This window comes from Streptococcus pyogenes (genome assembly GCF_002055535.1).
Classification (GTDB): Bacteria; Bacillota; Bacilli; order Lactobacillales; family Streptococcaceae; genus Streptococcus; species Streptococcus pyogenes.
In genome coordinates, this window is the sequence record NZ_LN831034.1 from 976,754 (window position 1) to 1,207,439 (window position 230,686).

The window sequence follows — 230,686 nt, forward strand, 5'->3', positions numbered from 1 at the left end:
AATAGCCAAATCCCTCTCCTTATTTTTACGGAAAGAAGATTTGGCACGATTAGACAATTTTTGCTCATATTCCTTATCCACATAATCCAAGAAAGCTAGAGTTTCATCACCTAAAAACAGTTTCTGCTTAATATTTTCCGCTCTGGAAGCCAGGGTTTCTTTTTTCTTTTTTGTTGACACTTTTTTCATAACATTCCGATAAAAATAAGGCTCCCCTTGGTCATTTTCAACCTCTTCAGTCAAGTACTTGTAAAGGCTTGATAAGGCAGACAAGGTCCGATTAATAGTGGTTTGAGAAAGCCCCTCTTTGGTGGAATAGGTGTTGAGAGAAGGTCGTTCCCGCAAATAAAGCACAAAGGCCTCTAAATCCTTCTTGGTAAGGTGCTCAAGCGTGCTCAAGTCAATATCAGCAATCTTTGGCGCCTGCGTTAAATCAGCATCCATCAGCCAATCAAAAAAGCGTTTGTATTCTTTTAAATACTCATATAAGGTGGTAAAGCTGTATGGAACAGCTAATTTGGATTGGTAATAATCTAAAACATACCAGGGCATGATAGCCTTGTAGGTTTCAATTTTTTCTAGTAATAATTCGCGTCTCATATCATCATAATTCCTTAACAATAACAATTTTTTCAAAAATGAATTTTCGTAAATTGTCTCATGTATTTTATGACATTCATTCTCTACAAGAGCAGTATATCACACCTATAAATATTTTTCAAGAAAATTACAGTTTTTCGGAAAGATGTTACGAGACAGATCTCTTTTTTACAGATACTAACATCACTTCTTTTAGATTCAGTAATAATTTACTATCATTATTTTAGTAACTTCAGGCACAGAATTTGTTTAGCTCAGAACTAAATGATAATTTTATCTTTAAAGTAATTAACTCTTTATCAGATATAGACCTGCTAGTACACGAATCTAGTCGCTATGTTTTAGGTGTTCCCCCTTTTTGACAGTGTTACTATCACATGAATTAATTGTAGAAAATGTTACACTTGCTTTCGTTTTATTTTTTTGATACTATTAGTAAAGTTATAACTTTACTAAAGGAGCTACCAAATGTTTTCTGGACATCAACTAAAAACAGCACGATTATCAAAGGGAATAACTCAATCAGAATTGGGAAGATTGTTGCATGTCAATAAAATGACAATATCTAATAAAGAAAAAGTAATTGGCTATTCAGAGCGATTGTTAAATCATCAAATAGACAAAAAATCTAAAGATCTCATAGATAAACCATCACAATTATATGCTTATCGGGTCTATGAAAGTTTATCTGCTGGTACTGGTTACTCCTATTTTGGTGATGGTAACTTTGATGTTGTCTTTTACGATGAACAATTAGAATACGATTTTGCGTCTTGGGTTTTTGGAGATTCTATGGAGCCAACTTATTTAAATGGTGAAGTTGTTCTTATAAAACAAAATAGTTTTGATTACGATGGAGCAATTTATGCAGTCGAATGGGATGGGCAAACATATATCAAAAAGGTATTTCGTGAAGATGAGGGATTACGTCTAGTGTCCTTAAATAAAAAATATTCTGATAAGTTTGCTCCCTATAGCGAAGAACCTCGCATTATTGGCAAAATTATCGCTAATTTTAGGCCCTTAGAAATTTAAGTTAGATTGATAATGAACTCATCATGGTATGTAACACGGTCTTCCGTAATTTTAATAATCTTGTATACAAGATAAATGAATTTCACATCAAAAAGAGACGAAAATTTTCGTCTCTTTTATTTTCGTTTTTTCTTTGCTTTTTTTAGTTTGTTAGCCTGCCGTTTCATGGCCTGTTTCATGGCAAATTGGCCAATTTTTCCTTTAAACCCTTTACCAAATAGTTGACTCATATCCATATCACCACCAAGGCCAGATAAATCAGGCATACCACCTTGTCCCATCATTCCTTCTAAGGAAGACATATCTGGCATACCAGCAGGCATGTTTTTAGGAAGATTATTGGGATTAATACCCATATCTTTCATCATTTTAGACATATCGCCCGACATAACCCCTTGCATCATGCTTTTGGCTTGGTTAAAGTCTTTGATAAATTTATTAACTTCTACAAAGCTGTTCCCGGAACCAGCTGCAATACGACGGCGACGACTCGGGTTTAGTAAGTCAGGATTTTCACGTTCAGCGGGTGTCATTGAAGAGACAATAGCACGTTTGCGAGCAATTTGGTTTTCGTCAACTTTGATATTGGCCAAAGCTGGGTTACCAGCCATTCCTGGAATCATTTTCAAGAGGTCTTCCATAGGCCCCATATTTTGCACTTGATCTAACTGTTCAATAAAATCATTGAAATCAAAGGTGTTTTCACGCATTTTTTCAGCTAACTCTAAGGATTTTTTCTCATCATATTCCTGGCTAGCTTTTTCAATGAGGGTAAGCAAATCCCCCATTCCCAAAATCCGACTGGACATGCGGTCTGGGTGAAATGTTTCAATATCTGTGATTTTTTCACCAATACCTGTAAATTTAATTGGTTTCCCAGTGATTTCACGGACAGATAGCGCCGCACCTCCACGTGTATCACCATCAATCTTTGTTAACACAACCCCTGTGATGCTCAACTGATGATTAAACTCGTAGGCTACATTGGCAGCTTCTTGACCAATCATGCTATCTACAACCAAAAGAATTTCATTTGGTTGTGCTAAAGCCTTGACATCGCGCAGCTCTCCCATCAGTTTTTCATCAATTTGCAAGCGACCCGCAGTATCAATCAAGACATAGTCATTGTGGTTTTCACGAGCTTGTTCCAAACCTTTTCTGACAATATCGACTGCTGAGTGGTCTGTCCCCATATCAAAAACAGGTACATTGATTTGTTGCCCCAGTGTTTTTAACTGATCAATGGCCGCTGGACGGTAAATATCGGCAGCAATCATCAGTGGTCGCGCGTTTTCTTCTTTAATTAATTTATTAGCGAGTTTTCCTGCAAAAGTTGTTTTACCAGCCCCTTGCAAACCGACCATCATGATAATAGTTGGAATTTTTGGAGATTTATCAATCTCTGCAGTTTCTGAGCCTAAAATACTCGTTAATTCTTCATTAACAATCTTAAGAATTTGTTGTGTTGGATCAAGAGTATCAATAATCTCATGGCCAATAGCGCGCTCACGTACGCGCTTAATAAAGGTTTTAACAACTGGTAAAGCGACATCGGCTTCTAAAAGAGCTAGACGAATCTCTTTTGTCACTTCTTGAACATCTGATTCTGATAATTTCTTTTTACCGCGAATGTGTTTAAACACATCTTGCAAACGTTGGGTTAAGCTTTCAAAAGCCATAGTCAAAACTCCTCTTACTCTCTATTGTCAATACTGGTTAGAATGGAAATTTTTTCTTGCAAATACTCATCATGAGGGTAGTGAGCAATCATGTCGTCAAAGATTTCACTTCGAACAACATAATCCGAATACATATGAAGTTTCATCTCATAAGTCTCTAAAATTTTTTCCGTACGCTTAATATTATCATAGACAGCCTGACGACTGACACCAAATTCATCAGCAATCTCAGCTAAGCTATAATCATCGGCATAATACAGTTCAATATAATTCATTTGTTTATCTGTTAGCAAAGCTGCATAAAATTCAAAAAGGGCATTCATCCTGTTTGTTTTTTCAATTTCCATAATGTTCATTTTATCATACTATGATTGTTTTTAACAGTAGCAAATTAATTGCCTTGTGCTGTTCGTGTAAAAAAGGAAGTCATAAATGACTTCTTTACTAATTATTTTCTAAGTAAAATTCAAAACGGTCACCGATATACTGACTGCGGACATACTCAAAAGGTTTGCCGTCTGTAAAGTAAGACACCTGAGTTAGAGCCAAAATGGCATGTCCTTTAGCAACTTCCAAGTAGGAGGCTACACGCTCACTTGCTAGCTTAGCGTAGATTGTCTGTTTACTTTTACCAATCTCGTAACCATTTGCTATCAATGAGTGAAAAAAGTGTTCTGTAATATCAGCTCGTTTAACCGTTTTTATAAATTTTTCTGGGATTGAAGCAATTTCGTACACCAAAGGGACACTGTCTGCATAGCGGATACGTTCCATTCGAATGACCAAGTCTGTTTTGTCTAAGTTCAATTCTTTAACTTCGGTATCACTAGCTAATTGCTTTTGATAGGATAATAATTTAGAGGAGGGTTGTCGTCCTTGGGAGCGTATAATTTCTGTGAAACTTGTTGTTCCTCGCATTTTTTCTTGAACACGATGACTGGCAACATAAGTACCACTTCCTATCCGCCTTTCAAGAATCCCTTCTTCTACTAGTAATGTAATAGCCTGCCGTAGAGTCATTCGACTAACGGTGAAATGTTCCGCTAAATGTCGTTCACTTGGTAAGCGACTACCAATTGGCCAGATGCCCAGATCAATGTCTTTTTTAATTGCATCATGAATTTTTATATAAGCTGGTAACATGCCACACTCCTCAAGTCGGTTATTCATCTATTTTATCATATTTTTGATGAAAATTGAATTGTAAATATTGAGGTATTTGGCATCAATTAATGATATTACCTGCGACAATAACCGGTGAATTTGGTGGAAAATGAATAGGTTCCATAAACCAACTAGTGAGCTTCGCTTTAGTAACAATGGATGAGGTAAAAACATTATTTAAAACCCTAATAACTCCTACTTTTGAGGAATGCTGACCAATAGAACCACTATAGGCTCTCAGGCAACCAGTCGGATCTATATAAGGTAAAAATTGATTTTGGCTTACAGTAATATTGTGACATAGATGTCGAGTTTGGTTAAATGCTTCATAGTTTGGAGCAATATTACTAAGTAGACCTCCATCCCATGCAAAATGATGAACAGCAGCATCAAACTGAATGACTTCTGAAAAAAAATCATGCCCTTGAGCCTTTGATAGCAGCTGTTGGTCTTGTACTAATTCTGGCGCATAGCCAATAAATTGGTTTTTCTCAAACAATGAATTTTGTAGAGATCCTAAATCAAAAATATGACTATTACGCTTATGAACCATAGTAAATTTGTTATCGTAAATATGCCAATCAGTACCATGATCAGCCATAATCATAAAGTGGTCTCCTTTTTTCAAATCATTTGCTTTGAAATGCACTCCAGTCAACACGAGATTACGAACACCTTGTTCAGCCTTTGGTCCTGTAGGGAATCCAAACCACAACATTTTACCGTGAATAATGAACTCTGTCTGATGACCAATAATAGCTGTATCAGATGGAAGCTCAAAATAATCTTTTTGTGAAGGCAAAGAGCCAATGTGAAATTGCCCCTTTGGAAAAGATATAACGCTATTTGGATGCTGCTTTGCATAAGCGAAAGCTTTTCGCAAAAGACGATTGTTTTGCTCAGGGGAATTTCCTTTATTGAACCTAATATAATAAGGTTTAACAAAATCTTGCTCTGAAATTCCATCTAATCTTAGATTATCTTTCAGATTAATATCGTACTGATATCCTCCTAACGAATAGTCATAGCATTTTTTAACTTGTTTAATAGTCGCTAATTGACCTTGATATACTTTTATATGTGGCTTTTTAGTTAATGAAGATAATTTAACGATATCTCCTTTTTTAAACCTCGGTTTATCAGGCTCTTTCAGGTTATGTTCTGGCAAAGAAACAGTGACTTTTCCTATTGGAAATACCACTTCATAATGATAACTCACTCGGTAATTTTCGGCTATATCTTCTACCTGTTTATTAATAGTTCCAATCCATTGATGATATGGACCACTTTTTTGTACTTGAATAGCTTGTCCAATGTGATAGCGAGGCTGTTGATCTTTGCTTCGTTCCACTATTCCGACAGTTGCTAATATATTATGAAGTGTTGCAAAACTATTGGTCCACGCAAGGTACGAAACAACTAAACTCAACAATAATCCTAGGAAAATTAATTCAACAAGTCGAAATAAACCCAAAATTCTCTTTTTTCTTAGCATAGGCCCTCCCTGTTGTCTTAATTCCCTTTCATAGCCTCTATTGTAACATAACGATTACGTTTTTTTCCAACGAGCTAGAGAAATTGTAATGTCTTTTCGATGAAAATATGCTACAATAAGTTGACAACTATCAACCTGACGGTTGGTATAGAATGAAAGGATTATAATGACTGAAATTTCAATTTTGAATGATGTTCAAAAAATTATCGTTCTTGATTATGGTAGCCAGTACAATCAGCTTATTGCTAGACGTATTCGAGAGTTTGGTGTTTTCTCCGAACTAAAAAGCCATAAAATCACCGCTCAAGAACTTCGTGAGATCAATCCCATAGGTATCGTTTTATCAGGAGGGCCTAACTCTGTTTACGCTGATAACGCCTTTGGCATTGACCCTGAAATCTTTGAACTAGGGATTCCGATTCTTGGTATCTGTTACGGTATGCAATTAATCACCCATAAATTAGGTGGTAAAGTTGTTCCTGCTGGACAAGCTGGTAATCGTGAATACGGTCAGTCAACCCTTCATCTTCGTGAAACGTCAAAATTATTTTCAGGCACACCTCAAGAACAACTCGTTTTGATGAGCCATGGTGATGCTGTTACTGAAATTCCAGAAGGTTTCCACCTTGTTGGAGACTCAAATGACTGTCCCTATGCAGCTATTGAAAATACTGAGAAAAACCTTTACGGTATTCAGTTCCACCCAGAAGTGAGACACTCTGTTTATGGAAATGACATTCTTAAAAACTTTGCTATATCAATTTGTGGCGCGCGTGGTGATTGGTCAATGGATAATTTTATTGACATGGAAATTGCTAAAATTCGTGAAACTGTAGGCGATCGTAAAGTTCTTCTAGGTCTTTCTGGTGGAGTTGATTCTTCAGTTGTTGGTGTTCTACTTCAAAAAGCTATCGGTGACCAATTAACTTGTATTTTCGTTGATCACGGTCTTCTTCGTAAAGACGAGGGCGATCAAGTTATGGGAATGCTTGGGGGCAAATTTGGCCTAAATATTATCCGTGTGGATGCTTCAAAACGTTTCTTAGACCTTCTTGCAGACGTTGAAGATCCTGAGAAAAAACGTAAAATTATTGGTAATGAATTTGTCTATGTTTTTGATGATGAAGCCAGCAAATTAAAAGGTGTTGACTTCCTTGCCCAAGGAACACTTTATACTGATATCATTGAGTCAGGAACAGAAACTGCTCAAACCATCAAATCACATCACAATGTGGGTGGTCTCCCCGAAGACATGCAGTTTGAATTGATTGAGCCCTTAAACACTCTTTTCAAAGATGAAGTTCGAGCGCTTGGAATCGCTCTTGGAATGCCTGAAGAAATTGTTTGGCGCCAACCATTTCCAGGTCCTGGACTTGCTATCCGTGTCATGGGAGCAATTACTGAAGAAAAACTTGAAACCGTTCGCGAATCAGACGCTATCCTTCGTGAAGAAATTGCTAAGGCTGGACTTGATCGTGACGTGTGGCAATACTTTACAGTTAACACAGGTGTCCGTTCTGTAGGCGTCATGGGAGATGGTCGTACTTATGATTATACCATCGCCATTCGTGCTATTACGTCTATTGATGGTATGACAGCTGACTTTGCTCAACTTCCTTGGGATGTCTTGAAAAAAATCTCAACACGTATCGTAAATGAAGTTGACCACGTTAACCGTATCGTCTACGACATCACAAGTAAACCACCCGCAACAGTTGAATGGGAATAACAGAATAAACATTAAAAGACTCGCCAAAATGAGCGAGTCTTTTAATGTTTATTCTTTAACTGTTTTCGTATTTTGTACATGGTATTAGCAATATGATAAAGTGGGCTGACAGGGAGATTAAATTCTCCTATAAATTCTTCTATTGTCGGAGCAAAGTTGGCCTTAAATTTGGTAAGTCCATCATCAAGCGAGCCTTCTACTCCTCCCATGTTAGCCCAAATAATACCATCTTGATAAGCATCCTGAAAAACATTAGGATACAGCAGATACTGAGGATAAAACTTCTTAAAATCATCATTCATCCCAGCATAAAGCATTTCCATAACATTTCCATAAGAAATAGATAATATACCTGCTACAACAACTTCCTCAGGATATTGGTCTGTAAAGCCTTCAAATTCAGTTATATAACGTTCTAAAGAAGCTTTTTGATCTTCTAATTTTTTTAAACGCTTCTTTTGATGAGCTTGGGTGCGAGTAATATCTTGGTTAATAAGAATTAATTGCTGGCGGTATTGATCTAGTTTTTGAGGAATATTCACTTTTGCTAGATGTAAGTAGGCCTTATCCCCATAAGTAGTCATCAACTTTTGAAAGTAAGCTTCGTTACGCAAAGAAATATTTTTACGTTTTTCTGTTAAGGAGACAATCTTGGAAAATTTGTGAAGTTCTGATTGACTGACACGATATGTTTTTACACCACGCTGCTTAGCATCTTTTATTAAACGTCTGGTATGCTTAGGAAATTGCATCTCAAGGTTTTCTTGAGTGTAAATATTAGCTTGGAAACGAGGTTGGATACTATCTGCAATCTCCATTGTTAAACCAGTCCAATGAACACCAGCTTCTTGGAGACTCTTAATAGCTGCTAAAGCTAAAGGTTTTTCTTCTTCTTCCTGTCCCAGTGCGTATTGTTTTAACAGGATAGCTGGATCATATTTGATAAAGAGGGCCTTTTTAGTTTTACCATAATCCTTTAGTGTTTTCATGGTAAATGCCACCAAATCACGGTCAAGATAATCCATGACTGGCCCTCTTGGAATATAAATAATGCTTCTTCCAAGTGGCAATAGCTTAATCAAAAGTGATAAAGAGGCAACCTGCTTTTCCTCTTTATAGATACCAATTCGCTCATTCTGCCATTGATTTTTGATTTTTGCCCAATCACTACCTTGTAAAACGCTAATTTGCTGATGTTCTTTAACAAAAGAGTCATGCTCTTCTTCTGAAATACCGATTTTTGCATAAAACGTTAAATTCGTCATTTATTGTCCCCATCTATTCGTAATCTTAGCAGATGTACTTACTAATCATCTTCACTGTCTTTATCTATTTATTCGTAATAAATTTTAAAAAAACATAAAAATAGGGAAACTATTTGAATCACTTTTTAGTAATAACGTTTGTATCTTAAATGACTTGTTAATCACCAACAATTTCATGAACAACTGATCATCAAAAAATAAGCTATTATTAAACGACTTTACACCATTCCATTAGATAAAAAAAAGATGTAGTCACATCTTTTTTGGTTGGTGATCAGTTACCTAAACCATCACATATCTAGCAGTATTTATTCTATATCTTTACTGATTTTAGTAATTTCTGTGTAAAAAATTAAGGAATAGTTTAGGTTAACTTACTAAAATCCCAAGTATCGGTTACCCACCCATTGTAGAAATCAGGTTCATGACAAACCATTAAAATAGAACCCTTATATGCTTTTAAAGCACGTTTGAGCTCATTTTTAGCATCAATATCAAGATGATTTGTTGGTTCGTCTAAAATAAGCACGTTATTTTCACGATTCATCAACAAACAAAAACGAACTTTTGCTTGTTCACCACCCGAAAGTACTTGAATTTGACTTTCGATATGTTTTGATGTTAGTCCGCAACGAGCTAGTGCCGCTCGAACTTCTGCCTGATTTAAGGCAGGAAAAGCATCCCAAACTACTTCTAGCGGAGTTTGTCGGTTAACACCTGTCACTTCTTGTTCAAAGTAGCCAACTTCTAAAAAATCCCCTGTGACAATATGACCTTCTAAAGGCTCAATAACACCTAATAAACTTTTTAGCAAAGTAGATTTTCCAATACCGTTGGCCCCAACAATAGCAATTTTTTGATTTCTTTCAAACGTTATATTTAAGGGTTCTTTGGTCAATGGGTAATCATAACCAATCACAAGATTTTTTGTTTGAAAAATGAATCGACTGGGAGTTCTAGCTTGCTTAAATTCAAAATTTGGTTTTGGTTTCTCAGCTTGAAGTTCAATTATATCCATCTTATCAAGTTTTTTTTGGCGAGACATTGCCATGTTACGTGTCGCTACCCGAGCCTTATTTCGGTTGACAAAATCCTGCAAGTTAGCAATCTCTTTTTGTTGACGTTCATAGGCTGCTTCAAGTTGAGATTGTTTCATCTCATAAACAGCTTGAAATTGGTAATAATCCCCAGTATAGCGAACTAAACTTTGATTTTCAACATGATAAACAATATTAATCACATCATTTAAGAAAGAAATATCATGCGAAATCAACACAAAAGCATTTTCATAATGTTGTAAATAGCGTTTTAACCATTCAATATGCTCAGCATCCAAATGGTTAGTTGGTTCATCTAATAGCAGAATATCAGGTTTTTCTAATAGTAATTTGGCTAATAAAACCTTTGTTCGTTGCCCACCTGATAAGGATGTAACATCTGACTCCATTCCAAAATCCATAACACCAAGCGCACGCGCTACTTCATCAATCTTAGCATCCAAAGTATAGAAATCACGACTTTCTAAACGATCTTGAAGCTCACCTACTTCTTCCATCAAAACAGCAATATCAGCTTTATCATCTGCCATTGACGCGTAAATCTCATTAATACGATTCTCGGTCTTAAATAACTCATCAAAAGCAGTTCGCAAGACATCACGAACGGTTTGTCCTGATTCCAACACTGTATGTTGATCCAGGTAACCTGCAGTGACATACTTCGACCACTCTACTTTTCCTTCGTCAGGCTGTAAATGTCCTGTGACTATACTCATAAAGGTTGATTTTCCTTCACCATTTGCCCCAACTAGTCCAATATGTTCGCCTTTTAAGAGGCGAAATGACACATTTTCAAAAATAGCCCGATCCCCAAAACCGTGACTCAACTGCTTAACTTCTAAAATACTCATCGTTTCTTCCTTAACTGTCATCAAAAAAGCCGTCAAAACGGCTTTATAGTTATTTCATTATGGCAAAATTGTAACCTTTTGTCAATATTTGACTAAAAGTGTACCTTGCTTTTTTATCGATAAGGTACTTGTATCAAAAACCTCTTTTTGCTTGTCCGATTGTAACCTTTTCTTTTAAGTTTTTGATAACAGGATACAAAAGAGGAACAGCAACTAAAGTCACAAAAGATGTTCCGAAACTACCACCAATTTTTCCAAGAGCTACCCAAAAAGATACCGAAAGTGGTAGCTGAGTACCTATATAAGCTAACAGTAAGTATTTTATAAGGTTAATAGTTAATTTTGACAATGCAGCAATAACTGTTATTGTTATAATGGCTTTTGGTTTTTTACTAGATTGCATAGCTCTTTCATATACCAAATGCAAAATTAAACAAATAGCCAAGGATTCTAAGATAGTTATCCAAACGACTGAAGCATAGCCGTTCAAAACATCAAAGATCCCTAAACCAAGACTAGCAACTAGAGCTCCTTTTTTACTACCATAGATTAAGACTGCAATAACAACTAATGCATTGCCAAGATGAATAAACTGCATACCGACAGGGACACGCAACACTTGTACTGAAATAAAAATTAAAGCGGCATACATACTCAATTCAATATAATTAGCTAATTTTTGAGATGACATTTTTTTCCTCCAACAACTTTTTAAACGATTTAGTTAAGTAATTTAAATGAGATTCATAAGCAACACCTAAGATTAAATCTCTTTTTAATGTAAGGGTATTTTGCAATACTTTTTCAAGAAATGAAACAACAAGATCTAGAATTTGTGTTAGTGGTAGCTGATAATAGAATCCTGCTGTTATAATAGCTGATGCTATATCTCCTGTACCATAGAAATGGTAAGGGAATTGCTTCCCAAAATGGAATGTTAATTGATCTGAATCTGACTGATAGTAAGCAAAACCAATGCTGCCCTCCTCAAAAGAGATTCCGCTAATGACAACCTGTTTAGGTCCAAGCTTAGCTAATTTTCTAGCCACCTGTCTAATATCTTCTTCATCATAATTTTTTGCTAAATAAGCTGTTTGTGTTAATAGACAAGCCTCACTAATATTAGGTAAAACAAGCTCAGCTTTTTGAGTAAGTTTTATCATAATCTCTATATGTTTTTGACTGAAGCCTTGATAAAGTTTTCCATTATCTGCCATAATTGGATCTAAAATTAAGGGAAGTTGCTTTCTTGAAAGCCATTCTAGCAGCTTTTGCCCATCTCTTGTTGTCGTAAAATAACCTATAAAAATGCCGTCAAACTTAATTCTTTTGTTGTCCCAATCTGTTAAAAAAACGTCTAATATACTTGATGTAGTATGCTTCACAGGGTTCTGTCCTCCGCCAGTATGGCTTGATAAAAGGCAAGTTGGTAATAAAACTTGCTCTAACAAACAAGAAGCCATTAAAGGAATACTAGCAGACAAGGCTACCTTACCAACACCAACCAGATCATTTGCCACAACAATCCGTTTCATAGCTATTACCTCTTTTCTATAATAACTATTGTAAGAAAAAGAGGCATAAGATACAATAGTTATAACACTTAACTGTATGGGGACAATTTATGACAACAAAATATCAAACAATCATTTCCAATATCGAACAAGATATCCAGAAACAGCGACTAAAAAAAGGGGACAAGCTACCTTCAATTAGGGTACTAAGTAAGGTTTATTATTGTAGCAAAGATACTGTTCAGCGGGCTCTTTTAGAATTAAAATATCGTCACTTAATTTATGCTGTTCCTAAAAGTGGTTATTATGTTTTGGGTAACGTAAGCATGCCCGATAATGTTCTTAATCTAAGTCTTGAAGATTATAATAATATGGCTTATGAAGATTTCCGACTCTGCTTAAATGAGGCCTTAAGTGCTAAAGACAAATACCTCTTTCATTATTATCACAAAACCGAAGGACTAGAAGAACTAAGGGAAGCTTTGCTTCTTTACTTAGCTGAAAATAGTGTTTACAGTAACAAAGACCAACTATTAATCACCTCTGGGACGCAACAAGCGCTTTATATTTTATCACAAATGCCTTTTCCTAATACGGGCAAAACAATTCTCCTTGAAAAGCCTACTTATCATCGGATGGAAGCTATTGTTGCTCAGTTAGGATTACCCTATCAAACTATCTCTAGACACTTTAATGGCCTTGATTTAGAACTCTTAGAATCTTTATTTCAAACTGGCGATATTAAATTTTTTTACACGATTTCACGATTTTCACATCCTCTGGGACTTTCTTATAGCACTAAGGAAAAGGAAGCTATTGTTCGTCTAGCACAACGATACCAGGTTTATATTTTAGAAGATGATTATTTAGGAGATTTTGTGAAACTTAAAGAGCCACCAATTCATTATTATGACACTCATCACCGAATCATCTACCTAAAATCTTTTTCAATGAGTGTTTTTCCTGCACTCCGTATCGGAGCTCTAGTTTTACCGTCAGGTTTAAAACCTCATTTTTTAACCCAAAAATCATTGATTGATTTAGACACGAACTTACTAATGCAAAAAGCATTAGCTCTTTATTTAGAAAATGGGATGTTTCAAAAAAATCTTCGCTTTATTAAGCGTTATCTAAAACAGCGGGAACGTCAATTGGCTCTCTTTTTAAAACAAAATTGCCCTGATATTCACTATCAACTAACCCCTACTCATTTAGTGATTGATTACACGACATCAGACTCTTATAGAAACTTTACATTAGATAAATCTGATAGAATAATAATAACTGGAAAAAAACGCTATCTCTCTATTACTATCAATCAACAAATACAAAGCAAATTAAACTCACTAATCAAAAATACTTGTGGAAAGAGCAACTAACTTTTCTTCGTACCATTAATATAAAAAATGGGGATAAATAAGTATTATAAAATCTCTAAAAAGCATGGTTTTGAAATTAAAAAAACATAATTTTAGACTACTTAAAAATTGGAAACTACTAGCTGTCACTTCGAAGTAGTATTATCCTAGACTGTTTCATTAAGACTAAGGATATAATTTATCAAATAAAAGTTTATTCACCTCAACTAAGAAAGGAGGGGAGTTTCCCAAAATGTAGCAAAAAATAAACAGAAAGTTAAACTAAAGCTTGAATGCTTAAGTTCTATGTAATATAGAATACACCTAATAGTAGCAAAAAAATACCTAACAGATTTTTATCTGTTAGGTATTTAAACCTTATCCCCTCAAAGACACTAAAATGCCATTAGAAGCGTTTTTATTTTATTTGTTCAAAACGCAAGTGAACCACAATCTTATCACCATAGCCATTGCGCTCTAAATCTCGCTGAAGACGATAAGAAATGTAATGTTCTGCAATGGTAATATATCCAGCATCCATCAAACGATTCTCCACAAGGGATTGGACCATATTGATAGTAGGACGTTCTACATGTGCTTCTTCTAAATCAATAACTACTTTTTTAGTGACATGTGTTAAGTTTTGTCGCCACGTGTCATCAATAACATAGACCGTCCTTGCTGCTTTAATAATTGCTTGATAAATTTTATCTGGATCAAAATCAGCAACGTGGCCATCACGCTTAATAATTTGCATAAGATCATCTCTTTTCATAAGTTTTCATCTCTACCTACATTATGCAAATGTTATTAGCATTTGTCAAGTCATAGCACTCATACCCGAAAAACTACTTTCTTATTTTGAAACACAGTAATCACTGATACATTCTGAATTTTAACTAAGATAATAAAATTAAAAAAAGGATTGAGAATATCTCAATCCAAGGGGCATTCTTAATAAATAAGATTGTGATAAAATGGTTCACACAGATTATCAAAGTCGGCTTCCCGCCTTAATGACCTCCCCTGCGCAAAAGTGACTTTGCAGTCACAATCGACTCATCGCATACAGATATTATAACATATTTTACGAAAATTACAAGAGAGGGGCAATTGTTCGTACTAATAATCCTATCAATTTTTGATACCAAGGACGTTGCGTCAAATGATCTGATGTCATCAATAGTGATTGCTTTTGAGCTTCATTAAAGTCATTCACAATATCAGCAATAACTGACACACGATATAAATAAGTCGCGCATTCAAAATGATGATAAAGGCTACGATAGTCTAAGTTAATTGTTCCGACAACTGCTTTTGTATTATCAGAGATAAATACCTTTGAATGAACGAACCCTGGTTGATACTCATAAATTTTTACTCCAGAAGACATCAAAGCTTTATAATAGGTTTTAGCTAAGGCATATGGTACCCCCTTATCTGGCACTCCTGGCATAATAATTCGGATATCTACTCCACGTTCTGATGCAAACCGTAAAGCGTGTTCCATCTCGCTATCTAAAATAAGGTAAGGTGTCATGATATAAACGTACTCTTTAGCATGATTTAAAATGTCTATATAAACATTTTTACCTATTTTATCAGTATCAAGCGGGGAATCACCGTAGGGAATAACATAGCCATCTGAAGGAAGTTTTAAAGAATGATCTGAAAGATAAGGATCAATAATCAGTTCTTTTTCTGTGATAGACCACATTTGTAAAAACAAAATTAAAAAGCTGTCTGTTGCTTCACCCTCAAGCATTAAACCAGCATCTTTCCAGTGGCCAAAACGCTCTACTTCATTAATGTACTCATCTGCTAGATTAATACCTCCAGTGAATGATACCTCCCCATCAATAACGACAATTTTTCGGTGATCTCGATAATTGTAATAGGTAGAGATAAAGGGTGAAATCGGTAAAAATGATTTAGCTTTAATCCCTATTTGTTCTAATCTCTTGGCGTAATCTGATGATAGCGTTGATAGTTCGTTCATGCCATCAAACAACACCCTAACTTCTACACCTTCACTGACTTTTTTTTCTAGAATACTAAGGATTTCTCCCCACATTTGGCCTTCTGCAATAATAAAAAATTCAAGAAAAATGTACTTTTTAGCTAAGAATAACTGTTCTTTTAAACTATCAAAAAAAGTTTCACCTGTTGGGAAGTAAGTTACCCTTGTATTATTATAAATCGGAAAGTTGCCACGACTTCTTTCTAAGTACTGTACTAAATGATATGTGGTTGATGTGCTATCCTTTAATACCTCTAATATAGCGTCATCATCGCTAAGGTAAGGTGCAGACAGATCTACAAGATGATTTATTCTTTGTTTTAGCCCTCTGTAACCCCAATCCAATTTTGTATAAATTAAAAACAGTGACCCTAGTAATGGAGCAATCATAATCAAAATTAACCACGTCATTCTTGAAATAGCATCCATATCACTATTAACTAAATATAAAACAATAGTAATAGCAAAGACACTTTCAAGAATCGTTATCCAAACACGGTACTGCTCCATCCAGGCATAAGATTGAAATAAGAAAACTAATTGCAAAATAATTAATAATACAATGATTGTTGTTCTACTAAAAATTCCTCTTAAAAATCCATGTTTCCCTTTATGGAGCAAATATTTTACTTTTGCTTTCTTTTTGATAATCATCCCTCCAAAATCTCATTTACCTTATTATATCACAGTAAAGCGGGAAGAAAGGAGCGCTTGCTCGAATTATTCGAGCAATTTTTCCTAAAAGAGACCGAGGGCTGTGCCATTTTCTGCTACATCCATTGCCATGGCAGCTGGAACTTTAGGCAAACCAGGCATGGTCATCACATCACCTGTTAAACCAACAATAAAACCTGCTCCTGTTTTAGGAACAAATTCACGAATGGTAATGTCAAAATCGGTTGGCGCTCCAAGCAAGGATGGGTTATCTGAAAAACTGTATTGGGTCTTAGCCATACAAACAGGCAATTTATCCCAACCGAATTCTGCGAACTGCTTCAATTGTGTTTTGGCCTTGGGGCCAAATTGAACAGCTTTGCCACCATAAATCTGGGTAACGATATTGATCACTTTTTCTTCCAAAGTATCCTCATCTGAATAGAGACGTTTGTAGTCAGCAGCTTCTTGATCAATCACACGAACCACTGTTTTAGCTAATGCTAAGCCTCCCTCAGCTCCATTTGCCCAAACACTGGCTAATTCTACTGGAACCTTAATCTCTTCACAAAGCGCTTTTAAGGTAGCAATTTCAGCCTCGGTATCTGCTACAAATTCATTGATAGCCACCACAACTGGAACTTTGAATTGGCGCATGTTTTCCACGTGACGTTTTAAGTTGGCAAATCCTAAGCGAACAGCCTCACAATTTTCAGCGGCTAAATCTGATTTGGCGACACCTCCATGCATTTTAAGGGCGCGCAAGGTTGCAACAATAACGATAGCATCTGGTGCTTTAGGAAGATTAGGTACTTTGATATTTAGGAATTTTTCAGCTCCTAGGTCGGCCCCGAATCCTGCTTCGGTAACAGTGTAATCTGCTAATCGCAAAGCTGTTGAGGTAGCAAGGACAGAATTACAACCATGAGCAATATTAGCAAATGGCCCCCCATGAATAAGAGCTGGTGTTCCATAAATAGTCTGCACCAAGTTTGGCTTGATAGCATCTTTTAGAATTAATGTCAAGGCTCCTTCAACCTTCAAGTCACGCACATAGACAGGCTTACGATCATAGGTATAAGCCACAACGATATCAGCAAGACGTTTCTTTAGATCTTTTAAGTCAGTTGCCAAACATAAAATTGCCATGATTTCAGAAGCTACTGTGATATCGAACCCATCTTCGCGTGGCACACCATTCACTGGACTACCTAAGCCAACAATTACCTGACGAAGAGCACGATCATTAAGGTCCAACACGCGCTTCCAAATAATGCGGCGAGGATCAATTCCTAAATCGTTTCCTTGCTGCAAATGATTGTCAATCAAAGCAGATAATGCATTATTAGCGGTTGTAATGGCATGCATGTCACCAGTAAAGTGAAGATTAATGTCTTCCATAGGCAATACTTGGGCATAACCACCACCTGCTGCCCCGCCTTTAATCCCCATAACAGGACCAAGGGAGGGTTCACGTAAGGCAAGCATGGTTTTTTTTCCCATTTGATTTAAGGCATCTGCCAGTCCAATAGACATGGTTGATTTTCCTTCTCCTGCTGGAGTAGGGTTAATAGCAGTTACCAAGATTAATTTTCCAGGCTCATTAGCTTCGACAGCTTTCATTTTCTCAAAAGACAATTTAGCCTTATATTTGCCATAAAGCTCAATGTCATCGCCGTCTATTCCAACCTTTTTAACAATGTCAGTGATTGGTTGTAAGGCGACACTTTGGGCAATTTCGATATCTGATTTCATGATGACTCCTCAATTTTACGTAATGACGTCATTATATCACAATTCATATCATACGTACATTTATTTGAATTAAAACAATTATTGTTCGTTTTTAATCACACTTTACCGGTCTGAGGTATCTTTTTTATCAAGAAAATATCAAATCTCCTAATTCTTCTGCTGTAATCGCACCTAAATAAGGGGCTAAATCAATTGCATTGAGGGTAGCTAAGACATCCTCTTTTTCCATTCGTGTTCCTATCAAGTGACCTTCAAGTTCTGCAATGTCTGCCTTGCCAAAAAAATCTCCGTAAATGCGACAAGCTGCAATATAGCCTTTTTTAATATCTAAATGAATATCTACTGTTCCACCGGTAAAACGGCCATCTCTATGGTAACGGTATTGAGGCGCGTTGCCATAATTCCATTCCCAATTGTGATATTTGCGCTCTGTTAAAGCATCAATTTGTTGCCAGTCTTTTTCCGTTAAATCATAACGCTTAGCTTGGCTAATCGTCTCAATCTGTAACAATTGGCAAACCATTAAATCTTTGAACTCTTCAATCGTAATACCTTGGTATTGTGGTGCTAAATGTTCTCTGATGTTTCCAACGCGACTACGAACTGACCTGATGCCTTTTGATTCAATTTTTTTGCGATTAGGTTTTAATGCTTTTTCCATGGCTTCAAAGTCCACATCTAGCAAAAGGGAATATCCCCCATAAACACGGCCATTAGCAATAGTCATCGCAGCGCCAGATACCTTTTTCCCATCAATAACCAAGTCATTCCGTCCAGACATTTCAACCTCTGTTGCTCCCAAATGATGAAGGGCTTCAATAGCGGGCTGATAGGTTCTTTTAAAATCACCAAAAATACCATTATCATTAATCAAGTAGCAAATATTAACAGCACCAGAATCTACATAAACGGCACCACCGCCAGTATCTCTGCGAACAACAGGGATATGATGCTCTTTTAAATACTCTTGATTAGTTTCTACAACTGCATTCTGGAATTTTCCAATTTCAACTTTGGGATCACAATAGTAGGGAAATAAAATATCATCATCTAAAAATAGATTTTCTTGAACATAAACTTGCATGGCTAGAGCAACAGCTCCATCGGTGATACGTTTACCGTTACGAATCGGTTCAATAAGGTACATGTTAGTCTCCTTCTCTATCTCTTAATTAACCGTCTATTGGCTTTGGTTACGATTTTTGGTAAATGGTTTTTGTGGCGCTAATCAATTGTGCAATGTGTTCTGTCAGTTCTAGGCTTTGTCGCCTTATTGACAGAGGGATGCGGTAATGTTTGTGATTCAAGGTAACGAATAAGGCATTAGGATTTTCTGAGACACGTTTCCAAAAGGGGTGTTTGATAAACTGAGGCGTCGTATGTCCCACACCAATTTCTAGATAAAGCACTTTACCCTCTTTATGTTCTGATAAAAAAGCCTCATAACGTGCTTTTTGGGCATGAAAGTCAGCATCTTCAACCATTCCTTTTTCTTCATTACGCTTATTGATTTCAAAAGGCGCCTCACATTCAGGGCAATGAGGAATCAGTTGACCTGGGACTTTCATGTTTTTTTGCTCTGCGATCATTTGACGGATGACCGTATCGTCCTTATAAGTTTGCTGATGGCAGTGCTGGCTACATTGCCACAAACCATATTCTCCTTGAATGTGAAAAATGTTATGAGGATCATAACCAGCCACCCAAAAAGCATTATCAGCATTAGTAGTAATAATATGATAGTCTTTGGTTCCCAAAATCTCTTTTAAATCAAGATAAGACTGGCCTACGGGCTGATCAAGATAATTCAAAGCGACAAAGCGACTTTGAAAAGCCCAATATTCTTGCCAATCTTCAAAATCAAAAAGGCTAGCTTGCAGCATATCCAAAAACTGATACTTAGCAATAAAATCTGGGAATGCCGTCTCAAAACGCGACCCGATATAAGTAAAACCATCAGCTGCAGACATGCCAGCTCCAATACCAACTACAAGTGCATCTGCTTCTTTGATTAATTGGGCCAGTTGTTCTGCCTGGGTGAGGTTTTTCTGAGGATAGGTTGTCCAATTACTCACAGTTATTCTCCTTTTGCAAATAAGTGTCGTATAAGGCCTTGTCTTCTGATGTAAAGGTATTAAAAATGGTAGTTAAGGTCTTAGATTCTGGATGTTCTGCTTGCCATTTTAAAACTGTCTTAATAGCAATCTGAGCGGCTTCTTTTTTAGGAAAGCCAAATTCTCCTGTTGAAATAGAGCAAAAAGCTAGGCTAGTCAATCCTGCTTTAACCGCCAAATCAAGACTAGAACGATAACAACGTGCTAACAAATCAGCTCGAATCGGAGAAACGTGGTGTCCTTTGGTAATTCTTGGCCCTACGGTATGAATAATATAAGAGGCTGGTAGATGATAAGCACTGGTAAGCTTTGCTTGTCCAATGGCTTCCTTACGGCCTTGTTCAGTCATGATTGCCTGACAAGCTAAGCGTAAACGACTTCCGGCAAACGTATGAATCGCATTATCAATACAGCCATGGTTAGGACTAAAACATCCCAATAACTCACTATTAGCAGCGTTGACAATAGCATCCACAGCAAGATACCTAATATCCCCATGGTAAAGAAAAAGACTGGTATAATTAGTTTTTTGGCAATCCTTGACTGATACAGGAACAAAAGAAGCACGCCAATCATCTAGATAAGCATCTTCCAGATTCAAGTAATCTTTTGATAAGGGCAAAGCAGGGCGCTGGTTAATGAGCGCCCGCCACAAGTCTTGTCGCTTTGTTAAAGCATTAGGCAAGGGACAGGCCCAAGAACTAGTAAGCTGCTCTGTTTGCAACAGACCAATCATTTCCCCTAATAAATCAAATGAACTAGGCATCTTCTAGGGCATCAAAAGCTGCTTGATCAACATCTGTTAGCACAACAATCCAATTTTCCTCAGCTTTTTCTGAATTCAAAAGGGTTGGTGTTAGTGTGGCTGCCTCATTGCGCTCAACAACTGCCCCAGCCAATGGTGACAAGACAGACATGACAGTCTTAGAAGCCTCTAGATTTAAGATAATGTCATCAACGGCAAGGTGGTCGTTATCCGTAAATTCAGCGTAACCAATAGTACCAATATCGTCTTGTAATTCTGGTGTCATGCTAATGGTATAGCGGTCATCTGTTTTCTCAATTAATAAGTAATTTGCAATTTTTTTCATTGTTTCTTTCCTTTCAGTTTAGGGAATTGTTTTTGGTAAGGTTAAATGGTCACGTATAAGTCTGCTAGCAGCTCTAAGGTTCGTTGTCTATTGGCAAATTCAGGAACTAAGGGGATGGCTAATAATTCGTCAGCTTGACAAGCTTCTATCAGCCTATCCAATTGTTTCTTGACTGTGTGAGGTGATCCAATAACCATGCGACTACGATTTGCTGCAATGGCTTCTCTTTGTTTCTCTGTTAAGTGATAGTTTCTAGCCTCCTCAACATCAGGGTAGGTCTTAAATTCATTAAAATCTTGCTGACCAAGCATCCAAATGTCCAACGGTTTAGCCAAAGCTTCTGCTTTCTCGTCGGTATCAGAAAGGACAATAAAAACTGCTAATATTAACTTGGGGATTTTTAATAGCTTTGAAGGCCTAAAAGCCTTTCTATAATGTGCCGATACTCTTTTAGCTTCTGTTATAGGATCTTTTGGTATATAGGGGAAAATACCAAAGGTATAGCCTAAACCTAATTGACCAGCCAGTTCTGCTGTCTCCAAACTATTGCTTAGCGTCCAAATCTGAGGGTAAGTATTACCCCTAGGGTTAACAAAAATCGGTAGTGGTGACAAATGATCAGGATTAAGATACTGGTATAATTCTGTGACAACCTGACTATAGCTGTCTTTGCAATGGATACTTGATAGAGCTCTTTGAACTAACGTAGTTCCTAAAGAGTTGCCAATACCTAAATCAATCCGATTAGGGTGCAAGGCCTCTAAAGTCATTATCCATTCTGCAATCTTAAAGCTACTATAATGTAGAGGCATAATACCTCCTGAACCTATCCGAATCTGTTTGGTATGATCTGCTAAATGCATCATCAACAGCTCTGGACTGCTTATTGCAAAGGCATAAATATTATGATGCTCTGCTACCCAAAAACGATGAAAACCAAGTTTGTCGGCTACTTGTGCTAAGCAGCGCGTTTCTAATAAAGCTTCTTGGGGTGTTTTTTCTTTATCAATCACCCCATAATCAAGAATACTGACTTTCATTTAATCTCCTTATAATTGTGAGTAAGACTACGAAATAAAGTTCTTGATTCTTTAGGCAATGATTCCCCGTAGTCCATCAAAGGTACAATATCTTTGAAAGAAGCCTGAGGAATCGCTAAACTTTTCAAATCAGCAGGTCGAATCCTTAAATGAATACTCTCTTCACACCCTTCTTTGATTTTATGAGCAAATTCTGGATCCACGACAAAAGGTGTAGATACTCCAATAAAATCAGCATGAGCTAGTGCTTCAATAGCTTTGTCAGGTGTGTTCATTCCCCCTGTAGCCATAACAGGTAGCTTATTTCTTAAATAATCTCTAACTACCTGATTAACTCGCCTTCCATAATAAGGGCCAGGAGAACGAACAGTATTTCGAAATACATGACGGCCCCAACTTGCTATCGCTAAATAATCAAGTTTTGCAACATTAAGTACCCAATCCATCAACTGCAAAAACTCGTCAATACTATAACCAATATCATTTCCCCTAGTTTCTTCTGGTGTAGCACGAAATCCAAAAATAAACCCATCAGGAGCTTCTTGTTTAATCACCTGTTGAACAGCTTGCAAAACAGCTAGAGTTAACTTAGAGCGATTAAAAAGTGTTTGACAACCATAACTATCTGTCCTCTTGTTCGAAAAAGTCGAAAAGAACGTTTGAATCAATAAGCGCTGCGCCGAAGATACTTCCACGCCATCAAAGCCTGCTTGAATTGCCCGCCGAGTGGCCTGAGCGTAAGCTGCAATCAATTCCTCTATTTGCTGACCTGTTAAAGGTTTGACTTCATGAGGTTGGGGAGATCTCAACTGCATGTAACTAGGCCCATAGACAAAGCCATATTTAGTCAAGGCATGGCTAGCAAACCGGCCAGCGTGGGTCAGTTGTAAGACAGCTTTAGCTCCCTTTGCCTTCATCGCTTGAGCTAGCTCTTTCAAGCCAGAAATATCGGCATCTTTTGTAACACTAAAACCATATTCAAACAATTGACCATAAGGATCCACATAGGCCGCTCCTGTAATTTGTAGAGGGGCAGAAGCTGCTCGTCTCAAAGCATAGGATACATCATCTTGGGTGACATAACCGTCTTTTGTAGATGAGTTGGTCACCATAGGAGACAAAACAAAGCGATTATCCAATTGACTCCCATTTGGCAAAGTCAAAGGCTCAAATAAAGGACTAAATCTTTCTTTCATTTGCCTTCCTTTCTGACGACTTCTAGCTGCATCCGTTCATAGACAGCATCAAAATTAGTCAGTAAGGCTTGATCTGGACTTTTTTCCGTGAGGGAAAAGCCAAGCTGTCGCAAGGTCAATCGAAGACGTTCAAGGACTTCTGCCACTGTAAAAGGCGTCTCAAGGAGTTCTGAAAGAGTTGCCATGCATTCTGGATCAATTTGAGGGTAATTAACCTTGGTAACTTCTCCTTGTGTTCCGGCCTCATAAAAATCCTTGATGAGTTGACCACGCGCTGCTTGATCCCCACAAACGCTCAAGTAAATAGACACAACAATTCCCTTTTTGATACGACGCTGGGCGATACCTGCAAACTTGCGGCCTGCAATACTAAGATCAAAATTACCAGGGCAATAAGAATTTTTAATTTCGTGATATTCAATACGCTGATAATAATCCGAAAAACTCTCTCTAATGACATCAACCATTATTAAATAAGCATTACTAATACTGATAGATTCCGAAAAATGGTCTGGAATAACAAGCGAAAAATTCAAAATCCCATCATCAGCGACAACAGCCAAACCGCCAATATTACGAGTAACAGGAACATAACCATTATTGCCAATCTCTGTTTTAGCCAGCTCAAAGTAGGGAAGCTGTCTATCTAACATTCCTAATATAACTGTTCTTGTCATCGGCCAAATATGTAAGATCAGTTGATTAGGTTCTTGATTGATAGTTTTTAAAAACACCTCTGTCCACACAAAAGGACTCAAAGCTCCTGGAACTTTTTTATTTCCATCACCGTAAACAAAAATCGGCAGTGACGCTAAATCTCTAATAGTTATCACAATTCTTCCTTTCACACTTGAAACCGCTTGCTCTATTTTACCTTAAAATTTAGATTTTAGCTACTATAGTGTCTTGCTTTCCAGAACTTCGTTTTAATTACTAGAAATCTATTACTATTCCATATTAATACAAACGCAAGACAATGTCTGGCGTCATTATCTTCCGTTTACTATCAGCTCCTTTTTTGATAAAATATGACTATGAAATTAATAATAACATCAGGTGGAACAACTGAACCTATAGATGCAGTACGAGGTATCACTAATCACTCAACTGGGCAACTTGGAAAATTAATCACAGAGCGATTTTTACAATATCATCATGACGTTACCCTAGTCACTACTAAAACAGCCACTAAACCCCTGCCAAATAAGCGCCTAAGGATTATTGAAGTGGAAACAGTTAACGACTTAATGGCTGCACTCAAAGATCAGGTTCCTCACCATGACATTCTAATTCATAGTATGGCTGTTTCTGACTATACTCCAGTCTACATGACTGATTTGGAACAAGTCTCTCAAGCTGATAACCTTAATTGTTTTCTATGTGAACATAACAGTGAGCCGAAAATCTCATCTGCATCTGATTATCAGGTTCTTTTTTTGAAAAAAACACCCAAAGTTATCTCTTATGTTAAACAGTGGAATCCTAATATTAAACTAGTCGGCTTTAAACTTCTAGTTAATGTGCCTCAAGAAGAGTTAATTAAAGTAGCCAGAGCAAGTCTAGCTAAAAATCATGCTGATTATATTCTCGCCAATGATTTAGTTGATATCCAAACAGGTATGCACAAGGCTCTTTTGATATCCAATAACGAAGTTGCATCTGCAGATACCAAAGAGGCAATTGCTGACTTATTATATGAAAGGATGACCAAACATGACTAAACATATTACCTTAGCTGTTTCTGGTAGTATATCTGCCTATAAAGCAGCAGATCTTACGAGTCAATTAACTAAAATTGGCTATGATGTTCACATCATAATGACTCAGGCTGCTACACAATTTATTACACCATTAACCCTGCAAGTGTTATCAAAAAATGCTATTCATTTAGATGTTATGGATGAGCATGACCCAAAAGTTATCAACCATATCGAATTAGCAAAACGCACAGATTTATTTATTGTTGCACCTGCCTCTGCTAATACTATTGCTCATCTAGCATATGGATTCGCTGATAATCTTGTAACAAGTGTTGCTCTTGCCCTACCAGCTACCACACCAAAATTAATAGCCCCAGCCATGAATACCAAAATGTATCAAAACCCTATTACTCAAGAAAATATTAAACGCTTATCGACAATAGGGTTTACAGAAATTCCTCCAAAATCTAGCTTATTAGCCTGTGGAGATAAAGGACCTGGTGCTTTGGCTGATATTGATGTTATCTTAGCTACTATTGATACGATTTGGAAACTTTAACAGTCGTTTTTCTGATCACCTTTTTAGAATTAAGTATTATATTTTTTGGAGAGTAAAATGAATCACCGTAAATCAGCAGATATTTCTCGTATTGCTATCTTTTTTGCCATCATGTTAGTCATTCATTTTGTGAGCAGTCTTGTCTTTAATATTTGGCCTATTCCAATCAAACCAACGCTTGTCCATATCCCAGTTATTATTGCTTCTGTCTTATATGGCCCAAGGATAGGTGCTATTTTAGGAGGATTAATGGGGATTATAAGTGTCATTACAAATACCATCATTCTACTGCCTACAAATTATCTCTTTTCACCTTTTGTCGATCATGGAACTTTCGCTTCTTTAATAATTGCTATTATCCCACGTATTCTGATTGGTATTACCCCTTATTATTGCTATAAATTGATTCCTAATCAGTTTGGTTTAATAGTATCCGGTATCATTGGTTCTCTAACAAATACTATATTTGTATTATCTGGGATATTTATTTTTTTCGCGACAGTTTTTGATGGAAATATTAAAGCACTACTAACAGCCATCATCTCATCAAACGCTATTGTTGAGATGATCATCTCAGCTATTATTACCTTTGTACTTATTCCAACACTATCAAGACTAAAAAGGTAATTAGCTTTCACAATAACCGAGTTTTTCTCTTTTAAAAACTTGGTTATTTTAACTTTCTTACATTAGCTACTTGAAAATATGGAAAAAGTTTTGTAAACAGCTGCAAATAATTAGTGTTTTTTTCCCTTCAAAATGATATAATGAAAGCGTTTATAAATATTGAAGGAGTATTTCAATGACTTACACAGAAAATTTTCAAAAATGGTTAGATTTTGAGCAGCTTCCTGACTATCTTCGTCAAGAATTACTATCAATGGATGAAAAAACAAAAGAAGATGCTTTTTACACAAACTTAGAATTTGGTACTGCTGGTATGCGTGGTTATATTGGTGCTGGTACAAATCGTATTAATATTTATGTTGTCCGTCAAGCAACCGAAGGATTAGCAAAATTAATCGAAACTAAGGGAGAGGAAGCTAAAAAACGTGGTGTAGCTATCGCTTATGATTCGCGCCACTTCTCTCCAGAATTTGCTTTTGAGTCTGCACAGGTCTTGGCACAGCATGGAATTAAATCTTACGTATTTGAAGCTCTTCGTCCAACACCAGAACTCTCTTTTGCTGTTCGCCATTTAAATGCCTATGCTGGTATTATGGTTACTGCAAGCCACAATCCAGCACCTTTCAATGGTTATAAAGTCTATGGACAAGACGGAGGTCAACTACCACCAGCTGATGCTGATGCACTAACAGACTTTATCCGCGCTATTGAAAATCCATTTGCAGTTGAACTTGCTGATTTAGATGAAAACAAATCATCAGGTCTTATTCAAGTTATCGGTGAAGATGTTGATATGGAATACCTTAGAGAGGTTAAAGATGTTAATATCAATCAAGATTTAATCAATAACTTTGGAAAAGACATGAAAATTGTCTATACTCCTCTCCACGGAACTGGTGAGATGTTGACACGCCGTGCCCTTGCTCAAGCCGGTTTTGAATCTGTTGTTGTAGTCGAATCACAAGCTAAGGCAGATCCAGACTTTTCTACTGTTAAATCGCCTAACCCTGAAAGCCAAGCTGCCTTTGCTCTTGCTGAAGAACTCGGACGAGAAGTTGAGGCAGATGTCTTAGTAGCTACTGATCCTGATGCAGACCGCCTAGGCGTTGAAATTCGCCAACCAGATGGTTCTTATAAAAACCTTTCTGGAAATCAAATTGGAGCGATTATTGCGAAATACATCCTGGAAGCTCATAAAACAGCAGGAACACTTCCAGAAAATGCTGCTCTCGCTAAATCAATCGTATCAACAGAATTAGTAACAAAAATTGCCGAAAGTTATGGCGCTACAATGTTTAACGTTTTAACTGGATTCAAATTCATCGCTGAGAAAATTCAAGAGTTTGAAGAAAAACATAACCACACCTATATGTTTGGTTTTGAAGAAAGCTTCGGATATCTTATTAAACCATTTGTCCGTGATAAAGACGCTATTCAAGCAGTTCTTTTGGTTGCTGAGATCGCAGCTTATTACCGTTCGCGTGGTTTAACACTTGCAGATGGTATTGATGAAATTTACAAAGAATATGGCTATTTTGCTGAAAAAACGATTTCAGTAACACTTTCAGGTGTGGATGGAGCTGCTGAAATTAAGAAGATTATGGACAAATTCCGTGAAAATGGTCCAAAACAATTTAACAATACTGATATTGTATTATTAGAAGATTTCCAAAAACAAACCGCTACTAAAAATGATGGAACAATATCTAACTTAACAACTCCTCCAAGTAATGTTTTGAAGTACACGTTAGCTGATGATTCATGGATTGCAGTTCGCCCTTCAGGAACTGAACCAAAAATCAAGTTCTATATTGCCACAATAGGTGATACTCTTGACATCGCTCAAGAAAAAATTGCTAACATTGAAACAGAAATCAATACCTTTGTTGGCTAAAACAACTTAAGAGCTATCAGTAAAAACAAAAGACAAGCAAAAAGAACTAAGCCGCTGACTTAGTTCTTTTTAGTCTATTCTTGCTTCTATTGTGATGGTGACTGGCAATCCAAACTTGCGGTAAGTCCCAAAAAAGCACCCTTAAAGCTAGACCTAACTATCTTGCTTTAGGAGTGCTGTTAAACCTCACTAAGAGGCTTACTAATATAACGTTATTTAGATTTAATATAGTTGATTCCATCAGCTTTTGGTGCAACTGCTTGACCAAAGAAAGCAGCTAAAATAATAATCGTTACCATATAAGGTGCAATCTGTAAGTAAACCGTTGGAATCTTTTCTAGTAATGGTAATTGAGCACCAATAACGGCTAAACTTTGCGATAAGCCAAAGAAAAGACTAGATAGCATGGCGCCAACTGGATTCCATTTACCAAAGATCATAGCTGCCAAAGCAATAAATCCAGGACCTAAGATAGTTGTTACAGCAAAGTTAACGGAGATTGACTGAGCATAAACAGCTCCACCTATTCCACCAAGAAAACCTGAGATCATCACACCATAGTATTTCATCAAATAGACGTTAATACCAAGTGTGTCAGCTGCCTGAGGGTGTTCCCCAACTGATCGTAAACGCAGACCAAACCTGGTTTTATAAAGCAAAAACCAAGCAAAGAACGAAAAAGCAATGGCGAAGTAACCAATAAGGCTAGTATTTTTAAAGAAAATATCACCAATCACAGGAATTTGTGATAAACCTGGGAAATCAAACTTCCCAAAAGATTGTTGAATGTTGTCTGTTTGTCCCTTACCGTACATAGCTTTAACCAAGAAGACAGCAAAAGAAGGTGCTAACAAGTTCAACACTGTACCACTGACAATGTGGTCAGCTCGAAAGTTGATGGTTGCTACAGCGTGAATCAAAGAAAAAATCAAACCAACAATACCACCGACTAAAACGGCTATCCAAGGCGTTGCTTTTCCAAATGTTTCAGCAAACTCTAAGTTGAAAACAATCCCAGAGAACGCTCCCATGACCATGATACCTTCTAAACCAACATTAACAACGCCTGAGCGCTCTGAGAAAGTTCCTCCAATACTTGTGAAAATGAGTGGTGTTGCATAAATAAGCATAGATGACATCAATAAGGCAAAAATTGTTACTAAACTCATCTTATTTACCACCTTTCACTAATTTTTTAGGGCGAATAATGTAACGTTCAATGAGGTAATGTGAACCAACAAAGAAAATGATTGATGCAGTTACTACTTTAACAAGTTCTGGTGGAATGCCTGCAATATTCATTCCTGGAGCACCAATATTTAAGACACCAAATAGGAATGATGAGAAAAATATTCCAAGCGGTGAATTTGCTGCTAATAAGCTAACTGCCATACCGTCAAAACCAACTGCTAAAGAAGATCCTTGTACAAAAACATTTTCAAAGGTTCCTAGACCTTCAACTACTCCTCCAAGACCTGCAAGAGCTCCAGAGATAATCATTGATAAAATGATAGTACGTTTTGATGACATCCCTGCGTATTCTGAAGCATGTGGGTTGAGACCAACTGAACGAATCTCAAAACCTAAAGTAGTTTTGTTAAGCAAGAACCAGATTAGGGCAATGGCAATAATGGCAAAGAAAATACCAATATTAATACGAGAGTTATTAGTTAGGGCTGATAACCAATGCGTTTGATAACTAGCATTATCACTAACTTGAATAGTTGAATCAATACTTTGTTTGACACTCTCAGGATAACCACGTTGAACAATAGCATTTCCGACATATAAAATGATGTAGTTCATCATAATCGTAACGATAACTTCACTTGTACCAAGATAAGCACGAAGTATCCCTGGAATAGCTCCAGCAATACCACCAGCAATCATTCCGATAAGAGCTGTCATAAGAATCAATAATGGACGAGGCATATCTGGATTTAAGAGTGCAAACCAACCTGCTGAAATCCATCCAGCTAAAGCCTGTCCAGACAAACCAACGTTAAAGAAGCCTGCACGGCTAGCAACAGTAAAGCCAAGCGCTATTAAAATCAATGGCCCCATTGAACGGAATATTTCTCCAATATTTTTAACACTACCAAAGGCAATTTGGAATAAACCTTCATACCCCCAGATAGGATCATAACCAAAGATAACCATAATAATAGCGCCAAGTAAAAATCCTAGCAAGACAGAAATCAATGGTACAGCAATTTTTTGCGCATTTTTAGACATGACCTTCCTCCTTATGAATTGAACCACCTGCCATTAAAATACCCAATTCTTGTTTATTGGTATTTTCTGGCGATACGATACCTTGAATTTTACCATCATGAATAACAGCAATTCGATCAGATAAATTCAATATTTCATCAAGTTCAAAACTAACAACGAGGACAGCTTTACCTTTATCACGTTCTTTAATCAAACGCTTATGGATATATTCAATAGCTCCTACATCAAGACCACGTGTTGGTTGGCTAACAATAAGTAAATCTGGATCACGGTCCACTTCACGAGCAATAATGGCCTTTTGTTGGTTACCACCAGAAAATCCTCTAGCTGGTACTAGCTCATTGGCTCCGCGAACATCAAATTCTTTCATTAATTGACGAGCATAGTCATTAATTTTAGTATAATTTAAGATTCCATTTTGACTTAGAGGTTGTTTGTAATAGGTTTGTAAGGCTGTATTTTCAGCTAAAGAAAGATCTAGTATCAAACCATCTCGATGACGATCTTCTGGCACGTGACCCACTGATAACTCAGTAATTTTGCGTGAAGACAAATGAGTGACTTCATTGTTTTTAATCATAATACTTCCAGATTTGACTTTACGTAAACCTGTAATAGCTTGAATTAACTCAGATTGACCATTTCCGTCAATTCCAGCAATCCCTACAATTTCACCAGCTCGGACATCTAGAGATAGCCCCTTAACTGCTGGAACCCCTCTATTTTCATCTACTTCAAGATTTTTGATGGATAAGACCACATCTTTTGGTTCAGCAGCTTTTTTGCTAGTTGTAAAGGAAACCGAGCGTCCCACCATCATCTCAGCTAAATCTTGTGAAGTTGCTCCTGCCACATCAACTGTTTCGATACTCTTACCACGACGAATAACTGTGACACGGTCGGCGACAGCACGAATCTCGTCCAGTTTATGGGTAATTAAAATAATTGATTTTCCTTCTTTCACGAGATTCTTCATGATAGTCATCAATTCTTTAATTTCTGCAGGTGTTAAAACGGCAGTTGGCTCATCAAAGATAAGAATATCTGCACCACGATACAAGGTTTTCAAAATCTCAACACGTTGTTGTGCTCCTACTGAAATATCAGAAACTTTAGCTGATGGATTGATTGCAAGGCCATATTTTTCGGATAGTACCTTAATATCTTTCGATGCTTGGTTAAGATCTAAGCACCCATTTTTTACTACTTCATTTCCTAAAATAATATTCTCAGCAACCGTGAAGGCTTCTACTAACATGAAATGTTGATGTACCATTCCGATACCAAGCTTAGCTGATTTAGATGGCGAATCAATTTGAACTGGCTTGTCATTAATGACAATTTCTCCACTAGTAGGCTCTAAGAGACCAGCTAGCATATTCATCAAAGTTGATTTACCTGCCCCATTTTCACCCAATAAGGCATGAATCTCACCTTTTCTGACATTTAAGTTAATGTGGTCATTTGCAACAAAATCACCAAATTTTTTCGTGATTTCTCTCATTTCAATGACATGCTGTGTCATAGGATCATTTCCTTTCAATGCAATCTTTTATTTCAGTAAAGCCTATGATCTATCACCTATCACAAACTTTACTGAGATAAAAATTATCTCAGTTTAAAAAGAGCGACCGACAAAGGTCGCGCTTCTTGTTCTTAAACACTATTTTTCAGGAACTTTAATGTCACCAGATTTAATTTTTGCTTTCGCTTCTTTAATAGCTTTAACAGCTTCTTTTGAAACATTTGTAGTTGCGATTTCAACACCGCCATCTTTTAGACCATAGACAGTTGTTTTTCCTCCAGGGAATTTTTTATCTGCTACTTGCTTGTTGATTAACTGAACAGCTTTACCGACTTCTTTGATTGATGATGCAAGTACAAAGTTTGCTTCTTTGCCATCTTTAGAAGTGTATTTTCCTTCGTCTTTTTGATCACGGTCAACACCAATAACCCAAACTTTATCAGCTTCACTACGTTTTTCATTAATAGCTTTTGCTTCATTAAATACACCTGCTCCAGTGCCTCCTGCTGCCTGGTAAATAACATCAGCACCTGCTGCATACTGAGCTGCTGCGATTGTTTTTCCTTTTGCAGCGTCACCAAATGATCCAGCATAATCAACTTTAACTTGGATTGTATCGTCAACAGACTTAACTCCTGCTTCAAAACCTTTTTCAAATCGAGTTATGACAGTTCCTTCCATACCGCCCACGAAACCAACTGTTTTTGTTTTTGTTGTTTTTGCAGCTGCAATTCCTGCAAGATAAGCAGCTTCATGGTCGGCAAAGGTAACACTGGCTACATTATCTTTTCCTTCGATAATATCATCGATAATAACAAACTTAACTCCTTCATTATCTCCAGCTGCTTTAGCAATAGCATCTTTCAATGCAAAGCCGATACCATAAATCAGTTGATACCCTCCTGAAACTGCTGTATCGAGATTAGTTGCATACTCAGATTCACTTGTAGATTGAAAATAATCGAAACCTGTTCCTTTTTGAAGGCCCATTTCTTTACCCCAAGATTGCAGGCCTTCCCATGCTGATTGGTTGAATGATTTGTCATCTACACCACCAGTATCGGTAACCATTGCAACTTTTAAATCAGTTTTTCCTGATGCCCCACCTTTAGAAGCACCACGATTACCACAAGCAGCTAAACTCAGCACAGCCACTGACGCTAAACCAAGACCAATAAATTTCTTGTTCATGAATATGAACCCTCCTAAAAAAGATTTCTAGCAAATAAGTTGCTGAAAGTAAATATAAAGCCAAGACGGCTAGATAACAGAAATTAAAGCAGATTATATTAAATCTGTAAAAGAATAGGGGAGTAAATCTCCAACAGTCATTTCAACAGTTTGACCATTTTTAGCAATTAAAGTGACTAAAGAAGAAGGATCAAAAAATTCTGCCATTACCTGACGACAAGCCCCACAAGGAGATACAGGTTGCATAGTTTCTCCATAAATAGCAATTTCAACCAATTCTTTATGACCATCAGATATGGCTTTAAATATAGCTGTTCGCTCTCCACAATTTGTCAGACCAAAACTAACATTTTCAATATTACAGCCAGTATAGATCGTTCCATCTTTTGTTTTTAAAGCTGCTCCTACTGGAAAATGAGAGTAAGGGACATAAGCATACTCACTAGCTTGTACAGCACAACTAACTAAATCAGTAGTCCCCATTTAACATCACCTTTCATAATAGCTACATCTATTGAAACCCCTGTAGATACTTTAACGAAATATGCACCCGACTTGATAGATAATTAACGTGATCTAACTTTAGCACTTATATCATCTCCGATAGACTGGTAATTTCTTTGCTTTGAAGTAAACGACCGTTCAAAACGATATCAATCTCTTCAGCACTGTTTGAATTAACATCTTTAACTTCAACTAGTTCACTGGCATCCGACGTTTCTCCAAAAAGAAAGACTATAACGGTCCCGTCAGTACATTAACGTCGACACCTTAGAAGCATAGACTATTCAACATGGATTGATACAGATATTTGTAAAATTATAAATATTGACTTTTCAATCACTTGATCAACCTGTGATCGAACGCTACCTATCTTTAGTAGCGTATGGTTGATTGTCACCATAACAATGACACCTTAGAAGATAATGATAATAATCTCTTGGTAATCAGTTGTTATACACCTATTTTAACATTTTTTTAAAATTATGAAAGCCTTTTTCAGTTAAAATACATTAAAAAAGGTTACTCGAGTAGAGGGGCTACCCTAGTATAATATTAGTTATCTATAATTTAAAAATAACTCTTTACTATTTAAGCAAACCTAATTTAAATGAGCAATTGTTGATTATTTAAATTAGGCTTGCTTTATACTTCTTAATACATAATAACCTTTATCTTTCCTTAATATCTCAACATTACCAAAAATAGTTGCCATTTTTGCTTTAGCGCTAGGAGCTCCTTGTTTTTTTTGAATCACAATCGTTAAGTCACCATTAACCACTAAAAAATCTATGCTTTTTTCAATAATACTATGAACTACTCTCTTTCCTGCTCTAATAGGAGGATTACTAATAATATGCTCAAAATGGCCACTAATATTTTCATAAATATTTGATTGAAAAATAGTTACTGCCACTTGGTTATTAGTTGCATTTTTTCTAGCTAAATCAAGAGCACGATTATTGATGTCCACTAAGGTTGCGTCTACCCTTTGAACCTTGGCTAGACTAATCCCAAGAGGGCCATAGCCGCAACCTAAGTCCAGTACACGTTCGTTCTCCTTGAAATTTAGTGTCTTTAATAATACTTGGCTACCGAAATCAACCATTTTCTTTGAAAAGACACCTGAATCCGTCAAAAAAGTAAAGGGATGATTAAGCAGCTCTACTTTTACTTCATGAATATCGTGTAGGCTATCTGGATTTTCATCATAATACATCTTTGTCATCATTTTTCCTATCTTTTTAAGGTACTTTTTCATTCTATCATACTTTGAAATGGTTTACAAGACGCTTGTTTTTTAACAATTTTATCTATATTACAAATAAAAACCGAACTTTAACTATTTGTTAGAATATAGCAGGATAATTGTACTAGGAATGTGTGGCTTTTTTGAGTTAATTGTATTAATTTTCGTGTAAATACTAACGAAAAATTATTTATTTTTTAACTAAAATGGTATAATGTAAGCACTGTCAAATGATTAGGAGCTACCATGTCAAATGAATTTATTAACTTTGAAAAAATTTCTAGAGAGTCTTGGAAAACATTACATCAAAAGGCAAAAGCTCTCCTCACACAAGAGGAACTTAAAAGTATTACTAGCTTAAATGATAACATCAGTATTAACGATGTCATTGATATCTACCTTCCATTAATTAATCTGATCCAGGTTTACAAAATTGCGCAAGAAAATCTTTCTTTTTCTAAAAGCCTTTTTCTAAAAAAAGACATTCAATTAAGGCCTTTTATTATTGGAATTTCTGGTTCAGTAGCTGTTGGTAAATCAACAACTAGTCGTCTTTTACAACTTTTATTATCACGAACGCACCCCAATAGTCAAGTCGAACTGGTAACGACTGATGGTTTTTTATATCCTAATCAGTTTCTTATTGAACAAGGACTGTTAAATCGTAAAGGATTTCCAGAATCTTATAACATGGAACTTCTCTTAGATTTTCTAGATTCCATCAAAAATGGTCAAACTGCTTTTGCACCCGTCTATTCTCATGATATTTACGATATTATCCCAAATCAAAAACAATCATTTAATAACCCTGACTTCCTTATCGTCGAAGGTATTAACGTTTTTCAAAATCAACAAAACAATCGTTTATATATGAGTGATTACTTTGATTTTTCTATTTATATTGATGCAGACAGCAGTCACATCGAAACCTGGTACATTGAACGGTTTCTAAGCATTTTAAAATTAGCAAAACGTGACCCTCATAATTATTATGCCCAATATGCACAATTACCTCGATCTGAGGCTATAGCATTTGCGCGCAACGTTTGGAAAACCGTTAATTTAGAAAATCTTGAAAAATTCATTGAACCTACACGTAACCGTGCTGAATTAATTTTACATAAAAGTGCTGATCATAAAATTGATGAAATTTACCTCAAAAAGTGATAAAGGGTTGCCAAACGCATATATTTTCTATATAATAATGTAGTTAGATTAATTTGGAGGTGAAAACATTGGCAAATATTAAATCAGCTATTAAACGCGCTGAACTTAACGTTAAAGCAAACGAAAAAAACTCAGCACAAAAATCAGCTATGCGTACTGCTATCAAAGCATTTGAAGCTAACCCATCTGAAGAGCTTTTCCGCGCTGCTTCTTCAAGCATCGATAAAGCTGAATCAAAAGGTTTGATTCACAAAAACAAAGCAAGCCGCGATAAAGCACGCCTTGCTGCAAAACTTGGCTAATAAATATCCAATGAAAACTCCAGCTGGAGTTTTTTTATACGGTAAAAACTCAAAAAATACAATAAAGCGTTGACAGTTAAAAATAACTTTAAAAGGGCTGACCTTATTGGTCGCCCTTTTTAGCTTATAGTTTGACTTCAAAAATACTACCTTTAGGATCATTATCCTTTACTGTAATATTTCCTTTTAAAGACATCACGATTTGCTGAGCTAAAGCCAACCCCAAGCCAAATCCACCTGTTTGCCGTGTTCTAGCTTTGTCAACTCGATAAAAACGATCAAAAATCTTTTTCTTTTCTTCATCTGTTATCCCTGGACCATTATCAATAACAGAAATTAATAAATTTTTGTCCGTTGTTTTCACTATAATTTCAATAATACCATTTTTATCTGTATATTTAATAGCATTGTCAAATAAAATCGTTATTAATTGTTTTAGTAAAGCCTTATCCATTCTTAACGATCTATTGACTTGGTTCTGAAAATAAAATATTTTTCCATATTCTTTAGCAACTAGTTCATAATTCTCAAAAATAGCATTAAAAAAATCTGTATCTAAATGAGTCCACTGTGGATTAATGCCATCATCTCGTCTTGCTAAATTTAATAAATTAGTTGTTAAGATGCGCATGTTGCGAACCTCGTCTAAACTAGAAGCGAGATGCTCACTATTTTCTAATATCGTTTCGTTGGGCTTACGAAAAAGCGATTCCAGACGATTCTGTAAGACCGCCAAAGGGGTCCTTAATTCATGACTAGCATTTTCAACAAACATTTTTTGTTTTTCATAGCTTTCTAAAATAGGTTTTCTGCTCCACTTGGCTAAATAAATACTTGCTAAAATAGAAATTAGCCAAAAAACACTCATAACTATAATAATAATGCGCTCATAACGTTCATTAGCGCGGTCTAATTGTTCCACATTTACTACTGCCATCATATAGGCAACTGCAGGATAATTTTTGATATGAACCCCTACAGTTATCGTATGGTATTTTTCTTCTTGTCCATAAAAATTCATTAAACTGGTGGTTTCAATACTCCCCAACCGGCGTTTATCTAAATGAAAATTTTGATAGTTAGAAAACGCATCAAAAGCATTTAAAATTGTTCCATTAGCACTAAACAAAATGATATCTGTATTAGCTGCAGGCGTTCCTAATAACTTAGAACTATCTGAATCAGGCAGCGCCTTAATAATGTTATTTTCAGTATCAAAGTAAAAAGAAGATATTCTAGCCATCGTACGATTAGCATAGCTACTTGCATTATTACTAACAGAAACTAAACTACTGTCAACTGACGAATAAACGCCAAACCGCATAATCTGTAAGATAATAATAGTCATAATGACAAAAATACCTGTAAAAACCGCAAAAAAATGAAAAAAGTGGTTATAGTTATCTGATAAAATCTCTTTTTTTAATTTATTCATTGTTTTTTAGAATATATCCTACGCTTCTTAAAGTTTGAAGCCTGTTAACAAAACAGGTACCTTTTAATTTTTTCCTTATTTTAGAAATGTAAACTTCAACAACCGAAATCGTAGTATCACTATCGAATCCCCATAAACGATCAAAAATTTGTGTCTTTGGTAAAATAACGTTTTGATTTTGCAAAAGATACACCAACAAATCAAATTCTTTGCCAAGTAATTCAACTACTTTCCCTTCAACCTTCACCTCTTTTCGAGCTAAGTCAACCACTAAATTGCCAAAACTAATATTTTTATCTGCAAATTTCCCTGTTCTTTTTAACAGTGCTTGAATTCGCATTTTTAACTCTTCTAAATAGAACGGCTTTGTCAGATAATCATCAGCACCTAATTCAAATCCGTGGCCTTTATCATCTAAACCCTCTTTAGCTGTCATGATCAATACAGGAATTTTAATATCTTTTTCTCGCAATTCTTTTAAGACTTGAAAGCCATTTTTCTCCGGCAACATAAGGTCTAACAAAATCAAATCATAAATACCACTTTCTGCTTCGTATAAACCTTCATCGCCATCAAAAACTTGCATGACGTCTGCAAAATCATCTAAAAAATCAAAAATGGAATTTGATAAGCTCAAGTCATCTTCTACTAATAATATTTTTATCATGTCTCTACCTCAATTGTTCTTAAATAAAGTAACTATCACTTCATTTAACTTAGTCTCATTTCTGATAACAATTTCTAACGAGACTATACTACAAAAAGCTTAAGGTTTACTAAAATATTAATACTCCTTTAAGGCATTTAAAGCATAATGATTAAATCATTTATAATTGTTCTTATTCACCACCTGGTAAAAAAGTATTTAAGAGGCTAATAGCCTTCGCTTTAAAGTGCAATCTCCTTTTGAATTAAACTATGGATAATCATTTAGTTATAGACGGAACTAAGAAAGGAAGCTAGCTCACTACAAAAAAGAGCTGGAAAGTCCCCCAACTCTTTTGCTTATGGTCTAGTAATGACTGAGAGCTGCAATAACTGCTTCTTTTTCTTTAGTAATCAAAGCAACACGTGCTTCAATTTCATTAATTCCCATGGTAATATTACGGCTAATAGCCATATCATCTAGCTTAGGTTCAAAGAAAGATTTATATTCTGCTAGATGTTTTGGTGTTTTAAAGTTACTTGCTGGATAAATAACAAATTTATCAAAGCTCATATCTCCACCAAGTGCAGATTTAATCCAATCCCAATTTTCTCTAGCCCATTCCCAAATGATATCTTGAGTAAAGCTTTGTCCAAGCAAAGCATTGTACCAATAAGATAAATCCTGAGGTTTAATAATATCTTTATCTTTTAAACTAACAAGAATACGTCTAATAGTAGTTGGTTGTTTTGTTTGACTAAAAGCAACCGTTAAATCACTGCGTAAATTATTATCAGTAGTTGCTACATAAGTCTCAAAATAAATATCAACCAAGCTATCTGTTTCAAAATATTTCATTTGGTTGGCTAAAACCAAGCGACGAACAGCTGCTGGAATACTTGCAATATTGTTTTGATATGCTTCAAAAATAGTTCTCAATCCGTCAATAATCGTCTGATTTTCTGCTAGCCACAAGCGGCCCAAGGCAACCTGACGTACCATCTCATCTTCATCTGATTCGTCAGCTTTTTTCTCAAAACCATGCTGATTAAAGTCTTCTTGATAGATGGTGGTTACCAAGCGATTAAAGGATTTTTCTGCTAAGCTTCCTTCATCAATGAAGCGTTTCAAACCAGAGACCACTTGTTGAACCGCTTCTGCTACCATATAAGACTTAGAATCGTCCAATTGAGCAATTAAGTCAACCAACTCAGCATAGGAAATCAAGCCACTATCTGCCAATAAACGACGTTCTTGAATAACTTGTAAAGCAGAAGTATTATCAAGTTGGGCAAGTTCAGTGACTAAGGCATCTAATAATGATCCTTGGTAGTCTGTAATGTAATGAGCTGTATTATCAATATTGAAACGTAGAGCTCCTTCATTTTCTGCTGCCAATTGACTAAAGTTTGGAATGACCATTTCTGCCTCTGTCAAAGTTTCAGGAAGGCCATGCCAATTAGTGTTTAAAGGAATCGGCCAAAGGCGACCTTTTTCTTCACCTTTTCCAATAAAAAATTGTTTTTGACTCAAAATCAATTGATCGTTTTCAAGGCGAGCTGTTAAAACTGGATAACCTGGTTGTTCAAGCCAAGCATCCATAAAAGCAGCTACGTCTTTGCCTGAAGTATCTGATAAAATATTCCATAAATCACGCCCGACAGTATTTCGATATTGATATTTTTCAAAGTAGTGATGTAAGCCAATGGCAAAATCACGATCACCAATAAAACGGCGTAACATATGCATCAAACGACTACCTTTTGCATAGACAATAGCAGGATCAAACAATGTATTTATCTCATCTGGATGATTGACTTCAACATGCACTGATTGAACACCATCAGTAGCATCACGTTTTAAAGCAAGAGGAATACCGCCTGTTTGGAAATCTTCTATTATTTTCCAAGACGGCTCAATAGCCTCGATAGAGACATATTCCATCATGTTGGCAAAACTCTCATTTAACCACAGATCGTCCCACCATTTCATTGTAACCAAGTTTCCAAACCATTGGTGTGCTATCTCGTGGGCGATTACAAGTGCAACTTGTTGTCGGCTTTGAACAGTCGAATTTTCATCTACTAATAAATAAATTTCACGATAAGTGATTAAACCCCAATTTTCCATAGCACCAGATGAAAAATCTGGAAGCGCAATATTAAGAGATTGCGGGATTGGGTAATGTACTCCAAAATAGTCTTCATAAAAGTTGATAACACGAACTGCAATATCCAATGAAAAATCAAGCGAGCTAAGAGGATGCGCTGTTGTCGCATACACACCAACAGTTGTTCCTTTTTTGCTTTCTACAGTCTTTCCATGAAGTTCTCCTAGCGCAAACGCTAGCAAGTAAGATGACATTCTTAGTGTCGTATCAAATGTCCAAAGACCAGTCTCCTCGCGACGGTCAATATTGACTTCTGGCATATTCGATAACGCTATCTCACCAATTTCTTGATCAAAGGTCAAGCTTAAATCAAAAGTAGCTTTTGCTTGTGGTTCATCGATACATGGGAAAGCTTCACGTGCAAAATGGCTTTCAAACTGAGTTGAAATGACTTCTTTTTTCTCACCATTTTTAGTGTAATATGAAGGGTAAATACCTGTCATATTATCTGTAATGCTACCTGAAAATTCAATGACAAGCGTCATCATTCCTGTTTCAGGTAATTCAACACGCACAACTTCATTGTCGTTATCCACTTGATAAATAACAGCTTCATTATCGAGCAAAATAGACTTAATGTCCAAATCTTTTTGGTGGAAAGCCACATGATTATCTAAAGCTTCACCATTAATCGCAACATTCCCCGTAAATGTTTTAGTCTGACGATTAATATCTAAAAAGATGTTATAATTTTCAGGCACAAATGTTTCGATGAGATGTTCTACTGTCTTCATATAACTCCTTAATTCTAATAACAAATCATAATAGATCAACAGATGATACCTAAGTATCATCTCTGTCTACATATATTTGTTAACCTAACAAAATCAGATTCAGCAAAGAAAACTTTTCTTGTTAGTTCATTTTCTAACTTGCACAATTTCGTATAAAACCAGGGACTGGCAAGCTGTTTCCCAGTCTCATTATAGCATAATTTCTTATAATTCAATAATTTTTCCAGTTTTAAGATAAACAATCCATTCACAAATGTTGCGAGCATAGTCACCAATACGTTCCAAATACATTAATACTTGAAAATATTCTTTTCCTGCAAAAACAGCATCTGGAGACTTACGGATTTCTTCAACAGCTAAGGTTTGGATATTACGGAAATATTGATCGATAATCTCATCAGAAGCTGCGATTTCATAAGCTTTTGTATCGTCAGCATTGATATATGCATTAAGGGCTTCTTCTACCATCTGTTTCACAGCTTTTCCCATAAGGTTGATTTGTTCTTCAACCACTGGAATACGCTCCTCACCTTTCATACGAATAGTGGCCTTGGCAATCGAAGCAGCATGGTCACCCATACGTTCAATATCACTTGATGCCTTTAAAACAGTAATAACCATTCTAAGATCATTCGAAACTGGCTGTTGTAGGGCAATAATTTCCAGCGATTTCTTTTCAAGCTTTGTCTCAAAATTATTAATAGTGTCATCTTCTTCGATAACTTCTTTGGCCAATTCACGATCATGACTAACAAAGGCACGAACAGTTTTATTGATTTGTGCCAATACTTCCGTTCCCATTGAATAAAACTGGTTATGCAATTTATCTAATTCTTCTTCAAATTTCGTTCTTAACATGATTTTTTCTTCCTACAATCTAGTCATTATAATAAAAACACAGAGGGGTCAACCATATACATCTTTCTCAACCAAATTTACCAGAAATATAGTCTTCGGTTTCTTTGCGCTTAGGATTCATAAACATGGCTTTTGTAGGACCACACTCAAGTAAGTCACCCTCCAAGAAAAAACCTGTTCGATCTGATAAACGTGAGGCTTGCTGCATTGAGCGGGTCACAATAGCCAGTGTATAATCTTTTTTTAATAACAATAATGTTTCTTCAATTTTCCCAGCTGAGATAGGATCAAGAGCTGAGGTAGGTTCATCTAAAAGGATTATTCTGGGGCTGGTAGCAAGAACTCTAGCTATGCAAACTCTCTGTTGCTGTCCGCCTGATAAGCCAACCGCAGAATCATGTAAACGATCTTTGACTTCATTCCAAATGGAAGCCCCTTTAAGAGAGCTTTCAACAGCATGGTCTAAGATTGATTTATCTCTGATACCTTTTAAGCGAAGGCCGTAAACCACGTTCTCATAAATAGACATCGGAAATGGGTTGGGTTGTTGGAATACCATACCAATTTCTTTGCGTAAATCAACCGTATCTGTCCTTGGACTATAAATATTGTGTCCGTTATAGACGATAGAGCCTGTAATGGTTACTTCAGGATTCAAATCATTCATACGGTTGATAGAACGCAAGAGCGTTGATTTCCCAGATCCAGAAGGACCAATTAAAGCTGTTATTTCATTTGGATAAAGGTCCAAAGAGACATCTTTTAACGTTTTCTTTTGATTGTAGTAAACAGAAAGGTCTCTGATCTGTAAAATAGGTTCTGTCATCATATTACCTTTCTAACCAAAGTGCCCTGAAACGTAGTCGTTTGTTGACTGACATTGCGCATTTTGGAAAATATTACGTGTCTTATCATATTCAATGAGGTTGCCTAAATAGAAGAAGGCAGTGTAATCACTGGCACGAGCTGCTTGTTGCATATTGTGGGTCACAATAATAATCGTGTAATTCTTCTTCAATTCAAACATGGTTTCTTCCAGCTGCATCGTTGCAATCGGGTCAAGGGCAGAGGCTGGTTCATCCATTAATAGAATATCAGGTTTGACAGAAATGGCTCTAGCAATACACAAGCGTTGTTGCTGACCCCCTGATAAGGTGAAGGCTGATTTGTGAAGGTCATCTTTAACTTGATCCCAAAGCGCGGCTTGTTTCAGTGAAGTCTCAACAATTTCATCTAAAACTTTTTTGTCTTTCACACCAGCTCTTTCATGGGCAAAGGTAATGTTTTTATAAATGGATTTAGCGAAAGGATTGGGTCTTTGAAAAACCATTCCTAAGTGCTTGCGAATCTCGTAAACATTCATGTCTTTTCGATTAACATCAATGCCCTGATAAAGAATCTCACCTGTAACCCGAGCAATATCAATGGTATCGTTCATGCGGTTAAGACTACGAAGATAAGTTGATTTGCCACAACCAGATGGACCAATCAAGGCTGTTATTTTATGTTTTTCAAACTGCATATCAATCCCTTTGATAGCTTCTTTCGCACCATAGTAAACATGTAAATCCTTGGTAGCTAGAGCAAGCGTTTCTTCAGGAAAAGTGATGATATGACGTTCATTCCAATTGTATTCTGTCATGATTTCTCCAATATCTTATTTCGCTGCTGTCATTTTAGAATGAAGTTTCTTCCCAATAAAGTGAGCTGAAAAGTTGAAAATAAGGATAAAAATTAATAGCACTGCTGCACTTCCTGCGGATACAAGAGTAGCATCTGGAATTGTCCCTTCGCTATTGACTTTCCAAATATGAACAGCAAGGGTCTCAGATTGACGGAAAATAGAGATTGGACTAGTAACACTAAGTGGATTCCAATTTGACCAATCCAGAGCTGGTGCTGATTGACCAGCAGTATAGATAAGCGCTGCCGCTTCACCAAAAATACGACCTGAAGCTAAGACAATACCTGTTACCATTCCCGGGAGAGCTTCTGGGATAACCACATAAAAAACCGTTTCCCAGCGTGACAGGCCTAAAGCTAATCCTGCTTCTCTTTGGGTATGATGAACATGCAGTAAACTATCTTCAACATTACGGGTCATTTGAGGAAGATTAAAGACCGTCAAAGCAAGAGCCCCTGAAATAATAGAAAAGCCATATTCAAACTGCACAACGAAAATCAAGTAACCAAAGAGCCCCACAACCACAGATGGTAGGGAAGACAGAATCTCAATACAGGTTCTAATAAAGTTGGTAACAGGTCCTTTTTTGGCATATTCAGCCAAGTAAATCCCCGCTCCAGTTGATAAAGGAATGGAAATAATTAAAGTAACAATCAATAGGAAGAAGGAATTATACAACTGGATACCAATTCCCCCACCAGCTTCGTACGAAGACGATTTTCCTGTTAAAAAGGACCAGCTGATGTGTGGCAAGCCACGGACAAGGATATATAGAATTAAGGAAGCTAAAATAGCTACAATAATTCCAGCAATGGTATAAAGAGTACCAGTTGCTACTTTATCGACTTTTTTAGCGTTCATAATTTCTCTTTCTTTCTTTCGTGATTAATTTGACAAGGGAATTGAAGGCCAGACTCATTAATAATAAGACTAGGGCAAGGGACCAAAGCACATTATTTTGGACCGTTCCCATAACCGTGTTACCAATACCCATTGTCAAGACAGACGTTAAGGTTGCGGCTGGTGTCGTTAGTGAACTTGGCATTACAGCAGAGTTACCGACTACCATTTGGATAGCCAAGGCTTCTCCAAAAGCTCTTGCCATTCCAAAAATAACAGCGGTAAAAATTCCTGGACGAGCTGCATTAAGGACAACACGCCAAATGGTTTGCCAACGTGTTGCTCCCATAGCCATAGACGCTTCGCGGTAATGACGAGGCACCGCCCGCAGACTGTCTGTTGTCATAAAAGTCACTGTTGGTAAAATCATAACAAACAAGACACAGACCCCAGATAGGATTCCAAAACCTGTGCCACCAAAGATAGAGCGCATAAAAGGAACAATCACTTGCAAACCGATAAACCCATAAACAACCGAAGGAATTCCAACCAAAAGCTCAACCGCAGGCTGTAATAATTTAGCGCCATATTTAGGTGAGATTTCAGTCATAAAAACGGCTGCGCCAATGGCAAATGGGGTGGCAATAATAGCAGATAAAATGGTAACCAAAAAGGATCCTGTAATCATTGGCAGAGCACCAAGATAAGGAATGCCGGCCGCATTTTTTACACTTGGTTGCCACTCCTTTCCAAACAAGAAATCAAAAAGATTAACCTTGTCAACAAAGAAGGTTGACAACCCTTTTTGAGCAACGAAGATCAGAATCATCGCAACGATAAAAACAATCAAAGCCAGACACAAAAACGTAATGGTGCGGCCAAAGGTTTCAAGCCTTGAATTCTTTGATGGTGAGGCTAATTTTTTAGCCAATTCCTGATTTTCCATAATTCCTCCATTACCTTTTTGTTACTTTTCCATCATGAGATTTGACCACTTCCATATCATTTATCGAAATATATCCCATATGTGTAACAATGTTCTGTTGTACTTCATCTGAAAACATATAATCAAGAAATTCCTTGGTCAACCCTGTTGGTTTATCTTTGGTATACATGTGTTCGTAGGACCAGATTGGCCAATCATTTGTAGCCACGTTCTTAGCATTTGCCTTAAACCCATTTAATTGCAAAGATTTAACAGATGAATCAACGTAGGCAAAGGAAAGGTAAGAAATGGCACCTGGTGTTTGTGAAACAATCGATTTAACCATCCCATTGGAGTCTTGCTCTTGACTTTGTTTAGCGTTGACCCCTTTCATGATAACACTGTCAAAGGTTGCTCGTGAGCCAGAACTTGCTGCTCGGTTGATCACTGAAATCGCAAGATCTTCTCCTCCAACTTGTTTCCAATTGGTATATTCTCCTGAAAAAATCTTTTGCAACTGCTGACTACTGAGATTGGAAACCTTGACTTTAGGATTGGCAATAACTGCAAGTCCTGCAACAGCTACTTGATGATCAACTAATTTAGAAGCATCAATACCATCTTTTTCTTCCGCAAAGACATCACTATTTCCAATTTGGACAGCTCCTGATTGAACTTGAGACAACCCTGTACCTGAACCACCACCTTGAACATTGACAGTCTTGCCTAGATTACTGCTTCCAAATTCATCAGCTACTGCTTCTACTAAGGGTTGTAGTGCTGTTGATCCTACAGCGGTTATTGACTCACCTTTATCAATCCAGCTAGAACATGCGGATAAAAAGAAAGTTGATAGGGCCAAAAGACTTAACAAAAAGAATTTTTTTTTCATTTTCATTATTTATTTCCTATTCGTAAAAATAAAGGGTATATATGTAGAAACTAAGTGCCACATATTCTTTATAGTAACATATCTACCTATGCTTTGAAAGCATTTTTTCTTTAAATATTTAACTTTTTAATCTTATTTTTTACGCTAAAATCTTAACCCTTTAGGGAAATTATTTTTGATGGTCTTGTCAACGACCTTGGCAAATCCTAGACCATTGCCATTAATGAGTAATTGGTACCAGCCTGTTGGATAAGATTGGGGCAAAGTAATGACGTTACCTGACACATAAGGTCTAAAGTCTTCCTCTCTAAGCTCAATAGATGATCGGACCTCATCAGGCTTTAAAGCTAATCCCAAGGCGTAAGAGGGTTCAAAGCGTTTCTTCTTGAAGACGCCTAATTCTAAACCGTTCCGAGCAATTTTAAGGCCATCTAAAGCAGGAAGACCATCTGGCAAGAGGTATAGGTAATCACCAAAGGTTTGTAGTGTTCCTGATAGGGTAAGGTTTAGATGGTCTTTTTCAAACATTTTCCAAAGACGTAACTGGTCTTTGATCAAGTTGGATTTAGGTGCTTTTAGTTTAGTGCTTTGTCCTTCTTGACGCTTATCTTTTAGCTTGGCCACAAATTGCCCTTCCCCTTGATAACGATGAGGGTACATTCTAGCAGTCTCTGGAAGTCCGATACCACTAACCATTCCATTTAGTTTTGGAACATCGACCAATTCTAAAAAGGTATAAGTCTCTAAGAGCCACTGCACAACATCTTCATTTTCTTCAGGAGCCCAAGTACAGGTGGAGTATATCAATTCTCCTCCTGGTTTTAACATGGCTAAGGCGTCTTCTAAAATAGATTTTTGCAACTTGGCACATTCTGCGGGATACCCGTGATGCCAATATTGAATAGCATCAGGGTCCTTGCGAAACATTCCTTCACCAGAACATGGTCCATCAAAGACGATAGTATCAAAATAATGAGAAAATACCTTGGCTAAACGATCTGCGGATTCATTAGTCACCACAACATTTCTAGCGCCAAAACGTTCGATATTTTCAACTAAAACCTTGCTGCGCTTCTTAGAAATTTCATTGCTGACTAAAAGACCTGTATTGTCTAAATAAGCTAATAAATGAGTTGATTTTCCTCCTGGTGCAGCTGCCAAGTCTAAAACACGACTCCCCTTTTGAGGAGCCGCTACTTGTGCCACCATTTGAGCCGCTGGTTCTTGGGAATAAACCAACCCCGACACATGCTCTGGAGACTTGCCAGATAGTTTACCATAATATCCCCATAAGGTATTTGGAATGGGGTGTTCAAAGGTTTTTAGTTGATTCTTTAAGGGGTTAATCCGAAAAGCATTGACCGGCTCTTGGTTAAAACTTGCCAAGAAATCTTCTAATTCTTTGCCTAGTATTGCTTGATAAGTGTTAATAAATTCTTTTGGTAATGACATCATTTCTATTGATCTTCAAGTGTGATGGCAGAGTCCTTTGTTAGAAAAGACGCTATCCTAGTGAGTTGGCATTTAGGAACAAACATGATTTTTTGACGTGTTTGAAAATCAGGCTCATATCCGTCAATAGTTAGTAAAACATAACCCAGTTTATCGCCTAGTACTTTTGCTGCTGCGTAATCCCATGGTTGGATAAATGAAAAATAGGCCAGTAATTCCTGCTTCATGACCTTAACCATGCAGATACCTGCACCACCATAAACCCTTACACCTAAAGTCTTTGCAATTAGATGAGCAAGGTTACGATCATTTCTGGCAAACATGCCTGCATTGCAGCCAATTAAGCTACGCTCTAAAGGTTTTTCTTGGTAAGCTGGAAGCTTATCACCGTTTAAAGTAACTTCAAAATCACCACCACCAGCTAGTAATTGATCTGCCATCACATCATAAATAAGCCCAAATTGACCAATTCCTTGTTCATAATAGGCAATCATCACTGCAAACTGTGATCCCTGCACAATAAAGTTAACCGTTCCATCAATGGGATCGATGACCCAAACATTTCCTTGATTAATGGGGTGACGAACGTCATTTTCTTCAGCTAAAATGGCATCACAAGGATAGGTCTGATGAATACGATCCATCAGTAACTGTTGAGTTTCTTGATCAACATTGGTAACCAGATCATCAAATTGTGTTTTCACCTGAATATCTAGCTGCTCTGACATTTTTGACTTGATAAAAAGCCCTGCTTCTTTAATGATTTGCCTTGCAAATGCGTATTTAGTTTCCAAGGGAAAAGAATCCTTTCTCAATTGCCTTCGCTTTTTTAACAACTTGATAGGTCGAATAACCACTAACTTTTTGAAAATCACGATCGATTTGCTTTTCCTGAGCTTTACTTTTGACAATGGTTTTATAAGTCTTATAACTATCTAGGAGTTGTTTTGCATCTACTTTTTTTTCATATGCTAATTCCACTTTATTCAAAAAATGAAGCACTGAGGATATTTCTTCAGTGCTCCAACTTAAGTCAAGTGGATAATAATAATTACCTGACATATCACCCCTCAATTTCTGCTTTTATCGTTGCTTGACGTAGTTCTTGCTTGCGATAATCTCTCGATAAAAACGCTCTAATTTCATCTTCATTAAAACCAATTTGCATGCGTTTTTGATCCATGATAATAGGGCGACGAAGAAGACTTGGATTTTTAGCAATTAAATCAATTAAATCTGAAATTGAAAGCTCTTCTACATCAATATCAAGTTTTTGAAAAACCTTTGAACGTGTTGAAATAATATCCTCCGTTCCATTCTCTGTAAAAGAGAGGATTGACATTAATTCATCACGGCTTAATGGACTTGTAATAATATTATGCTCTTGAAAGTCAACTTCGTGTTTTACTAACCATGCCCTTGCTTTACGACAACTGGTACAGCTAGGTGATAAAAATAAGGTAACCATATTTTTCCTCTATCAAATTTACTTACCTTATTATACAAAAATTTAAGATAATTTGCTATCTTTTTTCCAATTTAATGCTGTTCGTTTATCATATTCCAATCTATCAGTCAAATCTTCGATTCCCTCGAATTTTTCCATGTCTCGAATCTTATCTAACCAAACAATCTCAATAATTTCTCCATAGATCTCTTCGTCAAAGTCAAAAATGTTAACTTCTAGACGCAACTCTTTCCCCCCAAATGTCACATTTTTACCTAAACTCGTCATAGAGCGATAGATTTTATTAGCAACAATAACATTTGTAACATAGACTCCATCAGCTGGTAAGTATGTGTTGTCAATTGGAGCTAGATTGGCTGTTGGGAAACCAATAGTACGGCCACGCGCATCCCCGTGAACGACTCTTCCCCTTGTCGATAAGTCATAGCCTAACAAGTGGTTTGCTTTAACTACATTACCTTCTTGAATAAGCTTCCTTATCCATGTAGCAGAAATTTTTCGATGATCTTCTTTTATTTCCTCAATGGTATAAACTTGTCCTTCAAAATTTCTGGTTAAATAATCACTATCTGTACGATTATGCCCAAACTTATAGTCAAAACCGACAACAATATGCTTTGCTTTCAGGTTTTTAATATAATGAGTTATAAAATGATCAGATGAGACCTTAGAGAATTTAGAAGTAAAATCAACCAAATATAATTTATTTACACCGTAATCGGCAAATTTTTCATAACGCTTCTTTGGATAAGTAATATGAAGCAATAACTCAGGAGAAAAACGCGAAAAAGCCAATTTCGGAGACTCTGTAAACGTAAAAACGACTACTTTTAACCCTTCTTTATTTGCAACCTCTCTTGCTTTGTCAAATAAGGCTTTATGACCACGGTGTAATCCATCAAAATATCCCAATATCAAGACTGTATCATCTTCTTGGTTAATATCACGATAATCTTTGATATATTCAATTTCCATAATTATCCATTCTACTTACTCAAACTATTTAAATAAGAACTTTTTTGGGTTTGTATTCTTGATCTCTTTTTTCTAAAATAGCAATTACTTTTTCGCCATGAAAAGCAGCTAACAGTGGCTCTTGACTAGGGAGACTAAGACGGCGACCAAATGAAATTTCAGTCAATTCAGTATCATCAATAACCATTTTAGGAAGATCAGCAACGCCATACTCGATCGGTAACAAAAAAGACATCTCTTGTTTAGAAACCATATCAGCAATTTCTCCCAAAGTATAGGCAGTCTCGAGGGTTAATCCTGCTGAAGCTGATCGCTGCAAGAAGGACATATGACTCTCTACCCCTAGAGCTCGACCTAAATCAACTGCTAAGGTCCGCACATAAGTCCCTTTGCTACAAGCAACTTTAAAAGAGAATCGGCAAAGACCGTCTTCAGTAAAATTCAAAGGGCTGGTGCGTTCAAACAGAGAAATAGTCACTTCTCTTCTAGGACGTTCCACACTTTCACCAGCACGCGCATACTCGTATAATTTACGGCCATTAACCTTTACGGCTGAATACATAGGTGGGGTCTGTGTGATTTTCCCAAGGAAAGTCGTCATCGTTTGATCAACGAGTTCTTCTGTTAGCACAGCTGGCAAAGAGGACCTCGCAACTACCTCTCCACTAGCATCCTCAGTCGTTGTTGAGTAACCGAGAGTCACTTGTCCTTCATAAACTTTACCAGCTTCTGTCATGTATTCGATCACACGAGTAGCCTTACCAACTGCAATTGGTAGAACACCGACCACATCAGGATCTAAGGTCCCCCCATGTCCAATCTTTTTTTCTTGTAATAACTTCCGTAATTTAAAAACTGCGTCATGAGAGGTCATGCCGGCTTCTTTTTTTAAATTAATGATTCCATTTATCATGTCTATTTTTCTCTCTAATTAGTAATTGTTACTGATTCTATTCTACCGCTTTATCATCAGTTTTGCCAAAATAAACGCTTAACCAATTTTAGCAGGGAAAGACTCACTTTCAGGCTTACTGGTCCTTGAGGGCTTCAAATTTCTCTCGCATGGTTGGGTTTTGGCGGGTCAGTTTTTTAACTGAAACATCCTCTAATTTATTATTAGCTAAGCGTAACTGATTTTCACTAGTGGTTAAAAAGCGTTTCACTTCCTCCATGCGTTTAATCGATTTATCAATCTCGTCAATAGCCTTTTTAAAGTTGTTGCTGGCAGACTGATAGTTCTTAGCAAAGGCATTCTTAAATTGGTCCAAATCCTCTTCGAAGTGAGTGATGTCAATATTTTGTTCCTTAACCAAGGCCAACTCTTGCTTATAGTGTAAACTATTCAGGGCCGCATTTCGCAGAATCCCTATCAACTGAATAAAGAGTTGAGGACGAACCACATACATCTTTTGATACTCATGACTGACATCAACAATCCCTGTATTGTAGTAATCATTATCAGCTTCTAACATGCTTACCAAAACAGCATACTCACAATCTTTTTCGCGACGGTCTTTATCTAACTCCTTGAAAAAATCACTATTTTTATGTTTTGTTTTGGTGGTGTCTGCCTCGTTCTTCATCTCAAACATGATAGAGAGGATTTCTACACCATTGGCATCAACCTCTCGGTAAATATAGTCCCCTTTTGACCCACGACTAGACAATTGGTTATCTTTGACAAAGCTAGCATTGGGGAAAGCATAGCTTCTTACTTTGTTAAACTCTGTTTCAGCATAGAGTTCTAGACTCTCTCCGATTGCTTTGGTAGATTGCTGCGCTTTGAAATTTTTATAAAATTCAACTTGCTCGTTAGCCGCTTTTAACTGTGCTTCGTAGTCGCTGCGCACCGAAGCCAACGACAATTCACTTTCTTTAGCTTGAAGCGCCAATTGGTTTTTGATTCCATCGCGTTCTTTTTCGATTGTAGCAAGTTTTGACTGGAACGTGGCATCTTTTTCAAGTGCTAATTTGTCCAGCTGATTGGTCAAACTAACCACTTCTTTGTCCTTCTCAGCTAATTGATTGGCCAGTTCCAAAGCATTTTGCGAGGCTAATTTATCAAGTTTCGCTTCTAAAGAAGCAATAAGCTGGTCTTTTTTAGCCAGTTCTTCTTGTCTGAGGTAGGCTTGTTCTTTTTCAATTTGCTCTAATTGGTTTGTCAAGCTGGTAATAGCTGTTTCTTTTTTTGCGACAACCTCATGCAATTGATGCTTCGCTTTTTCTTCCAGCAAGGCTATCTCATTGATTAGCCGTTTTTTCAATTCTTCATCAAAGGCTTGCCCTCTGACTTGTTCCAATAATTGACTATACTCTGACTCATTGATAGTAAATAGGGTATGACAATGAGGGCATTTTATTTCGTTCATCTTGTCTCCATTCTGAGATTCTTCATTTTATTATAGCAAAAAAGCTCAGGAAGTTAAGTCCCAAGCTGTCATAGATAAGAAGTGTGCAATAGAGATTTAGTCATTTTGATAATCCTGATAAAACTCTACCTTTAATAAGATAAAGCGCTCTAAGTCTTGTAAGAGCTGAAATAAAACCGCACGTCGCTCAAATTCCTCCCGAGTTTGAGGAAGATCACCATGACGAAAGGTTTCAAGCAATTGTTCGATGTCATCAATCAAGGTTAAAGCCGGATTTTGTTCGCTTAGCTGACAAGCAGTTTCGTGAAAAAGATGTGACAAAAGAATACTTTCCTTACTTTGTCTCATTAACGTGTTTACGTTGATAGCCATTTGTCCCAATAGTCTATTTTGTTGTCGTCGCATCTCAAAATAATGAACTTGATAATTGGTCTGCTGAAATAGTTGATTATGCCTTTCTCGATAAACTAGTTTTAGAGCTTCATCTAATATTTTATCAAGGTTTTTGATCAAGAGCCCTTCATTTTGACCTTTTCCTTCCAGTAGAAAGCTTTCAAAACGGTATAAGATACCTTTCAGATCCGATTCAACTTTTTGGTGATAGTACCGAATTTGCTGATCTTGTGGACCCATATAAGCATTAAATAGTAAAGCGACACTAGTCCCTACAAAAAAGAGCATAAACTCATTCGATAAAATAGGTAATGCAATACTTTTTTTAGCAATCAAATGTGTCACAAGTACTGTTATAGGAACCAGTCCTGCCTCTATCTGAAAGTGATAGAGCAAAGGAATAATAATTAACAAATAACACATAAAACCTACTGTCGTAAAACCAAACAAGCTAAAGCACATCATCGCAATCCCAAAAGCCAGGAAAAAAGATAGCAAGCGATTCCTAGCGACCACCAAACTGGACTTACGGGTGTCTAAAACACTTAACAGGGCAATGATCCCCGCTGACATTGCATAATCCAGATGAAGTTGGTAAGCAATTAAAATGGCAACAATGGTAGCCAAGGTCATTTTTAATGTACGTTCAACTGAACCCATGACAAGACTCCTAACCTAATCCTTTTTGAATTTCATTCTGAATATATTCCCACTCCTGTTCTGCTCGATTGAGTTTACGATGATAATCTGTTAATCCTCTCAAGTAGTGATTAATCAAATAGTCCTGTTTCACTAAAGGAATAACGGGAATTGGAATATCCAACAATTCTTTCGTTGAGAGATTGATCACATCTTTGCCATGGTCCGCTACATCCAAGAGCGCTTGACCAATAGGTGAGTCCAAAAAGAACTTGATATAGTAGCCCCTTAACAGTTTTTGAGGGCGTAAGACAGTGATATTTGATGATGCCACCACATCTCGATTTTGCTTATGAAAAACACAGACTTTTTTTAGGGTTCCCTTAGAGGCGATTAAGACATCTCCGTCTTCCAAAAGGTAACGCAAGAGCTGCCTACGATCCATCTGGAAAGTTCTTAATTGGTGATATTGAATCCCTAAGGTGCCCATGTCAGATAAATTAATCAATCCCACATCACCTGGCACAACCTTACTTGAGACTGCTTTTCCTTTAAAACAATCAACAACTGTGCCTAATGTTACCTTTTCTCTGCTATCTGCTAGATAGGCCTCAATGCTATTTTCCATACATAGTATCTTTCTATTAAATTATAGTATTTAGATACTATCATAATATGATTAACTTTTCAAGTGCTGTCTATATCTGTCTTTTCACCAATCAATCTATGGATTTCAAAGCTTCTAACATATCAACCTTTTTTAAATGGCGATTAACCCAGATACCTAATACCGCTAACAAGCTAAGGATTACTAGAATTGGCACTAGATAAACATAAGCATCAACCTTTACACCAAATTGAATATCCCCAGTTGAAATCATTGTCATGATATAAGTATGCAGGCCTTTTCCTAAATAGATACCTAAAAGAATGCCTACTAGGGATAGCGAAATAGTTTCTCGATAAATATATAAGGTGACCTCCTGATCGTAAAATCCCAGAACTTTAATAGTGGATAATTCTCGAATACGCTCAGCAATATTAATAGTCGTTAAGTTATAAAGGATAACGATTGCTAATAAAATAGACAAGAAGACAAGGAGGGTCATGACCTGATTAAGAGAGGTGACTACTAGCTGAACAGATTTAATATGATTGACGTTTTGTGAAACTGCTCTAATCGCTTTTAAGGTTAACAAGTCACTGGCTGTCTCCTTTATGTGCTTGCTATCTTTGTCTTTTACCTTAATCAGATAGGCAGGAGCAGCCTCCAATCCTTTAAAATGATTCTTAAAATAGGTATCAGACATTATCAGGTAATGGCCAACTGTCATGTCAATAACCTGTTTAATCGTCACTTTATAAGACTGTCCTTTCCGATCAGTCAATACCAACTGATCACCTGGTTTTACCTTGTAATAGGAGGCTAATTTCTCAGAAATCAAAACACCAGAGGTTGGAATGGGAACCTTCTTTTGCTCCTGACTATCCAGCAGATTAAAATAGGGACTAAGAGAAGTAGCTGAACTTGATAAAATGGAAATACTTTGCTTATCAGGTAATCCCTTTACAGGAAGGGTTAAGCTGGCATAAGATACCTTTTGGTACCCTGTAATAGGTTCTTGTTTAAGATAGCTAGCTAAGTCAGTTTGCTCTGTCGCTGTCGCTTTGGCCGAACCGACAGCCAAAATATCATAAGTCGTTAAATCACCAAATTGATGCTCAACTACTTTGGCTAATGACGACTGAATCCCTAAGCCTGCAAATAAAAGGGCTACTGAGCCTGCAACGCCTACAATGGTCATCAGCATTCTTTGTTTATAGCGAAAAATATTACGTATGGTCACCTTGTGAGTAAAGGACAGGGCTTTCCAGACAAAAGTAAGGTGTTCCAACCAGATTTTTGCCCCCTTACTAGGAGGTTTGGGCAGCAATAACTGAGCTGCATTGAGGAATAATTCCTTTTTGACAATTAAGTAGGCTGGTAAAACAGCAGATAACATAGCCAGCAAGTAAGCTATGCCATTATAAAACCAATAACTATAAAGGTGAGTCTTTCCAATAGTCAAAGCTCCTGTTAAGATCTCTGAAATCAAGGTAGATAAGAGGTAAGTTCCCCCAATAATACCTAAAGTTGTCCCTAAAAAACTGGCTAAAAGCCCATAGATAAGAAACTTTAAACTGATATCCTTGTTAGAATAACCAATGGCTTTTAATAGACCAGAGCTTGTTCTTTCTTCATCAACATAACGTGTCATGGTGGTAAAGGCTACTAGAGCAGCTACGAGATAAAGAACAACAGGAAAAATATTTCCAACATTTGAAATGGAGGTCGTTGAAGTTGCATAAGTATGATATCCTTCTCCTCCTGGTAGGGTCGAGCGATTATAAGTCAGGTAACTGGGTTTTTCTAGCTTATCTTTTGTAGCCTGCACCTGCTCTAACTGCTTTTCCTCCTTGGCTAATGCTTGTTTGCCTTGTTCAATCTGATGCTTAGCTTCTTGTAAAGCAGAGCCTTCTAAAAAAGTTAAGTTCTCCTCACTCGCAGCTAGTTTCACTGTTTCCTTTGCAAGTGCTGCTCTGCCATTTTTTAAGGCAAGGTCATACTGATTTTGGAGGTCATCATAACGCTTCTGGCCATTATCTTTAAGTAGATTATCCAAATGAGCTTGGTTTTGGGTTACCCTTTTTTGATAGTCTTTGGAAAAAGCGTTTGTCAGACGAAGATGACTAAAACGGATGCGCAGCAGGTTAAAGGCACTTTTAAAAACGTTTGGATTAACAAAAGCATAAGCGTAGAGACTTCCATCTCCGGTTGAGGAACTTCCTAAATTGGACTTGGACCAAACTTCTGAAGAATTCGCAAAACCAACCACTTGAAAATGGGTTGTCGTCAGCAAACCTTCCATAGGTGAGGTGACTGCTAGTTCATCTCCAATCTGATAGTTTTTAGCAAGTGAGGAGGATAAAACCAAATCTGTCTCTCGCTTTGGCCAACTCCCTTTAACCAAGACTGGCTTAGACACTTTCTTTGGCACGCTATAGAGCCTAAGAGATTTCTGGTTGCTAGTTAGACTGACATCAAGTAAATGACCATATTCTAAATGAGCCCCTTTTAACGTATCTAACTCTTGTTTATCGGCTTGGGAAAATTGATGAGAAGCCAGTACCGTTAGGTCCATCACCTGGTGTCTTTCGAGGTAACGGCTGGCTGTTCGTTCCATATCTGGACCGGTGACTTTAAGTCCAACTAAAGCAAAGGAGCCTAAGGCCATTAGGAAAAATAAGGAAATGAATCGCCCTTTACTATTCTTGATAGCTCTCAAAATATCCTTCCATAAGGTTTTCTTTATCATACGACACCTTCCTCTTAATAATCAATTGTCTCAATGCTTGCAGGTTCCTTATTAATGACTGTCTTGGTAACCTGTGCATCATGCATAAAAATGACACGATCAGCTATCGGAGCAATAGCAGCATTGTGGGTTACAATAACTACCGTGGTCCCCTTAGTTTGTGCCATATCCTGTAAGAGGGTTAGAATTTGCTTTCCTGTTTGGTAGTCAAGGGCACCTGTAGGTTCATCACAAAGAAGCAATTTAGGGTTTTTAGCTAAGGCACGTGCTATCGAAACCCGTTGCTGTTCACCACCTGAGAGCTGAGCAGGAAAATGATCCAGACGATGACTGAGTCCTACTTCCTTTAAAATGGTCACAGGATCTAAAGCATCTGCTACAATTTCAACTGCTAATTCAACATTTTCTTTAGCTGTCAAATTAGGAACCAAATTATAAAATTGAAAAACGAAACCAATAGCATTCCGACGATACTGAGTTAAGGCCTTAGACGTGTAATGAGCAATGTCTTTGCCATCAATAATTACTTGACCTGCATCTACTGTGTCCATGCCCCCCAAAATATTGAGGACTGTCGATTTACCAGCTCCGGATGCTCCCAAAATAACCACTAGTTCTCCTTTATTAATCTCAAAAGACACTTCGTGGTTGGCAAAAACAGTCGTCTCTCCTATCTGATAAGATTTTGAAACCTGTTTTAATTCAATAAAAGCCATCTGCCCCTCCATTATTTGAACATAGTGTTGATTTAATTATAGCCTTATTATATAATGGCCCTAAGTATTTAACAAGAACAAATCTGACGCAACTGTTGATTTAAGGAGCACCTGAGAATGACCAAAAGACATACTGAAACCAAAGCTTATGTAAAGACCGCCTTAACCACCTTACTAACTGAACAATCTTTTGAAACTCTTACTGTCTCTGACCTTACTAAAAAGGCTGGTATCAATAGAGGAACCTTCTACCTCCACTACACTGATAAATTTGACATGATGAATCACTTCAAAAATGACACTCTGGATGATTTGTACCGTTTGTTAAATCAGGCTGAAATCTACACAGACACTCGACAAGTCCTCAATCAAACCTTGTCCTACCTTATAGAACATAGAGAATTTATAACCGCACTCGCTACTATTTCTTACCTCAAATTTCCGCAACTCATCAAGGATTTCTGTTACCAATTTTTGACTACTATTACTGGTTTCCAAGACATTGTGACCAATCAATACCATATTCCTTATCCCTATGCTTTAGAAGTTTACCTTGCCAGTATTGAGAGCATTATCAGCTATTGGATTGCTAATGGCTATCAAGAAACCACTGAAGAGGTTGCCGATATTATTCTCAAAGCAGTTACTCTAGACAATTAAAAAACATCAAAAGAGTCTGAAATCATGCTCCCAATCCCAAACAACTGTCTAAACAGATATTTTGGAAAGACAAACCATGATGATCTGCCTCTTTTAATAATGCTCAACAGCAACAAAAAAAGTTTGAGGTGGGCCCTCAAACTTATAATCCTTTTCGTAAATTAAAAAAGGTCTTCATTCGTGAAATGACTGACTCATCACCAACGAAATAAATATGATCGCCTTTTTCAATAACAGAATAAGGACCTGGTGAAACGATAAACTGACCAGCATGTTCAATAGCGACGATAGTTGCTCCTGTCTGGTGCCAGATATTTAACACACCAATAGATTTGCCAAAATGTTCCGAATCTTGATTACAAATAATCTCATAAGGTGCTAATGGGTATTGCTTACTAACAGATTGACTTTGCATTAAAAAATCATTAACCAAAACAGCCATTTTTTCCATTGCTTTTCCCTGATCATTAATAGTCTCACGTATTTTTTCTTTTAAAACAGCGATGGAATGGGTTGATTCGTATTGATTTATAAACTCAATAGCTCTTTCTTTTGACAGCACAATAGCTCCACTACCATGTTTTAAAGTCAAAATTTTCAAGTCAGCTAAAATATTCAGGCCTTTACGAGCCGTTTCTGGTGATACATTAAATGTCGAGGCGATAGTAGTTCTTGACTTTAACTTTTCGCCCACTTCATATTCGCCATTTGCGATACGCTGAGCTACTGAAATAGCAATTTTTTGATATTTTGAACTTGTTATCTCTTTTTTAGGACTTATCACTTAATTTACTCCTTTCTAACAATTTGAAAAATTTATATCTAATTAAATCATATTTTTAGAGAGATGACAATAGTCCGTATCTTTTTAACCGTGACAAAAAGAGCTGGTAAATACCAGCTCAAACTTATCACCACCAGTCAATAATACTTCCTAGACGATTGCTTATTTAGCTGCCTCATCACTATTTACAGTATCAGAGATAGTATCTTTTAATTTTTCTGTTTGTTCTGATACAAATTGTGAAGTACTTGAAGCTGCACTAGTGACACGATCTTGAACAGTAACGCTAGCAGCTTCATGTTCTTCCTTAGTACGAATATCAACAACGTTCACATTGACTTCAACAACTTTCAAATGTGTCATACTGTCAACGTTTTGAGAAACAATAGCTTTAATAGATTCTGCAATAGCAGGAATATCTTTACCGTATTCTACAATGATTGCTAAATCAACTGCTACTTCCTTGCTACCAACTTCAACTGAAACACCATCAGTTACAGACTCAGAATTCACCAAATTATTTTTGATATTTGAGAAAAATCCACCTGTTACAGCTAGTAATCCGCCAACGTTTTCCAAAGCATGACCGACAATTTTTTCGATGACCTTATCGTCATAAGTAAGAGTGCTTTTAATTTGAGTTTTTTCCATCATGTCCCCTTTATTTATCTTTATTATCTAAGCCTTTAGCTAATCCTTTTACAGTATCTTTGGCGTCTGCAATAACCTCTTTAACTTTTCCAGTAACTTTATCTACTTTACCTTCAGTTTCTAAAGATTTATCTCCAGAAATCTTACCAAATCCTTCTTTTAACTTGCCACCAGCTTGATCTAATTTCGCATTATATTTTTCATCTGACACAATAAACCCTCCTTTAGCTTACCTAATTGACGACATATGATTATTTTACACGTGGCTCAGCTTTTTGATCTTGAAGTTTTTCAACACCGTTATCCACTGAAGCTTTAACATTCTCAACTTGATGACTCGTAAATTCAGATGTTGAACGTGCCATGTCTGAAACTTTGTCTTGTAAACTTACTTTTTCAGCTTCAAATTGTTCTTTTGTTTTAATGTCGACTACTTTAACATTAACTTCAATCACATCCAGATCGGTCATTCTCTTCACTTCTTCTTCAACGATCGATTTAATAGAGTCATAAATAGTCGGCACATGCTTTTGATATTCAGCGACAATATCAAGATCAACGGCAACTTGTTTTTTTCCAACTTCCACGTTCACGCCATCACGTACAGATTCGGTGTTTACTAATTTATCTTTTAGGTTAGCAAAAAAACCACCATTTACACCCAGTAACCCATCAACATTTTCAAGTGCTAAACCAACAATTTTTTCAATTACTTTATCATCATATGTTAATTGGCCACGAATTGCTGAAGTTAAGTCTTTAGATGTGTTTTTAATATAAGTTTCAGTCATAATAAGTCTCCTTTATTTACGATTAAGAAATTGATCAATAATACCTGTTTTTTTGGCATACAGGCCACCATATATTCCTAAAATAATGAAAATAATTGCTAGTAGCGTTTTGAATAAACCAAAAGCCATGAGCAATATGGCAATAATTAGCCCCACCAAGCCACCAATAATAGGGTACTTGAATTTTTCATAAAATTCCATGATAGATCTCCTATTCTACACGATTTCTGGTAATATGTTTACGATCAGAATCAGCAATATCTTTAACATAAACTTTGAAATTAACAGGATAATTAATTCCGAAGAACTCGGTTAAACCTTTTTCGATCCCTTCTTTCACGCCACTAATTTGATCTGCCACTGCTACACGAGAAGCTAAACGTCCTTTAACGATAATGTTAAACTTCCGCTTATATAATTTAGCTGTGACTGTTGGGTTTGGCATCAAACCTGCAGTTTGAATAGCGGTCGCAACATAACTTTCAATAGCCGATTTTTTTAATAAAAGTGTTCCTTTTTTATTTTTATGGCGTAACTGGACCTCAGTATAAATTCTTGGGTATAAAATAATAACTAATAAGGCAAGAAATGTTATAACAAATAATACAAGGGCTGTCCAGAAGTAATAATAGGATAAAGCTGAATCTAAGAGATTGGGAAAACTATCCATACCCCAACTTAGCCAACGATAACTATAAGGTAAATATATATAGCCTCCGGTTATTCCAACTACCCATCCAAAAACAGACAATAGAACAAGTCCGACAAGACAATAACTAATCTTTAACAATTTTGACATACAGACCTCTTTTCTACTTAACATTCTCTATTTGTAAGTACTTACTAAATAAAGAGGAAACTAGTTGTTAGTTTTGTTTAGTACAAAAGAAGTGATCATAACAACGATAACGGCACCAATAACTGACGGGATCAAAGACATTCCTGCTAAAGAAGGGCCCCATGAACCAAGTAAAGCTTGACCAACGGAAGAACCAACTAGACCAGCAGCGATGTTTGCAATCCAGCCCATTGAACCACCTTTTTTAGTAAGTGCTCCAGCAATCACACCAATAAGCGCACCGACGATTAAAGTCCAAATAAGTCCCATGATAATTCTCCTTTTTAGATACTCCTGTACCTTTTGTCCAAGGAAGAATAACAGCTGTCATTCTTCAAGCAATAGTCTTTTAATAGTCGACTTTCAAAAAGTGACTATATAAACTAAATAATAAAGTGTTAGTTTATTTTTTGTTTGAATACCGATATTTCAAAATCCTATAAAATGTTATTTTGATAATATTTTATAAAGTGACCACTCGTTATTTAATTTATATTGTTATTATACACCTTTAAATTTAAAATGCAACTGATATGCTCCTAAAACTTAAAATTTTTTAACTTTTATATGATACAGAAATCTAAAAAAAATGAGCTTCCTACTCACTTATATAGTAGGAAGCTCATTTTTTTCTTATTTTTTCTCAATAGGAGCAACACTTGCTAGTAATTTCTTTAAACCAACTTCTGGAAATTTGATTTTCAATTCCATCGTTTTTCCGGAGCCTGAAACCTCAAGCACAGTCCCGTCTCCCCATTTTTTATGGTGAGCGATATCGCCAATCTGCCAAGTGACCTCTTCTACAGAGCTATTAGAACCAAACGGTAAAACTGAGCTAGTTGAAGCTGATGGTATCGTATGTGCCTGCATTGGCTGTGCTGATTGTCTTACTTGAGCCTGGGCCTTTCGAGCTTGTAAGGCTTCTGATAGGCTCATCCCTTGTCCAAACTGTGTGTGTGTTTCAGTAGAAAAACGCACACCAAATGAAGATTGTGCTGGTCTTGCCAATCCTTTATAAGAGAGTAGTTCCTCTGAAATTTCTTTCAAGAAGCGTGTTGGACGGTTATAACTACTTTTACCAAAGAGGGTTCTGGTGTTGGCATTGGTCATAAAGAGAACTTCTTCAGCTCTTGTGATTCCGACATAAGCTAAACGTCTTTCTTCTTCCAATTCATCTGGATCTTCAGAGGCACGTGATAAGGGGAAGACACCTTCTTCCATACCAATTAAGAAAACAACAGGGAACTCCAAGCCTTTGGCAGCATGTAGGGTCATTAAGGTTACTTCAGCAGCTTCTGCTTGGGAATCATCTGTATCAGCAATCAGTGCTAAATCGTTTAAAAAACGTCCCAAGCGATCAACACCGGTTTCGTCTTCTTCTTGAGAGGCACTTGACTCGTCAAAATTTTTGGTAACAGATAAGAATTCTTCGATATTTTCGATACGGGCTTGGCTTTCCAATGTATTTTGCAGGCGTAAGCTATCTAAATAACCTGTTTTTTCTAACAAAGCTTCTGCTAAGTCGGTGATACTCATCTGATCTAGGTCTTGACGTAGCTGACCGAGAATATTGGCCAAGTCCATGATAGCTTGTGCTGCTTTACCTTTCAAGGGGGACATCAATAGATTTGAAGCTGCTTCTAATAAAGACTGGTCACTCTCATAGGCAAACTGACGCAGTTTATCAAGCGTTCCTGGACCAACACCTCGTTTAGGCTCATTCACAATCCGCTCAAAAGAAATATTATCAGCAGGGTTAGCAACAATGGTTAAATAGGCAATCAAATCCCGAATTTCTTTACGGCTGTAAAACTTGGTGCCTCCAACCATGGTGTAAGGAATATTGGATTTTAAGAGTGCTTCTTCAATGGTCCGAGATTGGGCATTGGTACGGTATAAAACAGCGAAATCTTTGAAGTTTTTTCCAAGCTCTTGACTCATATTGCTAATGGTTGAGGCCACAAATACTGCCTCATCTCGCTCATCATTTGCCCGGTAATAAACCAGTTGTTCACCATCCGCATTTTGTGTCCAAAGTTTCTTAGGACGGCGATTACGGTTATTGTTAATCACGTCGTTAGCTGCTTGCAGAATTTTCTTGGTAGAGCGATAGTTTTCTTCTAAAAGCACTACCTTAGCATCTGGGTAATCTTTTTCAAAATCAAGAATATTTTGCATGTCAGCTCCCCGCCAACCATAGATAGACTGATCAGCGTCTCCAACAACGCAAATATTTTTAAAGCGAGAAGCTAGTAATTTAATTAGCTGATATTGAGCATGGTTGGTATCTTGGTACTCATCCACATGAATGTATTGGTAACGCTGCTGGTAATAAGCTAACACGTCAGGATTAGCGTCAAACAGGCGTAGCGTCATCATGATTAAATCATCAAAGTCAAGTGCTTCGCTACGTCGTAATTCTTCCTGATAAGCTTTGTAACACCTCGCTACGATTTGACTATACATATCAGCAGCCTGTGCCTCGTATCCCTTTTCATCAAGCAAATCATTTTTAGCGTTTGAAATAGTTCCTAAAATAGAACGTTCATTCCACTTTTTAGGGTCTATATTTAATTGTTTTAAAATGCGCTTCATCAACGTTCGTTGCTCACCTGGATCCACGATTGTGAAGTTTCGGTTGTAACCAATGTGATCAGCCTCACGACGCAGAATCCGTACACACATGGAGTGAAAGGTAGCAATTAAGGTATCTTTAGTAGCTGGATTTAAGGCCAAGGCCCTTTCTTTCATTTCACGCGCAGCCTTATTAGTAAAGGTAATAGCTAAAATATTCCAAGGATTGACAAATTTTTCATCAATTAAATAGGCAATACGATGGGTCAGTACCCTTGTTTTACCAGAACCAGCCCCCGCCATAATCAATAAGGGGCCTTCAGTTGTTTGAACAGCTTGTGCCTGCCGATCATTCATTCCATTTAATAAAGGATTCATGCTTTCTCCTTAATCTCGTTCAGTGACATCTCTTTTATCAACCTTAAAATTATATCATGTTTCCAAGAAAAATAGCAAAGAAGACCCCAAAAGTAAAGAGATTCCTTTTTTCTAGTTTAGGATCAGATATTTAAAAATAATAGCGATTTCTTAAAGCATTCCTTATTTTTTTGCTATTTTGGTTGACTTCATTCGTTTTTTGAGGTATGATAGTCCTAATTTAATAAACCGAATGATGTCATGCAGGAGAAGAATTTTTTTCGCCGAAGGAGTTATACTCTCAGGTGTTCAGTTTTTGAACGGGACTGTTTGATGGACGGACTTCTGGAGAGACCTTATTAGGCGCCGAAGGGGCAAGGCATACTGCTCAATCTCTCAGGCAAAAGGACAGAAGGTAAAATACAAACACCATTAAGAACAGTCTTAGTCTTTTTTGTGTTTGCTGTTTTATCATTGCTTCAGAAGTTGTCTCAAAGAAAGAGATAGCTTTTTTCTTTTGGCGTCTTCGATGACTTTTAGGAGAGAAAGATGATAGCACTCGTTAAATTAATTGATAACCTTGTTTGGGGACCGCCCCTCTTAATTTTATTGGTTGGGACGGGGATTTACCTTACCAGTCATTTAGGATTAATTCAAATCTTAAAACTACCAAGAGCCTTTAAACTCATTTTTTCAGATGACGAAGGACATGGAGATATTTCATCCTTTGCTGCTCTTGCAACTGCCCTTGCCGCTACTGTCGGAACTGGTAACATTGTTGGGGTTGCCACTGCTATCAAGTCTGGTGGTCCTGGAGCGCTCTTTTGGATGTGGGTTGCCGCTTTTTTTGGAATGGCCACTAAGTACGCTGAAGGGGTACTAGCGATTAAATACCGTACAAAGGATGCCAACGGTCATATTTCTGGTGGTCCTATGTACTATATTGTTAATGGCATGGGGACAAAATGGAAACCCTTAGCCATTCTTTTTGCGGGTTCAGGGATCCTAGTTGCCCTATTTGGAATAGGAACCTTTGCTCAAGTGAACTCGATCACCTCGTCTTTAGGTCATAGCTTTGGCTTATCCCCACAAATGGTCAGTATTGTTTTAGCTATCTTTGTGGCTGCCATTATTTTTGGTGGCATTCATTCCATTTCCAAAGTGGCTGAAAAAGTCGTTCCTTTTATGGCTATTTTTTATATTCTATCTAGTTTAGCAGTTATTTTTAGTCACTACCAACAGCTACTTCCTGTTATTCGTTTAGTCTTTCAATCAGCCTTCACTCCGACAGCTGCTATTGGAGGCTTTGCTGGAAGTCTCATGAAGGATGCCATTCAAAAAGGAATTGCACGCGGTGTCTTCTCCAATGAGTCTGGACTAGGATCTGCACCTATTGCTGCAGCAGCAGCTAAAACCAATGAACCCGTGGAGCAGGGACTGATCTCCATGACAGGAACTTTTATTGATACGATTATTATCTGTACCCTAACCGGCCTATCTATTTTAGTAACAGGCCAATGGACTGGGCAGCTCGAAGGGGCTCCTCTGACCCAATCTGCCTTTGCCACTGTGTTTGGAAATTTAGGGACTTTTGGCCTAACCTTTTCCCTAGTTCTCTTCGCCTTTACAACGATTTTAGGATGGAGTTATTATGGAGAACGCTGCTTTGAATTCCTCTTTGGCATTACACATCTCACCTACTTCCGTATTGTCTTTATCTTAATGGTAGGCCTAGGAGGCTTCCTTAAGTTAGAACTAATTTGGGTTTTGGCTGATATTGTCAATGGTTTAATGGCACTTCCTAACCTGATTGCCCTCCTAGCTCTCTCGCCAGTTGTTATTTTAGAAACCAAGCATTACTTTATTAAGTAAACATGACGTTAGTACTACCCAGTTATACCTAGTCTTCTTCTGCCAAGTTCAAGACGCTAGGCTTTTTTCTTAAGCCCCTTTTTATGGTATAATATAAAGTTGAAATCAAAGGAGTTATTATGACACAGGATCCGATTGCAAATTTAAAACTAGCCAGAAAGGGCCCAATCGTTAGTATTATTGTCTACTTGTCGCTTAGTGTTGCCAAATTATTAGCTGGTTATTTGTTAAATGCAAGTTCCCTTATTGCTGATGGATTTAACAATTTATCGGATATTGTGGGAAATGTAGCCCTGCTTATTGGTCTTCACTTAGCTAGCCAACCAGCCGATGCCAATCATAAATTTGGTCATTGGAAAATTGAAGACTTATCCAGCCTTGTCACTTCTTTTATTATGTTTCTTGTAGGTTTCCAAGTACTGATTCACACAATTAAAAGTATCTTTAGTGGTCAGCAAGTTGATATTGACCCTCTTGGGGCTATTGTCGGTATCGTTTCAGCTTTTGTTATGTTAGGGGTTTATGTCTTTAACAAACGTCTTTCCAAACGTGTAAAATCCAGTGCCTTAGTCGCTGCTTCTAAGGATAATCTAGCTGATGCTGTTACTTCTATCGGAACATCAATTGCTATTATAGCAGCTTCTTTGCATTTACCAGTTATCGATCATATAGCTGCTATGATCATTACGTTCTTTATTCTTAAAACAGCTTTTGATATCTTTATGGAAAGTTCGTTTAGTTTATCTGATGGATTTGATAGCCGTCATTTGAAAAAATACGAAAAAGCCATTTTAGAAATCCCTAAAATTGTCGCCGTTAAGTCTCAACGAGCTAGGACCTATGGTAGCAATGTCTATCTTGATATTGTACTTGAAATGAATCCTGATCTTTCAGTCTATGAAAGTCACTCTATTACAGAGAAAGTGGAGCAGTTATTGAGTGACCAATTTTCTATTTATGACATTGACATTCACGTTGAGCCTGCCATGATTCCCGAAGAAGAGATTTTTGATAATGTCGCCAAAAAGCTCTACCGCTACGAAAAATTAATTTTGAGTAAGGTTCCTGACTATGACCACTACATTGCTAAGTCTTTCCAACTGATTGATGCGAATGGCCAAACAGTTAACTATGAACAATTTTTGAACCAAGAAATTTATTATCCAAGTAACTTCAACCATTTTCAGATTGAATCCATTAGTCAAAAAACGATGTTGGTAACTTACCAATTAAATGGCAATCAACGTACCAGTATTTGGAGGCGTCATGAATCTTGGTCCTTACTCTTCCACCAAATTACCCCTATCGCTAAGAAACAATTACATCACACACACTATCGTATTGTAAAAATGTAAAAACATCACTTCTCTTATAACATAACTATACTTCATGATATTCCTAAAGCGATTCCTAGTCCCAAAATGATAAGTGAAATAGTTAAAAAATTCCTACAATTTGTTTTTAAACAGATCATAGGGATTTTTTTAAGAATACACGTTTTCATATTGAATCTTATTAGTTTAGGGGGTTAAACAAGATTCAATAGTGACGGTTGAACAATACCTTAAATTGGTACATCATGTTAAAGGCAAAAAGGGCTACAGGTGACTCATTGTTTATGAGAACATCACCTCAAACTCTACAATGGTAAGATATTTAAAATCTTTACCTATTCTATATCCTAATGTAATCATCTACCTATACAACACATTACTTATACACTCTATGACTTAAGAGCTGTTTCCAAAGCATCTTGCACAGCAATAACTTCATCGTCAACTTGTTGAACAGTGGTTGTCGGATTTAGTTGGACACCAACCGCATGTGTGATAGCTTTGTTAAGTCTATTGTAAACGTCAAATGGTTTGATTCCCAAAACCTTTTTATCTCTTTCTAAACGAGTGTTCCAAATAGCTTTATTTAGTTTAGCTTTAGTATAGATAGTAGCACGGTCTGTTGGCTGTAAATCAGGATAATTGATAACTTTTTCCTCAAGTGCTTTAATTTCTTGTACTTGAGCTTTGATAGCGTCAACAGATGCAAATGGATCTATAATACGAATGACTAATTTAGTAATAGCAAACCCCATATCAGTATGCGCTTTTTCTACTTTATGAGTTAATTGGGTTGTGGAAAATACGATTGCTTTGATAGCATCTGATAATGCTTCTACTCTTGCCCCAATTGAACTAAAATCATAGATCGTTTCAGTATTGAAGCGTATAGAACTCTTCATGTGATCAACAGCATCGATAGCTTTGTTAACAGTAGTCTCAATATCAGTACCTTTAGCTTCATGTTTAATAGCTTCTAATTGTTGATGTCCCTCATCAAGCTTTTGCACTAGAGCATCTCTTTGAAAATTTGCTTGGTTGTTATTCATTAAAATAGTATCGGGATTTGAAGCATCATCAGCTAAAACTGAGTGCGTCATAGTTGAAAATAAAGCTAATCCAGCAACAACTGTTGAAAGACAGAGAAGGTGTTTGGGTTTCATATTATTCCTCCTGAATATAATAAATCTATTTAAATAGTTAAGTGAAGTTAAATTAATTTATAAGCGCTTATAACGTTATCATACTACTTGTTTTTACTAAGGTCAATATTTCTTTAATTTCCAGAAAATAAGAGAATTTCGCAAAAATAATCATTTTTTAATGTCATTAAATGCCTAGTATTACTTTTAAATGGACGTTAATTGACCTAAAATAACTTCTCTTGTCATTTATCAGTTTTAAAAAAACTATAATTTTCAGAAAAAATACAGTTTAATAAAAAACCTTAAACTAAGATTTTTATTAAATCGTCTAGCTGACTTTGTCTGCTAGATCTCACCTGTTAAACAAAAAAAGGACAAGTGTCCTTTTTAAGATTTAATATTGGCAGTGGCAACATCATCTCCAAACCATTTCTCAGAAATAGCTTGAAATTTGCCATTTTGATAAAGCACCCTGAAAGCACGATTAATTTTTGCTTGCAACGTTTTGTCTTCTTTTCTAAGTCCAACCGAAAATGCTTCATTTTCAAAGGTCGTTGGGATCATCCGATAATTCTCTAATTGCCCTTCTTTTGCTAAATAGTAATTGGCATATACTTTGTCAATCAATATTCCATCGATACGATCTGATTTTAAATCAATAAAAGCTTGTGTAAAGGTTTCATATTGATTAGCGTCTTTATTTTTAATAAAATCTTTCAGCAGTTTAGGAGTTCTTAACAAGGAGTCATAACCTGATGAAGCTGATTGTGCTCCTAACACTTTATGTTTCATATCTGATATTGTTTTAATATCAGATCTTTTTTTGACAACAATAATTTGTTCATTTCTCATGTAAGAATCAGTAAAGGCAACCTTATCCTGACGCTCCTTAGTTATTGAATAACCATTCCAGATTACATCAATTTTACCATTGTTTAGTTCTGCTTCTTTCATGTCCCAATTAATAGCTTGAAAGTTAACCTTGAGTCCATATTGGTGAAAAACTTCTTTAGCCAAATCAATATCAAAACCTTTGCATCTGCCGCTTTCATCCTTATAGCCCATAGGAACAAACGTATTGTCAAAACCAACTGTAATACTTTTTTGCTTTTGGTAAACTCCCCAAGCATCTCCTGATTTAAGACTTTTAGTAGCTTGACAAGCTACCAAGAAAAAGCTACTAGCTATGGCTAAAATTGCTACGGTTCTTTTTTTTATAATCATCTTTTGGGTCCTCTTCTATTTAGGATTAACCCTAATAATACGATCTGAGATGGCTTCGGCAAAAACAAGATCGTGAGTGACTACAATTTGAGTTATTCCCATTTCACGGTTTTGAACAATCAAGGCTTCTACCGTCTGACGTAGTTCAGGATCTAGAGCACTGGTCGGTTCATCGTAACCGATAATTTGAGGGTCAATCATCATGGCTCTTGCCAAAGCAACCCGTTGTTTTTGACCTCCAGATAAAGAATAGGGATAAACTTGGGCATGTTCTTTTAATCCTAAACGTGCCAGTAAATCCAAAGCCTTTTCTTTAGCGTCAGCCTTTTGCTTGCCCATTGTAATTGTTGGAGACAGCGTTAGGTTGTCTAAAACGGTAAGATGAGGAAACAATTGAAAATCTTGGAAAACAAATCCAAGCAAGTTACGATTTTCCAAATGATCAATACCAACATCTTCGCCATTGTAAAAGACTTGACCTGAATCAATAGATTCAAGACCAGCCAACATCCGTAAGAGTGTTGTCTTACCGCCACCTGATGGGCCTACCAAAGAGAGCACTTCTCCGTCTTGAACGGTTAGATTAAAGCCATCAAAAATGGTTTTTTGACCAAACTGTTTGGAAATATTTTTGAGTTCTAACATGAAGCCTCCTTACTGATAATAATTAAACCGTTTTTCAACTTGTTTTGAAATAATCGTGACCAGTCCAATTAAAAGCAAATAGATAAGACCAGCGATAAACATAGGGGCTAAGGTTGCATCCCTATTGGCTGCCGTCTTACTTGCTAATAAAAGATCTCCTACACCGAGTACATAGACAAGGGAAGAATCTTTGACCAAATTAATGACTTCATTGAAAACACTTGGTAACACAATTTTAAACACTTGAGGCAAAATAATATAACGAATGGTTTGAAGAGGTTTTAACTTTAATACTTTAGCTGCTTCATATTGACCTTTTGGAATAGCCTCAATCCCACCTCTAAAAATTTCAGCAAAGTAGGCAGCATAATTCAAAGTAAACGCCAAAATAGCAGCTGGCATTCGATCAAAACTAATCCCCACACTTGGCAAAACATAATAGAAAAAAATCAATTGAAGTAGTAATGGTGTCCCTCGCATCATCCACACGTATAGGGTCAAAAACCACTGTAGCGGTTTAAAGGGAATCTTCATCAAGAAAGCTAAAATAGCCCCTAAGGGTATAGAAAGAATGATAACAATAAAGAATACTTGTAAAGTCACCAAGGCACCATCTAATAAGCTGGGTAAAACTTGCTGAATATAGGTCATGTTGCCTCCTAAAACTGAATATTTTACTATTATACCAAATTTGAACGTATTTGGGGAGAGGTTTTTTATAAAAATACAACCAGATCAGCTGGTTGCGTATTATTATTAGATTTTCTTGACAAATTCTGATTTCAATTTCATCGCGCCAAACCCATCAATCTTACAATCAATATTATGATCACCTTCCACCAGGCGAATATTTTTAACTCGAGTCCCTTGTTTCAGGTCTTTTGGAGCGCCTTTTACTTTCAAATCTTTAACCACAGTAATGGTATCACCATCAGACAGTCGGACACCATTGCTATCCAAAACAACAAGTCCTTCTTCTTCAGTCGCTTCTTCGCCTGGTGTCCATTCAAAAGCACACATTGGACAGATTAATAAAAGACCATCTTCGTAAACATATTCAGACTGGCATTGCAAACAATTTGGTAATGACATCTTACACTCCTAAACATTTCTTAATGTTACCATTTTACTTTAGAATCAATGATTTGACAAGATGAATACGTTCTCATCAGAAGATGACTATTCTTCTTGTATAGCTTTTCTCAAGGCCATTTTCTAAGCTCTGCTATTCTCCTAAAAACAAAAAGCAACCACCTAACAGATGGTTGCCTTATCCATTATAATCATTTATTCTACTGTTACAGCTTTAGCCAAATTACGTGGCTTATCAACATCAAGTCCACGTTGTAATGAAGCGTAGTAAGCAATCAGTTGAGTTGGAATGACCATAGCAATCGGGGCTAGGAAAGGATGAACCTTATTGACAATAATGTCATCTCCCTCACGGTCAAGCCCTTCTTCCACAACTGTTAAAACATGAGCCCCACGGGCAGCAACTTCTTGAATATTACCACGCGTATGAGAGGCAACCAACTGACTAGACGATATTAAAGCGATTACTGGCGTGTCCTCCTCAATTAATGAAATGGTTCCATGTTTCAATTCACCAGCCGCAAAGCCTTCGCATTGAATATAAGAAATCTCTTTTAATTTCAAAGCAGCTTCCATCGCAACGTAATAATCATTGCCACGCCCGATGTAAAAAGCATTACGAGTAGTAGCTAGCAAAGCTTGAACCTTTTCTGCCACGAGATCTTTTTCAGACAAAGTCGCCTCAATAGATTGGGCAACCAATGACAACTCATGTACCAAGTTAAAGTCAAGAGCTTCTTGCTTACCATTTGCCTCACCAACTGCCTTAGCCAAAAAGGCAAGGGCAGCAATTTGTGCAGTGTAAGCTTTTGTAGACGCAACAGCAATTTCAGGTCCAGCATGAATCAACATGGTGTATGTTGCTTCACGTGATAAGGTTGATCCTGGAACGTTAGTTACTGTCAAACTCGGAATGCCCATAGCATTTGCCTTTACTAAAACTTGACGACTATCTGCGGTTTCTCCTGATTGGCTTAGTAGAATAAACATTGGTTTCTTGCTAAGCAGAGGCATGTGGTAACCCCACTCAGAAGCCACGCCCAACTCAACTGGTGTATCTGTCAATTGCTCAAGCATATTTTTTGTTGCAAAACCAGCATGGTAGGAAGTCCCTGCCGCTAAAATATAAAGACGGTCAGCCTCTTGGATAGAGGTAATGATAGCCGGATCAACCTGTACGTTACCAGTTTCATCTGCATAAGTTGAAATTAATTGACGCATTACGGTTGGTTGCTCATCAATTTCTTTCAGCATATAGAAAGGATAAGTCCCTTTGCCAATATCAGATAAGTCTAATTCAGCAGTGTAGGAATCTCGTATCAGCTCTTTACCATCGTAGTCTGTAACAGTTACCTTATCTTTGGTTAAAATAACTAGCTCCTTATCATGAATTTCCATAAATTCACTGGTTTCACGAATCATGGCCATGGCATCTGAACAAACCATGTTGTAACCTTCACCAAGTCCAATCAACAATGGAGACTTGTTTTTAGCCACATAAATAGTATCAGTTGCTTGGCTATCCATTAATGCAAAGGCGTAGGAACCTTCAATAATGCTTAAAGATTTTTTAAAAGCTTCCAGTACTGACAACTTGTCTTCTTCCACAAATTTTCCAATCAAGTGTACTGCAATCTCAGTATCTGTCTGCCCCTTAAAATCATGTCCAGCTAGGAACTCTGTTTTAATGTGAAGGTAATTTTCAATCACACCATTATGAACAAGTACAAAACGTCCAGTTTGTGACGTGTGAGGATGGGCATTATCCTCTGTTGATTGGCCATGCGTTGCCCAACGGGTGTGACCAATCCCTGTTGAACCAGCAACATCAATGCCAATCTTGGCACGCAAATCAGCAATCCGCCCCACTGATTTAATCAAGTTTGTTTGATTGGCATTAGCCACAAAAATTCCTGCTGAATCATAACCCCGGTATTCAAGCTTTTCAAGGCCTTGCATTAAAATATCCGTTGCATTGCGATTTCCAACAACTCCAACAATTCCACACATCTTAATTACCTTAACAAGTTCGTTAACTTGCTACTTTCTCTCATAATTTCAATAATTGGTATAGTCTAATTATACCGATAAAAACATTATGTTTACAGTATATAATATCCACAATGTCTTGTCAAACATAAAATTGGTATAGTCTAATTATAAAAAAAGTAGAGTAGCCTGACAACTACTCTACTTCTACAAATCCAAAATCGCTGAGAGGCAAAACTCTAAAGGTCACTAAACCTTTAATCTGCGAGGCATTTATTAACCCAAATCGACGACTGTCATTCGTATTTTTCCGGTTATCATTCAAAAGAAGATACTTCCCCTTAGGAACTTTTTGATACTTATCAGCTGTGATGGTAGCAACTGTAAAATCATCTGTATACAATGTGCCAAACGGTGCATGATTCAAGTAATGTGCTTTCATCTTTTCAAGGTAAGCCTGTGACTCTACCATATTATTGAGGTAAAAAATATCGTCCATATAAGTCACGCTATCGCCTTCAACAGCAATGACTCGACTGACATAATCTTTTTTTCCAACTCTATAAACCACAAAATCTTTATATTTGGGCTGAATATTTTTTTTGATTGTGACTAAATCACCACTCTTTAAATAAGTATTAGCTGTTTCTGGAGAAACTTTAAAAGTTGAAAAAACAAAGATTCTCAACAAAATAGCCCCAATAATCACAATTAATAACAATAATATATTTCTTATAAAATCTCGCTTTACCATATTAACTCCTAGTCTATTGTCTTATTATACCATGTTCTAAGCTAGAAAAAAAGTAAACAATTTTTGATCAATACCAATAAACGTTACTCATTCTGTATAAAATACAAACTTAGACTCATTAAAGTAAATTAACAGTAGTGAATTAACATGATATTTTTGATATCAAAAAAGGTTAGAATATTGCCTTCTAACCTTTAGGTAAATAGTTATAACACATTTATTTTACTGTACGAACACGCATAGTATTCGTTCCACCAGTACCAACTGGAACACCAGCAACAATAACAATATTATCCCCAGATTGAACTAAGCCTGCCTCCACAGCAACACGCTCTGCTACTTCAAACATGTCATCAGTAGATGCAGGTTTTTCAGCAAGAACAGGAATAACACCCCAGTTAATCATCAAAGCACGTTGTACTTTTTCATCAAATGTTACAGCTAAGATGTCCGCATCTGGACGGAATTTAGAAATCGCACGAGCTGTATTACCTGTCTCAGTAATAGTCACAACAAGTTTGATGTCCATTGAATGAGTGGCATCTTTAACAGCTGAAGCAATAACATCTGTTTTATTGGTACGTGGGAAGGCAGATGAATCTAAACGACCATATTCGTTAAGAAGAGTTTGTGCATTACGATCAATAGTCGCCATTGTACGAACAGATTCAACCGGGTATTTACCGTTAGCTGACTCTCCTGAAAGCATTGTTGCATCAGTACCATCGATAACAGCATTGAAGACGTCAGATACTTCAGAACGTGTCGCACGTGGTTTTTCAGTCATTGTTTCAAGCATGTTTGTTGCTGTGATAACTGCTTTACCAGCTGCATTCACTTTAGTGATAATCATTTTTTGGAAAACTGGAACCATTTCAAATGGTACTTCGATACCCATGTCGCCACGTGCAATCATGATACCATCAGCAGCTTCGATGATTTCATCAAGATTATCGATACCTTGTTGGTTTTCAATCTTAGCAAATAATTGCACATGGTCGTTACCAGTTTCGCGACAGATTTCACGAACTTCCTCAACGTCTTTGGCTGTACGAACAAATGAGATTGCAATAAAGTTAAGTCCTTGTTCAAGACCAAAACGGATATCAGCATTGTCGCGTTCCGCAAGTGCTGGGAAAGGAATTTTAGTGTTAGGGATATTAACACCTTTTTGTTTAGCAATAATACCGTCGTTTTCTACTTCAACGATAAATTGACGTGTTGCGATATCTTTGTCGATCACTTTCAAACCAAGTTTACCATCATCGATAAGAATAGTATGACCTACTTCTACTTCATCGTAGATGTCAAGGCTACCAGCAACGTTCAAAGCAATAACATCGCGAGTTGATTGAATACCTTGTGTAGTCGCTACACGGATTTTTTCTCCAGTAACATAGCTAAACTCTTTAGCATCATCTGCAAACAATTCCGTACGCATTTCAGGACCTTTAGTATCCAAAAGGAAACCAACTTTTTGACGAGCAATTTCTTCTGCAAGGCGAACAGTTGCCATACGGTCACCTTGCTCTTTGTGGTCACCGTGTGAGAAATTGAAACGGAAAACATTCGCACCAGCTTCAATTAATTCAGCGATTTTTTTTGCTGATTCTTCAACATCAAGTTGACCAGCCCAGTAGCCATCTTCTCCGTATTTTTTACCACCACGGATTTCAACCGCAGGACCAAGTGTTGCAACGATTTTTACGCGTTTATTCATTTTACTCTGAAACTCCCTTATTTTTTTGTCAATAATTGACGATTTAACAATTTTAACTAAACTTATTGTGACAATGAACGGTTCAAAGCTGCAAAGTCTAAACGAGCTTTGTGTGGATTATTAACAATAATCTTGCCTTCTTCAGTCAAGCTGAACAAAGCACCTTCTTCTGCAGTACCAAGGATTGGGCTTTCAACAAGTTCTTCATTGTGAATACCAACAGCCAAACCACCTTTGCCATCTTTAAGTAGCTCAACAGCATGTGAACCCATCCAAGAAGCAATGACACGGTCACGAGCAGTTGGTGAACCCCCACGAAGAATGTGGCCAAGATTTGTCACACGAAGGTCACTCTTATCGCCAGCTTCTTTCAGTTTTTGAGCAAAAGCTTCACCGCTCATAACACCTTCAGCTAAGACGATAATGTGGTGATTTTTACCTTTGTGTTCAAAATCATATTGGATTGTTGATGCCACTTTTTCAATATCAAACTCTTCTTCTGGAACAATGATTTGATCAGCACCACTAGCAATACCTGCCCAAAGAGCAATATCACCCGCATTGCGACCCATCACTTCAACCACAAAAGTACGTCCGTGACTTGATGAGGTGTCACGAAGTTTATCAATAGCTTCAACTGCTGTGTTAACTGCTGTATCAAATCCGATAGTGTAGTCAGTTCCCGCAATATCGTTATCGATTGTTCCTGGGATACCTACCGCTGGGAAGCCGTGCTCTGTCAAGCGCATAGCGCCATGATAAGAACCATCCCCACCAATAACAACAACACCTTCAATACCATGTTTTTTAAGTTGCTCAATACCAGCCAATTGACCTTCAAGTTGAGCAAACTCTGGATAACGAGCTGAGTATAAGAAAGTTCCACCACGTGAGATTTTATCACCAACTTCTTTTGAACCCAGTGGGAAAATGTCGCCATCAACCATACCTGCATAGCCACGGTTGATACCATAAACTTCCATTCCTTCTGAAATTGCTTTACGAACGACTGCACGAATAGCAGCGTTCATACCAGGAGCGTCGCCGCCACTGGTTAAAACAGCAATACGTTTCATTTTCTGGTACTCCTTTAATTAATTTAACGGTCTTATTATAGCACATTCATTTGCAAAATACTTCACTAATTGTCCATTTTTATCGAAAAACCGTTTTCAGAACAAAAGGACGAAGTTTTTCCTTTAAATTCTCTGTTACATGAACCTGAATCTTAGTTAATGCAATTGTTTCCTTATTTTTTTGATAGTGAATAACAACTGGAGTCGTTCCTGGAAAGGCACCTAAAATCTCAGAAATTTGGGAATCAAACTGATGGTTTTCAACTAATAACCAATATTTTTGACTAATAGCCATTTGCACTTGCTGACACACCATCTGCAGTCGATGGTCTCTTTCTTTTATTCTACCTTTTAAGTAATAGAATTCTCCTTCTTTTAATTGGTCTTTATAAATGGCATACTCTTGTGGAAAAAGTGTGACATCGAGCTTTTTCTTAGTGTCATTCACACTTAAAAAAGCCATTTGCTGCCCACTTGTTTTGGTTCTAATGATCCTAATGCTATCTATTTGAATCAGTACGACTGCTTCGCTTTCTTTGACTAACTGTGAAATAGGAGTAAAAGTTTGGGTACTTTTCTCAGCAATATCAATTAAAGGATGCTTGCTCATGCCAACTCCAACGATCTCCTGTTCCAAAGAATATTTTTCAGTTACTGAGTAATCTTTCGTATCTACCCAACTAAAGGAAGAATCTGAAAAAAGAGAACCAAGCTCATTAACAAATACCAGTAAACCATCCAAATTGTCCAGAATTTTTTTACGGTTAGGCTCAAAGCAATCAAACAGACCTATTTTTATCAGAGGCTCAAGGAAAACCTTTTTTTGATATTTTTCTGGAGTTCTAGTGAGAAAATCCTCTACGCTATTAAATGGTCTTTGCTCGATAATCCAATAAGCAAAATCCCTTGGCAACCCCTTAATATTTTTCAGCCCCATGTAAATCTTGCTAGCTTCAATTTTATCAGTGTAAGGAATACTATTAATGGTAACTTGCGCTACTTGAAAATCTGATTCTAGAGCATCTGTGATATAGTCACTGCTAGAATAATTCATCATGATATCGTAAAAAACAGCCGGGTAATGGGCTTTGAAATAAGCCAATTGAAAAGCTAAAGCTGAATAGGCAAAGGCATGGCTGCGGTTAAAACCATAACCTGCAAATTTTTCCATCCGTTTAAAAAGTCCTCTAGCTGTTTCTTCAGCTCTCCCTAGGTGCTTAGCAGAAGCAATAAAGTCTTCTTCCATTTTTTGCATTTCTTGTAGATTTTTTTTAGACATGGCACGCCTTAACAAGTCGGCCTTGCCTAACGTAAAACCAGCATAAACCTGTGCAATCTGCATAACTTGTTCTTGATAAAGCATAATACCGTAAGTTGGCTCTAAAATGGGAGCAATCACAGGATCAATCAAATCAATTTTTTCTTGTCCTTCTCTTCGTTTAATGAAATTAGTGGTATAGTCACTTGCCCCTGGTCTATTTAGACTGGTAGTGGCAACAATTTCTTCAAAACGTTGTGGCTTAATCCGTTTTAAAAGATTAATAGCACCATTTTGTTCAAATTGGAAAATTCCCTTGGTATCCCCTTTAGCAAAAAGTGCCAACGTTTGCGGGTCTTCTAAATCAATGGCTGTAATATCAATCTGACACCCGTAGTCTTTAGCAACCTTCTCTTGCATTTTTTGAACAAAGGTCAAATTTCTTAACCCCAAAAAATCCATTTTTAACAGGCCATTAGCTTCGACCGCATGAGCATCATACTGGGTGATCATCATGTCATCGCCCGATTTTAGAGGAATATGATTGGTCAAGGCATCATCACTCATCACAATACCAGCTGCGTGAATGGACGTTTGTCTTGGATTTCCTTCGATACGCTTGGCAATGGCAAAAGCCTTTTGAAATTCAGTTCTACTATTAATAACCTGCCTAAAAGAGATTGACTTTTCATAGACAGTAGCCAAGCTATCTTTAAAACCAATTTTTTTAGTGAGATTAGTCAGTTCGTATTCTGGAACCCCGAACCGTTTGAAAACATCACGAATAGCCTGTTTAGGGCCAAAGGTTGAAAAGGTCACAATTTGCGCCGAATGGTCGCTACCATAACGATTTCGGACATACCGTAGAAATTCTGAACGGTAAATATCTGGAAGATCGATATCAATATCAGGCATGCTATAACGTTCTTTGTTTAAAAAGCGCTCAAATAGCAAATCATGTTGAACTGGATCAATCCCTGTAATGTTCAGAGCATAAGCCACTAGACTACCTGCCGCCGAGCCACGTCCCATTCCCATATAATAGCCTTTACTGCGTCCAAAGCGAAGTAAATCCCACACAATCAAAAAATAATCATCAAAGCCCATGTCAGAAATAATGACCAATTCATGTAGTAAGCGCGATTGATAAGGCTCTTTCCACAATCCTTTTTCCTTCAAACCAGCCTCAGTCAAGTCTTGCAATTCTTGCTTGGCAGACTTATCTCTATTAAAATGAGGCAATTTTAAATTTGTATCGAAATCATAATAGATTCCTGACACTAAGTCTTCTAAATTCTGTAGAGCTTGAGGGCAGTGTGTTTGATAGAAGGCGGTTAGTTGTTGACAATCTGCTAACTCTTGATCACTTTCTACCACAGGGGTCTCTGCCAGACTGAGGTTATCTCGAATGGCATGCAACATGTGCAGGGTTTCCATATCATCTTGCGCAAAATAACGAACTGTCCTTAGGGGTATAAGCTGCCTCTTAGAATCCATATGAGATAAATCAGTATACTGATCAACACCGATATAGTAGTCAAAAGGGACCACTAATGTATCGCTCCAACCCTTACTAGGAATAATAACCGCTATCCCTTCCAAATGTTGGCAGAAGTAATCCATATGAAGCTTGCCAGACATTTTTGCCGTGGAAATTTTTAAAAGCTGATGATAGCCTTGTGTATTCTGGGCGATTAAGTTAAGGAGCACCTGCCGCTCTTGATAGAGAATCTCTATTTCCAAACCTAAAACTGGCTGCAGTCCATTTTTTTGACAACCTTTAATAAAATGGTAAGCACCATAAAGATTATCCTTATCCATGATTCCTATGGTGTGGTAACCAAATTGCTTTGCTCGTTCAAAATAATGATTTAAGTCAATTAAACTATCCATAAATGAGTATACAGTTTTAGTATCAAGTTGAGCAAACATAAGTTCCTCCTTTGGTTATCTTGTTCCCTATTATACTATGAAAAAGGTTTTCTTGCTTCAATTTTCTCTCTAATCTACGTCTACTTCTCAAAGAGTGAAAAATGGCATAAAACTTGACATTCCCTTTTTTTTTCTGTACCATTTAATTAGTACAAATATCTATATTACTCAGAAAGGAGACCACATGTCTTGGAAATTTGAGGAAAAATCTCCTATTTATGCGCAGATAGCACAACATGTCATGATGCAAATTATTAGCCAAGAAATCAAGAGTGGTGATCAACTTCCAACTGTTCGTGAATATGCAGAAATCGCAGGTGTTAATCCTAACACCATGCAACGAGCGTTTACAGAACTTGAACGGGAAGGAATGGTTTATTCGCAACGTACTGCTGGCCGTTTTGTAACTGACGATCAAAAATTAATTGCTCGTAAAAGACGAGAGTTAGCAATTAGTGAATTAGAATCATTTATCACCAATATGACAAAAATGGGATTTAGTCACACTGAGATTATCCCTGTTTTGACGAGCTTTTTAAAGGAGGATTCACAATAATGGCACACCTATTGCAACTACATCATGTTTCAAAATCTTACCGTGAAAAAAAAGCTATTGATGACTTAACCATTACTATCCCGAACGGTAAAATTATCGGATTATTAGGTCCAAATGGAAGTGGTAAAACAACTTTAATTAAACTCATTAATGGCCTTTTACAACCAAATAAAGGAGAAATTGTCATTGATGGCTACCGTCCCTGTGTTGAGACAAAAAAAATTATTTCTTATTTACCAGATACTACTTATCTTAATGAAAATATGAGAATTAAGGACATGTTGGAGTTCTTTAGTGATTTTTACAGCGACTTTGACAAATCCAAAGCAACAAGCCTTCTAAGAGATTTAGAACTAGACCCTGAAGACCGCTTCAAAACTCTATCCAAAGGAAACAAAGAAAAAGTACAATTAATTCTTGTGATGAGTCGTAAAGCCAGACTCTATGTACTTGATGAACCTATTGGTGGAGTTGACCCTGCCGCAAGAGACTACATCCTAAAAACCATCATTAATAGTTATTGTGAAAATGCTTCTGTTATTATCTCAACCCACTTGATTTCGGACATTGAACCTATCCTTGACGAAGTCATTTTCTTGAAACAAGGAAGACTTTTCTTATCTGGCAATGCTGATGATCTAAGACAAGAATACCAGCAATCCATTGATTCCCTCTTTAGGGAAACTTATAAGGTTTAGGAGGATATCATGTTTGGAAAATTATTAAAATACGAATTTAGATCTATTGGAAAATGGTACTTTGCGCTTAATGCTTTCGTTATTGCCATCGCTGCCATTTTGTCATTTACGATAAAACTGTTTGCTCAAAGCAATAGTGATGGACTATTTGGAGTACTAACCAATAAGATGTTGCCTCTGACATTAGGTTTAACTTTTGGCTCCCTGATCGCTGGTTCCCTCTTATCAACATTACTTATCATTATCAAACGTTTCAGCAAAAGTGTTTTTGGATGGGAAGGATACTTAACGTTGACTTTACCCGTCAATTCGCATCAAATTATTTTATCAAAACTACTAGCTTCTTTTATTTGCAGTGTTTTCAATACTATCATCCTTGCATTTGCTATCGCTATTGTAATTGTACCAATGTTTAACATCAACGAACTATTAGAAGGATTCTTTAATAGTTTTAAGATGGATTATTTCATCAATATGCTAACTGTACTAGCCTATGTCCTATTATCAACATTTACGAGTATCTTATTAATTTATCTTTCCATTTCTATAGGTCAACTTTTTTCCAATCGGCGAGGCTTGATGGCCTTTATTGCATATTTTATATTAGTTATTCTGATTAGCGTTGCTGCAACATATGTTCACAGTCACATCTTTAATATTAATACAAGTGCCGATAGTTTCCCATTTACTGAGCAAAAAACAATTTATCTTCTTATTTTGGAACAATTTATTGAAATGATAATGTTTTACCTCGCCACTAATTTTATTATCAAAAATAAACTCAACCTACAGTAAGCGTTAAGACTTTCTTTTAAACTATGACACACTATAGTTTAAAAGAAAGTTTTTTTCAGTGTTCATAGTAAATAAAAAAACCGTCTTCCATCAAATAGAAGCGGTTTATCAAATTAACACCAAACCTTAATGCTGTAAGAACCAAGATATAACATCTTTTCCAAAAATAAATAAATAACTGTAGCCGATAATAGAAATTGGTTTAGTTATTAAAAGAATAGTTACAAAGCGCTTTAAAGACATGTCCGTCAATCCCGTAATCATAACCATAATATCAGCTGGAGAAACAGGCGATGCCATACAAAAAATAAATAATTTTTCATATCCTGGTGTCTCCAAACGCCTTTCATACTTGTAAAATGTTTTGTCATTTACAAAGAGTAAGATAAATTTACGACCATAAGTCTTAACGAGCAAGAAGAGGGCTATACTGCCAATAATGATGCCTACATAATTATAAATAAAACCTGTTACAGGGCCAAAGATTAAAAAACCTGCAACTGTCGTAAGGCCTCCAGGAATCACAGGAAAAACAATCTGTATGATCTGCACGACAATAAAAACAAACGGCCCCCATAATCTATAGCGCTGCACTAAGTCTTTAAGAGCATTACTATCGTTTAATATACCTAGTCTATACAGCCAAAAAGCGAGGAAAAAAGTACCAATTAGTGCAATAATTCCTAAAATTTTGATAATTTTTTGCCATAATATATAGGCTTTTGAATTACGTTTTGTCATAGACTAATCATACCATAAGCTGTAAAATTTTGCTATTTAAAAAAAGTTTTGATAGAATAGTTAGTGTAAGAAATTGGTTAATTATCTATTTGGGGTTGTTACGGATTCGACAGGCATTATGAGGCATGTTTTGCGTCCCATCGGCAGATGTAAATTGCCAGTTAAATATAACTGCAAAAAATACAAACTCTTACGCTTTAGCTGCCTAAAAACCAGCTAGCGTGACTTCTACAAGATTGCTTGTGTCCTGTTAGAAGTCTCAAAATAGCAAGCTACGGTTACGAAATTGTCTAGTTTCGTGACAAGAGATTGATAGACTCGCAAACTAATGGCTTGAGTTATGTGTCTTTAGTTTGTTAAATGAAGACATAACCTATGGACGTAGACAAATATGTTGGCAGGTGTTTGGACGTGGGTTCGACTCCCACCAGCTCCATCAATGCTTACCGTAAGTAATCATAACTTACTAAAACCTTGTTACATCAAGGTTTTTTCTTTTTGTCTTGTTCATGAGTTACCATAACTTTCTATATTATTGACAACTACATTGACAACTCTTCAATTATTTTTCTGTCTACTCAAAGTTTTCTTCATTTGATATAGTCTAATTCCACCATCACTTCTTCCACTCTCTCTACCGTCACAACTTCATCATCTCTCACTTTTTCGTGTGGTAACACATAATCAAATATCTTTCCGTTTTTACGCACTATCGCTACTGTGTCACCTAAAATATACCCCTTATCAATCGCTTCTTTAAACTCATCTATATATAACATATTTCATCCTCCTACCTATCTATTCGTAAAAAGATAAAAATAACTATTGTTTTTTTTGTTATTTTATAATAAAATTATTAATATAAGTTAATGTTTTTTAAAAATATACAATTTTATTCTATTTATAGTTAGCTATTTTTTCATTGTTAGTAATATTGGTGAATTGTAATAACCTTTTTAAATCTAGAGGAGAACCCAGATATAAAATGGAGGAATATTAATGGAAAACAATAAAAAAGTATTGAAGAAAATGGTATTTTTTGTTTTAGTGACATTTCTTGGACTAACAATCTCGCAAGAGGTATTTGCTCAACAAGACCCCGATCCAAGCCAACTTCACAGATCTAGTTTAGTTAAAAACCTTCAAAATATATATTTTCTTTATGAGGGTGACCCTGTTACTCACGAGAATGTGAAATCTGTTGATCAACTTTTATCTCACGATTTAATATATAATGTTTCAGGGCCAAATTATGATAAATTAAAAACTGAACTTAAGAACCAAGAGATGGCAACTTTATTTAAGGATAAAAACGTTGATATTTATGGTGTAGAATATTACCATCTCTGTTATTTATGTGAAAATGCAGAAAGGAGTGCATGTATCTACGGAGGGGTAACAAATCATGAAGGGAATCATTTAGAAATTCCTAAAAAGATAGTCGTTAAAGTATCAATCGATGGTATCCAAAGCCTATCATTTGATATTGAAACAAATAAAAAAATGGTAACTGCTCAAGAATTAGACTATAAAGTTAGAAAATATCTTACAGATAATAAGCAACTATATACTAATGGACCTTCTAAATATGAAACTGGATATATAAAGTTCATACCTAAGAATAAAGAAAGTTTTTGGTTTGATTTTTTCCCTGAACCAGAATTTACTCAATCTAAATATCTTATGATATATAAAGATAATGAAACGCTTGACTCAAACACAAGCCAAATTGAAGTCTACCTAACAACCAAGTAACTTTTTGCTTTTGGCAACCTTACCTACTGCTGGATTTAGAAATTTTATTGCAATTCTTTTATTAATGTAAAAACCGCTCATTTGATGAGCGGTTTTGTCTTATCTAAAGGAGCTTTACCTCCTAATGCTGCAAAATTTTAAATGTTGGATTTTTGTATTTGTCTATTGTATTTGATGGGTAATCCCATTTTTCGACAGACATCGTCGTGCCACCTCTAACACCAAAATCATAGACAGGAGCTTGTAGCTTAGCAACTATTTTATCGTCGACTTCAACGGCGACTCTATCAACTCGACTCCAATTTACGCCGTAAGCCGCAAAATCTCGATTGTAATCAATAATGGCAGAGTCATTTAGCTTAGATACGCTAGCATCTACGTACGCTGTAATGTTGTAAACTTCCTGAGGCTCTGCTGATTGAGACCAAATGACCTGATTATTACAAATAACGCGAGCTATTGGCAGTCCATCAATCGTGATTGATTGATACAAAGACTTGTTTTTGAGCGGAGGTTGCTCTGGTGGCTTCGGCTGTGGTACGCTAGTATCTGGTTTTGATGATGATTGATAATTATACTTATTAGCTTTATACACATCAGCCTGTGTGCTAGATAAGATTTTATAGATGTTAACATCTCTACCAGATTCAAAACTATACTTATCGTGTATAGATATATAATAGCTACCTATTTGTGTGTCCTTATCCCAAACCAGCTTTGCCTCTACTGTTTGCTCTATTAATCGATAAAAAATTTTATCTGGTATCTCTTGTACTGACATTACTTACCTCCAGAGCGTTCAAACACAATCATGCCAGTGGTGTCATAAGGGACTTGACCGTTTGGGACTATTTTGACTTCCAAAAACGCACCTGTTTGCGAGTCCTTAATTTTACCTAAATTAACAATATCATCCTTACTCGCGAGATTAGTCACTTTGTTATCTACATAATCTTTTGTTACAAGGTCTTTTGAGAGTTGTGATTCGCCAATATATCTCATAGCGGCCTCCTATCCAGTAATTGTCACAGTATACTGATTTTGCGTTAATACTTCTGCACCTGTTGCGATTAAGATGCTATTTTCGTCTGTGACTTTAATATCTGCGTAGACGATTGCATAAGGGAAGTTAGTCTCTCGGATAGTGACGTTAACATCACGAGTTTTTAGGTTGTGTGTGATTGTAAATTCTTTAGCTCGTGCATCGCCAAACGTTTTACTAAATTTTTTGGCTACATTTGAGATTGCTGCGAGACCTTTCGCGTTTTGTTTAATAAAAGTTTCTAGCTCTTTAAACGTGTTGTAATCTTCTGATGCACTATCAACAAGTCCGGCTACTTTTTGGTCAGCATACACCTTGGCTTCTTGCAAAGCATCTTGTGACTCCCGAGTCGCTGACGCTTTGTTAGTCGCAATTTCAGCTAGTTTATCTGTAAGCCCTGTAATTTTATTTTGGTTTACAGTAACGCCACCAGTATCTTCGTTTAAAGCGGTCGCGATAGCTTGACCAGTCATAGACGCTTGATTAATTGCTTCTTCAAGTCCATCGACTTTTGATTTATCGATTTTGGATTTACCAGAATTAATAAGGTCAACAATGCTTTCTGCTGTTTCCTTGTCTAAAACAACCCAAGATGTCCCATTATAGATTTTTAGATTATTAGCAGCACTGTCAAAATAAAATTGTCCTGATTTTGGTTCATGCGGTTCTTTAGCTAAATTTTGTACGACTGCATTTTGCAACTCGTTTTTATTAAGGTTGATATTTGTTAAAAATGTACTCATGTAATCTCCTTTAATTTAAAATGGCTTTGCCAGCAAATGGCGCTGAGAATCTAACGATGATTTTTGTTGTGCTAATGTACTCGACACTTCCAAAAACCTCATTACCTGCACTATCAACAATTGTCACAGATGGATACTTAATCAAATTATGTGTAATGGTCCATTCTGTTTGTGGTGACACTTGCTCAAATAGATGCTGATTTTGAGTCACTTTTGATTTTAAATACTCAATATCAGCTGATAGTTTTTGGATAGTTGTGTCTGTGATTAAATCAGTGCTAACGACATATTTTTGCCCAGAACGTCTAACATCAAGCGTTACGCTGTCGTCAGACGGAAAGACATAGCCATCGCAGTGCACTTCGATATAGTATGTCCCAATCTCCAAAATCTTATTAATCGTAAAATCAACTTTGTTGTCAATAACATCAGTTGTTTTGGTTAGATAGGTTTTGCGATTACGTGTAAAGTAAATAGTCGCTTGTTTGCCATTTAAATCAATAACGTTGTTGTTTTCGTCCAACAAATTAAAACTAAAAAGTGACGATGTATCACCTTGTTTGATAACATCGCCACCGTCAACCTGTTTAAGGTTGGTTGAGTTATATCCCATATAACCCCCTTTTAATAAAATTTACAATATGGATTGACATTGTAATCGCCATCAGCGTCTCCAACAGCCATATAATTTCTCATGCCAGATGCACCGACATAAGACACCCAAATATACCCATCGCCAACATAGACAGAATCATAAGTTCCTGTCATGCCGTATTGGTAACAAGCTACAATCTCGCCATTTAAGCTTGGTTCACGGCGAACGTTTAGCGCTGGGACCATAACCTCAAATGTTCCGACCTCGTCTTTTAATTTCCGGAATCCTGATGGCGCTTGTGATTGTGATTGCTTTTCAGATGAGGTATCGCTATAAGGCGGTCTAATCCAACCCACGATATACCCGTCGCCGTCTGAAAAGGCACGAGTGACATAGCGAGCTGGTCCGCCAACTTGAAACTGATCGTTAATGCCGTCACCGTTATTGTCTGAGTAGCCATCAACATTTTGCTCAATCGTCTGGATAGTGTACCCGTCGCTATCAGCAATGATAATTCCTGTATGCCCATAAGGATGTCCGTAAGTAAACATCACAAACAAATCACCAGCTTTGGGATTTATTCCAGGGGCGTCATAGATAACCTCTAACCCTTGCGCCTTCGCGCTATCTAGTAAGTCAATCGCATTTCCCCAAAGCGTCACTCCAAAAAAGTTAGTAGTTGTCCCATTAGTCACATCAGCACATTGCCAGCCCCACGCAAGGTCGGCATCATAACCTTGACCTGTATCAGCTAATCCACGCCAATAGCTAATTACTTCGCTAACTGTTGCCATATTATTGACCTTTCCAACTGTCGTTCATGCGTTTAACAGCCGCTTCAATAAAGACTTCCATTTGTTTGTCTGACAAATAGACATTGTGTTTAGACAGTTCGTCACGAACCGCAATTTTAGCTTCTGTCAGTTTTTCAATGCCTTTGATGTCTTTGTCATAAGCAATCTGCTCAACTGCTTCCACGGCATTGCGAGCCACAATTTCGGCGATTTTGACCGCTTTTTCTCCGCCCTTTTTAAGCAAATAATCTTTGACTAACTTGACTACAATACCTGCAAAGATTGTCAAAATTGATAGTGCTGAGCCAGTGATAACTTGTATTAATTCTTCCATTATTTCTTTTCCTCTTTCACTTTCCAGAGCGTTTTTAGCTGCTCGTCATGACTAATAAGTCTATCTTCTACGATTCCGATTCTGATTTCGTGTTGATCTTGGACTTTTTGTAGTCTGTCACGATGGTTTTTGGATTCTGTCCATTTAAAATTGTTGTCTTTTAAGTCGTCAGATATTTTGACGATAGCACTTTCCAAGGCTTCCATAGCCTTTTTATTATTGTCTAAAACGTGTTTGACAGGTGCAGACACCCATTTTAAAAATACTATTATTGCAGTAAGCGCTACACACCATTGCGCAAATAGTGTAACATCTATCGTCATATAAGGCCTCTCGTTATTCTGTTCCGATATTCCCTGATTCAACAAGCTGTTTTACTTTGTCACGATATTTTTTAGGTACATCTTCCAAAGTAATCCAACCAAACTCAATTTGCATTGCGAAATAATTAATCATCATGATATATCTCCTTTTAATCCATTTTTTCAACAGTTTCATCATCTGTTGTTTCCTCTTCTTTTGCTGCGATAATTTGATTTAAAATTCCAGTCGCAAATTTAAGCATATTTTCACCCTTTTCAATGGTTGCATCGAGTTTAGCAAACTTTTCGTTTAATGCTTTTTGTGGTTTTAATTGTTGATAAATCATCTTTTCGCAAAGTGTCATAACCTCGCTTTGAGGTTTGTCTAAATATTCTTTTAGTAATGTCAACGGGATATGCCAACCAGCGTGATCATCAATCCCGTCAAGCATCACCTTCGCACCAGATACGGAACCATCAGGCATTTGTTCTGGGTAATTTGATGTGATAACTAACATAAATTCTCCTCTAAGCTGTTCTCAGCCAAATGTACGTTGTGATGTATGGTTGTAAGTTGTTATGTGGTTGATCACCTCCGGAAGACTTGTTAAAAGCGTTTATTTGATTGTAATCTGTTGATTTATATAAACCAACATTTGTATTGTCCCAACCAGCATTTGATGAGATAGGTCTACCACCCGAGCTAATAGTCTTATCCCCGTGACTGTGACTTGGCATCTCTTCATTGGTTAATGTATGAGTCTTGGCTCCACCAGTTTTACCAACGTAGTTAAATTCCGTCTCGTTTTCGGAGACACCGACAATAGTCCTACCTTGTGCATATCTTTGCCAAGTGCCGCCGATAAATGTTGATGGATTGGCTGATGATGTGCTCATGTAAATAGCTCCGACAGGATAAACCATGTTTAAAATCTCTGTCTTGTCAAACGACGGTTTAACCTCTGTATTATTGACAAATAACTTACCGCTAATATAAGCATCTCCTTTAGCGTCAATAGCACCCTTTTCCCAAATTTTTTGGAATCCGATGCCATTTTTAGCGATTGACATCACAACTGATTCTGTTCCGACGTCAAACGTAAACTCTGTGCGACTAAATTTGTCAGACAAGATACCTTTGACGGTATAAGACTTTGTCGGCGAGAAAGCACCATAAAGATTGGCAGACGAGTTTACCAAACTAGAAACATTTGCCCATGCCCCACTTGCAGAGCCGTTATTAGCAGAAAAATAACTAGAACCTAATTCTGCAACACTAAAACTAAGCGTCATGGTATTTTTTTGTGTTCCGAAAACACTTAACGGAGCGATAGACGCTCGTCTTGTAACTGTTAGCGTGTCAGAACCATAACCAGACCTTGCAACATCAAACGACAAAGCTGGCGGAAAGTACTTGAGCACCGTGACTGTTTTATCCATGGGTTGCGATTCACGACCTCGACTATCAATAACTTTTGCTCTGATAGTGATTTGACCATCATAAAGCATGTTGCCTAGCGTTCCGCCGTTTTGGTCAGTAGACTGTCCTTTATCGACAATCTCAGCATAATAGCCTTTGATTGTCGAACCATAAGAGCCACTTGCCGATTCAAAATTGACTCTAATGTCAGAGTATACTTGGATAAAATAATCCGCACTTGATACTACGTTGCCTGCAACGGTATGAGCATCACTCAAGCTAATACTTGATAATGTTGGCTTCATACTGTCTGGTACAGTTACGGTAAATGGCACTTGTTGAGTACCAGTTAGCGTTGAGTCATTGTAGGTATCTACATAGATAGTGCCGCTACCACTTGTTGAGTTTGGGATGTCACTAGCAAAATCAAGAGGGATAGTCCAAACGGCGGAAGTATCCACATCGCTTGCAATAGTACCTGTTTTATTACCCCACTGGTATCTCAAGTTGTGCTTAAAACTAGAGCTTTGTCTATTGATGTTGATAGTGATGGCACTGCCAATAGTACCAGAAGAAACAACAACGGAGCTTGAGCGTGGGATGGTAGTAAGTGTAAAAGTACCACTACCAACAGTCAAAGTACCTGGAGACCATCCACCAGAGCCGCTAAAGCTAGCGATAAATCCAAATGATTTAGTACCATCAGCATTATGATTAACTGTTATTGTTCTATCGATCAGAGAAATTGTTGAGTTATATCTAAGTACTGATGGTGAGTCTGACCAGTCTATCCGCTGACCGTTTAAGTCAACATATGCAGAACAACTATATTGAGTAAAAGTTGTTGTTGTATTTAGCAAATCAAGTTTAACCCTCACTTGGCTACTGTTTGCTAATGTATTTTGGGATACTTGATCAATCGTAAGTTTGATGCGGTAACCTCTATCATTGTTTGACCAAAACTCTGCCAATTAATCACCCCACAATCGTTTCGTAATATCTTGTAACATTTATGTGTTTATCTACCCCATCAACTTTGTACATCTCCTCGCGAAAATGTCCAACTTGCAAAGTAGCCACAAACATACCATTATCAATTTTGAGCATACCACCAGTAATCGAAGCGACTTCTGCGCCAGCTGAGTAAAAGGCAATACGGTCTTTGGCAACACGCACGGAACTTGTACCGTCTTTAGAGCCGATAATAAGTCCCTCTTCAGACGCTGACATATAATTGTCAATAAAATTCCATTGCTCTTTTAAGTCTAAGATGTCGTTGGTTGCTTTGATAGCCCGTTGACTAGCTGTAATAAGGTCTTGCTCTGATAACTTTTGGCTAGCATTCATTGCCGCTATTGCAGACTGTACTTGCTTTTGTAAGCTAGCTAAAGCGTCGATGCTAGCCTTTGCTTGTAACTCAGCGTTGGCAATAGATTGTAACTCGGCTAATTTATTGATTTGCTCGATGGTCAAATTCTGGTCTGCTTTGCCATCAATTTTATTATTGATGTCTTGTAGTTGCTTTTTATCTAAAGCGCCAGGAGGTCCTGATGGTCCCATCTCCCCACGTTTGCCTTGCTTGCCATCTGAACCTTTATCGCCGTAAACACCAATAATAGCCGGTGTAGTCTCTTTTCGAGTGCCATCTGAATAAACATCAACGTGATAATACCAATGATATTTATTAGTCTCAGTAATTTCCTGAGGCGTCTTAGTCCAACCAGATGTTGCAGATGTGACACCTGTACGATTTGGTGACGCTAAGTAATAGTCCTCTGTAGAGACAATCCCACGTCCAGCTGGTCCTTGTTCTCCAAGCGAGTTAGTAAACGTAATCTGTTTACTTGCAATCAGCTCATTATTTAAATAAGCCTCAACAGTAATGATTAGAGGTCTATCAGCTGGTACATCCTTAGCGTCAACTGCCAACTGCAATCCAGCGCCGACTAATTGACCATCACGTTTAAATTGATAGCTTGCATCAAACTTTTTGTTACCTTTCCAAAGTTCAGCGGTTAAAATCGTACGACCTTCGCCATTTAAAAACACATTTCCGTTATCTGTCATTAACCGCAAGTCGTAAGGTTTAGCAGCTTCTGCTAGTTCATTCATGCGATCAATTAAACCTTGTGAGACTTTGCTCTCTAAAGCTCTGTAATTATCAAATACTGTCTTATTTTGATTAGGCTCTGTAAACGAGATGTGTTGCTCGCTAACCCTTGCTTCTAAAATTAAACTTGGGGTATATTCTGGGTCATTGATTTTGATAGTGTCACCAATATCTAAATCACCAATAAAACCAGATACTTCATAAGTCACCGCTGGATAACAATGTTTTCTCAGGTCTGCGAGAGCAACAGAGATAAGCTTTTCCTCGCTCTCTGTGTCAACATCTAAGTCTTTTCGTATCCAGTTATCGTCCGTCTCGATGCCAGTAAACGCTGACGGGTAAAGAGATTTTGACAGAGGTGCGTAGAGCATACTGTTTTTAACGTAAAACTCGACTTGTCCCGCTTCGTTTTTCCACTCACGATAAAGTGATGGATTAATTAAGACCTCTTTTTCTTCAGATATTGTGGTCGTTTCAGATTGCGGTTGTTCTGCTTGTGCAGTACCTTCGACGCGTTTTCCTTGAACGATTTCTGGCGGATAACAGACTGTCTGTACAACTGATAAATAAGCGCTAGCGCTATATGTATGCTCTTGGACTGTTTGCACGTTGTTATAGTTTTGCTCTAATACTGTGAGTGTATCTCCAGATAGAGATTTAACAACAACAGTATGCCCCCAAGCGCCTGTAAAAACAGGACTGCCAGCGTTTGCTCTGATGTTAACAATCGAGCCTGTGATTAAGTCTGCGACTTTATTCGGTTGTACAACTTTCCAGCCAAACTGACCCCAGTTGTAATCCGTACCAATCTGAGCAGCGGCAGCACCAGCACCAATAAGCCCTCTAAAACTAGTTACACCACCGTTCAGACCTGGACCATCTAATTTCATGGCGTACCAAGCAGCTAACGCATAGCACTGACCAGAGCCTACTCGTTGACCTTTCAGTCCATTTGCTTCCGCAAGTACCGCTTTTGTTTTAGCAGCTATCTGAGTAGTGTTTTGACTAGTCGAGCCACCATTTTTAAATTGGTTATCGACGTTATCCATAGCGCCGTTATTATTACGGTTAATACCTGCTCTGATGTCTCGCATCAAAGGTGCATAATGATCATATCCAGCTGCAGCATAATCATATGTTGCGCCACCGACCCTAAACAGACCTCTTGTGTACTCATCAATGGTTAGCTTACCTTTTACGGCATAAATGCCTTGCTCGGCCAAGAGGTAAGCGTAATCTTTCAAGTAGTCATCAACACTGGCGTAATGGTTATAATAACCACCTTCAGCACGAGACTGCCCTTGGGAGACATTTATTCCGCTTGGCCTAGTTGTTGCGCCAGTCCAAGTGATACCACCCCAGTTATTATCGGCTCTTCCGACTGGGGTATCTCCCCAAAACGATTCAAGGTATAGCTGGCTAAAAACACCAGATGGTAAAAGTTTGTATTTGCTACATAGGCTTAAAATAGTGTTAACAACAGATGATTGCATTACATGACCTGCATAAGTCAAGTTACCGCCAGACCACAAAACAGACCCTGTTTGCACAGAGCCTTGTTTAGCAGTCGTTGTGGTTGTAGTCGTTGTTATTTTACCGCTTGGTCTTATAGCATTGTAAATGCCTGTTTTATTAATCTTACGTCTGACACTCTCGATATTTTTGCCATATTGCAAAATAATATCATCTCGTCTACGACCAACGCCCTGATTAGTAGCGTCGTTCTTCTTGTAGACATTCATGACAAACGATTTAAGACTAGAATCGTTTTTAAGATGCGTTACAAATTCTATTTCCGCATCAAAATTATTGGCGATAGATAACAAGCGTTTAAGATTGGTATCTTGACCAGTCCATTCGATTGTGCGTTTTTGGTCGGTTGTCTCATTAGTGCCAATGGTAATAGCACCGTTTTTAAGGATGCCAAACAAATTACAATAATCGACAAAAGACATCTGAGTTGCCGCTTTATAAGGTCCTGCATACTCATTGAGCAACTCGAGATTGAGGTTCTCGCAGTAACAACGTATCTCGATGTCTGTCTCGTCTGTTGTCATTACGTTAAACAGATAAGACTTGCCATTATATTTAAACGACACAAAAGACCTTTCTGTAAGTGTCAGATAGGCTTTCTCTTTGACTGTGTCGGACTTAATTCCTCGCTTATAAACCGTAAACTCAAATGTCGAATTGGCCGTATTTAAATACTGTGAAAATTTGTCGTCATAATAATTCAAGGTGTCTTGCTTATCGTTATCAATATAAGCAACTTTTTCTAAATTTGCGTTGTGGATTGTTATAAGCAATTATAGCCACCTTTCTTCAAAATTTAGCGTAATATCTGGGTTGGCGGTAGACCAACTAGAGGAATAAACCTCTAATGTTGATGTTCCAGGAGGAATTTTAGGAAAACTAAAAAAGCCATCGGCGATGATGTTAGCTTTTGGAATGTTATCAACTAAAACTGTGTCATTTTCGGCATTAATAACGACTTCTGTTCCTGCCCCGAAAGCATTCGGAATATTAAATTCGTACGGTACTTTGTCCTTGCGATAATAAAATCCATCAATATACATGTGAGTTACTAAAGGACTGCCTTGAATAGTGCCGATTGCGATGTGTACCTGTTTAGATTTTTTGCCTTTTAATTCTGGGAATACTCGCTTGTTTTGAGAACCCCACCAAAAAACAGATACAGTGTCATCAGCCCTTGTCATATCAGACCAACCTCTGGGTTCGTTAAAGGGGTTTTGTGTTTCGAAGTGAGTAGCATCAAAAGTCCAACGTAAATCAGTTATTTTATATCCACCTTTTCCATTAGTGACCAAAAAGTTATACTCTGTTTTTGTTCCTAACGTTCTTTTTATAGTTTCTACTCCATATAAAAAATGTCCGTTTTCGTCTGATACCATGATTTTGATAAAGCCAAGCTGGGAAACAGTCCCAACCCAAAAAATTTGTCTCCACCAAAGATAGTCATATAAGCTACCTCCGTCAGGAATATCAAACGTTAACGTTCCAGCATGGTTGCCACTTGGCGCAACACTTCCTTCTAACTCGAGATGTTTTCTTCCCCAGACGGTATTTAGTAATAAATTTTTATCAAGAACTTGTGTCGAGTCATTTAAGATAGCAACATTCTTTTTACCTGCTGTTAAGGCATTGACGATTCTTTCGTCTTTAAAATCATAAGCGACGACCGACTTTTCACGGATTTCAGCGTCTGCTATTTCCCTGTCTCCGACCTCGAAAACGGATGATTTATTTACAAAAGCTAAATAACCATTCTCGGCGTTGTGCTTAACAGTAATGATCGGATGCGCATCAACATTACCGTTGTTTGTAATGTCAATCAGTAGCTTCTTGCCATCTTGTCTGTAATTCGTGATTTTTTTGTATGACACAGAATGGGCCACGCCGTCAGGAACAAGTAATTCCAAGCTCACAAGGCTTAGCCAAGCGATTGGGTCGCTAGCCGATATTTTATTTATCGGTATAGCTAGATAATATTTATCTGGTTCGTCGCTAAAAGTTACTTTGACTTGCTCGTTAACATTAAAAATACCAGCTAGTTTATGTTTTAGCTGGTTTAATGCGTACTCGTTTGTCCTGTCTTTTAAATAAAAGTCAACTGTAATGATTTTTGCGCTAGTTTTAATCTTTTTAATGTGCAATCCGATGAACGGAGCATCATTAGTATCTGCTTGTCGCTCGTTTCCGATGTCGCGATTAATAGACATGATAGTGATGAGGCTAGATAAGTCCACATCATTAAAAGTCATTGTAGCCATCTAAACCTCACCTCTCAATCGTTTTAATGTCATATCTCGACTATTTAGATAATCTCTCATATCTCCGCCTGTCGTTTTAGCGACCTCACGGCCGTTGATATTTAACACAACAGGGCGTTTAACAGCATCGTTAGCTAGTTTCAAAGCACTTTTGGCAATCTCATCATTACTATCCATATAAGCAACACCAGAATTAGCTTTAGCAGATTCTCGAGCGTATTTCATGCTGACATCGTGCGGGACAACGGTTGCCCCGTTTGGCATATGAACTAATTCTCCACGACCGCCCTCGTTAATACGAGCAAAACCGCCTTGCCAGTCAGATGTACCTCTGGCGAGATATGGGATTTTTGGTATGTTGACACCGGGCAGTTTATTGGTAATGCCAATAACCTTATTGATGCCACCGATTGCTCCGTTGATCAAACTTTTAATGCCAGAAACAACGCCGCTAAAGATGCCACTAATCGTATCCCCAACCTTAGTAAAAATTCTAGTGGCTGTGTCGGCTGCAGCATTCCACGCTTCGGCGAACCATCCGCCAATTTTGCCAACGACATTTTGGATTGACTTGCCAAAACTAGATACACCATCTTTAAAACTTTCCCACATCGCCATGCCGATTATTTTGACTAACTCAAATTTTTGGCCGACCTCTGCAACAATATCGTCCCAAAAAACGACAGCTGCGACAATAGCCGCTATGGCTGCTGCTATGATCCATCCTATTGGCGTCATCATGCCTAAAACGGTTAAAATACCGCTAACAACAGTCATGATATTAGCAATAGCTCCAAAAATAGTCCCGACCACAACAAGGATAGGTCCGCCAACGACAGCTATAAGCAAGAGGTTTTTTTGATACTCTTGTAAAGGCAAATTGTCCCAAATACGCCCCAAAGCCTCTTTGACATTATCTGCAAACACAGTAATCGACTGTATCATTGCTTGCATTTTTGCATCTACGTCACTGCCATCTCCGCCAAGAGAACCCATGAAATCGATTACTGACGCTTTTGCTTGCGAAAATGAGCCGCTAATAGTTTCTGACGCTTCTCTAGCTGTCGTTCCTGTTACGCCTAAATTATCTTGGATAATGTGGATTGCTTGTATAATGTCCGAAAAGTTATTGATGTCAAATTCCATGCCGCTTAGCTTACCAGCTTCGTCCAGCAATCTTTGCATCTCCTCTTTCGTCCCACCAAAACCCAATCTAAGGTTATCTAACATCGTGTAATTGCCTTTAGCAAAGCCTTGATAGGCATTTTGGATTAACCCGATGTTTGTACCAAATTTATTAGCGTTGTCAGACATGTCGACCATGGCAGTATCAGCAACACCGACAGCCTTTGCTGTATCTCCGCCAAGAGATGAAATTAGACTAGCAGAAAAGCTAGTTACTTGCTCCATGTACTCATTAGCAGATACACCAGCTCGTCTAAACGCTGTATTTGCATTTTTTTGCACAGCTTTGGCAGACTTTTTAAATAAAGTCTCAACACCACCAATTGACTGTTCCAGATTTGCATACTCTTTAACAACTGCCGTTATACCAGCAACCGCTGGTAATGTAAACATGGTTGTCATGTTTTTGCCAATAGAGCTTATTTTATCTCCGTAAGCTGACAGCTTGCCAGATATTGCGTCAATTTTAGTGGTCAAACCATCAAAAGAATTGCCAGATTCGTTGTTTGAGTCTTTAATTTTTTCCTTTAATTTTTCAGCTTGTTCTTGCGCTTTTTCAAACGCTTTTTGCATTTTAGAGGCGTCACCTGTTATTTGTACTCCTAAAGTATAATCAGCCATTTTCTGCCCCCTCGCTCGGTTTTGTCATGTTGTTAGCTTGATAGACTAAATCAACCCAATATTTGCCTTCATCAGCGATGTTTTTATTAATGATTTCCAAATGCGCTTCGACGATTTCCATGTTCGCAGGCTGTTGCTGACGTTTCCACAAATCAACAAATTTAGCGCTTTTTTTGCGCATAGCGTTACTGACTGCATTTAGAACAGCGTTGCGCATAAGCTCACTTTCTCGCACCTGTTTATCTTCCCAAGCTTTTCTGATAAAGGCTTTTTCTCGTCTGGTTAATTCCAAAAATTCGGATTTTGTAGTCCCAAAATTGACAAAATAAAAAGCAAAGTCAATATCTTTGTGATACTGACTTGCTAATCTGTCATACTCTACATCTGTGCTATCGCCAGACCCGCCGAGATACTCAAAGTCGACTAAGCGCCGAGGAAGAAAAAAGGGCAATCACGCTGGATTGTGTTGATCACTAGCATATTTACATACGCATAACCTTTTGTATTTAACACTTTAGTAAAAATATTAGAGCCTTGCTCGCTAGACACACGACCGCCTTCTACCGCATAAAGAGCGTTAGCAAAGTACTGACGCAACATAGATAGCGACAACATACCTTTGTTATTCACAATAACATCCATAAACGCTTTACCTGTCAAAGCTTCGACGGTTTCAATGGTTTTTTCGTTGTACTTTAGTTCGTATTGTTTTTCGTCAATAATAATTAATTCTTTATCCATTCATTCCTCTCATTAACTAGGCATAGCCGTTACTTTTTCAGCATCTTCTGATGATAATGTTGATAAATCAATCAATGCTCCATTGCCTTCGAGACTGATTGAGTATGTCATACCATCATCGTAAGGAGCTTCTAGGCTATAATCACTTACCGACGCAAGCCCTCCAAACATGCCTTTTTTGGTTTTACCGTTAATAACTTTAATACAAACAAACTCGCTCTTTTCAAAAGCTTCGCCCAATTGTTTGTGAGTCTCGTCTGACGGCACGTAAAGACCATCATTATCGATAGACCATTCTTTCATGCCAGGGATTTTAGATTTCCATCCACCCTTTGTATCTTTAGACGATACTTCAATTGAGTCAGCCGTACGGTTGATTGTTAACCCTTGCTGACCACTAATAGCAAGTAAATTTGCACCAGTTTTATCAAAGATTGCCAAGATAATGTCTTTACCTGCAATAGCTTTTGTTGCTGATGTGTCAAAATTACAATAAACATTTTGGTCAAATGCCACCATTATTTCTCCTTTTAAACTTTTACTTTAAAACCGTACGAAACCTTGATTTCGTAGGCTACAATTGCATGCATTTCGCCAGTCTCATCCTCTTGTAAGGACTGCATGCCGACTTCTGATTGTCTCAAAATGTCGATTTCTTCTGGCAAAACTAATTCTTCTGTGAGCGCTTCTTCGAGTTTTTCAATCATGTCATAAATAGCGATTTTGCTTTTTCCAGCTTCCGCTATGGCATGTATCCAAACCGTAAACACTTCGCACCACATGACCTTTGTGTCTTCTGGCCGTTTATCCACAACCTCGATAAAATAAAAGGGCGATGGCATGTCTTCTGGGACATGATCATAAGCCATCAACCCTGTCTTATCTTCGATTTTTTGTTTAATTGAGGCGTGTAAATCAACCAGTCCCAACTTTTTTAACATGTCATCTCCTCAATTCGTTTAGCATGTCTTGCCTATAAATTTCACGCTGTTTTTTGACGTTATTAAACAGGTATTTCGTACCATTTGCATAGCCAACCTGTTTGCCGTTGCGGACAATCCTGTGTCCATACTCGACATGAGGTGCATAGTCCTTGATATAACCAAAGTTACCTGTGATAACATCTTTTGATGAGTTTACCTTTTTGAGACGTCTAGAGCGCAACAACTCGCCAGACTTATGCCTTTTAGTGTTTTTACCAATCGGTGTACCAGGAGGTCTTGCTGCTCTGTTAAACATCTCTGTAAGGTTTTTGTTGGCAACCCTATCCCAGCGCTTCTCGCTCATTGACCTTAGTTTTACCTCTAAGGCTGGCATACCTGTCATTGACATCCTCATAAGCGATACCCTTTAATGACGAGTAGTCTCCATCTACCAAGATCTTTAACGGATTCAACTTTGTATTTTGAGCCGTCTATTACAACGTGTGACGCTTGTTTGGCTTCCGCCTTGCTAACTTGATTAGTCAGCAATTTGCGTGCGCTAGACGTTAAATCTCGACCGTATAAGGACACGTCATCAGCCGACCATTCAGTAAAACGACCTTTAGCAACTCTTTTGACAACATTTTTCGTGATGTCGTTGCCGAGTCTGTCTTTTTCTCCCGTTTTTTGCGATGTTACTAAGTCAAAATTAACAAACATCATAAAAACCGCACCACCTTTTTATTCAAGATGGCTAGACGGTCCTTTTTATATGACGCTAACTCCTCGCCATATTCTGCCAAAACGTTTTCAATAAATTTAGTTGATATTGTGTCTGCTTTTTCCGTGTCAATTCCTTCAAAATACATACGACGATACATTTTGACAACAACATCAACAGCGATGGAATTAAAAAGAGGGTTAAAAACGACATCGCCGACTTTTAAATTAATACGGTCGATAGCCGTTTGCGTTAACTCCTCCAATAACTCCTCTTTTAAAGACGTTTCGTCTGCTAAACGGACACGATCAATAATTGCTTGTTTTGTTTCGTCCATGTCAACCTACTTTCTAGATGTGTGCTTGCAGTAATTCGATGATTTCAGCTTTTTTAGCATTACTTGGGAGTTCGATTCCTAGCTCTGCCGCTTTAGCTTTTAACTCATCCACTTTTAAACCATCTAAGCTATTGCCATTACCTGACACCTCAATAAATGGTTTATGTTCTGTATTGTTGCTAGATAACAAGCTTTCTAAGCGCTCTTTGCTTGGCTCATAGCCTTTGCGAGGAAAGCTGTCGCCAACCTCGTACAAAAAGCTATTGTCAAGCAAATCAAAAAAACGTGCTTTTACTCTATAAGCCATAAGCTACCCCCATTAGACGCCTGGTGTAAGAGTTACTTTAACAATCCCGTCAATACGTTCTGGGTACATCAACATACCAGATACAAGCAACGTTTGGATAGTAAGCGTTGTATTTTCTTGGAAGTGATTCATTCCAATGTAGCCGGTTGGATCACCGTAAAGATTAAATTCTTTAGCTAATTCAGAATTATTTGGATTGATGTAAGCAAAGATGATATTTTCTGGTACTGTCGCCCAGATTTCCCCTTTTGTGACATCGTTTGTCGAGATAATGACCGTCCCTGTAAAATCGACAAGGTAAGTCAATCCGAATGCGGTTTGAGTAGTGATGCCAGCTTTAGCGATGTATTCAGCGACATCAAGGCTATTAGCAAACACAATCGCACGCTCTGAACCATAATCTTCAAAGAGCACTTGCAGTTTACCCCAAGCAGAAGCTAAAGCCCCTTGCAATCCTGCACCAAGAGCATCTTGTGTTCCTGTACCTGTTTTAAGAGCAGTCACAAAGTCTGTGCGGATTTTCTTTTGCAACTGACGAACAAGTGCGTTGTCAGTATTTGTTACAGCTTCGTTAGAGCCATACATTTGGATGTCTTCGCCGGTTGTTGCTTTACGATATTTTTTAAGTTCGATTTTTTTCTCAGAGTGTATTTTGCGCTCTACTTTTGATAACGGGATAACTTCGCCTTCTGGGACGTTACCTTCTGCTAATGTGACATCATAACCAGCGTATGTCTTAAGGGTCATACCCTCAGATACCGAGATTTTACGAGTAACCCCGAGCATTTCAAGTAATTTCGAGATATTTTCTTGGAATTTGTTTGTGACATCAATAGTGATAGGGTATTTAAGGTCTGTTGATTTGATTAGATTTTCTTCTGGGTAAGTACGTGATGTTACCATGTGTTAATTTCTCCTGTTTTATTGGAATAGGCCGATATTTTCGGCAATGAGTTTTTGTCGTTCCGCAGTATCTTTGACTGCTAAAATTTGTTCTTTTGTCAGTCCAGTATTGCCATTTGATTTTTTAGGTGTTGGCGATTTAAGGCGTTCTTTGACTTCTTTTTCGATTGCTTCGGAAAATGCCTCAGAAAACGCTTCTACTGCATTTTTGGTTTTATCTGCATCAGTAGATACCAATTGCGATAAAAGTGCGTCAGAGATGTTGATATTAGCTTCTGATAGCATTGTGCGAGCAGCACTCTTCATTTCTGACAATGTACGTTCAGCTTCTAGCTCTGCAATGCGTGCTTCAAGTTTTGCTTTTTCGTGCTGTGCTTTTTGTTCAGCATTCATTTTTGCAAGTCTCTTAGCTTCGTTTTCTTTTTCTTCAGTCTCAGCCACCCATTTATTTCGTGCAGTATCAATAGCCTTAGCCACACGCTTGTCAAATTCAGCTTGCTTTTTAGGGTCTGACAAAATATCGTCAAACGTTTGCTCCTTAGCTTCTTCTTGTGCACCAGATTGTTCTAGGATTTCTTCGTTTTCCATTTTTTCCTCCTGCCCCACGCCATTGCTCAAAAGCCCCAGCGCATTGCTTTAGATTTTTATTTGCCTAGTTTTTTGTCATGCGACAGGACATAATAAAAAGCCGTATTGCTACGACTCTAAAAATTTGTTTTTTATTTCAATCAACAGATCATATTCTGTTTTTGTGATAGTTACCATTTCAGGGTTAATCATAACCAGACGTTGATTTCTAACCATTTCTAGTTCAGCTTGCTCTAACACCATATTATTTCTTCCTCCACTTCCGTTTGTAATTTTGCTTGATGTAGTCAACATCATCGCCGATTGACTTGATGGCTGATTGGTTATCTAAAGTAGCAGCTTTAACAGTCGCTAACTCTTCGTTTGTTGCCAGAGCGTTTCGTTGAACGATTGATTTTAACTCCATGATTTCTTTGTTTTGATTCCTGAGTGCTTCTGCTTGCATGGCGTTCTCTGCAACAATCATCACAATAGCTGTTTCTAATTTACGTTTTTTCTTAATGCGTTTATTCATCCATTTTTACCTCTCTAAATAATCATCTGGAATAACCATAGCAAATGTGCTGCGACAGTTAGCGTGCATGGGCGGGAAGTTAACCCCAACCTGTCTATCTTTAAGTTTAAATTTATGACCGTCTAATCCTCTGCAAATTGAGCTAGTAGAGCTATCTAAAACCGAGACAAATTCGTACTCCTCAAAGTCGTCACTATCCTCAAACGGTGCCATCATCGCTTGATTATTGACATAAGTCCCTTCTGTCATGATCAGCCGTGTAATATCCGACTGCGAACGTACAGTAAAACGCTCTGACATCTGTTTAACGACTTTATCAAAGCTATCTCCCCTGATAATTGCCGTCTTAAAGTCATTTGTTAGATAATCGACAAGCTTATCTTTGTTAGACCAAATACTTGAGCTAAAATCACCTTTGCCTGTCCAATCATTGTTAACAAACAGCTCAGCGGATACTTTATCCGCTTGGAAACCAATTGTTTTAGCGGTTTCTTGATAACCTTTTTTAAAGGCTGTCGTTAAATGCTTAGTCAATTCCGCCTCTTCGATAGCACCTATTTCCAACTGTTGTATTTTAATGCTTAATTCTAGTCCTTGCAGTCTATCTAATTTATAAATAGAGGTCCTGACAGGCATTAAATCAGCACGTTGTGGATATTTTTTAGCAAATCGCTCACAATCTCGATAAAGCAAGTCTTTATCAGCTTTAGATAACTGCTGCAAAAGATTTCGATATTCAATAACGTTGTCTTTTCCATACTTGCTAAAATAAGCCCCTATTTCCTTTTCTAAGGACTTTGCTTCATCAGCGTAATATTTGCTAAGCTTAGTCTGTAAAGCGCGCTCTGACGTCTCTAAATTAGCCCATAGTTGCTTCTGGCGCTCATTCCAATACTGTTGTGGTGTCTTGGCCATTTAGCCCTCCTGCTTTTCGACTAATTAAGGTTGGCCTGTCGCTATTTTTCTTTTCGATTTCTTTTTGTGGGTTTTCCACAATAGATAGCACACCGACCTGTGTTTCTTCCGAGACAATCCCCGCTAAATTGCCTGCAATTTGAGACTCCTCTAAGAGATTTGCTGGTAGATTGCGAGTAAATTTATACTTAATGCCAATCCAATCTTTAGGTCCTATCTTAGACGTAGGATAGCTTGCAATAAGCTTATATCTGCGGTTCATCCCGCTCATAAACTTACGCTCTTTTGTCTTAGCTAAGTTATCCATAGCTTGCAAACGATAACGTAAAGCGATGCCGCTAGCTGTACCGAACGATTCGTCACTGATATTAGCAACCATAGCAGTCCTAAAAATTAAGTTCTCTAGTCGGTCGAGCAAATGCTCTTGCGTTGCATCGGCATCTGGCTTTTGTAAAAACTCAACAGTTAATTGCTGTGCATCGGTGTCTTTTAGATTGATAATGCGGGTGTCTCTAAGAGACTTTAATGTCTCGTCGTCTAGCTCAGCACCCAAAATTTTAAGATAAGCGTCTGCGAAATACTCAACGTCATTGGCTTTTTCGGAGATAGCTTTATTAAACGCATTAATTAATGTCACAACGCTAGCTAGCAAGCTTTGCCGCTCTTCGTTTTCGACATACTCAATCATTGGCACACCATCAAACGGATGTGGATCGCTCTCCCCGATTTCAAGGTCTTTTTCGCCATCTTTAAAATAAGTGATTTCGCTGGCGTCTGAATAAGACCCCTCTAAAACACCGTCCTTATTATAAAAATAGCGCACAGCAAATAACGGCTTTTGTCTAATAGAGTCGTCATAGACAATAAATCCTTCAAGAGGCGTCAGATAAGTAATTCCAACCTCTGCATTCTCGTCATTAAAAACTAATTCATAGCCATGTCCGTAAATACTGCAAATCTTTGATAGTTCTGCGTTGTTATCGTCTTGATCATTGTATCCGTCTAATAACTCTAAATAATTGCTGACTTGTTTATTCTCGTGGCTCGTTTGGACTGGCACACCGATAAAATAGCCGTTAAATGTATCAACGATGTATTTTGCAAAATTAACAACCAAGCGATTATCAGGCTTGTATTGCTCTTTTTGTTTTTGTTGCAAAATAGCATGATCACCCTCATATAGCTGCTTATACGCTGAATAACTAAGGTTAAACGACCTGTGTTTTTGGATTAACTCGCTTAACAAATCTTTTGTCATCTCTGTATCTGATGGCACAATAAATAATTCTGGCACTAGATACCTCCTTTAAATGTTTTGACGATGGTTTTAGTCGCTCTCATGTCGTCTGACATAGCATACCTTGTCGCATCTATCGCATGGTTATCCTTGTCTTCTAAACGAGGTTTAGGGTTGCCATCTCTATCGACTTGATAGTCGATATTTTCAAACTCTCGAGCGATATTTGGTGTCCGTTTTGGGTCTATACAGATAAAATCTAAGTCATCTAACCAGCGCTCCCCAAACTCGACAGAATCTGGTCCTTTTTTAACGCCTTTTATCCGTTTGATGCCAAACTCGTTTTTAAGCTCAGCATTACTTTTAGGCTCAGCACTTTCAGCAAACATCTCATCACTCTGATATCCTTTAGTCGTCAACCACTTAGCCAGCTGCCTGTTTGATATCTTCTGACCATAATACTCGTCAATAGCATAGATACCATTTTTCTTTTTATCATAATGCCAACGTACAAAAGCAAGCGGGTCAGTTGCATAACCATAGTCAATACCGTTACGGATATTATCGAAATCGGCTACTTGTTCGTCAGTAATACGTTCGAAGCGTAAGTTGTCAAATGGAACAACACCCGAACCAATGGCCTCTCCTAAATACTCCCAACGATAACGACGTTCTGAACGCTCTCTCGTGGCTTCTGCCTCGGCTATAAACTCTTTGGCAATAAAAGGATTATCTTTATACGTAGATGCGTGTACAAACGTATTAGACGGCTGAAATTGGCTCTCATATTTTTTGTTAACCCAAGACTGTTTACGTTTAGGTGGATTGTATGTATAAAAAAATTTATAAAAAAGACCATCACCGAGTTCCCCACGCAATAGGGAGTTAGTGATAGTTTTGACTTCGTCCTCGGTTTTAAATTCCGCAAGCTCCTCGATCCAACCGATAGCAAAAGGAAAACGACTATCTTTTAAGGACTTGATACGTTCAGGATTTTGTGCTCCTCTAAAGACAATGTAATTACCTCTAGGGATGTACGTTATCCTTAGAGGTGATTTGTTAAATTTAAAGTAACGCTCTAGCCCTTGCTCAGATATAGCCCATTTAATTTGCTCATAAACAGACTGCTCCAGAGTATTATCTGTTTTACGGATACAAACCGCATTGACAGGATACTGTATTATTAACCTCGAGATAATAAAAGCAATATTAGATGATTTACCAGAACCACGTCCGCCTTTGCAAGCGATATTTAGTATTTGAGGATTCCAAGTCGCTTGCACGACAGGCTTAAAACCAATTGGGATAATATCAGCTAAATCAACTACCATTGTCTTGCACCCATGAATTAGCAAGTACGATAGGCTCGTCTATGCTGATTTCCTGCTTGTCTGTCGGTTTATAACCTGCTCGGTCAAGGATATCTTGAGAAGCTTGTAGTCTTACCAATTCTGATTTTGCGTTTTTGCTTAGATTAACAAGCGTTCCAATCGCAGAAAGAGCATATTTGCCAAAAGCTTTTTCTGCGATTTCATCGTTTAATTTATTCCAACCCGATTTATCTTCTGGGTCATTTTCCCAATTTCGTAGCTGTCTGTCTGTGATACCGATTATTTCCGCAACTTGTGCTTGATTAGCGGTTGGATTTAATAATTTAAACTCAATAGCATCAAGCATTTTTGCCTTATTTGCTCTTGCCAAAATATGTTCCTCCTTTCGGAAATTTTCGGAAATAAAAAAGTCACCACAATGTGATGACTAATTGGTTAACCATAGATAAATAGCAAATGAATGCTAAGCCTATTGCCTACCCCATTCTGGGACACTTCTATTTATCAAACAGGCTTTGCACGAATCGAACGTGCATAAACGACCATTAAGCCTACTAACCACAGGCAAGGTTGCGACCCTTGTTTTACTTGCGGTTAATCAAATGAGTCAATCTGTTGTGAATACGTACACGTAGACTATACAGCCGATCTATGTATCTTTTTTATCAATCGTCATTGGTAGGAATATGACTATCAACCAAGTAAAAACCAGTATATCAGTGCGTGACTGCCTTTCGGGATACTGGGTCGCGCCTCTTCTGGGCGCTGATTGAGACGGCAGGAATCGAACCTGCATACCCAGTTGTCGTCTCAACTCGCTGTACCGCCATCAGGCTACAAAATAACAAGTTTGATTGTAGTTAAAGTTGGCGACTAAATAAAATAGTCAGTGATTAAAAGGTTATCTCTTCTTGTTATTTTGATAATACTATAATAACATGTAAAAATATGTATAAACTATCTTATTACTGTATAAAAACTAGCTAAAAACTCCTTTCTCAGCAAGCAACACACCCTCTCTGTACAGCTCTGCAAAAGCTAACAAAGCAATGTCAAGTGTATCATAGTAAAAGCTCTCTGACATACACAATTCTGTATAAATAACCTTATCTGCCTTTTTATAAGGCGCTAAGTATTTGTCATACAAAATCCTGCGTCTCTCTGGCTCTAGTATCATACTGACGGCTTGCTCAATCGCATCCAGCTCTTGTTCTGCTGACACACGGTTGAGCGCTAGTCTCTCAACAGGCTTGCTTGGCGTTCCATACGGTTGTCTTGGCTCAAAGGAATAAGTGGCTGTCACTTTTTGAGTATCTACATCATTAGCTATCCTTCGCCAACGTGGATACTCTCTCAATTTACGCTTGGCATTAGATTTTGTTTTTTGGATATCAATCTCTGGAAAAAACGTCATGAAAGCCCCCCCAATGTGGTATAATTTATTTAAGCTTAAATTTAACCAAGGGGGCGTTCCGTATGGACGTCTTTTTGTTTTGTGGAGAAAAGTCCTCTCTTTCCTTTGTTTTTTGACACAGGCGCACGATGTCGTGTTAAAGCATTAGCGACGCCTTGGATAATCACGGATGACCGATAACCCGCTTTAGATTTGTTTTGGTGTAAGGAGGTTCTCGTTTCTATTTTTTAATTTCGGTCCACCCCCACAGAGCCATCGCAGGCTCTTGAGCGCTTGCGCGGGAATTTAATTTGCTTCCGTGTTTAATAGTTTAAAACGCCAAGTTTCATATTCGCCGTGATAAACGAAGCCTATAGATTCTCCATCAACGATTTTATCGCATACAACATATGCTAAATCAGTATTTTTTAAATAATCTTGTTCGCCATATTTAACAATAGCAATATCATGTTGTTCACCATTTTTAAAATAATAGCCAGAGGACAAATTATATTTGTCATTGTTAAAGTCATTTGCATATTTTTTTGATATAAAAATTGTTTTTTCTTTCATTCCGTCACCTCCTCCGCAAATCCTTCTCGCCATGCCCAGTCGAAATCTTTACGAATTTCGGATTCAGTGAGGTGATTGCTGTTTTTATTGTAGTAGCAATCCTTTGATTTTCGTTTTACCAAAAAAACTTTATTACCTTGTCTTTCAAGCACAAACTTGGCATGACCTCTGCCTTCCCTGTTCGGATTTGGTATCTCCACTGTATATAGCTTCTCTTTTTCGATGGTGATATTTGGATAAGCTAGCCATGCTTGGGCAAATAAATCACCGTTATTTGCCACCCAATGGAAAACATTGTCTGGATAAGCATGTATATTAACAAAAGTTGTTGTTAAATCCTGGTCGTGTTCTTTTCTAAACTTAATCATTTCAAATACCGGCTTCGGCACTACCACTTTTGGTTGGCCGAGTTGGTCGATGATACCTAATACATCAATTCGTTTAATTAAATTACCTTTAAAATCGAAATAATTAAACGCCTCTAGTTCTCTTATCGCTCTTTTCGCTTCTTCAATGTTCATTTTTACCTCGCATTTAACTTACTCTCTACATGCACTATCGCATCACCAATCCACTCTTTGACATTAAATTCTCGCTCAATATCTTGAGTTCTTGGCATAACGTTAATATCACTAAAACTCAGCATGTCGTCTTTTGTATTTTGCAAAAAATAAATGTTTTTAACTTGTCTTGTTAAAGAGTCACCATGCACCACCACACCATTTATCCCTCTTATAGACATATTAAAGAGTAGAAACGGTACTGCTTTGTCCGATAACTCTTCTACGTGATACCAGTATTTACTCGGACGATAAGTAAATGGACTGTCATTTAATCGTTGTTCTTGCCATGCTTGGATAAGTATCCCACCCGTCCCGACTGCTACCTCGTAGTATTGATTACCACTTATTATTTTAGATAATAGTGTACTAACCGATTTAGGCGTAAAGTCTTGCTTTTTATTTTTGCGGTCAGCTTGTTCTTCCTCAAAATATTGCATAAACCAGTCGTAAGATACATCTGTTTCATATTTCAAAAACTGTCTAAATATATCCTCACGACTATCTTTATCAAAGAGTATGTCCGTAAGTCGTTTGGGTGCTTTATAAACTTCGTCGATGCCTAGTATGCGATGTATCTCATCGATCTTAATCATGTTACCCTCCGTTGTGCGTAAGTTCCGCAATTCGCTTTGTCTGTCTAGCTCTATCTTCGCTAGCACGTTTAAGCTGCTTTTGTGTCCTGCTTAGCTGTGTACGTAGTCCTGTGATTTGCGACTCGTAATATTGTCGTGCGTCGCGATAGCTAAAATACGACACGGTTACCATCATCCCAAATATTGCGATTGCAAGAAACAATAGTGCTTTCCAATCGTTTTTTAGGACATTCATTATTTTATTAAAGTTATCACGTAAATTTTGCAACGCTTCATCTATCGTCATTCTTCCACCTCTGCCAAAATATAAGTCAAATCTCTTCCGTAAGGAGAAAGTTGTACGACTTGATAACCAACAACTGTCACTTTTGCGTACTTGTTTTTGTCGATAAAATCGTTCAGGTGGTCTGTTGCACTTTTCCATTCGTCCTTAACTTCAATATATCTCTTCATTCTTCCACGCTTTCGATTAACCAATATTCAATGAGACGCTTTGTATATTCGAGTGCTTTTTCTAAATCCTGAGTCGCATTGCCTTTGTATCTATGTCGTTTAATGTATTTATCAATGTGACTTTCCATGATTGCGACAAACTGGTCCCATGGGTACGTCTTATACCACGACTCAATCAAATCAATTTCTCCGTGATTATAATGCTTTGGTTTATGTACTAATTCTTCTATCATCACTCCACCTCTCTCAAATAATTTACTATCGTTTTACACACGCTCTCATTTGGCAATATTCTGCGTTCTAAGAGCGCTTTTAATTGCCAAGTATAAATGCCTATCTTATCTGCTAAAACGTCATCAGACATCTTTATTTTGCATCTGTGAGCTATTAACAGCTCTGATATATCGTAAGGCAACAGATTATCGTAAGATCTAGGTGTATATTTAATATCGTTATGCCACTGTCTGTGTCTTTTCATAGACCCATTCTCCGAGCTCTTTCTAGTGCGTCCGTGCGTTTGATTTTTTTAACGAGCTTAACGTCACCGTAGTTTTTAAACATCCACTTTTCGTAAATCTTGTCATCCTCATCTGTCTTTTTTTGTTTAAGGCGGTAAGACTGCTTGATTAACATTATCATTTCCTTTGTCGTGTAAATTCGTTGGAACCACTCCAATACATCAGGTGGCGGCAATCTGTTTAGTTTTTTATAGTATTTGACAGATCTATAGACTCTGTCAGCTTCTTCTTTGTCTGCGATGGTAATGTTATCGTCTAAAAACGCTTTAATTGACGGCTCCATTTGTTTGTAAAAATCATCTACTAGTGTCATAATTCGTTTATTTTTACCTCGATTCTGGGATTTGGGCTATACAGCTTACGTGTAGTGTGCTCGACAATGATGTTGTCATCTGTCCACACAACCTCTGATTTTGATATGCTGTCATATACTGCTTTTTCAAGGTTGTCCAAATCGGGCTTCTTTGGCACATATAAGAGCTCATTTATATAATCCTGATACTTTTGTTTAGTCTTATCTTTGGCACGCTCTGACGGCTTTTTAGACACCAATTCTGGTGCTTTTAGATAAAAAGTAACATCAACTTTTAAACCGTCGTCAAAATAAGGCCCTTCGTAATTGTTTTTAACATAGTCTGTGACCTGCTTCCGCCATGCCATCATATCTCCATCCTCGTAAGCTCCACTCCATCTGCTAAAGCGTGGACGTTTTTGCGGTTTTGGCTCAATCGGTATTATAAACTTAACCACTACTCCTCCAATTCGTCTTCGTATCCTATAAACTCTGCGTGTCTGCCATCTGGTCTCCTCTTTTTATGAGCTGGCGACGCTATAAAAACTATTGTGTCAGCGGTAACACCAAGTCTTTCTGCTAGCTCATGCTTTGTGCCAACATCTACAAAAGAGTCTCCGTCGTAGACCGCATATATCCTTTGTCTATATCTGTTAGCCATATCATTTAAAACGGCAGATCATCGTCTGAAATATCCATTGGGTTTGAATTGCCAAACGGTTGACTGTTATCGTTTTGCGAAGAGTTATCTTGACCAGATTGTTGCTGGCTATTTCGACTTTCCAACATTTGGAAACTCTCTGCAACAACTTCCGTCACATAGACACGTTGTTCTTGTTGGTTTTCGTAGTTACGTGTCTGAATACGACCCGTAACTCCGATCAAAGCACCTTTTTTAGCCCAGTTGGCTAAATTTTCAGCAGACTGTCGCCAGATAACACAGTTAATGAAATCTGCTTCTCTCTCCCCGTTTTGCTCTTTAAATCTGCGGTTTACCGCAAGTGTGAACGTAGCTACAGCTACTTGACTCGCTGTATAGCGAAGCTCTGCGTCCTTGGTCATGCGACCAACTAGCACAATGTTGTTAATCATTTTTTTGCCCTGCTCTCTTTTTTAATTTATTAATCAAATCATCAGTCGATACAATCTGTTCTGTGCGTAAATCTTCCAGTGATTTAACTTTTAAGGTATCTGTTAGCCATTTTGTTAGCTCTTTGACATTTTGATTTGTGGCTTTTGCAATATCGCTTAAATCAGATTTATAAGTCTCTACTTGGATATTGCTGATTTTCGGGGTTTGGAAGCTTGCCCCTTTTGACGTTTTATTTGTTGGTTTTTGCGATTGATTTGTTTTGTTGGGTTTGCTAGCTTCATTGCCGTCATCATCTTGATCGCTTGTTATCCCAAAAATTGCTGATAGTGCGTAGCGTTTTGCGTAAGTGATAGCCGAACCAGCGCCTTGTACATCATTTTTTGTTGGTTTAACACTTAAAGGTCCGTATTCCACCCATTCGCCACTCGTGTGCATGACTAGCGTTGCGACATCGATATAACCGTTTTCTGCGTTTGTTGTTGGATCCTGCGAAAAAGATATCCCGTTATTAGCAAAGGCTTTTGTAATCGCTTCCGTCACGTTTTCTAGAGGCACGTATTTGCTTTTGAAAAAGGGGTTGTCTTTATCTTTTAGCGGTTGTTTTACCTCTAGCTGAGCTTTACAAAAGGCTTTAGCATATTCTATTATACTTTCTGATTTCCTCATTTACTTTACCTGCAAACTTTCTGTTTCGATTAGTTCAACTCCAGATATATCAATTCCAGATTTCAAAGCTTTCGAGATCTCAGATTTCATTGGTTTGTATTCAATTTTTTCTTGCATGTAATCAAGAGGAATTTTTGTTTCGTCCAAAATCTCTACTTTTTTGCTTTTTCGCAAAGACACCTTAAACATTCCAGCGTCAACTTTTTTCTTTTGGCTCAATTCCATTGCACGCCTGATTGTCTCTTTGTATTTTTCCACTTTTGCTTCTGCTTGCTTTTGCTTTTTGTAAAAAGCTTCTTTTTCGGCTTTATACATTTCGACGTCAGCTTGAGCATTTTTTAACATTTTGACAAAATACTCAATGGTATTTTCTAAGTCTGATTGAAAATCAATGCTGTCAAGCGTATTTTGAAAGGTTTCGTCGTCTAAATCTAAACTTTCCAGATAAGCGGCGATTCCCTCAAGTTCATATAAATAAGCCATGTTATTTCCTCTTTCTGTATTTTAATCATCCAAAATGTGTTGTTTAGTGGACCACTTGCTGTCAATCTTGCGATTAACGATTAGCTCTGGCCATACATCAAATTCCGTCTCGATGTAGTCCATCAAGTCTTCGTCTGTGTAGTCTTTAAAGGTTTGATAAGTCTGTTTTAGCGTAGGTTCTTCGCTGCCTCTAAGACAGTCAATCGTAAAGATAAGCGCATCTCTAAAATTGCTATCAAAGGTTACGAGCTCACCGTTAATTCTGATTCCAACCATTTCGCACCTCGTTAGCTATTTCTACGAATTCGTTCAAGTTTCCGTTTTTTAAAATGTTTATCCGCTTTTGTTCTTTTCTAACTTGACTTTCAAGTGAGCTGATAGCTTCTGCACGCTCATCATCGTTGTCAATTAGATAGTACCCTCCGCCTTTTCGACGGCTAGAACCTATCAAATAGCCTTTCATTACCATTCCGTGGATAATGTCTCTCAAGGTTTTCGGGTCTTTGATGTCAAATGTTCGACAAATTTCCTTTGAATTAACCATCATGTTACTTCCTATCGGCAAATAACAAAATATTCTTTTTTCTAACTCATCTAGTGGCATTACCATATTAAATCTCTCCTAAAACGTGACTTTTGAGCACTCTCTCCATGCTCTCAATTCTTCAATTTTCTTTGTTCGGACATCTTCATCTAGCGCCATGATTTTTGCCGCATGTTCCTCGGATAGCCCGAAAAATGTTGTTAGTGTCAATTCCATAGCTTCATCCTTTCGTCCTCCATGCCATCAAATTCCATGATATGACTTTTGTCGCAGCCTTTTCTGATACGGGATGCAATTCTCTCTCCATAAATTTTTCTAATTTCGGCAGGTGTCAGATTGGTAGTAATGATTGTGTTTGTGCGCTTGTTAAGCAAGCTGTAAATAATGCTTGTGGACCAGTCACTAACTTTTTCGGCACCTAGATCATCTAGCACCAGATAATCGACATCTTTTAGCTTATCCATCCAAAATGCTTCCTTGCTAAAGTCTCGCTTTATCTCTGACAGTAAGTCAGTGACATTTACAAGCAAGCCTAATTTTTTCGTTTTATCAGACAATCCCCTAATGATGCTATAAGCTAAATGACTTTTGCCTCGTCCTGCTTTGCCAGTCATGATGATGTTTCCCTTACCACCACTAAACCAATCGTTAGCCATTGTCTTTGCCCAATAAAGCATCTCTTTGTGTTTAGCCGTATCAGCCCTAAAATTGTCAAATGATGCATTTTCCAACTCGTCGTCCATAATTGATAATTTTTTGAGATAGTACAGTCGCTTGTTTTCAAGCTCTCTCTCATATTGCTTTTGGACGTGCAAAGCGTTTTGATTGTCTAATTCTTCTCTGTGACAATCTGGACATACTGTCAAACCAGTCTTGAGGACTGTGATGTATCTACAACCATGTTTTTCACAGACAGCATCTTCTTTCTTGGTGTTTTGTTGATAAGATATAGCGATTTTAGCAAGTGCGTCTTCGTCACCAAGTATCATATTCCGATACCTCTTCTTGTTTAGATTTTCTAGATTGGAATTGCCTTTGTTCTTCTTCAACTTTAACCATCGTAAGGATTCCGTTTTGTCTCCAATTTCGCAATATAGAGTTAACGTATCCAAAAGAACGTTTAGAATTGTCAGCAGCTCTCGTTATCGCTTCCTTAACAACATCCACTTCCATTTTTGTGATGGTGATATAGTCTGACAACTGTTCAAACTGATTCGGAGATAAGATGCCAATTTCTTGTTGAAAATAATCAGATATAATTTTTAAGTTATTTACATTAGCAGCAGAAGATGAATCTTTTATCTCTTCTTCTACTTCTAACTCTTTATCTATATTTATATCTATCTTTTTATCTAACTCTCTCTCTTTATCTAACTCTATCTCTATCTCTGGTGGAGATTTCTCCGCACATTTCATGGAGATTTGTCCAAGTTGTTTAGCCTTTGCATATTCAATTCTTTTTCTGTCAGCATCTGTGCTTGATTTACCAACAAAATTTTGAATATTTGTCATATATATCGCACCGTTATCGAGAATTTCGATTAACTGTAGGTCTCTAAAAATTTGAATAGCCTTTTCGACAGTGCCAATCTGATGCCTTGTAATTGTGGCAAGCATTTGTGCGTTGTAAGGAATAAGATTGTTAAACATTAATAAGCCATCATTTTTTAAACTTCTTAGATATAACTTGAGCAAAATATTGCTATAGATATAGCCGTCAGGCATACTTTCTAAAATGATTGCTTCATCACTTTCAAAGAAATTTTCCTTTAATTTTAAGTAATAATACTTTTTGTTATCTGCCATTTATCTCCCTTCTTCAAAAATAGCTTTCACATTTCTTATCTTTTAACGTCTCAATAATTCCATCTAAAACATCTGATCGGTTTTTAAGCTCATTGTACTCTTTGACAGATATTGTGATAAAATCTTTGTTATCTTTTGTAGTATCGCTATATCCGAGCAGGTAAGCGACCGATACATCAAAATGATCTGCTAGTAATTGCGCTTGATCAAGCGCAATTTTGTGTTCATTTTCCCAGCGTTGGATCGTTCTATAATGCACGTATATTTCTTCTGCAAGATCTTGCTGAGTCAAGCCTTTTTCTTTGCGTAACTCTTTTATTCTATTCATGTTATCCGTCTCCTACTAAATTTGTTTAGCAGGTAAACCGTGCTTTTGGTTATATCTACGTGCATTAGCTTCCCAGCCATTGTTTTCAATCGTCCATTTTGATTTTTCCTGTTTTTTTGGTTTTGCAAAAATAAAATCTAATAGTTTCATGTTGTTTCTCCTTTTTCATATCCACTGGTTCGTAAAAATCTATTGACATCTGCTAGGTCATATAGTACTTTCCCGTTTTCTGATGACCTTTTAAAGTTAAATTTCCCTTGTTCTCTCCACTGGGTCAATTTGGTTCTCCCCCATCCTGTTTCTTTTTCTAGCCGCTTCATGGTTATCCATTCAATAGACTTGGCGTTTTTGGTCTGCGCTATTTTCATCGCTTCCATATTTAGAGCGATTAAATCTTCAAGCAGGTTTTTTCTAAACTCAGGTCCAAATATTTCAATGGCCATAGTTTTTCCCTCTCTCTTATGTTATAATTAAGTAAATTAAAATTTGTTTTGAGTCCGATTGCCGTCGGAACTTCCACTATTCCTAAGTCCCTCTAGCAAATTGCGGACTTTTTCGGAACGTTTGCCTGCATATTTTGATTTTCCGAGCCTCCAACTTAGTAGGCGATGTTCCTCTTCTGATAAGTAACCTGCTCTTTGTAGCAGGTTTTTTGCTATCTTCCATGGAATCACTACATCTACTTCATCCATGTTTATTACCATTTCTTCAAGTTCTTCTAGTTTGTTTTCTATTTCGTTCATATGTGTCCTTTCTATTTTGGTATAATTAAAATAAAAACGATTGGAAGAATAAAAATGGAATTATTTAATACAATTATCGGCGTCATTGCGCTAATTGTTGCTGTGATTGCTCTTGTTCACTCTATCTACTACAACATGGTTAAGATAAAATTATCTGATTGTTACATTTCAAGAGTAGATAAAGGTTACGATTGGATGTATGATTTTAGTATCAGTAACTTATCGAATGTTTCAGTCATTATTAAAAAAATTGAACTTTACAACAAAGATGGAAAACTAATAAGCGATAATGGCTTCAATCCCTTTCAAAAATACGAAGCTGACATGCAGAATGAAGCTGATGATTATTATGGATTGTCAATGCCGAATTATTATATGCCATTAGATTACCAATGGGAGTCATCGCCATTTAAGTCAGATACTGAAGTATATCCATCTAGTCGAGAAAATTTCTCTTACTATTTAGATGAAAAGCCAGTTAAAATCAAAATCACAACTGATAAGCGTATTCATCAATTCCGAAAATATCAGTTATTCTTTCCCCATTTTGACAATAATAGTTAAGATAGCGATATTCGTTAATAAAATTAAGATAAGTGCTGCCGTTAGTAGCATTTTTTCTTTTCTCCTTTTATTAGTTTTGTTCCTCCTGCGTGCTATAATAAAGCTATCATTACGAAAGGAGGAAAAAAGCATGGGTCCTAATTATTTTCATGTCCAATTTAAGTTAGGCGAAAAAGTATCGTACAACACGCCTTCAGCAGAAGGAAGAGAAGTCATCCCTATCAAAGGTGCTGAAGTTACGAAAATGATTTTCGCCGATGGTAACGAATTGTTAAGCGTTATTCACAACGAAACCGTTGACGTTTACGCTAGCTTCCCAATTGTTCTTGAGTATCATTAATTCGTTATTTCTAAACCAGCAATCGCCCGCTACTGCGTTTGTTGGTTTTTCTTTTCCGTAAAAAATTCGATTTGCTTGCATAGTGTCCTTTCCAGTTTTGTTTAACACGTTAAACATTATGTTTAAAAAAATATCCAATAGGTACGTCTAAAGCGACTGCCAATTTTTGAAGAGTGCTTAGCTTAACCGTAGTAGATTTATCGGTTTCAATAAGAGATATAGTAGTTCGTGAAACTCCAGATTTATTGGCTAGCTCTTCTTGAGACATTTTCTTTTCTTCACGCAATCTTTGAATTGCAAACCTCGTCATTCCCCCACCTCCTTTCTATCTGTTTTTAGTTCCTCCAATCTGCTATAATATGGGCAGAAAGGAGGTGAATGTGATGTTTGACTATTTCAAACTTTATATAATTGTCTTGGAAACCTTCGTGGAAACCAAACCAGACGACGCTTATAGCTTATTTGATAATCTAAGTCTTAACAGTGAATTTGTAAAATTCTCTAAAGACTTAGATAAAAACATTGTAATATCAGGCACTTTAGAAGTAATTGATAATTTACTTGATGATTGCTTGATAAAAGGAAAACGTCGCCCAACAAAAGATATTACTTTCTATTTTTTCGATGGCGTAACAACAACTGGTTACTTATATCTTCAAAGTCTTAAAGATAATAATTTTTCGAGCCGTTTAAAGAATGTCCTTAAAGAAGAAGGTATCCCTCTTACACCAACTTCTATCACAAGGACTATCGCCAAACTAACCTTGTGATTTTGTAAAACTCTTGGCAATTATGGAAAGTGTTACTTCAACATAGCCATCGCCAAGGGTTTTTGTCTTTACAGAATCTTCAATAACATAATGAATCCTTTTATCATCTATTAAGAACTGATTATCGGTTTCAATGACGTTATGAAGCTTCGGCGCTGGATAATTTTTTTGGCTATACGGATATTTTTTGGGGCGCATCTATTCCACCCCCTTTCTGTGGTATAATTTAAATAAAATGATTGGAGAAAATCATGGATTTATTGAAAAATACCAATTTTTTAATTCCGTTAATTTCAGCAATAGTCTCTGTTTCTTCTATTTTTATAAGCAATTGGCTTGGTTATAGAAGTCAAATCAGGAAATTAAAATTTGATGAAGAAAAAGAAATATACCTAACCCTCTATGTACCGTTAATAAAGTGGATGAATTCGCAATCATTCAATAACAAAAGTTATTATTGGCTAGTGGCGTTCCCTAGATATACAACAAATGCACAAGATTTTCTGACAGGCTTGTTGTTAAAAAATTTTGAAAAATTACCAGTATCAGTTGCTATGAGATACTCTGAATACACCCTAAATTCTGCAACCTCTTTACATTTTTATCGTAACACCGAATACGATTATGATTATGAAACATTTGCCAAAAAAGCATCTGAATTATTTGATCTCATTATTGAACAATTGCTAACAGAAGGGACAATATTATCCCAAAAGCTAAGCTTACCAAACTTATCCAAATCCACTTTAGAGAACTTTTTGGCGGACAAGAAAAACTATATCGGTCCCAGATTTTTATCACTAGAAACCCATAACAAACCCCTAAGACCTGAAAGACCACTGCCATTTTAACTCCCCCCTTTCCGCCCCTTGTGGGCTTTTTATTTTGTAATAAACCAAGCTGCTAACCAAGTGATACCACCTAACACCAACAGCGCTGGCAATAAGCCACCTTCAAATTCGATGCTTGTTTTTTCTTTGCCATCATGACTAGTAAACGTGTGTTCTAAGTTGCCAAGCATTAGCTTTTTCCAATTCATGCAACCTCTCCTTTCATTCTTGCGGAGATACAGCCAATGTGCTAAACTAAACTTACCCCGTTAGGGGGAGAGGACTTCTTAGCCCTCTAATTATCCTCACCACTCTATTGAGTAGTGAATCTTAAGCTTAAACCAAAGAATCTTGATTTCGACTTCTAGTTCTTTGCGTTTAGGCTTTTTGTTTAGCCTAGATTTCATCAGCTGTACCTCCTTTCGTTTTGCTTAATCCCTTAAGCTTGATTATAGTTTAACACGTTAAACATTCATTGTCAAGCGTGTTAAACAAAAATATTGAATTATTTTTTGTTGTGTTGTATAATGTATTAAACAATCATTCTAGGAAGAGGTTTTTAACATTGAAATTAGGGGAAATAATAAAAAATTTCAGGGAAGAAAAAAAGTTATCAATGGATAGGTTTGCTGAAAAATCTGGTCTTACTAAGGGGTATATTTCAATGCTTGAAAAAAACGAGCATCCGAAATCTAAAAAACCAATTATCCCTACAGAAGAAACTTTGTTAAAAGTAGCAAAAGGGATGGGGGTTGATATTGATTTTGTTTTGAGTAAATTAGATTCCGATCAAGAAATACAGATTAATATTTCTCCTAAGAATATGTTAAATATGGATAATCCCTCCACTCCCACCACCCCAAAAGTCGAACTTATCCCATCTACTCTACAAAAAATAAACTCTACTTCTTCTCAACTAGAACACAGTAGACAGATAATTGTTTTAGATACAGCTGAGACTTTATTGGAACAACAGAAAGAAATTAAAAACAACGAAGATACTATTGCCGAATTATTTTCTTACAACTACTACGACCACGCAGCTTCAGCTGGTACAGGTCAGTATCTAAATGATGTACAAGTAGAAAAAATTGAGTTACCAGTCGATTATGACGCAGACTTTGTTATCCCTGTTTATGGTGATTCCATGGAACCGAAGTATCACTCTGGGGATTATGTATTTGTTAAGCTATCCGTAGAGCTTACAGATGGCGATATAGGCGTCTTTGAATACTATGGTGACGCTTATATCAAACAGCTACTTATAAATGACGAGGGGGCATTTCTGCACAGTTTAAATAGCAAGTATGAAGATATACCGATAGATAGAGATAGTGATTTTAGGATTATTGGTGAAGTTGTTGGAAGTTATTCGGGAAATCATAGCTAACGAAGCTACGGTTGTGAATGAGTTTAGGAGAAAATATGGAAAATGAAGTTTTACATGCAACTCACGAGGGTAAATTAGTCTTAGATAATACAACTCTTGATGTAGCAGTTTTAAATAACGGTCAGCGAATCATCACCCAAGCTGGTGTTTTTAAAGCATTGGACAGACCTAGTAGAGGCAATACCCGTGTGATCGGAATACCTACTTTTATGGATGCAAAAAACCTTCAACCATTGATATCAAAGGATTTAAGGGGTGTGATCAACAAAATTGAATATAGGGATTTAAATGGTAGGATTCAATTAGGTTTTGATGCTAACATTTTACCGCTAGTATCAGATTTATATTTAAAAGCTAGAGAAATTGGAGCTATCAAATCAGAAGCTCAGATGAGAACTGCACAAAAAGCGGAAATGTTAGTTCGCTCACTTGCGAAAGTTGGTGTTACTGCTTTAGTAGATGAAGCTACTGGTTATCAATATGAGAGAGAACGTTTTGAGCTTCAAAAAATATTTAAAGCATATATTAGTGAAGAATTGCTAAAATGGCAAAAGATGTTTCCAGATGATTTTTATATGGAAATTTTTAGATTGAACGGGTGGAGCTACGATGTTCAATCAATTAAAAGGCGTCCAGGTGTTGTTGGTAAATGGACAAACGAATTGATTTATAAAAGACTGCCTGATGGAGTGTTAGAAGAATTAAAAAGAAGAACTCCAAAAACAAAGAAAGGTCAATATAAAGCTAGATTTTTCCAAACTTTAACACCAGATATAGGACATCCTGATTTAAACGCTCAAATTTATAAAGTTCTTGGGATTATGAGAATTTCATCTAACTGGAAAGATTTCAAAGAGAAATTTAATGTTATGACATCTAGAGAAGACGGTATAATTGAATTAGATTTAGAATTTGATGAAGACAAATAAAAAAAGCCCCACGCTCTCAAAGTTTGGCGACTCTGAGCGTGAGGCAAGACAGTATAAGAAACAACCATTAAAAAGGTCATTTTCTTGTACCTATTTTATCAAATTGAAAGATGGTATGCAATGAAAATTAAATCATATAAAAAGGAAAATGGTGAAACTGCTTATAAATTTCTTTTGTATGCCGGTTATGTTAATGGAAAAAGAAAATATATTAGGCGAGAAGGTTTCAAAACTAAGCAGGCTGCAAGGGAAACCTTAATTAGTTTACAAGCTGAACTTGATAAACCTAAATCAAGTATGACATTTGGAGCATTGACAGATCAATGGCTAAAGGAATATGAAAAAACCGTTCAGTGCAGTACCTACTTAAAAACAGAAAGAAATATTAATAAACATATTTTGCCAAAACTTGATAAAGTGAAGATTGGAGACATCAACCCACTACTTATCCAGCGGCTTACTGAAGAATGGTGCAACGATTTAAAATATGGAGGAAAAATTCTTGGGCTTGTTAGGAATATCTTAAATCTAGCTGTTAGATACGGATATATCAATAACAATCCAGCTTTGCCAATTACACCTCCAAAAATAAAAAGGAAAAGAAAAATGAATAATAATTTTTATACACTTGATCAACTTAAACAATTCCTTGAACTAGTTGAAAAAACTGACAACATTGAAAAAATAGCCTTGTTTAGATTATTAGCATTTACTGGAATACGAAAAGGGGAGCTTCTGGCACTAACTTGGGATGATTTGAATGGTAATACTCTATCAATTAATAAAGCTGTCACACGTACTCAAGTTGGACTAGAAATAGATGTTACGAAGACAAAATCGAGCGATAGATTAATCAGCTTAGATGATGAAACTTTGGAAATTTTACTAGAACTTCATGAAACTTTTCCTACTTCTACTCTTATGTTCCAATCTGAATCAGGTGGAATTATGACGCCAAGTTTACCACGAAAATGGCTATTGCAAATTATCAAAGGGACAGACTTACCACAAATCACAATTCATGGTTTCAGGCACACTCATGCAAGCTTACTTTTCGAATCAGGTCTATCCTTGAAACAGGTGCAACATAGATTAGGGCATGGAGATTTACAGACAACTATGAACGTATATACTCACATCACGCAATCGGCAATTGATGACATTGGAACTAAATTCAATCAATTTGTTACTAACAAGCAACTAGATTGACAACTAATTCTCAACAAACGTTAATTTAACAACATTCAAGTAACTCCCACCAGCTCCATCAATGCTTACCGTAAGTAATCATAACTTACTAAAACCTTGTTACATCAAGGTTTTTTCTTTTTGTCTTGTTCATGAGTTTCCGTTATCCCTATAGCCATACCATCACGCTTACCGATACTCCATCAATACCACTCAAAACCTTGTCATATCAGATCTTTTTGACCATTTTTTTCATGAATATCTAAAAAAAAGAATCAAAATAGTACTAAATTCCCCATAGCGCATGCGCTATGGGGAATCATAGCTATATCTTGTTTATAATTTATGATATAATACAGCAAAAATAGTTTAGGAAATAACATATGACAAAAAAACACTTACTAACACTTCTTCTCATCTCTTTTTTTACTAGCTTTTTGGTAGCTTGTTCAACAACGAAAGATAAAGAGCCTCAACCGTCTGATTCAGAAATCATTACTCCCCGACTACACCAAGCCGCTCATCAAGATAAACGCGCTAACTTTGAAAAAATTAAACTTGCGACTGTTGATTCCTCATTTACAGGAGGGACAAGCCTTGAAGAACTTATTTCACTCTTTGGAGAGCCTAGCCAACATGATCCAAAAACAGCAGGCGAAGTAACAATCGACGCTTATACTTGGCAGTTTGATCAAGTTACTCTCACTGTTAATCTTTATCAAAATAGTAGTATTGTTAAAACCATCTCTAATTTTACCTTTGCAAGAGAGTTAGGCTTATCGCAAAAGGAATACCAACAATTACAAAAAGGAATGTCTTATGAAGACGTTAAAAAGATCTTAACAGAACCTGATAATTATAGCCAAGCGTCATCTAGTGATCATCAAACTTTGCAAGCGATTTGGGTTAGTGGCTTAAAGACAGATACAAGCGGAGCTAATATTTCTCTCGTTTTTGAAAATAATCAGTTAACAGAAATGTCTCAGGTAGGACTTGAAGAATAAAAAATGAGTAATATATTTTGCTAAAAAGATTGATTTCGGTGTACATCGAAATCAATCTTTTTATATCATTTTAATAAAAAACTTTAGTGTAGTTTCTTATAATTACCTCCATAGATCGCTAAACAGACTTGCTTTACGCTTAATGTAATAATTAACCTAAGTCTGAAGTAAAATCATAAGACAGCAGAAACTACTGTCTTATAATTTAGTTTAAGCATGTTACGGTACCGCTACCCCACATTGCAATTATTATTTTTTATCGTGAATGCCAAATATCTTCGTTATACTGCTCAATGGTACGGTCAGATGAGAAGAATCCAGCTTTTGCGATGTTATGGACCACTTTTGTCATCCATAAATCTTGGTCTTCATAGTCTGCTAACATTTTTTCTTTCACTTCAATGTACTCTTCAAGGTCAATCAAAGTCATGAACCAGTCTTTTGAAATCAATTCTTTATAAAGACGATCAAGACGTTCTTCGTTGCCAAATGCTAGCAATTCTGGACTGATAATAAAGTTCACTGCTGCTTTAATAGCAGGGTGGTTATCATAGTAATCTTTTGCTACATAAGAAGCAGTCGCATAAAGGTTGATGATGGTGTCAGAATCTTTACCAAAGGTATAGATATTCTCCATGCCTGCAAGCTCAGCGATTTCTACGTTAGCACCGTCCATTGTACCAAGTGTTAAAGCACCGTTAAGCATGAATTTCATATTACCAGTTCCAGAAGCTTCTTTGGATGCTAGTGAAATTTGCTCAGAAATATCAGTTGCTGGAATCAAGTGCTCTGCTACTGTCACGTTGTAATTTTCAACTAGATGCACATTAAGGTATGGGCTTACTTCAGGGTCATTGTTAATCAATTCAGACAAGCAAAGGATCAAGTGAATGATGTCTTGCGCAATAATGTAAGCAGGCGCTGCTTTACCTCCAAAGATAACAGTGATTTTACGTTTTGGAAGGTTGCCTTTTTTAATTTCCAAATATTTGTGAATCACGTAAAGAGCATTCATCTGTTGACGTTTGTACTCGTGGAAACGTTTGATTTGGGTATCAATAATAGAATGTTCATCAAGCTCAATGTCTTTATTGTCTTTAAGGTAACGTTTAAGAGCTAATTTGTTGTTGAATTTGATTTCAGCCAATTTAGCATGAACAGCTTTGTCATCTGCAAAGGCCATCAATTTTTCTAATTTTGTTGCGTCAGTCAAGTACTCATCGCCAATAAGTTCTTTAATGTAATCAGCCAAGTCTTGGTTAGCAAATTCTAGCCAACGACGGAAAGTAATCCCGTTGGTTTTGTTGTTGAATTTTTCTGGGTAAAGGTCATAGAAAGCTTTTAATTCGCTGTTTTTCAAGATTTCTGTGTGGAGTGCTGCTACCCCATTGACACTTGTTGCAAAATGAATATCCATATGGGCCATGTGCACACGACCTGATTCGTCAATAATTTGAACAGCTGGATCAGACACTTCTGAACGAACAAGAGCATCCAATTTTTCAATGATGGTTACCAAGTGTGGCACTACTTCGTTTAAGTAAGCAGTTGGCCATTTTTCAAGGGCTTCTGCAAGAATAGTGTGGTTAGTGTAACCAACCATATTTTTCACAACAGCTACCGCTTCATCAAAGTCAAAGCCATGTTTTTCAGTCAAGAGACGAATTAATTCTGGGATGACCATTGATGGATGCGTGTCATTAATTTGCACGTAAGCGTAGTCTGCAAGGTCATGAAGGTTTGAACCACGTTCGATAGCTTCATCAATGATTAATTGCGCTGCATTTGACACCATAAAGTACTGTTGGTAAATACGGAGCAATTCCCCATTTTTGTCAGAATCGTCTGGGTAGAGGAACAAGGTCAAGTTTTTAGCAATTTGCGTTTTATCAAAAGAAATGCCGTCTTTGATTAACCCGTAATCAACGCCCTCGATATCAAACAAGTTAAGGTAGTTTTTAGTGTCGCGTTTGTAACCCAAAACATCAATACGATCAAGACGAGATTTCAAGGTGAAGTTCTTAAAAGGCACATCGTAAGAAATGTCTGTTGGAACCAACCATGAGTCATCTTCAATCCAGAAGTTTGGCTCAGCTTCTTGCTCATTGTGTTTGAAGACTTGCTTAAACAACCCACAATGATAGTTTAAACCAACCCCTTCACCATTAATCCCAAGAGATGCAATAGAGTCAATAAAACATGAAGCAAGGCGTCCTAAACCACCATTACCTAGTGATGGTTCTAATTCAACATCTTCGACTTCTGCGATAGACTTGCCAGCAGCTGCCAATTCTTCTTTGATGTCCTTGTAAATTCCTAGGTTAATCAGGTTGTTTGATAGTAATTTACCAATCAAAAACTCTGCTGAGATATAGTAAACTTTGCGTTTAGCAGAATTTTTAGCCTTGTGGCTAGCTTCTTCTTTGACAAAGTTTAATAATGATAGATAAATCTCTTCATTGCTGGCTTGCGTAAGTGATTTTCCTAGTTTAGTTTCAACATATTCTGTAAAGCGTGTCATGTCTTCCTCTTTTCAATAATGTAACATTTAAATATTATCTTGCGCGACCATAAAGATCTGTTAAATAAATAAGGTAATCTTTGTGATCTTGGTTCAATTCACCGTCAAGCATACGCCATTGCCAATTACCTCCAATTGTATTTGGCATATTCATACGACTCTTACCATCTTTATCTAATAAATCTTGGATGCAAAGAATGGCTGTATCACAAACAGAAGCAAAGATTGTTCTTAGCATGGCTTTTGTAATACTTTCATCTGCATGTTTGTGAAGATAGTTATTTACAAAGTGTACTTGTTCTTCACTAAGATTGTCATACCATCCGTTAACCACCTCGTTATCATGAGTCCCTGTGTAAGCGACACAATTACGGTCATAGTAATGTGGTAAATCTATACTTTGACTCGTTATATCAAATAAACCAAATTCTAATATCTTCATGCCAGGAAAGCCTGTTGATGCTAATAGCTGCTCTGCTTTTTCATCAATATAACCCAGGTTTTCTGCGATGATAGGGAGCTCTCCTAAGGCCTCACGAACCGCAGAAAATAATGCTATACCTGGGGCTGAGGCCCAATGGCCATTTCTAGCAGTTTTATCACCAGCAGGAATTTCCCAAAAATCTGAGAAGCCTTTAAAATGATCGATTCTTAGCTGATCATATAGTTTGAAACTTTCTTGAATACGATAAATCCACCATGCAAAATTAGACTTTTCATGAGCAGACCAATTGTAGGTTGGATTTCCCCACAGCTGACCATCTTCACTAAAGCCATCTGCTGGTACACCTGCAATAAACAATGGCTTTTTATCACTATCTACTTTAAATAGCTCAGGCATCGTCCAAACTTCTACACTGTCCGCAGAAACATAAATAGGCATATCACCAATAATTTCTATCCCTTTATGGTTAGCGTAAGTTTTCAAGGCTGACCATTGTTGGTAAAAGAAGTATTGACAGACTTTATGATAGGTAATCTTTTTTGCAAGCAACTCACGGTAATTATTAAGTGAGTCTTCTTGGCGTTTAATGACAGTTTCGTCGTCCCAATCTTGTAAGGCTTTATTGTTAAAATATTCTTTTAAAGCCATAAATTCAGCAAAATCAGTTAACCAGCTAGAAGCTGTTTCAAAAGCTTCTAATTTACACACATTTTCTTGTTCAGCAACAAAAGCTCTCACTGCTTTTTCTAAAAGTGGACGTCTAACTTGAAAAAGCTGAGCATAGTCTACTGCTTCAGGATTTGTGCCGAATGTAATATCACACAAATCTGCTGCTTCTAAAAGTTCATCATCTACTAGCAATTCAAAATCAATGAAATGTGTGTTCCCAGCAATAGCTGAAAATGACTGATAAGGAGAATCTCCAAAACTCGTCGTTGTTAAAGGCAGAATTTGCCAATAGGTTTGTTTCGTCTCTGCTAGAAAATCAACAAATTCAAAAGCTGATTTTCCAAAAGTGCCTATCCCAAATTTCCCAGGCAGGGAACTAATATGCATTAAGATACCGCTTGCACGTTTGTTCATGATTTTTCTCCTTGTGAAATCTATTCATGATGAGATTATAACGCAAGCGCTTGCGTAAGTCAACCAGTTTCCTAAAAAAAGTAACATTCCTTAAAAATGCTACTTTTTTTGTTCTTAATGACTAATATCACGGACGCTTTCTCTTTGTTTTAAACTAAAAGGAACAAAAATAGTCTGACTAAGATTCTGTTCATTGGAATTGATAATATCAAGTAATTGCTTAAAAGACATTTTTCCAAGATTTTCAACATTTATATCAAATGTCGTTAAATAAGGGTGAATTAATTTAGCGTAATTAGAATTATTAAAAGTGATAATTGACATATCATCTGGCACTTTTATATCATAAAAAGATAATAACTGTACCATACGAATAGCCAGAACATCACCAACAACAACCAAGGCAGTTGCTTTAAAGGAAGATATAGTTTCCATCAATATTTCTACGCTAACAGGATCCTTACGATCAAATAACAGCATTGGCTTTGTTTTTAAAGATCGCTTAAAACAACCCTTCAAATAGCCAAGATAACGCTCAGAAGTTACTTCTGATAGTAAATCATCTGTTATAAATAATATGTTGTGATGGCCTTTTTGATAAAGGTGTTCTACTGCTGTTTTAGCCATTAGCTGATTATCATTATCAATATAAGTGGTTTTATTAGTGTCACCTTGTGGAGCACCTACAATGACAAATGGTAAGTTATTTGTCATCAAATATTTTTTGACAGGATCATCTTGATCAGAATAAAGAATAATAAAACCATCAACTCGTTTTTGAAGATGCATCAGTTTCACTTGCTCTATCAGGTCATCAAGAGATATACCTGTAGCAATCGACACAGTAAAATGAGATTCTTTAGCTTCGTTAGTAATAGTCGACAAAATTTCCATAAAGAAAGGTTCACTTAATCTATCGCTAGTTGTAATAGGAGGAAAAACAAGTCCTATATTGTGTGTCAAACCACTCGCTAGAATCTGTGCTGCGACATTTGGAACATATCCCAAATCTGCCATCGCTTTTCTAACCTTCTCTTTTGTCTTCATAGAAATAGATCGATTATCTTTTAATACCCTACTCACCGTCGAAGGGTTAACACCTGCCTTTTGAGCGACATCTTTTATTGTTACCATATTAACCTCGTTACTATATTTACCAAAGATAAACCTTATCATGGGTTTGTCATGTATTTCGTTTCCATTATACAATTATCTTTCAAAAAATCAACTTCAATCAAGATTCCCTTGTCATTTTAACTCAAATTCTCTAAACTATTTTTTTAAAAAAAACGACCTTTTTTTTAAAAAAAGGCTTGACTTTTTCTGCAAGCGGTTGCATAATATTAAGTGTAAGAAATATATCTTAGGAGGAAATAGCTATGAAATCATGGCAAAAAGTTATCGTCGGCGGAGCAAGTTTGACACTTGCAAGTACCTTGTTAGTGGGATGTGGATCAGGTTCAAAAGATAAAAAGGAAGCTGGCGCTGACTCAAAGACTATTAAACTTTGGGTACCGACTGGCTCTAAAAAATCATATGCAGATACCATTGCAAAATTTGAAAAAGATTCTGGTTACACCGTTAAAGTGGTTGAATCAGAAGATCCAAAAGCACAAGAAAAAATCAAAAAAGATGCCTCAACTGCTGCCGATGTCTTTTCACTTCCTCATGATCAACTTGGTCAACTTGTAGAATCTGGTACTATTCAAGAAGTTCCAGAAAAGTACAATAAAGAAATTGCTGCTACTTCTACTGATCAGGCGCTCGTCGGTGCACAGTACAAAGGGAAAACATATGCTTTCCCATTTGGTATTGAATCACAAGTTCTTTTCTACAATAAATCAAAATTAGCTGCTGAAGACGTTACTTCATATGATACAATTACTACAAAAGCAACTTTTGGTGGTACCTTTAAACAAGCTAACACTTACGCTACTGGTCCATTATTCATGTCAGTTGGTAACACTTTATTTGGGGAAAACGGTGAAGATGTAAAAGGTACTAACTGGGGCAATGAAAAAGGCGCTGCTGTTCTTAAATGGATCGCAGACCAAGCTTCAAATAAAGGTTTTGTTAGCTTAGATGCTAACAACGTTATGTCTAAATTTGGTGACGGTTCAGTAGCTTCCTTTGAATCAGGACCGTGGGACTATGAAGCTGCTCAAAAAGCTATCGGTAAAGAAAACCTTGGTGTTGCTATTTATCCAAAAGTAACTATTGGAGGCGAAACGGTTCAACAAAAAGCATTCTTGGGTGTAAAACTTTACGCAGTCAACCAAGCACCAGCTAAAGGTGATACAAAACGTATCGCAGCTAGCTACAAATTGGCATCCTACTTGACTAATGCTGAAAGCCAAGAAAACCAATTCAAAACTCGTAACATTGTCCCAGCCAACAAAGAAGTTCAATCTTCAGAAGCTGTTCAATCAAACGAACTTGCTAAAACCGTTATCACTATGGGTTCTTCTTCAGACTACACTGTCGTAATGCCAAAACTTAGCCAAATGGGCACATTCTGGACTGAAAGTGCTGCTATTCTTAGTGATGCCTTCAACGGTAAAATCAAAGAAAACGACTACCTTACTAAGTTGCAACAATTCGACAAAGATATCGCTGCAACAAAATAATATGATCTCATGTCATCACTGCTATACTAAAACAAGCACAAGGTAAGTACTTCTAAAAAGTTCTTTCCACTTACCTTATGAAGAGTGGAACTAGGCTCCATCACATTTTATTCAAGCTTAGTCTCACTCTTACTTGTTTTTGTTTTACTAGTAGCTTAGTGCTACTTAAATTTTTAACTCTTTAAAAGTTTACGTAACACTTAGCTATTTCATCCTAACAAGAGATTGAATCTGAACTACCACTCTAGTATCCTAAAATAAAGGAGAATCTATATGACTCAGTCAAACTTGACACCAAATATATCTGTAATAGAAGCCTTAAAAAGAGGCAGTTGGGATATTAAACTTTCGAGTATTATCATGGGATTTGCCAACTTTGCTAACAAACAGTTTATCAAAGGAATCTTATTTTTAATAAGTGAACTTATCTTTCTAGTAGCTTTTGTCTCCCAAATCATCCCTGCTATCCGTGGCCTTGTCACTCTTGGTACTCAAACTCAGGGAATGACTACAAAAACTATTGATGGGATTAACATCCAAGTTGCTGTTGATGGCGATAACTCTATGTTAATGCTTATTTTTGGTTTAGCATCACTCATTTTCTGCCTAGTCTTTGCTTACATTTACTGGTGTAATCTCAAAAGTGCTCGTAACCTTTATCTTTTCAAACAAAAAGGTCAGAAGATACCAAGCTTCAAAGAAGATCTTGCCACACTTACAAATGGTCGCTTTCATATGACTTTAATGGCTATCCCACTGATTGGTGTGCTTTTATTCACCATTCTTCCTTTGATTTACATGATCTGTTTGGCCTTTACCAATTTTGATCATAATCACTTGCCTCCAAAATCTTTATTTGATTGGGTGGGACTTGCTAACTTTGGAAATGTTTTAAGCGGCCGTATGGCAGGAACCTTTTTTCCTATCTTCTCATGGACTTTGATTTGGGCTGTTTTTGCCACAGTAACTAATTTCTTCTTTGGTATTATTCTTGCTTTGTTAATCAATACCAAAGGATTAAAGTGGAAAAAAATGTGGCGAACCATCTTTGTTATCACCATTGCAGTTCCACAATTCATCTCATTATTGATTATGCGGAACTTACTCAATGACGAAGGCCCACTAAATGCTCTTCTCAATAAAATCGGCTTGATTAATGGCTCACTGCCATTTTTATCTGATCCTCTTTGGGCAAAATTCTCAATCATTTTTGTCAACATGTGGATCGGTATTCCATTTACCATGCTGATTGCGACTGGTATTATCATGAACCTTCCAAGTGAACAAATTGAGGCTGCTGAAATTGATGGCGCTAGCAAATTCCAAGTCTTCAAGTCTATCACGTTCCCTCAAATTCTCTTGATCATGACACCAAACTTGATTCAACAATTTATCGGAAATATCAATAACTTTAACGTCATTTACCTCCTTACTGGTGGTGGTCCAACAAATTCAGAATACTATCAGGCAGGAACAACAGACTTGCTGGTCACTTGGCTTTATAAATTAACCGTCACAGCTGCTGACTACAATTTAGCTTCTGTTATCGGTATCTTAATCTTTACAGTTTCAGCTATCTTTAGCTTACTTGCTTATACAAGGACAGCATCCTACAAGGAAGGAGCGGCTAAATAATGAAAAACAAACGTCGATTTCAACTTGGACTTGTTTATGCTACTTTAATCATCCTCTCAATCATTTGGCTCTTCCCAATCGCTTGGGTTATTCTTACTAGCTTCCGTAGCGAAGGAACTGCTTACGTCAATTATTTTATTCCTAAGACTTTTACATTAAATCACTACATTAATCTTTTTACTAATGAAACCTTTCCTTTTGGAAAATGGTTTATGAATACTCTTATTGTAGCCACTTTTACATGTATTATTTCAACCTTCATAACTGTTGCCATAGCCTACTCTCTTAGCCGAATTAAGTTTAAGTTTCGCAATGGCTTTTTAAAACTAGCCCTTATTTTAAATATGTTCCCTGGTTTCATGAGCATGATTGCCATCTACTATATCTTAAAGGCCTTAGGTTTGACGCAAACCCTAACAGCACTTGTCCTTGTTTATTCCTCAGGTGCAGCCCTTGGTTTTTACATTGCAAAAGGATTTTTTGATACCATTCCTTATTCACTTGATGAATCAGCTATGATTGATGGCGCTACTCGTATGGATATTTTCTTTAAAATAACCCTTCCTTTAGCAAAACCAATCATTGTCTATACTGCCCTTCTTGCTTTTATGGGGCCTTGGATTGACTTTATCTTTGCACAAGTTATTTTAGGTGATGCTACAAGTAAATATACCGTTGCTATTGGACTATTTTCAATGCTTCAGCCAGATACCATTAACAACTGGTTTATGGCCTTCACTGCTGGTTCTGTCTTAATTGCCGTCCCAATCACTCTCCTCTTCATGTTTATGCAAAAATACTATGTTGAAGGCATCACAGGTGGTTCTGTTAAATAAGTTACAACATACCAAACCTTCTAAGGGCAAGCCCTTTAGGAGGTTTTTGATAAATAAGGCCGTAGATAATCATATTAGTCCTCACATTTATCTTCAGATCAGCCAAATGTATTAATGATTCCTTGACTTTTACCATGAATTCGGATATAACAAAATGATGACATCTAAAATTACCATTAAAGATATTGCACGAGAAGCCGGGGTTTCTGTGGCGACCGTATCTTACGTGTTAAACCAGCGCAATGATCAAAAAATCAGCGAAGAAACCCGCAATAAAGTGCTACATATTAGTAACCTTCTTAACTATACACCTAATCAGGCAGCCAGGTCATTAGTCACACAACAATCAAACAGTGTTGTCCTGTATTACAAATATGCAGATAGCATTTTAGCTAGGGCTGAACAACTGCATACCATTAGCTTTCTATCCCGCCTATTGCATGAGCAGGACTATCAGCTGGTTTGCCTAAATGAAGATAGCACTGAAAAATTTGACTGGGCAGACCTTATTCTGACCTTGGACGTTGATAATGATACCTTTTACAAAATTGGAAAGCTTAATTTCAAACCCTTAATTGCCATTGATAGCTTTGTTAATGATCCCCTCTTCTTTCAAATTAATACAGATTATGCTGCTCTCAAAGATCAGGCTAATCAGTTTTTTAAGGATGAACCTTATACCCTGCTTTCCTTGCCTATCACTAATCGTGAGCGATATGAGCATGTTTCTGCCTTCTTTCCAAGTTTGCACATTGTAAACGACCTAAGAGAGCTAACCTACTTTGAAAAGGAAAATCTTTTACTCATTGATGAGAGTTTGGATCAATTCTTTGTGAACTCTTCGCAAAAACTCTACTGCCCACGTTTTTCCCCCAAAAAAGGGCAAGTTATCTTAGAGGCCATCGAATGGGCCAAAAAACGCCAGCCTGATAAAAAACATAACCTTCTGGTGTAACGCCTGAGAATTAACCTATCTTGACTAATTCCTTGTAACTCAAAACCTTGCCTCTTTAGATAAAGAAGCAAGGTTTTTTGATGTCTAATCTAATAACAGGGCCTGACTTGTCTCATCAATCTCTAAACTGTGTTTTGTAGAACACCCAGGTCAGCATTAATAAGGTACCAAATACTTGGCAATTCATAATCAGTACTGGATCCTGAATAAAGAAACTAAGAGCAATCGCCAGTAGACTCGGCCAAGCCAAACAATTAACCATCAATCCAAGTCCTTCAGAGAAGTTTCGAATCATAAATAGTCGTGATCGTTTAGTCAGAGTCAAAAAGAAAGCGCCTAGACCAATCACAATAAGGGTACCCACACACACCATGAGAACAAACGTCAGCAAAAGAAAACCAAGTACACTGGCTTTATTACTGTCATACCATTGCTGATTGACAAAGTCCTTCACTGCTTTAACTGTTGTCAGGTCAGCGAGTGACTGCTGCTGGCCTCTAACGTGAGCACGGAGTTCCTTGCCATCAGGGGTAACAAAACGCCATTCTTTTTTTGTCACAATAATTTGTCTGGTTGATTCTGATGCCAATTGCTCTAAATCGACCTTTGTCGGTAAAACAGCCAAAACCAATTCACCATCTCGTCGAATCAGAGATTGACCCTGAAACGTATCTTTCTCAATCTTTCCTTGGGTCAATGCTTGATAGGTTTTGTCTGTGATAGGCGACAAACTCTTAGTTACAATCCGTTCCAAGGGATACGTTGTCATGTTAGCATAGTGTAACGTAACTGGAATCATTATTAAGGCGTTCAAAAAAACAATAATAAGAAGATTTTGCCACCAAGTAAACTGAGCTCGGCTGGCAAACATTGCCCTAGGAGAAAGGCAATGTGAAATGTAAGAAATAGGAAATTGTTTTTTATCTGGCATTAAACATTACTCCTTGTCAGGTTACCCTTTGGTACCACCACTTGTTAAACCGGAAACGAAATTTTTCTGTAGGAAGAAAAAGAGAACTGAAATAGGCACTGCAATCAGAATAGCTCCCGCAGCAAATAAGGTTACCTTGGGATTTCTAGCATCATTCGTAATAAACGATTGAAGACCAACTGCTACCGTATAATTTTCTTGCGCCCTTAAAAGGAATTTAGCCAACATGAAGTCTCCGAAAGGACCCATAAAAGCCCATAAGGATTGTACTGCAATCATTGGTCGCACAAGAGGAAGGACAATTTGGTAGAAGGTCCTAAAGTGTCCAGAACCATCTAACTTAGCAGATTCGTCCAAGTCATAAGGTACCGTGTCAAAATAACCCTTCATCAACCAGGCATTCATAGGAATACCACCACCGACGTAAATCAAAATCAAGAACCAGTATTGGTTTAAGGCATTAAAGAGCCACGCCATAACAAAGTAAGCCGTTAAAGCCGCCATGGTAGGAACCATCTGTACGACTAGGAAAAAGATTAAACTTTTTTTGCGTCCAAAGAAATTGTAACGGCTATACGCATAACCTGTCAAAGTGATGACTGTTACTTGTATGAGCATGGTGAAGAATGCCACGATCAAGGTATTCCAATACCATCTTAAGTATAAGGTATCTTGAAAGAGTGTTTTAAAGTTAGACAAGGTCCATGGCCCATCAAAATGAAAACTAAAGGCTGTGGTATTTCCTGGTCTAAAAGCTGAACTGACCGTCACTAGTATTGGGAATAAAATCACGATCACTAAGGAGATTAGATAGAGATAAGTCAATAATTGGGTGAAGAAACGTTTGCGTTTCATGGATATTGAAACATAGGTCTTTCTCATGATCTCTCCTCCATATCAAAAGCTTTAAATTTCTTAAAGGTAATCAACGATACCGAAATCACTATTACAGAGATGATTAAGGTCACTGCCGACGCCATCGAAAACTGAGGCGAGGTTTGTGTGGTCAACTTGTAAATCCAAGAAATCAGAATATCAGTTGTCCCAGCTCCGCCCCCCACAGTACCAGGGCCCCCATTATTAAACAGATAAATAATAGAGAAATTATTGAAGTTAAAGGTGTACTGAGAGATAAAGGTTGGTGCTGCAACCGCAAAAATCATTGGCATGGTGATATGGCGGAATTTCTGTAAGACTGTCGCACCATCAACGGTTGCTGCTTCGTATAAATCAGCTGGAATTGCCTGTAAAATACCTGATACCAAAATATAGATATAGGGAAATCCTAGCCAACCTTGCACCATAATAACAGCCACTTTTGTCCAGAAGGGGTCTGTCTTCCAGGACACAATTCCGAAGTCAACGAAAGGAAGGAATTTCTCGATGAAAGGAAGAACCTGAACATTCATGGCCCCAATGGAATCATTAAAGAAATTACCAAAACTCATAATAGAGATAAATGCTGGAACAGCCCATGGTAACAAGAATATCACACCAAAGAGACGTTTTCCTCTGATAAAGGATTGATTAGCAATAACAGCCGTTGCAATTCCAATAACAATTTGAAGACTTGTCGCTGCTAATGTCCAGATCAGCGTCCATGACAAAACAGATGTAAATGCTGTTTTGAAGGTGCTTAATTCTAAGATATTAAGAAAATTCTTCAACCCTACCCAATCCAATAAACGATACGGAGGAATATGCCTAAAATCGTAATTGGTAAAAGCAATCAGCAAGGTCACTAAAACTGGAAAAATAATAGCGAAAGCCATTGCTAAATAAGCCGGAATGATGAGCAAGTAAGGAAATCCTTTTTCATAAATCGCTTCAAGGGTCTCTTTAGCCGTCACCGGAACCTTCTTGCCTTCATTCATTTGATGTGCAACTAATTTAGCATCTCTCATAGCAACCAAATGAAAAATACCAAATAAGACTAGAGTAATTAATTGCATGGCCCCCTTAATTAACATAAATAAGGAGTGATCTTGCATTGGAACACTTCCAAGACTGTAAAGACCTGTTAAAGCAGGAATTCCTAGAACTACAATTTCTAGTAGCTCTAGGAAGAAAACAACTAATAAGACTCCCCCTTTAACGATTTGTTTATTGTATAGTTGTCCCAAACCTGGGATAACAGATAGCCACATGGCTTTATTAGGCTTCTGTTGTCTTTGGTTCTCTACCATTTTTTATTCCTCTTCTCATAAATGATTTAAGGTTATCCTCCTTATCATACTAACTTCCTTTTAAGCTGACTAATTTATTTTTTTATAGTAATGGTTTGTGCTTCATGACCTGTCTTTATACTATAAGTCTCAGGACTTGTCCATAAAACATTCCCAATACTATCTTTTTTAACAAGTTTGACTGCTATTTCTTTATTGATTGGTAGATGAGTATCAAAGAACCAGTTTGGGTACTTGGCAATGGTCTGAGTGTTATTAAATAGAGGACCAACAGCATTCTTAGCGTCATTTGCCCCCATCTCAAAAACATCACCCATGAGATATAGTTGTTCCCCTGGTACTGTCTTAAAATCATTGATGAGTAAACGAACAGGAATTTGTTTATCAGTCAATACTTCAAAGGCTTGGTAACTATTGCTGGTTTGCTTATCGGCAGTTGTCACTGAAATGTTATAATAATTTGCTGGAACCGTCGGTACTTTTAAGGTGATAAGGGTATCTGACCAAGAAAGGATCTCAGCAGAGATTTCTCCAAAAGTCACTTGACCTTTAGAATTACCAAAACCTTGACCTGAAATAGTAATCTTATTTCCAGCAATACCCACTGAAGCATCGACATCTCCAAGTTGTGGTGTCTTGTCCTCTCCTTCATAAGTCCATACAGCGACTTGCCCCGCTCCAAGTTCAAAGCTACTAATAGTGCCATCTGCTCCAACTATTAATTCTTGACCGCCAAGAAGACCTTCTAATTTGTCCTTGTAGCTATTTTGGGGCAAGGCTGTTTTAGCATTAGTAATTGTATAACCATTCGTTTGATCTCTATTAATAGCCACTAGTGCGACATGATTACCAAATTTACGCTCAAATACCAAAACATGATCACTAATCCAACGTTGTTCAGTTGTTCCATAAGCTAAAGCTTGATTTTGTTTTCTTAAAGGAGCTAGCTTACTAATCACTTTATAGGCTTGTGACTCTTTATTAAAACTTGGCATATCACCACGATTATTAGGATCTTTATCACCTGTTGCATACTGCTCTGTACCATAATAAATATTAGGCACACCTCTAGATGTTAAAAGCAAAGCATAGGCTTGATTAACAGCAGTTTGATTATTAGCCACTTTTGTTGCGAAGCGTTCCATATCATGATTATCAATAAAGGTCACCTGGTCTGTCACTTCATTAGTCACCTGATCTCTATTTTCAAGAACCTTGTAAAAATCTCGCATGGTAAACGTTGAAAAACCTGTATACAACTGTCTAATAGCATTGGCAAATCTAAAATCTAAAAGCCCCATCCCACTATTGTTAGCAAATGTCGTCATATCATAATCATCGTCGGTATGTCCCGAGAACCATTCCCCGAAAACAAAGACATTATGTTTTTCATAGATATGACTCAACCAATTTTTTTGCCAACCTTGTGACATATGTTTAACAGCGTCAACTCGGATACCATCAACACCCAGGTCTAACCATTTATCAATAGCTTCTTTCATGTACTGGTCAACTTTCGGATTAATGTTATTTAAATCAGCTAGTCCGTACATTGAATGATAAATAGAATTTTCATAAGTACTAAAATCGGTCCAAGATTCATGATTAAAAATCTTGTCTTTATCATCTGAAAATTTACCAACTAATTTACCGTTTTTATATAAAGCGCCATCTTCTTTGAAAGTTGTGCCTTCTTTTTCGGCTGTAGACGTATGATTAGGAGCAAAATCAATAACTACCTTAATATGGTGTTGATGAGCTACTTTGACTAGTTGTTGAAAGTCTGCTTCAGTGCCAAAATGCTGGTTTGTTTTAAAGAAGTCCTTAGCCCAATACCCATGATATGCAGCACTTCCATTAGAAGGATCAATACTGTCGATATTTTCAACAGGAGAAGAAATCCAAATGGCAGAAATCCCCATATCTGTCAGGTAACCATCCTTAATCTTGGCGATGATTCCTTGCCAATCACCTCCATGGTATTTTTTAAGGTCATTTTTATCAAAAACATCAGTCTTACCATTATTAGAGGTATTACCATCGTTAAAACGATCTGTTACAATCTGATAAATCGTATCTGTTGAAAAATCTGCTTTGTTGGTGACAGAAGCATTATCGGCAGCAGAAACAGTTAGTGGAAATGAAATTAAGCCAAGTAAAACAGCACTTTTCGTTAATAACTTATAAGTTTTGATATGTAATTCTCTCATCGCTTTTTCCTTTTAAAATAACCTTTTAGTTACTAAACACAATATATCCATCCTGGAGTAATTGTTTTTTGTTTTTAGTTACCCCATTGCTTGTCAAAATCTGTCCTCCTTCCTTAATAGAATAAGCACTCTCACCATTGTTAAGAACAAGTGAAATGCTTTGCTCACCTAAGCTGCGTTTCAGAATGAGGCAGTCTTCGTCATAATCAATGCTAATAGCTCCTTCTTGAAGAGCTGGCTGTTGGCGAAGAGCAATAATCGCTTTTACTTTGCTAAAGAAATCCTTGTCCCGCTCAGCATCATCCCAAGGAAAACCGCGACGCGAATCAGGGTCGTAACCCCCTTCCATTGCCACTTCTGTCCCATAATACAAGCAAGGAATGCCCATAAAGATAAAGAGCAATGCTAAAGCAGCTAACAATTTATCTTTGGAACCCTTAACTTGAGTGAAGAAACGATGCGTATCATGAGAATCCAAAAGATTCAAGTTCATGCGATTGACTTGCCAAGTGTTTCGCATCAAAATGTTGCTTAATTTCTCAGCCAATTGTTTTGATGTCATGGTTTCAAAAGCAAAGTAATCCAAACAGGCTTTGGTGAAAGCATAATTCATTATCCCATCATACTGATCCCCTGCCAAATAAGGATAGGCATCATGCCAGTTCTCCCCAATTAAAATGGCATCTGCTTTTTCCGCTTTAACCACCTGACGGAAACGTCGCCAAAAATCATGAGATACTTCATCAGAAACATCTAGGCGCCAACCATCGATACAAAATTCTTTAATCCAGTATCGCCCAATCTCAATCAGATAGTCTTGCACGTCTCTATTTGAGGTATTCCATTTGGGCATATAGTTACATCCAGCAAAGGTTTCATAGTTTACTAGGTCCATGGATGGGTGTTCATCATGAGTCATAAACCAATCAAAAAACTTAGACTCTTTACCGTATCTCAAGACATCCTGAAATTCCACGGCATCACTGCTGGCATGGTTAAAGACAGCGTCTAGAATAATCTTGATTCCCATTTTGTGAGCTAAATCAATCAATTCTTGCAAATCATATTTAGTTCCAAATTGTGGATCAATAGCGTAGTAATCACTAATATCATATTTGTGATTACTAATGGATTGAAAAATTGGCGTTAAATAGATGACAGTAATCCCTAAATCTTTGAGGTAATCTAATTTTTCTGTAATTCCCTTTAAATCTCCACCAGCAAAACTTTTAGGAGTCGGTTTTTCTAACCAACCCATGTTGACATAACTGTCACCTTTTTCCCAATCCCCACGGTTAAAGCGATCAACAAAGATTTGATAAAAAACCGCGTCTTTTGTCCAAGGAATGACTTGATGAACATCAACAGCATTGATATAAGGCATTTGGAAGAAATTATAAAACCCATTTGAAAAATCGTAACTAGTAGTTAACCCATCTTCACTAAAATAATAGGTTTGACCTTCTTCTTCAATTTTAAAAATGTAGGCCAACCTCACATCGTCTAATGTTAAAGTAGTTTCATAATAAGCATGCGTATGGTCTGTATAGGCAACTGACATTTCCAATTCTTCTTGGAATTCATGATAACCATATTTAGGCCCGTGGACCAAATTAACAGTAATACCTCTATCTTCTTTGGCCACGCGTAATCGGATGACAAGTTCCTTTTGAGATATGGCAAAGCAATACCTCGAATCAGGAATATGGAGCATTCCGGCAACATTCATTTCTACCTCCATTAATAAAGTATTGACGATTACTTCTTTTTCTTTAAAACGAAAAAATAGCAGAGCGACTCATACTTCTATATTTTTAGTATCTGTTTCATCTTCATCAAACTAACAGAAATAGAAGCTGGGCGTACTTCTTTATCCCAGCCTCCCTTCTTTGCCTTATTCAGCGTATTTTTGTTCAATAGCTTCCTTAATAGTTTTTGCTGCTTCTTTTGCAGCTTTAGATGCTTCTTCCTTACCAGAAGCCACGTTAAAGAACATATTTGCACCTGGTTCCCAAACTTCAGCCATTTCTGGAATATTTGGCATTGGTTGTGCGCTCTCAAACTGACTAATCACAGCTTTCGTTAACTCATTACCCTCTTTAGAAGCATAGTTACGTGCTGTTAAGTTAGCTGGAATTTCTTGTGTTTTATCATAGAAACGTTTTTGGTTTTCAGCATTGGTCACATAATCAAGGAATTTTTGAGCAGTCGTTTTTCCTTTAGAATAGTTTGAAATAACCCAAGCTTTACCACCTGCGAACGGTTGGTATTTTTTACCATTTGTCAAAGTAGGAATTTCCATTACCCCAAAGTTAACACCAGCATCTTTAAAGGAGCTAGCTGCCCATGGACCATCAATAATGACACCAGCTTTTTTAGAAATAAATTGTTCAGTGATAAAATCACCAGCTTTTTTAGTGTCTTGCATTCCTTGAGGCCAAGTGCCATACCACTGTTTCGCGTAGTTTAACCCTTCAACAGTTCCGTCGTTACCTAGGCCTAAATCACTTGGTTTGGTTCCTTTATCACCAAAGATATAACCGCCATAACCGGCAATTAAACCATAACCATAATAGAAGTCTGTCCATTTCGCCAAGAAACCTACAGATTTTCCTGGTTCAGAGGCAAAAGCAAACTTAGAATCTTTTTGTAAGACTTCTAATTCAGTAAAGCTTTTAGGTGCTTGAGGCACTAAATCCTTATTATAATAAGTTACCAAAGTTTCAATTACGTCTGGTGCACCATAAGTTTTACCATCAATGGTTACTAATTTCTTAACCGTATCATCAAACTCTTTGCTGTTTCCTAAAGTAACCTCAGCGATTTGACCTTCAGTTCCTAAGCCACCTACACGGTCAAAAGGTGCTAAAAAGACATCTGGTGAAGCTCCTGTTGGACCATCCGTTGATAGCTTATCAAGAGTATCCATCATACCTTCTTTTTTGACTTTAACGGTGACTTTATGTTCTTTTTCAAACTCACCCTTAATACTCTTAATGTAATCAACATATCCCTCATCAACAGAGACTACAATAGTCTTTCCGTCTGTTTCCTTAACGCCTTTACCACCACCACTTACGCAAGCAGTTAGGGGTAGCACTGAAGCTAAGGATAAAGTTCCAAGCACAGATGTTTTTTTCCAATTCCATGACATAACATGTTCCTCCCGAAATGGTTTTTTCTTAAACACAAATCAAATCATCTATCTACTCTCATCATATTAGCAAATAAAAGATAACATAAGGCATTTAAAATTAATAACAGTAATAGTTTCGAAACTTAAACGTTTAAGTTAAGTTTATCGTAATCGCTTTCATTTGTCAATAACTTTTTTACTTTTCTTTTCTTTTAAGATCATATCAGTAGTTTTCCTGCTAATTGAAAACAAGGCATTTACTGTCACACAAGTCTGTCCTTTCTTTTTTTCTACAACTTTATTTCGTCAGCGTAAATAAAACAAAAGCTCTATAATCTCTTGAATGGGTAAATCCACTGTAGAGATTATAGAGCTTTTTGAATATCAAAAAAGTCCCATAAGATTTATAATGAAAAGCAACCAAACTCTCATTAGAAAGACTCTTATGGAACATATCAATCATACCTTACAACACATCGGAATTAAAGACAAAAATATCACTCTAAACAATGTTTTGAAGGATGAATCTCCTACTGAGCTCGTTACTACTTATCAGAAAGGTAGATAGGAAATCCTGATGAAGAGTGTGTCCAAGGGATTATCAATTAGGTCTTAGATTACAAAATAGTAATTCAGGTATGCTCTACTGTTTTCAACACTAGTTCTGCAATTTGTTTTCGAGCTTGCTTAGCTTCTCTTATTGGAAAAATAACATACGCATGAATCATTTTTTCTGCAATAATCAGCTGATTAGCAATTCGTTGTCTTGTTAATTGATCATGTAAAGACATAATGTCTGGGTAAAAAATCTCTTTTGTCCCAACAAAGGTCGTTATTTCAGGCAAATCCTCATAATCACCATACAAAGGACTGACATAAGGAAGTTGCATATTACCTTGACCACCTGCCCATAGTTCACCTATATCACGAAGACGACGAGCATCTAGGTAAGCTTCTTCTGCTTCAAAATCCTTGTAGGCTTGATTTTTAAAACTAACATCTAACCAAGGAGATATAAGAATTAATTGCTTTGGCTGGGGTGCTGTTTTAGTATCTCGTATATACTTAGCAAACGCCAAAGCCATACCCCCACCAGAAGAATCACCAATGACACTAACTTGACTCGGTCCATTAGACAAGCAAAATTGCTGGTAAGCTTCAACTAATTTAGGATAGACATCTTGATAAGTAGCATACGGTACTTTAGGAAAGTTAGGAAAAACAACCTTGGCATTAGTCAGCTGTATAAGATGCTTAACCGTCTTAAAATGAAGTTTTTCGGGTCGTCGTAAATAGACACTGCCATAAAGATAATAAATAACAGGCTGATGACTTTGCTTTTGATCATTAATGATAAAAACTTGCATCCCGTTCACATCGTATTCTTGAGTTGAAAAACCTACTATCTCTTCAGGATTATCTAGATGATAAGGGATATTACGATTACGCTGCGTCTCAACCCCCTTATAATTATCAACTTTTTTAGATAACTTATACTTTCTATAAGCAAACATTTTCTCAACCAACCAACTTGAAAAGGAGCGCTTTTGACCATATTCAACTATCAAAATACCTAGTATCACTCCAAAAAAAATCACCACAGCAATAATGACCACTTATTATCCTCGTTTTCTAATATTATTTTACTATTGCAAGTCTTTCCTATTTGCCCAAATTTTACTATAAAAATAAGGGTTCATTTTATAGTTGGGCACTGGCTGCTTCGTTTCTAGAAATGGTTGCACTTTCTTATCAAAAGCTAACCAGCCATTCCAACCGAGATGGATGGTATCTTGCATAAAGTAGGACTCACCACCATCTTTTGAGAAGTCAGCAATGCGATGAAATCCTTGTGACTTTAACTGGAATTTTATTTTACGAACTGCCGCTTGATACTTATCTTGATTTAAGCCGGTATAATCCGCCCAAGCTTTATTAACAGGAGTTATAACAAAGAGTACATCTGTTTTTCGTTTAGCAAATTCTGATAATAAAAGCTGAAAATCATTGTATTCTGGTGACGCCAGGTAACTATAATTAACTTGGAAATTCTTATAAAGATTGTATTTAGGTGCTATTCGTTTACGATAAAATGTATTTTTAATCCCAAAACGGTTGTTGGTTGTTGCTAATTGGCCTCTCTTAGTTGCTAATGCATTCAATTGTTTATACGAAAATACTTTAGGTAATCCCTTAACGCGAGGCAAAATTCTTTTTTCATAGTTAGTAGATTTGCCTAAAAAACTAAAAAGGGACTCTTCTCTCAATGCTACTTGATGTTGACATTTCAAAATAGCTCTGTCTAACCGACTAAGAGACTTACCCTTACTTACTTTTTTCAATAAGTTTGATTTAGACACACCAGGGTTAAGCTCAAGCAAACGCTTTGCTGCAAACTGTGATTCTTTATCAGTTCTAGCTTTTAGTAAAAATTCAATCACTTGAGTGTTAGACAAGTACATCTGAACCGCACTAGGATTAATCCCTTGAGCAGTAAACCATTGAGGAGATACTACAAAGATGGCTTTTTTCTTTTGCATTTCATTGGTAATTTGTTGCATACCATAATAATGCGACAAAGATGCTGATCCTCTCTTACCAATTAAAAATGGTCTATAGCTCCGCTTGTAGCGCTCTGCAAGCACCGAAGGGTGCATACTATCCATTCGACTCCATTCGCTAGAACCAAAAAAAGGCACAAAACGACAAGTCTCATCTGATAAAGCTTGTCTTTTAATCAAACCATTTTTAAAAGAACTATCTGTGATCGCAACGGCATTTGCTTTTTCCTGAGCTATGGAATGATCAAGTTGTGTAGGAAAACTAAAAATAGTAATCACTACTAAAACAAAGGCAATAAGAAGAGGACCTAGAATTAACCAGAGTCTCTTAAGCATGTTGCAATTCCTCTACACCTTGAACAATCTTAGTTACTGTGTTCCAATCATCACGACCAAATTCTGAAATAGGTACTTTAATATTGAACGTTGACTCTAACTCAACAATCAATTCGACTGTCCCAAGACTATCCAACACACCTGCATCAAACAAGTCTTCGTCCATCATCTCTGAAACATCTTCCATAAACAAACGGTCAAACAATTCAATTACAGTTTCTTCAATAGACATTTTTATACTTCCTTTTATTAATGTAGTGGTCTGTTAAACCAAAGGTCATTTAAAAAACCAGAGAATAACAGAAGTGAAAACATGACAACGTGGAAAGTTACCACGATACATAAGACATGGAATGCCCTGCTTTGAAAGAGGGGTGATAAGCCTTTTTTCTTACGGTGACGGTTGATTTCTTTTTTCTTACGAATCCAAGCATCATTAATAATAAGTCCTATACCATGGAAAAGCCCATAAGCGATATAATACCAGGTTAAGCCATGCCAAAATCCCATGACTAGCATATTAACCAGATAGGCAACACCTGAAGTGACATTTCGGTTTTTAAAGGTTTTATGCTTAATCAATAGATGAACCAATCGCATAAACACATAATCTCTAAACCAGAAGGACAAACTCATGTGCCATCTATTCCAAAAATCTTTCAAACTTGCAGATAAGAAAGGCATGTTAAAGTTTTCTGGTGTTCGAATACCCAATAGGTAGGAAATACCAATCGCAAACATCGAATAACCAGCAAAGTCAAAAAAGAGATTCAAGCCATATACGTACATAACCAGAATAGTTTCCTTATTAAAGTAGCCACCAACCATCAAAGCCTTATTTTCAAGGAGAGGAAGTAAGATGCCACCCAAACAATAGGAAATGATATGCTTGTATAGAAAACCTAACATGAGATACATGACTGCCTTATTGAGCATTGCAAAATAATCATCACGTTCAGGAAGTTTATGATAATCTTCCTGAAAATGTCTGAAGCGATCAATGGGGCCACTTGAGAAGGTGGGGAAGAAAATCATGAAGCGAATAAAATCCGGTAAACGAACCTCTTGGAGAGTCCCGTCACGCATCTCAATAATCATTCCAATACTTTTAAAGGTCAAATATGAAATCCCTAGAAAACTAAAGAGTGTTTGAGAAGAAGGACCTGTTAGGGGAGCAACTTTGACCCAGATAAGGGGGAATAAGGCCATCGCAATAGCTAAGTAAAACACTCCTGCACTATTAGCATTCTCACGGTATTTCTGGTAAGCAAAAACACTGATGATTTGCCACAAAAGATAAAAGAGAAAAGCAACTAATTGTTGATAATGATCTCCTCCAAACATAAAGAGAATAAATACCAAACTCACCAAGGTTTCATAAGTGCTTAAGCGCTTTTGTTTAAAAATCCCAATGATGACTGGTAAGAAAGCCAAAATAAGATAGACAAAGTAAATGGGGTTACCGTAAGGTTCCATGTAGGGAATGTGGCTAAAAAACATCATCATCGGTTATTGACCTCATTAATCAAAGTTTTAATATCTATCTTACCATTTGGAGTTAATGGTAGACTATCTCGATAAAGAAACTTAGAAGGCATCATATAACTCATCATATGATCCTTAACAGAGGCTTTGATAGCTTTGGTTAACTCCAATTCCCTATCAAAACGCTCTTTAACCCCATCTTTGACAACGATATAGGCCAAGAGATTTTGAACCTTATGTTCTTTATTGTACCTTGGAACAGCCACAGCCGATGCTACCATTGGTGATTGATTCAACTGTTGGGAAACATCTTCTAGTTCAATACGATAACCAGCATATTTAATCTGAAAATCCAAACGCCCACCATACAACAAAATATTATCTTCTGTCAGTGAGCCAATGTCCCCTGTATGATAAGCAGGCTGTCCTTTAAAAGTAAAGAAAGCTTCTGCGGTTTTCTCAGGATTGTTGAGGTAACCTTTTGACACAGCAGGCCCTGTAACAATAATTTCACCCTGCTCCCCTGAAGATAACTCCTTACCATCTTCATCAATAATATAGGTCGGAGAATCTGGTTTGGGGTAGCCAATCGGCAAGCGGGTATAATTATCCACCATTTCTCTGGTAATTTCAATAGCGGATAAGGCTACAGTCGCTTCTGTTGGTCCATAGGCATTGATAATCTTGGCACTCGGGAAACGTTCAAAGAGTTTTCGAGCCGTAGAAACGGTTAATTCTTCGCCATCAAAATAAAAATGCGTTAAAGCTGGCATCTTAGCCTGGCAAAAATCATCGCTAAGCATGGCCATATCAGCAAATGAAGGAGTCGATGTCCAAATGCCAACTGGAAGTTGCGCAATCGTTGTAAATAACTGTTTAAAGTCTGCCACCAATTCTTTTGGAAGTGCAAATAAGGTTCCACCTAAAGCCAAGGTAGGTGCCCAGTACATGACAGAAAGGTCAAAGGAATAGGGTGGCTGCGCCAGCATTTGTGGCTGTTTAGGTACATCAAATGCTGCATCTTCGATCATCCAGTTGGTAAAGCTCAAAAGATTGTCATGTGAAATTTGCACCCCTTTTGGTTGGCCCGTTGTTCCAGAGGTGAAAATAATGTAATAATTATCATCTCCTTTAACAGAATGTGTTCGCTCATAGGGCATTTCTGCTAATTTTGCTGACTCAATCTCTGATAGTGAGACAAGGGAAATCCCTTCAATAGTAAGAGGGAATTCCTCAATAGCAATGATTAAACTGGGCTTTGCAATCTCAATAATCGCTAAAATACGTTCTGGTGCTGAATGCACATCTACTGGGATATAGGCATGACCAGATTTGGTTAAAGCTACAAAAGTAGCTAACATATCATAAGTTTGCGCCCCAAAAACCAAAACTGGAGATTTTGCCAGTAAAGCTAAGCTATCTATAAATGCAGCAATGCTATCAGAATCTCTTTTGAGTTGTCCGTAAGTGCGGCGTTCCCCTAAACAATCATAAACTGGAAAATCAGCCTGTGTCTGAGCAAACTGCTCAATACTGTCAATCATATCCTTAATCATCAGTCAATCTCCTAAAATTCATTATAAATAAAGTTACTTTGACCATGTCCTAGATAACCAAAGAAATAGACCAGCAACATTAAAATCAGATAAAATAAAATTGTCTTGCCAATAAAAACAGCAATTCCTCTCATTCTTGATTTGTTTTTTATCATACTTTACCTTCTTGTATTAGTGAAATAATGTCCTAAAAAATTCTACTCGAAAAAACCTAACTTGACAAGCTAAAAGTCATATTATTAAAAAGAAAATTTTTTTAAAGCTTAACTATTTAGACAGTTAAATTTTATGCCTTTTTACTAAACTTACTAAGTTAATCTTTACTTTAAAAAGTTAACTTAAAATTGTCCTAATAAAAAGAATTATTTGACTTTAACTTATATATGTTAATAAGTATAATATAAGCTTTATTCAAAACCTAGTCCATTAATTTAAGTTCTAAAATCAAGTCTCGCATTTGAGCTGCCAATTCGAAATCAAGTAATTCAGCTGCCTCTTGCATTTGTTTTTGCAGAGCATTGATCGCTTCTTTTCGTTCTCCTCTTGACATACTTTCATAATCCATCTCTTCTTTTGATATATCATTGTGGCTTGTTTTACTTATACTAATAAGGCCTCTGATGTCTTTTTTTATAGTTTGTGGAACGATGCCGTGCGCTTTGTTATATGCTATTTGAATCTCACGACGACGAGCCGTTTCGTCAATAGCTCGCTGCATAGAATCTGTCATCTTGTCCGCATACATAATGACATGACCATCTACGTTTCGAGCTGCTCTACCGATGGTCTGAATCAAGCCGCGTTCATTACGGAGGAAACCCTCTTTATCAGCATCCAAAATGGCTACAAGACTAACTTCTGGCACATCAATCCCTTCACGGAGCAGATTGATTCCAATCAAGACATCAAAAACACCAAGTCGTAAATCACGAATAATTTCTGTTCGCTCTAAGGTTTTAATATCACTGTGCATATACTTGACCTTGACACCCATCTCTTTTAGATAATCAGTCAAATCTTCTGCCATTTTTTTAGTTAAGGTTGTGATGAACGTCCGTTCATCGCGCGCTACGCGCTGGTTAATTTCTCCCAACAAATCATCCATTTGCCCCATACTTGACCTTACATCAATTTCAGGATCAAGTAGCCCAGTCGGACGAATAATTTGCTCAATAATTGTATTAGTCTGTGACATTTCGTATTCACCAGGCGTTGCTGAAACATAGACAATTTGGTGCACATGACTTTCAAATTCCTCGCGTCTTAAGGGACGATTATCAAGAGCTGATGGCAATCGAAAACCATAGTCAACTAGCATTTGTTTTCTGGCTTGGTCACCATTATACATGCCTTTGATTTGTCCCATTGTCATGTGACTTTCATCAATCATAATTAAAAAATCTTCTGGGAAGAAATCTAACAAGGTATAAGGAGGTTCTCCTGGTGACCTGCCATCCATATGACGGGAATAGTTTTCGACTCCGCTAGTATAGCCCATTTCACGTAACATTTCAATATCATATTCCGTTCTTTGGCGTAATCGCTGTGCTTCTAGTAGTTTACCTTCAGATTCAAATAACTGTAACTGCTCTGCTAACTCTGCTTGAATTTTGGCTATTGATTGCTCCATATGCTCATCATTTGTTACAAAGTGAGTAGCTGGAAATAAAACCAAATGGTCAACTTCTCCAATAGTTTTCCCAGTTAAACTTTCGATTTCACATATACGGTCAATCTCATCCCCGAAAAATTCCACCCGAAAAGCATGTTCATCCCTGGATGCTGGAAAGACCTCAACAACATCGCCACGTACACGAAAACAGCCGCGTTGAAAATCAATATCATTACGCTCAAATTGAATATCTACTAATTGATTTAGCAAAGTGTCACGTGATATCTCCTGACCTGGACGTAGGCTGACTGCTGAATCTGCGTACTCTTTTGGCGAACCTAGTCCATAAATACAAGATACAGAAGCTACCACTATGACATCGTTACGCTCAAGTAAAGAAGAGGTGGCTGAATGGCGAAGTTTATCGATTTCATCATTGACTGAACTATCTTTTTCGATATAGGTGTCGCTTGATGGGACATATGCTTCAGGTTGGTAGTAATCATAATAGGAAACAAAATATTCCACAGCATTGTCTGGAAAAAATTCTTTAAATTCACCATATAATTGTCCTGCTAAGGTTTTATTGTGAGCTATCACTAAGGTAGGTTTATTTACTTTACTAATTACTTGGCTCATGGTGTATGTTTTTCCCGTTCCTGTAGCACCTAGGAGAATCTGAGCTTTTTCTCCGCCCTCGATATTATCAACTAGGCTTTCAATAGCTTGTGGCTGATCACCAGACGGTTTATACTTTGATTTTAGTTTAAATGGTTTATCATCACGTTTATCAATCATTTTATACCCTCTAATAGTCTTACTCTCTTATAGACTATTTTAACATAGATAAGCCAGAATCACCTCCAATAAGCGTAAAAAACATGTCATTTACATGTTATGTTTTATGACATATAAATAACAAATTTCTTGCTTAATGTTCAATATTTTGTTATAATTAACCATATTTTTTAGTTTTATAAGGAGATTAGTATGACGCACAAAATAAAAGTATTGCTGCTTGCGATAATGTCTATTTTTTTGACATGCAATATTGCAAGTGCTGAAACTATTGCTATTGTTTCAGATACAGCTTATGCCCCATTTGAATTTAAAGACTCAGATCAAATTTACAAAGGAATTGACGTTGATATTATTAATGAAGTAGCCAAACGTCAATCTTGGGATTTCAGTATGAGTTTCCCGGGTTTTGATGCAGCTGTAAATGCTGTTCAATCTGGTCAAGCGAGTGCTCTAATGGCCGGTACAACCATTACGAATGCTCGTAAGAAAGTCTTTCATTTCTCAGAGCCATATTACGATACCAAAATTGTCATTGCGACACGTAAAGCCAATGCCATCAAAAAATACAGTGACTTAAAAGGAAAAACGGTCGGTGTTAAAAATGGAACAGCGGCTCAAGCCTTTTTGAATAACTATAAAAAAAAGTATGATTATACTGTTAAAACATTTGACACAGGTGATCTTATGTATAATAGTTTATCTGCTGGTTCTATTGCCGCTGTTATGGATGATGAGGCGGTTATCCAATACGCAATCAGCCAAAACCAAGATATTGCTATTAACATGAAAGGAGAGCCCATTGGAAGCTTTGGGTTTGCTGTCAAAAAGGGAAGCGGATATGATTATCTAGTTAATGATTTCAATACAGCTCTTAAAGCTATGAAAGCTGATGGTACCTACCAAGCTATCATGACCAAGTGGTTAGGCACAGATGATAAAGCTACCACCAGTCAGGCAACGGGAAATCCATCTGCCAAAGCTACACCTACAAAGGACAGTTATAAAATTGTCTCTGATTCGTCTTTTGCACCTTTTGAATTTCAAAATGGTAAGGGCAAATACGTTGGTATTGACATAGAATTAATCAAAGCTATTGCTAAACAACAAGGTTTCAAAATTGAAATCGCTAATCCAGGTTTCGATGCTGCCTTAAATGCTGTGCAATCTAGCCAAGCAGATGGGGTCATTGCTGGTGCAACTATTACTGACGCTCGTAAAGCTATCTTTGATTTTTCTGATCCTTATTATACTTCTAATATCATTTTAGCTGTTAAAGCTGGAAAAAACATCAAGAACTATGAAGACTTAGACAGAAAAACAGTCGGTGCTAAAAACGGCACTTCATCTTACTCTTGGTTAAAAGAAAACGCTCCTAAATATGGTTATAATGTCAAGGCATTTGATGATGGTTCTAGCATGTATGATAGCTTAAATTCAGGTTCTGTAGATGCTATCATGGATGATGAGGCGGTTCTTAAATACGCTATCTCTCAAGGTCGTCGCTTTGAAACACCTCTTGAGGGCATTTCTACTGGTGAAGTTGGTTTTGCTGTCAAGAAAGGAACTAATCCAGAATTAATCGAAATGTTCAACAATGGCTTAGCTGCTCTCAAAAAATCTGGTCAGTATGATGACATTATAGATAAATACCTTGACTCTAAGAAAGCTGCAACTCCTTCTGAAAAAGGTGCTGATGAGTCTACTATTTCAGGCCTATTATCAAATAACTACAAACAACTATTGGCAGGACTTGGAACCACGCTCAGTTTAACCCTTATTTCATTTGCTATTGCTATAATTATCGGGATCATCTTTGGGATGATGGCCGTGTCACCAACTAAATCACTTCGACTTATTTCAACGGTCTTTGTGGACGTTGTTCGAGGGATTCCTTTGATGATTGTGGCTGCCTTCATTTTCTGGGGAGTACCAAACCTTATCGAGAGTATGACCGGCCACCAGTCACCGATTAATGATTTCTTAGCTGCTACAATTGCACTGTCACTTAATGGCGGAGCCTATATTGCTGAAATTGTTCGCGGTGGTATCGAAGCTGTTCCAGCAGGGCAAATGGAAGCTAGTCGAAGTCTTGGTTTGTCTTACGGAACCACGATGAGAAAAGTAATTCTCCCACAAGCTGTGAAACTAATGTTACCTAACTTTATCAATCAGTTTGTTATTTCATTGAAGGATACAACAATCGTCTCAGCAATTGGTTTAGTGGAACTCTTCCAAACAGGTAAAATCATTATTGCTAGAAATTACCAGTCGTTCCGTATGTATGCTATTTTAGCAATTATTTACCTTATCATGATTACACTCTTAACAAGACTTGCAAAACGTTTAGAAAAGAGGCTTAACTAATGACAGAATTAAAAATTGATGTTCAAGATTTACACAAATCTTATGGTCAAAATGAAGTCTTAAAAGGAATTGATGCCAAATTCTACGAAGGCGATGTCGTTTGTATCATTGGTCCTTCTGGTTCTGGGAAATCAACCTTTCTACGTACCCTCAACCTCCTAGAGACGATTACCAGTGGTAAGGTCATGGTGGACGGTTTTGAATTATCAGATCCTAAGACTAATATTGACAAGGCACGTGAAAATATCGGGATGGTATTCCAACACTTCAACCTTTTCCCTCACATGACTGTTCTTGAGAATATTATCTTTGCTCCTGTTGAATTAGGTAAAGAGTCTAAAGAAGTTGCTAAAAAGCATGGCATGGCACTTCTAGAAAAAGTCGGACTTTCTGATAAGGCCGACGCCTTCCCAGGAAGTTTATCCGGCGGGCAAAAACAGCGTGTCGCCATCGCCAGAAGTTTAGCAATGAACCCAGATATTATGCTCTTTGATGAACCAACTTCTGCTCTTGACCCCGAAATGGTTGGGGACGTTTTGAACGTTATGAAAGACTTGGCAGAACAAGGCATGACCATGTTAATTGTTACTCACGAAATGGGATTTGCTCGCCAAGTAGCTAACCGTGTTATCTTTACAGACGGTGGTCAATTCTTGGAGGATGGTACTCCTGAAGAGATTTTTGATCATCCTAAGCACCCTCGTCTCATTGAATTTTTAGACAAGGTCTTAAACGTCTAATAGAGCAGACACCATACTAACTTCCAAAAAATAATAAGGCAAGGAAACAGGTTTCCTTGCCTTTTTTGGTTACTGTTATTATTCAAACCAGCAAAATAGGGATACTCTTATGACTCTCTCCTTCATAAGAGTGTCCCCTATGCTTTTTTATGGGCGTTTATGTTTAGTGAGGTAATAACCTAATCCCGTAAGAGCTAGTCCCGTCACTATGTGTAAGTATTTGTTACCAACCATCGGACTAATGGCAATGAGAAAAAAGCCAACAGCCATTAAAAAAGTTGCTCCATTTTTTTCTGTCATGCAAGGTCACTCGCTTTTTCTTTATTGGCCAAAATGACAAATGGTGCCCAGATAAGGAAGGCAACAAAGAGGTTAAACAGTGAAACCAAACCTGCCATAATATTACCTCCAGTAGCTAGGTAAGCATAAAGTCCAACAGGGGTAATCCAAGGTACTGATAAGAATACCGGTGGAATCAAACCTATTGCAGTAGCAAAATAAGCTATGCTAGCACAAATTGGTGGCACAATTAGCCATGGAATCACAAAGGTTGGATTCAAAACAATTGGCATCCCAAATGTAATTGGTTCGTTGATATTGAAAACACCCATTGGTGCGGACAATTTGGCAATGGTTTTATGCTCTTCTCGTTTTGAGAATATGAAGATAGCAATAATCAATGCCAAGGTTACTCCTGAACCACCCATTTGAGCATAAGCATCAAAGGACCCGCGTGTCCAAAGGTATGGTAAATTAGCAGCGCTATGCGCTGTATTGTAAGCAGCTGTATTTTCTGTTAAAGCTACCATATAAATACCATCCATCACTGGGGCTAAGACATTATGACCATGCAAGCCGAAGAACCAGAGCAGTTGAACTAAGAAGGTTAACAAGATAACTGAACCAATACCCTGTGATAAGCCTAGCAATGGTAATTGGATATAGGTTGAAATGACATCACTTAGGGAAGAACCTGTTAATGCGAAAATGAGGTAGGCGAAAATTGCCGAAGCGTAAATCGCAACTGTTCCTGGAATAATGGCAGCAAAGGCTTTATTAACCGCAGGTGGTACATTATCTGGTAAGGTAATGGTAATATTACGTTTGGTCAAAGCCGCATACACAAAACTTGATAAAAAGCCAATAATTAAAGCTGTGAACAAGCCTGTGGCACCGACATACTTTAGAGCTATTGCTCCCCATTGACTAGTTTCAATACTTGAAGCTCCACCCGCAGTAACGACTGAAAGCCCCATTTCTTTCAAATTGCTAATTAGGTTAGCAGAGGCATTTTCAAGTGGTGTCGAAATGGTTAAAGTCTGAGGTAGGGTGGCAATAAATGAGCCAAAAGAAATCAATCCTCCTGCCAATGGATTAATCTTATGCATAACAGCTAAATTGTAACCGAAAGCAAAGGCAAAAAAGAGCGCCATGATACCAATTGTCCCAAAATAAACATAGCCATTGATGTCGATAACAGGTTGCATAGCTTTTGCAAATCCTGTCCATCCCATATTGTTTGGAATATCGCGTAAAAAAACGTTCAATAAGACAGCAACTGAACCTGCCATGGTAATAGGCATCATTGAAATAAAGGAATCACGAATAGCTACTAAATGCCGTTGTGACCCAATTTTTCCTGAAATCTCCATAAACTTATCAGAAAAATGCGACATAAATCTTCTCCTCTTTTTATTTTTTTAATGTAACAAAGGTAACCTTAAAAGCAGCGGTGTCTGCCTAACACAATTATCTCAAAATCATCCTTGTTAAACGTGATGCTTAGAGATAACCGGTAATCGGCTCTTATCCAAATGAACCCTTCTCTCTCATTCAAGGTCTGTGAATAATCTTCACAAAGACGATGGTTGCTGCAACTGTTTAGCATATTGGATAAGGGCTGCTAACTGAGCTTGAGATTGGCGTTCTAGGCTTTTTTTGAACAGTTTGCCAACAATAAATTGATTTGCTTTTTGAAAAATATCTAGAGGATGATAGTCATAAGAATAGGTAATTCTAGTCCGATTCTCCCCCAGAGCCTCTAATTGATAAGCCAATTCCTTTATCCCATGATTGGAACTAAAACAAGCAGTATATAATTGCGGAGCTTCTAGGGCCGTAATAAGCACCCTCACTGTACGTTCTTTGTATTTACCATAATGTTTAACATAGTTTATCCCCGCTTTGATATCATCTCTTGACAACTGTCTCAAGGTATTTTGTCGATAATCTTCTTGGAGCGATATCAGCATGGCTTCAAAACAATGATGAATGGAAACATCTCCTTCTGCTGAAATAATCATGACTCACCTCTTTGTATTGCTGACATTTTGTCGTAAACGGTAACCAATTCCTTGGCTAAATCAATAAAGGCTAAGGCAGTCATCATGTGATCTTGCCCATGCACCATCAATAAAGACAATTCAACCGCATCACCAGCTGCTTCTTGGGACAGCAAATGTGTCTGCGATTTATGGGCAATATTTAACGAGTTTGTCGCTTCTTGAAGTAAGTGCTGAGCCTCCTCAAACTGCCCATCTCGTGCTGCATGAATAGCCTCTACGGCCTTGCCCTTGGCTTCGCCTCCATACATGATTAAGCCCATAATAGCTTCTAAGTTGGATGGTTCCGTCATGCCTACTCCTCCATCATTGCTAGGGCTGTTTCAAGGACTTTTTCACCGTTCATAAGACCATAATCAGCCATGTTAATGGCATCTACTTTAATATCTGGTTCAAACTTATCTTTAAAATCCTTTAGTAAGAATTTGACTTGTGGACCTAACAAGAGAACGTCAATGCTATTAGCAGCCATTTCGTTGTCAGCTTCACTCACAGGAACTGCCCAAATAGAAACTTCAAGGTCACGCGCTTGGGCTGCTTTTTGCATCTTAGTCACCAACATACTAGTTGACATACCGGCATTACAAACTAACATAATAGATTTCATAAGGTTTCTCCTTTTAATCGTTTTAATCATGAATAAGTGGGGTAAACACTGTCATGAATTTGGAATAATTTGGTTCTTCTAGTAACGCTTGCTGAAGCTCCACCTGATTGACAAAAGATGCCAAACCTGGTGATACATATTTTAACCTATGATTATGCCCTTTAGACGGGGATAATAGAAAGACAAAATGAACAGCTTGATGCGCCTTGTCCCACTCAAGAGGCTCTCGGCAAATAACCACTACTACCTGTTCAGAATAAGTCATGGGATTAGCAGGATGCGGAAAGGCAAGCACTTCTCCATAGATGACTGGGCTGTAATTTTCCCTCAGTACCATTTGATGATAGAAGTCCTCTACAAACGTTTCTGTTCCCGCCTCGTCAAGACAAGCAATCATCCGTAAAAGCAAGTCTTCCTTTGAGATTTTCTCGTCTAAATAAAGAAAACGATTAGGGCTAAAAACACCTGTTAGAAGCTGCTCTGCTTTTGCTAAACTCATCTGTGACGGTAAACTGACCTCTTTCTTGATACCTTCTTGTTCTCCAATAAATTGTCGAATAGTTTCAATATCCTGATTTGACAAAAAAACACTGACAGTAATCACTGGTGTTAAAAACATCAGATTGGCAAGGCTGATAGAGGAAATAATCAAATCAACGGTTTTCAGTCGCTCTTCGGTTATTTCATAGTAACTGATAACATCGACAATACGCAAACGTCCTTCAAATTCCTTTTCCAAGCGATTTTTCAACATCATGGCACTACCATAACCTGTGGCACAAACTACTAGAACCCTCAATTTATGACGGTTTGAATAACGCTCAATGGCCGCCATTAAATGCAAACTAATATAAGCCCATTCATCATCTGAGACATCATTCTTTTGACATACAAGCAAATCCGAAAAGGTCTGCTTGGTAAGGGTAAATATTTCAGGATACTGGCTTTTAATTTCCTCAGTTAAAGGATTAGTCAGCTGAATATGGTTTTCAAGACGTATGGTCAAGGGCATCATGTGGGCTAATAAACCTTGAAATAAATTGGTATCTGTTTCTAAAGTCATGCCTGTCAATTGACTAATCTTGGCAATACATGCTTTTAAATGGTCCTGCAACTTTTCATCGGTATTATCATCTTGCCAATGCTTACCAACAGAATGTTTGACCTTTAGATGCAGTGCAATATAATTAGCCTCCTCTTTAGGAAAACGTATCCCCATCACTTCTTCCACTCGATACAAAATGCGCAGAGCTACTTGATACTCATCAGACTGACGAATAGCTATTGGAATGGAAAACAGTTCTAATGGACACCCCGATCGAATACGCTGAACCATTAGGGCAATATGCAAGACTAGATTATTCATGACAAAATCAGAAAGTTTCAACTTAGCATCCCGACATTCATCCAAGACAATAATCATGATTTCTGCAAAATTAATACCTTCAAGAAAGGTATTACCTACCATGGTGGACAAGGTATTATCAAAACTAGTAACAAAAAAATAGTCCATGATAAAATGCCTAATGTCCTCTTCTTTACCTCTTATTTGAATATGTTGGTGAGTTATTTCAAGCTCTAACTGGTAAGGTATTATGCGCTCCTTAATACCTGCTAAAACATGTTTTAAAGTTGTCCGACTGATATACAATTCTTGACAAAGCTCTTCAAAATCCTGAACGGCATCTTCAAAAAAGAATTTATGAAGCACATAATCTTCTCGATCAACCGATTCTTCCACTTGAGTCACATCTGCCAAACGTTTTTTAGACGTCACACTTTCTTGCCAAAAGATGTCAAATGCCATAGAATGGTCAATTTCTAAGCAGTAACCTCGACCTTGTTTAGAAATGATGTGAGCTCCGTGTTCAGGAAGGCTACTGATCAGTTCTTTGAGGTATTTCCTAACCGTACGGTCACTCATACCGATAACCTCAGCCAGAGTTGCACTAGAGACAAACTGCTCTTTGTGATGGATTAGAAATGTTATGATGGCCAGTTCTTTTTTTGATAACATTAGTCCTCCTTACTACTTTAGAAAACGCTTTCTACCCTCCTTTAGTGTACCAAATATTTCCTGAAAAAGGTGACCATCATTTTCCGCATTGATTGTGAAAAGAATCTATGATGGGGCAATCTCCAAACAAAATTCCTGCCAAGGTCGCAAATCATCTAACAAACTAAGATAGTCCTCTCTGACCTCAGCAACCACATTAGCTTTTGAACTGACCGTAAAATTTTTCAAAGCAATTTGCAGTTCTCCCTTATATCGATGATAGCGGTCATTGTCAATAATAATGCTACCTCGTTTGACCTCCTTAGATTGGTCTCTTGGAGCAATCGATTCCTGAGCATAGACTAGACGTGGCATGGTTGATCGAATCACATAATCAGATACATCGCCACGATAACAATGCGGATAGCCAATGATTTGCTCCTCAACTTCTGTCAAATCGATGATAGGCCTAACCTTGATCGTCGTGACTGGTCTTGCTAAAGCTTGAGTACATGCTGCCAATTCTTCTTCCGAAATGAATTGGTTAGATATGAGGATATTATCAATGGTTCCTATCGCTTTCATTAATTCTACTTGCAGGCCAATGGGCAAGTGCCTATGGTCTTCCACTGTCGGCAAGCCTTCTGCCAGTAGCCAAGGGCCTTCAGATGCTGACTGAGCGGTAATAAAAGCAGCCGTTTCAATATCATGCTCATGATAAAAACGTGACATATCCTTAAAATGTTGCCATGACAAACCGGTAAATTCATGTGGATAAAAATTATGGCAACCAATAATATTGCTCCGTTCTGCATCTGTCGCTAGCAATGACATCAATAATTGTTTATCAGTGCTCATATTAAGTTCAATTTTAAGCCCAAAGGGATTTCTTGTTAAAGTTACAATCTCTGCTAGAGGGAGAGCCTCGTCTAAGCGTAAGCCCGCTAACCCGAAGGCATGAGCTCGTTCAATAAGCTGATCTGACCAACCAGCTTGGCTAATAAAGCTTGGACTAACGTCAGCAATCACTCGAATGCCTAATTGATTTGCATAAGCAATGAGCTCTGCGTAGCAATGAAACATCTGGTGATCAGCTGGTGCCAGCTGTAAGAGACTCATAAACAAGCGCTTGGCTCCATAGCTATGACATAAGTCAATATAAGCTTTACTCTTGGTAACATCATACCGCTCAGGGTATAGAGAAAATCCTAAATCAACCATATTGCCTCCTATTTATCAAAACCATTTGACTCGCTCAACGCCTTAAACCAGTAACCTGATTTTTTTATGGTTCGCTTTTGACTCTCTAAATCCAAAGCTACCAAACCATATCGGTTTTTATAAGCATTTAACCAAGACCAGCAATCAATAAAAGTCCACAAGAGGTAGCCTTTGCAGTTGGCTCCTTCTCCCAAAGCCTTATGAAGCTGGATAAGATGATCCTCGATAAAGGTGATGCGGTAGTCATCTTGTATCTGGCCATCTGCTAAAAAAGCTTCTTCACCTTCGACACCCATACCATTTTCCGTGACTAGCCATTCGATGTTACCATAGTGTTCTTTTAAATTAAGGGCAATATCATAAAGTCCTGGTTCATAAATTTCCCAACCCCGGTGAGGATTGACTTTTTTACCAGGCATATCATAAGGTTCAAAATAAATATCTAAGATAAGGAGGTCCCCCTCTTGCTGTGACTTACTAGGTGCCTGAACCCGCAAAGGCTGATAATAATTAACTCCCAAAAAATCAACAGTATTGTTTTTGATAATCTCTAATTCATCAGCACTATATTGAGGTAATAAATCAGCTTCCTCTAAAATGGAAACTAACTCTGCTGGGTAAACACCCAAAACTGATGGATCTAGGAAGGATTTGGTTTGGAAAAGCTCTGCGATTCTAGCAGCCTTGACATCTTCAGGAGCATTACTCCGAGGATAAGCAGGTGTCATGTTAAGCACAATACTAATCTTGTGGTCGGGATGAAGCTTATGACAAGCTTTGACCGCCAGTGAACTGGCCAGTTGTGTGTTGTAAGCCACTTGAACTGCTGCCTTGGCATCTACTTTACAAGGGTAGTGATAATAACCTAAATAGCCACATTCGACTGGAACAATCGGTTCATTAAAGGTAATCCAAGTGTTTACTAAATCACCAAAAAGCTCAAAACAGGTTTTTGCGTAGGTTTCATAAGCCCAGACAGTAGCTTTGTTTTCCCAGCCACCTTTTTCTTGCAAGGCATAGGGGAGGTCAAAATGATAGAGGTTAACAATCAATTTAATACCTTGAGCAATAATGTCTTGAAATACTTCTCGGTAAAATGTCACCGCCTTTGGATTAACCTCCCCGACTCCTTCTGGAATCAATCGAGACCACTGGATTGAGGTCCGAAAAATCGTGTGGCCTGTTTCTTTCAAAAGGGCAATGTCACCCTTATAGTTTTCATAAAAGGTTGAGGTTTTTTCTGGACCAATTTGGTGATGAAACTTAGCTGACTCAATACTAAACCAGTAATCCCAGTTGCTAGGTCCTTTGCCATCTCCAGGAACCGTTCCTTCGCTTTGAGGCCCAGATGTGGAACTTCCCCATAAAAAGCCATCTGGAAATTGATAACGGTGTTTTCTTTGTTTCATATCCTTTGTCCTTTCTTTGCTCACTTCTCTTTTTATTATAAGAAGAAAAACAGGTGATGTAAACGCTTTAAAAAATCTGTTTTTTCCTTATCATCACGGAAAATAAGTGATTTAAAGCTTGACATATTTTATTATCTTAAAGAGCCTATCTAACCTGCCCTGCTACTTCTTATCAAAACCAAGCCCCTATTGACAGATGCCTTAGCCTATGTTTGAATAGGGGTATGGCTTATTTAAACTACTTTACAAAAACCGAGTGGGCACTTTGGTTAAGCTCTGTCTTGGCCATTTTAATTAGCGCCCTTTTATTCGGTAAGCAAGCTCCCTTAGCTTTAATAGCTTCTTTGATTGGTGTGACCTCTCTCATTTTTAGTGCTAAAGCTAATCCTATTGGTCAAGGGCTCGTCATTATTTTTTCCATTATCTATGCCTATCTTTCATTACGAAACAGTTACTATGGAGAGTTAATGACCTATCTTTTTATGACCCTCCCTATGACTATTTTTTCACTTTTTACTTGGTTAAACCATCCTTTTGAAGGGAAAAAATCACAAGTGACTATTTCACGATTAACACCCACTGATCGAAGATGTCTTTTCGTTTTTACTATACTGATCACTCTTATTTTCTACAGCATCTTGGCTTCTATTCAAACAGCCTATTTACTTGTCTCCACTTTATCGATTGCCACTTCTTTCTCAGCGGTTTATCTCAGCTATAAGCGCAGCCCTTATTTTGCTTTAGCATACGGGCTCAATGATCTAGTCCTCATTCTCTTATGGATGCATGCTGCTCAAACAGATGCCAGCCAATATGCTGTGGTCATCTGCTTTGCCACCTTTCTTATTAATGATAGTTACACTTTTTATAATTGGCTAATGCTCCAACGTTACCAAGAAAAAAAGGTCAAAAAAGGATGAGGGCCTAAGCCTCATCCTTTTTCAATTTTTCACGTTCTAAGCGCAAACGTCTATTGGGATTTAAAAGATTAAACAATTCTTCTAATTTCTCAGCATTCCAAACATCTGCTGCCGATACAAAATTTCCATCCTTATCCTTAAAGGATATCGGTTTATCACCCATAATCAGAAACCTCCATCTTAAAGATAACACACAAGAGCACTATCACACTGCTATTGTAATAGATTGCCTTAATCCACAAATTCAAATTCAAACTTGCCAATACGAACAGGATCCCCATCTTTTGCTCCACGTTCACGAAGAGCTTCGTCAACCCCCATACCGCGCAATTGACGGGCAAATTTCATGATGGACTCATCACGTTCCATATTGGTCATGACAAAGAGACGTTCTAACTTCTCACCAGACAAGACCCAAGTAGCGTCATCGTCACGTGTGATCTCAAAGTCTTTTTCAGTCTCAGCAAAGCCATAGTAAGCTTCCTCGTCCACCAGATCAGATTCATCATATAATAAGAATTCGTCTGTTTTAGCGAGTAATTCTGCCGTTGCTTCTAACAAGTTCTCTAAGCCTTGATGTGCTAGGCTTGAAATAGGGAAAATCATTGGCAAATCATCAAACTCGTCATATTGGGCAGCCAATTTTTTCTTGAAGGCTTTCAAGTTTTCTTGAGCCTCTGGTATGTCCATTTTATTAGCCACAATAATCTGTGGGCGCTCCATCAATCGCAAATTATAGGTTTCCAGCTCGTTATTAATGGAAACATAATCTTCGTAAGGATCACGACCCTCACTAGCAGACATGTCAATCACATGAAGAATAACCCGTGTCCGCTCGATATGACGGAGGAATTGAGTTCCTAAACCAACCCCTTGGCTAGCACCTTCAATCAAACCTGGCAGATCTGCCATAGCAAAGCTATCACCTGACTTTGTACGAACCATTCCAAGATTAGGAACAATAGTGGTAAAATGATAGGCACCAATTTTCGGTTTAGCTGATGACACAACACTTAACAAGGTTGATTTCCCAACAGATGGGAATCCGACCAAGCCAACGTCAGCTAAGATTTTGAGTTCTAACTCTAACTGACGTTCCTCACCTGGCTCACCATTTTCAGCAATCTCTGGCGCAGGATTACGAGGAGTTGCAAAACGAATATTCCCACGGCCACCACGACCACCCTTAGCAATGACCACTTCTTGACCATGTTCTACTAAGTCTGTAATTACTTTTCCAGTTTCAGCATCACGAACCGTTGTCCCTTGAGGAACAAAGACAATCAAATCTTCTGCACCACGGCCGTGCATGCCTTTGGTCATACCTTTTTCACCAGATTTCGCCTTGAATTTACGATTATACCGGAAATCCATCAAGGTACGCAAACCTTCGTCCACTCGGAAGATAACTGAGCCACCTTTACCGCCGTCTCCTCCCCAAGGACCGCCATTTGGGACGTACTTTTCACGACGAAAAGCTACCATACCATCGCCACCACGGCCTGCTTGGACACTGATTTTTGCCGTATCTAAAAACATACTCATACTTTTTTTATTCTCTAACTTTCTTTTACTTTAAAAAAACGCCTTTCAGCGTTTCCTTACATTAATACTGATAGGGCACTCGCAATAAGCCCGCCAACAGTTACAAGAACCATTAGGATAACAACAAACATTGTCACTTTTTCAAAGGTTGTTTTTTTGCGAGGTCCATTTTCTCCAAATGCCACATTAAATACCTCATCTATTGATTTTTCTTCTTATATCTTAACATGAAAGATCGTTTTAGGCAAATATCAGATGAATATTTACGCTATGTAGGCTATTACTGAGTATTGTATCTTGTGAATTTCATATGAATATGATACATTAGCATTTGCAAAATAATGTTACAGATAAAAACCTCCTCGTCTGGTGAACTGCACCCCAAAAGTTAGACACAAAATCTAACGATTGGGGTGCTATTTTTTTATGAAATTTAATCAAGAAACGAAAGTTAAGATTTATGAGTTACGGCAAATGGGAGAGTCCATTAAATCCATATCAAAAAAGTTTGATATGGCAGAATCCGATCTCAAATATATGATTCGCTTGATTGATAGGTATGGGGTAACCATTGTTCAAAAATGTAAGAATCATTATTATTCTCCAGAACTGAAGCAAGAGATAATAAATAAAGTCCTGATTGACGGCCAATCTCAGAAACAAACATCCTTAGATTATGCTTTACCAACTTCTAGTATGCTCTCAAGGTGGATAGCGCAATACAAGAAAAACGGTTATACTATTCTTGAAAAACCAAGAGGGAGACCGAGTAAGATGGGGCGTAAACGTAAGAAAAATTTGGAAGAGATGACAGAGGTTGAACGTCTTCAGAAGGAATTAGAATACCCTAGAGCGGAGAATGCTGTGCTAAAAAAGCTGAGAGAATACCGCTTGAGGGACGAAGCAAAACTCAAAGAGCAACAGAAATCATTCAAGCATTAAGGAATCAATTTCCCTTAGAGATGCTACTTGAAATCCTTGATTTATCACGCTCCACCTATTACTATCAAGTGAAGCGACTAGCTCAAGGAGATAAGGATATAGAACTAAAGCATGTGATTCGAGAGATTTATGATGAGCATAAAGGTAATTACGGTTATCGTCGTATTCATATGGAGTTGCGTAACCGAGGATTTGTGGTCAATCATAAAAAAGTTCAACGTCTCATGAAAGTCATGGGCCTAGCAGCCCGCATTCGTCGGAAGCGCAAGTATTCTTCTTACAAAGGAGAGGTTGGTAAGAAGGCTGATAATCTGATTAAACGTCACTTCGAAGGCTCTAAACCTTACGAAAAATGTTACACTGATGTGACGGAGTTTGCCCTACCTGAAGGGAAGCTTTATCTATCGCCAGTTTTTGATAGCTATAACTGTGAGATTATTGATTTCACTCTGTCTCGGTCTCCTAACTTGAAACAGGCTCAAACCATGCTTGAGAAGACTTTTCCAGCGGATTCATACAGCGGAACTATTCTTCATAGTGACCAGGGGTGGCAATACCAACACCAGTCCTACCATGATTTTTTAGAGTCTAAAGGTATTCTGCCATCCATGTCCCGCAAAGGGAATAGCCCGGATAACGGCATGATGGATTCCTTCTTTGGCATTCTCAAATCTGAAATGTTTTATGGACTCGAGACAACTTATCAATCACTTGACAAGCTTGAAGAAGCTATTACAGATTACATTTTTTACTACAACAACAAACGAATTAAAGCAAAACTAAAAGGACTTAGTCCTGTCCAATACAGAACTAAATCCTTTCAATAATTATTTGTCCAACTTTTTGGGGTCAGTACTGACCGGGGAGGTTTCTTTTTATAGTGAGCTCTGACAATAAGGTGCCAGGCTCTGCAATTCCTCAGGCGTCAGGCGCCTAAACTCCCCTTCTGCAAGGCTAGGGTCTAGTTTTAATGGTCCCATGCTGAGACGCTGTAAGTCAAGCACTTCCTTTCCACAGGCTGCTACCATGCGTTTCACCTGATGGAATTTTCCTTCTTGTATGGTAATTTTAACCAAACTTGTTTGCTGCTGTAAATCACTAGCAAGCACTTCTAAATGAGCAGGTAGGCACTGGTGATCCTTTAAGGAAATACCTCTAGCAAAATAATCTTTATCAGCTTCAGTCATGATGCCTGCTACTTTAGCCAAGTACTCTTTCGTAACATGTTTTTTAGGGGATAAAAGGTCATGGGCTAGTTGTCCATTATTGGTCAAGAGCAAAAGTCCACGGGTATCCTTATCTAACCTACCCACAGGAAAAACTGCTTTTTGCCTAGCCGTGTCATCTAACAACTCCATAACAGTAGCCTGCTGTCTGTCCTGGGTTGCTGACACATACCCTGACGGCTTGTTTAACAGGTAATAAACAAAGGATTCATAGACCAAGGGCGTGCCTTGATACGTCACCAAATCCTTGTATTCATCAATGTGTGCTTTGGCAGAGGTTTCAACCTTTTGATTGACGAAAATAGCCTTCTTTTTTAAGAGAAGTTTGACTTGGCTCCTAGTTCCAACACCAGTTGCCACTAAAAATTTATCTAAGCGCATCATAACCCTTTCAAAGAAAATTCATTATTAAGTATAACATAAAAAAACAGTAGTTTCATGACTGTAAGCGCTTAATATATTATAATAGGCTTATAGAAACGAGGAGATTAACTTATGACTATTTATTCTCACACTTATGAAACCCGTCCCAATCATTCGGCTAAAGCCATGGGCTCAGGAACGCTGAATGTCCTAGCTACTCCTGCTCTTGTTGCTTTTATGGAAAATGCTTCTTACTTATTTGCCCAAGAACAGCTCGACAGTGACTTTACAACGGTTGGCAGCGAGATAGCTATCCAACATTTGGCAGCTTCAGCCATTGGAGATCCTGTTACAATTATCATTACAGCCCTTAAAGAAGAAGGCCGAAAATACGATTTCCGCTTGGAAGCTTTTGTGGGAGAACAACTCATTGGAAAAGCCTGTCATACTAGAGTTAGGGTGAACAGTAAACATTTTATGGCCAAAGTAGCGGAGTAAAACAAAAGAAAAGAACCAAAAAGGTAAGCAATCCCTAAGTGCTTACCTTTTTGGTTATCTCAATCAATAAAATAGCTTTGTGAGTGAAAGTAACTCAAATACTAACACCCATCTCTTTGCTAACGCAATTGTTGGTAGCGTTCTGCTTTTAACTGACCAATAGACCACATGGCTCCAAAACTAATCACATACAGAGAAGCTAGGAAAATCATGACCATTGAAATACCTGAGGCATCTAAAATACTACCAATAGCAACGGACGAAAATCCTCCTAGAGCACGGCCAACATTCAAAATAACATTATTAGCCGTGGATCGAATGTGATGGGGATAAAGTCTGGTAATCATAGCCCCGTAGCCAGCAAACATCCCATTGACAAAAAAACCGACAATAGCACCTCCAATAACCATACTCGCCATGGAATTGGCAAATTGAAAAAGGTAAACACAAATAGATGATGCTAATAAAAAGAGGGAATAAATCAGACGTGGACCAAAGCAATCTAAAAGCTGACCAAAATACAGCATCCCCAAACACATGCCGACAATAGTAGCCACCATCCACAAGGACGAACTTTTTACTGAAAGGTTTAAGCTTGTTTGAATAATGGTTGGCAACCAATTCATCATTCCAAAATAGCCCGCAATCTGCACAGTCGTCATGACCATTAAAGCAAGGGTTTGAGCTGTTAAGGATTTTGTTTTGAATAGTTCATTGATTTTAATTGGTTGACTGCATTCTTCCTCCTCTTGCCCATAATGATCCCAAATTTTTTGGTCATCTATGGCTAAAGTCATCCAAATCACCAAGAGAATCGGAAGTAATCCAAAGAGAAAAAGGCCACGCCAGCCTAGACTTGGAGCCAGCCACCCTGCTAAAAGAGCCGAACTAATAGAGCCAAGCTGGCCAGCAATACCATTTAAAGAAGACATCCGACCCATTTTTTCTGGTGGTACAATCCCTGCCATTATGGCAATGGCTACACCGTACTCACCTCCAACTCCTATGCCAGCAATAAATCGCATCAGGTACAGGTAGGGCAAAGACTGGGTAAAATAAATTAATCCTGTTGCTACTGAAAACAGTAAAATCGTCCATTTAAAGACCTTAAACTTGTGGTGCCTATCAGCCAGCAACCCGAATAAGAGGCCTCCCACCAACATTCCTAAATTGGTAATGGTCGCAATCCAGCCACCCTGAGTGCCACTAAGACCCAAGTCTGTCATAATGGAAGACATGGAAAAGGCAAGAAACATGACATTCAAGTCATCCGTTCCTGAAGCTGCAATAGCTGCCACTAAAGCTCGCTTATTTGTGGTGTCCAATGATAATGTTGACATAATTGTCTCCTTCTTAATAGTAGCTCACTGACTACCTTAATTAATTGAATACCCTTTGTCCAAAGGTCAAAAAAAGACTTGGAAACAAGTCCGCAAGTCCATCAAAGTTCACTAAATAATAAGAGATGACAAAAAAACTCTCTTTACTGTTAAGACTTTCATGCTTCACGGAACATGTTTAAAGTAGTATTTAATTGTTACTAGTATAGTAAAGCTCATTTTAATTGTCAAGTTCTTTTGAACATAGCGGATACATTTTTCTTCTAAGAACCAAGCCTAAGTTTTTTTAAAAAGTCACAAAATGAGGTATCCCTGCAAAAAACCTTTTCTTTCTTGGAATTTCTTTGTTATAATGCTTTACAGAGGTGAAAAAATGAAGACTATTGCTTTTGATTCTAACAAGTATTTAAACTTGCAAAGAGATCATATTTTAGAACGTATCAGCCAATTTGATGGCAAGCTTTACATGGAATTTGGTGGTAAAATGTTAGAAGATTACCATGCTGCCCGTGTGCTTCCTGGCTATGAACCTGACAATAAGATTAAATTACTCAAAGAGCTCAAAGAACAAGTCGAAATTGTAATTGCCATTAACGCTAATAATATTGAACATTCTAAAGCGCGTGGTGATTTAGGCATTTCTTATGACCAAGAAGTCTTTCGCTTAATTGACAAATTTAACACGTTAGATATTTACGTAGGTTCTGTCGTTATTACTCAATACAATAACCAACCCGCTGCAGATGCCTTTCGCAAGCAACTCGAAAAAAATGGCATTGCTTCTTACCTGCATTATCCTATCAAGGGCTACCCGACAGATATTAATCATATTATCTCATCTGAGGGGATGGGGAAAAATAATTACATCAAAACGAGTCGTAACCTTATCGTTGTTACAGCACCAGGCCCTGGGTCTGGAAAATTAGCCACTTGCATGTCCCAAATGTATCACGACCAAATCAATGGGGTTAAGTCTGGCTATGCTAAATTTGAAACCTTCCCAGTTTGGAATCTTCCTCTTCATCACCCTGTCAATCTGGCTTATGAGGCAGCCACGGCAGACCTAGATGATGTGAATATGATTGACCCCTTCCATTTGGAAACTTATGGCAAAACGGCCGTTAATTACAACCGTGATATCGAGGTCTTTCCTGTCTTAAATCGGACCTTCGAGCGTATTTTGAGCAAGTCTCCTTATGCCTCACCAACCGATATGGGTGTTAACATGGTTGGTTTTTCTATCGTCAATGAAGAAGCTGCTATCGAAGCTTCTAAACAAGAAATCATCCGTCGTTATTACCAAACCCTCGTGGATTTCAAGGCAGAGCGAGTCACAGAATCTGCTGTCAAAAAAATTGAGCTCTTGATGAATGATATCGGTGTCACCCCTGACGATCGTCACGTTACTGTAGCTGCTCATCAAAAAGCAGAGCAAACAGGCCAACCTGCCCTTGCTCTCCAACTACCAAATGGGCAGATTGTGACAGGTAAAACATCTGAACTCTTTGGACCAACTGCAGCTGTTATCATCAATGCGATTAAAACCTTGGCAAAGATTGATAAAACCACTCATTTGATTGAACCCGAATACGTGAAACCTATTCAAGGCCTCAAAGTGAACCACTTAGGCAGTCACAATCCGCGGCTTCATTCCAATGAAATTCTGATTGCGTTGGCCATTACTGCTATGACTAGTGAAGAAGCTAATCTAGCCATGAAAGAACTTGGCAATTTGAAAGGTAGCGAAGCCCATTCTACCGTTATCTTAACCGAAGAAGATAAAAATGTACTCCGAAAACTTGGGGTAAATATTACCTTTGACCCTGTTTACCAACATCACAAACTTTACCGTAAATAAACCATAACCACCCGTCTAACGGGTGATTTATGGTATCTCTCAATAAAGGAAAAAAGTCCCAATTCTCAGAGAGTTGGGACTTTTTTAGCCTTCTATGATTCATTAATCACCCGTTATGACGTCGGCCAGTCACAAACATGGTCAAGCTTGTTTTTGTTAGAAGAGCTCCTGTTTGGTTATGAATCGTCACATCAACCACCTGCGTGGTTCGACCTCCATGAACCAATCGACCTTCAACCATCAGCTTGTCTCCCTTGTGCCCTGCTTTTAAATAGTTAGCATTGGCCTGTAAGGTGACAGATTCTACGCCAGTAGTTCTAGCAACCAAACCACCTACTTGATCACATAGAGTGAAAAGATAACCACCATGGGCATTCCCATAATAATTCAAAGCCGTCTCAGTCACTTCAGTACTTAAAATAAGGTGTCCTTTTTCAGCAAGTTCAATTTGGTAATTATCAAAAATACTAATAACATTTAAGGTCATCTCTTGTGTTAAATCTGACATTGTTTTTCTCTTTTCTAAGCTTAGTCTAAAAGCAATACAAGCCTCATTATACTACAAATAGGAACAGAAGGCAGAGCTCATGTTTCAAAAATCAGTAGCCTTTCCATCCTTTTCTAGCGTATTGAGCACTTCCAAGCATAAATGGAGCGCAAAACTAAAGGAATCAGCGCCCCAGTTGCGTTGATCGTAAACCTCTACATCTGCTAGAGTATCTGCTGTAAATAAGAGTTGCCCCCAAAGGATGCCTCTTAATTGAGCTACTGCTGCTAAGGCAGAACATTCCATCTCAACAACCGAACACCCTTCTTCCTGGCGATAAGCCACTTTTTCTTTGGTTTCTCGGTAAAAACCATCTGTTGACCAGGTGATGACCTCTTGATAAGCTAACCCCTGTGCTAAAAGCGTTTTCTCAATCAGTCTAAGCATCTTAGGATCAATATCAATATAACGAGATGGTGCCACGTAATGATAACTTGTTCCTTCATCTCGCAAAGCCTTAACTGGCACTAAAAAACGGTTTTCTGCGATAGGAACCAAAACGCCACAGGTTCCTGTACTGATCATTTCTTTAACCCCATAACCAATCAGCCAGTCCATGAATTGCGCCGCAGGAGCTGAGCCAACGGGAGCTTGAGCTAGGCAAATGTCTTGGCCTTTATAAGATATCTGATAAACAGGGTAAACCTTTGTGGCTGAAATGAATTCTGCTACTTTTTTACCTTGATGGTCTAAAGCAAAAGCTTCAATCTCGTCTTCTAAGAAAGCATAGACACACTTAGCTGGAAGCTAAATAGCTAGATAATGACGGCTGATGGATTACTATCACATTCTAAAAGGGGAATCTCGTGTTTGGTAATAGGCATTCGTTTCTCCTTATTTTTGTCATGTGGAGGCAGCTACCTTACTCCTTGATTAGCAACACTACGCACTCGACGTGATGCGTTTGCGGAAACAAATCTACGGGCTGTACTTTGGCCAGTTTGTAACCCAACTCTTGATAACGCTTTATGTCACGCGCCATGGTGGCTGGGTTGCAGGAAACGTAGGTAATTTTTTGTGGTCCCATTGCCACGCTGGCTTGGATGAAACTTTCTGTTAAGCCTTTTCGTGGCGGGTCTACCAGAATAACACTTGGTTTGATGCCATCTTTCGCCCATGTTGCCATGGCATGTTCTGCGGTATCTGCGACAAAGTAGGCATTGGTGATGCCATTAAGAGCGGCATTCTGTTGAGCATCTCTAACAGCTGCTTCAATCACTTCAACACCATAAACAGCTTTAACGGTTTTAGCAAATGATAGGCCAATGGTTCCGATACCTGAGTAGGCGTCAATCACAATATCATCTTTAGAAAGGTCTGAAAAGGCTATAGCTGTTTGATAGAGTTTTTCTGCCATAACCGTATTCACTTGGTAGAAAGACTGAGCAGAAATGGCATAGTTGTTTCCAAGCATGCTATCAGTAATGGTATCCTTGCCGTAAAGCGTTTTGAAATCTTTACCAAAGATTGCATTGGTGTTCTTATCATTAATATTTTGAATAATAGACACCACTGCTGGAAAAGCTTCAACGATTTTTTCAATGACTTGGTCAACACGGAAAACTTTTGGGCGTGTAGTCACTAAGACCAGCATCATTTCTCCAGAGTAATGACCTCGGCGAACAACAATATTTCTCAAGAGACCTGTTTGTTCTGTTTCGTCATACGGTTTAATATCAAAGCGGCGTAATAAATCACGGGTAAAATTAATGAGACGATCAATCTCTTTGTCCTGAATATAATAATCCGAAATAGGAATCAAGTCATGAGAATGCTTGCGGAAAAAGCCTGTTTCTAGCTGACCATTAACACGTCTAACAGGAACTTGAGCCTTATTTCGGTAAGCTAAAGGTTCTGTCATCCCAATCGTGCTTTCGACTGTCACGTCACTGATTCCAGCAATTTTATAGAGGCTGTCCTGAACTTGTTTCTTTTTGAAAGTCAGTTGGTCTTCATAAGTTAGATGTCCAAGGTCTGCAATGCCTGTTCGCAAATAAGTTAAATTGACATCTGCATTTCTAGCTGACGACAGGTAATGATAGGCTTCTACTTTGCCAAAACCGCTGTTTTTATTGACCTTTAAGACACGCATGTCAATCACTTCTTCTGGCAAGGCATTATCAACAAAGAAAACAAAACCATCGTGTTTAGCGACACCTGCTCCCTCATGGCTTAAATCTGAAATAGCAACTTGGATAATATCATTTTTTTTCAACATTCTTATTCTTTTTCCTTTTCTAGGGCTAACCATTGCTCAAAAAAGAAGAGCAACTTTAGTTACTCTCCATTATACCATATCTTAGCGCAGACCTAATTTGGCTAACGTTTTCTGATACTTATCAAAATCTATGTAAAGGGCTTGTCCTCCATACATATCGTATTCGTCAACCCAATCCCCATTTTCTGGGATGGTCACGTGCTCAACTCCATTTTTCCCACTTCCTAAAACAGAAACACCATTTTTAACAACAAATGGGAAAGAAACATTGGTCGAAGTCAGCGCATAGATTTTACCAATAGCCGCAGACCCTGTAAAGAGTTTAGTTGGGTCTTTGATTTGGGACATAACAGCTGACATAACCTGTTGCTGCCGGACGGTTCGTCCGAAATCTCCTTCGTCATCTTTACGGAAACGAGCATAGTTGAGCAAGGTTCTACCATCCATGCGTTGTTCTCCAACTTCGATGGTTTGGTTGGGAACAACCCCATTTTTCATTCGCAAGTCATCTGGAACTTCTACGGAGTCAACAGCTACACCACCTACTGTCGCAAATTTGGCATCAATCTTAACACCATTTGGAAACAAGGTGTCAATAGCTTCTGCAAATGTTTCAAAATCTACCATCACATAATACTTAATGTCGATATCAAAATTATGTTTTAAGGCCCGTCGAACGTACTCTGCTCCGTGGTGATCTTCTTGCTCTCCAAGATTAAATGCACTATTTAATTTAAGATCATACGAATTATCATTATAACTGTATCCTGGAATGTTAATCAAAGTGTCACGCATAAAAGAGACCATTTTTATTTTTTTAGCATGGTTGCCGACATTGACAACCATAATGGTATCTGTGCGAGCATCTGTAGAACCTTGAGTAACTCGTTGGTCAGAACCCAAAATCAGAATGTTCGTACCATCTTGAGTTTCTTGACCATCAAAAGCTTGGGAAACAGCTGGTTTGTAATTAGCTTTATTAGTAGAAATATCAAAAACCCCTTTTGCAAACATCAACCCTAACCCCATAAGCACAGTCATTAGCAATAAGCCAAGAATGTTAAAAAACCATTTCATACATCCTTTTTTCTTATGCTTCCTTTTTTGAGATCTAGGAAGAGCACAACGAGCAACAGACTCTGTTAAAAAAGCATCGTCTTCATCAATAGGCTGCGGAGCATCTATAGGTCTACGAGCTGTAAGTTTTGTTTTTTTGTTTAAATATCTGTCTTCTTTAGGATATATCGGTAAACCATATGGAACAAAAGAAGAGTCATGATTGACGTCATCATCTTCTAGTAAATCATTTGGTGAGTAGTCGTTATAGTAGTCATCTTCAAAGTAAGGTTCTTGCCGTTTTGACTTCCTATAATGCTGCTTAGAAGGAGCATAAGCTCGACCAATTTCCAATTTAGATTTTAAAAAAGCAAACTCTTTTTTTTCATTCTCACTAAGGTAACTCAAATTCCTTAGGAGATAAAAATAACGTAATTCTTCATGGTGACTAAGGCCACCCATGGGGTATTTTGTCATATCTTATCATCTCTTAGTATTACAATTGCACTTTTAACGAATACTACCATTATAACCTATATTAGCCAGATTGTCCTCTCAAAATTTTAATCATTATAGAATAATCAAGATTATTTCCTAATATTTAATAAAGCCAACTTGCCATAAGAAGTGCTTTAGACAGATACCTGTTTAAAACCATAAATATCAGATTACGACAATGACCTACTAATAACCCTCAATGATGTTGGCAACTTCTTCAGGCGTACGATGGTCAACTCTGATTACTAAATCTGAAAGTCCCTCATAAAATACCATACGTTGTTGATAAAATTCATAAAATGCTTCCTTAGAGTACTTAAGAAATAGAGGTCTTTGAGACTTTTTATCATGTTTTAAACGCTGGTACAAAGTTTCAAAAGAAGCTACCAATAAAATATTATGCTGGTGATTTTTTCTCAGTAATTGTCGATTTTCTTGTAAAACCACTACACCGCCACCTGTTACGATGATACTATTATCATTTGCAAACAATAGATCTTTTAACACTTGACTTTCAATTGTTCGAAATGCTATTTCTCCATGCTGTTCAAAAAAAGCTGCAATAGACATACCGATTTTAGCTTCAATAATAGCATCCATATCTTTACAGTGCATACTTAGGTGTTTCGAAACCGTTGTTTTCCCCACTCCCATAAATCCCAATAACACTTTAGTCATGACACAGCCTTTCTAAATCTTTGAAAAACGTTGGATAAGACGTCATGATGGCTTCTTCTTTATCCAAATGGACCTGTCCTTGTTTAACAAGCAAGGCTGCAATTGCTGTCATCATACCAATACGATGATCTCCATAGGTACTTGTGTTAGCCCCATATAGTACCGTAGGGCCTTTGATAATCATGCCATCTGCTGTCGCTTTGATATTAGCTCCCATACTGTTAAGAATATCAGTTACTACTTGAATACGATCTGTTTCTTTGACTCGTAATTCTTGAGCATCTTTAATACAGGTTGTTCCTTGTGCTTGGGTTGCAAGAAGTGCAATGATGGGCAGTTCATCAATCAATCGAGGGATAAGACCTCCTGATATGATAGTTCCTTTCATGTTAGAATATACCACTCGAATACTAGTTACTTGCTCTTTCTTATTCATATCTTCATAGACAATCTGTGCTCCCATTTTTTCAACCACTTCAAGAATCCCTGTTCGTGTCGGATTGACTCCAACATTCTTTAAAAGGAGCTCCGAACCAGGAATAATTAAGCCGGCGACAAGCCAAAAAGCTGCACTAGAAATATCTCCGGGGACAGTTATCTCTTGAGCAGTGAGCTGCTGGGGTCCCACCAAAGTAATGCGTTTACCATCAACTATCAATCGTCCACCAAATTGTTGAATCATTTCTTCTGTATGGTTTCGAGTAATCTCTTTTTCAACAACCTGTGTTGTTCCTTTTGCTTGCAAAGCTGCTAATAAAATAGCTGACTTAACCTGAGCAGAAGAGATAGGCAAGGTATATGTGATTGGTTGTAAATTACGATTACCTTGCAATTGTAGTGGAGGAAATTGCCTATCTGTTTCTCCAGATATCTCAACCCCCATTTGCTTTAACGGATAAACAATCCGATCCATAGGACGTTTGGATAAGCTTTCATCGCCAATCATTTTGACACTAAAAGGTTGACCTGCCAATAAGCCAGCAATGAGGCGCATAGAGGTTCCAGAATTTCCCATATTAAGTGTCTGACAAGGAGCGTTCAATCCTTGAAAACCTTGACCTTCTATCACAAGCTGGTCATCTTTTTCTTCGATACGGACCCCCAAATTCCTAAAGGCTTGAATCGTGGAAAGCACATCTTCTCCTTTTAAGAGTCCTTTTACTCGTGTTTCCCCTTTAGCAACGGCTCCTAATATGACTGCCCGGTGACTAATGGACTTGTCTCCTGGAACTTGAATCGTTCCCTGTAATGGTCCTGCATTTGTTCGCAATTTCATCCGTTTCATCTGCCTTTCTATTTGCTAAGATCAATGATTTTCTATTCATCCTCATAAAAAATGAAGCAAGAAAATAGTTTCTCACTCCACGACTTATTATCTTTTTTGTATCAATCAGTGTGACTATCTTCGATAGACTGTGAAGGAGATAGATCTGAATCATTCCCAAGTGTTTTTTTAAGGATAGCGATCATATCACCACTACGACCTTCTAATTTCCCCAAGGACATTTCTTGATAGGTCGCATTAAATATAGCTCCTAAAATCAGGATTCTTGCTAAGAAAATAAACCATAGCATGATGATAAAAATCATAACTGAACCAAACATTTTAATATCTACCATCCGCTCAACATTATACACAACGTAATTGCCAACCAGATTACTCAAAAATGTCATCACAAAAGATGTAAATAGGGTTCCTGGTAAAATGTAGCGAATTTTTTTAATCTTAACATTGGGTAATAAAAAATATAGTAGCATCAAGCCAACAAAAATAATCAAAACTGTAATAGGTTGAATGAGGAGCAAGAAAATCGTTGTGATATTATCACTCAAATGGTAATGCTTATCCAGCACTTGAATAGCAGCTTTAGAAAATATTGAAAAGATTAAGGCAAAGGCTAATAAAAATAAAATAATTAAACTGGTCAACAAACCAACCAAGTGTCCGATAAAGAAATCTCGATGCTGAGAAGCGCCATAGGCTTTATTAATAGCTTTTTGTAGCGATGTCAAACTTCGAGACATTGTCCATAATCCTGTCAAAGTCGCTACTCCCAAAACACTTCCAGACGGTTTAGAGAAAATATTTTCTACAATTGCAGAAGCCGGTCTAAAAATATCTTTAGGCAAATTTTGCTTCATTAAACGTAACAAATCAGCAATATCAATATTGAGGTAAGGAAAAATATTGGCTGCAATAACAATTAATGGAAAGGCCGTTAAGATAAGGTAATACGCAACCGCAATGGCAGATAAATCCATTTCTGCACTTTGTAAATGCCTCATAAAGACTTGAATGGGTTCATACTGCCACTTGGACAGTACCTTATCAAACCATTTTTTTTCTGCCATTTTAGTAAGTTCTTTCTTCTCCTTGACTTGTTAAAATAACGGGACCATCTTTAGTAATCACAAATTGGTGTTCGTATTGGCAAGATAAACCACCATCTAGGGTTTTATGAGCCCAACCTGTCTTGATGTCGGTATCAATTTCCCAAGTTCCTGTATTAATCATTGGCTCAACAGTCAAGACCATGCCTTCTTTTAGACGAAGTCCACGACCTGCTGTTCCATAGTTTGGTACCATTGGCTCTTCATGCATTGTAGGACCAACACCGTGACCAACAAGATCACGCACGACACCATAACCGAAGCTTTCAGCGTATTCTTGAACAGCTGCGCCAATATCACCAATACGATTGCCAATTACTGCTTTTTCAATACCACGGTACATGGCTTCTTTGGTGACATCCATTAATTGCTTTATTTCGTCAGACGGTGTTCCAACAGCATAAGCCCAACAAGAGTCAGCTAAACCACCGGTATAAGATCCTGTCCATTTCTTCATCTCAGGTACGTTATCAAAATCTAAAGCTGCTACATCAACAATTGATTTATCCAAAGGCTCACTGAGTACCATGTCAACTTTAAGCAAATCCCCTTCTTTCAGAATGTAATGACGGGGAAAGGCATGTGCTACTTCGTCATTTAGACCACAACAGGTCGCATAAGGATAGTCCATCATGTGACCATCAACCCCTATTTGCAAAGGAAGAACGTTGTCTTCTTTACAACGGCGACGAACATATGCTTCCACTTCCCACATATCCACACCAGGCTTAATAATATCCCTTAAGCCAATATGGATACCTGCTAAGAAGTCTCCTGCTCTATCCATCGCTTCTATTTCACGGGCTGATTTTAATGTTATCATTGTTTTGTTACTCCTCTAATTTATTTTCGTTGTAATAATAGCTTTAGCAATCACTTGATCATCCACAAAAATTTCAATATCAATGGTGCTGCTTCGTCTATTTTCAGTAATGATTTTAGGATATATTTTTAATTCATCCTCAATTTGAATAGCATGTAAAAAGTATACCATCATTTGTTCGATAATGATATTTTTTTGGTGCTTTTTCGTGAGGGCTCTGATACTAATTTCCTTTAAGAACTCTGAAATAACACCGTTTGACATGTTACCAGCACTATCAATCATTGTTGGCTCAACTACTACTTGATAATAATCAACCGTTTCTTCAAGGTTAGAAAGTATTTGCTCACTATAAGTATAGGGGTTATTTGGTTGGTGATTTGGCAAATTTTCCATTGCTTGTCTACGAGTAATCATACCAAGTAAATTGTTTTCTTCGTCAGTGACAGGTAACATGTTTAAATCTTCAAAGATCATTTTCTGGCTAATATTAGCAAGACTAGTATTTGGTCTAGCCGTTATTGGATTTTTAGACATGACCTTGGTAAGCTTAGTTGTTGGCAACTGATCCACCACATCACGCATACTAACTACACCAATCACTTTTCTTTTATAATCTAATACAGGAAACCTGACTTGTCGTGTTTTTTTTATTAATGTATTGAATTCTTCAACAGAGCTGTCTTCGCAAAGGTAACCATAATCTGTAATAGGTATCATTACCTGTTCAACTGTTTTGAGATCTGTTTTAATACGAATATTAGATAGCGCGTGATTAATCATTGTTGCCACAGTAAAGGTATCATAATGAGTTACCATAACTGGGATTCGTTGGTTATTTGCCATTTCAATAACACGTTTGGATACTGGAAATCCGCCCGTCACCAAAATGGCATTATGGTTTTCAAGAGCTAAGAGTTGAATCGTTTCACGATCCCCAACTATTAATAACCCTCCTTTGACCAAGTAACGACGAATATTTTGTTGAGTCATAGCACCAATTGAAAACCTACTAAATTCATGTCCTAAACCAGCATGTCCCGCTAGCACTTCCGAATCACTGATCCGAGCAATTTCGGAATAGGTCAGACGGTCAATACGAACCCGTCCTTTTTTTTCAATACGAACAGTTCCACTTCTTGGTTTGGTTTCGACAATACCTCGATTTTCTGCCTCTTTAATAGCACGGTAGGCTGTTCCATCGCTTACTTTTAAGTGGTTTGAAATGCTTCTAACACTCACTTTTTTACCAATAGCAAGTTTTTCTAAATAATCTAAAATATCTTGATGTTTGCTCATAATGATTATCACCTATCATTAGTTAGTTGGTACATTTTATAAATGCAGATTTTATGAGTATTACGATCACTTCCTTTAAAACAGGTTTTTAGTTGAAAACCTGCTTTTTTAGCTACTTTCTGGCTGGCCTTATTTTCTAAATGAGTTATAATACGCAACGTTTTGAGACCAAATTCGTGAAAAGATAAATAAACAAGTTTTATTACGACTTCTGTCATAATTCCTTGTCCCCAAAAGGCATAGTTTAAAAAATAGCCAATATCAGCACAACGCGTTTTAGCATCATAATGCTCAATTCTAATAGAACCTATTACTTGGTGGGTTGCTTTATCTTCTATTGCCCACTGACCTAAAGGAAACTTTATAAAACTATGTACTAAAAGATAGTCACTTGCTGCCTTAGTTTTTTGTTCTGGAAAAACATAATAAAGGTTTTTAGTGTCGTTAACCATGCTGTAAAAATCCCAATGATCTTCATAGCGAAAAGGCCGTAATATTACTTTCGGAGTCTCAAAAAAAGCAAACACTGCAAGCTTTGTCCAAATATCCATATTATACCTTTCACAATACCTGTATTGGGTCCATTATAACAAATCTTTTGCAAATATTCTATAACAGTCTTAGTCTTTATCTATCCTTTGATACAACTGGGTTAGTTTTATTAAAGCTTGTTCTAATGAGTTTGAGAACATTTAGTCTTTCAAGCTATTATAAACTGTAGCATTTTTAAATATCAGAAAAAGAGAATCTTTCGATTCCCTTGTTTCATTTGCTAGAACAAATAGCAACTAATTTTCTTTGCACTTTGAACTTACAACTAACACACCTGTACTTACCATTATTGCAAGCGCAGCAGCTGTAAAGAATGGGTTAGACTCTTCACCAGTTGTAGGAAGGGTATTAACGTTTTGTCTTTCTTCTTTTTTAACTACAGGTTTTGTATCTTTAGTTTTCTTAACATCTAAAGCGATTGGAGTTGCTGCTTTTTCCCAGGCGTCACTAGCAGCGTTATCTGATTGAACTACTTCAGCTTCTTCTGATTGTAAAGCGTCTGTTTGATCCGCCAATGCTTCTAAGGCGTCACTAGCAGCGTTATCCGCTTTAACAACCGCAGCTTCTTCTGATTGTAAAGCGTCTGTTTGATCCGCTAATGCTTCTAAGGCATCTGAACTTGCTGCTTCTATAGCTGTCGTAGCTTCTTTATCCTCAATAGCTTGTTTTTTTAATTCATCAATGGCTCTTTCTTCATTACGTAATGCCAGTTTTTCTGGAGCATTGCCAAGAAGATTAGTTAAGGTTCCGCCATTTGGAATAATTCGAGGCTGTTCGATAGGTGAGTCAACAGCAGATACTGTTGAACCGACTAATACTGATGCTGACACCGCAACTAATCCAAAAGCTGATCTACGCAAAAAGCATTTCACTTTTATTTCTTTTCCCATTGTTTCTCCTTTTTTATTTTTATATGCATTAGCATATTAAATTACCGATAATTTGGAAATTATAATTAATAATTCCATCTTTTATTATACAGATTAATTGCATAAAATCAAGTTTATTATCTAATTTATATATTATTTTTTTAAAAAATTAATAAAATAATATTTTAAGGAGTGTTTATTTATCACTTTACTACCGTCAACTCATTATTTTAGCATTAAAATTAATAATATTAGTTAGTGATATCATTTTTATCTTTTTTATGACAGTTAAAAAGCCATAAAATGCAACAAAGTATGCACCTAAGTATCATTAGCCTAAGCACATGTAATATAAAAAAGAGAAGCGTTAGCTTCTCTTTAGTCTTCGATTAATTGAATATCTGCCCCTAGTGCTGTTAATTTTGCAATGATACTAGCATAGCCACGTAAGATAAATTCAATATTAGTAATTTCTGTCTTGCCTTCAGCTATTAGACCAGCAGTCACTAGAGCCGCTCCGGCACGTAAATCAGTGGCTTTGACCTGAGCTCCTGTCAGGCGAGACGGCCCTTGATAAACAATTTGACCACCAATAACTGAGATATCTGCTCCCATGCGCATCAACTCTGGCACATGGTTAATGCGCTTTTCATATATAGTGTCAATAATCGTTCCACGACCATCTGCTTTTAACAACAAGGGCGTTAATGGCTGTTGCAAATCAGTGGCAAAACCAGGGTAAGGAGAGGTTTTAATTGTAATAGCCTTGAGGGATTCTTGCTTTTCAACAAAGATAGCATCCTCTTCTACCGTCATACGGACACCCATTTCTTCTAACTTAGCAATGAAACTCTCTAAATGCTCATAAAGAACATTAGTGATCTTAACACCTTTTCCAATAGCTGCCGCCAAAGCGATATAAGTCCCTGCTTCAATACGATCAGGAATAACTTGGTGTCTAGTACCATGCAATTTCTGAACACCTTGTATCGTAATAATATCTGTACCTGCTCCACGAATATGCGCACCCATGTTATTCAAAAGAGTAGCCACATCAATAATCTCTGGCTCACGTGCAGCGTTTTCAATAACCGTTTTACCTTGAGCTTTTGTTGCCGCAACCATAGTATTAATTGTAGCACCGACACTAACGGTGTCCATATAGATATGAGCGCCATGAATTTTTTGACCATTTGTCGATAAATTCATATTTTCACCCTCATAAGACACTTCAACTCCCATAGCCTCGAAGGCCTTCAAATGCAAGTCAATTGGTCTTGGTCCTAAATCGCAACCACCAGGTAAGCCAACAACTGCTTGTCCAAAACGACCTAAAAGACTACCGTAGAAATAATAGGAAGCTCGAAGACTATTAATCTTTCCGTAAGGCATCGGGATGTCTTGCACCCCTCTAGGGTCAATTTCTAAAGTATCACCATGATAGTTTACTGTTGCTCCCATAAGCTCCATGATTTCAATCAGACTATCTACATCACTAATAGCAGGTACACCATCAAGAATCACAATATCATCGGCTAAGATGATTGCTGGAATAAGCGCAACAACACTGTTTTTTGCCCCTGAAACTGCCACTTCTCCAGATAAGGCTTTTCCGCCATTAATAATAATTTTACGCATACATTCAAAACTTTCTTATACTAGAATTCAACCTTTTCATTTTATCATAAATCATGAAGCCTGACAATTATTGACGTCTTAATTTTTAATCATCCCTTTTAAAGGCTTATTTAATAACAAAAAAGCAGAGTAAGATTTTTTCACTTACTCTACTTTTTTAATAAAGTTGTCGTTTATAATACTGTTTTTACAGCTTCTACTAAAGCATCAACCTTATTTAAACGCTCCCATGGCAAATCAATATCTGTTCTCCCCATGTGACCATAGGCAGCTGTTTGTTTGTAAATCGGGCGTTTTAAATCAAGCATTTGAATAATGCCTGCTGGCCGTAAATCAAAGACTTGACGAACAGCAGCTTCTAAAACAGCTTCAGGAACCGTTGAGGTTCCAAATGTATCCACGCGAACAGACACAGGCTGAGCCACCCCAATCGCATAAGCTAGTTGGACTTCAGCTTTGGTCACAAGGCCTGCTGCCACAAGGTTTTTAGCAATATAGCGAGCAGCGTAAGAAGCCGAACGGTCCACTTTTGTCGCATCTTTTCCTGAAAAAGCACCGCCACCATGACGTGAATAGCCTCCATAGGTATCCACAATAATCTTACGTCCGGTCAATCCAGAGTCTCCTTGCGGACCTCCAATAACAAAACGTCCTGTTGGATTAATGAAGAACTTTGTGTCATCATCTAAATAATCTGCTGGAATTACAGCCTTGATCACTTTTTCAATCACATCCTGACGAATTTGGTCATTAGTAGCTTCTGGATCATGCTGAGTAGAAATAACGACTGTATCCACACGAACAGGTTTATCGTGTTCATCGTACTCAACTGTCACTTGAGATTTAGCATCTGGACGTAGATAACTAATCTCACCTGACTTACGTAATTCCGCCAAGCGACGCACTAATTGGTGAGATAAGGAAATTGGTAAAGGCATCAATTCTGGTGTTTCATTGATGGCAAAACCAAACATGAGCCCTTGGTCACCCGCTCCAATATGGCTAAGGTCATCAGTATCACCTTCTCTGCTTTCGAAAGCTTCATTAACCCCCTGAGCGATATCTCCAGATTGTTCTACAAGTGATGGATGTACTCCCACTGATTCTGCTGAAAAGCCATATTCTGCTTCTGTATAACCAATTTCTGCAATGGTGTCGCGGACCACACGGTTAATATCAATGTATGCTGTTGTTGAGATTTCTCCAAAAACATGAACAGAACCTGTGTAAACACAAGTTTCTGCAGCCACATGGGCTTCTGGATCTTCTGCTAAAATGGCATCTAAAATAGCATCTGAAATTTGGTCTGCAATCTTATCTGGATGCCCTTCAGATACGGACTCAGACGTGAAAAGTTTACGTTCTGACATAAAAATGTCCCCCCTAATATGTTGATTCTTCCTTTTTCAGTCACATTGACCACAAAGCAAGAAGTTGCCTACCCCTTTCTTCCTAGCTGATTGAGCAAGTCAAGTGGCCAAAACCAACTTAGCTAATCAGTTACGGTTTTACTAGTAAGGCAACTAGCTAGTCCACCTAGTGGCTAGCGTCCATTAACCAGACAAAGAATGTCTGACAATAGCGTTGAGTTACAAAGAATCCGGTCTCCTTGTTGAGAGGATGTCACCACAAAATAAGCCTTAGACGAAGTAATTTAGCTAAAGGGAGAACGACTGTTCCCCAAATGAAGTCAACAACGTCTCAAAAACATTTCGTTCAACAGACCGTCTTATCGGGACTCAATAACAATCTATTATAACATGTTTTAGCCATTTAGGTGCCATTCTTTTCACTCATTATCCTATTTATTTCAAAAAAACCTCAAGGTTATTCTTGAGGTTCTCTTGATAGTCAACAATGGTGTCATTAGGACGATTCAGTTGGATCGGGTTATTCTTAGATTAGTTTAGTCAGCATGGTTTTGCTCATCTTTAGCTTCATTTTCATCCTCATGTTCATGGTCGTGATCATCTTTGTCTCTGTGCTCGTGAGCATGACCTTCTTCATCTTCATAGGTATGATTATGGTTGTAGTCATGTGATTCCGATGCTTCTTGAGCACTTTCTTTCGCCTTAGTAGCCATAGCTGCTTTTTCTTCAGCTGTTCCATTACCTACCATAGAACCTTCGTAAACCGCTGGGAAGTTTTTCGCAATGGCTTCTGGAATATGTTGCTCGTTCAATTTAAGGTCTGCTAATGAGATATTGTTATGACTAATATCAATGTTAGTAACTGTCTTATTGGGTTTAGATAGGTTGACATTTGTTAATTGGTTTTTAGACACGCTTAAAATGTCAAGTGCTGTAAAATTATTAACACCTTCTAGAGAAGTCAACTGGTTGCCTGTCACATCCAAGAAAGTAAGTGACCCTTGCTTGTCTTTAAGCACAAGCGATTTAATTTGGTTACCTTCTGCTTCTACTCTGACAATGACGCTACTTGCTTCAATACCTTCAAGAGATTGCAATTGCGCACGGTTAATAGATAGGCTAGATAGATTAGGATTATTTTTCAAGAAATCCAAATGAGAAACCTTGGTATCATTGACCATTAACGTTTCTAATTTGGGTGCTTGAAGTGTTGCTAAGTCAACATCAGCATTTCTTGATAAATCAACAACCGTCAATGATTCTTTATGAGAAACAGGGCTTAAATCTGTAATCTGATTATTATCAATGTGCAATTCTTGCAATTGATGTAACGATGCCAGTGGGCTTAAATCAGAAATCTTATTGTTACTCAATACGAGGAATTTGAGATTTGGTAATTGACCAAGCGGCCTAATATCTTCAATACCATTATCAGCAGCCGCTACTAGAGTTAAGTTTTTATATTTGCTCAAGAAACTAATATCTTTGAGATTGTTTTGTGAAATATCAATGCCTTCTAACTGTGGCATATTATCCAAAAATCTATAATCAGTCACCCCTGTTTTTGTCATTAACAACTGTTTCAATTTTTTAAATTGCAAAACAGGTGAGATATCTTTGATTGGTGTAAAGCCAATTCCTAAAGTTTCTAAGTTGGGTAACAGTGAAAGTCCTTTACGTTGCAAAGGATCTTTACGGCTGCCCAAGTCAAGTTTGATAACCGTTGCTAACCATTCTTTCATCATATTCGGATCTTTTTCATTTGATGGGAATGGGGTTGGAGCATCGTGAGTGCGAACGATATCCAAAATCACTTCTTCATCAAACCCTAAGGCACGCAAGGTATCCATTCCAACCTTATGTTTTTCCAATTCACGGGCATGCTCAATAGCATGTGGATCTGGAATGTCTTTTCCGATTTCAATATCAGATAACATCAATACGTGTGCGTGGTCATGGTGAGGGTATTCCAAACCAAGTTTACCGTCTTGTGTTTCCACACGTTTAATAGTTGATGGATCAATCCCCAATTTTTCTGCCAAATAAGCTAATTTTTCTTGGTATTCCTTTTCACGTTCAGATAGCTCTGGTGTCTGATGGGTTTCTGCTGGCTTTTCTGCTTTTTTAGCGGGATCGTATTGATCTGCCACATGTGCCCAGCCACCCTGACGAAGGTCCGCAAAAGAAATAGGATGTAAGTGACCATCGTGGTCCACTAAAATACTGTCTTTTGTTACCCCAACAATACCTTGACCGTTAAATTGAAAACCATCTGAGGTTGGGAAATGCAAGCCTGGAATACCATTAGCTGTAGCTGTTGAAACAAGGCTACTGGTTTGTGGCAAGCGAGTAGCAACCTGTTTAGCTTGTGCCTGTGTCTGACCTGATAAGCTTGACTTCAAAATATAATGGAAGTGATCATCGTGGCGAACCGTGTAGCCTAAAGCATCTTCAGCCACAATATCCGCTGGGTTAAATTCATAATGGTGATGAGGATCTGCTACTTTAGAAGTCCCTTGACTAGCTGCTCGCTGAGCAACAGCTGGCTTAGCTAAACTTGCTCCTTTTGGAATAAGGTATTCAAATGGACTTCCCTTTAAATCGGCATAAAAAATAAAATGCGAATGACCATCATGGTCAACAACGATTCCCTGATCTGTTTTTGATAAGATTTTTGAGTCTTTGGTTAAAATAAACCCATCATCTGTAGGAAAATCGACACCCGCCACACCTTTGTGAGTCTTGTTTGTCTTTTTGCTTTTTTTAATCGGTTTAATTTTGTTTGACGTCATTCCCTTACGTGATTGTTTCGTTTTAATGGGATATGTACCATTACCTCGTGATTGACAAGCTATCAAAGTCAACTGAGATGATAACAATAGACCAACTAAAATAATAACTTTTTTCGTTTTCATTCAACCCTCCTTTTTATTTAACTGGTTAAGTATATCACATCACTTGTTTTTCCTCAAGCTCTTTTTAGGATAACTATTAGTTGTTGACGAGTTGGAGCTCTGAAGCTTCAACAAACAATAGTTTCTGTTGTTAGTAGCATTACACAAAAAAACTAACTTTTCTTTTCCTTTGAAAATAAGATCTTTTATAATATACTATACATATGAAAACATCAGAAAAAATTTATCAATTACTGTCACAAACCGATGACTTCGTCAGTGGGGAATATCTAGCAGATCAACTCAGTATCTCTCGTACATCCGTTTGGAAATCCATCAAAAGTCTCGAAAATCAGGGGATTCAAATTGATTCTTTAAAACACAAGGGCTACCGCATGGTACAAGGTGATATTTTATTACCCAAAACCATTAGCCAAGGGCTTGGGATGCCAGTCACCTATACCCCTCACAGCCAATCTACCCAATTAGATGCCAAACAAGGAATCGAAGCTCATAACAGCGCTCCAAGGCTTTACCTAGCTCCTAGCCAAGAAGCTGCCAAAGGACGCCTCGATCGGCAATTTTTTTCAGCTAGCACCGGTGGTATTTACATGTCCATGTACCTAAAACCCAATGTCCCTTATGCTGATATGCCTCCTTATACGATGATGGTTGCTTCCAGTATTGTCAAAGCTATCTCGCGATTAACAGGCATTGATACAGAAATCAAATGGGTAAACGACATCTATCTAGGTAACCATAAAGTTGCAGGGATTCTGACAGAAGCCATTACTTCTGTTGAAACTGGTTTAATCACCGATGTCATTATTGGGGTTGGTCTCAACTTTTTTGTCACCGACTTCCCAGAAGCGATTGCTCAAAAGGCAGGTTCTCTCTTTACCGAAAAACCGACTATCACGCGCAATGACCTTATCATTGACATCTGGAAATTATTCTTATCTATTCCTGTCAAGGACCATGTCAAAGTTTACAAAGAAAAATCACTTGTTCTTAATAAACAAGTGACCTTTATAGAAAATAGTCAAGAAAAACGTGCTATTGCGATTGATCTCACAGATCAAGGACACCTCATTGTACAGTTTGAAAATGGTGACCTTCAAACCTTGCGAAGCGGTGAAATCAGTCTTTCTTCTTGGGAGAATTAGCCGTTTTTAAAATGGTTTTAGTCAGTTGGTTAATGGTATGCACTCTTCTTAAATCCCTAAAGAGCAACAAGCCCCAAAATAAGGCGAAGAGATAATTTCCAGAGAGTAACAGGTCATTAAAAAAATAGGTTTCAAAGGCACATACAAAGGCCATAAAAAGAAATTGTCGAATAGTCATAGCTTTATTATAACAAAAAAATACTGTACTATGAAGAAAAGTAACGAGATAAAACGTGGGTAAGGGCAAAACCTTACCCTTATGTATTTCAGTTTTAGTCGTCAATAGTATTTATTTTATCGAGCAAAAAATCAAACCCTTCTGGAATATCAAGCGCTACTTCTTGTTCTTCTTGAACACTGTCTTTTTGCGATTTCATTTGCTGAGCAAATTCCTTACGAATATGCTGAAAATCTGTCCTTGGTACTGCCAGAATATTGGGAGAAAAACCAGCAGCTTTACTCATAATGTTACCAAACATATCATTAAGATTATTTCGGCTCATGACTTGTTCTGCATTAAAGGCAGCCTCGAAAGCCAAAATCGCATTCTCACTATTTGCTAAGACAGGCTCAGAGCCCATCAATAAGGCTCTGTCTTGGGCAGAAATGTTATCTAGAATTTCATTCCAAGCATTTTTTAGAGCATCTAGATATTGTCGAGATTGTTGGCTATTTCGAACCGTTTCTTCCATGATTTTCAAAATGGTAACCCGATCAACCCTGTAGCTTGTGGTTTTAGGTTTCGTTTTATCAGATCTTGCCAGTGAATCAGGACGCGATTGGAGCTGCGACAATTGTTGTTTAAGTTGTGCCAACTCATTTTTGAGCGTTTCAATCTCTGAGATTAACTCTCCTGACAAGTTTACTTGGGACAAAATCTGCTCTTTCTGAGCTAATTGGATAGTCATCATTTCGGCATAAATCCGAGGATGGGTTCCCTTTTTGATTTCAGGGAGATGACTAGTAACAACTGTTATCATTTGGAATATACGATCTATCGAGAGAGACAAATTGGTATCAAAAACAGCTGACTGACGTTGATTGTCGCCGCCAGCTTTAACCACCAATAAATCACGCAGATAGGTCAATAAATCTGTCGCAAAGCGGCTCATGCTCTTCCCACTATCATAAATGGTCTCTAAGGCTGCCAGAGCTTGCGTAGCCTGTTCTTGGGAGACATATCGAACATAGTCACCCAGAGCAAGTATGGAAATAGAACCTGTAATTTCTTCGGCAATTGCAATGGCGACCTGATTATCTGGTGACAAGCTCAAAGCCTGATCTAAAATAGATAAAGCATCACGCATGCCTCCTTCTGCTCGCCTTGCAATGAGATTTAAAGCATCCACCTCATAGGCAATACCTTCTTTGTCCAAAACCCAGGCTAAATGCTCTCGAATAGCTTTTTGCTTAATAGCTTTGAATTCAAAGCGTTGCACACGAGATAAAATAGTGGCTGGAATTTTATGCAATTCCGTTGTTGCCAAGATAAAGACAACATTTTCTGTCGGTTCTTCCAAAGTTTTCAAAAGCGCATTAAAAGCCCCTGTTGATAACATGTGAACCTCATCAATAATATAAACCTTGTAAGTCGCACGACTTGGCGCATAGGTTGATTTGTCTCGAATGTCACGAATTTCATCAACACCATTATTCGAGGCAGCATCAATTTCAATCACATCTTCCAAGCTTCCATTCGTGATATCTCGGCAAATATCGCATTGATTACAGGGTTCACCATCGACTTGGTTAGGACAATTCATGGCCTTTGCAAAAATCTTTGCCGCACTTGTTTTCCCAGTCCCTCTAGGACCTGAAAAAAGATAAGCATGGCTAATCTTGCCAGATTCAACTGCCTGCTTTAAAGTTGTGGAAATAACCGATTGTCCCACCATTTCGTCAAACGTTTGGCTCCGGTATTTCCGATAAAGAGCTTGATACATCAGTTTTTAACTCCAAACATGTTAAAGGTAAACGTGGTCTTTTCAAGAAATAGATCCACAAAGGCCTCTAAGTATTCTTGATCAACCTCATCATAATCAGCTACAAGACTAGAATCCAAGTCCAGCACCCCAATCAAATGGCCTTCTTTCACCATAGGCACAACAATTTCACTCATGGCTGCCGCATCACAGGAAATATAGTTGGCATGCTGCTTCACATCATTTATAATAATGGTTCGACGAGACTGAGCTGATTCGCCACAAACACCTTTACCAAGCTTGATATGGACGCAAGAAACCCTACCTTGAAAAGGGCCAAGAATTAATTCCTGCCCATCAAAAAGGTAAAATCCCGTAAAAACAGAATTGGGTAGTGTCATGTTTAACAGGGCGCTGGCATTTGACAAATTAGCCAAAGCATTTGATTCATTCGCAAACAGCTCTTTTGCCTGCGCTATCATTAGTTGGTATTGCTCAATTTTTTTAGACTTATTCATACCTTTTATTATAGCATATCTGGGTCTATTCGAGTATTTTTTACGACTATCTTTCGCTTCAGTCAGTTTTTAAAATGGTTTTTGAGGTTGTTTATGATATAATTTTCAATATTATTAATATCATCTTAATATTAGGAGGTTTTCGTGAAACAAATCACTCAACAGAAATGGTTACGATACGGTCTTTTTATTGCTTTAGTTTTAAATGGTATTGAACTTGAATTGTTAGGACTGACTGCTAACAACCTTTCCTTTAAAGAAGCTTTTGCTCTAATACTAACCATTAGTCTATTAGGCATTTACTTAATTCCATTTGCAGCAGCTATTTTTTATTTAAGTAAAAAATTTCATATGAACCTGAACGTTATTATTGTTAGCTGTCTTAGCGGACTTTATATTTCAGGTTTTTTAGCTTCTTGTGGGAACCATCTCGTAGGACAATTTTGGTCATACATCATCCCTTCTAAAGACGCTTTAAAGCTTTGGGGAGATGCTTTAACTGCCCCTATTGTCGAAGAGCCCATTAAGGCTTCTTCGGCTATTTTAGTAATTACTTTATTTCCTAGACTTACTCTTAAAGAAAAATTAGTTGTTGCTTTACTTTCTGGCATGGGCTTTCAACTAACAGAAGATATCCGTTATTTGATTCAAGCAAAATCTATAGATAGTCTCGTACCGACTGCTATTGAACGTATTAGCACTGCTGTGACTTCACATTGGGTACATACAGCTATTTTTACCATTGGAGCATACTTATTATTAAAGGGTTCTAACCTTTTTTCAAAACAGCAACAAATTTTCTGGTTATTAAGTCCTCTGGTTCTACATTTCATCTGGAACTCTCCTCTAACAAGCATTCCTGGCATGACAGTTTTACTAGGAACATTAATCCTTTTAATCTTTGGTGATCTTTTTCAAAAAATCAACACCCTTGACGATGATGTGCTTTTTTAAACTATAAAAGAGCCTTGACTAAATAATACTGATTAAGGGTCTTTTAAGTGACTCACTTCATAAAGATATAAGTTACTAGTAATGTCAACAAAATACTAGTATAACAAGTGATGACAAAGTACCACTTTCTGGTTTTATGGTGGTACTTTTTAGCTGCAAGTAATGCTCCAAAACCTCCAAACAAAACTGTTATCACTAATAATTTTCTTTCACTAATACGCCGTTTCTTTTTTATGGCTTTTCTTTTATCAAAGGCATATATGACAAACACGAGTTCATTCCAAACAAATAGTAATCCAAGCCAAATTAATAACATTTCTATTTTATGATCCCTTTCTCTATGAAGAGCACAACAATAAAAGAGCAGATTTAAATAATCTACTCAGCCACTTCCACTATACTTCTCCAAGAATACTCGCAATTTTACTATTAATAACATCAATAGCAACGACATTACTAACTCCCTCTGGAATAACAATATCAGCATAGCGTTTACTTGGCTCAATAAACTGATGATACATAGGCTTTACCACGCTTGTGTACTGATCAATAATACTTTCTAAGCTTCTGCCACGTTCCATCATGTCACGCTTAATACGACGAATAATACGAATATCGTCATCTGTGTCTACAAAGAGCTTGATATCCATCAAATCTCGCAAACGCTCATCTTCTAGGACAAGAATACCTTCAACAATAATAACATCCTGAGGATCCTGACGAAAGGTCGTATTACTGCGGGTATGCTTTTTGTAATCATAGATAGGAATATCTACAGGTCTACCAGCTAATAATTCTTTTAGTTGCTGAATCATAAAATCTGTATCAAAAGCTAGAGGATGGTCATAATTGGTCTTGACCCTTTCTTCAAAACTCATGTGAGACTGATCTTTATAGTAAGAATCGTGTTGAATCATTGCAATACGAGCATTTGGAAAACTGTCCAAAATAGCGCGTGACACACTTGTTTTACCGCCACCTGAACCACCAGTTACACCAATAATAATCGGTTTTTTAAGCATTTTAAACTCCAAATCTAAAAAGTCTTTCTCACTATTTTACCAAAATTGAGACTATAATGCTATAATGAATATAGAAACAATAGTAAAAGGAAGACGCATGATCACTAAATTTCCCCCTCAATGGCAAGAAAAACTTGACCAAGTTGCATTTACCCATTTAACGCCAATCCAAGAACAGGCCTTTCAACCTATTGTTGATGGTAAAAATTTCCTTGGTATTAGCCCTACTGGGACGGGCAAGACCTTAGCTTATGTCTTTCCTAGTCTATTGGCACTGACGCCTAAAAAGTCCCAACAACTACTCATTTTAGCCCCTAATACCGAATTAGCTGGCCAAATTTTTGAAGTCACAAAGGATTGGGCACAGCCACTAGGCTTAACGGCACAACTCTTTATTTCTGGAACCAGTCAAAAACGTCAAATCGAACGCCTCAAAAAAGGTCCTGAAATCCTGATTGGAACCCCTGGACGCATTTTTGAGCTGATTAAATTGAAAAAAATCAAGATGATGTCTGTCAACACCATTGTTTTAGATGAATATGACGAACTATTAGGTGATTCCCAATATGATTTTGTTCAAAAAATTAGCCACTATGTTCCTCGAGATCATCAAATGGTATACATGAGTGCTACTAATAAGGTGGATCAAACTTCCTTAGCTCCAAATACATTCTGCATCGATCTTTCAGAGCAAACCAACGATGCTATTCAGCATTTTTACCTCATGGTTGACAAGCGCGAACGTACAGATTTATTACGAAAATTTACTAATATTCCTCATTTTAGAGCTTTGGTCTTTTTCAACAGTTTATCTGATTTGGGTGCTACGGAAGAACGTCTCCAATATAATGGAGCTGCTGCGGTTTCCTTAGCGAGTGACATTAATGTCAAATTCCGTAAAACCATTCTCGAAAAATTCAAATCCCACCAACTCTCCTTATTGTTAGCTACGGATCTTGTTGCTCGGGGCATTGATATTGATAATCTTGACTATGTCATTCATTTTGATGTTGCTCGTGATAAGGAAAATTACACTCACAGAGCTGGACGAACCGGCCGTATGGGAAAATCTGGTATCGTTATTACCTTTGTTAGCCACCCTGAAGACCTCAAAAAATTGAAAAAATTTGCTAAAGTCTCTGAAATCTCCCTCAAAAATCAACAACTTCATTTCATCAACTAGTTGTTAAAAAACAAAACTTAATCAAGGGCTACTAAAAACAACAATCCAATTACTTCAAAAGTAATTGGATTGTTTAGTATATCAATTCTAAAGAAACATAACGATATTACTTACTGATGCGCATAGAGTTCTGATACAGTCACACATTCGTATCCTTCTGCTTTTAGATATTCCATAACTGTCGGCAAAGCATTGATAGTTGTTTGATGAATATCATGCATTAAAACAACTCCTCCCGGTTGCAATTGGTTTTTGACATTAGTCATAATGCCATCAGTGCTATGATTTTCCCAATCTCTTGTATCAACCGTCCAAAGCATTTGTGTTAATCCTGAGGATTGCTGAACAGTTGCATTTGTAGCTCCGTATGGAGGGCGTAAATAGCGAGGTTTCTTGCCACAAGCTTTTTCAATAGCCTGGTTCGTCATATTAACTTGATGTTGAATCTCGCTGACTGAAAGATTAGTCAGATTAGGATGATCCCAAGTATGATTAGCAATTTCATGGCCAGCGTCGCTAACACGTTTAGTAAGGTTTTCATTATTCACAACCTTTGAACCTATCATAAAGAAAGTTCCCTTAGCCTGGTATTTTGCCAAAATATCTAAAACTTGAGGAGTCGTCGTCGGATCTGGACCATCATCAAACGTTAATGCAACTAGTTTTTTGGGATGCTGTTCTTTGTAGGTCCTATAATTATCATACGCAGCTCTATCGCTATTTGCTAAAAAATCTGGATTAATAACATCAAATAATGTCGTCAAAGGTATCGTTAGCTTTTTATCAAAAATAAGGTTTCCCGATTTTACCTCAAAGCCATCGCTTAATAAAGAATTAGATTCTTTTAAGCCATTATACTTATCGCTATTAAAACCAGCATCTGGATATTTTTTTTCAACTTCTTCTTGTATTCTTTCTAAATGTCCTGATACTAGATCCTTTACCTGAAACGGTTTCAAGTCGTCTGTAACGTGATATGTACTTATAACTTTTTCTGATTTTTTAGCCAAATGAAAAAATTTTTTCTGATAAACTATTTTAGAAATAGTCAAAGTGTTAACTGATCTTAGGTGAGAAGATTGCAGTTTAGGCCTTACTAAAATCAATTCTTTATCTGAATTCTTTTTTTTGTATAATGAAACAGGTAAATTATCTACAAAAAAATCATCTGCTTGTTTTATCGGGGAAAAATAATAATAGTCTTTTTGATCTTTTTTAATATGTTTTACAGCTTTGATCACTAAATCTGACGTGTTTTTTTTCTTTTCAGCCAAAACTATACGCTGACTATCTTCGTTTAGTTTCCAACGATTAATAAACACAATAGCTAAACTCAACATCAGAATGCTTAATAAACCAACAAGAATAACATTTAATTTTTTCAATAGTTGCCTCCATCTGTATAGACTATTGTAACAAAAAACATTAAAAAAATAAACAAAAAGTTAAGTTAACCTAACTTTTTGTTTATTTTTTTTATTACTGGATATCAAATACAACAGATTTAACAGTTGTCATAGCTTCGATAGAATATTTAACTCCTTGTACCCCTGCACCTGATTTTTTAGCGCCTAAGAATGGGAAATTATCTGTTCCACGTTGTGTTTTATTGTTAAGGTGAACAGTTCCAACTTCTAATTGCTCAGCAATGCCAAAAGCTTTTGGGAAATTAGTTGTAAAAATAGAAGCTTGCAAACCATATTCAGACTCATTAGAAATCTTGATGGCTTCTTCTACAGTGGTTACACGAATAATTGGTAATACTGGGCCGAACGGCTCTTCCCATGCCAAACGCATGTCAGTTGTCACATGATCAAAGAGAACGGGTGAAATAAGATTGCCTTCACGATTAAAGGCTGTCAAAGCAGTAGCTCCCTTATCAGTTGCATCTTTAATCAACCCTTCAACAAAATCAGCAGCTGATGTATCAATTAATGGTGTAATATCAGCATCGTCTTCAGGCATTCCGACACTTAGTTTTTCAACAAGTGTTTTAATCTCAGCCGCCAATTGATCCGCCACCTTGTCCATCACAAGAACACGTTTAACCGCTGTACAACGTTGGCCTGAGTAACCAAAAGCACCGGCTACAATATTTTTCGCTGCTAAAGCAAGATCTGCATCTTCCAAAACGATAGCAGAATCCTTACCGCCAAGCTCAAGCATAATTGGTCGCATACCCGCTAATTTACCGATTCCTTCCCCAATTGGAGTAGAACCTGTAAAGTTGATAAAGCTAACCGCTTCGTGCTCAACGATATAATCACCGATAACAGAACCTCGCCCTGTAATGGTATTAAAGACACCTGCTGGAATACCAGCTTCTGCAAAAGCTTCTGCTAGTAACAAACCAGAAATAGAGCCTTGTGTTGGTGGTTTAAGAGCAACAACATTTCCTGCAATAAGAGCTGGAGCAATTTTAGAACCTGCCAAGTTAACGGGATAATTAAAAGGTGAGATGGCAAGAACTAAACCAACTGGTTCACGACGAACAATAGCAATCTTCTTCTTACTTGCAGCTTCGAAGCTACCACCTTCAAGAACTTCACCTTCCATACGAAGCCCTTCTTCTGCTGCATAATTAATGATTTCAGCGGTACGAATAACTTCACTGACAGCTGCCTTGTGACCTTTGGCTACTTCTTTTGAAAGAATCGCGCCGATCTTTTCAGCATCACGTACTAAAATATCAGCCGCTTTATGAAGGTAAGCTGCACGTTCCACATAAGACAAAGCGCGCCAATCTGATAGAGCCTTTTTAGCTGAAGCGTAAACAGCATCTACCTCTGCCTGCGTCATCGCTGGAACTGATCCTAACTCTTCACCTGTTGCTGGTGCGTAAATGGTAATCTCGTTTTCTGATAGTTTCCATTCACCGTTCACTAAATTTTTATATTGTTTTGCCAACGTTTTATCTCCTTTTATGATAGTAATCTTATTCTATCACTTTTCCGATATAATTCAAGATTTGGCTATACTAAATATCTGAAAATTCTGATAATTATTTGATAACTCAAATGATTTCACACCAAAAAGTAATTGTATTTTTAGCTAGCAAAAAAGAGCTGGTTTAAACCAACTCTTTAACCCTTTAATCTTCAGAAACGTATTCTTTAGAAAGTTCAAGAACTTCTTCTGCTGTTGAACATTCTGTAAGCGCACGATTTGCATATTCTTCCATCTTAGCAGAGTCAAGTTTCTTCATTAAACTACGCGTACGAAGTACTGAAGTTGCTGACATAGAAAACTCATCCAAGCCCATTCCGACAAGAAGTGGAACAGCTTGTTGGTCACCTGCCATCTCACCACACATACCTGCCCATTTACCTTCAGCGTGCGCTGCTTTGATCACATTGTTGATCAAACGTAATATTGATGGGTTGTATGGTTGGTAAAGGTATGATACTTGTTCGTTCATACGGTCTGCTGCCATAGTGTATTGGATAAGGTCGTTTGTTCCAATTGAGAAGAAATCAACTTCCTTAGCAAATTGGTCTGCAAGCATAGCAGCTGCAGGAATCTCAATCATGATACCAACTTGGATGTCATCAGCAACCGCAACGCCTTCTGCAAGCAAGTTTGCTTTTTCTTCGTCAAAGACTGCTTTTGCAGCACGGAATTCTTTAAGAAGCGCAACCATTGGGAACATAATACGAAGTTGTCCGTGAACAGAGGCACGAAGAAGCGCACGCATTTGTGTGCGGAACATGGCATCCCCAGTTTCAGAGATGGAAATACGAAGAGCACGGAAACCAAGGAATGGATTCATTTCTTTTGGAAGGTCAAAGTAAGGAAGTTCCTTGTCGCCACCAATATCCATCGTACGAACCACAACAGGTTTGCCATTCATGCCTTCAAGCACTGCCTTGTAAGCTTCGTATTGTTCGTCTTCAGTTGGGAAGTCTTGAGAATCCATGTACAAGAACTCAGTACGGTAAAGGCCAACAGCTTCAGCACCATTGTCATTAACACCTTCAACGTCTTTAGGCGTACCGATATTAGCAGCCAATTCAAAGTGTTTGCCATCAGCTGTTTCAGTGTGCGCATCTTTAAGGAGAGACCACTCTGCTTTTTGTTTGGCATAAGCCGCACCAGCTTCTTTAAAAGCAAGTACTTGATCTTCGCTTGGATCGATAATCACTTCACCAGTGATACCATTAACGGCAATCACATCACCATCTTTAACACGTTTTGTAATATCATTTGTTCCAAGTACCGCAGCGATCTCAAGTGTACGTGCCATGATAGCTGAGTGACTTGTACGACCACCGATATTTGTAACAAATGCTTTTACAAATTGTTTGTTAAGTTGAGCAGTATCTGAAGGTGTCAAATCGTGTGCGATAACGATTGATTCTTCATTGATTGTAGCTGGATTTGGAAGTTTTACACCTAAAAGGTGAGCCAACACACGTTTTGCAACGTCGCGGATGTCCGCTGCACGTTCTTGCATGTATGGGTTATCTTCCATGCCTTCAAAGATGGTGATGAACATGTCAGTCACTTCTTTAAGACCTGTTTCTGCATTCGTTTGTTTTGCGCGAATCGTTTCTTTAACCTGGCTGATCATTTCTGGATCAGCAAGAACCATCAAATGGGCATCAAAAACGGCTGCTGCTTCTTCACCTAAGCTTTCTACTGCATTTTCACGGATAACAGAAAGCTCGTCTTGTGCAGCTTGGAGTGCAACATCAAGGCGAGCTTCTTCTGCATTTGTATCTGCGACTGTAACAGTCTCAAATGACAAATCCGGCTGAACTAGTAGATATGCTTTAGCAACAGCAACGCCGTCTGAGGCTGCAATTCCTTTAAGCATTTCTGTCATAGTCTTATGCCAATCCCTCTTTAGTCATTGTTTCTTCAATTGCTGCAATGGCATCTTCAGCATCTGCACCTTCAGCTGAGATAGTAACATCTGCACCTTGACCAACACCAAGACTCATAACACCCATGATTGATTTTAGATTTACTGCTTTACCTTTGTAGTCAAGAGTGATGTCTGAAGCAAATTTGCTAGCTGTTTGAACAAGCAAAGTCGCTGGACGCGCATGAATACCTGTTTCTGCAACAATGTGAAAGTCTTTTGAAGCCATAGTATGGTTCTCCTTTTAAGTTGTGTATTTTTGAGCCATCACATGATAACCCTTACAACAACCGATTATAGCACAATGCTTTTTTATTTTCAAGATTAAATATTTAAACGACAAAAAATGTGAAATTATTTTCTTTTATTTTCACGTTTTTCACAATTTATTTTTCAGACTTTAATGCTTTATTAAAACTGCTTAACTTCTATCACCAAAACGCTAGAGCTCTAACCATAAGAATCCAGATTGACACAATATTTAGGTTTCTGTTTTTTATTTCAACACAATATGTTGTGTTTCAGATAAGTTTATAGCTTGCTTTTTAGCTTTATTTTTTATATGCTATTATAGTAATTCCATTTAAGATGGAACCATTACTAATTTTAGAAGGACAAGACATGATTACAGTATATTCCAAAAATAATTGCATGCAGTGCAAAATGACTAAGAAATTTTTAGAACAACACGGAGCCAACTTCCAGGAAATTAATATCGATGAACATCCTGAAAAAGTGGATTATGTGAAAAGTCTTGGCTTCACATCTGCTCCTGTTATCGAAGCAGATAACCTCGTATTTTCTGGCTTCCAACCTGCAAAGTTAAAAGAATTGATTTAATAAGACAAGGAAAAATAATATGAGTCTCAAAGATCTTGGCGATATTTCATATTTTCGCCTAAATAATGAAATTAACCGTCCTGTTAATGGTAAAATTCCACTTCATAAAGACAAAGAAGCTTTAAAAGCTTTTTCCGCTGAAAATGTGCTGCCAAACACCATGTCTTTTACTTCCATTACGGAAAAAATTGAGTATTTAATCTCAAATGATTACATTGAATCAGCTTTTATTCAGAAATACCGCCCTGAATTTATTACTGAATTAGATAGCATAATCAAATCAGAAAATTTTCGCTTTAAATCATTTATGGCAGCCTACAAGTTCTACCAGCAATACGCCTTAAAAACAAATGATGGAGAGCATTATTTAGAAAACCTTGAAGACCGTGTCTTGTTTAATGCTTTGTATTTTGCAGATGGTCAAGAAGACTTAGCAAAAGATTTAGCCGTTGAAATGATTAACCAACGTTACCAACCGGCTACTCCTTCCTTTTTAAATGCTGGTCGAAGCCGTCGTGGTGAATTGGTCTCTTGTTTCTTGATTCAAGTAACTGATGACATGAACTCTATCGGACGTTCTATCAACTCTGCTTTGCAATTATCCCGTATTGGTGGAGGAGTTGGGATTACCTTGTCTAACCTCCGTGAAGCTGGCGCACCAATCAAAGGCTATGCTGGTGCAGCCTCAGGAGTTGTTCCTGTTATGAAATTATTTGAAGATAGTTTTTCTTATTCAAATCAACTTGGGCAACGTCAAGGAGCTGGTGTTGTTTACCTAAATGTTTTTCATCCTGATATCATTGCTTTCTTATCTACTAAAAAAGAAAATGCCGATGAAAAGGTGCGTGTTAAAACCTTGTCACTAGGGATTACCGTTCCTGATAAATTCTACGAATTAGCTCGTAAAAACGAGGACATGTATCTCTTTAGTCCTTACAATGTTGAAAAAGAATATGGCATTCCCTTTAACTATCTCGACATTACCAATATGTACGATGAGTTAGTGGCGAACCCTAAAATTACTAAGACTAAAATTAAAGCTCGTGATCTTGAAACAGAGATTTCAAAATTACAACAAGAATCTGGTTACCCTTATATCATCAATATTGATACAGCTAATAAAGCTAATCCTATCGATGGAAAAATCATCATGAGCAACTTGTGTTCTGAAATTTTACAAGTTCAAACACCTAGCCTTATCAATGATGCGCAAGAGTTTGTAGAAATGGGAACTGATATTTCATGTAACTTAGGTTCCACTAATATCCTGAACATGATGACCTCACCAGACTTTGGCCGTTCTATTAAGACCATGACACGTGCCCTAACTTTTGTTACTGATTCATCAAGCATTGAAGCTGTTCCAACCATTAAACATGGCAATAGCCAAGCTCATACTTTTGGCCTTGGAGCTATGGGACTACATTCTTACCTTGCTCAACATCATATTGAATATGGCAGTCCAGAATCCATCGAGTTTACTGATATTTACTTTATGCTCCTGAATTATTGGACCTTGGTCGAATCCAATAACATCGCTCGTGAGCGCCAAACTACCTTTGTTGGCTTTGAGAACTCTAAGTACGCTAATGGTAGTTACTTTGATAAATACGTTACAGGACACTTTGTTCCAAAATCTGATTTGGTGAAAGATCTGTTCAAAGACCATTTTATTCCGCAAGCTTCAGATTGGGAGGCTCTTCGCGACGCCGTTCAAAAAGATGGTCTTTATCATCAAAACCGACTAGCAGTTGCTCCAAATGGCTCTATTTCTTATATCAATGACTGCTCTGCTTCTATTCACCCAATCACACAACGCATCGAAGAGCGTCAAGAAAAGAAAATTGGTAAAATCTACTATCCTGCAAATGGTTTGTCTACGGATACCATTCCTTACTATACATCTGCTTACGATATGGACATGCGCAAAGTTATTGATGTCTATGCCGCTGCGACCGAACATGTGGACCAAGGCTTGTCATTAACTCTATTCCTTCGTAGTGAGTTGCCTATGGAGCTTTATGAGTGGAAAACACAAAGCAAACAAACCACTCGTGATTTATCCATCTTACGAAACTACGCTTTCAATAAAGGCATTAAATCTATCTACTATATCCGTACCTTTACGGATGATGGGGAAGAAGTGGGCGCAAACCAATGTGAATCTTGTGTCATTTAATTGGTTAAGAAGTAATGATGCTAAAGCATCTATTACTTCTACGGCAGTCGCTTTAGGCGATCTGCCTAAACCACTCACTAACTACGTAAGGAAAGTATTATCGACTTTCCTTACTCCGTGTCGTAATTCCTCGATATGCCCTAATGATGCTAAAACATCTATTACTTCTTGGGCAATCGCTTTAGGCGATCTGCCTAAACCACTCACTAACTCATTCGTTACCCTTTTGAATCTATTTAAACTTATTATTACCGGTAGAACTTTGGTCGGTTCTACTGGTTTATCTCGATATCCTTAACGCACTTTACTACTCTTTAGGAGATCATTTTTCTATGACTACATATTATGAAGCAATTAACTGGAATGAAATCGAAGACGTCATTGACAAGTCAACTTGGGAAAAGTTGACCGAACAATTTTGGCTTGATACCCGTATCCCTTTATCAAATGACTTAGACGATTGGCGCAAACTTTCTCTTCAAGAAAAAGATCTTGTTGGCAAGGTTTTTGGAGGATTAACCCTACTTGATACCATGCAATCAGAAACTGGTGTCGAAGCTATTCGTGCTGATGTTCGCACTCCTCACGAAGAAGCTGTCTTAAACAATATTCAATTCATGGAATCTGTTCACGCTAAATCTTATTCGTCTATCTTTTCAACCTTAAACACCAAAAAAGAAATTGAAGAGATCTTTGAGTGGACTAATAATAATGAGTTTCTTCAAGAAAAAGCACGTATTATCAATGACATTTACGCTAATGGAGATGCCTTACAAAAGAAAGTTGCCTCAACATATCTCGAAACTTTCCTTTTTTATTCTGGCTTTTTCACCCCTCTTTACTATTTGGGAAATAATAAGCTAGCAAATGTTGCTGAAATCATTAAACTAATTATTCGTGATGAATCTGTACATGGTACTTATATCGGTTACAAATTCCAGCTTGGTTTTAACGAACTACCAGAAGATGAGCAAGAGAATTTTCGTGATTGGATGTATGACCTCCTTTATCAGCTGTATGAAAATGAAGAAAAATACACCAAAACGCTTTATGATGGCGTAGGGTGGACTGAGGAAGTTATGACCTTTTTACGCTACAATGCTAACAAAGCTCTTATGAATTTAGGACAAGATCCTTTATTCCCAGATACTGCAAACGATGTTAACCCAATTGTTATGAATGGTATTTCAACAGGAACATCAAACCATGACTTTTTCTCACAGGTAGGGAATGGCTATCTTCTTGGTTCTGTAGAAGCTATGTCTGATGACGATTATAATTATGGACTCTAATAGTGCTCACGAGACTGATAATCTATCAGTCTCTTTTCTTAACTTTTGTTATAATAGTCTTATGAAACGACACTTTTTACTCTTGACCTTTTACCTCTTTTTAACAGGTTTAACAGCTGGCCTTGTTGCTTTTATCTTAACAAAAGCCATTCACCTGATTCAGTCCCTCAGTTTTGGATTCAGTCAAGGTTCTTTTAGCACTATGATTGCTAGTGTTCCACCACAAAGACGAGCTCTTTCACTCCTCTTTGCTGGACTTCTTGCAGGTCTTGGGTGGCACCTATTGGCTAAAAAAGGAAAGGACATTCAATCTATTCAGCAAATCATTCAAGATGACATCTCATTTAGTCCCTGGACACAGTTTTGGCATGGTTGGCTCCAATTAACGACCGTATCTATGGGAGCTCCTGTCGGCCGAGAAGGAGCTTCACGGGAAGTCGCTGTTACCTTGACGTCTCTTTGGAGCCAAAGATGCAACTTGTCAAAAGCCGATCAAAAACTTTTATTAGCCTGCGCTTCTGGCGCTGCCCTTGGTGCTGTCTACAATGCTCCCTTAGCCACTATTTTATTTATCTTAGAAGCTATTCTTAACCGTTGGTCCCTTAAAAATATATACGCTGCCTGCCTAACGAGCTATGTGGCTGTGGAAACAGTTGCTTTATTACAAGGCCGACATGAGATTCAATACCTAATGCCTCAGCAACATTGGACGCTAGGAACCCTTATTGGGTCCGTCCTGGCTGGTCTTATCCTTTCCCTCTTTGCTCACGCTTACAAACATCTTTTGAAACACCTTCCTAAGGCTGATGCCAAAAGTCAGTGGTTTATTCCGAAAGTTCTCATCGCTTTTAGCCTTATCGCAGGACTCAGCATTTTCTTCCCAGAGATTTTAGGAAATGGCAAAGCTGGATTACTCTTTTTTCTCCATGAAGAACCACATCTGAGCTATATTAGCTGGCTACTTGTTGCCAAAGCTGTCGCTATCTCTTTAGTTTTTGCTTCTGGAGCAAAAGGGGGTAAAATTGCTCCTTCTATGATGCTTGGAGGTGCTAGTGGCTTACTACTAGCTATCCTTAGTCAGTACCTTATTCCCTTGTCTCTATCAAATACGTTAGCCATTATGGTTGGTGCAACAATCTTTTTAGGTGTGATCAATAAGATACCCTTGGCGGCACCAGTTTTTCTGGTTGAAATTACAGGCCAATCGTTACTAATGATTATCCCTTTAGCATTAGCTAACCTCATTTTTTATTTTAGCTATCAGTTTTATCGTTTCATCCTTAAATGATTAGTTAATTACTTTTTTAATAAAAAGCTTCGGATGAATGAACTGCACCCCAAAAGTTGGACATTATATTTTAAGCAAAGTTGGACTTGGTATAATAAAGTAGACACAAAATTAAGTGGAAACGAGGAAAAGTCATTATGCCAAGAAAAACCTTTGATAAAGCCTTCAAACTCTCTGCTGTAAAACTCATCCTTGAGGAAGAGCAGCCTGTAAAAATGGTTAGTTCAACTTTAGAAATTCATCCCAATAGTCTTTATCAATGGATTCAAGAATATGAAAAATATGGAGAAAGTGCGTTCCCAGGACATGGGAGCGCACTTCGTCATGCTCAATTTAAGACAAAAAAACTTGAAAAAGAGCACAAACTGCTACAGGAGGAATTAGCTCTTCTAAAAAAGTTCCAGGTCTTTTTGAAGCCAAACCGGAAATAAAATTTCAGCTTCTGAAGGAAAATAGTGTTAGCTTGAATAGTCATCACACCTGTCAAACTCTTCAAGTCTCCCGTTCAGGTTTCTATGCTTATTTAAAACGTCGTCCCTCTTCAAGGCATGTTGAGAATGAAGCTTTAAAGGAAATGATTAAAGCCATTTTCTATGAACATAAAGAGCGTTACGGAAGTGTACGAATTACCCAAGAACTTTGTAGACGTGGCATCCATGTCAATTATAAACGTGTTGGTAGACTCCTTCATCAGCTAGGTCTCTATGCTAAAGGAAGTCGATATCAATATAAATACTATAACCGTCGACGTTCTTCATGAACTCGTCCCAATCTTGTTAATCAATGTTTCCAAGCGACTGGTAAGAATAAATTATGGCTAGGAGACCTAACCTACATTCCTACACAAGAAGGAATACTTTATGTGTCTGTCTTGATAGACGTTTATAGTAGAAAGGTTGTTGGTTGGGCAATGGGCTAACGTATGCAAGACAAGTTGGTAACAGAAGCTTTCAATCAAGCTTATAATAGAGAAAAGCCTAAAGAAGGGGTAATCGTCCATACAGATCAGGGTTCTCAATATACCGGAGCATGATTTCAGGACCTACTTAGATGGAAAAAATGTAAGTCCAGGATGAGTCGAAAAGGTAATCCATACGATAATGCACTCATGGAGGCCTTTTATAAAACATTAAAAAGAGAGCTTGTCAATGATGCTCATTTCGCAACTATTAAGCAAGCTCAGCTTGAGATTTTTAAATATAGTGAGACTTACTATAACCCCAAACGTCTGCATTCAGCTTTAGGGTATCTCTCACCTGTTGAATTTGAAAAAAATAGTTACTCATTAGCTTAACTTTATGTCTATTTTTTCTTGACAAGTCCAACCAAATGTTAGTTTTTTTGTCCAACTTTTGGGGTGCAGTTCATCCATCCGAAGCTTTTTATTATATGACTCCTAAGCCTATTGACATTAACAAAATGACTTCAATCAAGTTATTAAAAATATGTAACAAGATAGCATCTTTTAAGTTTCCTCGTCTTTGATAGGCAACAAAGAGAAAAATGCCCATACAGCTGTACATGATAAATTCAACACTATTGGTGGCATGTGGTAAAGCAAAAACAAGAGAGGTCACTAAACCTGCCACCTTAAGTGATTTTCCTTTGAAGAGATCAATCATAGGAAATCCTCTAAAGACTAGTTCTTCCATAATAGGAGCGATAAAAGCTATCACAAGTACAAATAGGGCAGTATAAAGCGGGAAACCACCTTTGATAAGTCTAGCTAAGGTATGTATTGCAGCATCATTAGCACTCACTTGTTGACCAGACCATAGCTGGTTAACAAGGGTACCTACAATAGCTATCACACGGATGATTAACCAAAATAATGCTAAATAACCCCAGTCAACCAATCTCATTTTTTGCTGTTTAATAGAGGTGTCTTGCTTAGCTTGATAAAGACGCCATAATACAATAAGGACACTTCCAACAATAACCAAGTAGAAAATACCAATTCCCCAATTAAGTACCATAGGAATATCGTGTTGCTTTTGCAATAAAATCATCGGAAGGACATTGAAAACCATAGCCAGAATAATGAGCACTGCTATTTTTAAATAATTAATGAATCCTTTCATAAACAGTCTCCTTTTAGGCTAACGGTAAAATTGTCTGGTCATTGTTGCACTCTTAACGAGTAAATAGAGCTGAATTAACACCAAAACTAAGATGGCTGTTAACTCCACTTGACCAGTGAATAGATAGACAAAAAATAAAATCACATACAAGGAAGGGATGATGACTCCATTTAATGACAACACACTTTCAAACGATGTCTTATGATAGGCTTGTAACTCTGCCTCATCTAGAGCCATGATATTATGTTTTAATTCTTTCAAATTTGGAAAATAAGGAACATCGGTTCCCCGAATGGCATTGTAACGTTTCATGGCTAAAGCTTGAAAAGGAATGACCATTAATAATAAAAGGATATCCAGAAGCGGAATGGCCAGCATGGCATGCTGTGAATCATTAGTTAAGGTCAGACCAAGTAGCACATTGCACATGGATAAAATAGAAGCTACGGCAATCAATAACATGGTATAAGCATGCTTTTTATTCAGCTGACGGTAACCATTTTCAGAAATATCATCCTCTTCAATTGTGTTATAAACAGCTGTCTCTTTTTTCAGTTGCGTTAAAAAAACAAAAGAAAGTGTGAGGTCTGTGACAACTACTAGACGATTTAATAAGATAATCAGGTTAATCACATCATCTTTTAGGAACGTGAGATGATCTAATCTCCCTCCATGGTAACCTAAAAAGGCTCCAACCATGCCACCTATAATCCCTCCCGCCAAACTTGATAGCAATGACATTTTTAACAAGCGTAAAAAACTATTCTTCTTCTTTTTCATTCCTCGACCTCCACTAGACGAAACACCTCTTCAACTGGTTCCTGAAATACCTTTGCAATTTTCATGGCAATTATAACTGATGGGGTGTACTCGTTACGCTCAATGAGACTGATGGTCTGCCTCGATACTCCTGCCAGTTTAGCCATTTCCGTTTGATTAATTCCATCTCTAGCTCGTAATTCTTTGAGCCGATTTTTAAGAATAACCTCCATTGCCATCTCCTTCATTCTCCTTTAACTTATAACTTACTTTCTAAAATAAGAAAAAGTATTCAACAGCAAGGCTAGTCCTGTAAAGCCCAAAACCAGATAACTCAAGGGTACTCCAAACCAGATTACCCTGATAAGATGATAACTTAAAATGAAAAGAGTCAGGATACTTGCCCATAAGCAAATCTGCCTCTTAAGTTTGATACCATGTGTCATTTTCTCTAACACCTCCTCATGTCTATTTGTTACTATAATTGTAACATATCTTTTTCTTTTTGACAACGATAATAGTCAAAAAGGTTATGATGGTAGTCATTTCAAATATAAAAAACCAAGTTCTAAATAACTTGGTTTTTTATGGATTTACACTATTTCAGCAACTGCTGCTAGCAGCTCTGCAATTTTACTTGCATCGCTACCACCTGCCATAGCCATGTCTGGTTTACCTCCACCACGACCTGCTACAATTGGTGCCAATTCTTTGATCATGTTACCAGCGTGGACATCTTTGGTTTTGCTTGCAACAAGGACATTAACCTTCTCACCAATAGCTGCTACGAGAACAAGCACATCAGAGTAGTCTTTTTGTTTCCAGTTATCAGCAAATGTACGAAGTGCCCCTGCATCTGCAACATCAACTTGACTAGCAATGAAGCGCACGCCCTTAGCTTCTTGAACATCTTTAAAGACATCACCAGCTGCTGCAGCTGCTGCTTTTTCTTTAAGTTCTGCATTTTCTTTTTGAAGATCACGAAGCGAGTCGCTAAGAGCTTGTACTTTAGCTGCTGCATCTTTCAATTGCGGAGCTTTTACAGTAGCAGCGATCTCTTTTAGGGCATCCTCTTGGTTACGATAAGCTTCAAAAGCTTGTCTACCAGTAACTGCAATAATACGACGAGTGCCTGAACCAATACCTTCTTCTTTGACAATCTTGAAGAGACCGATTTCTGAAGAATTATTTAAGTGAGTTCCACCACAAAGTTCAACAGAATAATTACCAATTTGAACCACACGAACCACTTTACCATATTTCTCACCAAAAAGCGCCATTGCTCCCATCTCTTTTGCGGTTTCAACGTCAGTTTCAGTCGTTGTGATTGTAAGAGCGTTCCAAATTTGCTCATTAACTTCTTGTTCAATGTGACGAAGTTCCTCATTGCTTACTGCTTCAAAGTGAGTAAAATCAAAGCGCAAGAATTCTTCTTCGTTCAATGAACCAGCCTGAGTTGCGTGTTCACCGATAACATTGTGAAGAGCTGCATGGAGCAAGTGAGTAGCTGTGTGGTTTTTCTCAACAGCCAAACGACGCTCTTTGTTGATTTCAAGTGTGTAGTTTGTTCCAACTGAAAGTGATGCTAAAACGTTTACAGTGTGTAGAGGTTGACCATTTGGTGCTTTTTGAACATCAACAACCTCAGCAACTGTGTCACCCTTATCATTTTTGATTCTACCTGTGTCAGCAACCTGTCCACCCATTTCAGCATAGAATGGTGTTTGAGCAAAGACAAGAAGGGCTTGACCTTCTGAAACAGCTTCGGTACGTTCATTATCAGCGATGATGACTGAAAGACTTGATTCAAGACTATATGTGTCGTATTCGAATCGTGATTCTTCAACAATACCAGCTAGGGTTTCATTTTGCATCCCCATTGAACCACCCTTAACAACAGCTGCACGCGCACGGTCTTGTTGTTCTTTCATGGCTGACTTAAAGCCTTCGTGGTCAATCTTGTAGCCTGCATCTTCTGCCAATTCCTCTGTCAATTCAACCGGGAATCCATAAGTATCATAAAGTTTGAAGATATCTTTACCTTCAAGAGTATCCTTACCTTCAGCCTTAAGCTGCGCAAGCAATGAATCTAAGTGACCGCTACCTGCATCGATAGTACGAGCAAATGTTTCTTCCTCACGTTTAACGATTTTCTCGATAAAATCACGTTTTTCAAGCACTTCTGGGTAGTAGCTTTCCATGATTTGTCCAACAGTCGGAACCAATTTGTAAAGGAAAGTTTCGTTGATGCCAAGACGGCGACCGTGCATAACCGCACGACGGAGAAGACGACGAAGAACGTAACCACGACCTTCATTTCCAGGAAGCGCACCATCACCGATAGCAAATGAAAGCGCACGGATGTGGTCAGCGATAACCTTGAAACTCATGTTGTCGCCATCTGGATCGTAAGTTTTACCTGACAACTTCTCTACTTCACGGATGATTGGCATGAAGAGGTCAGTTTCAAAGTTTGTTTTTGCCCCTTGCATAACAGCTGCAAGACGTTCAAGACCAGCACCTGTATCAATGTTTTTGTTTGGTAATTCTTTGTATTCTGAACGTGGTACGGCTGGGTCAGCATTGAATTGTGAGAGAACGATGTTCCAGATTTCGATGTAACGATCGTTTTCGATATCTTCAGCCAAGAGGCGAAGTCCGATATTTTCTGGATCGAAATCTTCACCACGGTCGAAGAAAATCTCCGTATCTGGACCTGAAGGACCAGCACCGATTTCCCAGAAGTTATCCTCGATCGGCACCAAGTGACTTGGTTCAACGCCACAAGCAATCCAACGGTTATACGAATCCTTGTCATCTGGGTAATAAGTCATGTAGAGCTTGTCTTTAGGGAAATCAAACCAGTCTGGACTTGTCAAGAGTTCAAATCCCCACTCAATAGCTTCATCACGGAAATAGTCTCCAATTGAGAAGTTACCAAGCATTTCAAACATAGTATGGTGACGTGCTGTTTTACCAACATTTTCAATATCATTAGTACGAATTGATTTTTGTGCATTGGTAATACGTGGATTTTCTGGAATCACTGAACCATCAAAATATTTTTTCAAGGTTGCAACACCTGAGTTGATCCAAAGAAGCGTTGGGTCGTTCACAGGAACCAAGTTAGCTGAAGGCTCAACGCAATGTCCTTTAGATTTCCAGAAATCCAACCACATTTGGCGGATTTGTGCAGACGATAATTCTTTCATAAAAATTTAGATACAAAGAGTAAGAAAAACAGTGTTATGCTGAAGCTAGTAATGTAATCACACCAGTTGACACAGCTCTTCTTTCTTGCTAGGAGATCAGCTATAAGCCTGGCAGCCTAGTCTACTCTATTCCTTTCGTTGATTTCAAATAGTCCTCAATACAAAACAAGTCCATCTCACAGAGGGCGAAAACCGCGGTACCACCTCTATTCAATGAACTTGTCATTCTTAATTTACGATATCAATTGTTGTAAAGTTAAGTAGCATGTTTATCTAATTATCAATGACTCGCAGCAACCGTCACTTTTCTGTATCTAATCCTTGATAAACAATTCTTAACTAAATTATTATAAGTTTTTTTAACTGATTAGTCAATAAAATCCTACTTATTGTGCAGCTGGCTCTTGCGTCTGAGCCTCAGTCTCAGTTGGTTCTTCAGCTGATGATGTCTGTGTTTGCTCTGATTCTGATGGGTTCTCTTCTGCAGCTTTTGATGATTCGCTGGTTGTTGAACTTTCACTTGCAGCTTTAGTTTTTTGACCAAGATTTGCATATTGCGCCAAAATATTAGCAAAAGCTTTGTCTTTAATTTTTACATTAGCTTTATCCAATGCATTTGCAATAACCTTGTTTTGGAAATTCATATCTTTTGATTTTTCAGCTATAATGATAGCTTTCAAACGTTTCTTATATTCTTGCCAATCTGATTTTTTTTCTGCTTTTTTAGTCACCTTAACAATGTAAAACTTCTTTTGATAAGAAGTTGGATCTAAAACCGAGATAACGTCTGATATGCCACCCTCATTCAAACTTGAAGCCGCTTTTACGACATCAGTCGGTACATTTGTCGCACCTGAATCAAATTTATAGGTCACTTTTTTCTCAGGTGTTGTTGTTTTTTCTTTAGCAATAGCTGTAAAGTCTGCGCCTTCGGCTTTTAGTTCCTCTAAGACTGATTTAGCTGTCTCTTCATTATCTAAAGTAATCATTTCGACTGCCATTGTTGGAGTATAAGATTCATATGCTTTCTTATATTCTTGTGTTGTCAATTCTTTTTTAGCTGCTTCTTTAACCGCATATTCTACTAATTTTGAAGAGCGGATCTGACGCTTAAAAGTCTCAGGTGTCAAGCTTGATTGTGCCAAAGCAGCAGAGAATGAAGCGCCATACTGTTCAGCTGTTTTATGATACGCCTTTTCAACTTCTTTTTTTGAAACCTTATCACCATATTGAGCTTCAAAAACACGACTAATTACCAGATTTAGCATCGCTTTTTGCGATACTTCTGTGTTTTTTGTTTCATTGTAAAAATCACTAACGCTAATTGTATCACCTTTCATCGAAATAACCTTAGTATTGTCATTAGTTGATTGACAAGCTGCTAAAGCCATCACTGAGGCCAATGTCACAACACTAGCAATGAGTTTATTTGAGTTTTTCATTTACTTCTGAGCTCCTTTTTATCTTTAACTAATTTATTATAACATAAATTTATCAATGTTACTTAATCTGGTAATACAATATCTGCTTGATTTTTACGAATCATTAATAATCCATCACTAAGAGGGACCAGGCTAGTTGTTAGGTTTGGATGAGTTAAGGTGGCATCAAACAAAGACTGTAAGCCACGATAAATAGTACGCTGACCTCGTCGAATATCTTCGATCGGTTTTGTAATGTCACCTCCTTGAAAGACATCATCCAAAATGACTACACCACCGACTTTTAGCAGTCTTAAAATCTCTGGTAGAAAGACAATATATTTGGATTTGGCGGAATCCATAAACACAAAGTCAAAATTTCCTTCAAGTGTAGATAATATATCTGCTGCATCTCCTTCTAACAGGCGGATCTGTTGGCGACTGTCGTACTTAGCAAAATTTGCTTTAGCAAAATCGATCATCTCTCGATTACGATCAATAGTCACAATCGTCGCATCTGGTGCATTTTCAGCCATTAAAAGCGCAGAAAAACCAATGGCTGTGCCAATCTCCAAAATGTGTTTTGGCTGTAAGCTTTGCAATAAAAACCTGAAATAAGCCACGACCTCAGGCTGAATAATAGGAATGTTTTCTTGTCTTGCGAATTGCTCTAACTCTGCTAAAAAACCTGTGGTTTGCTTCTGCCGTGTTCGCATATAATGAACAAGCTCTTCTTTGACAACAGGACGACGCATATTATGATTTGCTGTTTTACTGTATGATTTAACCATAAACCTAATTATATAAAAAAACCCTAGGCTTTGCTAGGGTTTACTTTTAAATTTTTTATAGGACATCATTTCTTTAACCTTAATGCTACCATTAATCCTAAAATGTATAAGACAATAAAAACACATAAGGTAAGAAGATAATTATGAGTCCATTCAACAGTGATAGATAATAACATAGGTCCAGTTAATGCAGCTATTGCCCAAGCTGTCAATATATACCCATGTAATGTAGCCAGTTCCTTTGCCCCAAAAAGATCACTTAAATAAGGCGGAATGAGAGAAAAACCCGCACCATAACAAGTCATAAGGGTGGCAATGCTTATCATGAAAATTAGGGAACTATGTGCAAATATTAAACTAATAGTCATAATTATGCTTACTAAAAATAAAAGTATTACTGTCACACGGCGTCCAATATAGTCTGACAAACTAGCCCACACTAAACGACCGAAACCGTTAAAAATCCCCATAGCACCAACCACAATTGCTGACATTTCTGGACTCATACCAGTTAGATCTTGTGCCATTGGCGCAACAACTGAGATAAGTCCTAAGCCACATGTGATATTGATAAATAAAATTACCCAAAGACAATAAAATGATTTTGTTTTAAGTGCTTCTTTAGCGGTCATTCCTTCGATTAAATAACTGTTATTTTGTAATCTTTTTTTATCTAGTATAGCTATCTCAGCAGCAGTTGGTTTTATTATCAATTGAGAAGCAAAAAGCATAACTATTAGATAAATCAGCCCTAAAAGGTAAAATGTTGCTACCAAACCTTCTGTTTCAATTAGCCACTGGGCAATCGGACTTGTTAATAAAGACGCAAAACCAAACCCCATAATAGCAAACCCTGTTGCCATGCCTCTTTTATCTGGAAACCATTTTATAATAGTTGATATCGGTGTGATATATCCCGCTCCAAGTCCTAAGCCACCAATAACACCATAACCAATATATAAAAGCCAAATTTCTTTACGATCAATCGCTAAACCAGTCAGCATATTTCCAGAAGCATAAAGAATAGCTGACACCGTTCCGGTTAGACGAGGACCATATTGTTCAACTAAATTTCCCATAAAAGCAGCAGATAAACCTAAACAAAAAATAGCTAAAGAAAAGGCAAAAGCGACAGGAGCTTGGTCCCAACCGGTCTCTTGTAAAATTGGATTACGATAAACACTCCAAGCATAGGTCGATCCCAACATTAAGTGGAGAAGTATCCCTGCTGTTGCAATGATATAACGTTTTGTTTTTTCCATGAAAAACTCCTTTTTTATTATACGAACGTTTATTTTTTAAAAAACATAAATGTTAGTATTTTAATTCTATTATCTCTTTTATAAAATGTCAAATATAATAAAAATATGTTTTATGCGAACGTTATCTCTAAAACAATAGAATAGCGTTAATCTGAAGCGCCTTACTCAACTATTGGTTTTATTTAAGTGAGTGACCACACAATAAAAAAGACAAAAAAGAAACCGTCAAACTAAGGTCAATGAAGCCTGCTTTTCAGGACTGATAATCCACTAAAATATAAAAAGAAAATGACCGATAGAAATGGAGATTCACACCAACTGTGAATCTCCATTTCTATCAATCCTAAACTCTTTTTGTCCTTGACTTTTGTGATTTTAGCTTTTGTGTATGCCTTTGGACACGAGTACTTCAAGTTCTGTTAGACGTTCGTCAAAGACTTTAAAGGCGGCTTCCAAATAATCACCTTTTTCCATATCAACGCCTGCTTTAGCAATCACTTCAAGTGGGTAATCAGAATTTCCTGACTTGAGGTAGGCCAAGTAATGATCGATATCATCTTGTGTGCCATGCACAATCTTATCTGCTAAATAGCTTGCAGCTGCAAAACCTGTTGCATATTGGTAAACATAATAATTGTAATAGAAATGAGGAATACGTGCCCATTCATACTGAATAAAATGATTATCTTTTTTACTTAAACCATAATATTTTTCATTTAAATCAGCGTATAGCTGGTTAAGGTATTCACTTGTTAACACTTCTCCTTTTTGATCAGCTTGATGAATGGCATGTTCAAACTCAGCAAATTGGGTTTGACGGAAAACTGTTCCACGGAAACCATCGAGGTAATGGTTTAAAATGGCAAAGCGTTCTTTCTCATCTTGAACCTCATTTAAGAGAGCTTCTGTCATAATATTTTCATTCGTTGTGGATGCAATTTCTGCCAAGAAGATACTATAATCCCCATACACATAAGGCTGTGTTTCACGAGTGAAAGTAGAATGCAAACTGTGGCCTGTTTCGTGGACAAGTGTGTAAAGATTATCAAGTGTATCTTGCCAATTCAACAGAATAAAGGCATTGGTATCATAGGAACCACCTGAATAAGCCCCAGAGCGCTTCCCTTTATTGACATGAACATCAATCCAACGTTCGGTAAAAGCACGATGCACACGATCTGCGTAATCTTTACCAAAAACAGCCAAAACCTTCTCAGCCTTTTCCAAAGCCTCATCATAACCAATGGCTAGATCTGTTTCAGATAATGGTGTGTAAACATCATACATCTTCAAATCGTCTAAACCAAGAACCTCTTGACGCAATTTCAAATAACGGTGTAAGAGTGGCAAATGTTTATTAACCGTTTCTAATAAAGTGTCGTAAACAGCTTCTGGAATAAAGTTAGCAGCCATGGCAGCTTGACGTGCTGAATCGTATTTATGAACACGCGCCTTATAGTTTTGCACTTTCACATTGGTTTGCAAGGTTTTAGCGTAAGTATGTTGGAACTGTTCATAAGTACTATACATGGCTTCATAAGCAGCTTGGCGAACGCTACGGTCCTTAGATTCCATTAGGCTAATGAAGTTACCATGGGTTAATTCAACATCTTCCCCCTTATCATTTTTAACTACTGGAAAGACAATGTCAGCGTTATCAAGAATACTAAAGGTTTCTTCCGCACCATTGAAAATTTCTTGAGCTCCTGCTAATAATTCCTCTTCTGCTTGACTAAGAACATGTTCGCGGGCTTGGAATAATTTGTCAAAGAAATGGTTGTACACTTTCAACTCAGGGGTTTCAGTAAGAAAAGCCTGATAGTCTTCTTGATGAAGCATCATCACTTCTGGATCATAGAATGAAAAGACTTCGCTAAACTTTGCATACAAGCCTGAAGCCTTAGCTTGGTATTCTTGATACTTGGCAACAGTAGTGTCTTGGTCATTTTTCATGTGAGCATAAACATAGACTTTCTCCACACGACGAGCCAATTCTAAATATGTTTTTGTAACCTTTAACAAATTAGCACTAGAATCCAGCAAATGACCAGCAAAACCTTTAGATGCCTCAACTTCAGTAGCTAAGTCACTGACTTCAGCTTCCCAATCCTTATCTGTTGCAAAAATAGTGCTCAAATCCCAAGTGTATTTTTCTTCTAAATGGCTGCGATTATCAGTCATAACATCTCCTTCTCATTTTCTATTACTATCCATTTTAACATAATATTTTGGTGAAAAAAGCGTTTGCACCTTCTTATCCTTTTCTTTTTTATAATAGACTTTAAAACTTTCATAATAAGGGCGAAGATTTCCTTTAATTTGACAAAAACCGCTGGAAGATTGAACTGGTCTCCATTGAGGATAAAAAGCATCAGTTGTTAACATAAGTAAATTATAGCCTGATAAGTAAGCCTTTTCTTGTCGTCGTAGCCATTTCGGGTGTCTAGCTAAAAGAGCTCTTTGTATTCTTTTAGATAGGTTCACAGTCATTTTTTTCTGATAAGAATAAAGGATTTCTTGCTGATAGGGTAACCGAAACATTTCCATAATATTGTGGTCTAAAGAAATGGTTTTGGTTAGGTAACTTACCTTACCAAATAAGTCTTCATGGATTAAATATTTGAGACGTAGCAGATTTGCAGCTGCATCCAGCTCCCACAAATGAAAGCCCAAACTAGATGAAAAGTAAAGAAACTGTTTTTGCAAAGCAGTTAAGTGAGTGTTAAGCCACAATTTTCTTCCCAGTAACCATCGTACCGGATACCCCTTTTCTTGATAGGCTTTGGTGCGTTTCTTTAGACGCTCAACTGGCAAGGGACTGCACTGAATTTCTAAGGCTAACTTATCATTCACCCAAAGGTCTGCTATCTGTTGCAGCTCAGGAAGATATTTTTCAATACAGACAGCTTCTGTTCGGACTAAACTGGTGTAAAGTTTTGCCTTCAACGTCAAATGTTCCTCAGATTCATTTTCTGCTTGGAATTGACAATGAGCTAGTTGTACATGGGCAAAATGAGGTCGTCTAATTGTCCCCTGACGCAAGCGAACAGGAGATTTGCAAGCTGGGCAACGAAAAGGCGGTTTCGTTGAAATAGGCTGAGTTACTAGCGAAATGAGCTGATTCTTATCATCTAAAGCGGTTAATATTTTTGTCACCTCCTATTAGATCTTCCACCTTATTATTCGAAAACTAAGTACCAAACTTTAAGTAGCTTTAGTTTTTTTAGCCATCAAAAAACACTCCCATTTCCAATTTATGAGAGTTTAACACAAGGGTTTTTATAACGCTTCAGGTTAAGGAGACAGTGGGAATTGAATCTTTTTGCTTACCTGATTTTGTAACAACAAGATGACTAAACATAGCAAAAGTCGAACTCATCATGACTATAATAGTCAATGGACACTTTATTGATTAAGCAAGAATAGCTTCTTTTTGAAAGCATGTTTTGCTCAGTCCAGATACGTTTTAATGAGTTGCCTTTCTGACGCTGTTAGATAACGATATTCTCCGCTGGCTAAATGACCGAGTTCCAGTCCTGCAAAGTGCGTCCGTTTCAGAGAGGTCACTTTCAAACCATAGGTCAAAAACATTTTTTTCACTTGGTGAAATTTTCCTTCTGAAATGGTCAAACTAGCCTGTGACTGGTCTGTATCGGCTTTAAGAATAGTCAATTGAGCTGGTTGGCATTGTTCACCTGTTGGGAAACAAATACCAGCTGCAAAAAAATCTGAGGCATCTTCTGCTAACAAGCCATTAACGGTTACAAGATACGTTTTAGAAACATGATGACTAGGGTGCAACATCCGAAACCCTAGGGGACCATTATCAGTGAGTAAAACCAACCCTTCGGTATCTCTATCCAATCTGCCAACAGGATACAAGTCTGGACTTTTATCTTCTTCAGCAAGCTGATCAATAACGGTTAAATAGTTAGTATCTTTCTTAGCTGAGACCACCCCTGATGGCTTGTTGAGGATAATGTAAGAATGTTTAGGATGCGTCACTCGCTGTCCAGTCACCTCAATCAGTTGCAAGCCAGGATCAACATTTTGTCGACCATTTCTGGCAGGCATGTGATCAACCCAAACCCCTTGAGCCTTAATCAGTTTCTTCACTTGACTTCTAGAGCCAACTTTTGTACCTTCTAATAATTTATCTAAACGCATATTAGTAGTGTAACATAAATTTACCCTTGCAAAAGAAATAGAAGTTACAAGACTTCTTCTTAAATGAAGTTGACTATCTCCTCATTTTTGTTCTTACAAGGTTTAACGACTGGTTAGGTTAGTCTAATTGTGACGCAGCAGCTTCATCCACAATGACGATAACATGATCATGTTTTTGGAGAATACTTGCTGGGAGGTGTTCTGTGATTGGTCCAAAAACCATTCCCTTGATCGCATCAGCTTTTTCTTGTCCAAAGGCAAGAAGAACAATCATTTCGGACTTCATGATGGAGGCAATTCCCATAGAGATAGCTTGTTTTGGCACATCCTCAATACTTGTAAAGAAACGACTATTGGCTTCAATGGTTGATTCTTGAAGATCCACCACATGCGTTTCTTCTTCAAAAGAGGTCCCAGGTTCGTTAAAACCAATGTGCCCATTACGCCCAATCCCAAGCACTTGAAAATCAATCGGATGCTCTGCAATGATTTGGTTATATCGTTTAGCTTCTGCTTCGACATCGGTTGCTAAACCATTGGGCAAGTAATTCTTTTTAAAAGGCTTCGCATTAAAAAGGTTTTGACGCATAAAATAATCATAACTCTGATCGCTCTCTACTGAAAGACCGACATATTCATCCAAGTTAATACTTGTTAAGTCCGAAAAATCCAAAGGACTTTTGACCATTTCTTGGTAAAAACTAATTGGTGAACTTCCTGTTGCTAATCCTAACGTCTTAGCTCCCTTAGCTAAGCTATCTTTCAATAAGGTAAAAGCGATTTTCCCACCTTCAATCTGATCTTGGACCCGAATAATTTTCATGTCATTCTCCTTTTCTAATTGGTATAGACCTTTCGTGTTTTTATTATATGGTATATACCAATTTTTGTCAAGCCTATCCTTTACTTTCTGATGAAAGATTAAAGATGACGGGTTAGACGACAAGTGATATAATAGAAAAGATTTATCTTACATGAAAGAGTTACTAGGAAGAGATTTACTAGTGGCTTTAAAGGAGTCCCAATGAATACTAACAATTTTGATTTTGAGTTACCAGAAGAATTGATTGCCCAAACCCCACTCGAAAAAAGAGACAGTTCAAAACTATTGATTATTGATCACCGTCAAAAAACTATGGTTGATAGCCATTTTGACCATATCATTGATCAATTAAATCCAGGGGATGCCCTCGTCATGAATAACACCCGTGTCTTGCCTGCCAGACTTTATGGAGAAAAACCCGATACTCATGGTCATGTGGAATTGCTTTTGCTTAAAAATACACAAGGAGATCAATGGGAAGTTTTAGCCAAGCCAGCCAAACGGCTCAAGGTTGGTAGCCAAGTCAATTTTGGAGATGGGCGTCTCAAAGCCACCATTATCGACGAATTAGAACATGGTGGACGAATTGTTGAATTCAGCTATGATGGGATTTTCTTAGAAGTTTTAGAGAGCCTCGGCGAAATGCCATTGCCTCCTTATATTCACGAAAAATTAGAGGATGCTGAGCGATACCAAACCGTTTATGCTAAAGAAAATGGCTCTGCGGCCGCCCCAACTGCTGGTCTCCACTTCACAACAGACTTGCTCAAAAAAATCGAAGCCAAAGGGGTACATTTGGTTTATTTGACCCTACATGTAGGGCTTGGGACTTTTAGACCTGTTTCCGTGGATAACCTCGATGAGCATGATATGCATTCGGAATTTTATTCCCTCTCAGAAGAAGCAGCGCAAACCCTAAGAGACGTCAAACAAGCTGGCGGTCGTGTTGTCGCTGTAGGAACCACCTCTATTCGTACGTTGGAAACCATCGGAGGTAAGTTCCAAGGGGACATTCAAGCTGATTCAGGTTGGACCAATATTTTTATTAAACCAGGCTACCAATTCAAGGTAGTTGATGCTTTTTCAACTAATTTCCATCTTCCAAAATCAACCCTTGTGATGCTAGTATCAGCCTTTGCAGGGCGTGACTTTGTCCTTGAAGCTTACAGACACGCGGTTGACGAAAAGTATCGTTTCTTTAGCTTTGGCGATGCCATGTTTGTCAACTAAAAACCTATGAAATTACTTGGAAAATGGCTATTCTTCTTGATGTTTCTGACTTTTTGCGTCAGTTTTTGGCAGAAAGACTATCAGCGGATTGCCTTTGAAAAAGAACACAAACTTTATCAAGATTTAGTGGCACCTTTTTACCAAAACTATCCTAAATTACGAGAACTCCAGCTTTCAGAAGCTATTAAATTACGCCACGACTTGCTTGATTATGTTCGAAAGCTCGATAAGGACGGATGGTCCTATAAAGCCATCCAAAAAGGATACCTTGAACAACTCGCTGTTAGAGGAAACTCTTATCATTTCGAACAACTTTATAGTCGCATTCGCCTGATAGGATCACCTGACTTTCAAAAGCTCTGGCAACAAGAGGAGATGGCACAGACGCCTCAAGAAGCTCAAAAACGGTTACAACTGCTCTTGACGTATTTAAAGATGCCAGACGAGTTGACAGGACAATCAAAACAAACACAGCAAGTATTGGCACAATTAAGTCCAAAGCTATCGCCAACAGATCCTTTTTGGGACCAATTATCTACCCTGATTCAGGCTTATTATGTTAATCTCGAACACATTCCTTATAGCCGTTTTAATCGGAAAATTCATCAACTCCGTTACCTCATATCAACCCAGCAAACGGAGTGGGTTCGCTCACATTATGGGAATAAAGGGAAAACCGATGCGGATGCCTTAGCCAAATATTTGGCTACTCTAGAAGATGACGATTATGCTCTTTATGAATCTTCTAGATACCATAATAAGGTTGCTAGTATTTTAGATGCTAATGGCAATCATCAGGCAGTCTATACAGACAATATTCCTCAAGCCAACTATAAGATTTTAATTCATTTTCACTCAGAGTTTATTTTGTCAGAATCTGGACAATTTTTAGTAGCACTAGATCCTGATAACCTAACGCGAAATAGTATTGTCAATGGTTCTTCTTTCAATTATGGCAACCAAAACGATGACTTGCACCGTCTGCTTGATATTGACCCTATTCTGCTTTTTGATCCGGCTTTTATTGAAAAAGCAATTAATAGTCCTGATGCAACTTTTCTAGTTCCCGATTTAGAACAGCAAAGGGATAAGCACAATCCCATTTACAGCAGAAATGGCAAATCATCTAAGCAGCTAACACGCGCTGCCGTTAAAAAATTCAAAAAATTGCTTCACCATTATCAAGAAACAAGAGGTGACAATAAGACCTCAAAAACACAGCATTAATCTCAAAAAGCTTGACCTGAAGAAACAGGCCAAGCTTTTTTAATGAGCAACAACTTATTTTAGTGACTGTCATCAGTAAGTATGTCTACTATCAGACTAATGTCAACTGAGTATTAGATCATGTTGAGATTGCCTCTATACCACTCATTAATTACATATGGTAGCTGAACAAGCTGCACATAACCAAGGCCATTGACTTCCTCTGATGCTTGTGTTGCTCCACCCAAACCAGATGAATAAAGAGCAATCAAATAAGGAGACTCTTCGCAAACAATGGCACCTACATTTAAGGCTTCTCTGACATAACCCGGTTTTTGATAAACCTTTACATGAGGCAAATAAGTCTTGTAATACAAATCAGGGAAAGATTCACCAATGTAGTACAAGATATCCTTATATTTATCCTGATGCTGCCACAAGTAATCCAAAACTTGCAAATAGTAAGCGGTGGTGATTTTATTGCCATTACGATCAATGGTCGTAATAGCCCCGGATACCTTCCCGTAGCGGTCAAATAATTGGTAAGCCTTATTCATGCCACCCAATCGTTCTGCTAGAGCATAAGCTGGCGTGTTTTCTGAGTACACCAAGGAATATTCTTGCATATCCGGAATAGACATGGCACCATTGAACTGAGCAACATAGGCATGATGTTCCTGATCATATTCATAATCAGTTTCTGTAATGTCAAAACGCTCTGTCATGGATAATTTGCCTTATCTACCACCAGCATGTTTAATGGCAGCTTATAGGTGCTTCCTGCAATCATTGGCTGATGGTCATTCATGGCAGCAGTCCTGCCTGAATTGAGGTCTTTGTAGGAAAAGGCAATTTGGGATTCACCAATGCCAAATTCCTTTAAATACGCCTTGACCGTATTGACCAAACTCAAATGGTTGTCATCGTAATAGAGCCCTAAGACATCCATTTGCGCTAAATCTGCATCCATAACAGCTTGCTTAGCCTCTTTAGATTTTTCAGGTAACGGTTTTTGAACAGTTTTTCTAATCTTTTTTTCATTTTTAAGTCAGCCGTTTGCTGCCGCTCACCTGCTTTAGGAGGAAAGCCTTTCTTTTTACCAGTCAAACAGCCGACAAGTAAGGTCACTATCATCATTCCTAAAATAATCCCTACAATGGTAGTTTTCTTCTTTCTTAACACCTAAAATCTCCTATCCATTCTATTCTAGCTAAATTTAGCTAAAAATCAAGGAATTACATTAAAAAGACAAACTATTTTTATCTTTTCTAAAAAATGATGTCCCCACACTGTTATTCACAAAAGCACTTAAAAAACCAATCTCTTTTTGAGATTGGAAACCCTTTTCTTATTTAGCGGCTTGGTAAAGTTCTGATACTTTTTTCCAATTAACGATTTCAAAGAAAGCTTTGATATAATTTGGACGTACATTACGATAATTCAAGTAGTAAGCATGCTCCCACACATCAAGCGCTAGAATTGGTTTTTTGCCTTCTGAAATTGGAGTATCTTGGTTAGCGGTTGATGTGATTTCGAGTTGTCCTTCTTTATTAACAACTAACCATGCCCAACCTGAACCAAAACGTCCAGTAGCAGCTGCTGTAAATTGTTCTTTAAAGGCGTCAAATGACCCAAAAGCATCATCAATGGCTTGTGCAACATCAGGAGTGACGTCTTGTTTTTCAGGTGATAATAGTTCCCAGAAAAGCGCATGGTTTAGGTGTCCGCCACCATTATTAATTAAGGTTTGACGAATATCTTCTGGAATCTTAGTGACATCTGCCAATAGTTCCTCCAGATTTTCTCCGATCTCTGGGTGTTTTTCTAAAGCCGCATTGGTATTAGCGACATAAGTGGCATGGTGTTTATCATGATGAAGAGTCATTGTCTCCGCATCAAACTGTGGTTCAAGAGCATCATACGCGTATGGAAGTTCTGGTAAAATAATAGCCATTTTCCTGTCCTCTTTTCCTTTATGATACGTCTATCTTATCGCAAAAAATAAGAGCTTTCAACTAATTTGATTATCTCTTGGAAAGCGGTCCAACGCCTATTTTTGAGAGTGAGTCATGATTTTTAAGAGAGCAATATCAACTAGATAACTCTTCTCATAAAGTCCTGTTTTTATCTGGTAATCTGTCTCAATCAAGGTTTTCACCGCTCCTGTTAGAAAGGCAAGAGATAAGGTCCTAGAATCCTTTAACGCATACTTGACCTGGTAAGGATTAACCCGCCGCCCAAGAATATCTGATAAACTAATCACTAGTTGTTGCTCGTTTTTTACATCTCTAGCAAGAATAGTCAGCTGCAAAAATAAGCGAAATTGGCCTAGCATGATAGCGATTAATTTAATGTCATCTTCTCCAGATAACCGTAAATCATGAATCAAATCTCTAGCCGCATCAATTTTACCTCCTAGGACAAGTCTAGTCAGATCGAAAATATTATCTTGTAAACTTTTAGGAATGGCTTGCTCAATATCAGTTAGGCTAATATTTCCCGTTTTTTTATAGGCTTTTAAAAAGGCCATGTTTTTCATGATTTGACTAAAATCATCGTTTGATTTCAAAAGTAATTGGTCAAAGGCACCACTCTCGAAACCTAAACCCAGTTGATGACTGTATTTTTGAAAATAAGTTCTTAGCTCTGCTTCTTTCAGAGGGTTGGCTTCTAAAACAAGGGCATCACGTTTCAAAAGCTTAACAAGCCGTCTCTTACTATCCAATTTACCTGGAGCAAAGATAATTAGTCGAGTAGTCTCTAAGGGATTTTCTAAATAGGCTTCAAAGGCCTTTAGGTCTTTTTCTTTTAAGAAACTTTTTTTATTGGTCGTGATATCTAACAAATGGTCAAAAATAACCACCTTCTGCTCAGCAAAGAAGGGTAGGCTCACTAGATCCATTTCTGCATCCTGATAAGCGGCCTCAGACATATCAAAGTAAGAATAGGCCAAATCATCCTTATCAAAAGCAATCTGCTCCATTAAGCGGGATTTCAACTGGCTATACTGACCAATGTCATCTCCTGTGACAAGGGTTATAAGACCCAAATTTTCTTTACTCAGTTTTTCAATCTTTTCTATCGCAATCATGCTTTTATTATATCATCTTTCTCCTAAAAGGAAAGCGACTGCTTGTTTCTTCGTCAGGCTGGAATTTTAACTAACGAACCGTTTCAAGATGCCAGCTTGTCCGACCAGTCAAACGAATAGCTCCTTGCGTATCCGTTCGGTAATAAGTGATTTGTCTGTCTTCCAAACGGGCTAAGGTTTCTCTGTGAGGATGCTGATAACGGTTATTTTTTCCAGCAGAAATAAAGGCCACTTTAGGCTGAATATGGTCTAAAAAAGCTGCACTAGAAGAGGTATTTGATCCATGGTGACCTGCTTTTAAATAATCTACTCTTAGTTGAGGATAACGTTTTATGATCTCGTTTTCCCCCTCTTTTTCCAAGTCACCTGTGAAAAGAAAAGTTCGATTTAAGAGCCTGCCATAAAGTACCAAAGAATCGTTATTTTTCCCGTCCCCTAACTGCCAAGGGTAGAGTACCTGTAAGACACTTCCCATAATAGGCAACTGGTCTCCAGCTGCTAAAACTCTAACGTGACATTTTAAACGCCTTAGCCGCCTAACAAAGCTTGGATGGCTTAAACTGCCTTGACTAGTCAAAATCTCCTTTATCCGAATAGCTTTGGCAACCACTTCGATATCCCCCATATGATCAGTATCTGCGTGAGTTACTAATAGTTGGTCAATTGTGTGAATACCTCTACTTTTTAAGTAAGGAATTAAGGTTTTCTGAGCATTAGCTACGTGATGTCCTCGTCGCCAGTGCTCTTTTGAAGAAAAGAAAGGGCGCCCACCTACATCTATTAAGAGATTTTTCCCTGTCCACTCCCTCACCAAAATACTATCTCCCTGGCCAATGTCGATAAAGGTCACTTCATTGGTCAAAGGATATTTGACAGACAAAAGTGTCAACGCTATAACCAAACCGCAAGTGATAACTCGTTGTCGCACCTGCCGATAATCATAAAAAATAGCGAAGCTAATCACCAAGATAAGCAAGTGCCAACTGGTCGGGCTTCCAAAAACAAGGGAACTATTGAAAGTATTTCCGAGAAATTGAATGACTTTTTCTAATAAAATAAAAAGATGGTTACATATTGAGACAGTCACCAAAGGGGATAGACAAAAAACCAGACAAAGAAGGGGCAAAATAAAAAGGTCAAAGAGATAAGACAAGAGCCCTGTTAAGACCATTGACATTGGGTTAAAACTGGAAAAATAAAAGAGCAAAAATGGTAATATTCCTAGGGAAATGGTCAAGACTTGTACCAACTGTCTTTTAGCTCCTGATAATTCTTCAACAGTAACCACTGTTAACAAAAAAGCATAGCTAAACGTTAATACGCCACCAACAGTCATTAAGAAATGAGCATCCCATAAAAAGACAAGTAAAAAAGTACAAGCCAGATTGTCTAATCCTTTTATTCCTAAATGACGCAACTGCGACTGCACGAGGCTTCGAATAACAGAAATACTATAACCTGTCAACGCGGCATAAAAGCAAGCAAAAGGAAGCTCTATCCATTTTATCCATTCCAAAGGAACTGCGAGTAATAGCAACACCCTTCTAAAACAAGTGAGAAAGAAGCCAACCTGCATCCCTGATAAAGCAAAGAGATGAATGATACCCAACTGACTATAATAATCTGTCATCTCACCAAACGACTTATCTAAATAACCAAAAAGGAGGCCCGTCAGGTAGTGAGACATAGGTCTTGGAAAATGCTGCTGGCAATGAACAATGGCTCGTCGTCTTAAAGAGGACAAATAGTCACATATTGACTCGGGTGAAATCACTTCAAGCTGTTCTATTTGCTCTACCTTCCCTATCCTGTAAATTCCTTGATAAGTCAAAAAAGTCTGATAATTAAAGCCTTTAAAATTTCGAACTTCCTCAGCTTTTTCCAATGTCACTTTTGCGTGCATCACTAACCAACGGTGCTCTTTCTTGAACAATTGGGCTTCTGCTTGGCTTTTCAAACGGTAAAATAACTGATAAGAATGTTTCCCGTGACGTCCAAGAACAGCTAATTGATCACCATTAATCCGAATACTATCAGGAACTAATGCTACAGAGGTTATTTGTACTGGCTGAATTTCCAGTTTTTGAACCAACTGCTGTTTCTGATACAGCAAAAACAAAGCACAGAAACTAAGGATGGCAAAGACACCGAGAAATTCTTTTTTAGACAAACGCTTGACAAGTAAGCAAATCAAACTAAGGCTAAGGAGAAACGTTAACCAGCTAGGGCTATGGATTTGATAAAAGAAAACCAAGATTAAAAAAGCAAATTGAATCTTTGACAGGGGCACTAGCTTAGTCCAAGAAAATGTCATCTTTTAATTTCTCGAGCGTTTTTTCGCCAATCCCCGAAACCTGACGGAGATCTTCTAACGCTTTAAAACCACCTAACTTATCTCTCATATCAATAATATCCTGAGCTCTTTTAGCACCAATACCTGGGATATGTTGTAGTTCTTCTAAGCTGGCCTTATTAATATGAACCTTTGACTGATCCTTGCTGGCAGTTTCTTTTTTACCAGAAACTAATGATCTTGGTAGCACAGAAATCTCTTCTCCTTGTTTAGGTACATAAACAACTTGCTCATCAGTTAGTTTTTCTGCAAAATTAATAGCATGTTTATCAGCTTCTGAAGTTAGGCCTCCAGCTAGTTCAATGACATCTCGCACACGACTGCTAGCAGTTAGCTTATAAACTCCCTCTTTTTGTACGGCGCCTTTTAAATCCACTAAAATACTGCTATCTTCTTGAATTTCCTTTTTTTCTTCACTAACCTGCTGTTTCACAGGCGATATTTCTCTCAAAGCAGGAACGGCTGCCTTGCTCTGCCTATTTCCCCAGAACAAAAAACTGAAGCTTAGTATTAGAAAAAGTCCTAATAAAAGACTAATTAGGTATGGCAGAAAATACCGCTCTCTCAAAAACGATTTTCCTTTAATTAATAATTCGTCTAACATTTTTTTACCTCATCTTTTTATTCGTAAATGATATCCAAAAGTATAGTAGTATTGTCATTTTTTGTGCTTAAAAGAGTTAAGGGTATCATCGAATATCTTTTTTAGAAATGAAAAAAGTGATTAAGCATTAGCGGCTTCTTTCAATAGAAGACTAATCTCAATCACTTCTTATTTCAGGCACATGTTAGCCCTCATGTTCTTAATGGCGATGTTTATCTGGATTCCAAACAAAACTAGCAATATAGGAAAATAACATGGTTAATAATAATACCACCACCAAAACCAATCCTAATGGTAAACGGTAGAGATAAGTTAAAGGGTTCCTTGCTTTGCCTGGTTGGAAAGGTGCCAACTCGTCATCAATCCGATCAAACTCTGCCTGAATACGGTTTGCCACCTCAGCAATCCCTTCATCATTCATGCGTTTAATATCTGAGACGTCAATGGGATTCCCAAAAGTCATGTCAACCCGTTCTCCCGCTAGTAATCCCTTGACCGACATAGGCCCCTGATAGGCTGCTGGCATAATCTTGACCTTAGCCAATTTAGCAATCACAGCGACCCCTCCTTTGACCTCTTGCGAATGCCTACTTCCACTTGGAAACATAAGAAGAGAACGATTGCTCTTTTTGAGCATATTAACAGGGTAACGAATAGCATCTGGACTCGGTTTGTCACGATCAATAGGAAAAGCACCACACATTTTAATCCACCAAGCAAAGAGACGATTTGCAAACAACTCTTTTTTAGCCATAAAAATAAACTGCTTAGGACGTGCTGCAAATGCCATGTAAACTGGATCCCAAAAGGTTCGATGGGGTGCTACCAGAATATAATTCTCAGAAGCATCTAACATCTTTTCTTCATGATGGTAGTGGGCATTGCCATTGACAACCCATAATAAAAAGACTACTAAACCGCGTAAGTAAGCGTAAAACACAGGCTTCTCCTTTAATAGAATAATCTTACTTATTGTATCACGAAAGCTGACTTTTCGAAAGTCAAAATCACTCTTCAAACATTCACCTCAAGCCTATTTTATGTTAAAATAACAGGTATGATAAAAGCAATCTTAAAAGAAGGCGAACGTATTGATCAACTCTTTTCAAGTGATGTTGGCATTATTCAAAACAAGGATGTCTTTAGTTACTCTATTGATAGCGTCCTCTTATCCCGCTTCCCCAAGATGCCTTCCAAAGGGTTAATTGTGGATTTGTGCTCAGGAAATGGGGCGGTTGGCTTATTTGCTAGCACTAGAACCAAGGCAGCCATCGTTGAAGTAGAATTACAAGAACGGCTTGCTGATATGGGACAACGCTCTATCCAGCTCAATCAACTGGAAGACCAAGTAACCATGATTTGTGATGATTTAAAAAACCTCCTAAACCATGTGCCACGTTCAGGAGTTGATTTGATGCTCTGCAATCCCCCTTACTTTAAAAGTCACGAAAGTTCTAAGAAGAACGTCTCTGAACATTATTTACTGGCTCGTCATGAAGTGACCACTAATTTAGAAGAGATTTGTCAGGTAGCCCGTCATGCCCTTAAATCAAATGGTCGTCTGGCAATGGTTCATCGACCAGATCGATTCTTGGAAATTATAGATAGCCTTAGAGCTAATGGTCTTGCCCCTAAAAGGGTACAATTTGTCTATCCTAAATTAGGTAAATCAGCTAATATGTTACTTATTGAAGCAATCAAAGACGGTTCTATTGAAGGGATGACTATTTTACCTCCTTTAGTTGTCCACAAGGAAAACGGAGAATACACTGATCATATTTTTGAGATTTATTTTGGTGCTGCTTCCAAAGGAAAACCTAATCATGACCACTAAAAAAGCTTATATGTATGTGTTAGAATGTGTTGATAAAACCCTCTACACTGGTTATACAACTGATTTGAAAAAACGCTTAGCTACACATAACGCAGGAAAGGGGGCTAAATATACTCGCTACCGGTTACCTGTTTCTTTACTTTATTACGAAGTGTTTGATAGCAAAGAGGCTGCGATGAGCGCTGAAGCACTCTTTAAAAAACGAAAAACAAGAAGCCAGAAATTGGCCTATATTGCTACTCATCAAAAAGAAAAGAAAAATCATTGAGACTTATCATCTCAATGATTTTTTTATGCTTCACTGTCTTCCACAGGCACCAATTCTTTGATTGGTAACTTCAAGACATCTGATAGAATCAAGGGAACCACTTCAAGGGTTACTTCTGAATATTGAAGCCCAAACCAACGCATTGGACTAGCGGTAACATGTTTAATGCTTGCCTTAGTCTGCATAATAAAGCGTTCAAAGTTACTCAATTGACGTGCATTGGAGACCCGTTCTTCTATTAAAACAAAGCGAAAATCACCAACATCACGACCAGGTGTGATGGTATATTCCTGTTCTTGTTTGGGTAAACGGCCACTTTCCATCAAATCCTGAACAATCGTGCGCAAATAGCGTGGCACAGTCTGTGGCATTCTAAAACCAAGATAAAGGTTGACTCGAACCATATAATCCGTTCCCATCATATCTACCTTGTACTTAGCTGTATAAGGTTCATCAGTTACCTGGACATTTACAAACCAATAAACCTGAGCGCGTTTTGGCCGCTTGTCTAAAATGGAGTATAAAATAGACCGGTCAATCATATGATCCTGCATACGATTGGATAGGTAGACAACATTTGTTTGGTAGAGGTCAAAACAAACGTCGTCACGAAGTTGTTTAATCTGCTCCTTGTAATCATTCAAATTAAGAGATTTCACATACTTGAAAACAATCCGTGTGCCCGCATGCCAGATAAACATGACAAAGACAATTGCAAGTGCCAAGATAACAACCGCATAGCCACCGTGCATAAATTTGATAGCTGAAGCCAAGAAGAAAATGAATTCTACAAGGGCAAAGAAAGCCATCACTAAATGAGCCAAGATGGGTCTCGTTCCTTTCTTGATTAAGTAATACTTTAAGAGGATTGTTGTCATCAACATGGTGATGGTAATAGCAAGACCATAAGCTGCCTCCATGTGGGCTGATGTTCTAAAAGCCAAAACAGTACAAGAGGTCACTGCAAATAAAATCCAGTTAATGACAGGAATATACAATTGCCCCAAATTTGCCCCTGGGTAAGTCACACGAAACAAAGGGAAAATTTTCAAACGCATGGCCTCTGAAACCAAGGTAAAGGAGCCTGAAATAAGAGCCTGTGAGGCAATAATAGCTGCCAAGGTTGCCAAACTAACAAGGTAAACTCTTAATTGTGATGGCACACTAGCAAAGAAAGGGTTTAGTTCAATACCTGAGTGTTTATTCGCTAAAATCCACGCAGCCTGGCCACAGTAAGACAACACAATACACATCTTAACAAAGGGCCAGCTCACGTAAATATTTCCTCGACCAACATGTCCTAAATCCGAATAAAGAGCTTCAGCTCCTGTTGTCGCAAGAAAAATGGACCCCAAGAT

Annotated in this window: 235 protein-coding genes, 1 other RNA gene, 3 pseudogenes and 1 riboswitch (2 of these 240 cut by a window edge); of the genes and pseudogenes, 48 read left to right on the top strand and 191 right to left on the bottom strand. The window is 37.6% G+C overall.

Going from position 1 to position 230,686, the window contains the following annotated elements; all coding sequences use genetic code 11:
• Positions 1–600, bottom strand: partial view of a tyrosine recombinase XerS gene (gene xerS / locus B6D67_RS05240; RefSeq protein WP_002984598.1) — the 5' portion only. The gene continues 471 nt to the left of window position 1, outside the view; 600 of the gene's 1,071 nt are visible here — the first part of the coding sequence; its start codon is at positions 598–600; its stop codon lies off the left edge, out of view.
• A gap of 468 nt (positions 601–1,068) precedes the next feature.
• Between xerS and B6D67_RS05245 the strand changes: the two genes are divergently transcribed.
• On the top strand, positions 1,069–1,635 hold the full coding sequence (locus B6D67_RS05245; RefSeq protein ID WP_029714014.1) for a LexA family transcriptional regulator: 567 nt from the start codon (positions 1,069–1,071) through the stop codon (positions 1,633–1,635).
• A gap of 116 nt (positions 1,636–1,751) precedes the next feature.
• On the opposite strand, the gene ffh is transcribed toward B6D67_RS05245, so the two are convergent.
• From ffh to B6D67_RS05265, 4 genes are all read right to left on the bottom strand, one after another.
• Entirely contained in the window at positions 1,752–3,314 is a 1,563-nt protein-coding gene (gene ffh, locus B6D67_RS05250) for a signal recognition particle protein (RefSeq protein WP_011285545.1), read from the bottom strand.
• A 14-nt stretch (positions 3,315–3,328) separates the two neighbouring features.
• Positions 3,329–3,661, bottom strand: a complete 333-nt coding sequence (locus tag B6D67_RS05255; protein WP_002989745.1) for a putative DNA-binding protein — start codon at positions 3,659–3,661, stop codon at positions 3,329–3,331.
• A 97-nt stretch (positions 3,662–3,758) separates the two neighbouring features.
• Positions 3,759–4,457 (bottom strand): GntR family transcriptional regulator, encoded by a 699-nt coding sequence (locus tag B6D67_RS05260; RefSeq protein WP_002989743.1) that lies wholly within the window; start codon positions 4,455–4,457, stop codon positions 3,759–3,761.
• A gap of 82 nt (positions 4,458–4,539) precedes the next feature.
• Entirely contained in the window at positions 4,540–5,973 is a 1,434-nt protein-coding gene (locus B6D67_RS05265) for a hypothetical protein (protein WP_010922336.1), read from the bottom strand.
• Between the two features lie 166 nt (positions 5,974–6,139).
• Here B6D67_RS05265 and guaA point away from each other — a divergent pair, with 166 nt between their 5' ends.
• Entirely contained in the window at positions 6,140–7,702 is a 1,563-nt protein-coding gene (guaA, locus tag B6D67_RS05270) for a glutamine-hydrolyzing GMP synthase (protein ID WP_009880616.1), read from the top strand.
• Between the two features lie 41 nt (positions 7,703–7,743).
• Here the strand turns inward: guaA and B6D67_RS05275 are convergent, their stop codons facing one another.
• The 4 genes from B6D67_RS05275 to B6D67_RS05290 form a co-directional block, all read right to left on the bottom strand.
• Positions 7,744–8,967, bottom strand: coding sequence for an aminoacyltransferase (locus B6D67_RS05275; RefSeq protein WP_029714013.1), 1,224 nt, complete (start codon positions 8,965–8,967; stop codon positions 7,744–7,746).
• Positions 8,968–9,331: 364 nt separating this feature from the next.
• A complete protein-coding gene (locus B6D67_RS05280) occupies positions 9,332–10,876 on the bottom strand; it encodes an ABC-F family ATP-binding cassette domain-containing protein (protein WP_011017795.1) in 1,545 nt (514 codons plus the stop codon).
• Positions 10,877–11,009: 133 nt separating this feature from the next.
• On the bottom strand, positions 11,010–11,567 hold the full coding sequence (locus tag B6D67_RS05285) for an ECF transporter S component (protein WP_002989733.1): 558 nt from the start codon (positions 11,565–11,567) through the stop codon (positions 11,010–11,012).
• A complete protein-coding gene (locus tag B6D67_RS05290; RefSeq protein ID WP_010922339.1) occupies positions 11,545–12,411 on the bottom strand; it encodes a pyridoxamine kinase in 867 nt (288 codons plus the stop codon). Before B6D67_RS05290 ends, B6D67_RS05285 begins: the two co-directional genes overlap by 23 nt.
• 89 nt (positions 12,412–12,500) lie before the next feature.
• Between B6D67_RS05290 and B6D67_RS05295 the strand changes: the two genes are divergently transcribed.
• A complete protein-coding gene (locus B6D67_RS05295; RefSeq protein ID WP_010922340.1) occupies positions 12,501–13,769 on the top strand; it encodes an aminotransferase-like domain-containing protein in 1,269 nt (422 codons plus the stop codon).
• A gap of 397 nt (positions 13,770–14,166) precedes the next feature.
• Here the strand turns inward: B6D67_RS05295 and B6D67_RS05305 are convergent, their stop codons facing one another.
• The 10 genes from B6D67_RS05305 to B6D67_RS05350 form a co-directional block, all read right to left on the bottom strand.
• Positions 14,167–14,505, bottom strand: a complete 339-nt coding sequence (locus B6D67_RS05305; RefSeq protein ID WP_002989726.1) for an ATP cone domain-containing protein — start codon at positions 14,503–14,505, stop codon at positions 14,167–14,169.
• A gap of 339 nt (positions 14,506–14,844) precedes the next feature.
• On the bottom strand, positions 14,845–16,422 hold the full coding sequence (cls, locus tag B6D67_RS05310; protein ID WP_009880440.1) for a cardiolipin synthase: 1,578 nt from the start codon (positions 16,420–16,422) through the stop codon (positions 14,845–14,847).
• A gap of 84 nt (positions 16,423–16,506) precedes the next feature.
• Entirely contained in the window at positions 16,507–18,177 is a 1,671-nt protein-coding gene (locus B6D67_RS05315; RefSeq protein ID WP_002989724.1) for a formate--tetrahydrofolate ligase, read from the bottom strand.
• A 127-nt stretch (positions 18,178–18,304) separates the two neighbouring features.
• On the bottom strand, positions 18,305–19,324 hold the full coding sequence (locus B6D67_RS05320) for a lipoate--protein ligase (protein ID WP_010922342.1): 1,020 nt from the start codon (positions 19,322–19,324) through the stop codon (positions 18,305–18,307).
• A gap of 46 nt (positions 19,325–19,370) precedes the next feature.
• Complete coding sequence (locus tag B6D67_RS05325; protein ID WP_010922343.1) at positions 19,371–20,252, bottom strand: SIR2 family NAD-dependent protein deacylase; 882 nt, start codon at positions 20,250–20,252, stop codon at positions 19,371–19,373.
• The gene (locus B6D67_RS05330) at positions 20,245–21,057 is read right to left on the bottom strand and encodes a protein-ADP-ribose hydrolase (RefSeq protein WP_010922344.1); all 813 of its coding nucleotides are present in this window, start codon (positions 21,055–21,057) and stop codon (positions 20,245–20,247) included. Before B6D67_RS05330 ends, B6D67_RS05325 begins: the two co-directional genes overlap by 8 nt.
• Positions 21,050–21,382, bottom strand: a complete 333-nt coding sequence (locus B6D67_RS05335) for a glycine cleavage system H family protein (protein ID WP_002984553.1) — start codon at positions 21,380–21,382, stop codon at positions 21,050–21,052. Before B6D67_RS05335 ends, B6D67_RS05330 begins: the two co-directional genes overlap by 8 nt.
• Positions 21,383–21,423: 41 nt before the next feature.
• Positions 21,424–22,422 carry an LLM class flavin-dependent oxidoreductase gene (locus tag B6D67_RS05340; RefSeq protein WP_010922345.1) on the bottom strand — a complete coding sequence of 333 codons (999 nt, stop codon included), beginning with the start codon at positions 22,420–22,422 and terminating at the stop codon, positions 21,424–21,426.
• Entirely contained in the window at positions 22,419–23,618 is a 1,200-nt protein-coding gene (locus B6D67_RS05345) for an NADH-dependent flavin oxidoreductase (RefSeq protein WP_002992890.1), read from the bottom strand. Before B6D67_RS05345 ends, B6D67_RS05340 begins: the two co-directional genes overlap by 4 nt.
• Complete coding sequence (locus tag B6D67_RS05350) at positions 23,615–24,451, bottom strand: lipoate--protein ligase family protein (protein ID WP_002992892.1); 837 nt, start codon at positions 24,449–24,451, stop codon at positions 23,615–23,617. Before B6D67_RS05350 ends, B6D67_RS05345 begins: the two co-directional genes overlap by 4 nt.
• Before the next feature lie 201 nt (positions 24,452–24,652).
• Between B6D67_RS05350 and coaB the strand changes: the two genes are divergently transcribed.
• The 4 genes from coaB to B6D67_RS05370 all read left to right on the top strand — a co-directional run bounded on the left by coaB (position 24,653) and on the right by B6D67_RS05370 (position 28,398).
• The gene (coaB, locus tag B6D67_RS05355) at positions 24,653–25,339 is read left to right on the top strand and encodes a phosphopantothenate--cysteine ligase (protein WP_010922346.1); all 687 of its coding nucleotides are present in this window, start codon (positions 24,653–24,655) and stop codon (positions 25,337–25,339) included.
• Positions 25,332–25,877, top strand: coding sequence for a phosphopantothenoylcysteine decarboxylase (coaC, locus tag B6D67_RS05360; RefSeq protein ID WP_010922347.1), 546 nt, complete (start codon positions 25,332–25,334; stop codon positions 25,875–25,877). The genes coaB and coaC overlap by 8 nt, the downstream gene beginning before the upstream one ends.
• 57 nt (positions 25,878–25,934) lie before the next feature.
• A complete protein-coding gene (locus tag B6D67_RS05365; RefSeq protein WP_002984543.1) occupies positions 25,935–26,504 on the top strand; it encodes an ECF transporter S component in 570 nt (189 codons plus the stop codon).
• A 175-nt stretch (positions 26,505–26,679) separates the two neighbouring features.
• Positions 26,680–28,398 (top strand): phospho-sugar mutase, encoded by a 1,719-nt coding sequence (locus B6D67_RS05370; protein ID WP_010922348.1) that lies wholly within the window; start codon positions 26,680–26,682, stop codon positions 28,396–28,398.
• Positions 28,399–28,610: 212 nt separating this feature from the next.
• Here B6D67_RS05370 and B6D67_RS05375 read toward each other — a convergent pair whose 3' ends face one another.
• The 6 genes from B6D67_RS05375 to B6D67_RS05400 all read right to left on the bottom strand — a co-directional run bounded on the left by B6D67_RS05375 (position 28,611) and on the right by B6D67_RS05400 (position 35,078).
• Positions 28,611–29,567 carry an ABC transporter permease gene (locus B6D67_RS05375; RefSeq protein WP_010922349.1) on the bottom strand — a complete coding sequence of 319 codons (957 nt, stop codon included), beginning with the start codon at positions 29,565–29,567 and terminating at the stop codon, positions 28,611–28,613.
• Between the two features lies 1 nt (position 29,568).
• Positions 29,569–30,633 (bottom strand): ABC transporter permease, encoded by a 1,065-nt coding sequence (locus B6D67_RS05380; protein WP_002984537.1) that lies wholly within the window; start codon positions 30,631–30,633, stop codon positions 29,569–29,571.
• A complete protein-coding gene (locus tag B6D67_RS05385; RefSeq protein WP_010922350.1) occupies positions 30,626–32,158 on the bottom strand; it encodes an ABC transporter ATP-binding protein in 1,533 nt (510 codons plus the stop codon). Before B6D67_RS05385 ends, B6D67_RS05380 begins: the two co-directional genes overlap by 8 nt.
• 138 nt (positions 32,159–32,296) lie before the next feature.
• A complete protein-coding gene (locus tag B6D67_RS05390) occupies positions 32,297–33,349 on the bottom strand; it encodes a BMP family lipoprotein (RefSeq protein WP_002989701.1) in 1,053 nt (350 codons plus the stop codon).
• Between the two features lie 93 nt (positions 33,350–33,442).
• Positions 33,443–33,832: a cytidine deaminase gene (locus tag B6D67_RS05395; RefSeq protein ID WP_011285547.1), complete on the bottom strand. Its 390-nt coding sequence runs from the start codon at positions 33,830–33,832 to the stop codon at positions 33,443–33,445.
• A gap of 652 nt (positions 33,833–34,484) precedes the next feature.
• On the bottom strand, positions 34,485–35,078 hold the full coding sequence (locus B6D67_RS05400; protein WP_010922352.1) for a class I SAM-dependent methyltransferase: 594 nt from the start codon (positions 35,076–35,078) through the stop codon (positions 34,485–34,487).
• 267 nt (positions 35,079–35,345) lie between these two features.
• Here B6D67_RS05400 and coaA point away from each other — a divergent pair, with 267 nt between their 5' ends.
• Both coaA and rpsT read left to right on the top strand, forming a co-directional pair.
• On the top strand, positions 35,346–36,266 hold the full coding sequence (gene coaA / locus B6D67_RS05405) for a type I pantothenate kinase (protein ID WP_010922353.1): 921 nt from the start codon (positions 35,346–35,348) through the stop codon (positions 36,264–36,266).
• A gap of 53 nt (positions 36,267–36,319) precedes the next feature.
• Positions 36,320–36,568: a 30S ribosomal protein S20 gene (gene rpsT / locus B6D67_RS05410; RefSeq protein WP_009881183.1), complete on the top strand. Its 249-nt coding sequence runs from the start codon at positions 36,320–36,322 to the stop codon at positions 36,566–36,568.
• A 124-nt stretch (positions 36,569–36,692) separates the two neighbouring features.
• Here rpsT and B6D67_RS05415 read toward each other — a convergent pair whose 3' ends face one another.
• The 20 genes from B6D67_RS05415 to B6D67_RS05515 all read right to left on the bottom strand — a co-directional run bounded on the left by B6D67_RS05415 (position 36,693) and on the right by B6D67_RS05515 (position 58,120).
• The gene (locus B6D67_RS05415; RefSeq protein WP_010922354.1) at positions 36,693–38,003 is read right to left on the bottom strand and encodes a sensor histidine kinase; all 1,311 of its coding nucleotides are present in this window, start codon (positions 38,001–38,003) and stop codon (positions 36,693–36,695) included.
• Positions 37,996–38,670 (bottom strand): response regulator transcription factor, encoded by a 675-nt coding sequence (locus B6D67_RS05420; RefSeq protein WP_010922355.1) that lies wholly within the window; start codon positions 38,668–38,670, stop codon positions 37,996–37,998. Before B6D67_RS05420 ends, B6D67_RS05415 begins: the two co-directional genes overlap by 8 nt.
• Positions 38,671–39,015: 345 nt before the next feature.
• Positions 39,016–41,553: a M1 family metallopeptidase gene (locus tag B6D67_RS05425; RefSeq protein WP_010922356.1), complete on the bottom strand. Its 2,538-nt coding sequence runs from the start codon at positions 41,551–41,553 to the stop codon at positions 39,016–39,018.
• 204 nt (positions 41,554–41,757) lie between these two features.
• The gene (phoU, locus tag B6D67_RS05435) at positions 41,758–42,411 is read right to left on the bottom strand and encodes a phosphate signaling complex protein PhoU (RefSeq protein WP_002984514.1); all 654 of its coding nucleotides are present in this window, start codon (positions 42,409–42,411) and stop codon (positions 41,758–41,760) included.
• Positions 42,412–42,478: 67 nt separating this feature from the next.
• The gene (gene pstB / locus B6D67_RS05440) at positions 42,479–43,237 is read right to left on the bottom strand and encodes a phosphate ABC transporter ATP-binding protein PstB (RefSeq protein WP_002993892.1); all 759 of its coding nucleotides are present in this window, start codon (positions 43,235–43,237) and stop codon (positions 42,479–42,481) included.
• A 12-nt stretch (positions 43,238–43,249) separates the two neighbouring features.
• Complete coding sequence (pstB, locus tag B6D67_RS05445) at positions 43,250–44,053, bottom strand: phosphate ABC transporter ATP-binding protein PstB (protein ID WP_002984509.1); 804 nt, start codon at positions 44,051–44,053, stop codon at positions 43,250–43,252.
• Positions 44,054–44,068: 15 nt separating this feature from the next.
• Positions 44,069–44,956, bottom strand: a complete 888-nt coding sequence (gene pstA / locus B6D67_RS05450; protein ID WP_010922358.1) for a phosphate ABC transporter permease PstA — start codon at positions 44,954–44,956, stop codon at positions 44,069–44,071.
• The gene (pstC, locus tag B6D67_RS05455) at positions 44,946–45,881 is read right to left on the bottom strand and encodes a phosphate ABC transporter permease subunit PstC (protein WP_010922359.1); all 936 of its coding nucleotides are present in this window, start codon (positions 45,879–45,881) and stop codon (positions 44,946–44,948) included. The genes pstA and pstC overlap by 11 nt, the downstream gene beginning before the upstream one ends.
• Before the next feature lie 10 nt (positions 45,882–45,891).
• Entirely contained in the window at positions 45,892–46,758 is an 867-nt protein-coding gene (locus B6D67_RS05460) for a phosphate ABC transporter substrate-binding protein PstS family protein (protein ID WP_002993896.1), read from the bottom strand.
• 138 nt (positions 46,759–46,896) lie between these two features.
• A complete protein-coding gene (locus tag B6D67_RS05465; protein WP_011054532.1) occupies positions 46,897–48,204 on the bottom strand; it encodes an RsmF rRNA methyltransferase first C-terminal domain-containing protein in 1,308 nt (435 codons plus the stop codon).
• 5 nt (positions 48,205–48,209) lie between these two features.
• Entirely contained in the window at positions 48,210–48,998 is a 789-nt protein-coding gene (locus B6D67_RS05470; protein ID WP_010922361.1) for an inositol monophosphatase family protein, read from the bottom strand.
• A complete protein-coding gene (locus B6D67_RS05475; RefSeq protein WP_002984497.1) occupies positions 48,988–49,266 on the bottom strand; it encodes a UPF0223 family protein in 279 nt (92 codons plus the stop codon). The genes B6D67_RS05470 and B6D67_RS05475 overlap by 11 nt, the downstream gene beginning before the upstream one ends.
• A gap of 1 nt (position 49,267) precedes the next feature.
• Positions 49,268–49,672, bottom strand: a complete 405-nt coding sequence (locus B6D67_RS05480; protein ID WP_010922362.1) for a Spx/MgsR family RNA polymerase-binding regulatory protein — start codon at positions 49,670–49,672, stop codon at positions 49,268–49,270.
• 42 nt (positions 49,673–49,714) lie between these two features.
• Positions 49,715–50,647 carry a bifunctional riboflavin kinase/FAD synthetase gene (locus B6D67_RS05485; RefSeq protein ID WP_002989679.1) on the bottom strand — a complete coding sequence of 311 codons (933 nt, stop codon included), beginning with the start codon at positions 50,645–50,647 and terminating at the stop codon, positions 49,715–49,717.
• 28 nt (positions 50,648–50,675) lie between these two features.
• Positions 50,676–51,560, bottom strand: a complete 885-nt coding sequence (truB, locus tag B6D67_RS05490; RefSeq protein WP_002989678.1) for a tRNA pseudouridine(55) synthase TruB — start codon at positions 51,558–51,560, stop codon at positions 50,676–50,678.
• A gap of 115 nt (positions 51,561–51,675) precedes the next feature.
• Complete coding sequence (locus tag B6D67_RS05495; protein WP_010922363.1) at positions 51,676–53,016, bottom strand: DUF2130 domain-containing protein; 1,341 nt, start codon at positions 53,014–53,016, stop codon at positions 51,676–51,678.
• Positions 53,017–53,112: 96 nt separating this feature from the next.
• Complete coding sequence (locus B6D67_RS05500; RefSeq protein WP_002989673.1) at positions 53,113–54,069, bottom strand: aromatic acid exporter family protein; 957 nt, start codon at positions 54,067–54,069, stop codon at positions 53,113–53,115.
• A gap of 10 nt (positions 54,070–54,079) precedes the next feature.
• Entirely contained in the window at positions 54,080–54,676 is a 597-nt protein-coding gene (locus tag B6D67_RS05505) for a restriction endonuclease subunit S domain-containing protein (protein ID WP_010922364.1), read from the bottom strand.
• A gap of 91 nt (positions 54,677–54,767) precedes the next feature.
• Positions 54,768–57,404, bottom strand: coding sequence for an FtsX-like permease family protein (locus B6D67_RS05510; protein ID WP_010922365.1), 2,637 nt, complete (start codon positions 57,402–57,404; stop codon positions 54,768–54,770).
• A 14-nt stretch (positions 57,405–57,418) separates the two neighbouring features.
• A complete protein-coding gene (locus B6D67_RS05515; RefSeq protein WP_010922366.1) occupies positions 57,419–58,120 on the bottom strand; it encodes an ABC transporter ATP-binding protein in 702 nt (233 codons plus the stop codon).
• A gap of 117 nt (positions 58,121–58,237) precedes the next feature.
• Here B6D67_RS05515 and B6D67_RS05520 point away from each other — a divergent pair, with 117 nt between their 5' ends.
• On the top strand, positions 58,238–58,780 hold the full coding sequence (locus B6D67_RS05520; protein ID WP_002984482.1) for a TetR/AcrR family transcriptional regulator: 543 nt from the start codon (positions 58,238–58,240) through the stop codon (positions 58,778–58,780).
• Between the two features lie 142 nt (positions 58,781–58,922).
• Here B6D67_RS05520 and B6D67_RS05525 read toward each other — a convergent pair whose 3' ends face one another.
• The 8 genes from B6D67_RS05525 to pcrA form a co-directional block, all read right to left on the bottom strand.
• Positions 58,923–59,564 (bottom strand): GntR family transcriptional regulator, encoded by a 642-nt coding sequence (locus B6D67_RS05525; RefSeq protein ID WP_010922367.1) that lies wholly within the window; start codon positions 59,562–59,564, stop codon positions 58,923–58,925.
• A gap of 162 nt (positions 59,565–59,726) precedes the next feature.
• Positions 59,727–60,215: an Asp23/Gls24 family envelope stress response protein gene (locus B6D67_RS05530; protein WP_002994467.1), complete on the bottom strand. Its 489-nt coding sequence runs from the start codon at positions 60,213–60,215 to the stop codon at positions 59,727–59,729.
• A gap of 10 nt (positions 60,216–60,225) precedes the next feature.
• The gene (locus B6D67_RS05535; protein WP_002984476.1) at positions 60,226–60,426 is read right to left on the bottom strand and encodes a CsbD family protein; all 201 of its coding nucleotides are present in this window, start codon (positions 60,424–60,426) and stop codon (positions 60,226–60,228) included.
• Between the two features lie 40 nt (positions 60,427–60,466).
• Positions 60,467–61,006, bottom strand: a complete 540-nt coding sequence (locus B6D67_RS05540) for an Asp23/Gls24 family envelope stress response protein (RefSeq protein ID WP_002984475.1) — start codon at positions 61,004–61,006, stop codon at positions 60,467–60,469.
• Positions 61,007–61,018: 12 nt separating this feature from the next.
• Positions 61,019–61,207, bottom strand: a complete 189-nt coding sequence (locus B6D67_RS05545; protein ID WP_002984473.1) for a DUF2273 domain-containing protein — start codon at positions 61,205–61,207, stop codon at positions 61,019–61,021.
• Between the two features lie 10 nt (positions 61,208–61,217).
• The gene (gene amaP, locus B6D67_RS05550; RefSeq protein WP_011285553.1) at positions 61,218–61,805 is read right to left on the bottom strand and encodes an alkaline shock response membrane anchor protein AmaP; all 588 of its coding nucleotides are present in this window, start codon (positions 61,803–61,805) and stop codon (positions 61,218–61,220) included.
• A gap of 60 nt (positions 61,806–61,865) precedes the next feature.
• On the bottom strand, positions 61,866–62,114 hold the full coding sequence (locus B6D67_RS05555; protein ID WP_002984469.1) for a GlsB/YeaQ/YmgE family stress response membrane protein: 249 nt from the start codon (positions 62,112–62,114) through the stop codon (positions 61,866–61,868).
• Positions 62,115–62,477: 363 nt separating this feature from the next.
• Complete coding sequence (gene pcrA / locus B6D67_RS05560) at positions 62,478–64,796, bottom strand: DNA helicase PcrA (protein WP_002989648.1); 2,319 nt, start codon at positions 64,794–64,796, stop codon at positions 62,478–62,480.
• 314 nt (positions 64,797–65,110) lie between these two features.
• Positions 65,111–65,197: riboswitch (glycine riboswitch) on the top strand.
• 127 nt (positions 65,198–65,324) lie between these two features.
• Here pcrA and B6D67_RS05565 point away from each other — a divergent pair.
• Complete coding sequence (locus tag B6D67_RS05565; RefSeq protein ID WP_011285555.1) at positions 65,325–66,647, top strand: alanine/glycine:cation symporter family protein; 1,323 nt, start codon at positions 65,325–65,327, stop codon at positions 66,645–66,647.
• Positions 66,648–66,766: 119 nt separating this feature from the next.
• The gene (locus tag B6D67_RS05570; RefSeq protein WP_010922370.1) at positions 66,767–68,002 is read left to right on the top strand and encodes a cation diffusion facilitator family transporter; all 1,236 of its coding nucleotides are present in this window, start codon (positions 66,767–66,769) and stop codon (positions 68,000–68,002) included.
• 368 nt (positions 68,003–68,370) lie between these two features.
• On the opposite strand, the gene cfa is transcribed toward B6D67_RS05570, so the two are convergent.
• From cfa to B6D67_RS05620, 10 genes are all read right to left on the bottom strand, one after another.
• The gene (gene cfa / locus B6D67_RS05575) at positions 68,371–69,144 is read right to left on the bottom strand and encodes a CAMP factor pore-forming toxin Cfa (RefSeq protein ID WP_011285556.1); all 774 of its coding nucleotides are present in this window, start codon (positions 69,142–69,144) and stop codon (positions 68,371–68,373) included.
• Positions 69,145–69,513: 369 nt separating this feature from the next.
• The gene (locus B6D67_RS05580) at positions 69,514–70,350 is read right to left on the bottom strand and encodes an amino acid ABC transporter substrate-binding protein (protein ID WP_010922372.1); all 837 of its coding nucleotides are present in this window, start codon (positions 70,348–70,350) and stop codon (positions 69,514–69,516) included.
• Positions 70,351–70,365: 15 nt separating this feature from the next.
• Positions 70,366–70,995, bottom strand: coding sequence for an amino acid ABC transporter ATP-binding protein (locus B6D67_RS05585; RefSeq protein WP_002984457.1), 630 nt, complete (start codon positions 70,993–70,995; stop codon positions 70,366–70,368).
• 9 nt (positions 70,996–71,004) lie between these two features.
• Entirely contained in the window at positions 71,005–71,646 is a 642-nt protein-coding gene (locus B6D67_RS05590) for an amino acid ABC transporter permease (protein WP_002992417.1), read from the bottom strand.
• 105 nt (positions 71,647–71,751) lie between these two features.
• The gene (locus B6D67_RS05595) at positions 71,752–72,087 is read right to left on the bottom strand and encodes a zinc ribbon domain-containing protein YjdM (RefSeq protein WP_002989626.1); all 336 of its coding nucleotides are present in this window, start codon (positions 72,085–72,087) and stop codon (positions 71,752–71,754) included.
• A 195-nt stretch (positions 72,088–72,282) separates the two neighbouring features.
• Positions 72,283–74,097 carry a glutamine--fructose-6-phosphate transaminase (isomerizing) gene (glmS, locus tag B6D67_RS05600; protein WP_010922374.1) on the bottom strand — a complete coding sequence of 605 codons (1,815 nt, stop codon included), beginning with the start codon at positions 74,095–74,097 and terminating at the stop codon, positions 72,283–72,285.
• A 175-nt stretch (positions 74,098–74,272) separates the two neighbouring features.
• A complete protein-coding gene (gene lepB, locus B6D67_RS05605; RefSeq protein WP_002984449.1) occupies positions 74,273–74,830 on the bottom strand; it encodes a signal peptidase I in 558 nt (185 codons plus the stop codon).
• Between the two features lie 217 nt (positions 74,831–75,047).
• Positions 75,048–76,550 carry a pyruvate kinase gene (gene pyk, locus B6D67_RS05610; RefSeq protein ID WP_002984447.1) on the bottom strand — a complete coding sequence of 501 codons (1,503 nt, stop codon included), beginning with the start codon at positions 76,548–76,550 and terminating at the stop codon, positions 75,048–75,050.
• Positions 76,551–76,612: 62 nt separating this feature from the next.
• Positions 76,613–77,626, bottom strand: coding sequence for a 6-phosphofructokinase (pfkA, locus tag B6D67_RS05615; RefSeq protein ID WP_010922375.1), 1,014 nt, complete (start codon positions 77,624–77,626; stop codon positions 76,613–76,615).
• Positions 77,627–77,705: 79 nt separating this feature from the next.
• Positions 77,706–80,816 carry a DNA polymerase III subunit alpha gene (locus B6D67_RS05620; RefSeq protein ID WP_010922376.1) on the bottom strand — a complete coding sequence of 1,037 codons (3,111 nt, stop codon included), beginning with the start codon at positions 80,814–80,816 and terminating at the stop codon, positions 77,706–77,708.
• Positions 80,817–81,000: 184 nt separating this feature from the next.
• Here B6D67_RS05620 and B6D67_RS05625 point away from each other — a divergent pair, with 184 nt between their 5' ends.
• Genes B6D67_RS05625 through B6D67_RS05635 form a run of 3 tightly spaced genes read left to right on the top strand, consistent with a single transcriptional unit; the run spans position 81,001 to position 82,865 of the window.
• Positions 81,001–81,372, top strand: a complete 372-nt coding sequence (locus B6D67_RS05625) for a GntR family transcriptional regulator (protein WP_010922377.1) — start codon at positions 81,001–81,003, stop codon at positions 81,370–81,372.
• Complete coding sequence (locus B6D67_RS05630) at positions 81,372–82,070, top strand: ABC transporter ATP-binding protein (protein WP_002984437.1); 699 nt, start codon at positions 81,372–81,374, stop codon at positions 82,068–82,070. Before B6D67_RS05625 ends, B6D67_RS05630 begins: the two co-directional genes overlap by 1 nt.
• A gap of 9 nt (positions 82,071–82,079) precedes the next feature.
• Positions 82,080–82,865 carry a hypothetical protein gene (locus B6D67_RS05635; RefSeq protein WP_010922378.1) on the top strand — a complete coding sequence of 262 codons (786 nt, stop codon included), beginning with the start codon at positions 82,080–82,082 and terminating at the stop codon, positions 82,863–82,865.
• Between the two features lie 126 nt (positions 82,866–82,991).
• On the opposite strand, the gene B6D67_RS05640 is transcribed toward B6D67_RS05635, so the two are convergent.
• Complete coding sequence (locus B6D67_RS05640; protein ID WP_011285558.1) at positions 82,992–83,606, bottom strand: TVP38/TMEM64 family protein; 615 nt, start codon at positions 83,604–83,606, stop codon at positions 82,992–82,994.
• Between the two features lie 91 nt (positions 83,607–83,697).
• Here B6D67_RS05640 and ssrA point away from each other — a divergent pair.
• Positions 83,698–84,045: a transfer-messenger RNA gene (gene ssrA, locus B6D67_RS05645) on the top strand.
• Positions 84,046–84,196: 151 nt separating this feature from the next.
• On the opposite strand, the gene B6D67_RS05650 is transcribed toward ssrA, so the two are convergent.
• Positions 84,197–84,385 carry a competence regulator inhibitor paratox gene (locus B6D67_RS05650; protein ID WP_011285559.1) on the bottom strand — a complete coding sequence of 63 codons (189 nt, stop codon included), beginning with the start codon at positions 84,383–84,385 and terminating at the stop codon, positions 84,197–84,199.
• 220 nt (positions 84,386–84,605) lie between these two features.
• On the opposite strand from B6D67_RS05650, the gene speA reads away from it, so the two are divergent.
• On the top strand, positions 84,606–85,361 hold the full coding sequence (speA, locus tag B6D67_RS05655) for a streptococcal pyrogenic exotoxin SpeA (RefSeq protein WP_009880239.1): 756 nt from the start codon (positions 84,606–84,608) through the stop codon (positions 85,359–85,361).
• 121 nt (positions 85,362–85,482) lie between these two features.
• Here speA and B6D67_RS05660 read toward each other — a convergent pair whose 3' ends face one another.
• From B6D67_RS05660 to B6D67_RS05890, 51 genes are all read right to left on the bottom strand, one after another.
• Positions 85,483–86,142 (bottom strand): hypothetical protein, encoded by a 660-nt coding sequence (locus B6D67_RS05660; protein ID WP_009880240.1) that lies wholly within the window; start codon positions 86,140–86,142, stop codon positions 85,483–85,485.
• Positions 86,142–86,363 (bottom strand): hypothetical protein, encoded by a 222-nt coding sequence (locus B6D67_RS05665; protein WP_009880241.1) that lies wholly within the window; start codon positions 86,361–86,363, stop codon positions 86,142–86,144. Before B6D67_RS05665 ends, B6D67_RS05660 begins: the two co-directional genes overlap by 1 nt.
• A 9-nt stretch (positions 86,364–86,372) precedes the next feature.
• Positions 86,373–87,146: a hypothetical protein gene (locus B6D67_RS05670; protein ID WP_011054795.1), complete on the bottom strand. Its 774-nt coding sequence runs from the start codon at positions 87,144–87,146 to the stop codon at positions 86,373–86,375.
• Positions 87,147–87,156: 10 nt separating this feature from the next.
• Entirely contained in the window at positions 87,157–87,759 is a 603-nt protein-coding gene (locus tag B6D67_RS05675) for a hypothetical protein (protein WP_011054796.1), read from the bottom strand.
• Between the two features lie 11 nt (positions 87,760–87,770).
• On the bottom strand, positions 87,771–88,535 hold the full coding sequence (locus B6D67_RS05680; RefSeq protein WP_011285561.1) for a CHAP domain-containing protein: 765 nt from the start codon (positions 88,533–88,535) through the stop codon (positions 87,771–87,773).
• Between the two features lies 1 nt (position 88,536).
• Positions 88,537–88,869 carry a phage holin gene (locus tag B6D67_RS05685; protein WP_011285562.1) on the bottom strand — a complete coding sequence of 111 codons (333 nt, stop codon included), beginning with the start codon at positions 88,867–88,869 and terminating at the stop codon, positions 88,537–88,539.
• Positions 88,869–89,192, bottom strand: a complete 324-nt coding sequence (locus B6D67_RS05690; protein WP_015055952.1) for a hypothetical protein — start codon at positions 89,190–89,192, stop codon at positions 88,869–88,871. The genes B6D67_RS05685 and B6D67_RS05690 overlap by 1 nt, the downstream gene beginning before the upstream one ends.
• A 13-nt stretch (positions 89,193–89,205) precedes the next feature.
• The gene (locus B6D67_RS10510) at positions 89,206–89,328 is read right to left on the bottom strand and encodes a hypothetical protein (RefSeq protein ID WP_015055953.1); all 123 of its coding nucleotides are present in this window, start codon (positions 89,326–89,328) and stop codon (positions 89,206–89,208) included.
• Between the two features lie 13 nt (positions 89,329–89,341).
• Positions 89,342–89,689 (bottom strand): DUF1366 domain-containing protein, encoded by a 348-nt coding sequence (locus B6D67_RS05695; RefSeq protein WP_011285564.1) that lies wholly within the window; start codon positions 89,687–89,689, stop codon positions 89,342–89,344.
• Between the two features lie 10 nt (positions 89,690–89,699).
• Positions 89,700–91,562, bottom strand: coding sequence for a DUF859 family phage minor structural protein (locus tag B6D67_RS05700; protein ID WP_015055954.1), 1,863 nt, complete (start codon positions 91,560–91,562; stop codon positions 89,700–89,702).
• Positions 91,563–91,566: 4 nt separating this feature from the next.
• On the bottom strand, positions 91,567–95,007 hold the full coding sequence (locus B6D67_RS05705) for a glucosaminidase domain-containing protein (RefSeq protein ID WP_011285566.1): 3,441 nt from the start codon (positions 95,005–95,007) through the stop codon (positions 91,567–91,569).
• Entirely contained in the window at positions 95,008–96,492 is a 1,485-nt protein-coding gene (locus tag B6D67_RS05710; protein ID WP_009880250.1) for a distal tail protein Dit, read from the bottom strand.
• The gene (locus B6D67_RS05715) at positions 96,493–98,298 is read right to left on the bottom strand and encodes a phage tail protein (RefSeq protein ID WP_011054802.1); all 1,806 of its coding nucleotides are present in this window, start codon (positions 98,296–98,298) and stop codon (positions 96,493–96,495) included. It lies immediately after the preceding gene.
• The gene (locus tag B6D67_RS05720; protein WP_009880253.1) at positions 98,291–98,749 is read right to left on the bottom strand and encodes a hypothetical protein; all 459 of its coding nucleotides are present in this window, start codon (positions 98,747–98,749) and stop codon (positions 98,291–98,293) included. Before B6D67_RS05720 ends, B6D67_RS05715 begins: the two co-directional genes overlap by 8 nt.
• Positions 98,722–99,039, bottom strand: coding sequence for a hypothetical protein (locus tag B6D67_RS05725; RefSeq protein ID WP_009880254.1), 318 nt, complete (start codon positions 99,037–99,039; stop codon positions 98,722–98,724). Before B6D67_RS05725 ends, B6D67_RS05720 begins: the two co-directional genes overlap by 28 nt.
• 12 nt (positions 99,040–99,051) lie before the next feature.
• Positions 99,052–99,558 carry a phage major tail protein, TP901-1 family gene (locus B6D67_RS05730; protein ID WP_009880255.1) on the bottom strand — a complete coding sequence of 169 codons (507 nt, stop codon included), beginning with the start codon at positions 99,556–99,558 and terminating at the stop codon, positions 99,052–99,054.
• An 11-nt stretch (positions 99,559–99,569) separates the two neighbouring features.
• Positions 99,570–99,980 (bottom strand): DUF5072 family protein, encoded by a 411-nt coding sequence (locus tag B6D67_RS05735; RefSeq protein WP_009880256.1) that lies wholly within the window; start codon positions 99,978–99,980, stop codon positions 99,570–99,572.
• A 1-nt stretch (position 99,981) separates the two neighbouring features.
• Entirely contained in the window at positions 99,982–100,377 is a 396-nt protein-coding gene (locus B6D67_RS05740; RefSeq protein ID WP_009880257.1) for a hypothetical protein, read from the bottom strand.
• The gene (locus B6D67_RS05745; RefSeq protein ID WP_011285567.1) at positions 100,374–100,685 is read right to left on the bottom strand and encodes a hypothetical protein; all 312 of its coding nucleotides are present in this window, start codon (positions 100,683–100,685) and stop codon (positions 100,374–100,376) included. Before B6D67_RS05745 ends, B6D67_RS05740 begins: the two co-directional genes overlap by 4 nt.
• Positions 100,682–101,020, bottom strand: a complete 339-nt coding sequence (locus tag B6D67_RS05750) for a hypothetical protein (RefSeq protein WP_029714010.1) — start codon at positions 101,018–101,020, stop codon at positions 100,682–100,684. The genes B6D67_RS05745 and B6D67_RS05750 overlap by 4 nt, the downstream gene beginning before the upstream one ends.
• 13 nt (positions 101,021–101,033) lie before the next feature.
• A complete protein-coding gene (locus B6D67_RS05755) occupies positions 101,034–101,327 on the bottom strand; it encodes a HeH/LEM domain-containing protein (protein WP_009880260.1) in 294 nt (97 codons plus the stop codon).
• 12 nt (positions 101,328–101,339) lie between these two features.
• Positions 101,340–102,230 (bottom strand): hypothetical protein, encoded by an 891-nt coding sequence (locus B6D67_RS05760; RefSeq protein ID WP_009880261.1) that lies wholly within the window; start codon positions 102,228–102,230, stop codon positions 101,340–101,342.
• 18 nt (positions 102,231–102,248) lie between these two features.
• Positions 102,249–102,818 (bottom strand): DUF4355 domain-containing protein, encoded by a 570-nt coding sequence (locus B6D67_RS05765; protein ID WP_009880262.1) that lies wholly within the window; start codon positions 102,816–102,818, stop codon positions 102,249–102,251.
• Between the two features lie 108 nt (positions 102,819–102,926).
• Complete coding sequence (locus B6D67_RS10515; protein WP_015055956.1) at positions 102,927–103,061, bottom strand: hypothetical protein; 135 nt, start codon at positions 103,059–103,061, stop codon at positions 102,927–102,929.
• Position 103,062: 1 nt separating this feature from the next.
• Positions 103,063–103,332 (bottom strand): hypothetical protein, encoded by a 270-nt coding sequence (locus B6D67_RS05770; RefSeq protein WP_011285568.1) that lies wholly within the window; start codon positions 103,330–103,332, stop codon positions 103,063–103,065.
• Between the two features lie 6 nt (positions 103,333–103,338).
• On the bottom strand, positions 103,339–104,247 hold the full coding sequence (locus B6D67_RS05775) for a minor capsid protein (RefSeq protein ID WP_011285569.1): 909 nt from the start codon (positions 104,245–104,247) through the stop codon (positions 103,339–103,341).
• Positions 104,216–105,541 (bottom strand): phage portal protein, encoded by a 1,326-nt coding sequence (locus B6D67_RS05780; RefSeq protein WP_029714009.1) that lies wholly within the window; start codon positions 105,539–105,541, stop codon positions 104,216–104,218. The genes B6D67_RS05775 and B6D67_RS05780 overlap by 32 nt, the downstream gene beginning before the upstream one ends.
• The gene (locus tag B6D67_RS05785; protein WP_009880266.1) at positions 105,541–106,815 is read right to left on the bottom strand and encodes a PBSX family phage terminase large subunit; all 1,275 of its coding nucleotides are present in this window, start codon (positions 106,813–106,815) and stop codon (positions 105,541–105,543) included. Before B6D67_RS05785 ends, B6D67_RS05780 begins: the two co-directional genes overlap by 1 nt.
• A complete protein-coding gene (locus B6D67_RS05790; RefSeq protein ID WP_011285571.1) occupies positions 106,805–107,185 on the bottom strand; it encodes a hypothetical protein in 381 nt (126 codons plus the stop codon). Before B6D67_RS05790 ends, B6D67_RS05785 begins: the two co-directional genes overlap by 11 nt.
• 609 nt (positions 107,186–107,794) lie before the next feature.
• Positions 107,795–108,229 (bottom strand): ArpU family phage packaging/lysis transcriptional regulator, encoded by a 435-nt coding sequence (locus tag B6D67_RS05795; RefSeq protein WP_011054810.1) that lies wholly within the window; start codon positions 108,227–108,229, stop codon positions 107,795–107,797.
• Between the two features lie 285 nt (positions 108,230–108,514).
• The gene (locus tag B6D67_RS05800; protein WP_011018131.1) at positions 108,515–108,781 is read right to left on the bottom strand and encodes a hypothetical protein; all 267 of its coding nucleotides are present in this window, start codon (positions 108,779–108,781) and stop codon (positions 108,515–108,517) included.
• Complete coding sequence (locus B6D67_RS05805; protein ID WP_011285572.1) at positions 108,778–109,302, bottom strand: DUF1642 domain-containing protein; 525 nt, start codon at positions 109,300–109,302, stop codon at positions 108,778–108,780. The genes B6D67_RS05800 and B6D67_RS05805 overlap by 4 nt, the downstream gene beginning before the upstream one ends.
• Before the next feature lie 2 nt (positions 109,303–109,304).
• Complete coding sequence (locus B6D67_RS05810) at positions 109,305–109,937, bottom strand: N-6 DNA methylase (protein WP_011018133.1); 633 nt, start codon at positions 109,935–109,937, stop codon at positions 109,305–109,307.
• A gap of 1 nt (position 109,938) precedes the next feature.
• Positions 109,939–110,223, bottom strand: a complete 285-nt coding sequence (locus B6D67_RS05815; RefSeq protein WP_011018134.1) for a hypothetical protein — start codon at positions 110,221–110,223, stop codon at positions 109,939–109,941.
• The gene (locus tag B6D67_RS10260; RefSeq protein ID WP_002995952.1) at positions 110,220–110,390 is read right to left on the bottom strand and encodes a hypothetical protein; all 171 of its coding nucleotides are present in this window, start codon (positions 110,388–110,390) and stop codon (positions 110,220–110,222) included. The genes B6D67_RS05815 and B6D67_RS10260 overlap by 4 nt, the downstream gene beginning before the upstream one ends.
• Positions 110,387–110,623, bottom strand: a complete 237-nt coding sequence (locus B6D67_RS05820) for a DUF3310 domain-containing protein (RefSeq protein ID WP_002995955.1) — start codon at positions 110,621–110,623, stop codon at positions 110,387–110,389. The genes B6D67_RS10260 and B6D67_RS05820 overlap by 4 nt, the downstream gene beginning before the upstream one ends.
• Complete coding sequence (locus B6D67_RS10545) at positions 110,623–110,868, bottom strand: hypothetical protein (RefSeq protein WP_011285573.1); 246 nt, start codon at positions 110,866–110,868, stop codon at positions 110,623–110,625. Before B6D67_RS10545 ends, B6D67_RS05820 begins: the two co-directional genes overlap by 1 nt.
• Positions 110,865–111,221 carry a hypothetical protein gene (locus B6D67_RS05830; protein ID WP_011284873.1) on the bottom strand — a complete coding sequence of 119 codons (357 nt, stop codon included), beginning with the start codon at positions 111,219–111,221 and terminating at the stop codon, positions 110,865–110,867. The genes B6D67_RS10545 and B6D67_RS05830 overlap by 4 nt, the downstream gene beginning before the upstream one ends.
• Positions 111,218–111,658 (bottom strand): RusA family crossover junction endodeoxyribonuclease, encoded by a 441-nt coding sequence (locus tag B6D67_RS05835; protein WP_011285574.1) that lies wholly within the window; start codon positions 111,656–111,658, stop codon positions 111,218–111,220. The genes B6D67_RS05830 and B6D67_RS05835 overlap by 4 nt, the downstream gene beginning before the upstream one ends.
• Positions 111,658–111,861, bottom strand: coding sequence for a hypothetical protein (locus B6D67_RS05840; RefSeq protein ID WP_011106686.1), 204 nt, complete (start codon positions 111,859–111,861; stop codon positions 111,658–111,660). Before B6D67_RS05840 ends, B6D67_RS05835 begins: the two co-directional genes overlap by 1 nt.
• Positions 111,862–111,866: 5 nt before the next feature.
• On the bottom strand, positions 111,867–112,292 hold the full coding sequence (gene ssb / locus B6D67_RS05845; RefSeq protein ID WP_011285575.1) for a single-stranded DNA-binding protein: 426 nt from the start codon (positions 112,290–112,292) through the stop codon (positions 111,867–111,869).
• Complete coding sequence (locus B6D67_RS05850; protein ID WP_046735269.1) at positions 112,285–112,959, bottom strand: ERF family protein; 675 nt, start codon at positions 112,957–112,959, stop codon at positions 112,285–112,287. Before B6D67_RS05850 ends, ssb begins: the two co-directional genes overlap by 8 nt.
• Positions 112,960–113,442, bottom strand: a complete 483-nt coding sequence (locus B6D67_RS05855) for a siphovirus Gp157 family protein (protein ID WP_011018142.1) — start codon at positions 113,440–113,442, stop codon at positions 112,960–112,962.
• A 21-nt stretch (positions 113,443–113,463) separates the two neighbouring features.
• On the bottom strand, positions 113,464–113,718 hold the full coding sequence (locus B6D67_RS05860) for a hypothetical protein (RefSeq protein WP_011018143.1): 255 nt from the start codon (positions 113,716–113,718) through the stop codon (positions 113,464–113,466).
• Positions 113,699–114,052, bottom strand: a complete 354-nt coding sequence (locus B6D67_RS05865) for a hypothetical protein (RefSeq protein ID WP_011285579.1) — start codon at positions 114,050–114,052, stop codon at positions 113,699–113,701. Before B6D67_RS05865 ends, B6D67_RS05860 begins: the two co-directional genes overlap by 20 nt.
• A 140-nt stretch (positions 114,053–114,192) precedes the next feature.
• Positions 114,193–114,975: an ATP-binding protein gene (locus B6D67_RS05870; RefSeq protein WP_011285581.1), complete on the bottom strand. Its 783-nt coding sequence runs from the start codon at positions 114,973–114,975 to the stop codon at positions 114,193–114,195.
• Positions 114,962–115,792 (bottom strand): phage replisome organizer N-terminal domain-containing protein, encoded by an 831-nt coding sequence (locus tag B6D67_RS05875; RefSeq protein ID WP_009881060.1) that lies wholly within the window; start codon positions 115,790–115,792, stop codon positions 114,962–114,964. Before B6D67_RS05875 ends, B6D67_RS05870 begins: the two co-directional genes overlap by 14 nt.
• Before the next feature lie 13 nt (positions 115,793–115,805).
• Positions 115,806–116,120 carry a helix-turn-helix domain-containing protein gene (locus B6D67_RS05880; RefSeq protein ID WP_023610888.1) on the bottom strand — a complete coding sequence of 105 codons (315 nt, stop codon included), beginning with the start codon at positions 116,118–116,120 and terminating at the stop codon, positions 115,806–115,808.
• 15 nt (positions 116,121–116,135) lie between these two features.
• Complete coding sequence (locus tag B6D67_RS10520) at positions 116,136–116,270, bottom strand: hypothetical protein (protein ID WP_002995985.1); 135 nt, start codon at positions 116,268–116,270, stop codon at positions 116,136–116,138.
• A complete protein-coding gene (locus B6D67_RS05885; protein WP_011054584.1) occupies positions 116,267–116,563 on the bottom strand; it encodes a MerR family transcriptional regulator in 297 nt (98 codons plus the stop codon). The genes B6D67_RS10520 and B6D67_RS05885 overlap by 4 nt, the downstream gene beginning before the upstream one ends.
• Before the next feature lie 36 nt (positions 116,564–116,599).
• The gene (locus tag B6D67_RS05890) at positions 116,600–116,863 is read right to left on the bottom strand and encodes a hypothetical protein (protein ID WP_029714276.1); all 264 of its coding nucleotides are present in this window, start codon (positions 116,861–116,863) and stop codon (positions 116,600–116,602) included.
• A 54-nt stretch (positions 116,864–116,917) separates the two neighbouring features.
• On the opposite strand from B6D67_RS05890, the gene B6D67_RS05895 reads away from it, so the two are divergent.
• Together B6D67_RS05895 and B6D67_RS05900 are read left to right on the top strand one after the other, a co-directional pair.
• Positions 116,918–117,427, top strand: a complete 510-nt coding sequence (locus tag B6D67_RS05895; protein ID WP_011017884.1) for a hypothetical protein — start codon at positions 116,918–116,920, stop codon at positions 117,425–117,427.
• Positions 117,428–117,557: 130 nt separating this feature from the next.
• A complete protein-coding gene (locus tag B6D67_RS05900) occupies positions 117,558–117,767 on the top strand; it encodes a hypothetical protein (RefSeq protein ID WP_011017885.1) in 210 nt (69 codons plus the stop codon).
• Positions 117,768–117,876: 109 nt separating this feature from the next.
• Here B6D67_RS05900 and B6D67_RS05905 read toward each other — a convergent pair whose 3' ends face one another.
• Complete coding sequence (locus B6D67_RS05905) at positions 117,877–118,077, bottom strand: helix-turn-helix domain-containing protein (RefSeq protein ID WP_002992770.1); 201 nt, start codon at positions 118,075–118,077, stop codon at positions 117,877–117,879.
• Between the two features lie 73 nt (positions 118,078–118,150).
• On the opposite strand from B6D67_RS05905, the gene B6D67_RS05910 reads away from it, so the two are divergent.
• Positions 118,151–118,537 (top strand): hypothetical protein, encoded by a 387-nt coding sequence (locus B6D67_RS05910; RefSeq protein WP_011054589.1) that lies wholly within the window; start codon positions 118,151–118,153, stop codon positions 118,535–118,537.
• Here the strand turns inward: B6D67_RS05910 and B6D67_RS05915 are convergent.
• The gene (locus B6D67_RS05915) at positions 118,526–118,735 is read right to left on the bottom strand and encodes a hypothetical protein (protein ID WP_011284881.1); all 210 of its coding nucleotides are present in this window, start codon (positions 118,733–118,735) and stop codon (positions 118,526–118,528) included. The two genes, B6D67_RS05910 and B6D67_RS05915, sit on opposite strands and share 12 nt — an antisense overlap.
• Positions 118,736–118,788: 53 nt before the next feature.
• Between B6D67_RS05915 and B6D67_RS05920 the strand changes: the two genes are divergently transcribed.
• Positions 118,789–119,388: a hypothetical protein gene (locus tag B6D67_RS05920; RefSeq protein ID WP_011284882.1), complete on the top strand. Its 600-nt coding sequence runs from the start codon at positions 118,789–118,791 to the stop codon at positions 119,386–119,388.
• 29 nt (positions 119,389–119,417) lie between these two features.
• Here B6D67_RS05920 and B6D67_RS05925 read toward each other — a convergent pair whose 3' ends face one another.
• On the bottom strand, positions 119,418–119,576 hold the full coding sequence (locus B6D67_RS05925; protein WP_011285583.1) for a hypothetical protein: 159 nt from the start codon (positions 119,574–119,576) through the stop codon (positions 119,418–119,420).
• A gap of 356 nt (positions 119,577–119,932) precedes the next feature.
• On the opposite strand from B6D67_RS05925, the gene B6D67_RS05930 reads away from it, so the two are divergent.
• The 4 genes from B6D67_RS05930 to B6D67_RS05945 all read left to right on the top strand — a co-directional run bounded on the left by B6D67_RS05930 (position 119,933) and on the right by B6D67_RS05945 (position 123,878).
• Positions 119,933–120,757 carry an XRE family transcriptional regulator gene (locus B6D67_RS05930; protein WP_011285584.1) on the top strand — a complete coding sequence of 275 codons (825 nt, stop codon included), beginning with the start codon at positions 119,933–119,935 and terminating at the stop codon, positions 120,755–120,757.
• 35 nt (positions 120,758–120,792) lie between these two features.
• The gene (locus tag B6D67_RS05935) at positions 120,793–121,686 is read left to right on the top strand and encodes a P63C domain-containing protein (RefSeq protein WP_011285585.1); all 894 of its coding nucleotides are present in this window, start codon (positions 120,793–120,795) and stop codon (positions 121,684–121,686) included.
• Between the two features lie 120 nt (positions 121,687–121,806).
• Positions 121,807–122,895 (top strand): site-specific integrase, encoded by a 1,089-nt coding sequence (locus B6D67_RS05940; protein WP_011054595.1) that lies wholly within the window; start codon positions 121,807–121,809, stop codon positions 122,893–122,895.
• 362 nt (positions 122,896–123,257) lie between these two features.
• Positions 123,258–123,878, top strand: a complete 621-nt coding sequence (locus B6D67_RS05945) for a DUF3862 domain-containing protein (RefSeq protein WP_002989605.1) — start codon at positions 123,258–123,260, stop codon at positions 123,876–123,878.
• A gap of 256 nt (positions 123,879–124,134) precedes the next feature.
• Here the strand turns inward: B6D67_RS05945 and glgP are convergent, their stop codons facing one another.
• The 3 genes from glgP to B6D67_RS05960 all read right to left on the bottom strand — a co-directional run bounded on the left by glgP (position 124,135) and on the right by B6D67_RS05960 (position 129,061).
• Complete coding sequence (gene glgP / locus B6D67_RS05950; protein ID WP_010922381.1) at positions 124,135–126,399, bottom strand: glycogen/starch/alpha-glucan family phosphorylase; 2,265 nt, start codon at positions 126,397–126,399, stop codon at positions 124,135–124,137.
• A 34-nt stretch (positions 126,400–126,433) separates the two neighbouring features.
• A complete protein-coding gene (gene malQ, locus B6D67_RS05955; protein ID WP_002992582.1) occupies positions 126,434–127,927 on the bottom strand; it encodes a 4-alpha-glucanotransferase in 1,494 nt (497 codons plus the stop codon).
• 114 nt (positions 127,928–128,041) lie between these two features.
• Entirely contained in the window at positions 128,042–129,061 is a 1,020-nt protein-coding gene (locus B6D67_RS05960; protein ID WP_002992583.1) for a LacI family DNA-binding transcriptional regulator, read from the bottom strand.
• Positions 129,062–129,306: 245 nt separating this feature from the next.
• Between B6D67_RS05960 and B6D67_RS05965 the strand changes: the two genes are divergently transcribed.
• The 4 genes from B6D67_RS05965 (at position 129,307) to B6D67_RS05980 (ending at position 133,980) form a co-directional block, all read left to right on the top strand.
• On the top strand, positions 129,307–130,554 hold the full coding sequence (locus tag B6D67_RS05965) for an extracellular solute-binding protein (protein ID WP_010922382.1): 1,248 nt from the start codon (positions 129,307–129,309) through the stop codon (positions 130,552–130,554).
• Positions 130,555–130,827: 273 nt separating this feature from the next.
• The gene (locus B6D67_RS05970) at positions 130,828–132,189 is read left to right on the top strand and encodes a carbohydrate ABC transporter permease (RefSeq protein ID WP_010922383.1); all 1,362 of its coding nucleotides are present in this window, start codon (positions 130,828–130,830) and stop codon (positions 132,187–132,189) included.
• Positions 132,189–133,025: a sugar ABC transporter permease gene (locus B6D67_RS05975; RefSeq protein WP_002984240.1), complete on the top strand. Its 837-nt coding sequence runs from the start codon at positions 132,189–132,191 to the stop codon at positions 133,023–133,025. The genes B6D67_RS05970 and B6D67_RS05975 overlap by 1 nt, the downstream gene beginning before the upstream one ends.
• 157 nt (positions 133,026–133,182) lie before the next feature.
• Complete coding sequence (locus tag B6D67_RS05980) at positions 133,183–133,980, top strand: LacI family DNA-binding transcriptional regulator (protein ID WP_024623490.1); 798 nt, start codon at positions 133,183–133,185, stop codon at positions 133,978–133,980.
• 115 nt (positions 133,981–134,095) lie between these two features.
• On the opposite strand, the gene B6D67_RS05985 is transcribed toward B6D67_RS05980, so the two are convergent.
• The 6 genes from B6D67_RS05985 to B6D67_RS06010 all read right to left on the bottom strand — a co-directional run bounded on the left by B6D67_RS05985 (position 134,096) and on the right by B6D67_RS06010 (position 142,461).
• The gene (locus B6D67_RS05985) at positions 134,096–134,911 is read right to left on the bottom strand and encodes a DUF1189 domain-containing protein (RefSeq protein WP_010922385.1); all 816 of its coding nucleotides are present in this window, start codon (positions 134,909–134,911) and stop codon (positions 134,096–134,098) included.
• Between the two features lie 21 nt (positions 134,912–134,932).
• Entirely contained in the window at positions 134,933–135,793 is an 861-nt protein-coding gene (locus tag B6D67_RS05990; RefSeq protein WP_010922386.1) for a sugar ABC transporter permease, read from the bottom strand.
• Positions 135,790–137,097, bottom strand: a complete 1,308-nt coding sequence (locus B6D67_RS05995; protein ID WP_010922387.1) for a carbohydrate ABC transporter permease — start codon at positions 137,095–137,097, stop codon at positions 135,790–135,792. Before B6D67_RS05995 ends, B6D67_RS05990 begins: the two co-directional genes overlap by 4 nt.
• Before the next feature lie 74 nt (positions 137,098–137,171).
• Positions 137,172–139,307 (bottom strand): alpha-amylase AmyA, encoded by a 2,136-nt coding sequence (gene amyA, locus B6D67_RS06000; RefSeq protein WP_010922388.1) that lies wholly within the window; start codon positions 139,305–139,307, stop codon positions 137,172–137,174.
• Positions 139,308–139,332: 25 nt separating this feature from the next.
• A complete protein-coding gene (locus B6D67_RS06005; protein ID WP_029714272.1) occupies positions 139,333–141,036 on the bottom strand; it encodes a glycoside hydrolase family 13 protein in 1,704 nt (567 codons plus the stop codon).
• Positions 141,037–141,201: 165 nt separating this feature from the next.
• Positions 141,202–142,461 (bottom strand): extracellular solute-binding protein, encoded by a 1,260-nt coding sequence (locus B6D67_RS06010; RefSeq protein ID WP_010922390.1) that lies wholly within the window; start codon positions 142,459–142,461, stop codon positions 141,202–141,204.
• Positions 142,462–142,888: 427 nt separating this feature from the next.
• On the opposite strand from B6D67_RS06010, the pseudogene B6D67_RS10425 reads away from it, so the two are divergent.
• Positions 142,889–142,993 (top strand): annotated as a pseudogene (locus B6D67_RS10425) (transposase); the annotation flags it as partial.
• An 82-nt stretch (positions 142,994–143,075) separates the two neighbouring features.
• Here B6D67_RS10425 and B6D67_RS06020 read toward each other — a convergent pair.
• The 7 genes from B6D67_RS06020 to uvrB form a co-directional block, all read right to left on the bottom strand.
• A complete protein-coding gene (locus tag B6D67_RS06020) occupies positions 143,076–144,059 on the bottom strand; it encodes an alpha/beta hydrolase (protein WP_002989577.1) in 984 nt (327 codons plus the stop codon).
• 30 nt (positions 144,060–144,089) lie between these two features.
• Positions 144,090–145,340 (bottom strand): D-alanyl-lipoteichoic acid biosynthesis protein DltD, encoded by a 1,251-nt coding sequence (gene dltD, locus B6D67_RS06025; RefSeq protein ID WP_002984219.1) that lies wholly within the window; start codon positions 145,338–145,340, stop codon positions 144,090–144,092.
• Entirely contained in the window at positions 145,333–145,572 is a 240-nt protein-coding gene (dltC, locus tag B6D67_RS06030; protein WP_002984216.1) for a D-alanine--poly(phosphoribitol) ligase subunit DltC, read from the bottom strand. Before dltC ends, dltD begins: the two co-directional genes overlap by 8 nt.
• A gap of 17 nt (positions 145,573–145,589) precedes the next feature.
• Positions 145,590–146,846, bottom strand: a complete 1,257-nt coding sequence (gene dltB / locus B6D67_RS06035) for a D-alanyl-lipoteichoic acid biosynthesis protein DltB (protein ID WP_010922392.1) — start codon at positions 146,844–146,846, stop codon at positions 145,590–145,592.
• Positions 146,843–148,381, bottom strand: a complete 1,539-nt coding sequence (dltA, locus tag B6D67_RS06040; protein ID WP_002989572.1) for a D-alanine--poly(phosphoribitol) ligase subunit DltA — start codon at positions 148,379–148,381, stop codon at positions 146,843–146,845. Before dltA ends, dltB begins: the two co-directional genes overlap by 4 nt.
• An 11-nt stretch (positions 148,382–148,392) precedes the next feature.
• Complete coding sequence (locus tag B6D67_RS06045) at positions 148,393–148,536, bottom strand: teichoic acid D-Ala incorporation-associated protein DltX (protein ID WP_002984200.1); 144 nt, start codon at positions 148,534–148,536, stop codon at positions 148,393–148,395.
• 263 nt (positions 148,537–148,799) lie between these two features.
• Entirely contained in the window at positions 148,800–150,791 is a 1,992-nt protein-coding gene (gene uvrB, locus B6D67_RS06050; protein WP_002984194.1) for an excinuclease ABC subunit UvrB, read from the bottom strand.
• 192 nt (positions 150,792–150,983) lie between these two features.
• On the opposite strand from uvrB, the gene B6D67_RS06055 reads away from it, so the two are divergent.
• Entirely contained in the window at positions 150,984–153,158 is a 2,175-nt protein-coding gene (locus tag B6D67_RS06055) for an ABC transporter substrate-binding protein/permease (protein ID WP_011285590.1), read from the top strand.
• Positions 153,158–153,898: an amino acid ABC transporter ATP-binding protein gene (locus tag B6D67_RS06060; protein WP_002984187.1), complete on the top strand. Its 741-nt coding sequence runs from the start codon at positions 153,158–153,160 to the stop codon at positions 153,896–153,898. The genes B6D67_RS06055 and B6D67_RS06060 overlap by 1 nt, the downstream gene beginning before the upstream one ends.
• 147 nt (positions 153,899–154,045) lie before the next feature.
• On the opposite strand, the gene B6D67_RS10265 is transcribed toward B6D67_RS06060, so the two are convergent.
• The 8 genes from B6D67_RS10265 to B6D67_RS06095 form a co-directional block, all read right to left on the bottom strand.
• On the bottom strand, positions 154,046–154,198 hold the full coding sequence (locus B6D67_RS10265) for a hypothetical protein (protein WP_003062002.1): 153 nt from the start codon (positions 154,196–154,198) through the stop codon (positions 154,046–154,048).
• Positions 154,195–155,574: a PTS sugar transporter subunit IIC gene (locus B6D67_RS06065; RefSeq protein ID WP_011285591.1), complete on the bottom strand. Its 1,380-nt coding sequence runs from the start codon at positions 155,572–155,574 to the stop codon at positions 154,195–154,197. Before B6D67_RS06065 ends, B6D67_RS10265 begins: the two co-directional genes overlap by 4 nt.
• Positions 155,575–155,751: 177 nt before the next feature.
• Complete coding sequence (locus B6D67_RS06070) at positions 155,752–156,201, bottom strand: DUF3284 domain-containing protein (RefSeq protein ID WP_002992851.1); 450 nt, start codon at positions 156,199–156,201, stop codon at positions 155,752–155,754.
• The gene (locus tag B6D67_RS06075) at positions 156,198–156,533 is read right to left on the bottom strand and encodes a PTS lactose/cellobiose transporter subunit IIA (RefSeq protein ID WP_002992853.1); all 336 of its coding nucleotides are present in this window, start codon (positions 156,531–156,533) and stop codon (positions 156,198–156,200) included. Before B6D67_RS06075 ends, B6D67_RS06070 begins: the two co-directional genes overlap by 4 nt.
• Positions 156,534–156,535: 2 nt before the next feature.
• Positions 156,536–156,847 carry a PTS sugar transporter subunit IIB gene (locus B6D67_RS06080; protein ID WP_010922394.1) on the bottom strand — a complete coding sequence of 104 codons (312 nt, stop codon included), beginning with the start codon at positions 156,845–156,847 and terminating at the stop codon, positions 156,536–156,538.
• A 22-nt stretch (positions 156,848–156,869) separates the two neighbouring features.
• Positions 156,870–158,864 carry a BglG family transcription antiterminator gene (locus B6D67_RS06085; RefSeq protein ID WP_010922395.1) on the bottom strand — a complete coding sequence of 665 codons (1,995 nt, stop codon included), beginning with the start codon at positions 158,862–158,864 and terminating at the stop codon, positions 156,870–156,872.
• 105 nt (positions 158,865–158,969) lie between these two features.
• Entirely contained in the window at positions 158,970–160,064 is a 1,095-nt protein-coding gene (locus B6D67_RS06090) for a DUF871 domain-containing protein (protein WP_010922396.1), read from the bottom strand.
• 8 nt (positions 160,065–160,072) lie between these two features.
• Positions 160,073–161,473 (bottom strand): glycoside hydrolase family 1 protein, encoded by a 1,401-nt coding sequence (locus B6D67_RS06095; protein ID WP_010922397.1) that lies wholly within the window; start codon positions 161,471–161,473, stop codon positions 160,073–160,075.
• A gap of 224 nt (positions 161,474–161,697) precedes the next feature.
• Here B6D67_RS06095 and pnuC point away from each other — a divergent pair, with 224 nt between their 5' ends.
• Positions 161,698–162,393, top strand: a complete 696-nt coding sequence (pnuC, locus tag B6D67_RS06100; RefSeq protein ID WP_011285592.1) for a nicotinamide riboside transporter PnuC — start codon at positions 161,698–161,700, stop codon at positions 162,391–162,393.
• Positions 162,394–162,397: 4 nt separating this feature from the next.
• On the opposite strand, the gene B6D67_RS06105 is transcribed toward pnuC, so the two are convergent.
• The 3 genes from B6D67_RS06105 to B6D67_RS06115 form a co-directional block, all read right to left on the bottom strand.
• Positions 162,398–162,556 carry a hypothetical protein gene (locus B6D67_RS06105; protein WP_002984154.1) on the bottom strand — a complete coding sequence of 53 codons (159 nt, stop codon included), beginning with the start codon at positions 162,554–162,556 and terminating at the stop codon, positions 162,398–162,400.
• Positions 162,557–162,624: 68 nt separating this feature from the next.
• Complete coding sequence (gene obgE / locus B6D67_RS06110) at positions 162,625–163,938, bottom strand: GTPase ObgE (protein WP_020750251.1); 1,314 nt, start codon at positions 163,936–163,938, stop codon at positions 162,625–162,627.
• Positions 163,939–163,994: 56 nt separating this feature from the next.
• Complete coding sequence (locus tag B6D67_RS06115; RefSeq protein WP_002989532.1) at positions 163,995–164,123, bottom strand: DUF4044 domain-containing protein; 129 nt, start codon at positions 164,121–164,123, stop codon at positions 163,995–163,997.
• A 241-nt stretch (positions 164,124–164,364) separates the two neighbouring features.
• Between B6D67_RS06115 and B6D67_RS06120 the strand changes: the two genes are divergently transcribed.
• A protein-coding gene (locus tag B6D67_RS06120) for an IS3 family transposase (protein ID WP_164875337.1) occupies positions 164,365–165,707 on the top strand; the annotation gives its coding sequence in 2 pieces (ribosomal slippage) (positions 164,365–164,815 and positions 164,815–165,707; 1,344 coding nt in all).
• Positions 165,708–165,755: 48 nt separating this feature from the next.
• Here the strand turns inward: B6D67_RS06120 and B6D67_RS06125 are convergent.
• Positions 165,756–166,487, bottom strand: coding sequence for a pseudouridine synthase (locus B6D67_RS06125; protein ID WP_012560779.1), 732 nt, complete (start codon positions 166,485–166,487; stop codon positions 165,756–165,758).
• Between the two features lie 114 nt (positions 166,488–166,601).
• On the opposite strand from B6D67_RS06125, the gene B6D67_RS06130 reads away from it, so the two are divergent.
• Positions 166,602–166,967 carry a thioesterase family protein gene (locus B6D67_RS06130; protein WP_002984124.1) on the top strand — a complete coding sequence of 122 codons (366 nt, stop codon included), beginning with the start codon at positions 166,602–166,604 and terminating at the stop codon, positions 166,965–166,967.
• Positions 166,968–167,086: 119 nt separating this feature from the next.
• Here B6D67_RS06130 and B6D67_RS06135 read toward each other — a convergent pair whose 3' ends face one another.
• On the bottom strand, positions 167,087–168,307 hold the full coding sequence (locus tag B6D67_RS06135; protein WP_010922401.1) for an MFS transporter: 1,221 nt from the start codon (positions 168,305–168,307) through the stop codon (positions 167,087–167,089).
• A gap of 373 nt (positions 168,308–168,680) precedes the next feature.
• Between B6D67_RS06135 and B6D67_RS06140 the strand changes: the two genes are divergently transcribed.
• Complete coding sequence (locus B6D67_RS06140) at positions 168,681–170,165, top strand: DUF1846 domain-containing protein (protein ID WP_015055963.1); 1,485 nt, start codon at positions 168,681–168,683, stop codon at positions 170,163–170,165.
• Positions 170,166–170,271: 106 nt separating this feature from the next.
• On the opposite strand, the gene B6D67_RS06145 is transcribed toward B6D67_RS06140, so the two are convergent.
• The 14 genes and pseudogenes from B6D67_RS06145 to B6D67_RS06210 form a co-directional block, all read right to left on the bottom strand.
• Positions 170,272–170,673 (bottom strand): PaaI family thioesterase, encoded by a 402-nt coding sequence (locus tag B6D67_RS06145; protein WP_002984115.1) that lies wholly within the window; start codon positions 170,671–170,673, stop codon positions 170,272–170,274.
• A gap of 84 nt (positions 170,674–170,757) precedes the next feature.
• Positions 170,758–171,536, bottom strand: a pseudogene (locus B6D67_RS06150) (nucleoside phosphorylase).
• 38 nt (positions 171,537–171,574) lie between these two features.
• Positions 171,575–172,930: a 23S rRNA (uracil(1939)-C(5))-methyltransferase RlmD gene (rlmD, locus tag B6D67_RS06155; RefSeq protein ID WP_011285595.1), complete on the bottom strand. Its 1,356-nt coding sequence runs from the start codon at positions 172,928–172,930 to the stop codon at positions 171,575–171,577.
• An 81-nt stretch (positions 172,931–173,011) separates the two neighbouring features.
• Positions 173,012–174,463, bottom strand: a complete 1,452-nt coding sequence (locus tag B6D67_RS06160; RefSeq protein ID WP_010922405.1) for an LCP family protein — start codon at positions 174,461–174,463, stop codon at positions 173,012–173,014.
• A 207-nt stretch (positions 174,464–174,670) separates the two neighbouring features.
• Complete coding sequence (locus B6D67_RS06165) at positions 174,671–175,162, bottom strand: shikimate kinase (protein ID WP_010922406.1); 492 nt, start codon at positions 175,160–175,162, stop codon at positions 174,671–174,673.
• A complete protein-coding gene (aroA, locus tag B6D67_RS06170) occupies positions 175,155–176,438 on the bottom strand; it encodes a 3-phosphoshikimate 1-carboxyvinyltransferase (protein WP_015055964.1) in 1,284 nt (427 codons plus the stop codon). The genes B6D67_RS06165 and aroA overlap by 8 nt, the downstream gene beginning before the upstream one ends.
• Positions 176,439–176,548: 110 nt before the next feature.
• Positions 176,549–177,514: a YihY/virulence factor BrkB family protein gene (locus tag B6D67_RS06175; protein WP_010922408.1), complete on the bottom strand. Its 966-nt coding sequence runs from the start codon at positions 177,512–177,514 to the stop codon at positions 176,549–176,551.
• Between the two features lies 1 nt (position 177,515).
• Positions 177,516–178,376, bottom strand: coding sequence for a methionyl aminopeptidase (locus B6D67_RS06180; RefSeq protein ID WP_002984100.1), 861 nt, complete (start codon positions 178,374–178,376; stop codon positions 177,516–177,518).
• Between the two features lie 15 nt (positions 178,377–178,391).
• The gene (gene spxR, locus B6D67_RS06185) at positions 178,392–179,675 is read right to left on the bottom strand and encodes a CBS-HotDog domain-containing transcription factor SpxR (protein WP_002989302.1); all 1,284 of its coding nucleotides are present in this window, start codon (positions 179,673–179,675) and stop codon (positions 178,392–178,394) included.
• A gap of 8 nt (positions 179,676–179,683) precedes the next feature.
• Complete coding sequence (locus B6D67_RS06190; RefSeq protein ID WP_002984095.1) at positions 179,684–180,226, bottom strand: GNAT family N-acetyltransferase; 543 nt, start codon at positions 180,224–180,226, stop codon at positions 179,684–179,686.
• A gap of 237 nt (positions 180,227–180,463) precedes the next feature.
• Positions 180,464–181,117 carry a G-related alpha2-macroglobulin-binding protein GRAB gene (gene grab / locus B6D67_RS06195; RefSeq protein WP_010922409.1) on the bottom strand — a complete coding sequence of 218 codons (654 nt, stop codon included), beginning with the start codon at positions 181,115–181,117 and terminating at the stop codon, positions 180,464–180,466.
• A gap of 357 nt (positions 181,118–181,474) precedes the next feature.
• Positions 181,475–182,734 carry a UDP-N-acetylglucosamine 1-carboxyvinyltransferase gene (locus tag B6D67_RS06200; protein ID WP_002989295.1) on the bottom strand — a complete coding sequence of 420 codons (1,260 nt, stop codon included), beginning with the start codon at positions 182,732–182,734 and terminating at the stop codon, positions 181,475–181,477.
• A gap of 173 nt (positions 182,735–182,907) precedes the next feature.
• Positions 182,908–184,104, bottom strand: coding sequence for a methionine adenosyltransferase (gene metK, locus B6D67_RS06205; RefSeq protein WP_010922410.1), 1,197 nt, complete (start codon positions 184,102–184,104; stop codon positions 182,908–182,910).
• Between the two features lie 536 nt (positions 184,105–184,640).
• Positions 184,641–187,019 (bottom strand): leucine-rich repeat domain-containing protein, encoded by a 2,379-nt coding sequence (locus B6D67_RS06210; RefSeq protein WP_010922411.1) that lies wholly within the window; start codon positions 187,017–187,019, stop codon positions 184,641–184,643.
• A 203-nt stretch (positions 187,020–187,222) separates the two neighbouring features.
• Here B6D67_RS06210 and birA point away from each other — a divergent pair, with 203 nt between their 5' ends.
• Positions 187,223–188,164 (top strand): bifunctional biotin--[acetyl-CoA-carboxylase] ligase/biotin operon repressor BirA, encoded by a 942-nt coding sequence (gene birA, locus B6D67_RS06215; protein ID WP_002984078.1) that lies wholly within the window; start codon positions 187,223–187,225, stop codon positions 188,162–188,164.
• Here the strand turns inward: birA and B6D67_RS06220 are convergent.
• The 3 genes from B6D67_RS06220 to B6D67_RS06230 form a co-directional block, all read right to left on the bottom strand.
• Entirely contained in the window at positions 188,139–188,342 is a 204-nt protein-coding gene (locus B6D67_RS06220) for a DUF3272 family protein (RefSeq protein WP_002992607.1), read from the bottom strand. The genes birA and B6D67_RS06220 overlap by 26 nt on opposite strands.
• Before the next feature lie 94 nt (positions 188,343–188,436).
• Positions 188,437–190,107, bottom strand: a complete 1,671-nt coding sequence (gene dnaX / locus B6D67_RS06225; protein ID WP_010922413.1) for a DNA polymerase III subunit gamma/tau — start codon at positions 190,105–190,107, stop codon at positions 188,437–188,439.
• On the bottom strand, positions 190,107–190,604 hold the full coding sequence (locus B6D67_RS06230) for a GAF domain-containing protein (RefSeq protein ID WP_010922414.1): 498 nt from the start codon (positions 190,602–190,604) through the stop codon (positions 190,107–190,109). The genes dnaX and B6D67_RS06230 overlap by 1 nt, the downstream gene beginning before the upstream one ends.
• A gap of 144 nt (positions 190,605–190,748) precedes the next feature.
• On the opposite strand from B6D67_RS06230, the gene B6D67_RS06235 reads away from it, so the two are divergent.
• Positions 190,749–191,558, top strand: a complete 810-nt coding sequence (locus B6D67_RS06235; RefSeq protein WP_002989260.1) for a PrsW family intramembrane metalloprotease — start codon at positions 190,749–190,751, stop codon at positions 191,556–191,558.
• A 52-nt stretch (positions 191,559–191,610) separates the two neighbouring features.
• On the opposite strand, the gene B6D67_RS06240 is transcribed toward B6D67_RS06235, so the two are convergent.
• Positions 191,611–191,874: a DUF1294 domain-containing protein gene (locus tag B6D67_RS06240; protein WP_010922415.1), complete on the bottom strand. Its 264-nt coding sequence runs from the start codon at positions 191,872–191,874 to the stop codon at positions 191,611–191,613.
• A gap of 79 nt (positions 191,875–191,953) precedes the next feature.
• Positions 191,954–192,580, bottom strand: a complete 627-nt coding sequence (udk, locus tag B6D67_RS06245) for a uridine kinase (RefSeq protein ID WP_002984060.1) — start codon at positions 192,578–192,580, stop codon at positions 191,954–191,956.
• Positions 192,581–192,677: 97 nt separating this feature from the next.
• Here udk and B6D67_RS06250 point away from each other — a divergent pair, with 97 nt between their 5' ends.
• Positions 192,678–193,763 (top strand): DEAD/DEAH box helicase, encoded by a 1,086-nt coding sequence (locus B6D67_RS06250; RefSeq protein WP_011285597.1) that lies wholly within the window; start codon positions 192,678–192,680, stop codon positions 193,761–193,763.
• A gap of 110 nt (positions 193,764–193,873) precedes the next feature.
• On the opposite strand, the gene B6D67_RS06255 is transcribed toward B6D67_RS06250, so the two are convergent.
• The 4 genes from B6D67_RS06255 to B6D67_RS06270 form a co-directional block, all read right to left on the bottom strand.
• Positions 193,874–195,148 (bottom strand): polysaccharide deacetylase family protein, encoded by a 1,275-nt coding sequence (locus B6D67_RS06255; protein WP_010922417.1) that lies wholly within the window; start codon positions 195,146–195,148, stop codon positions 193,874–193,876.
• Positions 195,149–195,242: 94 nt separating this feature from the next.
• Positions 195,243–196,670, bottom strand: a complete 1,428-nt coding sequence (locus tag B6D67_RS06260; protein ID WP_010922418.1) for an NADP-dependent glyceraldehyde-3-phosphate dehydrogenase — start codon at positions 196,668–196,670, stop codon at positions 195,243–195,245.
• Positions 196,671–196,854: 184 nt separating this feature from the next.
• Entirely contained in the window at positions 196,855–198,588 is a 1,734-nt protein-coding gene (gene ptsP / locus B6D67_RS06265) for a phosphoenolpyruvate--protein phosphotransferase (protein ID WP_002984033.1), read from the bottom strand.
• A 4-nt stretch (positions 198,589–198,592) separates the two neighbouring features.
• Positions 198,593–198,856 (bottom strand): phosphocarrier protein HPr, encoded by a 264-nt coding sequence (locus tag B6D67_RS06270; protein ID WP_002984031.1) that lies wholly within the window; start codon positions 198,854–198,856, stop codon positions 198,593–198,595.
• 392 nt (positions 198,857–199,248) lie between these two features.
• On the opposite strand from B6D67_RS06270, the gene B6D67_RS06275 reads away from it, so the two are divergent.
• The 5 genes and pseudogenes from B6D67_RS06275 to B6D67_RS10135 all read left to right on the top strand — a co-directional run bounded on the left by B6D67_RS06275 (position 199,249) and on the right by B6D67_RS10135 (position 205,520).
• Positions 199,249–199,467, top strand: a complete 219-nt coding sequence (locus tag B6D67_RS06275) for a redoxin NrdH (RefSeq protein ID WP_002989242.1) — start codon at positions 199,249–199,251, stop codon at positions 199,465–199,467.
• Between the two features lie 19 nt (positions 199,468–199,486).
• Positions 199,487–201,646, top strand: a complete 2,160-nt coding sequence (gene nrdE / locus B6D67_RS06280; protein ID WP_010922420.1) for a class 1b ribonucleoside-diphosphate reductase subunit alpha — start codon at positions 199,487–199,489, stop codon at positions 201,644–201,646.
• A gap of 332 nt (positions 201,647–201,978) precedes the next feature.
• Positions 201,979–202,938: a class 1b ribonucleoside-diphosphate reductase subunit beta gene (gene nrdF, locus B6D67_RS06285; RefSeq protein WP_002987365.1), complete on the top strand. Its 960-nt coding sequence runs from the start codon at positions 201,979–201,981 to the stop codon at positions 202,936–202,938.
• A 61-nt stretch (positions 202,939–202,999) separates the two neighbouring features.
• Entirely contained in the window at positions 203,000–204,226 is a 1,227-nt protein-coding gene (locus tag B6D67_RS06290) for a chloride channel protein (protein ID WP_015055967.1), read from the top strand.
• Between the two features lie 137 nt (positions 204,227–204,363).
• Positions 204,364–205,520: pseudogene (locus B6D67_RS10135) on the top strand (IS3 family transposase).
• Between the two features lie 91 nt (positions 205,521–205,611).
• Here B6D67_RS10135 and B6D67_RS06310 read toward each other — a convergent pair.
• The 11 genes from B6D67_RS06310 to nagB all read right to left on the bottom strand — a co-directional run bounded on the left by B6D67_RS06310 (position 205,612) and on the right by nagB (position 218,742).
• Positions 205,612–206,307 carry a CPBP family intramembrane glutamic endopeptidase gene (locus B6D67_RS06310; protein ID WP_011285602.1) on the bottom strand — a complete coding sequence of 232 codons (696 nt, stop codon included), beginning with the start codon at positions 206,305–206,307 and terminating at the stop codon, positions 205,612–205,614.
• A gap of 18 nt (positions 206,308–206,325) precedes the next feature.
• The gene (locus B6D67_RS06315; protein ID WP_010922423.1) at positions 206,326–207,087 is read right to left on the bottom strand and encodes a DUF3169 family protein; all 762 of its coding nucleotides are present in this window, start codon (positions 207,085–207,087) and stop codon (positions 206,326–206,328) included.
• Positions 207,084–207,299 (bottom strand): helix-turn-helix transcriptional regulator, encoded by a 216-nt coding sequence (locus B6D67_RS06320; RefSeq protein WP_002989220.1) that lies wholly within the window; start codon positions 207,297–207,299, stop codon positions 207,084–207,086. Before B6D67_RS06320 ends, B6D67_RS06315 begins: the two co-directional genes overlap by 4 nt.
• Positions 207,300–207,659: 360 nt before the next feature.
• Entirely contained in the window at positions 207,660–210,278 is a 2,619-nt protein-coding gene (gene alaS / locus B6D67_RS06325) for an alanine--tRNA ligase (protein WP_010922424.1), read from the bottom strand.
• Between the two features lie 386 nt (positions 210,279–210,664).
• Positions 210,665–211,720 carry a peptidylprolyl isomerase PrsA gene (gene prsA / locus B6D67_RS06330; protein ID WP_002984003.1) on the bottom strand — a complete coding sequence of 352 codons (1,056 nt, stop codon included), beginning with the start codon at positions 211,718–211,720 and terminating at the stop codon, positions 210,665–210,667.
• 62 nt (positions 211,721–211,782) lie between these two features.
• On the bottom strand, positions 211,783–212,490 hold the full coding sequence (locus B6D67_RS06335) for an O-methyltransferase (RefSeq protein ID WP_002989211.1): 708 nt from the start codon (positions 212,488–212,490) through the stop codon (positions 211,783–211,785).
• A gap of 65 nt (positions 212,491–212,555) precedes the next feature.
• Positions 212,556–213,752 carry an L-lactate MFS transporter gene (locus B6D67_RS06340; protein ID WP_002995765.1) on the bottom strand — a complete coding sequence of 399 codons (1,197 nt, stop codon included), beginning with the start codon at positions 213,750–213,752 and terminating at the stop codon, positions 212,556–212,558.
• 375 nt (positions 213,753–214,127) lie between these two features.
• A complete protein-coding gene (gene pepF / locus B6D67_RS06345) occupies positions 214,128–215,933 on the bottom strand; it encodes an oligoendopeptidase F (protein WP_010922425.1) in 1,806 nt (601 codons plus the stop codon).
• 12 nt (positions 215,934–215,945) lie between these two features.
• Positions 215,946–216,908 carry a competence protein CoiA gene (locus tag B6D67_RS06350; protein WP_010922426.1) on the bottom strand — a complete coding sequence of 321 codons (963 nt, stop codon included), beginning with the start codon at positions 216,906–216,908 and terminating at the stop codon, positions 215,946–215,948.
• Positions 216,909–217,202: 294 nt separating this feature from the next.
• Positions 217,203–217,919, bottom strand: coding sequence for a pseudouridine synthase (locus B6D67_RS06355; RefSeq protein ID WP_002995774.1), 717 nt, complete (start codon positions 217,917–217,919; stop codon positions 217,203–217,205).
• Between the two features lie 118 nt (positions 217,920–218,037).
• Positions 218,038–218,742: a glucosamine-6-phosphate deaminase gene (gene nagB / locus B6D67_RS06360; RefSeq protein WP_010922428.1), complete on the bottom strand. Its 705-nt coding sequence runs from the start codon at positions 218,740–218,742 to the stop codon at positions 218,038–218,040.
• A 201-nt stretch (positions 218,743–218,943) separates the two neighbouring features.
• Between nagB and queA the strand changes: the two genes are divergently transcribed.
• Together queA and B6D67_RS06370 are read left to right on the top strand one after the other, a co-directional pair.
• Positions 218,944–219,972, top strand: coding sequence for a tRNA preQ1(34) S-adenosylmethionine ribosyltransferase-isomerase QueA (queA, locus tag B6D67_RS06365; RefSeq protein ID WP_010922429.1), 1,029 nt, complete (start codon positions 218,944–218,946; stop codon positions 219,970–219,972).
• 6 nt (positions 219,973–219,978) lie between these two features.
• Positions 219,979–221,199, top strand: a complete 1,221-nt coding sequence (locus B6D67_RS06370; RefSeq protein WP_010922430.1) for a DUF3114 domain-containing protein — start codon at positions 219,979–219,981, stop codon at positions 221,197–221,199.
• Positions 221,200–221,312: 113 nt separating this feature from the next.
• On the opposite strand, the gene B6D67_RS06375 is transcribed toward B6D67_RS06370, so the two are convergent.
• From B6D67_RS06375 to B6D67_RS06410, 8 genes are all read right to left on the bottom strand, one after another.
• A complete protein-coding gene (locus B6D67_RS06375) occupies positions 221,313–221,903 on the bottom strand; it encodes a serine hydrolase (RefSeq protein WP_010922431.1) in 591 nt (196 codons plus the stop codon).
• Positions 221,900–222,148 (bottom strand): serine hydrolase, encoded by a 249-nt coding sequence (locus B6D67_RS06380; RefSeq protein WP_010922432.1) that lies wholly within the window; start codon positions 222,146–222,148, stop codon positions 221,900–221,902. Before B6D67_RS06380 ends, B6D67_RS06375 begins: the two co-directional genes overlap by 4 nt.
• Positions 222,133–222,360: a hypothetical protein gene (locus tag B6D67_RS06385; RefSeq protein WP_010922433.1), complete on the bottom strand. Its 228-nt coding sequence runs from the start codon at positions 222,358–222,360 to the stop codon at positions 222,133–222,135. The genes B6D67_RS06380 and B6D67_RS06385 overlap by 16 nt, the downstream gene beginning before the upstream one ends.
• Before the next feature lie 166 nt (positions 222,361–222,526).
• On the bottom strand, positions 222,527–223,132 hold the full coding sequence (gene sodA / locus B6D67_RS06390; protein WP_010922434.1) for a superoxide dismutase SodA: 606 nt from the start codon (positions 223,130–223,132) through the stop codon (positions 222,527–222,529).
• 96 nt (positions 223,133–223,228) lie between these two features.
• Positions 223,229–224,269: a DNA polymerase III subunit delta gene (holA, locus tag B6D67_RS06395; protein ID WP_010922435.1), complete on the bottom strand. Its 1,041-nt coding sequence runs from the start codon at positions 224,267–224,269 to the stop codon at positions 223,229–223,231.
• A 70-nt stretch (positions 224,270–224,339) separates the two neighbouring features.
• Complete coding sequence (locus B6D67_RS06400) at positions 224,340–226,583, bottom strand: DNA internalization-related competence protein ComEC/Rec2 (RefSeq protein ID WP_010922436.1); 2,244 nt, start codon at positions 226,581–226,583, stop codon at positions 224,340–224,342.
• The gene (locus tag B6D67_RS06405) at positions 226,564–227,226 is read right to left on the bottom strand and encodes a ComEA family DNA-binding protein (RefSeq protein WP_002983967.1); all 663 of its coding nucleotides are present in this window, start codon (positions 227,224–227,226) and stop codon (positions 226,564–226,566) included. Before B6D67_RS06405 ends, B6D67_RS06400 begins: the two co-directional genes overlap by 20 nt.
• A 199-nt stretch (positions 227,227–227,425) precedes the next feature.
• Positions 227,426–228,166 carry a lysophospholipid acyltransferase family protein gene (locus tag B6D67_RS06410; protein WP_011285604.1) on the bottom strand — a complete coding sequence of 247 codons (741 nt, stop codon included), beginning with the start codon at positions 228,164–228,166 and terminating at the stop codon, positions 227,426–227,428.
• 117 nt (positions 228,167–228,283) lie between these two features.
• Here B6D67_RS06410 and B6D67_RS06415 point away from each other — a divergent pair, with 117 nt between their 5' ends.
• Positions 228,284–229,060 carry a tRNA1(Val) (adenine(37)-N6)-methyltransferase gene (locus tag B6D67_RS06415; protein WP_010922438.1) on the top strand — a complete coding sequence of 259 codons (777 nt, stop codon included), beginning with the start codon at positions 228,284–228,286 and terminating at the stop codon, positions 229,058–229,060.
• Positions 229,050–229,328 carry a GIY-YIG nuclease family protein gene (locus B6D67_RS06420; protein WP_002989164.1) on the top strand — a complete coding sequence of 93 codons (279 nt, stop codon included), beginning with the start codon at positions 229,050–229,052 and terminating at the stop codon, positions 229,326–229,328. Before B6D67_RS06415 ends, B6D67_RS06420 begins: the two co-directional genes overlap by 11 nt.
• Positions 229,329–229,351: 23 nt before the next feature.
• Here the strand turns inward: B6D67_RS06420 and B6D67_RS06425 are convergent, their stop codons facing one another.
• Positions 229,352–230,686 carry the 3' portion of a KUP/HAK/KT family potassium transporter gene (locus tag B6D67_RS06425; RefSeq protein WP_010922439.1) on the bottom strand. The gene runs 666 nt beyond the window's last position, so 1,335 of the gene's 2,001 nt are visible here — the last part of the coding sequence; its start codon lies off the right edge, out of view; it ends in the stop codon at positions 229,352–229,354.

What these genes read in the sequence shown, in the direction of transcription:
- B6D67_RS05245 (WP_029714014.1), top strand. Translation starts at nt 1,069, where the DNA reads ATGTTTTCTGGACATCAACTAAAAACAGCACGATTATCAAAGGGAATA.
- ffh (WP_011285545.1), bottom strand. Translation starts at nt 3,314, where the DNA reads ATGGCTTTTGAAAGCTTAACCCAACGTTTGCAAGATGTGTTTAAACAC.
- B6D67_RS05255 (WP_002989745.1), bottom strand. Translation starts at nt 3,661, where the DNA reads ATGGAAATTGAAAAAACAAACAGGATGAATGCCCTTTTTGAATTTTAT.
- B6D67_RS05260 (WP_002989743.1), bottom strand. Translation starts at nt 4,457, where the DNA reads ATGTTACCAGCTTATATAAAAATTCATGATGCAATTAAAAAAGACATT.
- B6D67_RS05265 (WP_010922336.1), bottom strand. Translation starts at nt 5,973, where the DNA reads ATGCTAAGAAAAAAGAGAATTTTGGGTTTATTTCGACTTGTTGAATTA.
- guaA (WP_009880616.1), top strand. Translation starts at nt 6,140, where the DNA reads ATGACTGAAATTTCAATTTTGAATGATGTTCAAAAAATTATCGTTCTT.
- B6D67_RS05275 (WP_029714013.1), bottom strand. Translation starts at nt 8,967, where the DNA reads ATGACGAATTTAACGTTTTATGCAAAAATCGGTATTTCAGAAGAAGAG.
- B6D67_RS05280 (WP_011017795.1), bottom strand. Translation starts at nt 10,876, where the DNA reads ATGAGTATTTTAGAAGTTAAGCAGTTGAGTCACGGTTTTGGGGATCGG.
- B6D67_RS05285 (WP_002989733.1), bottom strand. Translation starts at nt 11,567, where the DNA reads ATGTCATCTCAAAAATTAGCTAATTATATTGAATTGAGTATGTATGCC.
- B6D67_RS05290 (WP_010922339.1), bottom strand. Translation starts at nt 12,411, where the DNA reads ATGAAACGGATTGTTGTGGCAAATGATCTGGTTGGTGTTGGTAAGGTA.
- B6D67_RS05295 (WP_010922340.1), top strand. Translation starts at nt 12,501, where the DNA reads ATGACAACAAAATATCAAACAATCATTTCCAATATCGAACAAGATATC.
- B6D67_RS05305 (WP_002989726.1), bottom strand. Translation starts at nt 14,505, where the DNA reads ATGCAAATTATTAAGCGTGATGGCCACGTTGCTGATTTTGATCCAGAT.
- cls (WP_009880440.1), bottom strand. Translation starts at nt 16,422, where the DNA reads ATGATTATCAAAAAGAAAGCAAAAGTAAAATATTTGCTCCATAAAGGG.
- B6D67_RS05315 (WP_002989724.1), bottom strand. Translation starts at nt 18,177, where the DNA reads ATGAAATCAGATATCGAAATTGCCCAAAGTGTCGCCTTACAACCAATC.
- B6D67_RS05320 (WP_010922342.1), bottom strand. Translation starts at nt 19,324, where the DNA reads ATGTACCTTATTGAACCGATTCGTAACGGTAAACGTATCACCGATGGA.
- B6D67_RS05330 (WP_010922344.1), bottom strand. Translation starts at nt 21,057, where the DNA reads ATGCCTAGTTCATTTGATTTATTAGGGGAAATGATTGGTCTGTTGCAA.
- B6D67_RS05335 (WP_002984553.1), bottom strand. Translation starts at nt 21,382, where the DNA reads ATGAAAAAAATTGCAAATTACTTATTAATTGAGAAAACAGATGACCGC.
- B6D67_RS05340 (WP_010922345.1), bottom strand. Translation starts at nt 22,422, where the DNA reads ATGAAAGTCAGTATTCTTGATTATGGGGTGATTGATAAAGAAAAAACA.
- B6D67_RS05345 (WP_002992890.1), bottom strand. Translation starts at nt 23,618, where the DNA reads ATGAAAGAAAGATTTAGTCCTTTATTTGAGCCTTTGACTTTGCCAAAT.
- coaB (WP_010922346.1), top strand. Translation starts at nt 24,653, where the DNA reads ATGAAATTAATAATAACATCAGGTGGAACAACTGAACCTATAGATGCA.
- coaC (WP_010922347.1), top strand. Translation starts at nt 25,332, where the DNA reads ATGACTAAACATATTACCTTAGCTGTTTCTGGTAGTATATCTGCCTAT.
- B6D67_RS05365 (WP_002984543.1), top strand. Translation starts at nt 25,935, where the DNA reads ATGAATCACCGTAAATCAGCAGATATTTCTCGTATTGCTATCTTTTTT.
- B6D67_RS05370 (WP_010922348.1), top strand. Translation starts at nt 26,680, where the DNA reads ATGACTTACACAGAAAATTTTCAAAAATGGTTAGATTTTGAGCAGCTT.
- B6D67_RS05375 (WP_010922349.1), bottom strand. Translation starts at nt 29,567, where the DNA reads ATGAGTTTAGTAACAATTTTTGCCTTATTGATGTCATCTATGCTTATT.
- B6D67_RS05380 (WP_002984537.1), bottom strand. Translation starts at nt 30,633, where the DNA reads ATGTCTAAAAATGCGCAAAAAATTGCTGTACCATTGATTTCTGTCTTG.
- B6D67_RS05385 (WP_010922350.1), bottom strand. Translation starts at nt 32,158, where the DNA reads ATGACACAGCATGTCATTGAAATGAGAGAAATCACGAAAAAATTTGGT.
- B6D67_RS05390 (WP_002989701.1), bottom strand. Translation starts at nt 33,349, where the DNA reads ATGAACAAGAAATTTATTGGTCTTGGTTTAGCGTCAGTGGCTGTGCTG.
- B6D67_RS05395 (WP_011285547.1), bottom strand. Translation starts at nt 33,832, where the DNA reads ATGGGGACTACTGATTTAGTTAGTTGTGCTGTACAAGCTAGTGAGTAT.
- B6D67_RS05400 (WP_010922352.1), bottom strand. Translation starts at nt 35,078, where the DNA reads ATGACAAAGATGTATTATGATGAAAATCCAGATAGCCTACACGATATT.
- coaA (WP_010922353.1), top strand. Translation starts at nt 35,346, where the DNA reads ATGTCAAATGAATTTATTAACTTTGAAAAAATTTCTAGAGAGTCTTGG.
- B6D67_RS05415 (WP_010922354.1), bottom strand. Translation starts at nt 38,003, where the DNA reads ATGAATAAATTAAAAAAAGAGATTTTATCAGATAACTATAACCACTTT.
- B6D67_RS05420 (WP_010922355.1), bottom strand. Translation starts at nt 38,670, where the DNA reads ATGATAAAAATATTATTAGTAGAAGATGACTTGAGCTTATCAAATTCC.
- B6D67_RS05425 (WP_010922356.1), bottom strand. Translation starts at nt 41,553, where the DNA reads ATGAAGACAGTAGAACATCTCATCGAAACATTTGTGCCTGAAAATTAT.
- phoU (WP_002984514.1), bottom strand. Translation starts at nt 42,411, where the DNA reads ATGTTAAGAACGAAATTTGAAGAAGAATTAGATAAATTGCATAACCAG.
- pstB (WP_002993892.1), bottom strand. Translation starts at nt 43,237, where the DNA reads ATGACAGAACCTATTTTACAGATCAGAGACCTTTCTGTTTACTACAAT.
- pstB (WP_002984509.1), bottom strand. Translation starts at nt 44,053, where the DNA reads ATGACAGAATACAATTGGAATGAACGTCATATCATCACTTTTCCTGAA.
- pstA (WP_010922358.1), bottom strand. Translation starts at nt 44,956, where the DNA reads ATGAACGCTAAAAAAGTCGATAAAGTAGCAACTGGTACTCTTTATACC.
- pstC (WP_010922359.1), bottom strand. Translation starts at nt 45,881, where the DNA reads ATGGAAAATCAGGAATTGGCTAAAAAATTAGCCTCACCATCAAAGAAT.
- B6D67_RS05460 (WP_002993896.1), bottom strand. Translation starts at nt 46,758, where the DNA reads ATGAAAATGAAAAAAAAATTCTTTTTGTTAAGTCTTTTGGCCCTATCA.
- B6D67_RS05465 (WP_011054532.1), bottom strand. Translation starts at nt 48,204, where the DNA reads ATGTCATTACCAAAAGAATTTATTAACACTTATCAAGCAATACTAGGC.
- B6D67_RS05475 (WP_002984497.1), bottom strand. Translation starts at nt 49,266, where the DNA reads ATGTCAGGTAATTATTATTATCCACTTGACTTAAGTTGGAGCACTGAA.
- B6D67_RS05480 (WP_010922362.1), bottom strand. Translation starts at nt 49,672, where the DNA reads ATGGTTACCTTATTTTTATCACCTAGCTGTACCAGTTGTCGTAAAGCA.
- B6D67_RS05485 (WP_002989679.1), bottom strand. Translation starts at nt 50,647, where the DNA reads ATGGAAATTGAATATATCAAAGATTATCGTGATATTAACCAAGAAGAT.
- truB (WP_002989678.1), bottom strand. Translation starts at nt 51,560, where the DNA reads ATGATAAATGGAATCATTAATTTAAAAAAAGAAGCCGGCATGACCTCT.
- B6D67_RS05495 (WP_010922363.1), bottom strand. Translation starts at nt 53,016, where the DNA reads ATGAACGAAATAAAATGCCCTCATTGTCATACCCTATTTACTATCAAT.
- B6D67_RS05500 (WP_002989673.1), bottom strand. Translation starts at nt 54,069, where the DNA reads ATGGGTTCAGTTGAACGTACATTAAAAATGACCTTGGCTACCATTGTT.
- B6D67_RS05505 (WP_010922364.1), bottom strand. Translation starts at nt 54,676, where the DNA reads ATGGAAAATAGCATTGAGGCCTATCTAGCAGATAGCAGAGAAAAGGTA.
- B6D67_RS05510 (WP_010922365.1), bottom strand. Translation starts at nt 57,404, where the DNA reads ATGATAAAGAAAACCTTATGGAAGGATATTTTGAGAGCTATCAAGAAT.
- B6D67_RS05515 (WP_010922366.1), bottom strand. Translation starts at nt 58,120, where the DNA reads ATGGCTTTTATTGAATTAAAACAGGTTTCAAAATCTTATCAGATAGGA.
- B6D67_RS05520 (WP_002984482.1), top strand. Translation starts at nt 58,238, where the DNA reads ATGACCAAAAGACATACTGAAACCAAAGCTTATGTAAAGACCGCCTTA.
- B6D67_RS05530 (WP_002994467.1), bottom strand. Translation starts at nt 60,215, where the DNA reads ATGGAAAAAACTCAAATTAAAAGCACTCTTACTTATGACGATAAGGTC.
- B6D67_RS05540 (WP_002984475.1), bottom strand. Translation starts at nt 61,006, where the DNA reads ATGACTGAAACTTATATTAAAAACACATCTAAAGACTTAACTTCAGCA.
- B6D67_RS05545 (WP_002984473.1), bottom strand. Translation starts at nt 61,207, where the DNA reads ATGGAATTTTATGAAAAATTCAAGTACCCTATTATTGGTGGCTTGGTG.
- amaP (WP_011285553.1), bottom strand. Translation starts at nt 61,805, where the DNA reads ATGTCAAAATTGTTAAAGATTAGTTATTGTCTTGTCGGACTTGTTCTA.
- B6D67_RS05555 (WP_002984469.1), bottom strand. Translation starts at nt 62,114, where the DNA reads ATGGGACTTATTTGGACTTTAATCGTCGGTGCGCTTATTGGTGTGATT.
- pcrA (WP_002989648.1), bottom strand. Translation starts at nt 64,796, where the DNA reads ATGAATCCTTTATTAAATGGAATGAATGATCGGCAGGCACAAGCTGTT.
- B6D67_RS05565 (WP_011285555.1), top strand. Translation starts at nt 65,325, where the DNA reads ATGATAGCACTCGTTAAATTAATTGATAACCTTGTTTGGGGACCGCCC.
- B6D67_RS05570 (WP_010922370.1), top strand. Translation starts at nt 66,767, where the DNA reads ATGACACAGGATCCGATTGCAAATTTAAAACTAGCCAGAAAGGGCCCA.
- cfa (WP_011285556.1), bottom strand. Translation starts at nt 69,144, where the DNA reads ATGAAACCCAAACACCTTCTCTGTCTTTCAACAGTTGTTGCTGGATTA.
- B6D67_RS05580 (WP_010922372.1), bottom strand. Translation starts at nt 70,350, where the DNA reads ATGATTATAAAAAAAAGAACCGTAGCAATTTTAGCCATAGCTAGTAGC.
- B6D67_RS05585 (WP_002984457.1), bottom strand. Translation starts at nt 70,995, where the DNA reads ATGTTAGAACTCAAAAATATTTCCAAACAGTTTGGTCAAAAAACCATT.
- B6D67_RS05590 (WP_002992417.1), bottom strand. Translation starts at nt 71,646, where the DNA reads ATGACCTATATTCAGCAAGTTTTACCCAGCTTATTAGATGGTGCCTTG.
- B6D67_RS05595 (WP_002989626.1), bottom strand. Translation starts at nt 72,087, where the DNA reads ATGTCATTACCAAATTGTTTGCAATGCCAGTCTGAATATGTTTACGAA.
- glmS (WP_010922374.1), bottom strand. Translation starts at nt 74,097, where the DNA reads ATGTGTGGAATTGTTGGAGTTGTTGGAAATCGCAATGCAACGGATATT.
- lepB (WP_002984449.1), bottom strand. Translation starts at nt 74,830, where the DNA reads ATGGTAAAGCGAGATTTTATAAGAAATATATTATTGTTATTAATTGTG.
- pyk (WP_002984447.1), bottom strand. Translation starts at nt 76,550, where the DNA reads ATGAATAAACGCGTAAAAATCGTTGCAACACTTGGTCCTGCGGTTGAA.
- pfkA (WP_010922375.1), bottom strand. Translation starts at nt 77,626, where the DNA reads ATGAAACGTATTGCTGTTTTAACCAGTGGCGGCGACGCTCCTGGTATG.
- B6D67_RS05620 (WP_010922376.1), bottom strand. Translation starts at nt 80,816, where the DNA reads ATGTTTGCTCAACTTGATACTAAAACTGTATACTCATTTATGGATAGT.
- B6D67_RS05625 (WP_010922377.1), top strand. Translation starts at nt 81,001, where the DNA reads ATGTCTTGGAAATTTGAGGAAAAATCTCCTATTTATGCGCAGATAGCA.
- B6D67_RS05630 (WP_002984437.1), top strand. Translation starts at nt 81,372, where the DNA reads ATGGCACACCTATTGCAACTACATCATGTTTCAAAATCTTACCGTGAA.
- B6D67_RS05635 (WP_010922378.1), top strand. Translation starts at nt 82,080, where the DNA reads ATGTTTGGAAAATTATTAAAATACGAATTTAGATCTATTGGAAAATGG.
- B6D67_RS05640 (WP_011285558.1), bottom strand. Translation starts at nt 83,606, where the DNA reads ATGACAAAACGTAATTCAAAAGCCTATATATTATGGCAAAAAATTATC.
- B6D67_RS05650 (WP_011285559.1), bottom strand. Translation starts at nt 84,385, where the DNA reads ATGTTATATATAGATGAGTTTAAAGAAGCGATTGATAAGGGGTATATT.
- speA (WP_009880239.1), top strand. Translation starts at nt 84,606, where the DNA reads ATGGAAAACAATAAAAAAGTATTGAAGAAAATGGTATTTTTTGTTTTA.
- B6D67_RS05660 (WP_009880240.1), bottom strand. Translation starts at nt 86,142, where the DNA reads ATGTCAGTACAAGAGATACCAGATAAAATTTTTTATCGATTAATAGAG.
- B6D67_RS05665 (WP_009880241.1), bottom strand. Translation starts at nt 86,363, where the DNA reads ATGAGATATATTGGCGAATCACAACTCTCAAAAGACCTTGTAACAAAA.
- B6D67_RS05670 (WP_011054795.1), bottom strand. Translation starts at nt 87,146, where the DNA reads ATGAGTACATTTTTAACAAATATCAACCTTAATAAAAACGAGTTGCAA.
- B6D67_RS05675 (WP_011054796.1), bottom strand. Translation starts at nt 87,759, where the DNA reads ATGGGATATAACTCAACCAACCTTAAACAGGTTGACGGTGGCGATGTT.
- B6D67_RS05680 (WP_011285561.1), bottom strand. Translation starts at nt 88,535, where the DNA reads ATGGCAACAGTTAGCGAAGTAATTAGCTATTGGCGTGGATTAGCTGAT.
- B6D67_RS05685 (WP_011285562.1), bottom strand. Translation starts at nt 88,869, where the DNA reads ATGGAAGAATTAATACAAGTTATCACTGGCTCAGCACTATCAATTTTG.
- B6D67_RS05690 (WP_015055952.1), bottom strand. Translation starts at nt 89,192, where the DNA reads ATGACGATAGATGTTACACTATTTGCGCAATGGTGTGTAGCGCTTACT.
- B6D67_RS10510 (WP_015055953.1), bottom strand. Translation starts at nt 89,328, where the DNA reads ATGATGATTAATTATTTCGCAATGCAAATTGAGTTTGGTTGGATTACT.
- B6D67_RS05695 (WP_011285564.1), bottom strand. Translation starts at nt 89,689, where the DNA reads ATGTTAGTTATCACATCAAATTACCCAGAACAAATGCCTGATGGTTCC.
- B6D67_RS05710 (WP_009880250.1), bottom strand. Translation starts at nt 96,492, where the DNA reads ATGGCTACAATGACTTTTAATGATGTGGACTTATCTAGCCTCATCACT.
- B6D67_RS05715 (WP_011054802.1), bottom strand. Translation starts at nt 98,298, where the DNA reads ATGGCTGATTATACTTTAGGAGTACAAATAACAGGTGACGCCTCTAAA.
- B6D67_RS05725 (WP_009880254.1), bottom strand. Translation starts at nt 99,039, where the DNA reads ATGGATAAAGAATTAATTATTATTGACGAAAAACAATACGAACTAAAG.
- B6D67_RS05730 (WP_009880255.1), bottom strand. Translation starts at nt 99,558, where the DNA reads ATGGTGGCATTTGACCAAAATGTTTATTGTAATTTTGACACATCAGCA.
- B6D67_RS05735 (WP_009880256.1), bottom strand. Translation starts at nt 99,980, where the DNA reads ATGTTAAAAAAGTTGGGACTGGTTGATTTACACGCCTCAATTAAACAA.
- B6D67_RS05740 (WP_009880257.1), bottom strand. Translation starts at nt 100,377, where the DNA reads ATGAGGATGTCAATGACAGGTATGCCAGCCTTAGAGGTAAAACTAAGG.
- B6D67_RS05745 (WP_011285567.1), bottom strand. Translation starts at nt 100,685, where the DNA reads ATGATGTTTGTTAATTTTGACTTAGTAACATCGCAAAAAACGGGAGAA.
- B6D67_RS05750 (WP_029714010.1), bottom strand. Translation starts at nt 101,020, where the DNA reads ATGGACGAAACAAAACAAGCAATTATTGATCGTGTCCGTTTAGCAGAC.
- B6D67_RS05755 (WP_009880260.1), bottom strand. Translation starts at nt 101,327, where the DNA reads ATGGCTTATAGAGTAAAAGCACGTTTTTTTGATTTGCTTGACAATAGC.
- B6D67_RS05760 (WP_009880261.1), bottom strand. Translation starts at nt 102,230, where the DNA reads ATGGTAACATCACGTACTTACCCAGAAGAAAATCTAATCAAATCAACA.
- B6D67_RS05765 (WP_009880262.1), bottom strand. Translation starts at nt 102,818, where the DNA reads ATGGAAAACGAAGAAATCCTAGAACAATCTGGTGCACAAGAAGAAGCT.
- B6D67_RS10515 (WP_015055956.1), bottom strand. Translation starts at nt 103,061, where the DNA reads ATGGTGTTAGAGCAAGCTGAACTAGAAATGGTTAGAAATCAACGTCTG.
- B6D67_RS05770 (WP_011285568.1), bottom strand. Translation starts at nt 103,332, where the DNA reads ATGAATAAACGCATTAAGAAAAAACGTAAATTAGAAACAGCTATTGTG.
- B6D67_RS05775 (WP_011285569.1), bottom strand. Translation starts at nt 104,247, where the DNA reads ATGGCCAAGACACCACAACAGTATTGGAATGAGCGCCAGAAGCAACTA.
- B6D67_RS05785 (WP_009880266.1), bottom strand. Translation starts at nt 106,815, where the DNA reads ATGGTAGTTGATTTAGCTGATATTATCCCAATTGGTTTTAAGCCTGTC.
- B6D67_RS05795 (WP_011054810.1), bottom strand. Translation starts at nt 108,229, where the DNA reads ATGACGTTTTTTCCAGAGATTGATATCCAAAAAACAAAATCTAATGCC.
- B6D67_RS05800 (WP_011018131.1), bottom strand. Translation starts at nt 108,781, where the DNA reads ATGAAAGAAAAAACAATTTTTATATCAAAAAAATATGCAAATGACTTT.
- B6D67_RS05805 (WP_011285572.1), bottom strand. Translation starts at nt 109,302, where the DNA reads ATGAACATTGAAGAAGCGAAAAGAGCGATAAGAGAACTAGAGGCGTTT.
- B6D67_RS05810 (WP_011018133.1), bottom strand. Translation starts at nt 109,937, where the DNA reads ATGATTAAGATCGATGAGATACATCGCATACTAGGCATCGACGAAGTT.
- B6D67_RS05815 (WP_011018134.1), bottom strand. Translation starts at nt 110,223, where the DNA reads ATGACGATAGATGAAGCGTTGCAAAATTTACGTGATAACTTTAATAAA.
- B6D67_RS10260 (WP_002995952.1), bottom strand. Translation starts at nt 110,390, where the DNA reads ATGAAGAGATATATTGAAGTTAAGGACGAATGGAAAAGTGCAACAGAC.
- B6D67_RS05820 (WP_002995955.1), bottom strand. Translation starts at nt 110,623, where the DNA reads ATGATAGAAGAATTAGTACATAAACCAAAGCATTATAATCACGGAGAA.
- B6D67_RS10545 (WP_011285573.1), bottom strand. Translation starts at nt 110,868, where the DNA reads ATGAAAAGACACAGACAGTGGCATAACGATATTAAATATACACCTAGA.
- B6D67_RS05830 (WP_011284873.1), bottom strand. Translation starts at nt 111,221, where the DNA reads ATGACACTAGTAGATGATTTTTACAAACAAATGGAGCCGTCAATTAAA.
- B6D67_RS05840 (WP_011106686.1), bottom strand. Translation starts at nt 111,861, where the DNA reads ATGGCTAACAGATATAGACAAAGGATATATGCGGTCTACGACGGAGAC.
- ssb (WP_011285575.1), bottom strand. Translation starts at nt 112,292, where the DNA reads ATGATTAACAACATTGTGCTAGTTGGTCGCATGACCAAGGACGCAGAG.
- B6D67_RS05850 (WP_046735269.1), bottom strand. Translation starts at nt 112,959, where the DNA reads ATGAGGAAATCAGAAAGTATAATAGAATATGCTAAAGCCTTTTGTAAA.
- B6D67_RS05855 (WP_011018142.1), bottom strand. Translation starts at nt 113,442, where the DNA reads ATGGCTTATTTATATGAACTTGAGGGAATCGCCGCTTATCTGGAAAGT.
- B6D67_RS05860 (WP_011018143.1), bottom strand. Translation starts at nt 113,718, where the DNA reads ATGGTTGGAATCAGAATTAACGGTGAGCTCGTAACCTTTGATAGCAAT.
- B6D67_RS05865 (WP_011285579.1), bottom strand. Translation starts at nt 114,052, where the DNA reads ATGGTAATGCCACTAGATGAGTTAGAAAAAAGAATATTTTGTTATTTG.
- B6D67_RS05870 (WP_011285581.1), bottom strand. Translation starts at nt 114,975, where the DNA reads ATGATACTTGGTGACGAAGACGCACTTGCTAAAATCGCTATATCTTAT.
- B6D67_RS05875 (WP_009881060.1), bottom strand. Translation starts at nt 115,792, where the DNA reads ATGGCAGATAACAAAAAGTATTATTACTTAAAATTAAAGGAAAATTTC.
- B6D67_RS05880 (WP_023610888.1), bottom strand. Translation starts at nt 116,120, where the DNA reads ATGAATAGAATAAAAGAGTTACGCAAAGAAAAAGGCTTGACTCAGCAA.
- B6D67_RS10520 (WP_002995985.1), bottom strand. Translation starts at nt 116,270, where the DNA reads ATGAAACTATTAGATTTTATTTTTGCAAAACCAAAAAAACAGGAAAAA.
- B6D67_RS05885 (WP_011054584.1), bottom strand. Translation starts at nt 116,563, where the DNA reads ATGGCCATTGAAATATTTGGACCTGAGTTTAGAAAAAACCTGCTTGAA.
- B6D67_RS05890 (WP_029714276.1), bottom strand. Translation starts at nt 116,863, where the DNA reads ATGAACGAAATAGAAAACAAACTAGAAGAACTTGAAGAAATGGTAATA.
- B6D67_RS05895 (WP_011017884.1), top strand. Translation starts at nt 116,918, where the DNA reads ATGGAATTATTTAATACAATTATCGGCGTCATTGCGCTAATTGTTGCT.
- B6D67_RS05900 (WP_011017885.1), top strand. Translation starts at nt 117,558, where the DNA reads ATGGGTCCTAATTATTTTCATGTCCAATTTAAGTTAGGCGAAAAAGTA.
- B6D67_RS05905 (WP_002992770.1), bottom strand. Translation starts at nt 118,077, where the DNA reads ATGACGAGGTTTGCAATTCAAAGATTGCGTGAAGAAAAGAAAATGTCT.
- B6D67_RS05910 (WP_011054589.1), top strand. Translation starts at nt 118,151, where the DNA reads ATGTTTGACTATTTCAAACTTTATATAATTGTCTTGGAAACCTTCGTG.
- B6D67_RS05915 (WP_011284881.1), bottom strand. Translation starts at nt 118,735, where the DNA reads ATGCGCCCCAAAAAATATCCGTATAGCCAAAAAAATTATCCAGCGCCG.
- B6D67_RS05920 (WP_011284882.1), top strand. Translation starts at nt 118,789, where the DNA reads ATGGATTTATTGAAAAATACCAATTTTTTAATTCCGTTAATTTCAGCA.
- B6D67_RS05925 (WP_011285583.1), bottom strand. Translation starts at nt 119,576, where the DNA reads ATGAATTGGAAAAAGCTAATGCTTGGCAACTTAGAACACACGTTTACT.
- B6D67_RS05935 (WP_011285585.1), top strand. Translation starts at nt 120,793, where the DNA reads ATGGAAAATGAAGTTTTACATGCAACTCACGAGGGTAAATTAGTCTTA.
- B6D67_RS05940 (WP_011054595.1), top strand. Translation starts at nt 121,807, where the DNA reads ATGAAAATTAAATCATATAAAAAGGAAAATGGTGAAACTGCTTATAAA.
- B6D67_RS05945 (WP_002989605.1), top strand. Translation starts at nt 123,258, where the DNA reads ATGACAAAAAAACACTTACTAACACTTCTTCTCATCTCTTTTTTTACT.
- glgP (WP_010922381.1), bottom strand. Translation starts at nt 126,399, where the DNA reads ATGACACGCTTTACAGAATATGTTGAAACTAAACTAGGAAAATCACTT.
- malQ (WP_002992582.1), bottom strand. Translation starts at nt 127,927, where the DNA reads ATGAACAAACGTGCAAGCGGTATCTTAATGCATATTAGTTCCCTGCCT.
- B6D67_RS05960 (WP_002992583.1), bottom strand. Translation starts at nt 129,061, where the DNA reads ATGGTAACAATAAAAGATGTCGCTCAAAAGGCAGGTGTTAACCCTTCG.
- B6D67_RS05965 (WP_010922382.1), top strand. Translation starts at nt 129,307, where the DNA reads ATGAAATCATGGCAAAAAGTTATCGTCGGCGGAGCAAGTTTGACACTT.
- B6D67_RS05970 (WP_010922383.1), top strand. Translation starts at nt 130,828, where the DNA reads ATGACTCAGTCAAACTTGACACCAAATATATCTGTAATAGAAGCCTTA.
- B6D67_RS05975 (WP_002984240.1), top strand. Translation starts at nt 132,189, where the DNA reads ATGAAAAACAAACGTCGATTTCAACTTGGACTTGTTTATGCTACTTTA.
- B6D67_RS05980 (WP_024623490.1), top strand. Translation starts at nt 133,183, where the DNA reads ATGACATCTAAAATTACCATTAAAGATATTGCACGAGAAGCCGGGGTT.
- B6D67_RS05985 (WP_010922385.1), bottom strand. Translation starts at nt 134,911, where the DNA reads ATGCCAGATAAAAAACAATTTCCTATTTCTTACATTTCACATTGCCTT.
- B6D67_RS05990 (WP_010922386.1), bottom strand. Translation starts at nt 135,793, where the DNA reads ATGAGAAAGACCTATGTTTCAATATCCATGAAACGCAAACGTTTCTTC.
- B6D67_RS05995 (WP_010922387.1), bottom strand. Translation starts at nt 137,097, where the DNA reads ATGGTAGAGAACCAAAGACAACAGAAGCCTAATAAAGCCATGTGGCTA.
- amyA (WP_010922388.1), bottom strand. Translation starts at nt 139,307, where the DNA reads ATGAGAGAATTACATATCAAAACTTATAAGTTATTAACGAAAAGTGCT.
- B6D67_RS06005 (WP_029714272.1), bottom strand. Translation starts at nt 141,036, where the DNA reads ATGAATGTTGCCGGAATGCTCCATATTCCTGATTCGAGGTATTGCTTT.
- B6D67_RS06010 (WP_010922390.1), bottom strand. Translation starts at nt 142,461, where the DNA reads ATGTCATGGAATTGGAAAAAAACATCTGTGCTTGGAACTTTATCCTTA.
- dltD (WP_002984219.1), bottom strand. Translation starts at nt 145,340, where the DNA reads ATGCTTAAGAGACTCTGGTTAATTCTAGGTCCTCTTCTTATTGCCTTT.
- dltC (WP_002984216.1), bottom strand. Translation starts at nt 145,572, where the DNA reads ATGTCTATTGAAGAAACTGTAATTGAATTGTTTGACCGTTTGTTTATG.
- dltB (WP_010922392.1), bottom strand. Translation starts at nt 146,846, where the DNA reads ATGATGATGTTTTTTAGCCACATTCCCTACATGGAACCTTACGGTAAC.
- dltA (WP_002989572.1), bottom strand. Translation starts at nt 148,381, where the DNA reads ATGATTAAGGATATGATTGACAGTATTGAGCAGTTTGCTCAGACACAG.
- B6D67_RS06045 (WP_002984200.1), bottom strand. Translation starts at nt 148,536, where the DNA reads ATGATAAAAAACAAATCAAGAATGAGAGGAATTGCTGTTTTTATTGGC.
- uvrB (WP_002984194.1), bottom strand. Translation starts at nt 150,791, where the DNA reads ATGATTGATAAACGTGATGATAAACCATTTAAACTAAAATCAAAGTAT.
- B6D67_RS06055 (WP_011285590.1), top strand. Translation starts at nt 150,984, where the DNA reads ATGACGCACAAAATAAAAGTATTGCTGCTTGCGATAATGTCTATTTTT.
- B6D67_RS06060 (WP_002984187.1), top strand. Translation starts at nt 153,158, where the DNA reads ATGACAGAATTAAAAATTGATGTTCAAGATTTACACAAATCTTATGGT.
- B6D67_RS10265 (WP_003062002.1), bottom strand. Translation starts at nt 154,198, where the DNA reads ATGACAGAAAAAAATGGAGCAACTTTTTTAATGGCTGTTGGCTTTTTT.
- B6D67_RS06065 (WP_011285591.1), bottom strand. Translation starts at nt 155,574, where the DNA reads ATGTCGCATTTTTCTGATAAGTTTATGGAGATTTCAGGAAAAATTGGG.
- B6D67_RS06070 (WP_002992851.1), bottom strand. Translation starts at nt 156,201, where the DNA reads ATGATTATTTCAGCAGAAGGAGATGTTTCCATTCATCATTGTTTTGAA.
- B6D67_RS06075 (WP_002992853.1), bottom strand. Translation starts at nt 156,533, where the DNA reads ATGACGGAACCATCCAACTTAGAAGCTATTATGGGCTTAATCATGTAT.
- B6D67_RS06080 (WP_010922394.1), bottom strand. Translation starts at nt 156,847, where the DNA reads ATGAAATCTATTATGTTAGTTTGTAATGCCGGTATGTCAACTAGTATG.
- B6D67_RS06085 (WP_010922395.1), bottom strand. Translation starts at nt 158,864, where the DNA reads ATGTTATCAAAAAAAGAACTGGCCATCATAACATTTCTAATCCATCAC.
- B6D67_RS06090 (WP_010922396.1), bottom strand. Translation starts at nt 160,064, where the DNA reads ATGGTTGATTTAGGATTTTCTCTATACCCTGAGCGGTATGATGTTACC.
- B6D67_RS06095 (WP_010922397.1), bottom strand. Translation starts at nt 161,473, where the DNA reads ATGAAACAAAGAAAACACCGTTATCAATTTCCAGATGGCTTTTTATGG.
- pnuC (WP_011285592.1), top strand. Translation starts at nt 161,698, where the DNA reads ATGGCTTATTTAAACTACTTTACAAAAACCGAGTGGGCACTTTGGTTA.
- B6D67_RS06105 (WP_002984154.1), bottom strand. Translation starts at nt 162,556, where the DNA reads ATGGGTGATAAACCGATATCCTTTAAGGATAAGGATGGAAATTTTGTA.
- obgE (WP_020750251.1), bottom strand. Translation starts at nt 163,938, where the DNA reads ATGAGTATGTTTTTAGATACGGCAAAAATCAGTGTCCAAGCAGGCCGT.
- B6D67_RS06125 (WP_012560779.1), bottom strand. Translation starts at nt 166,487, where the DNA reads ATGCGCTTAGATAAATTTTTAGTGGCAACTGGTGTTGGAACTAGGAGC.
- B6D67_RS06130 (WP_002984124.1), top strand. Translation starts at nt 166,602, where the DNA reads ATGACTATTTATTCTCACACTTATGAAACCCGTCCCAATCATTCGGCT.
- B6D67_RS06135 (WP_010922401.1), bottom strand. Translation starts at nt 168,307, where the DNA reads ATGTCAACATTATCATTGGACACCACAAATAAGCGAGCTTTAGTGGCA.
- B6D67_RS06140 (WP_015055963.1), top strand. Translation starts at nt 168,681, where the DNA reads ATGAAGACTATTGCTTTTGATTCTAACAAGTATTTAAACTTGCAAAGA.
- B6D67_RS06145 (WP_002984115.1), bottom strand. Translation starts at nt 170,673, where the DNA reads ATGTCAGATTTAACACAAGAGATGACCTTAAATGTTATTAGTATTTTT.
- rlmD (WP_011285595.1), bottom strand. Translation starts at nt 172,930, where the DNA reads ATGTTGAAAAAAAATGATATTATCCAAGTTGCTATTTCAGATTTAAGC.
- B6D67_RS06160 (WP_010922405.1), bottom strand. Translation starts at nt 174,463, where the DNA reads ATGACAAAATACCCCATGGGTGGCCTTAGTCACCATGAAGAATTACGT.
- B6D67_RS06165 (WP_010922406.1), bottom strand. Translation starts at nt 175,162, where the DNA reads ATGACTAAAGTGTTATTGGGATTTATGGGAGTGGGGAAAACAACGGTT.
- aroA (WP_015055964.1), bottom strand. Translation starts at nt 176,438, where the DNA reads ATGAAATTGCGAACAAATGCAGGACCATTACAGGGAACGATTCAAGTT.
- B6D67_RS06175 (WP_010922408.1), bottom strand. Translation starts at nt 177,514, where the DNA reads ATGGCAGAAAAAAAATGGTTTGATAAGGTACTGTCCAAGTGGCAGTAT.
- B6D67_RS06180 (WP_002984100.1), bottom strand. Translation starts at nt 178,376, where the DNA reads ATGATAACATTAAAATCAGCCCGTGAAATAGAAGCGATGGATAGAGCA.
- spxR (WP_002989302.1), bottom strand. Translation starts at nt 179,675, where the DNA reads ATGAGCAAACATCAAGATATTTTAGATTATTTAGAAAAACTTGCTATT.
- B6D67_RS06190 (WP_002984095.1), bottom strand. Translation starts at nt 180,226, where the DNA reads ATGGATATTTGGACAAAGCTTGCAGTGTTTGCTTTTTTTGAGACTCCG.
- grab (WP_010922409.1), bottom strand. Translation starts at nt 181,117, where the DNA reads ATGGGAAAAGAAATAAAAGTGAAATGCTTTTTGCGTAGATCAGCTTTT.
- B6D67_RS06200 (WP_002989295.1), bottom strand. Translation starts at nt 182,734, where the DNA reads ATGCGTAAAATTATTATTAATGGCGGAAAAGCCTTATCTGGAGAAGTG.
- metK (WP_010922410.1), bottom strand. Translation starts at nt 184,104, where the DNA reads ATGTCAGAACGTAAACTTTTCACGTCTGAGTCCGTATCTGAAGGGCAT.
- B6D67_RS06210 (WP_010922411.1), bottom strand. Translation starts at nt 187,019, where the DNA reads ATGAAAACGAAAAAAGTTATTATTTTAGTTGGTCTATTGTTATCATCT.
- birA (WP_002984078.1), top strand. Translation starts at nt 187,223, where the DNA reads ATGAAAACATCAGAAAAAATTTATCAATTACTGTCACAAACCGATGAC.
- B6D67_RS06220 (WP_002992607.1), bottom strand. Translation starts at nt 188,342, where the DNA reads ATGACTATTCGACAATTTCTTTTTATGGCCTTTGTATGTGCCTTTGAA.
- dnaX (WP_010922413.1), bottom strand. Translation starts at nt 190,107, where the DNA reads ATGTATCAAGCTCTTTATCGGAAATACCGGAGCCAAACGTTTGACGAA.
- B6D67_RS06230 (WP_010922414.1), bottom strand. Translation starts at nt 190,604, where the DNA reads ATGAATAAGTCTAAAAAAATTGAGCAATACCAACTAATGATAGCGCAG.
- B6D67_RS06240 (WP_010922415.1), bottom strand. Translation starts at nt 191,874, where the DNA reads ATGTTATTAATTTGGCTTGGATTACTATTTGTTTGGAATGAACTCGTG.
- udk (WP_002984060.1), bottom strand. Translation starts at nt 192,580, where the DNA reads ATGCTTAAAAAACCGATTATTATTGGTGTAACTGGTGGTTCAGGTGGC.
- B6D67_RS06250 (WP_011285597.1), top strand. Translation starts at nt 192,678, where the DNA reads ATGATCACTAAATTTCCCCCTCAATGGCAAGAAAAACTTGACCAAGTT.
- ptsP (WP_002984033.1), bottom strand. Translation starts at nt 198,588, where the DNA reads ATGACAGAAATGCTTAAAGGAATTGCAGCCTCAGACGGCGTTGCTGTT.
- B6D67_RS06270 (WP_002984031.1), bottom strand. Translation starts at nt 198,856, where the DNA reads ATGGCTTCAAAAGACTTTCACATTGTTGCAGAAACAGGTATTCATGCG.
- B6D67_RS06275 (WP_002989242.1), top strand. Translation starts at nt 199,249, where the DNA reads ATGATTACAGTATATTCCAAAAATAATTGCATGCAGTGCAAAATGACT.
- nrdE (WP_010922420.1), top strand. Translation starts at nt 199,487, where the DNA reads ATGAGTCTCAAAGATCTTGGCGATATTTCATATTTTCGCCTAAATAAT.
- nrdF (WP_002987365.1), top strand. Translation starts at nt 201,979, where the DNA reads ATGACTACATATTATGAAGCAATTAACTGGAATGAAATCGAAGACGTC.
- B6D67_RS06290 (WP_015055967.1), top strand. Translation starts at nt 203,000, where the DNA reads ATGAAACGACACTTTTTACTCTTGACCTTTTACCTCTTTTTAACAGGT.
- B6D67_RS06310 (WP_011285602.1), bottom strand. Translation starts at nt 206,307, where the DNA reads ATGAAAGGATTCATTAATTATTTAAAAATAGCAGTGCTCATTATTCTG.
- B6D67_RS06315 (WP_010922423.1), bottom strand. Translation starts at nt 207,087, where the DNA reads ATGAAAAAGAAGAAGAATAGTTTTTTACGCTTGTTAAAAATGTCATTG.
- B6D67_RS06320 (WP_002989220.1), bottom strand. Translation starts at nt 207,299, where the DNA reads ATGGAGGTTATTCTTAAAAATCGGCTCAAAGAATTACGAGCTAGAGAT.
- alaS (WP_010922424.1), bottom strand. Translation starts at nt 210,278, where the DNA reads ATGAAAGAATTATCGTCTGCACAAATCCGCCAAATGTGGTTGGATTTC.
- prsA (WP_002984003.1), bottom strand. Translation starts at nt 211,720, where the DNA reads ATGAAAAACTCAAATAAACTCATTGCTAGTGTTGTGACATTGGCCTCA.
- B6D67_RS06335 (WP_002989211.1), bottom strand. Translation starts at nt 212,490, where the DNA reads ATGGTTAAATCATACAGTAAAACAGCAAATCATAATATGCGTCGTCCT.
- B6D67_RS06340 (WP_002995765.1), bottom strand. Translation starts at nt 213,752, where the DNA reads ATGGAAAAAACAAAACGTTATATCATTGCAACAGCAGGGATACTTCTC.
- pepF (WP_010922425.1), bottom strand. Translation starts at nt 215,933, where the DNA reads ATGACTGATAATCGCAGCCATTTAGAAGAAAAATACACTTGGGATTTG.
- B6D67_RS06355 (WP_002995774.1), bottom strand. Translation starts at nt 217,919, where the DNA reads ATGCGTTTAGATAAATTATTAGAAGGTACAAAAGTTGGCTCTAGAAGT.
- nagB (WP_010922428.1), bottom strand. Translation starts at nt 218,742, where the DNA reads ATGAAAATTATTCGGGTCCAAGATCAGATTGAAGGTGGGAAAATCGCT.
- queA (WP_010922429.1), top strand. Translation starts at nt 218,944, where the DNA reads ATGAATACTAACAATTTTGATTTTGAGTTACCAGAAGAATTGATTGCC.
- B6D67_RS06370 (WP_010922430.1), top strand. Translation starts at nt 219,979, where the DNA reads ATGAAATTACTTGGAAAATGGCTATTCTTCTTGATGTTTCTGACTTTT.
- B6D67_RS06375 (WP_010922431.1), bottom strand. Translation starts at nt 221,903, where the DNA reads ATGACAGAGCGTTTTGACATTACAGAAACTGATTATGAATATGATCAG.
- B6D67_RS06380 (WP_010922432.1), bottom strand. Translation starts at nt 222,148, where the DNA reads ATGGATGCAGATTTAGCGCAAATGGATGTCTTAGGGCTCTATTACGAT.
- sodA (WP_010922434.1), bottom strand. Translation starts at nt 223,132, where the DNA reads ATGGCTATTATTTTACCAGAACTTCCATACGCGTATGATGCTCTTGAA.
- holA (WP_010922435.1), bottom strand. Translation starts at nt 224,269, where the DNA reads ATGATTGCGATAGAAAAGATTGAAAAACTGAGTAAAGAAAATTTGGGT.
- B6D67_RS06400 (WP_010922436.1), bottom strand. Translation starts at nt 226,583, where the DNA reads ATGACATTTTCTTGGACTAAGCTAGTGCCCCTGTCAAAGATTCAATTT.
- B6D67_RS06405 (WP_002983967.1), bottom strand. Translation starts at nt 227,226, where the DNA reads ATGTTAGACGAATTATTAATTAAAGGAAAATCGTTTTTGAGAGAGCGG.
- B6D67_RS06415 (WP_010922438.1), top strand. Translation starts at nt 228,284, where the DNA reads ATGATAAAAGCAATCTTAAAAGAAGGCGAACGTATTGATCAACTCTTT.
- B6D67_RS06420 (WP_002989164.1), top strand. Translation starts at nt 229,050, where the DNA reads ATGACCACTAAAAAAGCTTATATGTATGTGTTAGAATGTGTTGATAAA.